This window comes from Paenibacillus sp. PastM-3, from assembly GCF_029893965.1.
In the GTDB taxonomy this organism is placed as follows: domain Bacteria; phylum Bacillota; class Bacilli; order Paenibacillales; family Paenibacillaceae; genus Paenibacillus_AQ.
This window is the reverse complement of the sequence record NZ_JARXXP010000002.1, coordinates 403,699-634,384: the sequence shown is the minus strand read 5'-3', so window position 1 is coordinate 634,384 and position 230,686 is coordinate 403,699. Positions and strand designations below refer to the sequence as shown.

The following is a 230,686-nucleotide window of genomic DNA, read 5'->3' as shown; positions in this document are numbered from 1 at the left end:
GGATATACCCGGCCGTCGGGAAGTCAGGACCCTGAATATATTCCATAAGCTCCATAGGGGTAATATCCGGATTCTTGATCATAGCCTGTACGCCGTCAATGACCTCTCCCAGATTATGCGGAGGAATATTGGTTGCCATACCTACTGCGATCCCAGATACCCCGTTAACGAGCAGATTCGGATAACGGGCAGGCAAAACTACAGGCTCATGCTCTTCACCGTCATAGTTAGGAGCAAAATCAACCGTTTCCTTGTTAAGGTCCCGCAGCATTTCGCCTGCAATTTTGGATAGACGTGCTTCTGTATAACGCATTGCCGCAGCCATGTCACCATCGATGGAACCGAAGTTCCCGTGGCCGTCTATAAGCATATAACGCATAGAGAAATCCTGAGCCATACGTACCATGGTCTCATATACGGCAGAGTCACCGTGCGGATGATACTTACCGATAACCTCGCCGACGATTCTCGCTGACTTCTTATGAGGTTTATCCGGAGACATTCCGAGTTCTGACATTGCAAACAGAATGCGCCGGTGAACAGGCTTGAGTCCGTCCCGCACATCCGGCAAAGCCCGGCTGACAATGATGCTCATCGCATAATCCATAAAGGATTCGCGCATTTCCTCGCCAATGTCCCGGTCTTTGATTTGCGGGTTATTTTGTTCAGCCATGAGTTGCTGGACCTCCTTCAGTTAAAAACCGCTACCCCTAATTATATTACTTTCACAAAAACAGCACAATTAAACAGGGTAGCCTTATATCTGCTATTATTCATTTCTTTTAGCACCGGCTAGGGTAAATGCCCTTTCCGCCAATGCCTCCAGTACATAGACTATACAGACAAGTGGAACGGGTTTATGACCCTATTTTAAGGCCATACAGGTATAGCCCCATATCCTAATATTATAACATTATTTAGTTAACTTGTCCTGACAATTAAGAGCGCAATCTGCAATTAAGAAATAGGCTGGGAGGAAAATAATGAGGATTCAACGCGTGTCCAGCAAATGGGCCAAAACCAGAGTCATCCTGCAAAACCGCCAGCTGGCGATCTTTATTCCGGAAACGCGAAGATACAGTCTGGACCATTTGACCGAGCTGCTTGATGTCTACGGCACTGTATATATTAAGCCTGACCGGGGTACTTACGGCATTGGGGTCATGCGGGCTGAACGGCGTATCGTACATTTAAGTCCGGGCGGGCAGCCAAAAAACAGGGATTCAGCAGGTGAAGAAGCTGATGAGTCTGTAATGCAGGAGCAGATTATGTACGTACTGCGCTACGCAAAAGATGCCGAGGTATATAACTCAGCAGCTGAGCTCCATAGTGCCATTCTCCCCAAGCTGAAGGGGCGCCCCTATCTGGTGCAGCAGGGCATCGACCTGCTTAAGTATCATGAACGGCCGTTTGATCTTCGTGTGCTTACGCAAAAAACACCTTCAGGCGGCTGGGAAACAACCGGTATGCTAGGAAGAGTAGCCGCTCCCCAGAAGGTGGTCACCAATTATCATAACGGCGGCAGCATTTTTTCAGTCGATGCTTTGTTTAAAGAGCATATGAGTCCGGGTGAGACGGCCGGCATGATCCAGCAGCTGAAGTCACTGGGAGTCAGAATCGGGAATCAGCTTGAAACCGCATATCCGGGACTTAAGGAAATCGGGCTTGATGTCGCACTTGATCAGCATCATGATCCGTGGCTGCTTGAGGTAAATACGCTCCCCGCCATTATGATATTCAAAACATTCCCAGACAAATCAATATACCGTAAAATCCGCCGTTATGCCATTGCTTATGGACGCCTGAAGAAACCCCGGTCTGCTGCGTCTGCCCGCAGAAAGCTTGTTGCCAGACCGTAAAGCCGAAAGATAACAACTGAAAAAGAACCTCCAGCCCGCTATTCAATCCGAATAGAGAAGCCGGAGGTTCTTGTCATAGTAAAAATATTAAACGTCCAGGTTACGGACAGACTGCGCATGCTCCTGGATAAACTCACGGCGCGGTTCTACGTTATCGCCCATTAGCGTATCGAAGATACCGTCAGCCAGTATCGCATCCTCAATGGTCACCTGAAGCATAGTACGGCTCTCAGGATCCATTGTCGTATCCCACAGCTGCTCGGCGTTCATCTCTCCGAGACCTTTGTAGCGCTGAACGTTAACCTTTACATTCTCACCGAAGCCGGCAATGATCTCATCACGTTCCTTCTCGGACTGGGCGTAACGGATTACCTTATTACGCTCAATTTTGAAGAGCGGCGGCTGGGCAATGTAGATAAAGCCTGCCTCGATAATCTTCCGCATGTAACGGTAGAAGAAGGTCAGCAGCAGGGTACGGATATGGGCTCCGTCGACATCGGCATCGGTCATGATGACGATTTTGTGGTAGCGCGCTTTGGATATATCAAAGTCATCGCTGATCCCTGTACCCAGTGCAGTGATAATCGCCCGGATTTCGGCATTGGACAGAATGCGGTCCAGCCGCGCCTTCTCAACGTTCAGAATCTTTCCGCGCAGCGGCAGGATCGCCTGGAAATGACGGTCACGCCCCTGCTTGGCAGATCCGCCTGCAGAATCCCCTTCGACAATGTACAGCTCACTGATTGAGGCATCCTTGGATGAGCAGTCAGCCAGCTTACCCGGAAGGGCGCTTACCTCCAGTGCACTCTTGCGGCGTGTCAGCTCACGTGCTTTGCGGGCTGCTTCACGCGCACGGGAAGCCTGCAGCGACTTCTCCAGCACCCGGCGGGAAACCGCCGGATTCTCTTCCAGGAATTCCTGCAGCTTTTCGCCGAACAGCGATTCCACTACGCCGCGGACTTCACTGTTGCCCAGCTTGGTCTTCGTCTGACCTTCAAATTGCGGCTCAGGAATTTTGACAGAAATGATGGCTGTCAATCCTTCACGCACGTCATCCCCGGTAAGGTTGCCGCTGCTGTCCTTAATTACGCCTGTCTTGCGGGCATAATCGTTAATGATCCGGGTGAGCGCACTCTTGAAGCCGGATTCATGCGTTCCGCCTTCATGTGTATTAATATTATTGGCAAAAGAGTAGATATTCTCTGTATATGAATCATTGTATTGCAGAGCTACTTCAACAGCGATCATATCCCGTGAACCTTCCACGTAGATCGGCTCTTCGTGCAGCGCTTCTTTTTTCTCATTCAGGTATTTCACATATTCAACAATACCGCCGTCGTATTTGAACGTATTGCTGGTTCCCGTGCGCTCATCATGCAGTGAAAGCTCAATTCCCTTGTTCAGGAAAGCCAGCTCCCGGATACGAGTAAGCAGTGTTGTATATTCAAAAACAGTCGTTTCCGTAAAAATCTCCGGATCGGGAAGAAACGTTGTTGTTGTGCCAGTCTCATCGGAATCTCCGATAATCTTGATATCATACTGCGGAGCACCACGTTTGTATTCCTGCTGGTAGACATGGCCGTCACGCTTAACAGTAACAATTACCTTTTCGGATAATGCATTCACAACTGAAATCCCAACGCCGTGCAAACCGCCGGATACCTTGTATCCCCCGCCGCCGAATTTACCACCGGCATGCAGAACAGTCATTACAACCTCAAGCGTGGATTTCTTCAGCTTCACATTCTCGCCGACAGGAATACCCCGTCCGTTATCAATTACGGTAATACTGTTATCTTCATGAATAATCACTTGAATCCGGTCGCAAAAACCTGCCAGCGCCTCATCGATACTATTATCGACAACCTCCCAGACCAAATGATGCAGACCTTTGGCGCTGGTAGAGCCGATATACATGCCGGGACGCTTACGAACGGCTTCCAGCCCTTCAAGCACCTGAATCTGGCTCTCATCATATGTCGGTTGATTCATTGACATGCCTTCACCTACTTCTTTCAGATTATCTCTTGAAACCTTGAACGATTTATATTTCAAACAAGATTTTGGCTCTTTTTTTGAGAGTGGAGGAGGATATGGGGGAGTAGTAGACCGTATTTTTAGTGACGACGATAGATTTTGCTTCCTCTTCACCGATCCGCTCCAGTTTCTTGTCCTGGCCGGAATGAAGGATGAACTGTTTCGACACCTTAGAGGATTTCTCAATCGATATATCAAATATAGCTATCAGCTCTGAGGATCTTATAACCTTCTCCCCGCCCAAATGAATATACATGCTCTGCCTCCGCTCTTTAATTCTCCACTTTTCCATCATGAACATGGTATAGGCTTGCGCCCTTCAGCTTATCCGTATTCAGAGTCTCTACACCCGTCGCGGTGATGAAGGTCTGTACTTTGCTCTGGAAGGTTTCTATAAGCTGGGTCTGACGATAGGGATCAAGTTCGGACAAAACATCATCAAGAAGCAGCACAGGATACTCACCGATCTCCTCATGGATCAGTTCAATTTCCGCCAGCTTGAGCGATAAAGCTGCCGTACGTTGCTGCCCCTGGGATCCGTAGACCTGAGCTTCTCTTCCGTTGATAAAAAAGGACAGGTCATCCCTATGGGGACCCGTCAGCGTCATGCCGCGCCTAATTTCCTGTTCTCTTGTTTGTGATAACTTTAACATAAATTTGTCCAATAAGACAGCTTCATCTTCCTCTTCGCGCTCTCCAAAGGATGGAACATACTGCAGTCTGAGCTCTTCCCCGCCGTTTGTAATGCCCTTGTGAATGCTTTCTGCCCAGATCTGCAGCTTCTTTATAAATTGTTTCCTTTTTTTGATGATTTTAACACCATGTAGGGCAAGTTGGGCATCCCATATTTCGAGCAGTTCCTTGGCGGCAGCCTCTTTACCCCATAGCTGTTTCAGCAGATTCCCCCGCTGGAGCAGCACTTTCTGATACTGCTGTAAGTGAAAAAGGTAGCTGGGCTGCACCTGGCCGATCTCCATATCGAGAAAACGGCGGCGTATACCCGGCGTACCTTTGACAATCTCCAGATCCTCCGGAGCAAACATGACTACATTCAGCGAGCCGACAAATTCACTTAACCGGCGCTGTTCCAATCCATTTATTTTAGCCTTCTTGCCTCCGGCAGACAAGGTCAGCTCCAGCTTGAGATCCCCGTATTTCCGCTCAACCTCAGCGACAATCTGCGCGGACCCTGCCGGAGCATCGAACGATATCAGTTCCTTGTCCTTGGAGGTGCGGTGGCTTTTGGTCATTGCCAGTACAAACAGAGCTTCCATGAGGTTTGTTTTGCCCTGGGCATTCCGGCCGAGAATCAGATTGACATCGCCCAGGCTTTCCAGACGCAGCAGCTCATAGTTGCGATAATGCTGCAGACCGATATTTTTAACGAACACGAAGCTTAGGCCTCCCCGAAGTACTACTCTTGTATTCCGCCGCCTTCAACCTCGAAAACGCCGTTGTCCTGAACCTCTATTCTATCACCAGGATACAGCTTTCTTCCACGCCGTTCTTCCACTTCTCCGTTAACAAGCACATGGCCCTCCTGCAGCAGAGCTTTGGCCATCCCCCCTGTGGATACACAATCTGAGAGCTTCAAAAACTGGTCGAGTTTAATATATCCACTGTGGATAAGTATTTTTTTCATGATTTCTATCCTTTCCACCACTTATCCACAGGTCCGTGAACAGCGGCATTTAGTTAGTTGTGCGGTAAGGCAGGATAACATACAAGCTCCGGCTTTCGTCAAGCGGACGCAGAATAATCGGGCTCATCATCCCGGTAAAAGCAATCACCAGCTGCTCGCTTTCGACAACCTTCAGCACATCCAGCATATATTTCGAGTTAAAGGAGATTTTGAGCGGCTCGCCTTTGAAATCAATCACTTCCAGCTCTTCCCGGACTTTACCGAGTTCTGAGGAGCTGGAGGAAATTTCAACATCACCGTTATCCAGCGTCTGCATGCGGACAATATTCGTTTTTTCTTCACGGGACAGCAAATAAGCACGGTCGATCGATTCGCTTAACTTTTTTGTATCCAAAGTCAGTTCTGTTTTGTAGGTTGTCGGAATAATTCTAGAAGTATCCGGATAAATGCCGTCCAGGATGCGGGAATAGAACAGGACCTTATCAATTTTGAACAGGACCTGGTTATCGGCCACGACAATATCCACCAGCATATTCTGGTCAGGAATGATTTTGCTGAGCTCATTCAATGTTTTACCGGCAATGACCACATTGGAAAATTGGACGCTTTCGGTGCCTTCCAGATGTGCAGCTCTTGTCGCCAGGCGGTGGCGGTCGGTTGCTGTAAATTTAAATTCATTATCGGCCAGATTCCACAGGATACCGGTAAGAATCGGTGTTGTTTCCTGAGTGGAAATGGAAAAAGCGGTCTGCTTGATCATGTTCTTGAGCAGATCACCTGGCAGGGAGATGGTTTCGTTCTCCTCGATGCTAGGCAGAACCGGGAATTCTTCCGGATCAAGACCAACAATTTGAATCTCGGTGGAACCGGAGGAGATAAAGGTCTGGAACCCTTCCTTCACTTCCATGTGGATTTCCTTGGAGGGCAGCTTTTTGATAATTTCGACAAAAAACTTCGCTGGAAGCACTACGCTTCCCGGCTGCTCAACTTTAACGATGGTATGGCTGTCGTTTTCAGCCGGAATAAAGGATTGAATCGATATATCCGTATCGCTTGCAGTCAGTGTAACGCCCTGATGGCTAACCTCAAATTTAATACCGGTGAGGATCGGAATGGTGGTTCTGCTGGAAATAGCCTTGGATACATGACCGATGGATTCGTTGAGCTCATTTTTAAGAATGCTTATTTTCATGATTTCACTCCTAGCTGAAAAGTTGGGGGTTTGAGCTTTGTTTGTGTTCTTTTGCAACAGCTTTTAGAAGATTAATTATTATAGATCTTTAATAGTATTAGTAGTAGGGGCTCCGTTTATGTGGATAAGTCTCCAAAACAGCATAAAATTAAGCCTACCCACATGTGTATAGATTGTGTATAGGCTCTTAGTTCCTCTTAGGAAGGATTTTTAATTTTCTCTGCTAGATTATTTACCACTTTGTACAACTCCTGATCGACCTTTAATGACTGTGTAATCTTCTCATGAGCATGAATGACGGTGGTATGGTCGCGCCCTCCGAAGGCTTCTCCGATCTTAGGCAGCGAGTAATCCGTCAGCTCGCGGGACAGATACATAGCGATTTGCCGCGGAAAAGCGACAGCTTTGGTGCGTTTGCGCGCTTTGAAATCCTCCATGCGCAAATTGTAGTATTCCCCAACCTTTTGCTGAATATCTCCGATGGTAATCATCTTCGGCCGGCTGGACGGGATAATATCCTTCAGCGCTTCAGCTGCCAGGTGGGTCGTCACATCCTGGTTCGTCAAAGACGAGTAGGCGACAACCCGGATCAGCGCGCCTTCCAGCTCACGGATGTTCGTGTCGATCTGGTTGGCGATATACATCATAGCCTCATTGGGTATGTCGAGGTTCTCCGCCTTGGCCTTTTTGCGCAGGATGGCGATCCGCGTCTCCAGATCCGGCGGCTGGATATCGGTAATCAGTCCCCATTCAAACCTGGAACGCAGCCGTTCTTCCAGCGTCGGGATTTCCTTGGGCGGGCGGTCGCTGGAGATGATAATCTGCTTGCGTTCTTCATGCAGGGCATTAAACGTATGGAAAAATTCCTCCTGCGTAGATTCTTTGCCGGCCAGGAATTGAATGTCGTCAATCAGCAGAATATCAACGTTGCGGTATTTGTTGCGGAAACTTTCACCGCGGTTATCACGGATGGAATTGATGAATTCATTCGTGAACTTCTCGGATGAGATGTAAATAACCTTATTGTTGGGATTATGCTCCAGCACATAGTGCCCGATGGCATGCATTAGGTGGGTCTTGCCGAGACCAACCCCGCCATACAGGAACAGGGGATTGTAGGCTTTGGCAGGCGCTTCGGCTACAGCCAGCGAAGCTGCGTGTGCAAAGCGGTTGCCGGAACCGATTACGAACGTGTCGAACGTATATTTCGGATTGAGCAGATGAGTCTGCGCTTCTTCACGCGATACTGCCGGCGAAGGCGTGGCCTGTTGAACTATAGGCTCTGCAGGCTTGTTCTCCTCAATGACAAATTTGACATCTACCTGTTGTCCTGTAACTTCATAAACTGTAGCTCCTACCAGCTTGGTATAACGACTTTCCAGCCATTCAACGGCAAAAGTTGTAGGCGCCGAGATGATCAGGGCTTGCGGACTGAACGAAATGGCCTTCGTCGCCTTGAACCATGTATCGAAGCTCGGTTTGCTTAGTTTAGTTTGAATAATCGATAATATTTGCTGCCATAATTCAGAAGTATGGCTGTCCACAGACTGTCACTCCTTTAAATCTTCCAATGTGGCGTCAGCCATGAAGTGGAAATGTCGAAGAAAATGGGTTCGTGCCGAATCTTATCCCCAATAAGCAATATATAGAGACAAAAAAATATGGATAAACTTGAATTGTTCACAACTTTATCCACAGCTTGTTGATAATATATAGAACAAACAAATCTATTCACATTCAAAAGTAATACCATCATAGCAAAACGTCCCTTGTTTTTCAATGAGCGGAGCCATTTTATCCACAAATTCAATCACTTGTGTATAATTTTTAAGAACAACACTAGATATTGTTGATAATTTGTTTACCGTTCGACAGTTTCTGTCAGCGGTCTATTTTTTTTATACACAGGTTGTACTCAAAATTTGGAGCGTGGATAATTTTTTTAGTCACAGGTGGATAACTGCATAAGCTTGTGGATACTTTTTTTGGCGGCGGGAGCTGTGGATAATCGGATTTCAAAAAGAGGAAGGAAGCTGTAAGACATAGTTGACTTTTGGGACAATGATATGCTTTAATATATAAAGGTGTTTTCTGTGAGGATATGTCTCCAAAATTAATTGATGATACTTGTAGATACTGTCCCTACTCAAAAGGACGGCTTAGACCGTTTCTGCTAATATGACAGTAATTAAGATCCTGTAAGGGAGGTGCAATACATGAGACCGACGTTCAAACCGAATGTGAGCAAACGCAAGAAGGTACATGGTTTCCGCAAAAGAATGAGCACGAAAAACGGCCGTAAAGTGCTGGCAGCCCGCCGCCTGAAAGGCAGAAAAGTTTTGAGTGCGTAAGTTAGGCCACTTAGGGACCACTGCGGTGGTCCTTTTTTACTATTAAAGAATTGATAAGTTTTTGGGGGATATATTAAGGAAGCTGATAAGCTGTCGCGAAATTTTTGCTTCCTTATATAGGGCAGAAACGGATGCCGGTCGCAAACGGGGGATCGCGCCGCTTCTGCCGGATGCGAATGGATATTGATGAGGCTCTGCAAAGGCTGTTCGTTACACTTTGCGGGCCTTTTTTAGATGGTTTGGAATGTAATGGTTTATGTATACGCAAATAGGGGAAGTAACATGCCTGGTCCGGAGGACAGCCGTTTATGACGGCAGCCGGATGACAATACTAAGTAGAAGATCATTTTCCGGAGATTAACTGAGTTATCCGGTATTTGAATAGGAGATTCCCGTGCACAAAAGTCTACGATTACGAAACCGTGCGGACTTCAGCCGCGTATACCGCCATGGGAAGTCATTTGCGAATCATCAATTTGTGGTGTACTGGTTCAGCAAAAGAGAAGTGGAACGGTTCCGGCTTGGTGTGTCGGTCAGCAAGAAGGTCGGAAATGCTGTCGTGCGAAACCGCATGAGACGGCTGGTTAAGGAGATTGTCCGCCATCATGAGCCGGAAATTGCCGGCGGGCTGGATATAGTATTCATCGTTAGAAAGGGAGCGCTGGATAAGGATTACGCGGAGCTCGAAAAAAGCGCACTGCATGTACTCCGCAAAGCCAAGCTGCTCAAGGCTTCACGCAAGTAACAGGCCCGGAACAGGCTTGTTTATTTGTCTTCATAATTATGGTATGATTTACGGTGCAGTGGAATGTTTAAGAGAGGGGTTTTGAGGTGTCTCTATTGAAGACTAAACGGGGAAAAATGTTTCTTCTCCTCGGGTTAATGGTACTGATGATTGCCGTCCTGTCAGGGTGCGCTCCATCATCAACGGTTACGCACACGACGGAGGATTTGAAGAATGGAGGCTTTTGGCAGAGTAACGTAGTTTATTATTTCGCCATCGCCCTAGATACGTTCGCCAAGTGGTTTAATGGACAATATGGACTGGCCGTACTTGTAATGGTGATTATCGTCCGCACGCTGATCCTGCCGCTTACTATGAAACAGGTAAAAAGCTCGCGTGCAATGCAGGCCATTCAACCGGAGCTCCAGAAAATCCAGAAAAAATATAAAGATCAGCCTGAAAAGGTGCAGCAGGAAACGATGCGCCTCTTCCAGGAGAACAAAGTCAATCCGATGGCCGGCTGTCTGCCGCTGATCGTGCAAATGCCGATTTTTATCGCTCTGTACAACTCGATCTACTACAATCCGGACCTGCGTGAGCATTCGTTCCTGTGGCTCCAGCTCGGTGAACCGGACAAGCTGTTTATCCTGCCGCTGTTGGCTGCAGCTACGACGTTCCTCCAGACCCGGATGATGACCAAGATGAATCCGATTCAGCAGCAGGGTCCGATGCAGTTTATGATGATGGTATACCCGGTTCTGATTTTCATCATGTCTTACAATTTCCCGGCAGCACTGCCGCTATACTGGGTTTACAGTAACGTGTACACTATCATTCAGAACTACTTCTTATACCGCAACAACGATAAGACCAAATTGGCTGTCGCAGGTGCCGGTACCAGCAAAGAAGTCAATCTTGTGAAGGGCAAGGATTCAAGCGCTCGCAAGGATGTTACTCCCGCTGCAAAAGGCAATAGCGGCAAAGCGAAGGGAGCCAAAAAGTCAAAATGAGCAAAGTCGTCGCAACAGGGAAAACCATTGAAGAAGCTGTAGAACGTGGCCTGAGCCAGCTTGGAGTTCAAAAGGATCGGGTAACGGTCAGCGTACTTGAACAGCCGTCAAAAGGATTCCTGGGATTGATCGGTGCGAAAGGCGCCAAGGTAGAGCTTACCTTGATTCCTGAGGCCACACCGGCATCAGCGGCGAGTGCTCCGTCACTGCCTCAGCAGTCAACACGAGAGAGCAAACAGGAGGCTGGCGGCGGTGTGCCGCGCCAAGATTCCGGACAACCCGCAGAGGAAGCTTACCAACAGGCAGTTCAATTCATAGTTGATGTCGCTAAGAGCATGGGGCTTACAGTGGAAGTAGAAATCGTTCATACCAAGGAATCGACCATTCTGCAAATTTCCGGTCCGGATCTGGGACTCCTGATTGGCAGAAGAGGACAGACTCTCGATGCTCTGCAGTATTTGGCTAATATTGTGGCCAACCGTTATTCTGACAGCTTCGTCCGTCTGGTGCTTGATGCGGAGAATTTCCGCGAGCGCCGCAAGAAGACTCTGGAGGAGCTGGCAGACCGCCTGGCCGGCCGGGTGGTCCGGACCCGCAAAGAGGTTGTGCTTGAACCGATGTCACCGCAGGAGCGCAAGATCATTCACTCCAGGCTGCAGGATCATCGCCAGGTCAGCACACTCAGTAAGGGTGAAGAACCGAACCGGCGTGTTGTTATAACATTGAAGTAGAGATTAAATATGCTGCAATGACTCCTTGTCCAGTGTAAGGGGTCATTGCTTTTTTTGAAAGATAATCATTTATGTATCTCTTGTTGCAATTGATTCTACTTGAGATATTAAACATTATATTGAGGTGAGAAACAGCATGCTTAGTGACACCATTGCTGCCGTATCGACGGCACTGGGTGAAGGAGGAATTGCGATTGTCCGTGTGAGCGGGCCGGAGGCGATATCGCAGGTTGCCCTTTTATTCCGCGGCGGTACTCCCCTTACAGAGGTTCCTTCGCATACCGTTCATTACGGGCATATCATTAATCCTGTGAACGGGGAGCGGATGGAAGAGGTACTGGTTACAGTAATGAAGGGACCGCGCTCTTTTACTACAGAGGATGTAGTCGAGATCAGTGCCCATGGCGGCGTTATTTCAGTAAGAAGAGTAATGGATCTGCTGCTGCAGCAGGATATCCGTCTGGCTGAGCCCGGTGAATTCACCAAGCGTGCCTTTTTGGGCGGCCGGATCGACCTTTCCCAGGCTGAAGCGGTAATCGACCTGATCCGTTCAAAGTCAGACAGGGCGTTCTCTGTTGCCCTGAAGCAGGTCAGCGGTTCCTTATCAGAGCGTATTAAGACATTGCGCCATACACTGATTGAAACGCTTGCCCATATAGAAGTAAACATTGATTACCCTGAGCATGATGTGGAAGCACTGACTGCAGAATTCATTAAAGAGAAGAGCAGTGAGGTTATGGCAGGTATTGATAAGCTGCTGAAAACTGCCAATGAAGGTAAGATTCTGCGCGAAGGCATCACGACGGCCATTGTCGGCCGCCCTAATGTCGGGAAATCTTCCTTGCTCAATGCGCTTGCCCGTGACAATAAGGCGATTGTAACCGATATACCGGGAACTACGCGTGATGTAATAGAAGAGTATGTTACAATCAACAACATCCCGCTGAAGCTGCTGGATACCGCCGGCATCCGTGAAACGATGGATGTAGTTGAGCGGATCGGAGTGGAACGTTCCAAAGCTGCATTCAGCGATGCCGATCTCATTCTGCTTGTTCTTAATGCAAATGAAGAGCTGCATGAGGACGAACTGGCACTAATGGAACAAATCCACGGTAGACAAGCTTTGGTCATCATGAATAAAATGGACTTACCGCCTCGGCTGGACAAAGCCAAGCTGCTTACCTTTTTTGAGGAGTCCAGCATTGTGCCGATGTCTGTTCTTGAGGAGGAGGGACTGGATAAGCTGGAGGAAGCTATTTCAGAGCTGTTCTTCGGAGGCAAGCTGGAATCAGGTGATCTCACCTATGTAAGTAATGTACGGCATATCGCTCTGCTCAAAAAAGCGCATAAGTCGCTGCAGGATGCTTATGAAGCTGCGGATATGCTGGTGCCAATTGATATGATCCAGATTGATGTGCGGCTGGCCTGGGAACAGCTCGGGGAGATTATCGGGGATACGGCTGCCGATTCACTGCTTGATCAGATTTTCTCGCAATTTTGTCTGGGGAAATAAACCGTTCATATATATTATTACTGCTTATATAAGCAGTCGGGAGGAATAGAAATGAGTTATGAAGGAGGCAGCTATGACGTAGTGGTCATAGGCGCCGGCCATGCCGGCTGCGAGGCTGCTCTGGCTGCAGCCCGGATGGGCTGCAAAACACTGATGATTACCATTAACCTGGATATGGTGGCTTTTATGCCATGTAATCCTTCGATCGGCGGTCCGGCAAAAGGGCATGTCGTCCGTGAAATTGATGCGCTGGGCGGCGAGATGGGCCGCAACATTGATAAGACCTTTATTCAGCTGCGCATGCTCAATACAGGCAAAGGTCCGGCGGTTCATGCACTGCGTGCACAGGCGGATAAATACCTTTATCAGCACGCCATGAAAGAAACGATGGAGAAGACGCCGAATCTGACGCTTCGCCAGGGGATGGTTGAGGAGCTGATTGTGGAGGACGGCAAATGTGCCGGCGTCATTACCAAGACCGGTACAGTATACCGCAGCAAGACCGTTATTTTGACGACTGGAACGTATCTGCGCGGTAAAGTGATTATGGGCGAGCTGACATATGAGAGCGGTCCAAACAATCAGCAGCCTTCTGTACGCCTGTCAGAGAACCTGCGTGAGCTCGGCTTTGAGCTGGTCCGCTTCAAGACAGGTACACCGCCGCGTGTCCATAAGGATACGATTGATTTCTCGAAGACAGAAATTCAGCCCGGAGATGATAAACCGAAATTCTTCTCTTTTGAAACCAAATCTTCTGATAACGAACAGCTGCCATGCTGGCTGACTTATACCCAACCTGTAACGCACCAGATTATTAATGATAACCTGCACCGTGCCCCAATGTTCACCGGTATTATTGAAGGAACAGGTCCTCGTTATTGCCCGTCTATTGAAGACAAGGTAGTGCGCTTTAGCGACAAGTCACAGCACCAGATTTTTCTTGAACCGGAAGGAAAAAACACTTCAGAGTATTACGTGCAGGGACTGTCCACCAGTCTGCCTGAGGATGTACAGTTAGCTGTGCTTCGCTCCATTCCAGGGATGGAAAAGGTTGAAATGATGCGTAACGGTTATGCAATTGAGTATGATGCCATGGTGCCTACACAGCTGTGGCCGTCACTAGAAACCAAACGTCTGCCGGGATTGTTCACTGCGGGACAGATTAATGGTACTTCTGGATACGAGGAAGCAGCGGGGCAGGGGGTTATGGCCGGTATCAATGCAGCCCGTAAAGTGCAGGATAAGGATCCTGTAGTGCTTGACCGTTCCCAGGGTTATATCGGCGTTTTGATTGATGATCTGGTGACAAAAGGCACAAATGAGCCTTACCGCCTGCTTACTTCCCGTGCTGAGTACCGGCTGCTGCTTCGCCATGACAATGCCGATCTGCGTCTTACTCCTATCGGATATGACATCGGACTAATTTCTCAGGAGCGCTATGATGCTTTTGTCCATAAGAAAGAAACGGTTGAACGTGAGATTGTCCGTCTCCGGGAAACGAAGGTTAAGCCTGTCGAAGTCAATGAAGCTTTGGCAGCGTATGAATCTGCTCCAATCGTTGACGGCTCCAACCTGCTTGTGCTGATGCGCCGTCCGGAGGTCGCTTACAGCTTTGTTGACCAGATCTCACCTTCACCTGACGAACTGGATGATGAGATGAAGGAGCAGGTAGAAATTCAGATTAAATATGCCGGCTACATTGAGAAGCAGTTGGCCCATGTTGAGAAGCTGCAAAAGATGGAGAAGAAGAAAATTCCAGATGATATCGACTATAACGAGATTCATGGACTCGCTATGGAAGCGCGGCAGAAGCTGACCAAGATTGCACCAATTTCCATCGGACAGGCCTCGCGGATTGCCGGAGTAACTCCAGCTGATATTTCGATTTTGCTTGTGCACTTAGAGCATTATAACCGGGTGACAGCAGCGAAAGGATAATTTATGGACAGCACAACATCACAGTTTGTTGCTCTATTGCAGGAGAAGGGCATTGAGCTTTCTTCCCGGCAGCTGGAGCAGTTTGCGCTTTATTATCAGGAGCTCGTCTCCTGGAATGAGAAGATGAATCTGACTGGCATTACGGAACGGGATCAGGTTTATACCAAGCATTTTTATGACTCGCTTTCCCTTGCCTTTTATGTTGATCTGACTCAAGTCAATAGTCTGGCGGATATCGGATCAGGTGCAGGCTTTCCCGGTATTCCGCTAAAAATATGCTTTCCGCATATTAAGCTGACAATCGTTGATTCACTGAGCAAAAGAATTTCCTTCCTCCAGCATATCTGTGACACGCTGGAACTTAGCGGAGTGCAGCTGATTCATGGCCGGGCGGAGGATGTCGCCAGACAGTTCGTTCACCGCGATGCTTATGATGTAGTTACTGCACGTGCGGTTGCCCGCTTATCACTACTCAATGAATTTTGCCTTCCGTTTACCCGGAAGGATGGAATTTTCGCGGCAATGAAGGGGAATGACCCGGCTGAGGAATTAAATGAAGCAGGACGCAGTCTCAAGGAATTGCGTGCTGAGCTCAAGAAGGTTGAATCGTTCAGCCTGCCGATAGAAGAATCGGCGCGCCATATCGTTATGATCCGCAAGACAGGTGCTACACCCGCCAAGTATCCCCGTAAAGCAGGAATGCCAGCGAAAGCACCACTCATTTAATTGTTTCACGTGAAACATTTTTATCCAGTTGAATAGCTTGCTTAATAAGGAGTCCTTAGTTGCTAAGGGCTTTTTATTTTGCACACTATGCCGTATCATATTTCAATTGTTATAAAAGGCAGGAAAAATAGGTCTTTATGGAGAATAGGATTATCTGAGGAAAAGTGATAGAATGATATAGTATCCATTTTTAGAGTAGGTTGTACGATGAGCTTTTTTGCCAGGCTAGGTTAAGAGGATCGTAATATAATGAAACTAGGTGGTTATGAACGGAATGAAAGAACAATTCACCAAGCTTTTTGGATTTAGCGAGCGGAGCAGCGGAGAAGAGGTCAAACAAATCCCGGTTCATGAGGTTATCAGCAGTCCTTATCAGCCCCGGACCATTTTTGATGACGAGAAGATAGACGAGCTCTGTCAGACCATCAAAACCCACGGAGTCATTCAACCGATTGTTGTTCGCGTACGTGACTCGCAATATGAGATTATTGCCGGAGAACGGCGTTGGCGTGCGGTTAAGAAGCTAGGTCTGGATACCGTGCCTGCCATTGTCCGTGAGTTCAATGATTCCCAGGCTGCCTCAATCGCTCTAATCGAAAATTTACAGCGTGAGGGTCTGACATCTATTGAGGAAGCAATCGCCTATCAAAAATTGATTGATCTTCATCAGCTGACCCAGGAAAGCCTAGCCCAGCGTTTAGGCAAAAGCCAGTCCACCATCGCTAACAAGATCCGCCTACTGCAGCTGCCGGAAGAAGTGAAGACAGCGCTGATGGAGCGCCAAATCACCGAGCGGCATGCCCGTTCCTTGCTTTCTCTGGATAGTGTTGAGATGCAGCTGAAGGTACTAGCAGAGATCATCTCCAAGGAACTGAATGTTAAGCAGACAGAAGCACGTATTGCCTTCTATAAGGCACTTAGCCAGACTGCCAAAAAATCAAAACGGGTTTCCTACACCAAGGATGTTCGTCTCGCTCTTAATACAATTCGTCAATCCATTGATATGGTAACAGGCTCAGGAATGGAGATTAAGACCTCGGAAAATGATCGCGGCGACCATTATGAGATTGTGATTCAGATCCCTAAACGATAAATTGTTTCAAAAGCTGAAGGCGGCCCTGAGGTGATTGGCCGCCTTTTCTGTGGCTGTATGCGGGTTGTACCGCTTGTATTCCATTACTTGAACTTCTACTTGTATATTTGTCTATTTTCTCGCAAATTTTGATGCCGTTCAAAACGTTATAACTTCACGAACTACAAGATGATTCTTTCTAACAATTCGAGGTGAAATAAGTGTCCAAGATTATTGCCATAGCAAATCAAAAAGGCGGAGTCGGAAAAACGACAACCTCTGTCAACCTGGGTGCCGGTATGGCTACTCTGGGGAAGAGAGTGCTTCTTGTCGATATTGACCCGCAAGGCAACACTACAAGCGGCGTTGGCGTCAACAAAGCGGATGTAGCGAATTGCATTTATGATATTCTCATTAATGAGGTGAATCCGCAGGATACGATCCTGCACACACAAATAGAAGGGCTGCATATCATTCCGGCGACCATCCAGCTGGCTGGCGCGGAAATCGAATTAGTATCAACGATTTCGCGGGAATTGAAGCTCAAAAAAGCGCTGAACTTAGTGAAAAACAATTATGATTACATCATTATTGACTGCCCGCCGTCTCTCGGCATTTTGACTATTAACTCTCTGACCGCGGCTGATTCGGTAATCATTCCAATTCAATGTGAGTATTATGCACTCGAAGGACTAAGCCAGTTGCTTAATACGGTTCGGCTGGTGCAGAAAAACCTTAATCCGCATTTAAGCATTGAAGGCGTTCTGCTGACTATGCTGGATGCACGGACTAACCTGGGGATTCAGGTCATTGAAGAGGTTAAGAAGTACTTCCAGGAGAAGGTATATCGAACCATTATTCCGCGTAATGTCCGTCTGAGTGAAGCACCTTCACATGGACAGTCCATTATTACTTATGATTCCCGCTCCAAGGGGGCGGAAGTGTATTTAGAGTTGGCAAAGGAAGTGATCTCATATGAGTAAGCGTTTAGGGAAAGGTCTAGATGCACTGATTCCATCCTTATCTATTAATGAAGATGATAAGGTTGTAGAGATACCTTTAGGCCAGTTGCGGGCCAATCCTTATCAGCCGCGTAAGGACTTTAATGAAGAAGCAATTCAGGAACTGGCAGAGTCTATCAGACAGCATGGAGTGATTCAGCCGATTATTGTCCGCAGCGTACTCAAGGGATACGAAATTATAGCCGGGGAACGAAGATTTCGTGCTTCCCAGTATTGCGGAAAAACAACCATTCCTGCTGTTGTAAGAAGTTTGAGTGATCAACAGGTAATGGAAATTGCCCTGATTGAGAATCTCCAGCGAGAGAATCTCAATGCAATGGAGATTGCAGTAGCTTACCAGGGGCTGATGGATCAATTCTCACTAACTCAAGAAGAGCTCTCACTTAAGGTGGGGAAATCCAGATCGCATATTGCTAATTTTCTGCGGCTGCTGACTTTGCCGGAGGAAGTGAAGGATTATGTTTCACGTGGAACAATTTCCATGGGACATGCGCGGGCTATTGTCGGGCTTAAAGACCCTGAGATTGTAAAACAGTTGGCTGAGCAGTGTGTAGAGCAGCAGTGGAGCGTAAGACAGCTTGAAGAGGTAGTTAAAAACCTTGACCGTAAGCCGGCTGCAGGAGTTAAAGCGAAAGTTCTAAAACGCGATCCATATATTGATAATGTGGAAGAAGGATTGCGTGAAAGATTTAAAACCACAGTGAAGATCAAACAGGGTAAGGATAAAGGGAAGATCGAAATCAATTACTACAGTGCCCAAGACCTGGAAAGACTGTTGGAACTGCTGGGGAACTGATTTGAATATGCAGACGCGAAAACATATCCTGAGGTATCCCTAACACGGATATGGAGGGATATGTTTTTTACACTTGAAAAGGGAGGTGGAGAATGGAACCGTTGTTGTATTTGGATCATGCGGCAACCTCCTGGCCTAAGCCGCCAGAGGTGGCTGCGGCGATGATGGAGGCCTTGGAACAGTCCGGTGCAAATGCAGGCAGAGGCAACCACTCATTGGCCATAGGGACGGGTAGAGTGCTTGTGAGGGCACGTAGTATGCTTGCTGAACTGTTTGGGATATCAAATGCACAGGATATCGCATTTACTCATAACACGACAATGGGTCTGAATCTGGCCATAAAGGGAACGCTTCAGGCAGGGGATCATGTCATCTCGACGATGACCGAACATAATTCGGTGCGACGTCCGCTGGAGTACCTTCGCCGGACGATCGGTATACAGGTGGACTATCTTTGTGTGAATGAAGAAGGACAGGTTGATCTGGTGGAACTGGAACGGCTGTTTAGGCCAAATACCAGGATGGTAATCTGCAACCATAGTTCTAACCTGCTGGGGAGTATACTCCCTGTTGGTGAGATCGGAGAAATCGTCAGGGCGCATAAGGCTGTTTTTCTGGTTGATGCAGCACAGAGTGCCGGAACGTTGGATATCGATGTGCAGAAGATGAATATTGATATGCTTGCTTTTCCGGGGCATAAAGGCCTGCTTGGTCCGCAAGGGACAGGGGGGGTGTATATTTCCCCAGAGCTTAATCCGGAACCTTTAATGCATGGGGGAACTGGCAGCCAGTCCGAGAGCAGTGAGCAGCCGACGGTCCGCCCTGACCGTTATGAGGCAGGAACCCAGAATGCTGTCGGTATTGCCGGGCTGCTGGCCGGAGTACGTAAAATCAAAGCGCTGGGTACCCACCATATCCATAAGCAGGAATGGCTGCTGACCCAGCAATTAATGGAGGGTTTGTCGGCAATTCCGGGGCTGAGGCTGCTTGGACCTGGAATAGGAGCGCCGCGGAGCGGAATCGTTTCGTTTACTATTGACGGTGAGGAATCAGCAGCCATTGCCCATCGGCTGGACCGCGAGTATAACATTGCTGTAAGGGCGGGTATGCACTGTACTCCGTTAGCCCATAAAGCAGTAGCCACGCTGGAGAGCGGGGCTGTCAGAGCAAGTGTAGGCATCAGTTCAACTGAGCATGATATAAAAAGAATGCTGGATGCCATGGAGGAGCTATACGGCCGGTCCCGCAGCAGCAGATAAATACAAAAGGATGGTCCATACATGTTAGAGCTGAATCAAATGATTAATGAACAAATTTCTCTGGTTATGTTCGCTGCAGTAATGATCATATTAATATTGTTGATTATGCAGATTGTTCAAGGCAGCAGGCTCCGCAGGATGCGGCGTAAGTATGAGGCAATGATGGGCGGTAATGGTATTGAGGATTTGGAAAGTCTGCTGATTGATCTGAAAAATCAAAGTGAGCGTCTGGATGAAGAACAGCGTGAACATAAGACGCTGATTGAAGCGGCCCAGAATAAAATGCACGGCATGAAATCCAAAGTGGCTGTGAAGCGGTACAACGCTTTTGGTGAGCGTGGAAGCGACCTGAGCTTCTCCATAGCCATTATAGATGACGGCAGTAACGGTGTAGTCTTAACAAGTCTGCATAACCGGGAGAATTCTTATATCTATGCCAAACCGCTTGAGAACGGGTCATCGCAATATCCATTGTCCCCGGAAGAGAAGGAAGTTATTGCTCAAGCGCAGCAGCAGATTTAGCATGGAGGTTCCATTGTTTTAAGGCAGAGTAGAGGCTGACGGCAATGATGTCCGATAAGCGCATGACGAGGCTCAGGCGGGTATTCTGAAGCACAAAGTATTCCATGAATCCGCCCACATTGACAATACCGGTTAAATGAATATCTCCGACAGGAGGCAGCTGCTTGTTGACACCGGCACCAGGGCGCAGAGGACCGTCAACGACCTGTATGCAGCCCACGCTGGCTGAATGCCCCAGGCAGGCATCAATGCCGATAATAAAAGGATCATTATGCTTGTTATAAATGAGCGTTAGTGTCTCCTCCAAATTAACGGCGTGCACCGGCTCGTCCAAAGTTCCGTACAGATGGAATAACGGACTGTGGAAGCGGGATAAAGCAGTGCCCACAAGAGGGCCCAGCGAATCACCGGTGGAGCGGTCAGTGCCGACACATACAATAACGATCGGGGTATCCGGGCGGGTACGTGAAAAGTGAAACAGCAGACGGTGAGTTATGGCCGAAAAAATATTTGGATCAGCATGTGATATTTTAAGGCAGGACGGCTCTGGCAGCGGTACAGCTTTAGAAGATAAATTCATATAACCTTCCTTTCTTCAGGCGGAGCTTCTACGAAAATACCAGCAGGATGTTCATTCCACTTCAAAGATTGCTGATAAGCTATGGCGCTATTCCGCAGGAGAGTGTTGATGATCCTAGTATATGGATGAAAAAAGCTTTTTATACTACAGGTGCAAGAGATAGGACCTTAAGACCAGAGGGAGCGATGGAGATGGGGGAAGAGCTGCTGATTGCGTTTGACTCAACCCAGCAGGCACTGCGTGCAGAAATGCTGCTGGAGTATGCGGAAATGGAAATTGATATCTTCCCGACTCCAAAGGAAATTACAGCAGGCTGTGCGATGTCGATTCAATTTTTTCGCGAGGATCTGGCAGGGGTGAGAGAAATCATTGCTGGACAGAACGTGGAAATCCGCGGAATTTTCGGCAGGAATGAAGAGGGAAACGGGTATATAGAGATACATGATTAAAGAGGGAGGGACCTGAATGCAAACCTGGTTGTTGGAATCTGCGGCATCTGGTGCTTTGGATGATGCTGTCCGGTTCAAGGATAAGGTGTGGAACTGGTTAACGGATGCTGATATGTGGGCGAATGTTTTGTTTTCGGGACTCAGAATTCTGGCTATTTTTCTTTTGACCCGGCTGATTATAAAAGTAGTCTACAAAGTCATTGACCGTTCAATGGAAAAAGAGGTAACAGGAAGCAGACTGCTGGCGAACAGCCGGCGCTTTTCTACTGTGGGCGGGCTTCTGAAAAATGTGGTCACGGTCATCTGTAATTTTATCATGATTATGCTGATTCTTTCCGAATTCAACTTTGATCTGGGCCCGCTGCTGGCCGGTGCAGGTGTAGTCGGTCTGGCTATCGGGTTTGGAGCGCAAAGTTTGGTCAAGGATGTAATTACCGGCTTCTTTATCATTTTTGAAGATCAGTTTGCAGTAGGCGATGTGATCCAGACTGGTACTTATAAAGGAACCGTAGAGATGATTGGACTCAGAACGACCCGGCTGCTCAGCTTTACAGGTGAGGTTCATATTGTTCCTAACGGCTCAATTGTCAATGTAACCAACTATTCCTTGGCTAATGCGATGGCTGTGGTGGATGTGCCGGTGAAGATCGAGCGGGGGCTGGAAAATACGCTTGCCCTGATAGGTGAAGCACTGCAGGGAATTGAGGAGCGTAGCGACAACATTATCGCTTACCCGAATATTCTCGGTATTCAGTCCATGAGCACATCGGAGTTTGTGATTCGTGTAGCCGCCAACTGCCAGCCTAATGCCCGGGAAGCTGCGCAGCGGCAGATTCAGAGCGATATCAAACAGGCTCTGGAGAAGCAGACAGCCCAGGAAGAGGCTGAGGCAGCGCGTAAAGCCCTGGAGCAGGAAGAGCAGGCATCAAGAACGGCAATAGAGGCTGAGCTTGTAAAAACAGCCAGGGAAGCCAGTGAGACGGCAGGAGCGATCCCGAGAAGGCAGATTGCAGCTGCCCAAGAGGGAGAAGAGGGGGATAACTGATGGAACGGAAGGTCTTTGAACTCGGGGATATTGTGCTGATGAAAAAACCCCATCCCTGCGGAACGAACGAAATGGAGATCATCCGGATGGGGATGGATATCCGCATAAAATGCACCGGCTGCCAGCACAGCGTACTGATTCCCCGTGCCAAGTTCGAGAAAAATCTCAAAAAAGTACTCCGCTCAAAGAGTGCTTCAACAGAATCGGACGGGCACAATATTTAAGCTTGCAAAAGCAAATACGCCATGATACAATAGGTCTTGCTGCGGAGAGGTACCCAAGAGGCCCAAGGGGGCTGACTCGAAATCAGTTAGGCGTGTCAAAGCGTGCGTGGGTTCGAATCCCACCCTCTCCGCCACCACAGCTTTCTAATAATATTACTAATCAGACCTTCGCTGCTGCGGAGGTTTTTTTGTGTACAATTACTGCGTTCAGGGAGGCGGGCGGAGGTACCGTTAAATGCACGCAAAAAGGGAGATCCTTGCGGATCTCCCTCCAGAGGCAGTACATCAATGATGTTCGGATTATTTCTGTCTAAAGCCGCTAAAGTGCTGGGTATTGCAAAAGCTGATGCCTTTTTTAAAAGATAAGAAAGTATAAGTTGCCTCATACTTTATCCTTACCTTTCCCGCAGAAACGGATACCGTCTTTGAGGACGGCAAAGCCATTTCTACTTGAGGGCCAGCTTCACGGTTCCCGGGTTACAGTAGTTGCTGAATCAGAATCCCAGTGATTGTGTTCGTCATTGACGTACAACGGAACCACACCTCTCTTTTGTACTGCCTGAGATTATTATGTGCGTCTGAATGGTTTTTATACATGGGCCGAAAATTAATGGACACGCGCCTTTTCGACCTTTTTCCATTTACGGTCCTTGTTGGTTGTCTCGGGAAAAATATCGCCTTTCTCCATTGTAATCCGCTTTGGATTCTGGATTTGAGTATGGAAGCTGCGCGCTTCGCCTACCTCTGTGTAAACACCCGGGTTCGGTGCCCGGTCCCCTTTTTCATATTCTGTCTGCTCGCCCATTATAAATCCTCCTTCTCAAGAGTGATAATTACAGATCTATTGTGTGCAGCTTCAGAAGGCTTCATGTAGTTAAAAAGTCCTGCGGGATCTGTTGTATGATATTACTTGCAATCGGCAGATCAATTTGGTAAACTGATTTGGTGCGAGTCTATGTTTGTGCTCGCTCCTTGCTCCTGACGTGATCAGGGGCCGAAGACCATAAGGAGGTGAAATTTATGCGCAAATACGAAGTGATGTACATTATTCGTCCTGATATTGAACAAGAAGCCGTTCAAGCAGCAGTCGAAAAATTCCAAGGCATCATCTCCAACGGCGGGGAAATTACAAAGCACGATGTGCAGGGTAAACGCCGTCTTGCGTATGAGATCAAGAAATTCCGTGATGGCGTTTATGTATTGGTTAACTTCACTGCAGAACCTGCAGTAGTTACTGAGCTTGAGCGTATCATGAAGATTTCCGACGAAGTTATTCGTTATCTCATTACGAACGACGTTGCCTAAGATCCAGACAAGCTTTGTAACAAATCGCGCTATAAGGAGGGGATTGAATTGTTGAACCGTATCATTCTGATCGGTCGGTTGACCCGTGACCCGGAACTTCGTTATACTCCCGCTGGTGTTGCCGTAACACAGTTTACGCTTGCCGTAGACCGTAACTTTACGGGCCAGAACGGTGAACGCGAAGCGGACTTCATCCCGGTAGTAACCTGGAGACAGCTGGCTGAGACCTGTGCCAATTATTTGCGCAAAGGACGTCTGGCAGCCGTAGAAGGACGCATCCAAGTACGGAACTATGAGAATAACGAAGGCAAACGTGTATACGTAACTGAAGTTATTGCTGATAATGTCCGTTTCCTGGAATCCTCGCAGAACCGTGAAGGCGGAAATGCACCGAGTGGCGGAAGTATGCCTGAAGAGCCTGCCTATGGCGGCGGTAACGGCGGTAACAGTGCACGCGGAAATAACAATAATTTCTCGCGCAGCAACAATAATCAAGATCCTTTTTCGGGCGATGGAAAACCGATCGATATATCGGATGATGATTTGCCATTTTAATAAGGAAGGACTGAAAAGAACATGGCTTTCAAACAAAGAGAAGGCGGAGACAACGACAAAAGACCGGCACGTCGTGGTGGACGCAACAAGCGCAAAAAAGTGTGCTACTTCACTGTGAACAAAATTACTCACATTGACTATAAAGACACTGAGCTTCTCAAGAAGTTCATCAGCGAACGCGGAAAGATTCTGCCGCGTCGTGTAACTGGTACAAGTGCAAAATACCAACGCGCTCTGACCATTGCTGTAAAACGCTCGCGTCAAATCGCGCTGCTGCCTTACACAACGGAATAGGACGTTTTATGAAGCAGCCGGCTAAGCCGGCTGCTTTTTTGATTGATAAGGATTTATGTTTTGAGAGCCTCTCAATGTACCTGTGCGGGGTTGTTTGGTGTGTTCAGCATTCAATAGCCAGGATTCATAAAGCCTTGGTAGCTATCACCGCAATTGTATATAATAATAAGCAATGACGGCGGCACACAGCAGCTGTCCAATTAAAAATCCTGGAGGCATAACCATGATCAGTGCAAGCCCTTATATAATAATTGAAAATGTGCGGGAATCGGTCGATTACTACCAGAGCGTATTTGGCGGCGAAATTAAGGTGCTGAACGAGCATAACGGCAAGCTGCTGCATGCGGAGCTGCACCTGGGCTCCAGCCTGATCCATTTCTCGGATGATTACGGCCGCGGTGCCAAGACAGCCAATGTCAGCATCATTATGGCACTGGAGAGCGAAGAAGAGCTGCGTGCCATCTACGGCAGGCTGGTTGAAGACGGCGGTAAAGTTCAGGTAGAGCTGCAGAAGACCTTTTTCGGGGCGCTTCATGGACAAGTATCAGATGTTAAAAACGGTATTACCTGGGTGTTTAATTATTTCGCCGGCAATTGACGTGATCGGCGGAATGTAGTAAATTACAGGTATCCTATAACAAAAGGGGAAATTTTGATGTCGGTGAGCGTTCTTAACTAAGCAATTTCATATCACCTGAAGATAGGCATTAGCAGGTTCAGTTTTAGCTGAGGGCTTGCTCTGTTTAAGTATGTGCGATAGCATGCTTATTACCTGTGTTCATGGTGGATGATTAGTTAAGAACACGCGAAGCGTCAACATTGGCCTCTTTTTCGGCTATTGTTCTCTTTGTGATAAACCGTGCTCTTGAGCACGGTTTTTTCTGTTTTCCAAAGGGGCAATACCATCTAGGTGAGGGCAAGGACTGCATTGTGCAGTCTTTGCCCTTTTTTGCGTTATCAGGAGCTGTTTATACTACAGGCAGGAAAAAAGGAGGATTATCAGTGAATACAGAAAGTCTGTGCACACTCGGATATGAGGAAATCAAAGGTGAGGTCACGCGGTACGCGGTTTCCTATGAAGGGAAAAGGCTGGCAGGGGAGCTCGCTCCGATGGTTTATCTTCCGGCAATACAGCGGGCGCTTGAAGAAACGGAGGAGGCTAAGGAGCTGCTGGAGCGCGGGGCAAGCGTGCCGTTGCCGTCCCTTGAGGGCATGGAATGGATAATCTCGCTGATGGGGACGGGATATTTATACAATGAGCAGGACTTCACAGCCATTGCAACCTTTCTGAACAGCTGCAGCCAGCTTCGTAAATACATGGCCTCCAAGGAGCAGAGCGCACCGCGGATTGCGGCCTATGGGGCTTCGCTGCAGGAGCTGCGGCAGCTAAGGGATGAAATCGAACGCTGTATCCGGTTTGGTGTCATTGAGAGCCAGGCCAGCAAAGGGCTGGAGCGGGTGCGGAAACGGCTGACAGTGGCTAAGGAGCGGCTGCAGCGCAAGCTGGAGAGCATTATGTCCCGGCATCAGTCGATCCTGCAGGAGAGTCTGGTCAGTATGCGGGGCGGCAGATACGTTATACCCGTGAAGAGGGAGTACCATAAGCAGGTAAAGGGGGCTGTGCTCGATCAGTCGACGAGCGGGCAGACTGTATTCGTAGAGCCTTACGAGGTTGCTGCCCTCCAGGGCGAGTTAGAGCTCCTCACAGCTGAGGAGGCGAGAGAGGAGGGCATTATCCTGAGCATGCTGAGCGGCCTTGTGGAGCGTGAGCAGGAGGCGCTGCGCATTAATATCGAGGTGACAGGCACCTACGATTTCATCTTTGCCAAAGCTAAATATGCCCGGAGTATTGGGGCGCGGAATGTGAAGCTGAATGAGCGGGGATGGTTCCGGATGAATGGCGGAAGGCACCCCGAGCTGAAGGATATGGTGCCGGTCAGCCTGGAATTCGGTCACGGCTATAAGTCGCTGATCGTCACAGGCCCTAATACCGGCGGAAAAACCGTTGTACTCAAAACACTCGGGCTGCTGGCAGCCATGGCGCAATCCGGACTGCTTGTTCCTGTGGAGGAGCATAGTGACTTTGCTGTATTCCGGGACATTATCAGCGTGATCGGAGACGGCCAGAGCCTGACCCAGTCGCTCAGCACCTTCTCGGCCCAGATGAAGAGCATTGAGGGCATGCTGCGCGCTGCAGGCAGGGACGTACTGCTGCTGATCGATGAGCTGGCTGCCGGAACGGACCCGGGTGAGGGCTTTGCCCTTTCCATTGCTATACTTGAAGAGCTAAACCGCAAGGGAGCCAATATTATCGTTACAACACATTTTAATGAATTAAAAGCGTTCGCCGCTTCTACTCCGGGCTTTGAGAATGCACGGATGGAGTTCGACAAACATACGCTGCAGCCGCTGTATAAGCTGACCATCGGTGAGGCAGGCGAAAGCTATGCCCTGCAGATTGCCGAGAAGCTCGGCATTCCGGCTGAGGTGATCCGGCGGTCGCATGAGCTTGCAGAGCAGCAGCGGACACCTGGAGGCCGTATCAGCGGTGCTGGCAGAAAAGCAGCTATAAAGCCTAATCCCGGTTATAAAACGCCTGGAAGCACTGAAGGTGGATTTCAGGAGGAGAAAGAGGATAGCAGTCACCTGAAGAACGGTAAAACGGCCGACTCCGGCTTTGAAATCGGTGATGCAGTATATATCACTTCCCTTGACCGGACGGGAATTGTCTATGCAAGACAGGACAGCATGGGCATTGTCGGGGTAATGGTCCAGAAGGAAAAAATGCGCATAAACCATAAACGTCTGAAGCCATACCTGTCAAAAGATAAGCTGTACCCGGAGGACTATGACTTTGATATCCTTTTCGAGAGTAAGGAAAACCGGAAAAAGCGCAAGCTGATGCGGAAAAGGCATGTTGAGGGACTTAGCGTTATCCATACGGAGGAAGAGACATAAACCGGTTACAAGACACGTTTAGGCCTGCCCGAAAAGGCAGGCTTTTTAAGCTGCAAATATAGCTTCCAAACATAGAGTCTCCAATTATTGACTTCCCATTCCGGGCAATATTCGTTATTCTCTAAGTTGTAGCTGATAAAATTGATAAATATAAAATTTACGCAGTACATGATATATATAACTTTATATGGAATGTAATTGGAGTTTAACGGGATATGATTTAAAATAATAATCGTTAGAAAACGCTTACATTATTAGGCTGTACCTTAGAAAGGAAGAACTACATGCATAAATCCAAGATCGGCACTTTGCTGCTGCTCATTACCTGCATATTGACAGCATGCAATGGCGCGGGGACAAACAGTAATTCCTACGCGGTACGTTACAGTAAAGCTGAAGAGAAAGCTGTGCCGGGCGGTACAATTACTTATGCTTATACCTCCCCGTTTCAGGGAATGTTTGATCCTGCCTTTTTTGAAGGTGAGGATGATTCCAATGTGCTGGATTTCATTACGGAAGGCATGTTCACGGTAAGAGATGACCTGACAACCGTTCCCAATATCGCATCCTGGAAGGAATCGGAGGATCATACCGTGTTTACCTTCAAAATCAGGCCTGGGGTCCGCTGGCATAACGGTGATGAGCTGACGGTTGAGGACTGGAAATTCGCACTGGAGACCATCGCCAGTCCTGATTATACGGGTCCCAGATACTATAGTGTAGAGATGATTAAAGGGGCAGAAGCCTATCACCGGGGGGAAACGGACGAACTGGCGGGAGTCAAGGTCATCGACCCGTATACGCTGAAGATTACAGTAAATTCTGCCCGGGTGAATACGATCGATAATCTGTGGCCGTATCCGATGAACAAAAAATATTTTGAGGGAGTCGCAGTGAAGGATATGGCGGACAGCGACCAGGTGCGCAAGAGGCCGATCGGTATCGGACCCTTTGAGGTGACGGAGATTCAGCCCGGCCAGCTTGTCCGGATGAAGAGATTTGATAACTATTATAAGGGTAAGGCGCTGCTGGACGGAGTTGACTATAAAGTCGTCGGGGACGAAGAATTAACCGGACTGCTGGAAGATGGCAGCATTGATATCGGTACTGTACCAAGGGATACGTATTCTGCACTTCAACAGCTTGACAACATAACGCTAATGCAATCGGCAGAACTGTCATACGAATACATAGGCTTCAAATTCGGACACTGGGACGAGTCAGCCCGGCAGAATGTGATGGACAACCCTAAGTTTGCTGATAAGCGCCTGCGGCAGGCCATGTATTATGCGCTGGACCGGGAGGGAATCATTGACCGCTTCTCTTACGGTCTGGGTGAATTGATTGAAACGCCGATCCCAAGCACCAGCTGGGCCAAAATACCGGACTCTGAAATTAACACGTATCCCTATGACCCGCAGAAGGCGGAGACACTGCTGCAGGAAGCGGGGTATACCGATATAGACAACGACGGCTGGCGTGAAGATCCGCAGGGACAAAAGCTTATTATCCGCTATGATGCGATGAGCGGGAACGCAACAGCGCAAGAGCGCACGCAGGCGATTATGCAGAACTGGCGCGACATTGGCCTTAATGTGCAGCTTAATGGGGGCAAACTCAAGGATTTGAACACCTTTTATGAAGCTGTTGAGAACGATGATCCGACGGTGGAGGTGTTTAATGGGGTATGGGGACTCGCCAGTGATCCTGATCCATCCGGGCTGTGGCGCGCCTCTGATCTGTGGAATTATTCCCGCTGGTCATCTGAGCGAAGCGAAGAGCTGATCCTTGAAGGCGTGCAGGCCAAGGCTTATGACAGGGATTACCGCAAGCAGGTCTACCATGAATGGCAGCAGCTTATCAATGAAGAGGTGCCGATGATCTTTTTCGCGGAACGGATGAACATTACCGCCGTAAGCAAACGCCTGCAGGGCGTGCGGGTCAACTCCATCAGCAATATCAATGAGCCCGATAAATGGTGGATTAAATAGTGGATTACTGAATATTAAGCAGAACCTGAAGGATCAGCGGCAGAAGGGCTGCGGACCGGAAGATTCTGCTTTTTTGGTGAAAATAAAATCAAAAGCGGATTTAGCACGTCATATACTTTAGGAACGACCGGCTGCTGCAGTATTGAAATTGTCGTTTTTTGTTATTTCTTTTTACAGGCCAAGTGATTACAATAGAAATATTGTTTGTGTCAAAGCCGTTTTCCAGGTTTATTCTACAAATAGAACGACCCTAATTCCTGAAAGGGGGAACACTAAGACCGAATAGGGCAAAGAAACAGCAGCCGAGAGAAGTCCGGACATGAGCGCCTGCCAGGATGTGGGCAGCCATTGTAAATAGATTACAAGCAATGATTTTATTCCACGATAAAGAAGGAATTCATTTTATGAATAAGAATAAGCTGAAGAAAAGGTATATAGCCCTTATAGCTCTGGCCGTCATTATTGCAGGAGGATTTCTGTTCCAGAAGCAGCTTGCAGTGCTTGCCTTTGACCTGTTCCTTTCTGACCGGGTAGAGGCGAAGCTGAAAGAGGAATCCTATGTGCCGCTGGTTAAGGATAGTACGACTACAGTTAAACCGGAGCCCGTTGTATTCAAAAGCGACCCGTTCTCACTGATGCTGCTAGGAACAGACCAGCGCGGCAATGAAACCGCACGTTCCGATACGATGATCTACGCCGTTGTCCGGCCGGAGGATTACAAGCTCCTGCTGATCTCCATTCCCCGTGATACGTACACGGAAATTATCGGACACAGGGACAACAAAAAAGACAAAATCACCCATGCCTATGCATTCGGCGGCCAGCAGATGGCCAAAGATACACTGGAGGCACTGCTCGGACATGATATCCAGTATTATGCCACCATTAACTTCCAGGGCCTGAAGGATGCAGTGGATGCCATTGGCGGCGTTCCGCTGCCCATCAAGAAGGATATTGTCAACAAAGGCGCCGATCATGAGAAATTCACTATTGAAGGCGGCAAATCCAATTATAACGGTGAAGAGGCACTCAACTATACCCGTTACCGGGAGGACAGTGATTTTAACCGGACCAAGCGCCAGCAGGTCTTTATTGATGTGGTTGCGAATAAAATGTTATCGATCAGCCAAATCGGCAAAATCCCTGAGCTGCTTGATATTATGGGCGAGAATTTCAAGACAGACATGGAGCCTTCGCTGATTATCAGCCTGGCCAAAAAGTTCATGGGCGGCAAGGACATGGATATCTCCAGCTTTACCGTTATGGGCGAAGGCAAAAAAATTGACGGAGTGTATTACGATATTGTTGATGAAGAGGATTTGAGTGAGGCGCAGGCCATGATCGATAACTGGATGAATGCCAGCACACCGGTCAGTCAGCTGATTGAGCCCGGCAAAGCGGCGAATGCACTGGAGCCGAAGGCTACAGCAACAGCAGAATAACCGCACGTAAATACCATAGGAGTATAAATGCAGCAGCCATGTGTAATGTTAGTGGCTGCTGCTTACTGTCTTCGTGGTATAATGAAATGGAACGACTCGCCGGGTGAAACGTATGATTACGGGTGCCCTTAGAAGCAGGGTTAATTCCTTCGGAATTCTTTGAGGAGGATCAGAGATGAATATTGCGTTTTTTTTACTTCCCAAACAGGAGGTGGCCTGCGTTACACTGGATTCGACGCTGCGCCAGACCCTGGAAAGGATGGAATTTCACCGCTATACTGCTGTACCGATTCTTAACAGGAACGGAGAATACGCCGGAACGGTAACAGAAGGCGATCTGCTGTGGTACATGAAGGATTCAGGCGGAACGGTTACTTTTGAGAATGCTTCCAAATTTCTGCTTAAGGATGTACCGCTGCGGATGAATAATCTGCCGGTATCCATTGATGCTGATATGGAGGATCTGATTAATCTGGCCAAGGTGCAGAATTTCGTGCCGGTGGTCGATGATATGAACCGTTTCATCGGTATTGTCCGCCGGAGCCAGATTATTGAATACTGTGAGAAGGTCGTTTCGCGTCAATCGCAAGCCCAGGCGCAGGAATCATTATAATGATTAACTGATTGCAGAAGCAGATGGAGCACTGATAAGGCCTGTATTTCCGGCATATAACGGAATGCGGGCCTTTTTTGAAGGGCCCTTTAGCTAAGGCTTTTCGGGGCGGGGAGTTCCGTGTGACCGGGAAATATTTATGCTATAATGGAGAATAATGCTTTTGCCGGAGGTAGAGAGACGTGCCGAATGTGCCGAAGGATCTGGATGTAGCCAAACGCGCCAAAGTAATTGAGTGGTTAAAGACCGAAGTGATCGACCAAGTCTCACGGTTGTTTAAGGCGCTTTGGGAAGGCAGTACCGCCCGTGTCGGTGACAGTCTGGCCAGCCTGATTATGAGCTCTTACATCCTGGGACGCCGGCTTGGACTCCCTTACCGGGAGCTTGATGACCTGCTGCTGGAGAAGCTAAGGAAGCACAGGCAGGAAGGGCATCAGCTTGAAGAATGGTACAATGATATATCTGCACTAGAAGAACATATGCGTAAGAGGTGAAAACTGTTGAAATTCCGCTGGACATCTGTGGCATGGAGCATCGCATACTTACTGCTGCTGTTATCCCTATCCACCCCGCTGCTCATTATTACTACACTATTTCTGATCATTCCGGCTGTAGTGCTGTTCACTACCCTGAACACGAAACAGTTTATTCTCCATCTATTGCCAGTCCTGCTGATCGTGGGTCTGATTACACCTGTCTATGTGCTGTTAGCGCTTTATTTCCTGATTCCTGCGCTCGTGATGGGAAGATGGTACAGGAAGCACGCCTCGGCATTGTCAACCATTCTGGCCGGAACTATTACGATTCTTGGACAGTTTCTGCTGCTTCTTGTCGTGGGTACCGCGTTGTTTGATTTTAGCCTAACCAGTTATGTAACAGATACGGTGCAGATGGTTGCAGACATACTGGCTGAACTTGGCACAGGCAACCCGCTGGCCAGTGAATTCATTCTCACATCCAAGGATGTAAGTGATATCAGCTTTATGACCATACAGGTTATTCCAATAACGCTGATTATGAGCTCTTTTATAATGGCTGTAATTACCCATTCCATTGTCCGTCCTATTCTTAACAGTATGGAATATGCGGTTCCGAAACTGAAGCCTGCACGTGAATGGAGACTCTCCAGATCGTTTATCTGGTACTATCTGATTGGCGTCGTCATCAGCTTCATCTTCGGCAATTCGGACAGCGGCTTTATGCCGATGATCAGCGCTAACCTGCTGCCGCTGCTCCAGGCTGTCTTTATTATCCAGACCATCGGCTTCATGTTCTTTATTGTCCATGAGCTCAAGTGGAGCAAAGTTGTGGCGGTAGTGCTGTCACTGCTTGTTCTCTGGATACCGGGACTTTGGATTATCGGTATTATCGACATTGCCTTCCCGCTGCGGGAGTTTGTGAAGAAATCGAAACGATAGGGTGAGAGGTCATGCCTAAATTTCTGCAAAGACGCTGGCACGGCTATCATACCGTATGGGCGTTCCTGCTGATGCTGGTCCTTATTATCATTGTCAGCAGCTATAACTGGGTTCTCGGTGTGGCCAGCCTGTTTCTGGCAGGCACGCTGTGCTTCTCAATGCTGCAGGCGGAGCTCTCGTTCCGGCGCAATCTGGTGGAGTATATCAACGGGCTGTCCTTCCGGATCAAAAGGGTTGAAGGCGAGGCGGTCAGCATGCTTCCCCTTGGCATCATCCTGTACAGTGAGGACCGAACTGTGGAGTGGCATAACCGCAACGCCAGCGAAATCTTCAGCCGCAAGACACTGGTAGGTGAAGAGCTGCAGGAGCTGCTGCCTGATGTAGTGCCTGCACTGGCCGCAGGCGGGCCGGTGAAGCGGGAGGCGGCCAGGGATACCGGCACACTGAAGGATGTCAGACAGGAAATCACCGTGGATGACCGGTATTACCAGGCGGTGATCATTCCCAGTGAACGCATGCTGTACTTATACGATATTACGGAGCTTGTGGTGCTTCGTGAACGCTATGAGGAAGAGAAGCTGGCCATCGGTATTGTCATGATGGACAATCTGGATGAGGCCGCCCAGGGCATGGATGATCAGCAGCGGACTTCGCTGATTGCCAAGGTAGCCAGCGAGATTACGGAATGGAGCAAGCAGTTTGAGGTCTATCTGCGGCGGCTGTCTTCAGAGCGATATCTGATGCTGCTTAATCACCGCAGCCTGCAGGCGCTGGAGGAGAGCCGGTTCGTCATTCTCGATGAAGTGCGCGAGATGACGGCTGATCTTAAAGTGCCGATGACGCTGAGCATCGGCCTTGCTTATGGGACGGAGTCTGCAAGCGAGCTCGGGGCGCTGGCGCAGTCCAGTCTGGATATGGCGCTCGGGCGCGGCGGCGACCAGGCTGCGGTGAAGGCAGGCCAGCGCTTGTCCTTCTACGGCGGCAAGAGTAATGCTGCAGAGAAGCGGACGCGGGTCCGGGCAAGGGTCATTGCCCATGCCCTGCGTGACCTTATGCAGGAGAGTGACAAGGTGCTGATTATGGGACACCGCACGCCTGACATTGACGCGATCGGTGCTTCAATCGGCCTGCTGAAGGCAGCACAGATGTACAATGTGGAAGCCAGCATTGTCACGGAGGGGCCGAACCCGTCCATAACCAGGATGCTGGAACAGATCAAGCGGGATGAGGAGCTGTACAGCAATTTTATCACCACCGAGCAGGCACTGCAGATGATGACCGAGCATACGCTGCTCATCGTTGTAGATACCCATAAAGCCTCTATGACTATGGAGCCGCGGCTGGTGCAGTATGCCAGCCGGATCGTGGTCGTTGACCATCACCGGCGGGGTGAAGAGTTCATCAATGATGCCGTGCTGGTATATCTGGAGCCGTATGCCTCCTCAACCTGTGAGCTGGTAACGGAGCTGCTACAGTATATTCACGATAAGATTAAGCTAAGCCCGCTGGAGGCGACCATGCTGCTGGCTGGTATTACGGTGGATACGAAGCATTTTGCCCTCCATACCGGCTCCCGTACATTTGAGGCGGCAGGCTTCCTGCGGCGGATCGGGGCGGATACGATCCTGATCCAGCGTATGCTGAAGGAGGATCTGCAGGAGTATATCTCCAAAGCCGAAATTATCAAACATGCGCGGATGGTGTATGATCATATTGCACTGGTTGTAACGTCACCGGGCATGAAAATCCCGCAGCTGCTTATTGCCCAGACAGCAGATACTCTCCTGGGCATGACGAATGTGGTGGCATCCTTTGTCATCAGCGAGCGGCCTGACGGCCTAATCGGCATCAGCGCGCGTTCACTGGGACGGATGAACGTGCAGGTCGTGATGGAGAAGCTGGGCGGCGGCGGACACTTGTCCAACGCGGCGGTGCAGCTTGAAGGAACCTGTAAGGAAGCAGAGGCCAGACTGCTTGAAGTGCTGGCGGAAATTGAAGCGAAAGAGGGGCTGTTCGAATGAAGGTCATTTTTATAAAAGATGTTAAGGGACAAGGTAAAAAGGGACAGGTTAAAGAGGTATCGGAAGGCTACGCAACGAACTTCCTGCTGCCGCGAGGACTTGTACGTCCGGCTACTGACGGCAACGTAAAAACACTGGAGAACCAGGCTGCTGCCGAACAGCGCAAGAAGGAACAGGAGAAAGAAGAAGCAGTACAGCTTGGCAAGAAGCTGGACGAGCTCACCCTGACGCTGAAAGCAAAATCAGGTGAAGGCGGCCGGCTGTTCGGGGCTATCACCAGCAAGCAGATTGCCGAGACGCTTGCAGCCACCCAGGGTATCGTAATCGACAAACGCAAGATTGAGCTGAATGATCCTATTCGTCATATTGGCACATTCCAGATTCATGTGAAGCTGCACACTGAAGTAAAGGCTAACCTCACGGTTCAGGTAACGGAGGAGTAAAATGGGTGGAGATCTCTTTTTCGATCGGATTCCCCCGCAGAATCTGGAGGCGGAGCAAGCCGTACTAGGTGCTGTTCTGCTGCATGATGAGGCGCTGATAACAGCGATGGAGCGGGTGCAAACCGAAGACTTCTACGACAAACCGCATCAGATGATCTTTGAGGCGATGGTGCAGCTCGGAGAAGAGAGCCAGCCGATTGACCTGATTACACTGACCTCCCGGTTACAGGATAAGGGAGAGCTTGAGGATATCGGCGGTGTCAGCTATCTGGCTAAGCTGGCCCATGCAGTTCCGACCGCAGCCAACGTGGACTACTATGCCCAGATCATTGAAGAAAAGGCGATGCTGCGGCGGCTGATCCGCACAGCTACGCAGATTGTCAGCGAAGGCTACACCGGCGGCGAAGATGTAGGGATTATGCTGAGCGATGCCGAGCGGCGGATCCTGGAAATCTCTAACCGGCGCAGCGGCAGCGGCTTTATTGCCATCCGTGATGTCGTGATGGAGGTATTCGACCGTGTGGAAATGCTCCATCAGAATAAAGGCAATACCTCGGGAATTCCGACCGGCTTCGTTGACCTTGATCATATGACCAACGGTTTTCAGCGCAATGACCTGATCATTGTTGCTGCCCGTCCTTCTGTCGGCAAGACAGCGTTCGCGCTGAATATAGCCCAGAACGTAGCGGTCCGCGCCCAGGAGACCGTGGCGATCTTCAGTCTGGAAATGTCGGCGGCCCAGCTGGTACAGCGTATGATCTGCGCCGAGGCTAATCTCGATGCCAATATCATGCGTACCGGCGAATTCAAAAATGATGACGACTGGTCCAAGCTGACCATGGGGATCCAGGCCTTGGCCGAGTCAGAAATTTACATTGATGATACTCCCGGGATTACGGTTACCGATATCCGCGCCAAATGCCGCAGGCTGAAGAAGGAAAAAGGCCTTGGCATGATCGTCATCGACTACCTGCAGCTGATTCAGGGCCGCGGCAAGCCCGGCGAGAACCGGCAGCAGGAGGTCTCTGAGATTTCCCGTACGCTGAAGCAGATTGCCCGTGAGCTGGACGTTCCGGTTGTTGCCCTGTCCCAGCTCAGCCGTGGTGTAGAGCAGCGTCAGGACAAGCGCCCGATGATGAGTGACCTCCGTGAATCCGGTTCAATCGAGCAGGATGCCGATATCGTCGCGTTCCTGTACCGTGACGATTACTATAACCAGGATACGGAGAAAAAGAATATTATCGAAATCATTATTGCCAAGCAGCGTAACGGTCCTGTAGGCACCGTGGAGCTTGTATTTCTGAAGAACTTTAATAAGTTCGTCAACTACGAGCGCGCACACTCCGAACCGTTTGCAGGTTAAGTAATTTATGCACAATACCCGAACGATCATACATTAACCTGTGTGATCGTTCGTTTTTTATTTGACATTAAAAAGTACCGCTGTTACACTGGTTATTGTGCTTTAGCGGGTTAAACCCGCATAGCGTCCGGAGGGCTGCGTACATAAGAACGTTGTACAGGGCCCATATTATTATAAATAATGGTGCTAAAGCTAGCGCCAACGGAGGAATGAATATGTCAACGGTAGTCGTCGTGGGAACACAATGGGGAGACGAAGGCAAAGGGAAGATCACTGACTTTCTGGCAGAGAGTGCAGATGTGGTCGCCCGGTATCAGGGGGGCAACAATGCCGGTCACACGATTCTGATTGACGGGAAGAAGTTCAAGCTGAGCCTGATTCCATCTGGTGTATTTTATAAAGAGAAAACTTGTGTAATCGGTAACGGAATGGTCATCAATCCTGAAGCCCTGATCCAAGAAATTAATTATATTCATGAAAATGGCTTTGATACGAAGAATCTGGTCATCAGCGACCGTGCCCATGTCATCATGCCGTACCACATGCTGCTGGATGCGCTGGAAGAAGACCGCAAGGGCCCGAACAAGATCGGAACCACCCGCAAAGGGATCGGCCCTGCTTATATGGACAAAGCTGCCCGCAACGGCATCCGGATCGCCGATCTGATGGACGCCGAGGAATTCGAGCTGAGACTGCGTCATCTGGTAACAGAAAAAAATCAGGTTATTACACAGGTTTATGGTGCAGAACCGCTGGAAGTAGAAGAGATTTTGACGAAATATCTGGAATATGCAGAAGTGCTTCGCGGGTATGTAACGGACACCTCCGTTATTCTGAATGATGCCATTGATGCGGATTCCAAAGTACTGTTCGAAGGTGCTCAAGGCGTTATGCTGGATATCGACCAGGGAACGTATCCATTCGTAACCTCCTCGAATCCGTCCGCCGGCGGTGTGTGCATCGGCTCCGGTGTAGGCCCGTCGAAGATCAAGCAGGTTATCGGTGTTGCCAAAGCCTACACTACACGCGTTGGTGACGGCCCGTTCCCGACAGAACTCAGTGATGCAACCGGTGACTACATCCGTGAAACCGGCCATGAATACGGCACGGTAACCGGACGTCCGCGCCGTGTGGGCTGGTTCGACAGCGTAGTAGTGCGTCATGCCCGCCGCGTAAGCGGAATTACCGGCTTGTCGCTTAACTCGCTGGATGTGCTCAGCGGGCTGGAAACCGTTAAGATCTGCACCGGCTACAAATACCGCGGAGAGATCATTACCCATTATCCGGCCAGCCTCAAAATGCTGGCTGAATGTGAAGCGGTGTATGAAGAGCTTCCAGGCTGGAGCGAGGATATCACCGCAGCTAAGACTCTGGAGGATCTGCCGGCCAATACCCGCCGCTACGTGGAGCGTGTATCTGAACTGACGGGTATTCCAATTGCTATCTTCTCGGTTGGACGTAACCGGGAACAGACCAATCAAGTGCTGCCAATCTACGTATAATAAACGGTTTATAACGAGAGGACCTCTGCAAAGGGGTCCTTTTTGCATGTCCATTTTTCACTTGCGCCTGGCTCGGTTCACCGGGTATACGTTTCCCGCCGCATAATATGGTCAATACTGGAATTTAAGAGCGGTAAAGAATTCATTTTCCGAAAGATGGAGTATGACAGAGTGCAAGGGAGAAGTGACATAATGAAGATTGTAAAAAACGCAGTTGGCATATGCCTGATTGTTGTACTGGCCAGTGCGCTGTCAGTGCTGACAACGGCCTATGTGGTTAATACCTACATTCAGTCGGTGCTGGCAAGCTTTGATATTAAGCTGGACAGCCCGGCGCCGGGGATCGGCGGCTTTGTGAAAAGTCTGACGGGAATGGGCAGTAAGACTGAATCAGACGGGGTCACCAGCCAGAAGGAGGAAGAGAATACCGGGGACAATCCGGCCAAGGACGCCGGTGATAAGGCGGTAGAGGAGAAGGTGCCAGAGGATGCTGTGGCCGCTATGGGCCAGCCGGCCGATGAGGATTCCGCGGAGGCCCCGGATGCGGAGAGCCAGGATCAACAGCTGGTTATGACCCCTGACGCGATGAATGAGATGAAGGACAATATACCGGAAGAGGATAAAGTAGGTATCTTCAATATTCTGATGACAAAGCTTCCGCAGGAGGAGATGCAGGCGATCTCTACAGCAATGGAGGATGGGTTAACAGAGTCTGAAGTTAAGGAAATACAGGAGGTTATTGCCAAATACGTAAATCAGGATGAATATGAGCTGTTAATAAAAATGCTTACACCGGAGTCTTCCGTAAATCCATAAATTACAAAAGAGTCAATTTTTAGACACAGAAATGGTGTTTAAACTGCAAATTATTGATAAAAACCCGCGATAAACGCGGGTTTTGCCATGTTTAGAAAGTTGAAATTATTCTTCGGGCTATGGTACAGTAAAAAAGGACTTGAAGGGGTTAATTTTTTGTAACCTTTTAAGTGCTGAAAGACACTGGTCACACCGTGAAAATTTATAACATACAACACGAACCATTCACACTAATGTAAAAAGAAAAATAAGACACAGCAGAATATATAAAAGGGGTCGCAAAACAAGCTTGGCCGCTCTCCGGAGCGGGCTGAACGGGCAGATTGAAAGGGAGAGTTTCATGAAGGGATTTAAGTTCATGCGCCTGATGGGGAAGCTGCGGGGCAGTGAAGGAACATCCGCAGGATCCGGCGCAGAGAGTCCACAGGGCACACGTGCCTCCGGCGACGCTATTGTCTTTCATCAGGAACCCAAACCGCGGAGACTGCGGCGTTCCTGGATTGCGGCATCAGCCGGGCTGGTGCTTTTGTCTGCCTTCCTGGTCGGGGCAGAGAAGAAGTATATGGCTGCCAATACAGTCACCTATTACAAGGTGCTGGTAAAGGGCGAGGAAATCGGCAAGATCAGCCAGCAGTCTGAGCTGGACCAGCTGTTTGAACAGAAACGCGAGGAATACCAGTCCAAGTATCCGGACACAGTTATGGTATTGCAGACAACCGGGATAACTACCGAGGAAGAAGCGGCATATAAGCCGGTGGTTGACACTGCAGCTACGCTGGACAAGCTGGATGGCATGCTCAAGGCGTATGCAGTCGGTGTTCAGCTGACTGTAGACGGCAAATCGATCGGTATCGTTAAGGACCAGGAAACAGCAAATGCTGTACTGCAGGGCGTGAAGGCGCATTACCTGCCGGCGGCAGCGGAAACAGCAGGTGCGCAGCTGAAGAAGATGGCGGCCACCAGTAAGGCGGCGGTTTCCACAAACACGGGGAAGGTGGATTCGGCTTCCATCGAGGAAGAGGTGACCATTGTTCCGGTCAAGGCTGATCCTAACAAGGTGTTAACGCTGGAGGAAGCGGTCAAGGCACTGACTGAAGGCAAGGAAGAGCCGCTGGTCTATACCGTACAGGAAGGTGATACGGTTTCAGGAATTGCCAAGCGGTTCAGCATCACTCAGGCTGATATATTCCGCAACAACCCAACCGTCAAGGAGCTAACCCTGCAGATCGGGGATGAGCTGCAGCTGACGGTGCCGCAGCCTGAGCTTACCGTTACGACGGTTGAGCAGGTAACAGAGCAGGTGGTTACAGAGCCTGAGGTCATTGTCCGTACAAGCGATCAGCTGGCTGCCGGTAAGAGCAAGGTTGTTCGTCCCGGCCAGACCGGGCTGAAGGAAATGCAGTATCGGTTAACGAAGGAGAACGGCCTGGTCGTCAAGGAGGAGTGGCTGGGACAGACGGTGCTCAAGGAATCGCTGCCCGAAGTCGTCTACCGCGGGACAAAGGTTGTCGGTGAAGGAACCGGCATGTTCGCCTGGCCGGTCAGCGGCGCAACGTTATCCAGCAGCTTCGGCGAACGCTGGGGACGCGCCCATAAGGGTGTAGACCTCGTGTCGGGCAACCGTACGATTAAGGCAGCCGATGCAGGAACCGTTACCTTTGCCGGCGTACAGAGCGGATACGGTAATGTGGTTATTGTCGATCACAAGAACGGTTACGTGACCTATTACGGTCACTTGCGCAGTATTTCGGTATCAGTCGGACAACGGCTTGAGCAGGGGAGCAAGATCGGGATTATGGGTAACACGGGCCGCTCGACGGGAACCCACCTGCATTTTGAAATCCGCAAGAACGGCACAGCAGTCAATCCGCTGAAATATTTGAAATAATTCATTCTTTATAACCCAGCCGTCCGAAACCGTTTCGGGCGGCTTTATATTTACCGGGAGTAGGATGTGACGTCAGGACTAGTATGTTAAAATAAGAGAATCAATGACAAGTATGGCGAGAAAGGTGAAGCTGAGCATATGCAGATGGGGACGATTCTGGTAGTTGACGATGAACAGCCTATTGCTGATATTTTGAAATTCAATTTAGAAAAAGAAGGCTATGAGGTGATCTGTGCGTTTGACGGCAACAGCGCGGTGGAGCTGGCACTATCCAAACGGCCTGATCTGATGCTGCTCGATCTCATGCTTCCAGGCAAGGACGGGATGGATGTGTGCCGCGAGGTACGCCTTGCGCATCTGGATATTCCGATTATCATGCTGACCGCCAAGGACGGGGAAATCGATAAGGTGCTGGGCCTTGAGCTGGGCGCCGATGATTATGTAACCAAGCCCTTCAGCACACGCGAGCTGCTGGCCAGAGTCAAAGCGCAGATGCGGCGCCAGCATAAACCGGTATCCGCCGGATTGCTGAATGAGACGGTGGAGAGCAAGCAGGGTATCCAGCATTTCGGGCTGTTTGTGGATACCGACATGTACATGGTCTATAAGGACGGAGAACCGCTGGATCTGACCCACCGCGAATATGAGCTGCTCTATTATATGATCCGCCATGCCGGCAAAGTTATGACACGGGAGCATCTGCTGCAGGCGGTATGGGGATTCGAATATTTCGGCGATGTCCGGACTGTTGATGTCACGATCCGGCGCCTGAGAGAGAAAATTGAGGAGAATCCCAGCAAGCCGGAATATATCTTTACCCGGCGGGGACTGGGCTATCTGATGCATAGCCCCAAAAGCGGGGGCTTGTGATGAAGAAAGGGCTGTCCTTTTTCCGGACAATTCAGGCCAGGCTGACCATTATTTATGTTTTGCTGATCCTGGTGGCGATGCAGCTGATCGGGGTTTATTTTGTCAGCTCGATGAAGAATTCCCTGACTGAGAATTTCACCAAGGATCTGAAGGCAAGGGCGGAGATGCTGTCCATACTGACTGCGGATAAGCTTGGTAGTGAAACCGGAACAACGGATGAGGAGACCGCAGTGGAGAGCCTGCGCGGCATGGTCAATAACCTGTACATTAACGGTGCGGAAATTCAGGTGCTTGATGCGAGCGGCAAAATTATCACGACTTCCGTTCCGTCACAGAATGACTATGTAGGACAGCGGAATACGCAGACTGTGGTCAGCCGGGCGCTGCAGGGTATCAGCGATAATGAGGAATATATCATCGCCGATGATAATGTGCGCAAGAAAGTAGTTGCCAAGCCCGTGCTTGCCGGTGACAAGGTCGTTGGAGCGATTTATATAGCCGCTGATATGAAGGATCTTTATGCGACGATGAGCCGGATCAACAGCGTGTTTCTTTCCGGGCTGCTGCTGGCCCTGGCGCTGACGGCTGTGTTATGCGTCATTCTGGCCCATACGATTACCCATCCGATTAAAGAGATGACCCGTCATGCCACTGCCCTTGCCGAAGGCAAGTTCAACCGCAGGATGCCCGAGTTCGGCAATGACGAAATCGGCCAGCTGAGCCAGGCGTTCAACTATATGACCGGCCGGCTGCGCGAGGCGCTGTCGCAGAATGAGGAGGAGAAGGAGAAGCTGGCTTCCATCCTGACCAACATGAGCGACGGCGTGGTCGCTACCGATGAGAGCGGCAGGGTAATTCTGATGAATACCCGCGCTGCCGATATGCTGGGCTCTGAGGGTCCGCTGCCCGAGGGGGCACCGCTTGATGAGCTGCTCGGCCTGGATCATGAGCAGACAGGCTCGCTGGCCGAGGGCAATGCCCAGTCGGCGCTGATTCACCTGTCGCCGATGGGCGGGGGAGACCCGAATATCGTGCGGGTAACATTCACGCCGATCCACAGGCGCGAGGGCGGGGGAATTGCCGGGACGATTGCGGTGCTGCAGGATGTTACGGAGCAGGAGAATCTGGAGGAGTCGCGGCGTGAGTTCGTGGCCAACGTGTCCCATGAGCTGCGGACCCCGCTGACGACGATCAAGAGCTACGTGGAAGCGCTGGATGACGGGGCGCTGGATGACCAGCAGCTGGCCGTGCGGTTCGTCGGCGTGATCCGCAACGAAACGGAGCGGATGATCCGGCTTGTCACCGACCTGCTGCATCTGTCACGGCTGGATTCCAAGGAATCCAGCCTGCGTATTCAGCAGACCGATATCTCCGAGATGCTGGAGGATGTGGCCGACCGCTTCTCGTTCCAGATCCGCCAGAAACGGATTCACATCAGCACTATCGTGCACAAGGATGTCGCTATAGCCTGGCTGGACCGGGACCAGATTGATCAGGTGCTTGGCAATCTGGTGTCCAATGCACTGAAATATACGCCCGAGGGCGGCACGATCAGCCTGCAGGCTGTAAAAAGCGAGGACGGGATGCTGGCCATATCGGTACGCGATTCCGGGATCGGAATTCCCAAGAAGGATATTGAGCGAATCTTTGAACGCTTTTACCGGGTGGACAAGGCCCGTTCACGGAATATGGGCGGTACCGGTCTCGGACTGTCCATTGCCCGGGAAATTGTCAAGGCGCACGGAGGTTCCATTTCCCTGCAGTCGGAGCTTAACGAAGGCTCATTAGTCACATTTACGCTGCCTCTGCTGAACCAGCAAAGGGGGAGTGAAGGATGAGAGAAAAACTGAAAACATGGATTCTTGCTATCCTGGTCCTTGGCAGTCTGGTAGAAAGCTATTATCTGATCTACCGGCTTCCGGGCAGTGATTCAGCGGTCATGTCTGAGAATCTGTATGTCAAAACCGATAATATGGGCCCTGAGGAAAAGGTGGAGAATCTGCTCTATCCCGACCGGATGATCATTCATATGGGCGGAGGGAAGCATACGCTCTTCTACCCCGACTCGACCTTTTATGATCTGATCTTTAACCGGCTCAAGGGACGGAGCTTTGAAAGCTTCCAGCGGCGCTCGGTAGAGGACTTTGACTGGGACAAAATCCGCAGCGACAATGCCGGGATTGAGCTGAGCTTCGGCGCTGGCATCCCGGTTACGCTGCTGCAGCGGGTAATGCAGCTGTCGCCTGATTCGCTGTTTGAGGGAGAAAGCATTGACCGGATCTGGATTTACAATGTCAAAAATGATTCGAAGGCGCATGCCGTCTTTTTCAGTACCAGAGGCGACATTGTGTATGAAGCGGCCAAAGCCGATCTTACCGTGCAGGACGTGCAGCAGCATGTCGACTTCGGCATCAACTGGACTCCCTATACAGTGGTGAACGGGGATTATTATGTGCCCGAGGAGAAGCTGGATCTGGTCGAGGCCGAGATGCCGTCCGGCATGTATACCATTGAACAGATGCAGAGCAATCTTTTCTTTGATGCGGGAAGCACCAGATATATTCCGGAAAAAGACGGCTCCAAGATCTATACCGACAGCAAGCGCAGCCTTCAGGTTGATCAGGAGCTGAACTGGATGAGCTACAGTGATCCTGCGGCGCTGCCGGCCGGCGAGAGCACGCCTGCCAAGGATGCGCTGGAGGCTGTTGATTTCGTTAATCAGCACGGCGGATGGAACGGGACCTACCGTCTGGCTTCGACGGAAGAGGAAAAGCAGGAGCGCAAGGTTTCGTTTCAGCAGTATTACGGCTCTTACCCGATTATGAGCCGGCCGCAGCTGCAGTACGGGGTTATCATGCTGGAGCTGCAGCAGGGTACCGTCTCTTCCTATGAACGTTCGCTGATGTATACGGAGGAAGAACAGGCAGAAAAGCGGATTGTAGAGCTTCCGGGCGGTGACGAGCTTAAGGCCAAGCTGGCCCAGATCAGCTCCGGCTCTGCTGTGAAGGATCTGATTCCGGCCTATATTCCTGTACTGCAGCGGGATACCCTGCGCCTTACGCCGGTATGGCGGGTTACCCTAAATGATGGCAGTGTGCTTACAATCAGCTAGGCGGTATAATGAATAATTGCGGAGTTATAAACATAGAGGAGGGGAAGTATGGACTGGGGCAGAGCAAAGAGTGTGCTAATTTACGCTTTTCTGGTGCTGAATCTGCTACTGTGCTATCAGCTGTGGATGGATTTGCGTGATCAGGCCACTGCCAATCTGGATTTTACTTCCCTCTCGGCAGAAACGCAGGCAGTTATGGAGCAGAAGGGGATTCGGGTGCTCTGTCCGATTCCGGCGGCTACGCCGCAGCTGCCTGATATCACCTACATCTACTCCGGTGAGGAGCAGAACGCTCCGCCGGTCCTGTTGAAGGAGCCTATAGACAGCGGGCTCATGTACTCTTCATTCCCGGAGCTCAGCCAGGCCCTGCAGGGAGAAATTCCGGATATTGCAGGTTACCGTTTCGATTCCCAGGAGAGTGAGGTCGGCAAGTTCGTGCTCCACCCGCTGGTGGACCAGAAATACTCCCTATTCCGGGTAAAGCTGGAGCTCATCAACAGCAACCAGAAAATCGTTGCCTACCGTTCACCGAAGATTGAAATTGTAGCAGCCGGCAGCGACAACGAAAATGCGGATGTGCAGAAGGTGCTTCCGGCCTCCCAGGCGCTCAGCAGCCTGATTGAAAAATATTTTCCGGCGGACGCGGTAGTGAAGGAAATTGAACTGGGCTATTACGGGGAGCTGTTTAATTCTGAGAGCCAGGTGGCTTCACCGATGTGGAGATTCTGGCTGGAGGACGGCAGCGCCTATTACGTAGATGCGATCAGTGCGGACATTATCAGTCCCAAGACAACAGAGTAGAAGGAGCAGGAGAGATGGGAATTTCATTTACAGTGCTGTCCAGCGGTTCTACCGGTAATGCGACAGTAGTACGCAATGGGGAAACAACATTGATGATCGACGCAGGGCTCAGCGCCAAGCGGATTGATGAGCTGCTGGGGATGCGCGAGCTGACGGGGAAAGATATAGACGGAATACTGGTGACCCATGAGCATTCCGACCACATTAAAGGACTCGGGGCTGTTGCACGTAAATACGACCTGCCGATCTACGCCAACAGCAAGACCTGGGGAGCCATCGAAAAAGGCATAGGCAATATTGCCGAGCATAACCGGATTATTCTGGAGACCGGCACGCACCGTGATTTTGGCAGCATGCGGGTGGAGTCCTTTGCAATCTCCCATGATGCTGCGGAACCGGTAGGCTATAACTTTTATGATGGCAAAGAGAAGCTATGCGTGGCAACAGACCTCGGGTATGTCAGCGATAAGGTCAGAATGGCACTCGAAGGGTCGGACGTGCTGGTGCTGGAAGCGAATCATGATATCGAGATGCTGCGGATGGGGCGTTATCCGTGGAATACCAAGCGGCGGATTCTTGGCGATATGGGCCATCTCTCCAATGAGGCGGCCGGGGCGGCATTAAGCGAGATTCTGACCGGGCGGACCAAGCGGACCTATCTGGCGCATCTAAGCCTCGATCATAACATGATCGATTTGGCCAGAATGTCGGTGAGAGGAGCCATGGAGGACCGGGGCTGCTTCTACAAGGACAGCGAATTTAAATTATGCGATACCTACTATGACCGGCCTACGCCATGGGATAAGGTGAGCCAGCCATAAGCCGGTCGAGCTCCGCCATTTTACGGTCAAGCTCCTGGCGGGAGAATACTCCTTTATCAATCATGAGCTCGATCAGTGCACTCTGCACCAGCAGCAAATGATAGTGTTCATCCTTGAGGTCACCAAGCTTGCCGATAAATTGCACAAGATCCATGCTGGTTGAAAAAGATTCCATGACACCTGCTCCTTTCCGGCTGGAGATGATACGGAGACTGTAAACAATTTCATGTATTTTGCTCCAAGAAAAATGTGGGTGGTATGCCGGCTTGTGATACAATTATAAGGAACCGACAGATATAAGCATCAGACGTTCATTACTTCTATTATTGTAGTCTTTTAAGCTGCAAAATATTCCTGAGACTCACGGTGTTTATCATGGCAAGTTGCAAGAATCAGAGACCCTTGGCGCTTATAAACCGCAGATTTGGCGGTATATATTATTAAGTGAAACCTTTTAGTGCTCTGCGCAGTCTAAGATAGAGCGAGAAGTTCGGGGGCAGTTGCTTGGCGTTCAGTCGTGAATGCAGTAGCAATAGAGGGGAGAGGATGTACCCGTGGGATTGTTCGATGACGATTTCTATTCAACCAAAGTACCGCGCCGCAAAAGAAAAGAGCTGGAGAAAAGCAAAGTGCTTACCAGCCGGAAATGGACCGTGCACAGATCACGGCGCACGATGGCGACATGGCAGGTCTCTGTAATCAGCTCAGCAGTCAGTGCAGTAGTTGCCGTGCTGCTGTTCAGTCTCGTTACAGGGCAATTTGCAGCCGAGAGGGAAGCCTACGTACCGGAAGTAGGGCAGAAGGTTACAGCGAGCAGCGGGGATCCGTATGACCGGATTATTCAGGCTGCCGCACTGGTCCGTCCTGCGGTCGTGAGTATTATTAATCATAAAGAAGATAATAAGGAACTCAACATTCTCGATGAATCCGCACTCGGATCGGGAGTTATCTATAAGAAGGACGATACTAAGGCCTTTATCATTACGAATAATCATGTCATTGAAGGCTCAGGCAAGCTTGAAGTAGTGACGGTAGACGGTGTGACACATAAGGCAGTTCTGGTAGGGGCAGACAAGGTCACGGATATTGCCGTACTGTCCATGGATGCCAAGGATGTTACAACGGTTGCCCAGATCGGTGATTCCTCCAAGCTGCGGCTGGGCGAGACGGTTATTGCCATCGGCAATCCGCTTGGTCTCGGGGATACCCTGACCTCAGGAATTGTAAGCTATACGGAGCGGACCATCCCTGTATCGCTGAACCAGGACGGGGTTTATGACTGGGAGCAGGAGGTTATCCAGACGGATGCCGCCATTAACGAAGGCAACAGCGGAGGGGCGCTTGTTGATCTGGATGGTAAAGTTATCGGAATCAATACGATGAAAATTTCTGACACCGGCGTTGAAGGACTCGGATTCGCCATACCCGCCAACCATGTGGTGAAGACGGCAGATGAGCTGGCTGCCAAGGGCAAAATATCACGTTCCTACCTGGGCGTGTATTCGGTAGATCTGAACAATCCTTATGTTCCTCTGGCTGAGGATCAGGTGAAGGAGCTTAATCTGCCTGCTTCAGTGAAAGAAGGCGTCGTTGTGCTTGATGCGGTAGGACCGGCAGAGGAGGCAGGCCTGCAGTTCAACGATGTTATTACCAAGTTTGATGACCAGCCGATCACCTCAACGCTGTCGTTGCGCAAGTATTTATATGAGCAGACAAAGATTGGTGATGAACTGAAGATTACTTATTACCGGAACGGGGAAGTAAAGCAGGCTACTGTGAAACTTCTTGAGAAGCCGCAGGAATAAATGCTGCACAGGCTGTATATAATAAAGAGGCAGTCATGAGGAAGGGAAGCGGCACGGCCGCCCTGAACAGAAACTTTTTTGAGGGCGGCACCGTTTCTTTCGTTTCAAAGCAGAATAAGCAGGGTAATAAGATGTATCATACAGAAGCGCAAGTTACAACTGGACTGATAGCCCTTACATTGGAAAGTAAACCTTTTAAGGGAAAAAACGGAGAATATCGGATATGCCAGCTTGCCTTTGTTCCGCGGGTGTGGTAACATGAGAATAATCATACATTGATACCTAATTCTCGTATTGAAAAGGGCTGTCAATTGAAATACAACCCTTCTCAATGTGTGAATTTTTTCTTTGTTTGAAGATAAAAAGAACATATTAATTTAAATTTGTGGAGGTAACACACATGCAAACAGGTACAGTTAAATGGTTCAACGCAGAAAAAGGATTCGGATTCATCGAAGTTGAAGGCGGAAGCGACGTATTCGTACACTTCTCCGCTATCACTGGCGAAGGATTCAAAACTTTGGACGAAGGCCAACGCGTTGAATTCAACGTTGTTCAAGGCAACCGTGGACCACAAGCCGAAAACGTTGTAAAACTGTAATAATAGAAGCGCCGTCCCTGCTTACACGTAAGTCGGGACGGTCTTTTTTATAAAGATCAGAAGTCAATTCACCCTTGAAAACACAACCCGATCTAAGCAGAATAACGCTGGGCACACGTTCTGTAATAAAGGATTTGTCAGTCAGCAACTTGTAAGAGCATCGTCAGATGCTTTTTTACTTGTTGTCCAGGCATGTGACATATAAGGAAGGGAGGAACGGCAATGAACTACCGGAAGAAGCCTGTCGAGGAAGTACCGGAAGAGAATACCGCTATTTGGGCCTGTACCAATGATGACTGCAATGGATGGATGAGGGACAATTTCGCATTTGAACATGCGCCTTCTTGCCCCCTCTGTCATGCTCCAATGGCCCGTAGTATGAAGATGCTGCCGCAGCTGGTGAACTCCAACGGCGATCTCAAATCACTCAAAAAGGGTATCTCCATTACCTGACCAACAATCATTATAAGTCAACCTTACAATATATTGATGAACAAATCCAAGACGGGTAAACCGTCTTATTTTTTTTGTTTTCTACGCAGAATATTGTGATATTTGTCACAAATTTATTGAAAATTTGCGTAAAACGAGGCGTATAATGTGACATACATCACACTTTAATCGTTATGTTTTTGACAGAATAGACATATTGAATGGGGAGAAGGAAGGGGAGAAATATGGATACAGTAATGCTGTCGCGTATACAATTTGCGTCGACGACGATCTTTCATTATTTCTTTGTACCGGTGTCGATTGGCCTGGCTCTGATGATTGCGATCATGGAGACGATGTATGTCAGAAAGGGCAATGAAGAGTACAAAAGAATGGCACAGTTTTGGGGGAAGCTTTTCCTGATTAACTTTGCAGTTGGTGTAGTGACAGGAATTCTACAGGAGTTCCAGTTCGGAATGAACTGGTCTGATTACTCCCGCTTTGTCGGTGACGTGTTCGGGGCTCCTCTGGCAATTGAAGCGCTATTAGCCTTCTTCCTGGAGTCTACTTTTATCGGAATCTGGATCTTCGGCTGGGACAAGGTTTCCAAGAAGATTCACCTGCTGTCCATCTGGATGGTTGCGCTGGGAACAACGCTGTCGGCGTTCTGGATTCTCACGGCCAATTCGTTTATGCAGCACCCTGTCGGGTTCGAAATTAATAACGGCCGGGCTGAAATGAATGATTTCCTGGCTCTGATTACTAACGGTCAACTGCTTGTTGAACTGCCGCATACGCTGCTGGCTGCTTATGCAACAGGTGCCTTCCTGGTAACGGGGATCAGTGCTTATAAAATGCTGAAGAAGCAGGATGTGCCGTTCTTTAGAAAATCTTTTGAAATTGCGGCCATCGTCGGAATTGTATCCTCTGTGGGTGTAGCGGTTGCCGGTCATGCCCAGGCCCAGTATCTGGTAGAGACACAGCCGATGAAGATGGCCGCTTCCGAAGGCCTATGGGAGGACAGCGGTGATCCTGCTGCCTGGACCGTTACCGCTTTTATTGATCCTGTAAATAAAGTAAGTACCGGTGAGATCAAGATCCCTTACCTGCTCAGCTTCCTGTCCTACAGTAAATTCTCCGGTGAGGTTAAAGGGATGAATACGCTGCAGGCAGAATATGAGCAAGAGTATGGCCCGGGTAATTATATTCCGCCTGTACGGACTACGTTCTGGAGCTTCCGGATCATGGTTGCCGCCGGCTCGCTTATGGTAGTGTTCGGCCTGTATGCGATGTATCTGATGTGGCGTAAAAAGATGGAGCGTCCGAACACCTGGTTCCTGCGCTTTATGTTCTGGGGACTTCTGCTGCCTCCGATTGCTAATACCGCCGGGTGGATTATGACAGAGATTGGACGTCAGCCTTGGACGGTGTTCGGCCTGATGACAACCGAGGATAGTGTATCACCTAACGTTTCTGCAGGGTCAGTCCTGTTCTCGGTAATTACTTTTAACGCTATTTATGCCATTCTGGGTATCGTACTGGTCGGATTGTTTATAAAAGTAATTAAAAAGGGCCCTTATCACATGGATCACGATCATGGCGATGCCCATGACCCGTATAGCAAGGAGGGAACTACACATGCTTTCTCTTAATGAATTGTGGTTTGTGCTGATTGCGGTCCTGTTTATCGGTTTTTTCTTCCTGGAGGGCTTCGACTTCGGTGTAGGCATGGAAACGCAGATTCTGGCCAAAAATGATACAGAACGCCGTCTGCTGATTAACTCGATCGGACCTTTCTGGGATGCGAATGAAGTATGGCTGCTTACAGGTGCCGGAGCGATGTTCGCTGCCTTCCCGAACTGGTATGCCACGCTGTTCAGCGGATTCTATATTCCGTTCGTATTCGCGCTGCTGGCGCTGATTGCCCGCGGGGTCGCCTTTGAATTCAGAGGCAAACGGGATTCGCTAGGCTGGAAAAAAACCTGGGATGTCTGCATTTTCTTCGGCAGCTTCCTGCCGCCGTTCCTGCTTGCCGTTGTGTTCGCCAGCTTCATTAAGGGGCTGCCGATTGACGGCGACATGCAGATGTATGCCGGATTCTTCGATATCGTTAATCCTTATACGGTAGTAGCGGGTATTACTGTTGTAATGCTCTGCCTGGTGCATGGACTTATGTTTACTACCCTGCGTACGGCTGGCGATCTGCAGGTACGGGCCCGCAAACTGGGACAGCTGCTGCTGATTCCGCTGGCAGTGCTGCTGGTGGCTTTCGTTACTATGACTTATTTCATGACAGATATCTTTGAACAGCGCGGAACGGTGCTGATGATTCTTGTCATTCTGGGAATTGCCGCTTACGTGCTCTCCGGTTATTTCATGAGCAAGAAGAAAGACGGCTGGGCGTTCGGAATGACCGGAGCTGTAATGGCATTGTCCGTACTGTCCGTCTTCGTGGGCTTGTTCCCGCGGGTCATGATCAGCTCGATTGATTCGGCATTCAGCCTGACTATTACAAATGCTGCATCCGGCCACTACTCACTTAAGGTAATGACCATTGTAGCGCTGACGCTGCTGCCGTTCGTGCTTGGTTATCAGATCTGGAGCTATTTTATCTTCCACAAACGGGTTCACGAGAAGGAGCATCTTGAATACTAATGGATAAAAATTTGCTTGGGTATAATGGAGTTAAGCCGGTCTTTCTGATCGTTGGCTTCCTTACCCTGGTGCAAAGCCTGTCCATTCTTCTGCTGGCCAAGTCGCTGGCAGAAGCTGTCTCGGCGCTATTTGCGGGAGAACCGCTGAAGGAACAAGGGGCAAGAATGCTCTTGTTCCTTCTTGCGTTTCTTGTGCGTCATGCCTGTGCCATGCTGATGAGCCGCGTCTCCTACCGCTTCGCGGAGACCACGGGCAGCAGTATGCGGAGACAAATGATGGATAAGCTGTTCCAGCTGGGACCAAGGCTGGCTGGCGACCGGGGAACGGGAACACTGGTTACAATTGTACTTGAAGGAGTGACCAAGTTCCGTACGTATCTGGAGCTGATTATTCCGCGGATGGTTGGGATGGGCATTACACCATGGCTGCTGCTGGCCTATATCTACTGGCTTGATACATCAAGCGGGGTCATCCTGACCCTGACGATGCCGATTATTATTATCTTTATGATTCTGATCGGGATGACCGCACGCAAGCAGATGGACCGGCAGTTAAAGTCCTACCGGACATTGTCCAATCATTTTGTCGATTCGCTGCGCGGGCTGGAGACGCTAAAATTTCTCGGACGCAGCCGCAGCCATAGTGAAAGTATAGCTACGGTCAGCGACCGGTACCGCTCGGCAACGATGCGTACGCTTCGCGTTGCGTTTCTCTCATCGTTTGCGCTCGATTTCTTCACGATGTTATCTGTAGCATCTGTCGCTGTAAGCCTGGGTCTGCGGCTGATCAATGAAGAGATGACCCTGGTTACGGGGCTGACTATTCTGATTCTGGCACCGGAATATTTCCTGCCGGTCCGGCTGGTCGGTGCTGACTTCCATGCTACGCTGGACGGCAAGGAAGCCGGAGAAGCGATGAAGGATATCATTGACCGCGAGACTGTGAAGGCAGAGCCGGTTTCGGCTGACGGACAGACTGCTGCGCAGCCGCTGCAAGCAGGGGCATTCAGCTGGAAGCCGGATAGTACTCTTACACTTGAAGGAATCGGCGTTCAATATGCAGCAGACGGAATCCCGTCGCTGGCAGGGGTGAACCTTGCATTTACCGGCGCTGCCAAGATCGGCATTATCGGGGAGAGCGGGGCCGGCAAATCAACGCTGGTCGATATTCTGGGCGGATTCCTGCATCCTACCTCCGGGAGTCTGGTCATTAACGGAAACCGCGTCAGTGCGCTGACTGATGAAGCATGGCGCAGACAGACTGCCTATATCCCGCAGCGTCCTTATATCTTTAGCGGGACGCTTGCCGATAACGTGCGTTTCTATTACCCGGAGGCAACGCTTGAGGATATAGCTGAAGTAGTAAAGGCTGCAGGCTTATCGCAGCTTGCCGCGTCATTCCCGGAAGGGTTAAACGAAATGATCGGGGGCGGCGGACGGTCGGTCAGCGGCGGGCAGGAGCAGCGTATTGCACTTGCCCGCGCGCTGCTCAGCAGCCGTCCAGTTATGCTGCTCGATGAGCCGACAGCGCATCTTGATATTGAGACAGAGTATGAACTCAAGGAGACGATGCTTCCGCTGTTTGAAGGGAAGCTGGTATTCCTGGCGACTCACCGGCTGCACTGGATGATCGATATGGATCTGATTGTTGTCATGCAGCAAGGCCGGGTGGCGGAGGTCGGCACACACCTTGAGCTGATCCGGCGCCGGGGTGCTTATTACGGGCTTATTCAAAGTCAACTGGAGGGAATCCATTGAAACGTGAAGGATGGTTTGCTCCTTATGCCTCCAGTTATTTCTGGCGGTTTGTGCTGATTATATTTCTGGGTGCGCTGACGATCTTCTCAGCCTCGTCCCTGATGTACACCTCGGGCTTCCTGATTTCGAAGTCTTCCATTCCGCCGGAAAATATCCTGATGGTCTATGTGCCAATTGTCGGTGTGCGCACCTTCGGGACGAGCCGTGCCGTTATCCATTATGTGGAGCGTCTGGTCGGACATGATACGATTCTGCGCATCCTGTCCAAAATGCGCACCCGTCTCTACAACATTCTGGAGCCGCAGGCTTTATTTCTGTCTTCGCGCTTCCGCACCGGTGATATTCTCGGCATGCTGGCTGATGACATTGAATACCTGCAGAACGTGTATCTGCGTACTGTATTCCCGAGTATTATTGCGCTGCTGATCTATGCCGCAGCTATCATTGCGCTGGGCACCTTTGATCTGGCGTTCGCCCTGCTGATGGGGCTATACATGCTGGTGCTGGTGGTTGTACTGCCGCTAATCTCGCTGTTGTTCACCCAAAGACGCCAGCGGCAGGTCAAGCAGGAGCGCAACCGGCTCTACCAGAAGCTGACCGATGCCGTGCTCGGTATGGGCGACTGGATGATCAGCGGACGGCAGGCCCAGTTCGTGGCATCGTACGAGGCAGATGAACGGGAAGTCGCCCGTACGGATGGGGCACTGCGCAGCTGGGCTCGTCTGCGGATGTTTATTGGACAGGCGGTAGTCGGGCTGGCTGTGCTGTCGATGCTGTACTGGGCAGCAGGAGAATTCGCTGACGGTACTATCGCCGGTACGCTGATTGCCGCGTTCGTGCTGGTGGTGTTCCCGGTAGCGGATGCTTTCCTGCCGGTATCGGAGGCTGTCGAGAAAATCCCGCAGTACCGGAATTCACTGGAGCGCCTGGACGGTGTAGAAGAGGCCAAGGGGACTGTGCTGCAGGCACCGGCGGCTGTTAATGAAGAAGCCGCTGCCGCAATCGGGGGCATTCAGGCTGCCGGGCTGGCCCATATTGTACTGAAATCGGCAGGCTACCGCTATTCGACAGATGATGCCTGGTCGGTTCAGAATCTGAGCCTCGACCTTCCACAAGGCCGGAAGGTTGCCGTTATCGGGCGCAGCGGAGCAGGCAAATCGACGCTGCTCAAGATGGTGCAGGGTGTCATTACTCCGGTTGCCGGCTCCGCAACGATTAACGGGGTTGCAGCTTCTGCCCTCGGCGAGCAGATTCCGCAGGTCATTGCTGTGCTGAACCAGAGCCCGCATCTGTTCGATACTACGGTGGCGAACAACATCCGTCTGGGCAATTCCGGAGCTTCGGAGGAAGACATCCGCAAGGCAGCAAGCTTGGCTAAGCTGGATATGCTGATCTCTTCCCTGCCGGAGGGTTATAATACTCCGGTACGCGAAGCTGGCCAGCGCTTCTCCGGCGGTGAACGCCAGCGGATGGCCCTGGCCCGCATTCTGCTGCAGAATACGCCGGTGGTTGTGCTCGATGAGCCGACGGTAGGCCTTGATCCGCGCACGGAGCGCGAGCTGCTGGCCACCATGTTCGAGGCGATGGCCGGCAAGACGCTGCTCTGGGTCACGCATCATCTGGTCGGTGCAGAGCAGATGGACGAAGTGATCTTTATGGAGAACGGGCAGGTGGAAATGCGCGGCACTCATACAGAGCTAATGGAGCGCGAGCCGCGCTACCGCAAGCTGTATGAGCTGGACCGGCCGGTTCAGTTCCTGGATGCGGAAGCCAAGGAACAGCAATAGGCTATACAGAAAAAGGAAGCTTCTCCTGCCCGGATTCGGGCGGTGAAAGCTTCCTTTTTGGTGCAAATTTATAGGCCGAATTCTGCGGTTACCCAATCCTTGAACATGGTGTAATCCTTCTCTACCTGATTGGCGTAGCCGAAGGCCCACTCGGCAATATAACGGGCAAAAGCGTCCGGATCTGCGCCCATGGCTCTGGCAATTTCCTGCTCGCTATGGTAATCGAGAATTCCCTTGTCCACATCGGCATCGGCCCGGGCGTGCATTTTGGCGGTCAGGCTGCCCATCAGCTCCAGTACTTTGGTCAGTTCGCCGGCATCAGTGATGTCCTCCAGCTTCAGTCTTTTTTTGTAAGGGGAACGCTCCCGTACGTAAAATTCCCGGCCATCCATCGTCAGGAACCCGAGATAAGGGTCAGCCTTGTGATGCATCGCCTGCTGGGTAGCGGTTACCCGTTTGCCCTGATGGGCAAAGGCCTGCCAGAAGGATTCCGAATACGGCATGAAATAGGCCGGGACGGGTGCGCGGACCTCTTTTACCTCAAGTACAGGATCATCTGCGCCCTCCAGCTCCATGCCGCCCTCAATCAGAATATAATAGCGGTCGAGTCCGATGGAAGCCGTTCCTGATCCGCGTTTGACGGCAATATCTTTAATCTGAAAATGCTCATTCTGCAGCTTGCGCGCCACCACTGTCTGCTTGTAAAAGCTCCACGCCTGCTCCAGCTGAGCCTGCTCGTCCGCACCAGGAATCAGCAGCTCGGCATTCTCCAGGAACACCCTGCTGCTCTGCATATGGGCCGTGACCTTCTCCAGAAAATGGCTCCGACGGCGTTTCTCCAGCTTGCGCAGCAGCTTTTTGACCGGGCCTTTGGCGTTATCCTCGTTCACCACATAATCAGCGGGATCATCCTTACCCTGGCAGAAGCGACGGATTTGCCGCGCATAAGCTTTGGCATAATCCGAAATGAAGCTCTGCTGCTCCTTCCCGCCGTAGCCAAGCTGCCTGCCGACAAGGGCAATACTGACCGCCATACGCAGCAGATCATAGAGATAAGAGCCGACATACCCCTCGTCAAAATCATTCACATCATAGACAATATTCCCGTCCTCACTGCGGAATGCGCCGAAATTCTCAAAATGCAGGTCCCCCTGAATCCAGGTCGGGCAGTCCAGTGCGCTGTGGTACGGAAAGTACTGCCTGGTCGTATCAAAATAAAACAGATAAGCACTGCCCCGGTAGAAGGAAAACGCGCTCTGCGCCATTTTGCCGTATTTCTCCGCACGGTTGACATGGTTCAAAGTCATAATACTGCCGTCGAATTCGTCCAGAATGGAAATCAGCAGGTCTCTGCGCAGCTTCGAGCGTGTGCGGATAACCCCTTCGGTAATAGTCTGGTTAACCATGGGTGATGCTCCTTTCGGGCTAATATAGCTAAATCTATTATTTCCATAGACTAGCAATTTGGCAAGCGTGATATACTGATATCAGTTTTTACCGGATAAGGAGATGTATGAAGTGCAGTTAACATGGGATTTGAGCAGCATCTATCCCGGATTTCAGTCGGAGCCCTTCCGGCGGGACCGGAGGCATGTAGAGGAATTGGCTGGGGAGCTTGCAGCATGGGCGGCCTCACAGTTAGAGAATGTACAGGATGCCTCCGGAGTGATGGAGCAGTTCCTGAAACAATATAACGCTTATAAAAGCATTTACCTCCGTTTGTTCAGCTACGCAGAGCTGGTCTTCAGCGCAGACAGCAGCAATGCGGAAGCCGTTAATCTGATGGATGAGCTGGAGGAGGTTAGCAGCGGGGCGGAGGAAGCCAGGGTGAGCTTCAGCAAGTGGCTGGCCGGGGTCAGTGCGGAGGAGTTAGAGGTGAGTCTGCAGAACAATGCATATCTTGCGGAGCATAGCTTCTATTTGCGTGAGCTGCAAGCCAAGTCGGGGCATCTACTAAGCGCAGAAGGTGAAGCGGTCATTGCCCGGATGCAGGCCAACGGTTCGAAGGCATGGGAGCGGCTGTATATGCGGACGCTGTCTACGCTGTGGATAGATGTTGAGGTTGATGGCAAGGATCGGAGTGTGTCACTGGCTGATCTGCGGAATTTTGCTTATGATTCAGATGCATCCGTACGGAAAGCGGCAGCTGAGGCTGAGGGTGAAGCCTGCCGAAGTGTAGCAGAGCAGAGTGCTGCCTGCATTAATGCCGTGACCGGTGAAGCGGCGGCAGTCTATGAGCTGCGGGGATATACATCGCCGCTGCATAAGGTGCTGGTAGCTTCGCGGATGGATGAAGCCACGCTTGCAGTAATGCTGCAGGCGATCCGGGAAAGTCTGCCGGTGTTTCACCGGTATTACAGGAAGAAGGCTGAGCTGCTGGGGCATCCCGGCGCGCTGCCGTTCTATGATATATTCGCGCCTGCCGGCGGGGAATGCTCAGGTGTGGTCACTTATGAGCAGGCGCAGGCGATGATTGTCTCCGGCTTTAGCAGGTTTAGTGCGGAGCTGGGCACTTTTGCACAAAAGGTGTTCGAACAGCGCTGGATCGATGCCGAACCGCGCACCGGCAAAGGAAGCTTCGGGATGTGCGTTGATATCTTCCCGATCGGGGAGAGCCGGATGATTACCAGCTTCCACGGTAATTATATAGATGTGAGCGTGCTGGCGCATGAGATCGGGCATGCTTACCATAGCAGCCGGCTTGCCGGGCAGAGTATGGTCAATACGGATTATCCGGTGCCGGTTGCCGAGACGGCGTCGATCTTTTGCGAGAGTCTGATCAGCGGTGAGCTGCTGCAGAGTGCCCCGGCTGGTGAAGCGGCAGCCATTCTGGAGCGGAGTCTGGCGGATGCCGGGTATTATATTGTTGATTTCTATGCGCGTTATTGCTTCGAGAGCAGTTTGTATGAGCGCAGACAATCCGGCAATCTGTCCGTGGATGAGTTAAACGCATTGATGCTGGATTCAATGACCGCTGCTTACGGTGAAAGTGTACTGCCGGACTCGATTCATCCCTACCAATGGATCAGTAAGGCCGGATATTATATGTCAGGCAATGAGTTTCTCAACTTCCCGTATTCGTTCGGGCTGCTGTTCTCCAAAGGGCTGTATGCACAATATAAAAAGCAGGGGCAGGCGTTCGTCAGCCGGTACGAGCAGTTCCTCTCAGCCTCCAGCACACGGAATATTGCCGATGCCGCCAGGCTGATGGATATTGATGTACATTCTTTGGCTTTTTGGCGGGATGCGCTCCAGCTGATTGCCGGAGATATAGGGAAATTTGCGGGAGCGGAGTAAGCGAGGATTTTTGCGCGGCGGAAGGTTCCTTTTTACGGGGAAGTGTGGTAGAACAATAGTAGAAGTATACGCCGCAGCGGCACAGAAAGGGATGCTTGATTGAATGTATGTAGTATGTAAGGAACACGTTGAGCTGGCCATCGACAGATTTGTGGACGAGTACGAGGATGCACCGGATGTTGTGGATCTGAAGGAGACCGAATTCTCGGACTGGGACCCGCCGGCGAAATGTGCGGAATGTGAGAAGAATGCGGAATATCTGGTGGTCTAAGGACTGCTGTCATTGTAAAAACACCCTGCAGCCGCGAGAGCGGTCTGCGGGGTGTTTTGGCGTTGGGCGGGATATGATGGAGTGAAACGAAATCTTAACTCCTAAGTACTGGTGATCCTCACGGCTACTTGCCCTGGAGAAATTTTTGAAACAAAACCAATGTATTCAAAGCTAAATCCGGTTTCTTCTATAAACTCCATAAATGCTTTATGCTCTGCATTTTTCCAGGTAACATAATTAAAATATTCATCAAACAAAATAATAGTTCCACTAACGATGAGATGCTTTAACTCATTGAATATCGTTTTTGTTGACGAGTATAAATCACAGTCGATATGAATAAAAGCGCAATTTTGACTATGCTTGGTCAAGAATTGGGGGATAGTCTCATCAAACCAACCTTTGACTAATTGAACATTGGAATTAACTTCTGGGAGGATTCCCTGAGAATTAAAGGTGCCTTTTTCAAAACCGGGAAACCAAAATTCAGGTAATCCTTCAAATGAATCAAATCCATACACTGTTTCGGAGGGAAGCAATGAAGAAATATAATTAATAGAATTACCTTTAAAGACTCCAAACTCAAGATAGGACCCATTAATTCTTGGCTCGCTCAGTATATCGCGGATCAAAATAGATCTGTCATCATATTGTTTAACATCAAACATATTATCCGCGACAAACTGGGCAGTTTCTACTAATGCTTCCTTTTGCATCTGGAGGTTAATATCTCTGTATTCTCTTTTGAGTAACTCATTAAGTACCTGCTCAAGCTGAGTGTTTGCTTCAATTGTTTCATTATAAATCGTCTCATAAACAGATTCATAGATGAATCTTGAAATACCGGCATCCTCCAATTGCTTAATTACTTCTTGATATTTTTCTATTGCTAGAATAATAAAAGCATTCTGTGACTTTAATTGAATGAATTCTTCCAAAGAGCATATAGAAATTTCTTCGATAACACTATTGTATTTTGAAGCATCGTTATCAATAATCTTTTGTACGCTTAAGCCTAGAAGCAATAAATTTTCGACGACTAGTCTTCCCATGTACCCTGCGCCAAACACATATATCTCTTTAGTTTGAAGAAAAGAGAAGCGATCCAGAAAGTGTTTTTTAAAATGCACTTCATAATTCATCATCCATAACCTCTTTCTATTTAATAATTAACATTACATGGTCTTAGTTTGAATAGCGTGGAAACTCTCCTTTGTATATCGACATTCGTTCTCGCAATGTTTAGTACGAGGGACAGATGGTTCAAAATTACAAAACACATATACACAGATTTAATTACAAGCAAAAAATTAATAGCCAGCCGTCGATAATTTCCGACAACTGGCTAAAACGTGCATGTGGCTTCATCTATTTATTTAAATTGGTAGTATTTAGGCGTCAGCAGCGTCCGTCATGTCAGCCAGTGAGCCGTTGCGGATGCTCCGGCTGTAAGCAACCGCAGAGACAATGGCAATTATAGCGGCGATGGACAGCCCCCAGTAGATGTTGGAGTACGCCGATGAGAGCGGCAAGCCGCGTTGCCATTCCAGAGCGCTGGCGGCCATCGCTACGCTAAACGCTCCGCTAAAGAACTGCAGCAGCTGGAACAGCCCCATGCCCGAACCGATCTGTGAGGATGGCAGGATGCGCGAAATTTCATTGGATACACTGCTCGATAGTACGGTAAAGGCTAAGCTCATTATCATGTAGATGAGCATAACAGCAACCCAGGACTGGCCGGCCAGGAAGGCGAACAGCACAGTAGCCAGCAGCACCAGGAGCGGTGCGTAACGCAGGATTCCGGCATTGCCGTAGCGGTCAATGACCCGCCCTACAGCACGGGAGACGAAGATCGCCAGCAACGAGCCCGGGAAAATCACCAGCCCGGCATGGCTGGCCGTGAACCCGAAGCGGTGGGTCAAAATCTGCGGCAGCAGGAACAGGGTGGCGAAGCTGCACAGGTAAGAGGCGATTCCGACAAGTGCAAGCACAAGATAGGACCGGTTAGCGAATAGCGCCGGCATCACGAACGGATCAGGTGTGCTGCGGATGCGGCCAACGAACAAGGCGATCGCAACAATTCCGGCAATCAGGGCCACCCAGAGTCCGCTGGTCAGGAACAGCAGCAGGCCGGTGGTTCCGATCCCGAGGAACACTCCGCCCAGGATGTCAAATGAGCCGCGTGCAGGTATTTCCTTAGGAAGCAGCACCATAAACAGCGGCACCAGCAGCAGAATCGCGGCCGTAACGGCAAACAGCCAATGCCAGCCCAGATACTCGACGATGGAGCCGCCCGCTACCGGGCCAAGCCCCAGCCCAAGCGAGACGGCTGACATAATGGTTGCCATGGCTTTGCCGCGGCGGGCCTGCGGGACATAGCGGGTGAACAGGACGAGCGACAGCGACATGACGGCTCCCGCACCGGATGCCTGCAGAATCCGCACGATCAGCAGGAAGATGAAATTAGTACTGAAGAAGCCGGCCACAGCGGACAGCCCCAGCGTCAGCAGGCCGATAATCAGCAGCCGGCGGATCGGCAGGAAATCGGACAGCCGGCTGTACGTGATGGAGGCAATCGAGAACATAATGGAATACCCGGTCACGATCCAGGATGCCGATGCCGCTGTAATGCCGAACGCCTCGGTCACATCCGGCAGCGCCAGATTGAACATTGCCGTGTTCATGATGACGAGCACGACGGCGACGCTGAACAGCAGGGTCAGCAGGCCCTCGCGGGGCAGGGTGGGTTCTGGGGCGGCAGGATTGAGCGATCCATTGAGCGGATCGCTGTTTTTGCCGGCAGTATCCCCGGATGTATGTAATGGGTTCATGGTGGGTGCGCCACTCCTTTACTTCTATTGTTTAATAGTTCGATTACTTACGAACAATTGAAATATAGCATGCAAAGATGTAAAATGCAATTAGGAAGATGAGAATTAGCATGGCGTTGAAGGATATGAGTATGAGAAATTGAAAGATATTTATGAGAATGTAAGAAAGAAATTAAATGCATTTTAAGTAATCATAAAGGGGTCTTATATATGAAGCTGCTCCATCATCCGGACCGTAAGGACATACAGCTTGCTTCTGTTTTGTATGCGCTTAGCGATCCGATCCGTTTATATGTTGTGTCGGAAATCCGCAAGCACGGCGAGCAGGCCTGCAACAGCTTTAAGGTGCCGATCGCGAAATCCACGTTGTCCCATCACGCCCGGACTTTGCGCGAGTCAGGTGTTGTGCACACACGGGCCCAGGGAACCCAGCGTATTTTATCGCTGCGGGAAGAGGATTTGAATGAGCGGTTTCCCGGGGTGCTGGATTCGATATTAGAGGCGTACGAGTCTGCCGGTGGGGCGGTGGAGTTTGGGGAGAAGATGGAAGAGTGAAGGGTAAAACGTAAGAGTATGGGTAGTTGCTGTAATGGATAAGCGACGTTGAATGCCGGGCTTGGTGTCTGGAGTAATATAGATATAGGGACTCTGCGGGAGCAGGGTCTTTTGTGCGTGGTTATATGTTTGCCGGTATAAATTGCACAATGTGATTTGCGAAGGATATGGAGATTTCGGGCAGAAAGGTAGCTGAGAGTGTACAGTTATGGTGACTATCTGCTTAACGAATGAATGAAAGTAACCTTACAGGCTTATCCAGGGCTAATCTAAGTGGAAAAAGGTAAACTATTTACTAGTCTGACTGTCGCTGAGAGGATATTAGTTGGAAAAACGATACTTAATTTCTCGGTTTCTGCTCCATTATGGGGTTTTGGTTCAAACTAAGTGTTGATTTTCTACCTATTGATTGCAAATTTTATTAAATGGCGAAATTAAATGCCGGAATTCCACTTAATTTTGACAGACTACTGCTCAAGCAGAAGTTCTATCAATTAACCAGAGTTATTTAATAATTACTTCAGACAAAATGTACATGCTAATAAACAGCGGGTGCGGGATATGGTAAGCTATGATGATAGAGAGGAGCTGGTGTAGAGTGTTTATGAAACCTGGCAACTTGAATGGTTCCGAGGAAGATGCAGCCAAGCGGAGAGCCGAGGAACTGGCAAAAGAAGCGTCAGGCGGGTCTTTTATGACCGGCGTAATTGCTTTTGTGATCCTCGCTGTGGTGGTTGCGGCTGTATTTTATGGAATTGCTTATTTTAGGACAAATTAAGGCGGAGCAGGCCGTTACAGACTGCCTTCTTATTATACATTCATATTAACGAGCAACAGCCGGCTTCCGGCCGGCATATGGAGGATATCATGTTCATTCAAATTATTGGCGTAGGCAAATTGAAGGAAAAATATTTGGTCAGCGGCATCGCAGAGTACGCCAAGCGGCTGACGCCATACCTCAAGTTCCAGGTGATTGAGGTGGCGGATGAAAAAGCACCGGACAATCTCAGCGATGCTGAGGTTGTCCAGGTCAAAACGCGCGAGGGTGAGCGGATCCTCGCGCACATCAAGAGCGATGCGCATGTCATTGCGCTCGCGATCGACGGCAAGCTCTGGAGCTCCGAGGAGCTTGCCGCAGAAATCGACCGGCTCGGCACCTACGGGACGAGCCATGTCGTTTTCGTCATCGGAGGCAGCCATGGCCTCTCCGATGACGTGATGCGCCGCGCTCAGCAGCGCATGAGCTTCGGCCGCATGACGCTGCCTCATCAGCTCATGCGGCTGGTGCTGGTGGAGCAGATTTATCGTGCGGTGAAGATAAATCGGGGGGAACCGTACCATAAGTAGAGGTAAGTTTTTTGAAGGAAAGCTCGCAGGAGCCTGTATTTACAGCCTACCGAAGATAGGAGCAGGGTAGGTCACACTCCTGTCGGGACGGTGCGTAAACGGGCTTATGCGGGTTTATTTGTACTATCTTGAAGGGGACTTTGCCGATTCATAGCAAAAGCTCCTTCCTCCGTTTCGGCAGTAGGGACCGGGCAAAAAAGTGCTTCAATACTGTTGTAACTGAGGTTGAATTCCTGATGCTACATGCATCGTTCAGACTACGGAAAAGAATTGGATGATGACCTCTGGAAGAGGGTGATTTTATATCTCCAGGGTGAAGTATGCAGCAACCATTGGAGTTAAATTAATCAGATAAATGTCTTATAGATAAAAGAATAAGGAGAAGCCAAAATGGAATGAAACAATTAATAAAATTGTTAAATGGATAGAACCTAGGACCTACTATTTTCTGGGTGAAAATGCTAGACTATGGACATGGAGAAATAGTTAGGAGGACATGATCTACAATGGATGAGAGAAAAGTCTTAAAATTATTGAAGAGTCCTGAATATAATTTACTCGACTATAAAACAGAATTTTACAACCCTAAGGATAAGAAAAGTAAGACTGATTTTGTGAAGATATATTATCTTTTTCAAACACTACAATAAATAAGCCTGGATTTATAATATGTGGGGTTAATCAATCTAAAGCTGCTGTAACAATCGTTCTCCGTTATTCTATAAATGCAGGAAGAGGCTATCCTTCACTGATGAAGTGGAGGATAGCCTCTTTGCTGTGTTTGCAAGTCCGAGGCGGAACTTTAATCGGACCCGCTGTCTATCCGGACGTGGTTAACAGGCTCTGTTCGTTCGCATGGTACAACGATACGATATCCTCCACGATCCGGTGCAGGGGAAGGTGCGAGCTGATGTCGTCGGGATATACCAGATAAATGGTCCGTTTCGGGAAGGACGGCAGATAATAAATGTCGTAAGGAAGAACTTCCAGATCGATAACGGACGCTCCTGCTCCGAGGGATACGGGAGCTGCCTTCTTCAGATCAAAGGCATCATAAATATAGGAAGTAGGCAGGACCGTGTAACCAAAACCGCTCGATACCAGATTCAGCAGTGTATTTGTATCATTGATTTCATGAATGGTCTCCGGCAGTCTCCCGAGCAGAGTGGACAAGGATTGATCCATGACTTTGCGGAACGGAAACTTGAAATTGTAGAGAAAGAAATGCGCCGATAACAAAAGAGATTTCCAGCAGTCCGTACTGAGCGCAGTTCGCAGCGGGTCGTTCTTGGGGGCGATCAGGACGACTTCCTCCTGAAACAGGGGCACGGAAGACAGACCGGGAAACGGCTTGCAGTATGGAATGATTCCTAAATGAAGCTTATGGATGGAGATCAGTTCCATAATATATCCGGTCATTTCCACCGTAATATCATACTGCACTTCGGGGTATTCGTCTTTCAGCAGCTGCAGTGCGGGCGAAATAAAGAAAGACCCCAAAGGACGCAGAATACCCAGCTTAAGTTTCCCCGAATCCATAGTGAGACTTCCGCGCTCGTCGGGACCGATTGGAACGGTCTCATTCAGCTTCTCGCTGATTTCCTTAAAGTCTTCCAGCAGCTTGACGGCATAGAGCAGAAATTGATGGCCTTGCTCGGTCAGCTGAACTCCCTTCCAATTCCGCTCCAATAAAGGGACGTTAAACTCGGATTCCAGTTTTTTTAAACGCGCGGTTAATGTGGGCTGGGCCAAGTGGAGAATTCGTGCAGCTTTCGAAATGCTCTGCTCACGAACGACAGTCACAAAAGAATGAATATCAAACCAATCCAAGACCATTCCTCCTTATAAACACACTTGTTGTTGGCTATTAAATATAGATAACAATTCATGTAATTTATATTCACATTTTGATCTGTTTATTATAGAGGAAATTCTGCTTTAATAGCTGGAATGAGGGTTATCAGCATTTTCTATTACTTCGGGCAAGGTGATTAATGCTATTATATATTCAAATTTATAACATTACAAGGAGGTTCACCAAAGCAAGATGTGAGGTTAACTGCGATTTCGGTAAATGTCCCTCAATCATATGTTATATAATACTACACTATATGTTATATAAAAATGGAGGTTGGAGAATGAAAGAACATTTGAGTCTGGAAAGTACCGCGTTGATTATCGTGGATGTGCAGAATGATTTCTGCCACGAAGATGGAGCCTGCGCACGGATGGGCCGGGACGTAAAGGGAGCTCAAGCCATTGTCCCATCCATTCAATTGCTGATTGGCGAGTGCAGGGAGCGGGGCGTGCCGGTGATTTTTATCCAGATGACCCAGGAGCCGCATACCTTGTCGGAGGCCTGGAACATGCGTCCGCGTCCCGCCGGAACTGAAGGCATAGCGGTCACGCAGCGCAACAGCTGGGGAGCGGATTTCTACAAGCTTACCCCCAAACCGGACGACATCATTGTGGAGAAGCACCGTTACAGCGCCTTTATTGGAACTCAGCTCGATTTGATTCTGCGCACGATGAACATTAAATCGCTGTTGGTTACAGGGGTTGCGACCAATGTATGCGTGGAGTCCACGGCAAGAGACGGCTTCATGCTCGACTACCATGTAACTGTAGTGAAGGATGCTTGTGCCGGTTATTCACCGGAGCTGCATGAGGCCACCTTTGGCAATGTAACCGCCCATTTTGGCCGGGTTCTGGAAACCGGGGAAATTTTGAGTTATTGGAAGGAGCATCAGTCCCTGACCGTTTGATTGTCGTGCGTACATCGCTTTTTTTGAAAAGTAGAGAAAGTTTTCCTGGTTTTTCATAACAACCTAACAATGAATGGAAAGGGAGAGGGAGAATATGAACACCACGCAAAAAATGGCCGATTCGCCGGCAGCTGAGATTCCTCGTTTGCCAGAAGGGATGTGGACCCGGTTGTACTATAGAAATGAACGCATGATTCTGGGGGCGAGCGGTGTAGTAGTTCTGCTCCTGATCTGGGAAGCGATTGTCCGTTTGGGGCTTATCGATCCGCTGTTCTCCAGCTCTCCTGTGCGGATCTGGCATGCGGGGGTCCAATATGTGACCTCGGACGGCTTCGCGAACGACTTTATCGCCAGCGGCACGGAGTTGATGCTGGGTTTTGGACTTGCGCTGATTGTGGGCATTCCGCTCGGGATTGCAATGGGCTGGTATCCGAAGTTTAATCACGTGGTGGAGCCGATCTTCAACTTCCTGTATGCCGCGCCGCGCATTGCGCTGGTTCCGCTGTTTATTATCTGGTTCGGGATTGACCTTGGGTCAAAGGTGGCGATTATCTTCCTCAGTTCGGTGTTTCCGATTATTTTTAACACACTGCTTGGGGTGAAGACGATTGATCCGGTGCTGCTGAACGTGCCGAAGTCCTATAACGCCAAAAGCTATCAAATCTTCAAAACGGTTGTGCTGCCAAGTTCGGTTCCGGCGATTATTTCGGGAATCCGGCTGGGTCTCGGACATGCCCTGATCGGTGTCGTCGTCGGCGAAATGACCGCGGCCACCATGGGCGTCGGCCACATGATGTTCACGGCGGGGCAGACGTTCCAGACGGATCTGGTCTTTGTGGGATTGATCATTATTGCCGGGTTCGGCGTTGTTCTCACCGGTCTTGTGCAAATTCTGGAGCGGCATTTCGACAAATGGCGTGTCGATATCCACAACTAAGGAGAGTGATTGTCTATGTCAACTGCACCAATGAGCAAGCCGCAATCCTACAAGCTGGTTGCCGAGCATGTGGGTATTCAATACAGAGTGAAGCGCACCGGTGAGAATTTACAAGCCGTACGCGATGTGTCATTCCAGATCAAGCCGGAGGAATTCGTCTGTATCGTCGGACCCAGCGGATGCGGCAAGTCAACCTTTCTGAACGCGGTGGCCGGGCTGATGCCGCATAACAGGGGGCAGCTGGTGCTGGACGGAACGAAGATTTCCGGGCCGGGCAAGGACCGTGCCGTTGTGTTCCAGTCTCCGGCGCTGCTGCCGTGGCGGACTGTGGTCGGCAATGTGAAGTACGGGCTGGAGCTGCGCGGGACGGACAAACAGACCATGATGGACAAATCGATGGAGATGATCAAGCTGGTCGGTCTTAGCGGACATGAGCACAAATATCCGAACGAGCTGTCCGGAGGCATGCAGCAGCGGGTCAACCTGGCCCGGGCGCTGGCCTCGGACCCGGAGCTGCTGCTGCTGGACGAACCCTTCTCCGCGCTGGACGCGCAGACCCGGGAAGTGATGCAGAACGAACTGCTGCGAATCTGGCAGGAGACGAGAAAGACGGCGATGTTCATCACCCACCAGATTGATGAAGCGGTATTCCTGGCGGATCGCGTGATCGTTTTGTCCAAGGGGCCGGGAAGCGTGGTCAGCGCCGATATCGAGATCAACCTGCCGCGGCCGCGAAATGAAGCCTCCAAAGCCGACCCGGAATTCTTATCGAAAGTGGCGCAAATCCGCCAGCTTATCCTGCACTAGCCAAATAACAGTAATGAAAGGTTGGGTATTTCATGAAACAGAGAAATAAAGGGGTCATCATACTGCTGCTTCTTTTTATTATTGCGATTACAGGCTGTGGAGCGAACAATACGCCTTCCGATGCTGCGGCGAATTCCTCTGCAGCAGGGGCGGCGAACGCTGCCGCTTCTACTGCGGAGGCGGAAGCCGCTGGTCAGAACGCGCCTCAGAAGCTTACCGAAATCACTGTGGCCATGACCGCATCCGGGATCGCTTACGGTCCGATGTATCTGGCCCAAGAAGAGGATATTTGGGCGAAATACGGCTTGAAGGTCAATCTGGTGTCGCTTGACGTTTCGGCCATTACAGCCGGTCTGATTACTGGCCAGGTGCCGATCGCCTTCTCGGGAGCCAATGTGGTCGATGCGGCGATCAAGTCGCAAAATGTAAAAATCGGAGGCACAATCGGTTCCATTCCTTATATGCTGTACGCCAAAGGGATTGATTCGATCGACCAGCTGAAAGGGAAGATCGTTGGAGCTTCCGCTCCGGGCGGGAATAATGAGTACGCCATGCTCACGATGCTGAGATCGGCCGGCCTGACGCCCGGCAAGGATGTGGAAGTGCTGTACGTAGGCGCCTCGATTCTGCCTACAATCAGCGAAGGCAAGGTGACTGCCGGCCTGCTCGTTCCCCCCATGTCCTTCCAGGCGGAAGAAATGGGACTGACTAAACTGGCTACATTAAGTGAGCTCGATGGAATCCAGGGGGATTATATGATTGGCGGTGTAAACGTGCCGTTTGCCGAGAAGAACCCCGGGGTGGTTGAGAATTTCTTCAAGGCTTATGCCGAAGCGAGCAAGCTGACACAGACGGAAAAGGAAAAGACTATGGCGGCCCTGTCCACTTGGACGAAAGTGACAGATCAGGATTCGCTTGACCGGGCTTATGAGTATTTCAAGGAATATTGGCCGACCGACTTCCATGTTCCCGAGGAAGAAGTGCAGTTCCTGCTGGATGAATTGGGAAATTCCACTAACCCGGATGCCAAAAATGTGAAACCTGCAGACATTATGGTAGATCAATATGCGGATGCTGTGCAATAATCGGCAATTTCAAGATATAAAGGAGCGTGTCAGATGAACGGAGTCTATGATGTTGGCGGAACGGATGGCTTGGGGCCTGTGATACGGGATGAGAACGAGCCGGTCTTTCATGAACCGTGGCAAGGACATTTGTTCGCGATGCAGACGCTGATCCGGGGCAAACACAAGGTGTGGGTTCTGGATGAAACGCGGCATGCCATCGAACGCGTGAACCCTGTGTATTATATGGGCTCAAGCTATTATCAGATCTGGCTGCTGCGGACCGAATCGCTGCTGATCGAAAAAGGCGTACTTACCGAAGAGGAGCTGCGCGCCAGGATGGAACAGCTCGCGGAGGGTTCGATTCCGGAGCCGCATTTGAAAGATTACCGCCGTGTGCAGCCGCTGCTGCCCTCTGTGCAGAGAAGAACGGCGCTCACTCCCAGGTCGGGAGCGGCTACGCGGGAGGAATTTACCGAGCCGAAGTTTTCCCCGGGGATGGTTGTAAGGGCGAAGCAGATGTCGCCGCTCGGTCATACGCGCATTCCGCGTTACATCCGGGGGAAAACGGGGGTTGTCGATGCCATTCACGGCCTCTATACCTTGCCGGATGCGAAGGTCCATGAAGGAGTTGATCTATACCAGCCGGTTTACCGGGTATGTTTTGAAGCGCAGCATTTATGGGGAGAAGACGCCTCCCCGAATGACAAGTTGTACATTGAACTGTGGGAAGATTATTTGGACCTTGAGGAGGCTGAAATATAATGACTGCCGCACATACCCATGATCACAGCCATGACCACGATCATGGACATCACCATGACCATGACCACCCGCATACGGTCTCCGATTCATTTGAAGAGCTGCGGACGATGGCGATCGAATCGCTCCTGATTGAGAAAGGACTGATCTCCATGCAGGAGATCGATGAGCTGATCCGGTATTATTCCACCGATGTGGGACCGATGCACGGCGCGAAGCTGGTAGCCAAGGCTTGGACCGATCCTGAATTCAAGCAGCGGCTGCTGGAGAACGGAAAAAAAGCGGCCGCCGAGCTTAATCTGGAGAGCGAGCTGATTGTGCTGGAGAACAAGCCGGGCATTCACAATGTGGTTGTCTGCACCCTCTGTTCCTGTTATCCGTGGGCCCTTCTCGGTCTGCCTCCGACTTGGTACAAAAGCACGGCTTACCGCTCCAGAGTTGTGATTGATCCGCGTAGCGTGCTGCAGGAATTCGGGCTGGAGCTCGGGGAAGACACCGAGATCCGTGTATGGGACAGCAATGCGGAAGTGCGGTATCTCGTGATGCCGGAGCGTCCGCCCGGAACGGAGCATCTGAGCGAAGAGGAATTGGCCGCGCTGATCAGCCGCGATTCCATGATTGGAGTGGCCAGATAAAACACAGATATACAGGGGGCGGGGAGATTATGAAAAGGAAATTTAGCGGCCGGCGTTGGTTGATCCTTATGTTCGTTTCGGGTATCGCGCTAACAGGCTGCGGAGCCAATAATAATTCGGCAGGCTCCGGTGCGGCTCCGGCCTCAGCCTCTGCCGTGCCGGCGGAGTCGCAGGAACTTACGGAAGTTACCGTAGCGATTGCGGCTTCCGGCATTGCATACGGTCCGATGTATCTGGCCCAGGAAGAGAACATGTGGGCCGATTACGGCTTGAAGGTGAAGCTGGTCTCCCTTGATGTGGCGGCGACGACGGCGGGAGTCATTACCGGCGATGTGCCGATTGCATTCGGCGGCGGGAATGTTGTCGATGCGGCAGTCAAGAGCGACAAAGTCAAGCTGGTAGGTACCATCGGCAGTATTCCTTTTATGCTGTATGCGAAAAATATTGATAAACTCGAAGATTTGAAAGGCAAGGTTGTTGGCGTATCTGCTCCAGGCTCCAACCCGGAATACGCAGTGCTGACTTTAACCGAGTCGCTGGGACTCGAACCCCGCAAAGACGTGCCGATCCTGTATATTGGCAATACGGGGCTGGCTGCGGTTAGCGAAGGCAAGGTAGAGGCCACGCTGCTTGTGCCGCCGATGTCTTTCCAGGCTGATGAAATGGGCCTGCATAATCTGGCTACGATGAGCGATCTGGAAGGGATCAAAGGACTTTATATGGTCGGTGCCGTTCATCGGCCTTATGCGGAGGAGCACCCTGAAGTGATCGAGAATTTCTATAAAGCCTATGCGGCTGCAAGCGAGCGTGCCAAAACGGATAAGGAAGCGACACTGTCCGCCTTGTCCACCTGGACAAAGGTGACCGATCAGGATGCGCTGGATCGTGCTTACGAGTATTTCAAATCGTATTGGCCGACAGATCTGCATGTTCCGGAAAGCGAAATCCAGTTCCTGCTTGATGAATTGGCCAGCACGACCAATCCGGCTGCCAAAAATGTGAAGCCCGCAGACATCCTGGATAACAGTTACGTCGATGCGGCGCAATAGAGGAGGATACCATGATGAGCGAGCAATCCAAAGCGTTAATCAGCTCGATTCAGGAATCCATGCAGCTACCCCGTGATAACGGGGAGCTTGTATTCCGGACTCCCTGGGAAGGCAGAGCTTTTGCCATAGCAGTGCTGATGACCGAGAAGGGGGTCTATCCCTGGAAGGAATTCAACGGGAAATTTGTCGAGGAGATTGGCGGGGCCGACCGGAATAATCCTGAAAGAGACGGAGTATCCGATTATTATCAGCTATGGATTCAGGCGCTGGAAAAGATGCTGCTCGGCAACCGTGTGTTGACAGAGGAGCAGCTTCAGACCAGAACCGACGAATTCGCAACAGGGGAAAGGCATCATATCTGCTGATGCCGCCTCGCGCGTAAGGGGGAGGACGCTTTGCTTGAAAAGGTTTGGAGAGCAAGAAGGAATTGGGCCGGATATTTCATTGTGATCATCATCCTGCATATCGCGGGAATTACCGGCCTGCTGGCGGGAATTCGGGCCGACCCTGCCTTCTGGGGGCTTGGCCTGCTTGCCTACACGCTGGGACTCAGGCATGCTTTTGATCTTGACCATATCGCCGCTATCGACAATACGGTCAGGAAGCTGGTTCAGCAGCGGAGGAATCCGCTCGGTGTAGGCTTTTATTTTGCGCTGGGCCATTCGTCGGTCGTGTTTCTCTTGGTGCTCGCGGTCATATTCTCCTTTCAATGGGTACAGGAGGAAATGCCCCAGCTGCAAAGAATAAGCGGGGTGGTCGGTTCTGCGGTGCTGAGCGCATTTCTGATCTTGATCGGCATCGTCAACCTGCTGATTTTGCTCCATATGGTCCGGGTTTACCGCAAGGCGCGCAAAGGCTGTTACCAGGCCGGCCAGCTTGATGAACTATCGCATTCGCATGGAATGATTACCCGGTTCATCAAACCGCTGTTCCGGTTCATAAATCACAGCTGGCAGGTGTATCCTATAGGTTTTTTGTTCGGTCTCGGCTTTGATACGGCTACAGAAATTGGACTGCTGGCCATTTCCGCAGGGGCTGTACACAACGAAATTCCGCTGTGGGGGATACTCTCGCTTCCTTTTTTGTTCGCGGCCGGAATGAGCCTGATGGATACGGCCGATGGTATGTTTATGACAACCGCTTACCGTTGGGCCTTCTCCGATCCGATCCGCAAGCTGTATTACAATATGACCGTTACAGCCATATCTGTAATGGCCGCCCTGTCTGTTGGGCTGGTGGAGCTGGTCAAAATCGTATCGAAACCGCTCCCTTTGCAGTCTCCGGTTTCACAGTGGATTCAGAATATAGACTTCGGCAATTCTGGATACGTGCTTGTGGCGCTGTTTATAGGAGCCTGGATCATCTCGCTGTCGGCCTGGAAAGCAATGAAGAGCAAGAAGCGGGCTGAGGCTTAGTTCTCCCGCAGCTGCTAAATGGGTGCTCCGCAACCGTAACAAGTTGCGCGGCGCCCTTTTTTGTTATCCGGGGAATGAGTTAAAACGTCTGTGATTTTTGGAAGAACGCTGTCTCTCCCGCTTCTATCAGCGAGAGGAGTGGCGTTCTTATTGGGGTTTAGCCGCAAAGTTGTCCCGAAAGCTGCAAAGTCAGCAGTAATGGCGGAAGAGAAGAATCAGATGTTTCCTCTGCGGTGAAGAGGATTTTTGGGCTTGCTCTGTCTTACGGAGAGGAGCAGCAGACTGTAAGTTACGGCGACCAGGGAAGAGGTCAGCAGAAATACTTTGCCAAAGCCCGGCGATACATAGCCGTTAATGATCCGCGCAGCCGACAGGACGCTGCCTGAAGGAGCCATTAAGGCCCCGCCGGCAATTGTGCCAAGGATCATTCCTAGATTGCGGCTCAGGGCGATCATGCTGCCGATGAATCCCAGGGAGGAGGAAGGCGCGCTGCCCATAGTCATACTGTTGTTGGGGGAAGAGATCATGCCCATAGATGCGCCGAGCGCGACGGTAAATATGACTATATAGGATAGGCTGGTGCCTTCCGTTATGAAACTGAGCAGCAGGAGGGAAGCGATCATGCCTCCCATGCCGATGGATATGATCGGATAGGAGCCTATTCGATCGGATAACCGGCCGCTTATCGGTGAAGCGATAATCAGGGCGGCCGGATAAGCCATCATTAGCAGTCCGGCCAAGGCCGGCTCTACGTTCAGGATGCTCCGCAGATAGACAGGCAGAACCAGCTGTGCGGAGAAGACGGCCATGTACGAAACGACAGCGATGACTATGCCGAGCAGAACCCCCTTGTAACGGAATATGGCAAGCTGGATAAAGGGGGGCCGGCTACTGTTTGCCCATCTGGGCGACAGGCTCCACCACCCAAAGCAAGCGCCCGAGGCGAGGGAAAACAGGAGCAGAAAGATGATGGGAGCTGAGCTCCAGCCCCAGGTGCTTCCCAGGTTTAAGCCGATGATCAATCCGCTGAGCGCCGTGCCGAACAGCAAAGCGCCCGTCCAGTCAACAAAAGAACGGTTGGCGGGCGTCTCCTTTGGGATCAGGTTCTGGGCCGCGAGCCAAATAAGGAAAGAGAAAAGCGCCAACAGCCAGAAATTCATATGCCAGGAGAACCACTGGACGACCACGCCGCCCAGGCTGGGTCCGATCATCGCTCCGACAGCAACAAAAGTGCTTATGCGGCCCAGGGCCTGTCCTCTGCGCTCCGGGGAGGACAGGGAGACTATGAGCGCCATGTTTGTGGACTGAAACATGGCCGCGCCGGCGCCCTGCACGATTCTGAATACAATCAGACAGGCCAGGTTTGGAGATAGGGCGCATAATAAACTGCCTGCGGAAAAGAGGAGATAACCGAGGTTATGGATGTTTCTTTTGCCCTTCATATCCCCGAGCCGGCCCATTAAAGGCAGGCAAACGGATATCGTCAATAAATATACGGTGATCATCCACTGCACCGACTGAACCGTCTGTCCGAAGTCATTGGTGATGTCGATCAGCGCCACGTTGAACATCCCTGCCGATAAGTTGGACAGGAGGGCTCCTGCGCAGATAATGTAGGGAGTAACCGGGTTTGTATTATTTTTCAAGAGGTATTCCTCCGGCTTCTTCTAAGCTGATTCATGCGGGTCTTTGGCGGTATCCCGCGGTTATACGAAACAGAAAAAGCTCCCCGGCAGGAGAGCCTGTACACTGCTGCTTGTCCTAACTGACCTTGTGGGCGCCCGCTTCCGCTATAGCTTCCCATATGTTGACGATCTGATTGCTATCAAATACCGTTCCGAAGTGGTTATCAATGTTCTCCAGCGTCATGTCATGCGCTTTCTTGGAAAAAGCGGCGCAGGCATCTTTGACAAAGGCGACGTTGTAATCCAGCATATAGCCGTCCCTGGCGGTCGATTCTACGCACACGTTGGTTGCCACGCCTGTCATTACAATCGTTTCGGTATTCAGCGTACGCAGCACACTGTCCAGCCTGGTGTTGATAAAGGCGCTGTAACGATGTTTGTTGACAATAATTTCTCCAGGCGCCGGAGATACCTCGAAAAAGTCTGCGCCCCATGTTCCGGTCCGGCATGTTTCACCGCTGCGTCCGTTCGAGCGGAGCGTCCAGGAAGCTGAATCGGTAGCCGCTTCGTGGAAAGTCTGGATGAAAATGACCGGGACGCCGTGTGCTCTCGCTCCGTCCAGCAGAGCATGCAGGTTCGGCATCATTACAGGAACGGCGCTGACATCGCTGCCCCTGCGTGCGCAGGATCCTTCGGGATGACAGAAATCATTTTGTACATCTACAATAATTAAAGCCGTACGCTGGGGGTGCAGGTGTTCTTGGCCTAATTTCATTAACGCTCACCTCCGGTTGGATTGGGAATGCTTAAGGGAGTAAAAAGAATTTAAATTAATTATAAAATAGATAAAAGGCCAGTCAACGAAAATATGCCAAATTATTGAACGTATAGGAAATTACTATACCCTAAACGGCCGATAATCTGACATATAATTGTATTAAAGTATGAATTTATAGGAATTACAGTTGGTTTTTACCGTTGCTTATCGTATAGGCTTCCTGTACCGGCAGCACGAATATTTTGCCGTCTCCGAACGAGCCGTGATCTCCGGTTCTCGCAGTTCTCATAATAATACTGAGTACGTCCTCTTTCTCGTCGTCATTGATTACAATCATCAGCAGCTTCTTGGAGATCTGATTATAATGGTTGTTTCCTACCTGAATCCCTTTTTGTTTGCCGCGGCCGAGTAAATCCATCTTACTGATAGAGGGGAAGCCGGCGAGCATTAGTTCGGCCATGACCTCATCCGCTTTCTCGGGTCTTACTATAGCTTTAATCATTAACATAACGATGCACCCTTTCTACAGCGAAAAATAGTGTTTAGGGGTGTTGCCAATTTCATGGTGGCGGTATGAGCAATTAATTCGTCAATATGGTAACGCTTACAATATTAGTATAGGTTTACTTTGCGGTTAATCCTGCGAATAACCTCACAAAATCCTTGTTACACATTGTCGCATAGCTGCGGGGGCCCCTGGCGGCGAAGCTCCTGACTAATGCGGCAAAAAAGACCGGTACAACTGCTCCAGATGTACGGCTGTGCGATCCCACTCGAAGGATAGCAGTGCGTCGATCCGGCCTTGCGTCCCCAGCCTCGCCGCCAGCTGCGGATTGCGGCCGATCCGCAGCAGATACCTGGCAAAGGGTGAAGCTTCGCGGTACGAGTCCACCAGATACCCGTTATGGCGGAGCTCGTTTACTTGGAGCACTTCAACACACGCAAGCAAGCGAAAAAACGCATTTTTGAGTACATCACCTGCTTCTACAATGGAAAACGAATCCCTTCCACGATTGGGTACTTTACACCCAACGAATACGAATGTATGTACCGATCCGGTGCCTGAATCTCTCGATTCTTTGTGTCTACTCTATTGACAGAGGTACACGTAGGAGTCGGACTGTTCGTGATACATAGGTAACCCCTCCAGGGATGATTATTTTTTCTTGCGGTGCTCAATGATCTCGAAAACAAGCAGCGCGGCAGCGTTGATGAGAGCCAGGATCGCTTTTCTCATTGGGACAATCCTCCACGTGTTCTCAGCATCACATCAGCCCTCGTTCCTTCATGCTGACAAAGCAGTATTTTCGGGCGTGAATGCTTATTGTCTGAATCATTTACAAAAAAATTTTTAGTATATTACACTTGATTTAAATTGCATCGCACGATTAAATGTTTCTTCTATTTTTTGCTGCAACGGGTACCTTCTGTATAGGTACGGCGTAGCCGTTTCTGCTTATATACATCATAAGATTGCATCATGAGATGAGGAGAAACTTACATGCCGATTATAAACAAGCTTAAAGGAAGTTCGACCAAAGGAATTGCACCGCAAACAGACAATCAGCTTATGGATTCCTTAAGAAAGTATGTGGAGCTGGCTGAACGCAAGGAAGAAGGGCAACACCCTGCCAATGCTGATTCGAATAATGATGAACTAAATGCATTGTTAACCCGCCTGTCGTCAGTGGTACATAAGCGTGAGGAATACTATAAGGTTAGATTAAATATGATTACAGAGGCTATTGAGGTTGCCTTGTGGGAGATGGATGTTTTTGAGGGCGATCCGGTAAATCCGAACAATGAGTTCTGGTGGTCGGACCAATTCAGGAAGACGATTGGGTTTGAAGGCGAGCATGATTTTCCTAACCTGTTAAGCAGCTGGAGCAATCAATTACATCCTGAGGATTCTAAGCCCACACTAGATGCTTTTGCGAATCACCTGAATGATTATACAGGCCAGACTGATTATAATGTGAACCCTTGTCTCTAAGATTCCGAAATGAGGCCGTTAGCTATTGCTAAAAGCTATGACTAACCATGCCTTTTACATATAACATGCATTCCTTGCGATCATGCTATACTCAGTACACTAAAAAGTTGTAAGGAGATATAGCTATGATACCCTTTCGCAATGATCATGTAGGCAGCTTCCTGCGTCCGGCAAATTTAAGCCAGGCCCGTGAACAATATAAAGCAGGCAACATTACTTATGAGACATTAAGAGCGGTGGAAGATCAAGAGATTATTCGGGTGATTGAGAAGCAAAAGGAGAGCGGCGTACTCGCAGTGACGGATGGTGAATTCCGCAGAAGCTGGTGGCATTTTGACTTTCTGGGCGGCTTGGACGGGGTGGAGCTGTATGAGGAGATCGATGGACCCAAGTTCCATAACATGCAGACCCGCAAGGGTGGCATTCGTGTGGTGGGTAAGGTCGACTTCTCAAGTCATCCCTTTGTAGAGCATTTTGAATTCGTGAAGAAGCATGCAGGTGACGCAGTGGCGAAACAGACCATTCCAAGTCCCAACATGCTGATTTACCGGCTGGAGAAGGGAGCCAATAATTATAACGACCGGGAGCAATTCCTTCAAGATACGATTGCAGCGTATCAAAAAGCCATTCAAGCATTCTATGATTCGGGATGCCGGTACCTGCAACTGGATGATACCGCTTGGGCAGATCTGTTCTCAGAAGCGGGTCGCGATAAGCTGCGTGCAAAAGGTCTGGAACCGGCAGAAGAGCTCAAAATCATGCAACGAATGATTAACGAAATCTTGGCTCATAAACCGGCAGATTTAGTTGTGACTATGCATATTTGCCGGGGTAACTATAAATCAAACTATTTCTCAACCGGCGGTTACGATTACGCTTCTGAAGTCATATTTGGAGGCTTAAATGTAGATGGATTATTCTTGGAATTTGATGATGAGCGCTCAGGCAGCTTCGAGCCATTGAAATATGTGAACCGCAAGGATTTGAAAATCGTGCTCGGTTTACTCACATCGAAAACAGGCGAATTGGAAGATAAAGAGCAAATTAAAGCCCGAATTGCCGAAGCGGCAACCTATGTGCCACTTGAGCAGCTGTGCCTGAGCCCGCAATGCGGCTTCTCATCTACAGAGGAAGGCAATATTCTTACGGAAGAACAGCAATGGCGCAAGCTTCGTTATGTGAAGGAAATTGCAGAAGAAGTCTGGAAGGAATCCATCTAGATCACGGAGGGGATTAATAATGACAATTCAAGCAGACCAAGAGACCGTTATCGTAGAGGCCTTCATTAATGGTCACAATGTACCATCCCTTTCGCAGTCATCCAAAGAGAATCCGGCCAATCCGGCTGAAATCGTAGGTTATTTCCCTGTCACTACGAAGGAACAAGCGGTTGAAGCGATTGAAGCGGCGTCGGAAGCTTTTAAAAAATGGAAGCAGACTTCTATTGATGAACGTATTATTCGGATGCGTAAGGCGATTGAGAAGATTAGAGCAGCGGAGAATGGAATTGTCCATCTGCTGTCCAGAGAGCATGGCAAGCCCCTGTATGATGCCCATGGTGAAATTTATGTCTCGTTAATGTGGATGGAGTATGCTTGTAATGAAGCTAAATCGGCTCTGCAGGAAGAGATCCGCGAGCATGAGCATGGTAAAACCATTCTATCTCATGATCCAATGGGTGTGGTGGCAGCGATTAGTCCATGGAACTACCCCATTGCTCTGTCTACGATTAAGATCGCTCCTGCCCTGCTTGCGGGCAATACGATTGTGCTCAAGCCAAGTCCATTTGCTCCACTGGCGGCGGCGAAGGTGGCGGAGTTGATTGCAGGTGAGTTCCCGGCGGGTGTAATCAATGTCGTTCATGGGGATGCGGATGTGGGCGTTGAACTGACCAGTAATCCCCTTGTTGCCAAAATCGCCTTCACAGGGGGAACCGCAACAGCCAAGCACATTATTAAAGCGGCTTCGGAAACTATTAAGGATATGACGCTGGAGCTTGGCGGCAACGATGCGGCTATCTTCCTGGAGAGCTTTGATGTTCATGATGAGCGGGCCATGCGCCGGATTGTCATTTCCAACTTCCTGACTGCAGGCCAAATCTGTATGATCGCCAAGCGCGTATATGTACACCGTTCTATTTATGATGCTTTTGTTGAAAAATATATCGAGGCGGCGAACCGCTGGATTCGCATTGGTGATCCCTTTGATTCCAATACGACAGTAGGTCCAGTTAATAACCTGAAGCAGAAAAATTATGTGCAGGGTCTGATTGAGGATGCGCATGCGCGCGGGGCTAAGGTCATTCCGCTCGGCCAAATTCTGGATCAGAAGCGGTTTGACCAAGGGTACTACCTGCAGCCTACGCTTGTTCTAGACTGCGGTTATCATGATCCGATTGTAGTGGAGGAGCAGTTTGGCCCAGCAGTTCCAATTCTGCCATTTGACGATGTGGAGCAGGTTATTCATCTGCACAATGAGAGCATATATGGATTGACGAGCTCGGTGTGGGGTCAAGAAGAGGATGCCATCTCCGTCGCACGTCAGCTCGAAGCTGGAACGACCATGATCAATACAGCTGCTGTGCAGGGGCTTGATGTCCGGTTCCCCTTCGGCGGCTTCAAGCAATCCGGTATTGGCCGTGAATACGGCGCGGAGGGCATCCGCACGTATACAGAACAGCATGTGATTAACGTTCCGGGGACGCTGGATCTTCCTTATATCCCAGAGTAAAAAGATGGAAAAACCGTCAGGGATTCTTCCCATGACGGTTTTTTATCTATCGATTTCCTCGATGTATAGTACGTATTAAGCATTATCTGCGCGCTCCATACCTCGTCTTCTCCAATCTGCTGTGCTCACGCATAGCGTTTATTTGTCTGGCATATCTTTTGTCCCGGCGGCGTTCTCCCGTCCGGAGTTGGCTCAGCATAAGGAGCAGTCCCAAGGTGCCGAGTCCATAAGAAACGGCAGGTTGCACTTCATTCCACAAAATCGCAGCAGCCAGAAGGAATACTGCGCCCATGAGGGCTGCGATCATCCGCACCTGTGAAGTGGTATATGGCCAATAAATGTCTGGAATCACGACATCCTTCCGGTGGGCTAACAGCTGCTGGAATTGTTCGGCATTACGCCCTTCTTGCTGATAGTCGAGTTCTTCTATAATGGTGTCATGAAACTCATCAAATACCGCATCAAGGTCCATGAAGTCTGTAATCCTCTTCTGGCGTTTCAATAACGAAATAGCGACTTGGATGGATTTCCAATCGATGGCGATAATATCCTCGACTCCAGGCCGCATCACCTTTACTGCCACTTGTTCGCCTGTGCGGTAAAATCGCCCGATGTACCTGTCCGAAGGAAGCCGCTGCAATGGGAGCCGGGTAGAACTCAGAATACAACACGCTGATGGGTGCCCGAAGCTCACGCTCTACCTTGTCCCGAATCTCCATGAAATCTACGAATGCTACGGAATCCTGCAACTTGGATAATTCGGAAATAACCTCCTTGGGCAACACACCCACTTGCGCACTCACATGCTGTCCAAGCCTGATAATTAGTCCGCCCATATCCATGGCGGTTGTCGTGAAATATGCCGCCTGTTTGCGGTATAAGGCCTTTTGCTTCGCTTCAAAGCGCCGCCCTGACATGAAGTACTTCAGCTTGCCCAGCCACCAGAAATCCCAGACGAACTTGAAAATCATCCGCATGGAGTCGCATATTCTGAATAAGTCATCGTAATGTAATCCGCTGCAGGCGCTGTTAATTTCACCTCTGAACTAGCAGTAGGAGTAGTATTTGCTGTGCTTGTTGTTTCCGAGTCAGCGTCCTTAGACGAGCATGAAATCAGTAATATTGCTATCAACAATAAACACATTAAAGACTTTGAGTTCTTTTTCAAATCAAGGTAGGTCTCACTCTGGTCGATACGGTGGTGTAAACAGGGTTCTGCGAGTTTTATTTGAGCTGCGGATTGAATAACGCGGTAGATCCATCAGCGGCAAATCCGTCTGATAGAGGTCCAACTCGCGCGGAAAGTCGGAAGCAACGCTTCCGCTGATGTTGTATCAGCTTCCCCGCAAGACCAGGCCCCGCTCTGGCGGACAGAGTGGAAGGGAGGCCTCAAGGGCATCGGTCTGACCGATCCCCGGACGGCGACGGTGAACCCGGAGGGTCATTTCGACGCGTTAATCTAGGCAAGAGAGCGAAGGTGTGGAAGCGTCCGGTGAGGAACCGGCCTCTTCGCACCTTTTTTTGTGAAGAGGCTTTTAGGGGAAAATAAAAATGAAAATTTGCCACTTTAGGAGCCGCCTCATCCTTCGGATTCAGATGTATGCTGACTTGCGGCCGCCATCAGTTGGCGTTTCTTTTCAACAACGCGTTCAAAATCCAAGGCTTGCAGAACGCTGTGGTCAAACGCCTTCTCCACATACTGGCTGAACGCCAGCGCCTTTTGCTTTACATTATCCGCGTTTTCTTCAGCGACCAATATAATCGCATCGTAGACAGCCAATAAAATAGAGATGTCCTTTCGCCCGTAATGGCATATCTGGTAAAACGTTGAATACAAAAGCTGCTCTACACTATGATGACGCCCGATCAACCTCACCCGGCCCTTTTTATTTCGGAAGATGAGATGGCTGCCGTCCTCTTTGCAAATCTTTGCCAAAATCGTACCTAAGCGAAGAATACAAGCTACAGCAGTATTCGGATCATTTATCCCGGGAGAAATAGCGCGCAGCGTGATCTCCACGATTTTCTGCAGACCAAATTCAACATCCTGCAAAGTTGTGCGCTCTTTCCCCACCTGGATGAAAGAATCGGTGTCCAAATTTACTTCATCATTATTGCGATAAATCGTTAACAGAGGCTTCGAAGGTGTAACGAAAGCGCCGATCGGTTGATTCACTTCAATGACTAAATCGTGCTGCTCCGCTGCGGCTTCCATTTTTGAATAATCGATATATTGGATATAGCCGATGCTTTGGCTTCTGACATGTGTCATTATCAGGCTGTTCACCTTCAGATCAGGCTTTTCAAAGGTAATATCGGCAGAAACAGATCTTTCGTTTTCGTTCATGGCTTGAATCGTATCTTCCGCGAGCTCTTCAATCAAATTGGACACTTGAATGGAGGTCGCCACATGATGAATAAAATAGGCGAAGAACGAAAGGCATATAAAAGCAACTACGACACCGACTGTCGCCGAAATTACATTTTGCGAATAATCCTCCCTCATGAACAGTAAAGAGAAGATGGAGTAAACAAATCCCCCCATGAAAATCCCAAGCACTCGCATCGTTGTGCGGTTCGTTACGAAATTGGGCAACGTCCGGGGGGAAAATTGCGAGGAGTAGGTCGTTAATACCACCATTATCGTGGAGAACGTTATAGTGATCATGGTCAGCAGCGAGCCGGCGATGACGCCTAAAATCGTTTGCCCTAGTCCGACTTTTATTAATAGGAAAGAAGGCACAAGCTCCTTTGTATACTCGGCAAAGTACGTATCGGCCAAAATGACTCCAATCGCCAGCAAAAAAGATAGCAGGCAGTAGACAGAGGGAGTAAGCCAAATGTTTTCTCTAATCCGTAAGGTCAAAAATTTTATAATGACGCAATCCTCCTTACCAGGATTCGTTCAGGGTGTCTTGAAGGTACACTTTGGACTTAAGGTTGGTCTCGGCGTATTGTTTCTATATCCACATCCTTCATTAAGTCCGAAGGGTCATTGTCGGAGGAACGGATAACCGATAAGTTCCCATTGCTTTCCAGAATGACCTGGCTGACACTCTTCATATCCTGAATACCTTGGCTTCTGGCGGATTGATAAATTTCATTCTCGCTGATCCTCGTTTGTTTCATGGCTGTTTCAATAAAAACGCCTTTGTAGTAGAGGAGTTGAGGATCCGCTACCAGAAGCTGTTGAAATCTATTATTGCGGGCGGCCAGCCAGGCCAATGAAAACTGCATTCCAATCAGTATGGCAAATGCGGTCAGGCCTTCAGCCAAGGTGATCTGTTTATCAAGGATAACGGTAGAGAGAGTGGAGCCAAGGGCTACAGAAACTGTAAAATCAAAAGCGTTCATCTTAGAGAGCGTTCTTTTCCCAGACAGTCGCACCATTACGATGAGGGAGATATAGCTTATAATGCCGATAATCAGAATTCGAAAGATATCGCTCCAAGTATCAAAAAACATGAGGATCTCCTTTCATGGGCACTAGTTTAGATATCATTACCCCAATTTTCAAAGGTGAACTATTACACAACAAGATAATAAACCAATGCTGAATCAATCCAAACTGTGCATGTCCGAGGTAAGCAACAGCATAATCTGAAGATTCGCTTTTATCATTCATAAACACTTGATTTTGTCTGTATTCAATGCTTTGTGAGTGAGCAAACACCATATTCCATCATTAATCGAAGAATGGAATTTGAACTTGCTGAAGTAGCACAACGCTATGACCTTTCTCTATTCGTGTATAGTTCCTTAACCGGCGGCTTGCTTACCGGGAAATGTAAGGCTGGTCAGGCTGCGCAAAGCGACTCGCGTGCTGCCGTATTAAAGGGGCATGCCGATACATTGAATCCAGAGCTGGCTGAAAATGAATATAAGTTTAAAATGATTGAGAAGTTACAACTGTTGGCTAATGAAGCGGGGATTTCACTGGGAATTTAGGAGGTTTATATCATGAGAGAGACTTTTGTATTCGAAACATTGGGCAAACATCGAAATCGTCTGCTCAAGCTTGTCGAGGAATGTTCCAATAATAAGCGCAGTCTAGTTCCTGAACATTTTAACAACAACCTGCATTGGCAGATCGGACATGTTCTTATTATGACGGAACAATTGATTTTCGGTCTGACCAATCAACAGTTGGCTCTTCCCGTGCACTACAACAAATTTTTTGGAAGCGGTACGCGACCGGCAGACTGGAAAGAAGCCGCCCCTGACTGGGATTTATTAGTGATTCAATTGAAAGAGCAACCAGACCGAATTCAGGAACGATTTCAGAACAAACATGAAATGCCTGTAAAGGAGAATTTTCTTAAAGCTGAATGTACCGAAGAAGTGATCATCTCGAGTGTTCTGCATGAAGTTAATCATATCGGCAATATTTCCGCCATGCTTAAATTGCTCCACGTCTGAGGTGTTGTATTGAATGTCACCTCAACTCGGGGGATCGTGGACCTTGAAAAAGTTGTCTGATTTACTGTTGACAATCCCTATGCCCTTGAAAAGGTGACGTCTTCCTGTAGAAACACGACGGCGGTATTCCAAGGCAGAAATGCGATGATCGAAGCTTCACATCCAGCGTAAGCAAGCGGCCCGGCGGATGCCGCCGTCCATTGTAAGCTGTTGCCGGGTTTCGACAACTCCCACGCGGAGAATGCCCGCCACATGAAGCAATCGCGTGCGCTCTTTCAATAGGGTATACAGTGTATTGAAACCGGCGAGCGTTTGCAGCATAAAAGCCGGAACGCCCGCCATTTACGATCTGTGTTTTTGCCTGCTTACTCGCTTTGACGTTCAGACGTCAGTCGATCCGGAATCATAAGAAGTTGCATATTAAAATCGTTCAACGCTTCCTTCTCCGCAGCCGAACGCATCCGGGCGAATGCCGATGCGAAAGTTTCCAAGTATTCATAATCCTCTTCCGGCAGTTGAATGCCTTGTGCGTTCAACTGGGCTTTAACCGAGTGTGCCATTAGAATTGCCTCCCTCGAAATGGTTGGTAGCATTGAAAAGTCAGTTGGCGGTTAGCGCTTATTCGGCAAGAACGTAGGTATGCAAGTTGGGCTTTTGGAAGCGCAGCAAATTGGTTCGTTCGAACGCATACCCCGCGTTCAGCAGTTTGCCTTCGCTGAACGGGCTGCCAATGAATTGCAGGCCGACCGGAAGCCCTTTGCTGAATCCGCATGGCACCGTTAAACTCGGCAGGCCTGCCAAATTGCTGGGGCATGTCAAACGAATCAATTCATCTTCTACGTGGGCGCCATTAATGTGGGAAACCTCCTCTTCGACCAACGGAGCCACGATCGGAAGCGTCGGCGAGACCAGGATATCCACGGATTTGAAAACTTCAGAGAAGCCTTCGGTTATTTTTCTGCGCAGCTGCTGGCCCATCAGGTAGTCGCTTGCGCTCAAGAGCTCGCCCATCGCTAAGTTCCTTCGGACCGTATAGCCGAAATCCATCGGACGCGACTTCAAATGATTATGGTGGATAGCGCTCGATTCGCCCATAGCGGTCGTGTATTCGGCATACATGGCTTGATGGATGTAAGGGACGGACACCTTCTTGATGACGGCGCCCAGCTTCTCCAAGACTGAGATTGCGTTCAGCACGGCCGATTCGACGCCGGGATCGACGTCTTTAAAGTAATAGTCTTCGTCGATGCCGATGACCATGCCTTTCAGCGATTCCGAAAGATAATCGGTATAGACGGGCACGGGAACATTCAATGTTGTCGGATCGTTCGGATCGTATCCGGCGATGGCTTGAAGGATGAACGCGGCGTCGGTCACCGACTTGGTCATGGGACCGACGTGATCCAGCGACCACGAAAGCGGGAAGCAGCCGTATTTGCTGACCCGTCCGTGCGTCGGTTTTAACCCGACGATACCGCAGGCTGAGGACGGAATCCGGATGGAGCCAGCCGTGTCCGTACCGATCGACGCGACGGAAATGTCGGCGGCTACGGCCGCGCCCGATCCGCCGCTCGAACCGCCGGGAATCCGGCTTGGATCCCAGGGATTGCGGCCTTGGCCATAATGGGCGTTGTTCGTCCGGCCTCCCCACGCATATTCCGTCATATTCAGCGTACCGGTCATCACGACGCCGGCTTCTTTCAGCTTGGCGACGACGGCAGCGTCATAGTCCGAGATGAAATTCCCATGGATTTTCGAACCCATTGTCGCCACTGCGCCTTTCAGATGGAAAATATCTTTCAAAGCCATGGGAATCCCGTGCAAAGCTCCTTTATAGTTGCCGGCCGCAATCTCCGCTTCCGCTCGGCTTGCGGCGGCCATGGCTCCGTCAGCGTCGATTCGAATATAGGCATTAATAACAGGGTTATATTTTTCCGCGAGTTCGAGCACGGAGGCCGTGACTTCGACGGGCGAGATTTGTTTGTCGGCAATCAGAGGGGCTAATTCTTCAATAAGGTTCGCGGCAAGATTCTGATGCATTGCAATGACTCCCTTTCGGTCGTGTAGTTTACGCGCTTTGCAGAATTAAATCGTTAAATATTTTCTTATTTTGCTTGTAGATGCATTCTCCACGCTGCCCGAGTCCACGATTGAGCCTTTCTCCATGACGAAATAGCGATCGCAGATGTTGAAAGCGAACTCCAGATTTTGCTCGACGATGAAAAGCGCGATTTCCTTTTCTTTGTTAACCCGGTTCAATATCGTTGCGATTTCGGCTACAACATTGGGTTGAATGCCTTCGGAAGGCTCGTCTAGAAACAATATTTTCGGTTTCGACATCAGCGCCCGGCCGATGGCGAGCTGCTGCTGCTGCCCCCCGGACAATACCCCGCCTTTCCGGTTCATATGCTCTTTAAGGGCAGGGAAATACGTCAGGATATCTTCGATGAGCCGTTCCGTTTCTTTCGGATGGTGGGCGATCGCTCCCAGCTCTAGATTTTCCCGCACCGTCAGCATAGGGATGATTTCTCGTCCCTGCGGCACATAAGCCAGCCCGGTTAAGGAGCGTTGATAGGGTTTGGTTCCGGTCAGGACCTTTCCTTCGAAGGTAATACTGCCTTTCGAAGCCGATAACAGCCCGATCAAGCTTCTGAGCAGCGTCGTCTTGCCGACGCCGTTTCTTCCCAGCAGGCAAATTTTATCCGCCTTCCCGATCTCAAGGCTGACGCCCGTAACCGTGGCCGTCTTCCCGTAAGAAACCGAAATGTCTTCGACGCTAAGCATGAGAGCCCTCCTTTAGATAAACTTCTTGGACTCTTTGGTTCTGCTCGATTTCCTGAAGGGTGCCTTGGGCAAGAAACTTGCCTTGATGCAAAACGGTCACAACACGGGCGATTTGACGAACGAAGGCCATATCATGTTCGATGACGAGAACGGAGCGTCCTTTAAACAAGGTTTGGATCAGTTCGCCGGTTTTGAACGTTTCGTCCGCCGTCATGCCGGTTGTCGGCTCGTCAAGGACGATGAGTTCTGGGTCCTGGGCCAAAATCATTCCCATCTCCAGCCACTGCTTCTCTCCGTGGGATAAATTGACGGCGACATGATTGGCCTTGCGCTCAAGGCTTACTCTTGCGAGTACCTCGTAAATTCGGTCGACCAACGCTTTCTTCTTCTTGAACGCTAGCGCTTTGAATAGGGTGTGGTTACCTTGGAGGGCAACCTCCAAATTTTCGAAAACCGTCATGTTGTCGAAAAGGTTGGGACCTTGAAATTTACGGCCAACGCCGAGCCTGGCGATACCATGGGGATCCATGCCCGTAATGTCAGTCCCCCGGAAAACGACTTTCCCGGAAGTCGGTTTGGTTTTTCCGGTGATGAGGTCCATCAAGGTCGTTTTCCCGGCCCCGTTCGGCCCCAAAATGACCCTGACCTCGCCCTGGTCAAGAGAAAAGTTTAAATCGGATATCGCCTTGAAGCCGCTGAATTCAACGGAAAGATCAAACGTCTCTAACATTTTCAATGAGACTCGCCTCCTTTGCGTCACGCGTGTTGCTTGCTTCAGCCCTTGCCTTCCGGTTCGGGAAGGAGCCCCATTTGGCGCCAAGACGGTTTTTCAAAGTTCCGTAGATTCCGTCCGGGAAGAAGAGAACTACCAGAACGATAATAGCGCCGAGCAATAATTGCCACAGTTCCGGATAGCGTTCGGACAGCAGGTTGGACAGCCAGTTGATGATGAGGGCGCCGGCGGCGGCTCCCATCAGCGTGCCTCGTCCGCCGATCGCAAGCCAAACAATGACCAGCGTCGACATCTGCAACCCGATTTCCGACGGCGAGAAAAATCCGTTAATTGGCACATACAGCATGCCGGCCAAACCGGATAAAAACCCGGAGATGACGAAAATGAGAATTTTGAAGTTGGATACGTTATAACTAAAGAAAGAAATGCGGGCTTCGTTCTCTCTCACAGCCTTCAACACTTTACCGAAGTGCGAGTTCGTCAGCCATTGCGCAAAAAGGTAGACTGCAACCGTAACGATCAGCACCATGTAATAATAGGAAACCAGGCTCATCGGCTCTCCGAAAACAGGGAAACGAGGCAGCCCCATGAGTCCATTGAATCCGCCTGTGTACATCTGCAGGTTGATGACCAGCATTTCGAACAGTTTGCCGAGCGCTAGGGTGATTAAGGCAAAGTACACGCCGCTTACTTTACTTTTGAATATGAACGAACCGATGATGCCGGCCAACAGGGAAGGAAGCAGCAAACCGAGCAGCAAGGCGACCGGAATGCTTTCGAGCGGCTGCAGAAACGCCGGAATTTCATTGATGTCAAATCGGGTCATAAAGCCGGGGACGCCGTTTTGGATGCTGTAAGAGAGAGCCAGCACATACCCGCCGATCCCGAAAAACACGGCATGACCGAGGCTAAGCAAGCCCGCGTAACCCCAAACCAAATCCATGGCGATGGCGAAAATAATCAGGACAATGAATTTCCCCATCATCTCCAGACGGAAATCGGAGGCAAGCAGGGGGAACGCGGACAGGAACAGAAGCAAAAGAATGCCGACCGCATTGTTTCCCGCCAGTTTCTTCACAACGGTTACCTCCTCTCGATTTTGAACAAGCCCTCCGGCCTGAACCGAATCACGATGATGATCAACAGAAAGACGACGATTTTGGCGCCCGTTTCGCTTCCGAAGATCGTAAGCAGCTGATTGGCTTCGCCCAATACGAAGGAACCGACGGCAACTCCCGCCAACGACCCGACGCCGCCCAACACGACCGTCATGAAGGAATCGATCATATAATCGACGCCCATCGTCGGGGCTACGTTTCTAAGAGGCGCAAGAACCGCGCCGGCAACGCCTGTCAATCCTGCCCCGAAAGCGAAGGTCAGTGTATCGATTCGGGCGGTGTTGATGCCTAGACAGTCGCTCATATTGCGGTTTTGAGAGACGGTGCGCACAAGCATGCCGAATTTGGTTTTGAAGAAAACCAGAACGGTAATCAGCACGAGCGTCGCCGAAAACAGGATGATGAACAGGCGCAAATAAGGAATGTATACTTCACCGACGCTTAAGCTTCCCGAGAACGGGCTGGCGACGGACTTTCCGGTCGGGCCGAAGATCATGCGAACGGCCTGCTGCAGAATGATCGATATCCCGAAGGTAGCCAGCAACGTTTCGAGAGGGCGGCCGTACAGCCTGCGGATCACGAACATCTCCATGACGGCTCCGACCAGTCCCGTAACGACGAAAGCCGCGACAAGTGAAACAACAAACGGGAGGTTGGCGAGCGTACTCGTAACGTAAGCGGTATAGGCGCCGAGCATGATCAGTTCGCCGTGAGCCATGTTGATGACTTTCATGATGCCGAACGTAATACCTAAGCCCAGTGCGATCAGCAGGAAGATGCCAGAGACGCTTATCCCATCCGCGATTAACTGTGAATAATTCATGTCCGTTCCCCTTTTTTATCGGACGAAGGATGGAGGCAGCCATCTCTCGTCCTTACGAATGACGTATTACTTTTTCCACGGTTCTTCATGGTCCGGAAAGAGAAGCTTGGACCACGGTTGCGGCGCGATCGGTTCTGGGGATTCTTTGACGATATCGAATTGTCCGTCTTTATTGGCGATGCCGATTCGGAAATTGAGCATCGTATGGTTATTCTCCATGTCTACGGTAACCTTCCCCTGCGGGGCCATGAATTCGATCCCTTTGAAGGCGTCGATGAGCTGCTTCGAGTCGTTCATGTCCTCTGCGGCTTCAAGCGCCTTGGCGAGAATATGCATGGAGTAGTACGCCGATTCCATGTAGGCATCCGTCGAGCCCGGTCCGAATTTGGCGGTGTATTTTTCGACAAACGCTTGATTCTCCGGCGTGTTAACGGACTGGAAATAGGGCAGTGCTGAAATGTGACCTTCGCCGACGCTGCCGCCCATAGCGGCCAGATCCATTTCGTTCGTGACGATGCTGGCGATCGGCATCGTTTCCGGGCTTAAGCCGTAATTCGCATACTGTTTGTAGAAGGCGGACGCGCTCTCGACGACAAGCGTCGAAAATATAACGTCGGGTTTCGCCTCTTTGATTTGGTTAATGACGGATGCGAATTCCGAGTGCCCCATGGGGAGATATTCTTCACCGACGACTTCGCCGCCATGGAGTTCAAGCAGTTTTTTAACCTGTTTGTTGGTCTGGACGGGGAAGACATAGTCGGAGCCGATCAAGTAAAACTTCTTTCCTTTGTTTTCGAGCAGCCAAGGGATGAACAACTCCAGGCCTTGGTTGGGAACGGGGCCCATATACATAACGTTTTCGGAATATTCCTCGCCCTCGAATTGCATGGGATAAACGAGCACCCCGTCGTTCTGTTCTACAACCGGTAAAATGGCTTGACGACTTGCGGACGTATAACCGCCGATGATGGCTGTCACATTGTCTTGCATGAGAAGCTTTTTGGCTTTCGTGGCGGCCATGGAAGGATCGGAGGCGTAATCTTCGTAAACGGGGACGATTTGCTGTCCCTTCACGCCGCCAGCGGCGTTAATTTCCTCGATGGCCATCATCGTGGCATTTTTAAGGCCTTTTTCCCCCATGGCTGTGACTCCGCTGTCGGAGAACAGGACACCGATTTTGATGGAAGCGGATGATTCTCCGGCACCGCTGCCCGAATCGGACGACTGCCCGCATCCGGCAAGGATAAGGGTAGCGGACAAACAAATGATGGCGATTTTCCCAAGTACAGTTTTCACTCCACAGTCCTCCAAAAGTTTTTTTCTTGTATTTGCGAGATGGCTGTTTGTCTTTCGGGTAACCGTCACCCCCATTTAGAAATCAAGATTTGTCAGAAATTCTAACATGAATGATTGTGTCGCTAGCTTGCGACTTACTATAGCACAGGTTTTTTCGGTGTAAGATATACTAATTTTTTATATCTTTTTATTATCGTGGTGTAATCATGTAAGATATAGTTACGTTACAAATGAGAAGTTAGATTTTCATGTATAGGATGTGGGGGTAGTCGTATGGATATGGAGGGGTTAAAATCTTTCGTTGCCGTAGCGCGGGAAAAGAGCATATCGAGGGCATCCCAAGCTTTGCATACCAGCCAACCTGCGCTCAGTACGCGTATCCGCCGCATGGAGGAAGTATTAGGTTTCCCGTTATTGGAACGTAATTGGAGAGGGGTGAAGTTGACGCCTGAAGGCTATTATTTCTTGCCGTATGCCATAAGACTCCTACAGGATTTGCAAGATGCCGCTTCCGTCCTGAATAACCCTTGGGGAGACGAGGTAAAGCCCCAATTCGAAGAGGTCACCGGACAAGGGGATCGGCTGTTAATCGGGATGGACGCTTGGCTGGCATCCGAATATACCGCCCCGATTATCCAGGTACTGAACGAACGTTTCCCGGATGTCAAAGTACGCTTCGTCACTAGATCTACGACGACCGTTCTTGATTTGATTGAGTACCGGAGCATCCATTTTGGCATCCATTATCATCAGCATATCCGTCCCGGCGTTCAAACGAGAGTGCTGGAGGATGATCCGTTGAACTTGCTGTTCCCAGTGGAGTACGGATCGAGAATAGAGGCCAATCTAAGCAATTTAAGCAGCATCGGGTTGCCTTTTCTTCTGTTCGACAACCCCATTTTGTTATCTCACCGCCATATCACGACTTCGCTATTCTGCGCCTTGAATTTAAAAAGCTTCCAGGTAGTGGATGATTTTAACGTAGCCGCGACGCTAATCGCCGAGGGGCTTGCCTATACCATGCTGCCGACATCGACGTATTCGCCGGTTTTCCGTCAGCGACAAGGCGAAATCGGACTCATGTCCTTGAGAAACATAGTGGCGCCAATGCCGATTCAAGCGACTTATAAGGATTCAGAGCCTTTCGGGGATGTCATTCAGAGCATTTTGGAGCGTTTGTCGGAGCACCGTTTGCAAAGCTCGATCGAATAAATCATTCCTGGTTATCTTTTTGGAGCCCGGATCAAACCCTTATTATTCCTGCGATATTCCCTTTCTCAACGCTTCCTATGTAAGCAACTTATATTCTAAATCAACCGGGCAAACGATTCTGGAATATGTCACTTTGCTGCGCATCCGGCAAGAGCATATGATAACAAGCGAAGGAGTTCATTCTCCAATTGGATAAGCAAACAGAGTAGCATAGTTCGTTTCTATAATTTAAATATACTCTAGCGAAAGGCGATAAGGAATATGTTGCCGTTGGTCCTTATGGGAGCGTGATGAGGTCAACGGACGGACGGAATTGGAAAGCATTGTCGAAGTTTGGAAGCTATCACCTCACAACCATCGCTTGGGATGGAACGAAATATGTTATGTTTGGCTCAAACACGGAATATGAAAGAGAAGCGAATTATGCGTCTTCCGAGGCATTTGCGTCTACCGATGGACTACAGTGGAAGAAGATCGCTTTTGAGCCGGGTGAAGCGATTCATTATCTCACCTGGGGAAAAAACAATTTTGTGGCTGTAGGACGGGAGCATGTATTCACTTCAGTGACGGGGAGAATTGGACCAAGACCCTCACGTTTGGGGTTGAGTATGGCTCGCATCCGATTGAATATATTAACGATAACTATTTTATTATTAAGTGGAATGAGGTTCCTGTTCCCCCCAAAATATCCATTTGAAATCAACGGCAATGAAGTGATGAAAGACGGTGTTAAAGCGCACGGAAAATATATATTTGTCGGTGCGTATGGTCAAATGATGTATAACAATGCATTGAAATTCTGAAGATCCGATTATTATTAAATAAACGATAAAGTAAAAACACCGGATCGGAATATAAAAGGAGGCTATCCAGCTAAGGATGACCTCCTTTATCTTTGTGCTTGTATATGCTGTCCGCTTGATGTTGCCGAGTTGAAGGATTGATGCAATTCATTGGTTGGTTGAGGTTCTCCTACAGTACAGGATAACGAAAGCTTAAAATGCCTTTTCATAAACGCAAGAATCTGTTCAGCAAATGCACGGCTGTGAGCTTCCCACTGATCCGCAAGCATGGCACTGATGGAATCGTTACGGGACGGGGCAACTGGTGAGCAGGTTCAGCGCTATCGGGAGGTCTTGACGGGATGTCTGGAGCAGGTCTGTCTCTGATCGCACTAATTGAATGAAAAAGCAGCCCCTCATAAGGTGTAGATAAACAAATAATTTATCTTAATATGGGTCATAATTTGTAAAACAACATTGAACCAAAGTTAAAGGAGATATGACCTTGACAACACCTGCTCACATGAATAAATTTCCCCGTCTTATGTCTGAACTAAAGATTGGTAAACTGCAGCTAAAGAATCGGGTTGGTGTCGCGCCAATGACCAGAATCAGCGCATCTGAAGACGGCCAAGCAACAAAAACCATGCTGGACTATTATGAAAGCTTTGCACAAGGAGGTTTTGGGTTCCTGATCACGGAAGGTGTCTATCCCGATGCAATGTATAGCCAAGGGTATTTCAACCAATCAGGAATTGCAAATGAGAAGCATATCGATGCATGGAGAACAATAACCGGGGCGGTTCATCAAGCCGGATCAAAGATCATCGTCCAATTGATGCACGCAGGTGCCCAGTCACAAGGAAACCGTTACAAGAGCGAGGTCATCGCGCCCTCAGATATACGGGCAAAAGGTGAACAACTTCCATTCTATGTCGGAGAGGGCCCTTACAAAACACCAAAAAAAATGACAAAAGCAGACATCCAAGAGGTCGTTCATGGTTTTGCGGAGGCGGCCAAACGGGCAAAAGAAGCAGGGTTCGATGGCGTGGAAATTCATGGTGCCAACGGCTATTTGCTCGATGAATTCTTGACGGATTATATGAATCAAAGAACGGATGAATATGGAGGCTCTACCGAGAACCGGGTCCGTATTCTACTTGAGGTCGCTAACGCTGTGCGTGAAGCGGTTGGGAGTGATTTTGTCGTAGGAATCCGTATTTCCCAAGGAAAGGTCAGTGATTATCATCATAAATGGGCCGGGGGCGAAAAGGATGCCGAAATCATTTTTTCAAGGTTGAGCAGTACGGGTCTGGATTATATCCATGTCACCGAATATGATGCGGCTCGGGCGGCATTTGAGGGAACTGAACTTACGCTTGCTGCGTTGGCCAAGAAATTCGGTACTGTTCCAGTGATGGCGAATGGTAATCTCGAAGATCCTAATAAAGCAGAGCAGCTATTGATGAGCGGTGATGCTGATCTGATCACCCTGGGCAAAGGAGCGCTTGCCAACCATGACTGGCCTCAGCGTATCTTGACCGAGCAGCCTCTGCGGGAGTTTAATCCGGAAATTTTAGGACCGAAGGCCAATATAAAGGAACAAGAATTGAGAATGGCCAATGATTAAGGTGGAACAAGCTTTGTCGAAACTGCGCCAGCGATTATGCTGGCGTTTCTTTGCATACCGGCGTGCGTCTGAGAACGCAGAAAGGCACCCATCGAGTCTTTCCAATTTCGCTGAATAGATGATACGGTGAACCGTATCATAAGTAGGGGCAAGTTTCTTGAAGAAAAACTCGCAGGAGCTTGTAAATAAGTTTTGAAGGGCTTAGAGTTGGGTTGACCAACACTTGTTAGGAAAGTCGCTACATAAAGCCTCCTGTGAGGGAATAGGGATGACTGTAGTTTGAGGGTTCGCTAAACGTGCTGAGGAACCTGAGTATGAAATTAGTAACGATGAATACTACCAAAGCGACTACAATGAAATAGATCCAAAAATAGTTGCTAATGTAATGAGTGATCTAGGAGTATCAATAAATAAATTTCAATCTAGAAATAATCTAAGTCATGAAGCAGATGTATTTTTTCAGGCGACGCATTGAACCAAAGATATATTGGATTTCTGAACAAGTACATGCAATTAAGGGGAAAGAAGCTCTGGTTCTTTGAATACTTAGAACACCTTGAAAGACAAATTGATTGTGATCTATCACGTGCATATAGATTGAGAAATATTTTAACGCACCAGGCGTATATCGATAAAATCTTTTTTGAAGATAATATATGAAAGAATTTCTTTTTATCTTAATCTAATCACCATATCAACCGATACAGTGAACTGTACCACAAGTATCGATAAGTTTTCTGAAGAAAAACTCGCAGGGGCCAGTAGTTACAGTATGAAGACCTTAGGAATTGGATAGGTCATGCTCCGCTCGAAACGGTGCGTAAACTGGCTTCTGCAAGTTTATTTGTGCTACAAAATAATGATGTATCTGAATGCATGCCTATAATCCCGTTACATCTGAGGGGGAGGAAGTTGCTTGTGAACATGGCCAATAACCATAAATATGAGGATGTATCTGTATTAGACGAGGCCAAGTCAGCGCTAGATGGTGAAGCAGCCCGGTTGGCAAGTTTGATTTACACGCATACTTCGCAGGATGGGACCTATGCTTCACCGATCCATGGTCTGTATGTGAACCGATATTCGCAAGTAGAAGCGGCGGATGATGTTCACACCATGTTCTCGCCGACAATCTGCATTGCAGCGCAAGGGAAAAAGCGAATTACCGTAGGCAAGGATGCTTATGAGTATAATGCTTCGCGAATGTATATTGCCCCCGTTGCCTTGCCGGTTGCGATGAAAATCATGCAGGCCAGCCCCCAAGCACCGTTCTTGGGGATAGGTTTATACCTTGATCCGCAAAGGATTGCTTCGTTGCTGCCGATGGTATTTCCTAATGGTTTGCCGGAGGTTAGCAATCGCAGTGCGTGCTACGTCATCGAAGCAGATTTGGCCATGATGAATGCCGCTGCAAGATTAATGGCTTGTCTGTCCTCTCCCGATGATGCTCAAATGCTGGCTCCGTTGGTGAAAGACGAGATTTATATCCGCCTCCTCCGTAGCCCAATCGGTGTTTATGTTGCCGAGACTGTTCTGGCGGAATCGGGCATGCAGCAGGTTGCAAAAGCGATTGATTGGCTCCAAAATAACTTTTCCCAGCCGTGGAAAGTAGCGGATTTGGCGGAGTTGGTCCATATGAGCGAATCGTCGTTTCGCGAGTATTTCAGATCGGCTACTGCGATGAGCCCTCTGCAATATCAAAAGGTGCTGCGCCTGCAAGAGGCGAGGCGTCTAATGTTATCCAGCTCCATTGACGCAACTACGGCGAGCCGGCTTGTGGGCTATTTGAGCGATTCCCAATTTAGCCGCGATTACAGCCGATTTTTTGGGTGCCCTCCAACTAGAGATATCACAAGGTGGCGTCAGGACCAGCAACATTTGAAGTGAAACGCACACGTAAACGGTTTTTCAATTTCCGCGGGCATAGCGCCCAGCGGATTTTTCTTTATTAAGCGGCGGAATCTGTTGAATCAGGCAAAAACTCCGACGGAAAAGGCAAAGACCGCAGTGGTCAATCCCCTATACTTAGAGTAAACATCCTACCGATAGGAAAGGGGCTTTTTGAAAATGCGTGTATTGGTTACAGGGGCGACAGGCTTCATCGGAGGGGCGGTCGTTCGCGAACTGCTGGATGCCGGTCACCAAGTGGTTGGTCTTGCCCGTTCTGAAAAAGCCGGTAGACGGCTTACGGCATTGGGTGCCCAGGTTCAAATCGGTTCGATTGAGGATTTAGCAGGCTTGCGGAAAGTGGCTGCTGCAGTAGACGGGGTCATTCATTTGGCCTTCTTCCACAAGTTCTCGCATGCGGGCCTTCCAACTCGGCTTAGAGTTTTATTCGGCGGGAATCCTCGTCATGTGGTGATGCGATTTATGAAGGCTGCAATTGAGACCGACAGGCGAGCCATCGAGACACTTGGCACCGCCTTACCCGCCGGTGACCGGGCGCTTGTCGTAGCGATACCTACGATGACGCTCACTCCCGGCCGTATCGGAACGGAGGACAGTGCTGGGGATCCTCAATCCCCAGGTGGATTACGCGTCATTTCTGAACATACCACCTTAGACTTGGCGAATCGGGGGGTACGTTCCTCGATTGTACGCCTCCCACCGATCGTACACGGTGAAGGCGATAAGACGGGCTTGTTCCCAAATCTGGTGAACATCGCTCACAAGAAGGGTTTCTCCGCCTATACAGGCTCCGGAACCAACCGTTGGCCATCCGTGCACCTACTGGATGCGGCGCGCCTTTTTAGACTCGCCTTAGAACAAGCTCCGGCAGGGTCCCGGTTTCATGCGGTTAGCGAAGAGGGCATTCCGTTTCAAGAGATCGCCACGGCTTTGGGCCTCCATCTGAACTTGCCGGCCCAAGGCATTGGAGCTGAAGAAGCAGGTAAACATTTCGGATGGCTTGCGCCCTTCACGACAACGGATAATCCGGCGTCCAGTGCGTTGACGCAGGAGCGTTTGGGATGGAATCCAGTACATCCTACCCTTTTAGATGATATCCGGAAGGGGTATTATTTCTAATTGTAAACCGAGAATGGATGCTTCGTGGAAGGGGCGATTTCGTTGTTGATTTCAGTGACACGGGTGCGAGTGAAGGGCATGTGGGTGCTCCCGTTTTTTTATTTACCACATCGTTCGGTCAACGAAGCAACTGAATAAGGCTGCCGGATTGCTACATTCCGACCTCACACGCGACAGTTGGAGAGTAGGCTGGACGATGTCGGTATGGGAGAAGAAGGATCGCATGCTGGAATACCGCAATCACGGCAATCACGCCAAGGCCATGCGGATCGCACGCCGAATTGGAGATGAATTGGATGCCGTCCACTGGGATGCCGAAACTATTCCTAGCTGGGAGGAAGCGAAGATCCGTTTGCATCAAAAGTACGGCAGGAAACTGGACCAGCACAAGCGGTGAATTTGTGCGTCCTTTTCGACCCCTAGCTGGTGCCTCAATCGAGAAGATCGGTATTGACCCTATAGCCACTATAGGGTTTAAAGGGGCAACAGCTTCACGGTGTATCAACGGAGGATAATTCATATGGGAAATAAGATGATTCGGACACTCGTTCTAGCATTTTGACGGATCAGCTGTGGTTGTCCCATGTTCATGCGGAGGGGAGCGTTTTTGGATCACATGTTCATTTGATTGAACAAGAAATTCAGGAGCAGCCTGCCCGTCATGTTCTGGGGGATCGTGCAACGGTTACAAGAATCCATCCTGATTTGCAGAATGATTCACAATAAAATCGGATCCGTACGGGGGATTAGTCCAATCCAATCACTGGGGTAATCACATACACTTGGAGTAGTCTAATGCATAAGGCGGCTACACAAAAGTACTTTTAAGGGTAGGTGATCCTTGAAAATGATTGAGTTGGTTTTGACGATCAACGATAAAGACGGGAGCTACACGGAGCACGCGGGTGTTGTTCTGGCATCAGTTTTTTCCAATACCCAGCAAACGATTAATGTGCACATTGTGCATGATACTTCCTTAAGTGAAGAAAACAAGGGTAAACTCAGCCAGTTGGTGGATCTATTTCACCACAACATCTTTTTTTATCATATTACAATTCCTGGGGATATGTATGAAATTGCTTCCGGCGTGCACAAGATCGACTATTGGACAATAGCTAGTATGTACCGTTTGTTGCTTCCGTTATTTATTCAGACCGACAGGGTTATTTATTTGGACTGCGACATTTTGGTTAATATGGATATTAACGAATTGTGGAGCATCGACCTGGGAGAACGGTATTTGGGCGCAGTGCTGGATCAAGGCCAAAATTTGCTGGAGTACTTTACTTCACTTGGCCTTTGTGCAGAGCTGTATTTTAACTCAGGGGTAATTCTGTTTCATCTGGACAATATCCGCAATAAACAGACCTGGTATGAAGAAATGCTCCATTTCTTGCGCAGCTATCCAACGATGACCATGCCTGATCAGGATGTTCTGAATTCTGTTTATAGCTCCAACTATTTGCAAATGGATCAGCGCTTTAATACATTCGCGCATGCTGAACTCGAGTTAGAGAACAAAATTGTTCACTTCGCCGGGGACAACAAATGGTGGGATATTGATTCACCCGCAGCACCGCTATACGCTAAATTCCTTGCCATGACCCCGTGGGCTAGAGAACTTGCATCAGAACCGGTTTACGAACCGGAGCAGGCCAACATCCCGCCTGAGCCGCCCGTCTCAGAAATTCAGCCTGTAGTAATACAGCTACCTGAAAACCCGGTCGTTGAAGCGGTAGCCCCGGCCCCGCAGAACATAAGCGTAAAGCCGCACAGATGGAAACGCCGCAGATCGTTACGGTTACGGATAAGACGCAGATTGAGACTGAGAAAGAAAAGAATGATTCGCGCCAAATACCGTTCTATAAAGCGGTTAGAACTGATCAAGCGTCTACATGTAAAAAAGAAAAAAGCACTGCAAATGAGAATGAAGAAACTGGGACTGGTCAAAAAAAAGAGCAAGCATGTGATGAAAAAGGTACCTCCGAAAAAAAGCACATACCATTTGAAGCGTACCTCATAAGGGTCTATAAGAGCGATCTGCCCGGTGATCCGGGTGGATTGTTAGAATTAGGGTGTTAGACAAGTCTTTAGTAGAATATTGCTAAGAAGCTGAGACAAAGACCCGCGAATTCGTTCTTCTGCAAAATTTGCCACCGTTATCGAGGCATGAAGGCCTTCCAGGGTTTTATGATAAAACGGTGCAGTTTCTATTGAACCTGTAGCAGTGCAGGAATGGAGAATAGGATAAAGTTATGACTAGTCCCGATGAAGCTTGATTCATCGGGACTTTTTCTTGTAGCGGCTCTTATTTCTTTCTCGAGAGCAGATATCGGATCACTTCTCCTGCAGGGAGTACATCACCGAACTTCCGATCGATATCGGCCAGATTGTTGCGATGCACAAATTCATCTCGATCCCCCACCGCTTCGGCCGGAATAATTGGACGAATGGCGTGCTGAATGGTTTCCGTCGCCATTGCCCGAATCGCCCCGCTGGTGGAAAACCCGCATAGAATAAGCGTGTCGCATGACGTCTCGCGGAGAATAGGCAGCAAATCTGAATCGGAGTAGACGGAGTAATATTTCGTATATAGGGTCCGGTCGCTCTTTCGGGTTCGAATTCGTTTATCCAGCACAATGTCGTTCGGATTTGTGGCGAGCGCCTGCATGCCAGGAACCTTTTTGGCAAAGATACGAAGCGCGGGATCGTCGGTTTTATTATAAGAATGCGTATAAATGACTTGAACGCCCGTTTCATGAGCAGTGTCAACAAGCTTACCGATCGTTTCCACTTCTTTATCCCAATCGCCGTGCATCGGCGATTCTTTGTTTGTAAAAGCGGTGCTGCAGTCCATCACGAGCAATACAGGTCTGCTGCCGAACCCGAACCGCCCCGAAAATCCCCGCGTGACGAAATATTGCTCGATTTCATCGGTAGAATACCGCCGTTGCCCCCCGGGCGTGTAGTAAACCCGGATTCCATAGCCTTTGACTGTATCATCCTGCTCCAGCCGCCTTAATGTAGTGGAGGAGATTCCAAGCAGCTTCGCGGCTTCATTGATTGGTACTAAAATGACGCGCACGCACCCTTCCTATCAACGATGTAAATCTCATTTCATTATACTTCAAGTGTTAAAAAACCGCTAAGTATAATAGACTAGTGTTATCTTATCTAACATAAAAAAATGAAAACAAGTATAAAATCTCATAATGTTACATTTGTGTTATATATTTTCGAAAAAACGGATTGACGGATGGTAAATATCTTATATAATTATGACAAGGTTTGAGTAAGTTTGGTTAAGTTTTATAACACAATTCGTTGAAGGAGTGATTGTCCATGAACCATTCTCGTTTTGATTACTCTCCGCTTGTAGACCGTAAGCCTTATCACCTGCCGAACGGCGCCCGTGTCGCGCTGTGGGTCATCCCGAACATTGAGCATTTTCATTTCGATATGGGGGGAACGCCTATCGTCAGCACGACGACCGGTCTTGTGCCGGATGTCTTGAATTACTCGTGGCGTGATTATGGGAACCGCGTCGGCGTGTGGCGTATGATGGACATCATGGAAAAGTACGGTGTTAAAGGCTCGGCGACGCTCAACTCTGAAGTATGCGAGCTGTATCCGCAAATTATGGAAGCGGGCATGAAGCTCGAATGGGAATGGCTTGGCCACGGGCAAACGAATTCACGATTTGTGGTCGGGATGGAGGAAGAGGAGGAACGGGCCATCATCCGCGATGTGCGGGATACGATCATGAAGGCGACGGGGAAAGCACCGAAGGGCTGGCTTGGACCTGCGTTGTCGGAGACGTTCAACACCCCGGATCTACTCGCTGAGGAAGGATTCGAGTATGTGGCCGATTGGGTGAACGATGATCAGCCGTATCCGATGAAGGTGAGGAATAACAGTCTATGTTCCATTCCGTACTCGATCGAGATTAACGATATTACGGCATTTCTGGGTCTGCACCGGAGCTCGGAGGAATTCGCGCAGATGATTATCGATCAGTTCGACGTTCTTTACGAAGATGGCGCTTCGACTGGCCGCGTGATGTCAATCTGCCTTCATCCGTTCCTGATCGGCCATCCGCACCGCAGCAAATATCTCGACAAGGCTCTCAAGCATATCACGAGCCGGGAAGACGTTTGGATTGCGACCGGCGGAGAAATTATCGAGCACTATAAGGAATCATACTTGAAACAATCGGTATCAAAATAGAGAGGTTCGGAGGGGATTCCATATGAATAAAAAGGTATCATTATTCAGTATGATTTGCGCAGCAGTGTTGGTTATCTCGGCCTGCGGCGGGAATACCGCATCTTCTCCTTCCGAGGCAGAAACGTCGGCGGCTGGCTCGGAGAGCGGCACAGAAACTAAAGTTACGAGCGTGAAAACCGTTTTATCCTGGTACGCGCAGCCGGAGCAAGGGGGCACATTTGCCGCAATATCCAAAGGGTATTTTGACGAAGCCGGATTGGACGTCACGATTGAACCAGGCGGTCCGCAAGTGTCTTCGATTCAAATCGTGGCCTCAGGCAAAGCAGAGTTCGGCTACACGACAGGCGACAAACTGGTGCTCGCCAAATCTGAGGGCATTCCCATCATTGGGCTCATGGCTGGATATCAGAATAGCCCGCTTATCTTCATGAGTCATAAAGACGCAGGAATCAAAGATTTTTCGGACTTGAGCGGCCGAACGGTCTATACGACGCCGGGCTTCACCTTCTGGGATTATGTTAAGCATAAATACAAATTGGAAAATGTAACCGAGCTGTCATACCTGGGAGACCCGTCCAACTTCGTAGCGGATGAGAATGCGGTGACGCAATCTTATTTGACGAATGAGCCGTTTGCATTGGAACAGCAGGGCATCCAAACCGATACACTGTTAATCTCGGAATCCGGCTATGCGACTTACGACCAGGTGTTGTTTACGACTGAGAAGTATCTGGAGAGCAATCCGGATATCGTGAAGGCTTATATTGCGGCTACACTGAAAGGGTGGGACTACTACAAGGACCATTCCGACGAAATCAATCCGGTCATTTTGGAGCAAAATGCGAATGCGTCTTTGGAAGGCTTCGCTTATGCGTCTACGTTCCAGGACCGGTTCGTGTTTAGCGGCGACGCGAGTACGCATGGCGTCGGATATATGAGCAAGGAGCGTTGGGACACGTTAATCGAGCAATTGGCGGAGATCGGAGCGCTAAAGGAACCGGTCCCTTCGGAACAAATTTTTACGACCGACTATTTGCCGGAGTAACGGCTTATAGAGCTTTACGAATACGCAAAATGGAGGTGATCGCAGTGAGCGCGCAAGCGGAAATACAGCAGCTTGACGAGATGTCAAAAAATCAGCTTGTCATGATGGATAGCTTGGAGAAGATATACCCGAACGGCACCATCGCTGTGAAGGACGCCACTTTGGAAGTAGGCGAAGGCGAGTTTCTATGCTTTGTCGGTCCGTCGGGCTGCGGCAAATCAACCATTTTCAATATGATAACCGGCTTAACTGAACCGACGGATGGCAAGCTCGCCGTTCTGCAGACGAATCCCGAGGAAGCCCGCAAGCATAACGACATTGCGTTTGTCTTTCAGGAGCATACGCTGCTCCCTTGGAGCAATCTGTTGGATAACGTGATGCTGCCGTTAAAGCTGCGGAGAGTACCCAAGAAGCAGTGTATCGAAGAAGCCGAGCGCGTGCTGGAGCTGGTTGGGCTGAAGGAGCATATGAAATCATTGCCGCGCCAGCTGTCCGGCGGGATGAAGATGAGGGTGTCCATTGCCCGTGCGCTTGTGTCGAGACCGAAGCTGCTGCTCATGGATGAACCATTCGGAGCACTGGACGAAATTACGCGGCAAACGCTGCAGGATGAGCTTCTGGACATTTGGCAGAAGGATAAGCAAATGAGTGTATTGTTTATTACGCACAACGTGTTTGAGGCTGTCTTTTTATCGACGCGGGTGGTTGTCATGACGCCGCGACCGGGGAAAATTGCCGATATCGTGGACGTGCCGGTAGCGTTCCCGCGGCATGACGAGTTTCGGACTACACATGAATTCAGCGAATTGGTGCGAACAATTTCGCTCGGCCTTCAGCACTAACCCGGAAAGGAGAATGTACAAATGGAAATGGAAAACAAGGCGGAGCTTATATCGGATGTGAATTCGGGCATGGAGTCCCGGAACGGATCGGAAGCCTTGTTCGGGTTTATCCGCAAAGGCGTGGGCGCGCTGCAGCGCGCCCTTCTCCGAATATTTCCGGCGATTGCGGTGCTGGTCCTGGTTCTAGGCGCGTGGGAGATCATTGTGAGACTGGCCAATATTCCGTTCTATATTTTGCCGAAGCCTTCTAATATTTACGAGGCGGCCGCAGCGAACTGGAGCGGCCTGCTCAGCTCGGTACGAGTGACAGTCATCGAATCGGTGCTGGGTTTTGCGATGAGCGTCGTGCTCGGAATCGGGCTGGCCGTATTGCTGGCGTTATCTAAATCGGTGGAACGAGGCGTGTATCCGTACGCGATCATTTTGCAAACTGTACCCATCGTTGCCATCGCCCCGATTATCGTGATCTGGTTCGGGGCTGGTATGAACGCCATTGTGATCATCGCATTCCTGATCAGCTTCTTTCCGATCTTGTCCAATACGTTGACTGGATTAAAATCGACCGAGCAAAACATGAAAAATTTGTTTTATTTGTATAATGCAACGAAAATGCAAACGATGTGGAGGCTGCGTTTGCCGGCAGCGTTGCCGTATATTTTGGCTGGCTTGAAAATTTCGTGCGCGATGTCGGTTGTTGGCGCAATCGTCGGCGAATATATCGCCGGGATTGGCGGCGGCAATGGAGGGCTTGGGTACGCGATTACGATTGCGGCAACACGGCTTCAAACCGGTTATTTGTTTGCCTGCGGTCTCACAGCGTCCGTCATAGGCATCGTATTCTTCCTGCTGATTAATTTGCTGTCCAAACGGCTGCTAAGCTCGTGGCATGAATCGGAGCAGCACTAGGGCGGCGAAGATGCAGGTCTCCTCGTATTGGACAGCCAGCCTTGCCGTGCTATCATGATATAACATCGCAGGCTGAAAGGATGAAGCGTTTTGCGTCTACTTATAGCAGTAGCTTTCGGAATTTTGTTAAACCCATTGAATTCTTCTATGATCTCGGTAGCGTTAACACGTTTGCAGGGGGATTTTGAACTAACGTTTGCAGATTCGACATGGCTTATATCTACTTATTACTTAGCAAGCGCCATCGGTCAACCGGTTATGGGGAAGCTGACCGACACCTGGGGACAAAAGCGGATGTTTCTGATCGGGCTCGGACTTGTCGCCGTGGCTTCCATGCTGGCGCCGCTCGCTGCGAGTTTCGGCTGGCTGATCGTCTTCCGGATGATTCAAGCAGTGGGAAGCTCTACGCTTTATCCCGCTGGCATGGCTGCCGTGCGCAAACATATTACTGAGAAACAGGCTCAGTCGCTAGGTGTGCTAAATATTTTCGCTTCCAGCTCGGCGGCGTTCGGTCCCTCCATCGGTGGTTTTCTCATTTTCAATTGGGATTGGCAGGCTATTTTCTTCATCAATTTTCCTTTTATCATTGCTTCGTTCATCCTGGCGATTCGAGCGTTTCCGAAGGATGAGCGGCCAGTGAATAAGCCGGCCGCACCCGATGTCGGCGGCATTCTGTTATTCGCTGTCTCCATCATAGGCCTGCTGATGTTTCTCCTATCGTTGGAGCAGCAAGCCAACTGGTGGCTGCTGCTGATATTCGCTATTGCTGTGTTATGGTTTATTCGGCATGAAACCCGTCGGTCGGCACCGTTCGTCAACGTATCGTCTTTGCGGAAAAACGTGAATGTCAGTCTCGTATACGTTCAGTTCATCTTGGTCAATATTTTGTTTTATTCGATGTTTTTCGGTGTACCGACTTATTTGCAGAAGGTGCAAGGCTTTGGAGCTGATGTGACTGGCGTCGTCATGCTGTCAATCGCTGGCTTCAGCGTCGTGGTGTCGCCGCTTGCTGGACGGTGGATTGATCGGACTCAATCTTCCAAATCGGTGCTTCTAGTAGGGGCGATATGCGCTATCTTTGGTACCTTGCTGCTGTTGACCATAGGCAATAACAGTTCACCATTTTACTTATTCGCTGTGCTATCCGTACTAGGCATCAGCAACGGGTTTAATAATTTGGGGCTTCAGACCGCCTTGTTCGCATTTGCAGACCCGCAGGAGACCGGCATCGCATCCGGCTTGTTTATGACATCCCGATACTTAGGCACGATCCTATCCTCAAGCTTACTCGGGATCGCTTTCGGCCAGCAGGTAACGACGGCTCAATTTCATGTCGTTGCAATTGTCGGCGCAGCCATAGGTGTGCTGGTCCTGCTGTTGTCGGCGAGAATGCCGCGCAAAGCCCCGCTGCGTCAAGTTGGAACATAATCGACTGTGAAGGAGTCTTTATAATGAAAAAATGGATGGAAGTCATCCCTGAAGCTGAACAGAAAACATACAAGAGAGCGGGCTTTTTCGAGAAGGCTGAGCTGGGGGAGCGCGCGGCGCTTATTGTCGTAGACGTGACTTACGGCTTCACCGGCTCCGAATCGCTTACATTGGAGCAAGCGATTCAAGAGTATCCTACTGCCTGCGGACCCGCCTCATGGGAAGCGATGCCGCATATTGCCGCACTTATCGCGTTGTTTCGTGAACGAAAGCTTCCCGTCGTATATTCCAGGACGAACCCTTACGACACGCAATTTGCCGGCGGAGCCGTTAAGTCGAAGAAAAGACTAAATATGGAAGGAATGTACAATGAATTCCCTCCGTCTATTGCCCCGATCGAAGGGGAATGGGTGCTGGAGAAAACGAAAGCGAGTGCCTTCTTTCAAACGCCGCTGCAAGCTTATTTGGTTAAGGAGCGGGTCGATACGGTCATCGTGTGCGGGGTTTCCACATCCGGCTGTGTACGTGCAACATCCGTGGACTCGCATTCGAACGGCTTCACCACATTCGTAGTTGACGATTGCTGCTTTGATCGTTCGTATTTCTCGCATTGCACCAATTTATTCGACTTGAACGCGAAGTACGCGACGGTGCTGTCGCTTAGTGAGGTAACAGAAATGTTTATAGCTCCAGTTGCGCAATAAAGTATACAGATGCGAATAGGCAATTCTAAACAAGGAGAAGTCTGTGATAGTTGCAGGCTTCTTTTGTTTATATTGATTTTTTTAACTTATGAATTCCTGATTATGATCCGATAAAATAATTAGTATTATTTGGAATATTTAATTAATGAGGAATTTAATGAAAAATTAATGAAATGAAAAGGCTGATGTGGTTGTTGATCGTGCCATGTACCGTATCACAAGTAGGGCAAAATTTAAGTTAATTGCTATAAGGTGTGTAAAGCCCTCCATGGGTAACTGGCGGAGGGAATGAAATAAGCAATCGACGAGAGCCTTTTCTTCTCTGTAGAAGAGGCTCTTTATTGTTTCTTTAATAAGGAAGTGATGAATTTGTATAAAGCCATCCGTAGAGAATGTGTATTGAACATGAAATTCAATGTGGGGTACAATCTACTCATTACAAATGATAATGATTATCATTATAGATTGGTAAATTGTTTTGCTACAAAACATAAAACTTATAGGAGTGGATTAATTCATGGCAAGATCGGGATTTATGAAAATAGGATGGATACCGCTTATAACGGCAGCAATAATTACGGTGACAGGTTGCGGCTCGACAGGCAACCAAGCTGAGGCTACGGTGAATTCCGATCAGTCTGCACAGACAACGGCAGCGCCAAGCGAAGCTCCGGCTCAGACGGAGACGCGCGTCGTAACCGATGGCTTCGGAAAGGTAGAGATTCCGACAAATCCTAAGCGAATCTCAGCGCTTTATCGTGAAGATTATTTGGTTGCGCTTGGGGTAACGCCTATTGTGCAATATTATAACCCAATGTGGGGTAAGCAGGATTATTTGAAGCTGGACGTGCCGTTGTTCGACGTGACCGGCAACATCGAAGCATTGCTTGTGTCTGAGCCGGACTTGATCATCGGAGCCGGTGAGGTCGATGCGGCACAATACGAGCTCTATTCCAAGGTTGCGCCGACGTTCCGTTTGCCGGACGATGTACTTGCGGATACGCGTAAAACATTGACCTTAATCGCCGATTTGCTTGGTCTCAGCGATAAGGCGGAGCAGGTTCTTGCGGATTACGAAGCCCGTATTGCCGATGTGAAGGCGAAGCTGAACGCGGCGATTGGCGATGAGAAGCTTGTTGTTCTGCGGATGAACGTCGTAGATAAATCGGTTAATATTTTCGGTGTTCATAACACGTTTGTCGGACAAATCTTGTATGAGGATCTTGGGCTGAAAGCACCGGCGTTCGCCGAGGCGATGACGGAGGGCAATATCGTCTTGTCGAAGGAGGTTGTTCCGGAGCTTGATGCAGACCATATTATTTTGCTTCCGTCCAACGGGGCGTGGGAGGATGAGAGCAACGCGAAAGCGCTTGAGGAAATGAAGGCAGATCCGATATGGCAGACCGTTCCTGCATTTAAGAACGGCCATGTATATCCCGTAGAGAGATCATATTGGCAGACGGGAGCCATTACGGCTAACGGGTTGAAGATGGATGATTTACTTCGATTGCTGGCATCTCAGTAGAAAATAAGAGTGAATAAGTTCAATGGCGGGATCCATCGCCATAATTGAGAAAGAGCCGCCTATCAACGATGGTTGATAGGCGGCTTATTATGATTTACACTATATTCATTGAGAATGAATATCAATTAAGAGGCGGTTGATAGTAATGATGGATATTGAACAGTGCAAACAAGCTGGGACTGCACCCTCAGTTCAATATGTCCTGCAATCGATCCGCTTAATTGTTGCGGACGAGCAATCGGAAATGGGTGATTTGGACGGCGGCGATAGTAACGATAAGGAAGGCTATGAACTGCTCATTATAATGAGCGGGACGGAACAAGGAAAATGTTATCTGCAGGGGCCTGGAAGGCCCGTATCTGTTGATCAAGAGATTATGAGATGCAGTTATTACCGAGTGTGCTTCGCCATTAGTGGCCATGATACAGCTTCGAGCTTGCTGCCGAATAAGCAAGAGCTTGTCTGTTCGCCGTTCGCGAAGACGATGGAGCTGCTTGATGAGTTATATAGACTTCGCGGGACGAGCGATGAGCTCGAGCTATTCCAACGATTTGTGAGATTTCAGGAGCTGCTGCTCTTTCTATTCCGCCAAAATGCACCTGTAGACGAGGATAAGGGACCAGATATCGAGCGGTATGGGGTGGAGCTTAGCATACAGCATATTCATCAGTATTACCAAGAGCTTCTGACCGTAGAGGAGCTGGCCTCCCTCGCAGGCATTGATCGCTGGAAGTATACCCGACTGTTCAAAGAGGCTACGGGTCAAGTACCGCTCCAGTATTTGAATGAAGTACGGATTAATCAAGCCAAGATGTGGCTGGCAAGAGCCGATGACAAGCTGCTCGATATTGCACTGAATGCAGGGTTCAACAATGAATATTATTTCAATCGTCGTTTCAAGCAGACAGTAGGCATGTCGCCCGGGCAATACCGTCGTAGCCGTAAAGGACAGCTTAGAGTAGTAGCGCCGTATTTGGAGGATTTCATAGTCGCGCTAGGTATGCAGCCCATCGTCCAGTATTGGCATGCAAAATGGGGGAAACAAGACTATCTAGGCTTAAATCATATTCCGACGTTCGACGAAAATGACGACAGCTTTGAATCGCTTTCCGGTTATAAGCCGGATTTGATATTGCTTATGGATCGTTACGAGCAGCAGCAATATTCTCAGTTTCGACGCATATCCGACACATGTATCCTGCGTGAGCAGTCTAGTAATTGGCGTACGCTGCTGCGTACCGTCGCCGATTATTTTGGCCGGATGGAGTTGGCCGACGATGCTATCGCAAAGTATGACTTCAAAGCGCGGACTGCGAGTCATACGCTGAGTCAGGTTATGAAAGGTGAAACGGTCGCTTTTTTGCGTATCTCGGCGGACCAAATCATTCAATATACGGAAGAAGGGCAAGGCTTTGTTTCGACTGTTCTCTATGGCGATGTCGGCTTGCGCTCGCACTCCGCAGTAGGTGTAGCTTTAAAAGCGAATAGGCCGGGCATGTTCAATCTTTCTGTAGAGGACCTGCGTACGCTAACTGCGGATCATCTGTTCGTTACTTTCGATAAATGGCATAGCCAAGCAGAAGGATCGGAGAGGGAATTGCTGGGACAGCCAGAGTGGTGTGATCTGCCCGCTGTACGAAACAACCGCGTCTACGAGGTTGACTTTCTAACGTGGATGAATAACGGAATTATCTCCAATAGCAAAAAAATCGATGATATACTGCGATCGTTAGCTTGATTTCTTTTTGCTTGCGACTAAAAATGGTATGCCTCCTCTATTTTGTATAAAGCAACCGTCGATTTTGTCCATTGTTATTGTCACGTTGCCGAAGCTACAATTATGTTGATAATGATTATCATAGCATGGACGTTACATGAGCCGGTTGGAGGAGGAGATCGATTGACTGAGCAGCTTGAATTATACGATGTGACGATTATCGGCGGTGGTCCTGCGGGAATGTATACTGCCTTTTATAGTGGAATGCGCGATTTGAAGACGAAGCTAATAGAAGCGAAAGACGAGCTGGGCGGGCGGATGCTTATTTATCCGGAGAAAATGATTTGGGATGTTGGAGGGATTGGGCCGATCCTATGCGAGAAGTTAATCGCCCAACTGTCAGAACAGGCGAAGACATTCGAGCCGACAATTGTATTCGGCCAGCACATTATCGGATTGGAGAAACAAGCGGATTCGACGTATATTCTGGAGGCGGCAACGGGGGAGAAGCACTGGACACGCACGGTCATTCTGGCTATCGGCCGCGGCATTCTGCGAATGGCGAAGCTGGAGCTGGAAGGGGCTGAGCGCTATGAAGTGTCCAATCTGCACTATACGGTGCAGGAACTGGAGCCTTTTAGGGGAAAACGAGTGCTTATTTCGGGTGGTGGAAACTCCGCTGTCGATTGGGCGAACGAGCTGGTCCCCATCGCTGCTCAAGTCACAGTCGTGCATAGGCGTGACCGCTTCGGTGGACATGAGAAAAACATTATTCGAATGAAGGATTCTTCTGCCGTTGTGCTTACGCCATATGAAGTCACGCAGTTATACAGCGGCAACGGAAAAACGATTGAACGGGTGAAGATCACCCATATCGAATCAGGGGACTCACGCGAGCTAGAAATAGACGAGATTATCGTCAACCACGGGCTGAAGTCCGATTTTACAGGTATCAAGGATTGGGGACTGGATATGGACGACTGGAACATATTCGTCAGCCCAAGACTTGAGACCAACTTGCCGGGCATCTTCGGGGCCGGCGACTTCGCCAATTACGAAAGCAAGCTCAATCTCATTGCAGGGGCGTTCACGGATGCGGCCTTAGCGCTTAACAGCGCCAAACGGTACCTGGATCCCGAAGCGCCGAGAATGGCTTATGTATCGTCGCATAATGAGAGGTATAAAGAACGGAACAAAGCGCTTGGCGTATCCGATGAATAGCAGGGCCTGCTATCTTTAAAGCAGCCTGAGGCAATCAGGCTATCAAGACAAAGAATTATATTGTAGCAAGCTAAAACTAATCAAAACGCTTGGCGGCCACTGGGCCGCCAAGCGTTTTTCGCCGATAGACTCGTTAAGATGAGCCATATCATAAGTAGACACCCTACTCTAAATTAAAAGAATTCTACCGGATTTCAGATCAGAAGGGTTATGGCTGTGGCTCAAAGCGGATGTGGTGAACAACATCTTTTTCGAAAAATTTTACAAGATTCGGCTTCATGTGAGTCAATTTATGAAGCGAATCAATAATCAACCGTTGGAAACGATTGATCGCCTACTTATCAGGTTATAAACTTAATTGCGGTTTATAAAGATAATGAAGAATCTAATGATCAAAATAAATGGCTCATTCCATTCCTTAAGGAAGTTCCAAGTGATATTCCTCGCAATTATCTAGATTTGAAAGAAGTCTTTTTGGAAAAGAATAAGAAATCATTGGTTGAAAAAAACGAATTTCATTTTCATTATGGTAATCCGGATAAAACATATGCAGAGCGATTAAGTGGATTTGAAAAGGTGCATTTACATCATCACAACATAGATGTACATAATTTGGTTAATTACTTTCGAGCTAAAGGCGAGCTAAAGGGTCGATTAAATAGTTTTTTTGACTTCACCCTAAGTAATGATCAATTGACACCCACCCCCAACCAATGCTATTTTAACTCTAGAAAATCAAAGGCAATGTAACCTTAGGGTTCAACCTCGCTGAGAAGTGTGGGTTGGGCCCTTTTTGCATTCCGACATAGGGAGGAATATTAGCGTGCTGCGGACAGAGTTGCTTTTACAAAGGCTGGATGAGATTGGGGAGACGCTCGGACGTAAGGGAGGGGCGCTTTTGCTGCTGGGTGTGGGGTCAGTGGGGGTGGAGCTCATGCGGATGGATGAGTATTCGGATTTGGATTTTTTTGTTATTGTGGAAGCAGGGCAGAAGGACAGGTATATTGACCGGCTGGATTGGCTGGAGGAGACGTATCCGCTTGCGTATGCTTTTAAAAACTCCGATGTGGGCTGCAAAATCCTGTTCGAGGACGGGATTTATGGGGAATACGCGATATTCGAGGAGCGGGAGCTGACAGATGCCGCTTATACGGAGGGCCGGGTGGTGTGGAAGGATCCGCTGTACAGCAACACGGCCATTGCCAAACCGCGCAGACCGCTGCCGAGTCAAAAGAGTGATTCCCTGGACTTTCCGCTGAACGAAGCATTAACCAACCTGTATGTGGGACTGGGCCGTTATGCCAGGGGAGAGCGCCTATCTGCTGCGCGGTTTATCCAGGGGCATGCGATCGACCGGATTTTGTCGGTGCTTCATCTGCTGGAGCCGGAGGTCGATTACTTCCCCGATCCCTTCGGGAATGAGCGCCGTTTAGAGAAGCGGTACCCCGGTTTTGTCGAAAAGCTTGGCGGTATGTTGCAGGGATATGATCGTGTACCGGAATCGGCACTGTGCATTTTAGAGTTTATTGAAGCGGTGTATCCGGCCAATCCAAGACTAAGCACGGAGATACGAAACCTGGTTCATAGGCTAACTGCCAGATAAGGAGTGACACACAATGTTACAAAAATCAGACCTGGAACAGCTGCTCGGCCCAGACAATGATTCGGATAAGCCTTTGGTTGTGCTGATGTGCGGGATAGCGGGCTCGGGCAAGACGACCTTTTCGCAGCAAATAGAGCCGTACGGCTTCACACGCCTGTCTATTGATGAAGAGGTGTGGGCGGTTCATGGGCGGTACGGGATCGACTATCCGGCCGAGAAGTACCGGGAGTATCTGAATGAGGCGCATCTCAGTCTGCACAATCAGATTGTACAGTGTATTAAAGAGAATAAACCGGCTGTGGTGGACTCCAGCTTCTGGAGCAAGGCGGAACGGGATAAGTATAAGCGGCTGATCGAAGAGGCGGGAGGCCAGTGGAAGCTGATCTACCTGAAGGTGCATCCGGATGAGCTGCGGAGGCGGCTGAAGGTCCGGAGTGAGCGTTTTGATGCGAATGCTGCTTTTACGATCACTGAGGAGCTGTTAAATACCTTTCTTAGCGGCTTCGAGGAGCCAAAGGGCGAAGGAGAATGGGTTATTGAGAACTAAAAAAGAGACCTCAACACGCTCTGCTGAGCGGAATTGAGGTCTTTTTCATACCATAGCTGCGGACCTTACTCCGGCACCCCCTGCGTCACCCCATGCACATAAGTCTGCCAAGGTGTATCGAGCGCTCCCTGGCCCGGGTTATAGGTGAAGAAGTACTCTACCGTGTCGCCCTGCTGCAGGTTCAGCACAGGGTAGGTAAAGTTGCCGTTGCCGGTGGAGGTCATGGCTACATTGAGCTGGCCGCCGCCGTTGATTTTGTAATGCAGGTCGGCGAAGGTTGCGCCGTTGACGTAGAATTGCAGGTTGTTGCCGGTCTTCTTCAGGCCGCGTACGCTGTCGCCGATGACTACGGTGACAGGCGGCGGAGTTACGACGGTGATGGTGCTGGAGGCCGTTTTGCCGCCGTCAGCGGTTGTAGCGGTTACTGTGACGGTGCCCGCCGCGAGTCCGGTTACGCTGCCGCTGGCGTTAACGGAAGCAACCGCAGGGTTGGAAACGGACCAGCTGACTGCTTTGTTAGTAGCATTTGCAGGAGCGACATTAGCAGCTAACTGAACGCTCTGCCCGACTTCGATCTGCGGGGAGGACGGTGTCACTGTGACTCCGCTGACCGCAACATTGCCGGGGTTACCCGGATTGCCGCCGCCGGTGCCTTCCTTATACACGCGTACATAGTCCACTTGCATGGTAGCCGGAATATCGGACGCTGCCGGTACCCGGCCGCCGTCAAAATGGCCGCCGACTGCCAGGTTCATGATCAGGTAGAACGGCTGGTCGAACGGTGCATTCGGATTGTTCGGAGCGGCTACCGAATACCACTGCTCACGGGTTACTTTGAAGAAAAACTTGCCATCCACATACCACTTCATGTTGTCCTCTTCCCATACCATCGTGTAGACATGGTAATCGTTCGCGAATGTCTGCCCTTGCGGGAAGTGATATTCGCCGGCGATGTAACGGTTCACCGGCCACTGTCCGCCGAAGTGGATCGCGCCGCTGGTTGTGCCAGGGAGCCGTCCTTTGGCTTCCATAATATCGATTTCGCCGGAAGCGGCCCAGGCGCCGTAGGCGGCATCCTCAGGCAGCATCCAGAGCGCCGGCCAGATCCCGTCACCGGTAGGCAGCTTGGCGCGGATATCTACCCGGCCGTACTGGAGGGACAGATTGTCTTTGGTGTTGATTTTGCCGGAGGAATATTCCGCATACCGGTTAGGGTCCTGCGGGAACGAACGGTGGTCGTTCAGGGCGCGGATATTCAACTGTCCACCCGAGACGAACACGTTCTGCGTGCTGTTGGTATAATGCTGCAGTTCGGCGTTGCCCCAGCCCCAGCTGTTAACGTCGTCGCTGATGTAATAGCCGGTCTCATAATTCCATTTGCTAGTATCAAGCGCAGTACCGCTGAATTCGTCCTGCCAGATGAGGTTCATGCCGGCAATGGCCGGATCGCTTGGCGTACCGATAGCGATATCCTCCTGGTCAGATTCATCCGGGCGGGGAGCATTAGGATTGCCGATAAAGTTGTAATAGACATAGTTGCTGCCGACATTGCCGCCGCTCTGTCCGTTCAGCGGATAACCGATGCGGATTTCCATGTTCTCCTGAATGGGCTGGAACCACAGGCCGTAGATATAGTCAGCCCAGTAGCCCCATTGGTTGGCAGCGGACATGTTATTGTAGCCGTTACCCGCATAGACAAATCCGCTTTGGGCGGAGCTGCTGAGATCGACCCATACGCCGGCTTTTTTAATCTGATAGACGAACTTGCCCAGCTCGCTGCCGATCGGCGCACCTCCGTCAATTTTCGGGAGCGGGAAGCCGATAGAGCCGTTATTGTCAGCTGTGTAAGTCGTATTACTGTCATAGGCGGACAGCACATACGAGTTACGGACCGGCTGATTGAAGTTAATGGTGTAGACCAGGCTGGCCCCGGAGGTTTTGGATTCCAGCTTCACGTTAATGGATTCCGTTACTGTGAACCAGTAGCCGCCGCCTCCTTCCGTGAACTGGCCGAAGTTGCTGTCATAGATCCAGCCGCTGGCCGCATTGTTGTCGATGTTAACCCACTGGCTGCTGCTGACCGGCTTGACGGACAGCTTCAGATCCTGGGCTACAGCGGCGTAGATGAGATTCGGATCATTGTTGAACACCGGATACGTAAAGCCCGCACTGCCAGTAAAGCCTGCAGTAAGCACCGGCCCCTGTGTGGCAGCCATCGACGTTATGGTCGCTGTGTTGACATTCTGGAACGCCAATGTGTAATTCAGCGTAACGTTGCTGTTGGCTTTGGAGTAGAGCTGAATTTCAGTAGTAGCGCTGAGAGTGAACCAGTAGCCGTTCGCACCGCCATCACTCCAGTGCCCCCAGTTCTGGTTATAGACGAAGCCGCCTGCGCTGTCGATGTCTACCCAGTTGCCATTTTTCTTCACTTTGACGCCAACATCGCCGGAGACATCATTCCAGGTTGCAGCACCGCCATTGAATATTGGCATAACAAACCCGTAGCTGGCTTGTCCTACACCCGATTTGGAGATGACCGGCCCGTCTGCCGCCGAGAAATAAGCCATGGACGTTACCGTAGTCGCCGCTGCCTGAACCTTAGAGGCCGGTAGCAATCCTATGCCCGATAACATCAATAAAGCGAGAAACAGACTCCAAACCTTACGCGAGAACCGGGGCTCAGCCATATTCAATCGTTTCATACTTGCCCTCCTTTAGAATAGTCTGGTCTTTTGGAAACCGCTTACAAATAAGTACATCTTCATTCTAGCGAATGGGCTGGCCTGGAAAAAGGTGCAGGATTTTATATACAGGCCCAATATTTTGGTTTTGGGGAGCTATAGCCCCTCCCTATAACCAGATATGACATTTAGGTGTTATCGCCCGGCCTCAGCCGCATGCTACAATCACAGCACGAAGAACTTGATGCGAGCATAACGGAGGAGGAATTATAATGTGTAATAAATTTCAAATCGTAGGCAGCCTGTTACGGCCATCGGAACTGTTAAAATATAAAACGCAGATTGAGCACCGGGATGATATCAGCTATCCGTTTTATGAGGATTTTGCAGGTTATGAGAGTTGTGAGGCTGCGGCGATTAAGGATGTAGTGAAGAAGGAAATCGAGCACGGCCTGTCGGTAGTCACAGACGGCGAGTATTCGAAATCGATGTGGCATCTGGATTTTGTGTGGGGCTTTGAAGGAGTTGAGCGTTATATCGCGGATCACGGGTACTTTTTCCGGGATACAGACGGCACTTCGAAGTACGAGACACGCAAAGATATCGGCCTGCGGATTACAGGCGAGCTGAGCGGGAAGAATCATCATTTTATCAAAATATTCAAGGAATTCCAGGAGCATGCCGGTGACCGAGAAACGAAGCTGTGCGTTCCATCACCGTCGCATATTTTTGGAGAGCTGTCCTGGTCTGACAATATTGGCGGCAAGGATGCCGTATATAAGAATAGACAAGAACTGAAGGACGGCCTCATTAAGGCGTATAAGGAATTTGTAGGCGAATTTGCGGCAACAGGCGGCAAAATCATTCAGTTCGACGACTGCCTGTGGGAGCTTTTTGCAGATGATAACCCGAACTCCCCGTATACCGGCGAAAATATCAATCAGGAGGAAGTACAGGCGCTTGCTACTGAATTCATTGATATTAACAACACTGTGATTGATTACGGCCATAGCCTGGGGCTGAAGGTGTGGACGCACAACTGCCGCGGGAATTATGATTCCCGTAACATGGGCGGGGGCTCGTACGTTAAGATTGCCAACCTGTTCCTGAAGCAGCTGAAGTATGACCGCTTTTTCCTGGAGTGGGATGATGAGCGCGCGGGTTCGCTTGAGGCTCTCGCCGTCTTCAAGGATCGCCCGGAAACTGAGATTGTACTCGGCCTGCTGTCCTCCAAGACGAATACGCTTGATGATGAAGAGCGCGTAGTCAGACTGCTGAATGAAGCAGCGACGATTATTGATAAAGACCGGCTGTTCCTCTCCCATCAGTGCGGATTTGCTTCCTGCGACGGGGGTAATGAACTGACAGAAGACGAGCAATGGGCAAAAATCAATCAAGGACAGCGGATCGCCAAGCAATATTGGCAGACCCAGTCTGTATAAAAAAGAAGGCCTTAGTCCAGCGTTTCGTTGGAGTAAGGCCTTTTTTCCGTGAAAAGCGTCCGCTACCCCTGCTTGCGCCGCACCATCTGCCGGTATTCCGTGGGCTGCATGCCCATGACCTCGCGGAAGGCGCGGGTGAAGCTTTTGTAGCTTTCGTAGCCGACCAGCGGCGTGATCTCGACGATCTTGTACTCCGTCTCAGCCAGGAGACGGCGCGCCTTATCCAGCCTGACATCGCGCAGGTATTCAGCGAAGCCCTTGCCGACGTTTTTCTTGAACAGGTTGGAGAAATAGGCATAGTTCAGCGACACATGGTTGGACACCATCGCCAGATCCAGCGGCTTGTGGTAATTCTCGTGGATGAAGCGGATCGCCTCGTTCAGGTCCTGGGAGTTGCGGTAGCTGCACTTGAATTCGTGATAGAACTGGCTCAGCCGCAGCATCTGCTGCTGGAGCGCCTGAATATATTCGCGGATGCCGGGATGATCATAGAGATTGCGCAGCGGATCGATATCCAGCGCATCCTCGCCCATGTAGGGGCGGATCACCCACTCGTACTCCTCCAGCATCTGCACCACTGCCCGGCACAGCCGTTCCGTATAACTGATGTGATAGCGCTGCAGTACATTTTTATGAAAAAGCATAGAGATGCCTTCGGCGATCCGGCTGCCGCTATCCGCTCCGATGAAGCGGAACAGGGCGTACAGCTCCTCATGGGGGAGCTGCCACTGCTGCATGAGCCCTGCGGTTTTCTCCGGCAGGATGCAGCGCAGCTCAGGAAACAGATAGCTGTGCCTGTATAGCTCCTGCACCTCAGCGTAGGCAGCGGGCAGCGCCTTTAAGCCCTGCTGCGGCCCGGTTATGGCCGCTGTCGCCGCGATCTGCGCAGCTTTGAGCGCCTCAGGCAGCTTACCCGTATCTGCGGCGGCGTCTACCGCCAGAATCAGATGCGGGCGGCGCTGCAAGCAGAGGCAGCCTTCGCTGCCGTACACGCTGTAGGCAAGCGACTCCATGCTGTGGGCGCTGCTCGCGCCCGGCTGGTTAATCCGCCGCTCCTCGCTCAGCAGGCACAGCCGGTAGCTGGCCCACAGCTCCGGGTGCTGCTGCTCCGTCCCGAAAGTCCACGCCTCGTCGTAGGCCGAGCCCTGCATGTACAGGCTCAGCTCCTTGCGGTCCGCCTCCCGGGCCATCCGGGACAGCTGCTCCATGTCGCGGGACATTGCCTGCCGGGTCATGATCTCCTGCCACACATGCTCCACCGAGGCCTGCAGGTCCTCGCGGTTCACAGGCTTGAGCAGATAACCCTTTGCTCCCAGGCCGATTGCCTTCTGGGCATAAGCAAAATCGCCGTAGCCGCTGATAATCAGGTAATCGACGGTCAGCTGCTCCTCCCGGGTCCTTGCCATCAGCTCAAGGCCGTCCATATCGGGCATGCGGATGTCAGTAATGACAAGCTGGATGCTGTGCCGGCGGAGCAGCTGCAAGGCTTCAATACCGTTAGCGGCGCTATAGATACTGTCCGGCTGCTGCGGGAACTGGCTCACCATTGCCTGCAGCCCGTCGCGGATATGCTTCTGGTCGTCTACAATCAGCAGGTTCATCAACTTCTACCATCCTCCCAGATTGACTTGCTCCCAAGGCAAACGTATGGTGACACTGGTGTAAGCACCCTGTACACTCTCAATCGAAAGCCCGCTGCCTTTGCCGTAATGCAGCTGCAGCCGTTTATGCACATTTGCCAGGCCCAGCCCGTTGCGGCTGGCGACAATCGGCCGGTCGGACTCATCGGCCATCTCCTCCTGCAGGCGGCTGAGCGTCTGCGGATCAATGCCGGTGCCGTTGTCACGAATCTCAATCAGCAGCATGAAGCTGTTCTCCACGCTTACGTTCATTTCGATCGCTACGCTCCCTCCCGGCGGCGCCGCATGATGCACGGCGTTCTCGACAACGGGCTGCATGCACATTTTGGGAATGGGGTAGCGCAATACCTCGGGCAGAAGGTCGGCCCGAAGCTCAAAGCTTGTGCCCTCCATAAAGTTAATGAAGCGGATATAACTGTGAATGTTGGACAGCTCATCGCCGAGGCTGACAGTATCCCCGCGCCACTGCATGCTGTAGCGCAGCAGAGAGCCCAGCGATACCAGCGCTCCGGCGATGGCCGGCTGCCGCTCTACCTCCGCCCGCATCCGGATCGATTCCAGCGCGTTGTACAGAAAGTGGGAGTTGATCTGTGAATGCAGCGAATGGAGCTGTGCATTTTTGGCGATCAGCTGCTTATCCACCACCTGGGTCATCAGCCGCTGGATTTCGTCCAGCATGCTGTTATAGCTGACAGCGACATAATCAATTTCATCACCGGAATCACTATCGCTAAGTCCGGTATAAATCTTGGCATCCAGCTGTCCCTGACGCACCTTACGCATGGAGGCCAGCACCATCTCCAGCCGGCGGAAGATCCGCCGGGTCATATAGGAGATCATCACCATCATCATCAGCAGGACGCATAGCGTAATAGCCACCACAAGAAAATACCAGTTCCGCGGCCCCTTCATCAGCTCCTGATGGGAGGTGATGTCGACGATATAGGCGTTCAGCGGTGCGATGTACCGGTACAAGGCATAGTAGGTCTGATCGCCGGAAGTGATCTGAACGGGCTCATCATGCTGCAGCACATCCAGCCGGCTGTGGACGCGGGTCAGAATATCGTCCAGCTGCCCGTCTGCCACGAGAGCTGACGCATGTGCGGCATTATATACGCTGCGGGAAGGCTGGCTTCCGTCCATAACGACGGAGAAAAAGCTGCCGTCCCTCTCCTCCAGTAAATCGCTGAAAATCGCGCTATGCCGGGCCCGGATCTCCATAATGGTCGGCCGTTCATTCTGCTTGCCCTGAAGCCGGACCAGTCTATAGTAGGATAAAGTGTGTTCGCCCTCCTGCAGGGAAAATAAGCGGAAAGCCGCCCCGTTCTCCTCGCGCAGCGTCATCCAGTAATCCTGCGGCCAGAACCGGTCATAGCGGTAAATCTCCGGCCATATTTCGTGCAGGCCGGGGTTGTCAACATAGAAGCTGAGCTGGCTGACCAGATCGTAGCTTTGGATGATATTATGCATCTGCTCATACTGGTTCTGCCGGAATTTTACCAGCTGCAGACCGTCAGCCTGCATGTCAGAGTGGATAAAATCCACGAAGCCTTTCTGCGTCAGTGCGGTTGAGGAAGCGTTCTCAAGCATGGTCAGCCGGCTGCGCAGCTGTCCCTCCAGACGGGACACATGACTGTTGCCCTCGGCCATGGCATCCTTATACAGCTGGGCTTCCTGCGTACGGATGAACAGAAAGGATATAACAATGGCCGGTATCGCAATCATCAGGCTGAAGGCCAGAAACAGCTTCTGCGAGATTCGTGAATTGCGGTAAAGCTTCTTAATGGTTGTCTGTACGGCCTTCATTCCCATACCTCCCTATATTTGTAATATACCATGTATTACAAAAATACAGGCAGGTAATCAGCAAAATGCATCTACTCATAAGAGACTCTACAACAGGCGCTGCAAAGGACTCTGTATAAGCAGGCAATACCGGCCGCCCCCGGGCAGCCGGCATCTCCATAAGCTAGTTCGCCATTTTGGTCTTCCGCGCATCCAGCTCAGCCTGGCGGAATTCCACCACCTGCTGGAAGCCGTATTCGTCACGGCGCTCAAGGAAGCTTGCAAATACTTTGTCAAAAGCAGCCTCATCCTTGGCCGTAATCAGCTCCGGCAGCACTTCCTCCCAGTTCTGCGAAATCCGCGACCAGGCTACCGCAACCTCGGAATCGCCCAGAGGGTCAAGGCCCTTATAAATGCCGCTGTCAATATCAGCCTGGCTATTTGCAAAGTCCTCCATCTGCTTGATTACCGGCGCCTTCTCAGGTCTCCACTGGTTCACAATAACCGGGTTACGCATCATCCAGTACGTATCCAGCACGCCATATTGCTTCTCCAGTGTTTCGATATCACTTGCAATCAGGTTAACCATATCCGCCTTCAGCTGAGGTTTGCCGTCCACGGTCTCCCACGTTTCGCCTTCCTTGCCGAGGAACAGATCCTGCTGCCCTTCCTCGCTGGCGAGATAGGTCAGGAAGCGGATCGCCCGTTCCGGGTTTTTGGTCGATTTGCTGATCATCGTGACCATCCAGCCGTCCATGTTGCCGGGGAACAGCTTGGCGCTGTCGCCTTTGCTGTTCTGCGGGCCGTCTACAGCGATGTAGTAGGAATCCGGGTTGGCGCTTGCAGCCAGCAGCGGATTCACGGCAGTCATGCCGGTCCATTCACGGATCATCATGAAATAACGGGCGTTGTTTGTTTTCTCCTCCACCTGCGTATCGGAATCCACCAGGAAGTCCACATTGATCAGACCGCGCTCGTAAGCGGTGCGGAAGGTTTTCAGCCAGGTGAGGTATTCGGGATCGGTTACGCGGTCATACACCTTGCCGTCTTTTTCATGCGGAACAGCGAGCAGATTCTGCAGATATTCAGTCATCCCGTAAGGCACATTCCCCTGGGCAAAAAACGGGCTCATCGGCTGGCCCTTATATTCAGGGTACTTATCCTTCAGCAGCTGTAATGCGCCCAGGAAGCCTTCCGGTGTGCTGAGGTCAGGACTGCCCATTTCCTCATACAGGTCCTTCCGCACCAGGAAGGTCTGATTGGCCGCCGTCATGCCGGTCTCATGCATCAGGTTCGGGCTGTAGGAGTCATTGGGAATCCCATAGGTGTTACCGTTCTCCTGGCGGTACCATTTCAGGGTACCGTCGCCGGCTACTTTGTAGAAGTAAGGATCATACTGGTCGGCCAGCTCATTCAGGGCGAAGACGTGATCGCCTTCCCAAAGCTTTTTGACAGCGGTTTCCCAGGAGCCCATGGAGATGAGGTCAGGCAGCTGGCCGGAGGTCATCATCAGGGTGATATGCTCATTCGCTTCGCCGGAAGGCACTTCAAGCTTGACGTTGACGCCGGTTTTCTCTGTAACGTATTTCGAGGTCAGGCTCTCCCCCCAGGAATGGGCGTACCAGTTGGCCCCGACGAACCAGGTCAGGTCAATCGGGCTTGTGTCCAGCTTCCAGGCCGGCTCGTCGGGATTCAGCTTGGCTTCCTCCTGCGGTGCAGCAGTAGCGTCAGCCGGAGGTGCCGCCGTCGGCGCGCTTTCATTATTGGCGGAATTGCCGCTGCAGGCGGCCAGGGACAGCGAGAGCATCGCGGTCAGCAGCAGGGTCAGACTTCTTTTAACGGATTTATGCTTCATTAGAAGATCATCCTTTCGGTTTGGTTATCCCTTTATTGCGCCGATCATAACCCCTTTGACCAGATAACGCTGAATGAAGGGGTAGAACAGCAGAATCGGCAATGTGGCCACCATCATGGAGGCGAACTTGATCGAGTTGCCGGGCAGCCTTGCCCCGAACTGGGCCATCGCCTGCTGCTGCATGAACGACATGGAGTTTTCGGCGATAATTTTGTACAGGATCGTCTGCAGCGGCAAAATATCCTGCGAACGGATATAAATAACGCCCTGATAATAGTCATTCCAGTGATAGACGGCCGAGAACAGCGAGATGGTAGCGATTACAGCCATACTGTTGGGCAGTACAATCCGGAACAGCACACCATAGTCCGATGCCCCGTCCACCTTGGCCGACTCCTCCAGACTATCAGGAATGGTGCGGAAGAAGCTCATAAAGATCACCATATTGAAAAAGCTGTACATGCCGGGAATGACGAACACCCAGAAGTTATCATAAAGCCCCAGCTTCGTCATCAGAATAAACGTAGGAATGAGTCCGCCTGAAAAAAGCATGGTCACCAGGGCTATCTTCATGTACACCTTGCGTCCGATCAGCGTCGTCTTGCTCAGGCCATAGGCAATAATGGCGGTGAACAGCACATGTGCTGCTGAGCCGATTATGGTGCGCAGGGTGGTGATCAGGAACCCGTTCATCATCGTTTTATCATTAAAAACAACACTGTAGCTGGCCAGCGACAGCTGCTCCGGGAACCAGTTGACGGTGCCCAGCAGCGCCTGCTCCGGCGCGTTAAGCGAGTTAATCAGCACGAACCACATCGGGTACAGCGTGAGAAAGCATACTCCCAGCATCAGCAGGGTGTTGCAGACTTCAAATACACCGATGCTCCTAAAGCCTGTGCGTCCTTTCACCGGTCTGCCCCCTTTCTAGAAGATACTGTCCCCGGTCAGTTTTTTGGATGTCTGATTCGCCATGAACAGCAGCCCCAGCGCCACGATGGAACGGGCAAACAGCACCGCTGTGGAGAAGGAATGCCGTCCTGACACAAGCCCCATGTTGTAAATGTACAGATCGAGGCTTTCCGCCATTTTCATGTTCATATTGTTCTTCAGCATAAAAATCTGTTCAAAATTACTGCCCAGGATACCGCTCACCGCGAGAATGAACAGGATGGCAATCGTCGGACGGATGCTCTGCACGGTAATATGCCACATCCGCTGCCAGCGCCCTGCACCATCAAGCTCTGCAGCTTCATATAGTCCGGGATCAATGCCCGAGATAGCTGCAATGTAGATAATGGCACTCCAGCCCGTTTCCTTCAGCGTATCGGTAAAAAAGGTAATCCACCAGAAATATTTGGCATCACTGTTAAACAGAATTTCACGGTCCTGCAGCCCGATTGCCATCATCAGCTGATTGATCACCCCGCCTTCGCCCAGCCAGTTGAGCGCAATCCCGCCGAAGATCGTCCACGCGATAAAATGCGGCAGGTACGATATAGTCTGCACCGTACGCTTGAAGCGCAGGCTGCGGATTTCATTAAGCAGCAGCGCGAACAGAATCGGAATTGGAAAGCCTAGAATCAGCTTGATACTGCTCATCCCCAGCGTATTGCGGATCGAACGCCAGAACCGGTCATCGCTCACGAAGGCCTCAAAGTGCTTCAGCCCGACAAACGGTGACTCGAGCATGGGCTTCGCGATACTGTAATCCATAAAGGCGATAACGAGCCAGAACATCGGAAGATAACAAAAAATAATCATCCAGACAATGCCCGGAATAACCATGCTTTGCAGCTGCCATTGTCTAAAAAACGCTTTCATTTGTTCCCCCCGGAATCGAAACATGTCTTTTGTCCCTCCCTTCCTTTTCATCGTAAGAAAAAAGGCACAGGAAAAAAAGGCCACTGTTTTTGCCGCCATCCCAATTTTTTGGATTCCGATATCCGTGTTCCGAAATGCAGTATGCTGTGTTTACATGAGAGGAGTGTGCCAAACGATGAGCAAGCTGGTGTGGGAGCAGGATTTTGTAAATGGCGGGGGCGATCTCAGCCTCTGGAACATCCGGACAGGCAATGATCTGCTTGACCTGAATGATAAGCCCGTTTATCCGGGCTGGGGCAATAATGAGCAGCAGTTTTATACAGGCCGTGCTGATAACCTCTACTTTGACGGGCAAGGGCTAAACCTGCGGGCATGCCGTGAAAAAATAGAGCAGGACGGGCGGAGCTTTGGCTACACCTCAGCCCGCCTTGATACAAGGAATCATTTCTCCTTCTGCTACGGAAAATTAGTTATCCGCGCCAAGCTGCCTGTGGGGCAGGGCCTGTGGCCGGCGATCTGGCTGATGCCGCAAGATTATGCCTACGGACCGTGGCCGGCGTCCGGTGAGCTGGACATTCTGGAGGCCAAGGGCCGCCTGCCCCGGCAGATTGCCGGAACGCTGCACTACGGTAAGAATCTGGACAGCAAGGTGGTCGAGGAATTTACCCACGAGCTTGCAGACGGCACGATCAACCAGTTCCGTGATTATGCCCTGGAGTGGAGCGCCGAATCCATCCGCTGGCTGGTGGACGGCCACTGCTTCGCCGAGCGCCGGCTTGAGCCGGGCATGCCGTTCGACCAGCCGTTTTATCTGATCCTCAACCTGGCCTTGGGCGGCTGGTACGACAACAATGCAGCGGTGGATGAGGACAGCCTGCCGGGGGTCATGACGGTGGCGGGGATTTGGCTGTATAAGTAAAAACAAACCCGGCTCTCTCCTTGAGAACCGGGTTTGATCATCTTGCTGTATGTTCGATACCTTATGCAGCTTCAATCGGGGGCGTATCTCTCCGCTTGCGCCGAAAGAACGGTTTGCCCTTCGACCTGTTAATGAATGGCTGCTCTATGACATAATAAGAGAACGTCGCGGCCGCATAGGAGAGGAAGATGACGGATACACTGATGCCGAGCCATCGCCACACGTCCGTGACCCCGGAATAGTGGTAATCCTTCATGCCGTACTTTTCGATTAAGGTAATGAACAGATAGTGCCAGATATACAGACCAAATGACATTTTCGCGGTAAAACGGAACAAGCGGTTATCTAACCAGCGCCCCAATAGCACGCTGAACGGTGCGGACATCAGCACGATTCCAAATAGGATGGCATATGCCGGGAAGTAGTACGGCTGCTGCTGGAAGCTGAAATCGAATTCGCCCTGATGGCGCATTCGCCAGATCAGCAGGCCGGCAAGCGCCAAAGCGGCTGCCGCAACTGCGTCGAACAGCCCGAGCTTGCGCAACCGCTCGATTGCGGCGCCGCGCTGCATGGTCGCGGCTGTCACTCCCGCCGCCAGAATGCCGATAGCAAAGTGGCCGAAGAATCCGACCGGATTATAATTCGGCATCCAGTATTTTGCACCGCCTATTTGACCATATTCCCAGCCCCGGCCGCTCTCGCCTGGTGTAAACCAATGATGTATGAGCGAGTTGACGACAAACACCAATCCGATTGCAGTGAGCCAGAACAAGACCGCCTTGCCGAACGAACGCCGCTGGCCGAGCCGAAACAATACAGCCATAAACAACGGCATAAGCAGGTAGCAAAATACCTCGAAGCTGATCGACCAGAAGGGCCCATTCCATTCGGACGGAAAAAACGTTGTATAGTGGAAACCCGACGTAAACGTGAAGCCCGTTATGATCCGCCGCCATAAGAACCCCATTTCGCTGCCCAGCCTCCATTCGAGCCACAGACACACCAGGAACGCAACATAAAAGCCGGGCATAATTCTTGCCGCGCGGCGCATCGTATACGTTCGGATGCTCGGGTATGCCTCACTGTCCAGGTAAGCGCTCCAGAATGGAAGCGATAACAAAAATCCGCTTAATACGAAAAACAAACTTACTCCGCTGTTCCCAAGCAAGAGAACCGACTGTACTTCTTGAAGCCAAGGGCTTGGAGCGGGCATCGCCAGACGTTGTGACACATGATGCAGGATGACGGACAGGCAGGCAATGGCACGCACGCCATCCGCTCCTGTTAACCGGGTATCGCCTAACCGAATGGTTGTCATCAGCTTCATTTCCTCTTTTCCCTAATCATTTCCCAAAACGGATGGCCGCCCGCATAGTCCACGAAATGGCTTCCCAACACTACCCCTAATTACAGGTGCGCTGTATTCGATTTCAGGTACTCCTATCTTTCCATAAATAATTGGAAAATCCTTCAACCTTTCCGCCTGTTTGTGTCTAACATATGGAAAGTGTATTAGGGACCATACCGACAGGTTTATGTCATGTTAAGGTCCGGCGTATTCATTAGCGCGTATGTTTGTTTAAAAAGATAAGAAACGCACTAAAAGATGACATGAGGGATAGAGAGGAGACATCCATGCAGAATTACCCCATGACTTTTCCTGAGTATATCCAATTTCGTTATCCATGGCGTTCCTATCAGAAGCGGATACTGGACCGGCTGGAGGAGCACATAGAGAGCCGGCGCCTGCACCTTGTCGCCCCGCCCGGATCGGGCAAAACGGTCCTCGGTCTGGAGGTCATGCTTCGCATCAACCGGCCGACGATCATTTTGGCGCCGAACCTGACGATCAAGGAGCAGTGGGCAAGCCGTTTCACGGAGCTGTTTCTGGATACAGACCGGCGCCCGGATTGGCTGTCGACTTCCATCCATCGTCCGGCCATGGTCACGATTACAACTTATCAGGCTGTACATGCCGTTCTGGGCGCCTCCGGGAACGAGAATGACGAGCAGGAGCTGCCGGAAGATGCGGATGATGCCGGGATGGAAGAGGGGGCGGAGAAAGCCGGGATGGAAGAGGGTCCCGACCAGCCGTCAGAGGCGGCAGAGACGATTGAAAAGCTGAACAAGCTGGGGTTCCGCACCGTCATTTTTGACGAAGCCCATCACTTACGCGTGTCCTGGTGGAGAAGCGCCGTCCGGTTGTGCGATATGCTCGAGCAGCCGATCAAACTTGCGCTGACGGCAACGCCGCCCTATGATGTGAACCCGCATGAGTGGCAGCGGTATATCGAGCTGTGCGGACCGATCGATGAGGAGATCAGCGTGCCGGAGCTGGTCCGCCATGGAGAGCTGTGTCCGCATCAGGATTACATTATGCTGACCTCTCCCGAGGGGAAGGAAGCGGACCGGATTCGCGAGTTTCGCGCGCAGGCTGCACGCCTGAGAGACGAGCTCATCCGCGACCGCTTTTTGACGGAGCTGATCGCCGGCCATCCCTGGATCACGGATGCGGAAGCCCATATGGAAGACATTTTGTCTTCTCCGGAGTATTACTCCAGCATGGTCATCTACTTGAAGGCGGCTCAGCAGCCGGTATGGAGCGAAGCCGTCAAGCTGCTCGGGCTGAAGGAGGGCGATGCGCCTGACCTGAGCGACGAGTGGCTTGAGGAGCTGTTGAACGGAGTTTTATTTAAAGATGAAGCCGTGGATTCAGGCCGGCCGGAGCTGAAGGAGCTTCACAGGCGGCTAAGCCAGCTTGGCATGATTGAGCGGCGGAGGCTGTATTTGCGGTCTACGCCGACGCTGTCCAGGATGCTCGTCCACAGCGTATCGAAGCTGAAGCAAATTGGACATATTCTCGATTTTGAACGGTCGGTGCTCGGCAGCGGGCTGCGCATGGTCATCCTGACCGATTACATCCGGAAGGAAGACCTGCCGGAGCATGCGGGAGATGAACGGCCGCTGCAGCGTCTCGGGGTGGTGCCGATTTTTGAGAGCATCCGCAGGCGGCTTAAAGGTAAGGAAACGGACGCGCGCGAGCTGCCCATCGGCGTTCTGACCGGCTCGCTCGTAATCCTGCCTGCCGCAGCAGCGGACCGGGTGCGGGAGACGGCCGGTCAACGCGGAATAACGCTCACCGAGCGGCCTCTTCCTCATGATTCCAGGTACGTGTCGATTGAAGTGCGCGACTCGAATCGTTCGTCCATCGTCGAATGGGTGACGGCGCTTTTTACCGAGGGCGGTATCCGTGTCCTTGTCGGTACGGCGGCGCTGCTGGGCGAAGGCTGGGATGCGCCCGGGATCAACTCCATGATTATGGCTTCCTATGTAGGCTCCTTTATGCTGTCCAATCAGATGCGGGGGCGGGCTATCCGCGCGCAGCGCGGCAATCCGGACAAGACCGGCGCGATCTGGCATTTGGCCTGTGTCGATACGGGGCTTGCGGACGGCGGCGAGGATATGGCCTCCCTTGCCAGACGTTTCCGGTCTTTGGTGGGCTTGTCGATTACGAATGAAACGATAGAATCCGGCATGGACCGTGTAGGACTAACGCAAAGACAGTTATCGGACAGAGATATTGAGCTATACAATGCTCAAACCTTGGAAAGAGCCAGAGAGCGGCATTTGCTCAAGGAGCAGTGGGCCTCGGCGATCGCCCTTAACGGCTCAATGACCGAGGAGCTGAGGACGGACCGGGAGAGCGTTCCCAGACCGGTGGTGTATCCCTATACGATCAAGGCGGTGCTTACGTTTGCGGCTGCGCTGGCTCTGCAATTCTTTGTTGAAGCTATTTCATCGCCCCAGCTCCTTCATTCGGATGCGCCGGGATGGTTCAAAATGAGCATCGCTGCCGTCCTGGCATCCGTCTGTGCCAGTCCCTGGATCTTTAAGGCCGCAACCATGACGCTCAAACACCAGTCGCTGGAACGAAGCATCCGCGAAGCCGGATTAGCCGTATACACGGTTTTGTATGAAATGAAGCTGATCCAGTCCGCTCCGAGCATTCACCTAATCGGAACCCAGGAGGATAAGGGTATGATCGTATGCTGGCTGAGAGACGGGAGCACGCATGAAAAAACGGTGTTCCTGAACGCCATGCAGCAGCTGCTCGATCCGATTGATAATCCCCGTTACCTGATTTATCGTACATCGCGGCGCTGGTTCGGCCGATCCCATGATTATCACGCCATTCCGGAGGAGATCGGACGCCGCAAGGAGCACGCCGAGCGTTTTGCCGCGCTTTGGAGAAAGCATATCGGCCCGGCCATACTTGTGTATACCCGGACTCCCGAGGGCCGTACGAAACTGCTCGAGGCGAGAGTAAAATCCCTGGCATCGCTGTTTATCCGCAAATCCGAGCGGATCAGCGCTTGGCGGTAGCCTGTACAGGACCCAACCATGAGGCATTGAAGCAGCGAATCAGAACTTCCGGGTACAAGGAGACCGGCTGCAAGTGGATTTCAACAAATAAAAAAGGCGCCGCCCTGGCGCCTTTAGTCCTCATGCTGATTGTTCGGTATATGCTTTGAAATGGTCCAAAATCGCCTGCCAGCCGGCCTGCTGCATCTCGGCAGAGTGGGTGCTTTCCAGATCGAACGTTTCGATAACCTCGGTTTCGCTGCCTTTGTCTACGAAAGCAATATCGACGCGTCTCCCATCCCCCATCGTATAACCGATCGCCTCGTGCTGCTTTACCACATCGTAAGTCCCGCCAAAATCGAAGCCCATGCTCCCGTCTTTCGCTTCCATCCTTGTGACAAATGTACCGCCGATCCGCAAATCGTTCTCCGCTTTTGGCGCATGCCAATCCTCTGAAGCCTGATTCCACTTCGTGATATGAACCGGCTCGGTCCAATACGTCCATACTTTCTCTACCGGCGCTTGAATGACAGCCTGTACGGTTACTTTTGCCTTGTTGTTCGTCTCCATGATCGAAGGACACCTCTTTCGTAATGGTTGAAATTTGCTTCTTACCTATATAGACGAAAGCGAGCTTCAAAATTCATCGGTACATCCGCTCCGGCAGGCCGAATCGGGCAAATAAAGGGGTGCTGATAAAGTTTTGGACATGGAGAATGCAGTGCTCCTTGACCTCGAGAACATGAATGCCCCAAGGGACCAGAACCCCAGGTTCCTGGCTCGGCATATACTGCGCCAAGGCGGGATAACCGCCGTTGACCGTAACCGGTATAAATTTGGATCCTTCGCAATGCGGGCGCGTAATCGAAAAAAATCGGGATAAGTCGTCCCTGCCATGAATCCACATCGCAAAAGGGGGCATCGACATGCTGCCTTCCTCATGGAACAAGGCGACCAGTGCCTGGATATCGAATTGTTCAAAGGCAACGATATACCGCGAGAGCAGCTCGCGATCCGGGTGAACCTCCATGGAGCTGAGCTCATCGGACCGGAGCTCTGCCCGGCTCATCGTCTCTCTGGCTCTCTGTAAAGCGCTGTTCACGGCCGCCGGCGAAATGCCTAATGTTTCCGCGATCTCTTTTGCAGACCATTCGAATACATCCTTCAGGATAAGCGCCGCCCGTTGACGCGGAGGCAGCGTCTGCAAGAGTGCAATAAAACAAATCCGCAGCGTATCTTTACGAACGATTTGCTCCTCGGGAGTTTCCGCAAAATCAGGCGTAGGCCAAATCCATGATGAATCGGGCAGCGTCTCGCGCGGTTCCATAATCTGGGCCGCCGGGTCGGAGAAATCAACGGGAAGCATGCGGCGTTTGGCACGCCTCAGCTTGTCCAGGCACAGATTCGAAGCGATACGGTAAATCCATGTTTTCATTGAAGATTCGTGCCGGAACGAGCTCCAGTTCTCCCAGGCCCTAATATAGGTTTCCTGAACAGCATCGTCCGCGTCATCAGCGGACCCAAGCATGCGGTAGCAGAACGATGTTAACTGCGGCTTCAGGTCTTCGAACGTCTGGACGTCAAATGCCGTATCTTTCATTTTGTCCCCCCAAACCGAGATTCCGAAAGGTTGTTCTTTCATTATATGCGATTGGGGATTAGTTGAAAATTGAAGAATTATAAATTGAAAGTAACAAAGAGCCGCCCGTTACCGACGACTCTAATCCAATCAATTGTACGGCAACTCTGTAAACACCTGAAAAGTGACCCCGAATTTATCTGTCACATCGCCAAACCCCGGGCTGAACGCTTCCTCTTGAAAGGGTAAATTGACCTGGCCTTCTTGCTGCAGGACTTCAAATATCCGCCTCGATTGTTCTACGTCGTTCGTCGTAATGCAGATCGTTACCCGCTTCCCTTCCCCCGGCGACGAACCGCTGGGCGAATCGGAAAACATTAGCTCCGCTTCACCGATTTTTAATTTGGCATGCGCGACAAGGGCTTTCAGATCCTCCGTAAACGTACTGGGCATATCCGGCATCTCGCCGTAAGTCGTTACGTGGATAACCTCAGCACCGAGCGCTTGTTCATAAAACCGGATAGCTTCCTGCGTACGTCCCTCCAACGTGATATAAGGGGTAAGCTTGACTGTCATTGTGGTTCCTCCTTGGGATTCGGATCGATTTGAGTGGTTCATAAGGTTAGACGATCCGGGCGGGGAAAAATCATCGGTGCATACAGTAATAGGGTCAGGATTCCAGCTCCCGCACCGTCTCCCCCGTAACCAGTACCGGCTGATAGTAGGTGCTGTTCCGCAAATCCTTCTTGCCCTGCAGCTTCTTGATTACCCATTCAGCGGCGTCGCGGCCCATCTGCTCCTGCGGGTGGGTCAGGGTGGTCAGCTTGATGCTCGCGTTCTTGGCAATGTAGGAATTGTCCTGGCCGATGATCGACAGGTCCTCCGGGACGGAGATGTCCAGCTGGCGGCATACATTTACTGCCTCAAGCCCGACTTCGTCGTTGTAGCAGACGATGGCTGTCAGCATGTCCCTATTTTCGCTCAGGAATGTCTTGAGGCTAGTGGACAGCTCCTGCTTCGTTTCGGTATCGAAGGACAGCACCTGCTCCGGGTGGAAGCGCAGTTTGGCTTCGCCGAGCGCCTTAATATATCCCTTCATCCGGTATTTGCCCTGCAGGTCATCCATCTTGGCAATGATGCCGATCTGGGTATGGCCCTTGGAGATCAGCTCCTTGGTCGCAAGATAACTGGACTGCACATCATCGAGGCAAAAGAACGGCACCTCCAGCTCCTCATAATACGCGTTGATCATAATGAACGGCACGTCCTGCTCCTTGAAGGACAGGTAGTAGGCGATGTTGGGGTTGTACAGGTTACTCTTGGTCGGCTCCACAATCAAGCCATCGACCCCGAAGGACAGCATCATCTCTAGCGCCTTTTTCTCCTGGGCCACATCATTGTTGGTGCTTGCCAGCAGCAGCGAATAATTATCCTCATTCAGCCGCCCCTCAATCCCGCGGATAATGGACGGAAAGATGTAATCCGAGATGTAAGTGGTAATAACCCCGATCGTCCGCTTGCTGGAGCCGCCTGCCGCTTTGGAGCGGAACTGGCTGCTGACATAGGTGCCGGAACCCTTTTCGCTGCGTAAAAAACCCTCATTGGACAGCTCCAGAATCGCCTTGCGCACCGTCTGCCGGCTGACATTATAAGTCTCCTGCAAGGCCAGCTCTGTAGGAATCTGCTCCCCCACACTGTAGGCTCCTGATAGAATATTGCTTTTTATATCATCAAAAATAATCTGGTATTTTGTCTTCATCGGACTCACTTCTTTCATGGTAGTTCAGAACGGAATGTACTGCCTGTGTAAAAGTTGTACGTACATATTGTAACACAGTTATTAGCTTATTATAGTCTATGAGCGCATATGTATAAAGATAAACTAAATTTGTATGTATATCTTACAAGTTATATTGACAAATGTACGAACAAAAAATATACTGGAGCTGTTAAAGGGAAGCGCCTTCTTTTTATTATTGCAATTATAATCAGGTTGGCTTAGGGAGGAGTAACGTGGGCATGGATCAGAACATCAGGCAAGCGATACTTGAGGGAGGAACCTCACTGGGTATCGAATTTGGGTCCACACGTATCAAGGCGGTACTGATTGACCGGAAGTTTGAGACAGTTGCTTCCGGCAGCTATGAGTGGGAGAACCAGCTGGTTGACGGATATTGGACGTACCATTTAAATGACATCATCAAGGGCCTGCAGACTGCCTACAGTGAATTGAAGCATGAGGTACAGCAGAAATACGAAGTCACCCTGAGCAAGGTGGGGTCGATCGGATTCTCGGCCATGATGCACGGATATATGGCTTTTGACAGCAAGGGAGAGCTGCTGGTTCCGTTCCGGACTTGGCGTAATGCGACAACCGGAGCTGCGGCCAAGGAGCTGACTGAAGAGTTTCAGTTCAACATCCCTGAGCGGTGGAGCATTGCCCATCTGTATCAGGCGATTCTTAACAAGGAAGAACATGTGCCGAACATTGATTTTATAACGACGCTGGGCGGATATATTCACTGGCTGCTGACCGGAACGAAAGCGATCGGCATCGGCGACGCTTCGGGGATTTTCCCGATCGATGAGTCGGCACAGGATTACAATCCGGCGATGGTCAAGCAGTTCGACGAGCTGACTGCAGCCAAAGGTTACTCTTTGAAGCTGGGTGAGCTTTTGCCAAAAGTGTATCATGCAGGCGAGCAGGCAGGAGTGTTAACTGAAGAAGGGGCTAAGCTCCTGGACGTATCCGGGGACTTGCAGGCAGGCATTCCGCTGTGCCCTCCAGAGGGTGATGCCGGCACAGGCATGGTTGCTACGAATAGTGTAAGAAAACGCACCGGTAACATCTCGGTAGGTACCTCCGTATTTGCGATGATCGTGCTTGAGAACGATCTGTCCGCTGTATATCCGGAGATTGATATGGTTACTACGCCGGACGGCAGCCCGGTAGGAATGGTGCATGCGAATAACTGCTCCAGTGACATCAATGCATGGGTCGGCCTGTTCCGCGAGTTTGCGGAGGCTATGGGCATCCAGGCGGATTCCGGCAAGCTGTTCAGCGTGCTGTTTGGCAAGGCGCTTGAGGCGGATGCCGACGGCGGCGGTCTGCTGAGCTACGGTTATTTTTCCGGGGAAAATATTACAGGCATCGAGAAGGGACGCCCGCTGTTCGTCCGCTCGCCGGAGAGCCGCTTCAATCTGGCTAACTTTATGCGTACGCACCTCTTTACCGCTTTTGCCGCGCTGAAGATCGGGATGGATATCCTCACCAAGAAGGAGAATGTCGCAATCGACAGCATTCTGGCGCATGGCGGCTTATTTAAAACCCCTGTGGTCGGTCAAAAGATCGTGGCTGCCTCGATGAACGTACCTGTCTCCGTAATGGCAACAGCCAGCGAGGGCGGGGCCTGGGGGATGGCGATTCTGGCTGCGTTCATGCAGAACAGGGAGCAGCAGGAGCGTCTGGACGATTTTCTCGATAACAAGGTATTTAAGGATACGGAAGGACAAGTTATTCATCCGGATGCAGCTGACGTCAAGGGCTTTGAGCTCTTTATGGAGCGGTATGTGAGTGGCCTTGCGATTGAGCAGGCTGCTGTAGATCATCTGGTAGAGAACGGGAGGGGTTAATGTGTTAGAGCAATTGAAGGAAGAGGTATTCCAGGCCAATCTGGATCTGCCCAAGCAAGGACTTATCAAGTACACCTGGGGCAATGTGAGCGCAGTGGACCGTGAGAGCGGCCTGTTCGTCATCAAACCAAGCGGAGTCAGCTATGAGAAAATGAAAGCCAGCGATATGGTCGTTGTCGACTTTGACGGTAACGTTGTTGAGGGTGATCTTAGACCTTCCTCAGATACACCGACTCACGCTGTGCTGTATAAGCATTACAAGGAAATCGGCGGCATTGTGCATACGCATTCCATGTGGGCCACCGTCTGGGCGCAGGCAGGGCTTGATGTTCCGGTTATGGGAACAACGCATGCTGATACCTTCTACGGCGCTGTACCTTGTACCCGGTTCCTCACACAAGAGGAAATTGACCGCGGGTATGAAGCTGAAACAGGGCATGTGATCATCGAGACGTTTGAGCAGCGGGGCATTGATATTATGGCGGTTCCCGGTGTACTGCTGAAGGGTCATGGACCATTCACCTGGGGCAAAGATGCCCATTCCGCAGTCATGAACAGTGTGGTGCTGGAGGAAGTGGCCAAGATGAATCATTTCGCGCGCGAGCTGAACCATTTTGCCGAGGAGCTGCCGCAGCGGATTCTGGATAAGCACTATCTGCGCAAGCACGGCAAGGATGCTTACTACGGCCAGAAATAATATGGGGTACGGATTAACCTACTATCACAATTTAAGAGAAGAGGATGAATATAAATGACAACAGTTAGTGACAAGCAGTTCTGGTTCGTTGTTGGATCGCAGCATCTGTACGGCGAAGAAGCGCTCGGAGAAGTTAAAGCCCACGCGCAGGAAATGGCCGATGCACTGAATAACAGCGGCGTTCTGCCTTACCCGCTTGTATTGCAGGATCTGGCAGTCAGCGCGGACAAAATCACTACTATCATGAAGGAAGTCAACTACCGTGACGAGGTTGCCGGTGTAATTACCTGGATGCACACCTTCTCCCCGGCCAAAATGTGGATCCGCGGCACCAAGCTGCTGCAGAAGCCTCTGCTTCACCTGGCTACCCAGTACAATGAGAGCATTCCTTGGGCAACGATCGACATGGATTTCATGAACCTTAACCAGGCTGCCCACGGTGACCGTGAGTATGGCTTCATCAATGCCCGCCTGAACAAACAGAACAAAGTGGTTGTAGGCTACTGGCAGCGCCCTAATGTACAGAAGCAAATTGCCGAGTGGATGGACGTAGCGGTTGCTTACAACGAGAGCTTCAACATCAAGGTTGCCCGTTTCGGCGACAACATGCGTAATGTAGGGGTTACTGAGGGCGATAAAGTAGAAGCTCAGATCCAGTTCGGCTGGACTGTTGATTACTTCGGAATCGGCGACCTTGTAGCCTATGTTAACGAAGTAACGGAAGAAGAGATCAATGCCCTGTTCGCTGAATATGCGGAGCAGTACGATTTCGATTACGGCAACTACAGCAAGGAAGCATGGGAAGCGAGCGTTAAGGTTCAGGCCAGCTATGAAATCGCCCTGAAGCGTTTCCTTGATAACGGCGGCTATAATGCCTTCACCTCCAACTTCGAAGACCTGCACGGCATGAAGCAGCTTCCGGGTCTGGCCGTACAACGCCTGATGGCTCAAGGCTACGGCTTCGCCGGCGAAGGCGACTGGAAGACGGCTGCCCTTGACCGCCTGCTGAAGGTAATGGCGCACAACGTGAACACCGGCTTCATGGAAGATTACACATATGAGATGGCAGAAGGCAAGGAAGCGATTCTGCAGTCCCACATGCTTGAGGTTGATCCAAGCCTGGCAAGCAACAAGCCGAAGGTGCTTGTATCACCGCTCGGTATCGGCGACCGCGAAGATCCGGCCCGTCTCGTATTTGACGGCAAAGCCGGCGAAGGCGTTGTTGTATCGATGGCTGACTTCGGCACCCACTACAAGCTGCTGATCAATGAAGTAGAAGCGTTTGAGCCAGAGGTTGCTGCTCCTAACCTTCCGGTAGCGCGTGTACTGTGGAAAGTGAAGCCTAACTTCCAGGACGGAGTGAAGGCCTGGATCGAGAACGGCGGCGGTCACCACACGGTGGTTTCCCTGAACCTGACTACTGACCAGATCGTTAGCTATGCTAAAATGGTAGGACTGGAATATGTAATCATCAAATAATGGAATAATAGTGTGAAGCGGGTAAGCGGTGGCTTACCCGCTTTTAATTTTTATTGGTATTAAAGAATAAAGTTTTCGCAGCCCCGCAAAGTCCCAAGGCCAGCATCGATGCAAGCCGCGCTTTGAGGTTATTTTTGGTTTGACAGCTTTTACTGCCGATGGTAAGATACGGCTAATTAGCGTAAGGAGGGTTGCGGACTATGATTTATTTCATACGTTTAAGATGAGTACCCAGAGGAGCTTGTTTCACCGGTAAGGTGGGCTTTTTTGAGATGCTTGTTTTATTACGTATGGGACATAGACCGCGAACCGCACGGTTATCCGGCAATGCCTTATTTGGCTATGCCTAGTTCTGACACGTCAAGCAAGCAGACTCAAGCCCACTGGACTTGGGTCTGTTTTTTTTACGGGAGATTTTAGTGTGCGAAACGAAATAACTCAACTTATTAAGGGGGCATAACTTATGCACTGGAAAAGGACATTCGCCTTCATCTTCAGCGGTCAGATCTTCTCGATTCTGACTTCATCGATGGTGCAGTTCTCGATTATCTGGCACCTGACGGAAACCACCGGGTCAGCCTCGGTACTGATGATTGCCGGACTCGTAGGCTTCCTGCCGCAAGCGATTCTAGGGCCGTTCATCGGCGTGTGGCTGGACCGCTGGAACCGCAAGCTGACCATGATTATCTCCGACAGCATGATTGCTGTCACCAGCCTGATCCTGGGCGCTTATTACCTGTGGGGCGACCCGAGCCTGTGGGTCGTATATGTCGTGCTGTTCATCCGCTCCGTGGCCTCCTCGTTCCACGCGCCGTCGTTCCAGGCTGCTGTCCCGCTGATTGCCCCGGAGGATCAGCTGACCCGGGTAGCGGGCTGGCAGCAGATGGTCTTCTCAGCTTCCAGTATACTGGGACCCGCGCTGGGGATTGCCGTATACTCGGCTACATCGCTGGGAACAGTGCTGCTGCTTGATGTGGCGGGTGCACTGATCGCCAACGTCATGCTGCTGATGGTGAAGATTCATCAGCCGAAGCCGGAGGTGGTGCAGGCACCGTCTTTCCGGCAGGAGTTCATTCTCGGCTGGCGGACCTTTGTTTCCGCCAAGCCGATTGTATTTATTACAATAGCCATGGCCGGCTTCAGTGTTGTCTTTATGCCACTGGCCATGCTGTTCCCGCTGATGACGCTGGAGCATTTCGGCCGGGGCGGATACAGCGCGAGTGTAATAGAGGCGGTATTCGGCTTCGGCATGATCGCCGGCGGCGTGCTGCTGTCGGTATTGTCCTCCAAATGGCGCGACTCCACCTATATGAGCGTCAGCCTTGTTATTATCGGCCTGACCTGCCTGCTAAGCGGAGTTGTCGGCAGCGGAGCCTTCGTAGCCTTTGCCGTACTGTCGTTCTTCATGGGTGCTGCTGCCCCGCTGTTCAACGGGCCCTATATGGCCATGATCCAGAAGGCTTACGAGCCGGAAACGTTAGGGCGTGTCATTTCGCTCGTTTCCAGCATTGGCATGCTGTCTTCTCCCATCGGGCTGGCCCTGGCCGGGCCGGTTGCCGACCGGTATGGAGTCCAAGTGTGGTTCTTCTGGTCGGGCATCGTTGTAGCGCTGATCGGTATCATTGTTTTTCTCAAGTTTTACGGAAAGGCCGAGGAGGAGCAGGTACAGGGTTAGGCGAACGTAAGTATAAAATTGCAATGAGACTTTTTTCACAGCTCTAATACTCACATCGCGAGTAATATGTTAGAATATTAAAATGCATTAACGCTTCACCAACTTAATATGCTACAGGCTATGAATGCTATGGATCACACTATAGCAGGAGCAGCTTCTGGAGAGACTGCGGGCTACCGCAGCGCCGAAGGGTTCACAATCTCAGGCAAAAGGACAGAAGAGTACTGAATATTTATCTGCCTTGCGGGCTGCTGCCCGCAGGGCGGATAGTGTTTGATATTCTTATGAGCCGGGAGATTGGATGATATTATCCAGTCTCTTTTTTTATTGGCAGCAACAGGCTGTAATCATAAGGGGGAAACAGGCATGGCAGAGTTAAAGAGAGAGCTGGCCAACCGGCACGTTCAGTTAATTGCAATTGGAGGAACGATTGGAACAGGATTATTCCTGGGATCAGGGCGGGCGATTGAAAAGGCAGGGCCGTCGATCATGTTCACTTATCTGATTGTAGGGATCGCTGTATTTTTTGTCATGAGGGCACTGGGAGAGCTGCTGCTGTCTAAGGCGGGGTACCAGTCCTTTACAGATATCGCTGAAGATTATTTAGGGCCAAAGGCCGCTTTTGTTACAGGATGGACGTACTGGTTCTGCTGGATTATGACGGCGATGGCCGATGTCATTGCGGTGGGCGTTTACGTGCAGTACTGGTTTGATATTCCGCAGTGGGTTCCGGCAGTGATCTGTCTGATTATTCTGCTGGGACTTAACCTGCTGACCGTCAAAAGCTTCGGCGAGCTGGAGTTCTGGTTCGCACTAATCAAGGTGGTTACGATTCTTGCCCTGATCGGGCTTGGAATTGTACTGCTCGTCCTGGGCTTCAAAACAGATGCAGGAGCAGTTACGGTCCGCAATCTGTGGCAGCACGGCGGGGTATTCCCGAACGGAATTACAGGCTTCCTGTTCTCCTTCCAGATGGTCGTATTCGCTTATGTCGGTGTAGAGCTCGTAGGGGTGTCAGCGGCAGAAACGGCTGATCCTGAAAAAAATATCCCATCAGCCATCAACAAAATCCCGCTGCGGATTCTGTTCTTCTACGTGGGCGCGCTGTTCGTCCTGCTGTGTGTTAACCCGTGGACTCAGCTTAGTCCCGCTGAAAGCCCGTTTGTCAGAACCTTCAGTCTGGTGGGCATTCCGATTGCTGCGGGAATGATCAACTTCGTCGTATTAACCTCGGCCGCGTCAGCCTGCAACAGCGGGATGTTCTCGACCAGCCGGATTCTCTATAATCTGAGCCGCAAGGATCAGGCCTCCGGCGAGTTCGGCAAGCTGAACAAAAACCATGTACCTGCCAACTCGCTGTTCGTGTCTACGCTGGTAATCTCGGCAGGAGCGCTGCTGAGCAAGCTGGTTCCCGAGCAGGCCTTCGGTATCGTAACCACAGTCAGCGCTATCTGCTTCATCTGGGTGTGGGGCGTTGTACTGGTATGCCACATTAAATATAAGAAGAACCGCCCGGATCTGCAGGCTGCCTCCAAGTTCAAGGCACCGTTTACTCCGGCTGTAAACTATATTGTTCTGGCGCTGTTCGCGGCGATTCTGGTCATTATGCTGATTGCCGAGGAGACCCGTCCGGCACTGCTGTTCACTCCGCTCTGGTTCATCCTCCTGTTCGTCCTGTATTCGGTTAGAAGCAGAAAGCAGAAGAGCAGCCAGGAGATGAATATCAATACCGAGGCGGGCAATCATATCTAGCCTTAACGCAAATAAAAACCACTCCGTTAACCGGGGTGGTTTTTTTGTAGTGAACCATGCTCATTCCGCTAAGGAACAGGCACATAATCCGTATGATAGCGGCCCTTCGGTACAATCATCGGGGAACCGGCAACCGGGTCCTTGATGACCGTACAGTCCAGTCCGAAGATGTCCTTAACCAGAGTGCTTGTAATGACTTTATCCGGCATGCCTTCAGCGACCAGCCTGCCTGAATGAAGGGCAAAGATATGGTCGGCGTACCGCGCAGACAGGTTAATATCATGCAGCACCATTACAATGGTAGTGCCGTGCTTGCGGTTCAGGTCGGTCAGCAGGTCCAGAATCTCGATCTGGTAGGTGATGTCGAGGAACGTTGTCGGTTCATCGAGGAACAGGATATCCGTCTGCTGCGCCAGTGCCATTGCGATCCAGACGCGCTGGCGCTGGCCGCCGGACAGCTCATCAATATGATGATTGGCGAATTCCGTAATCTTCATAATTTCCATTGCTTCGGCCACGGCCTCATAGTCCTTTTTACTCCATCCGCCGAACAGCGACTGGTGCGGGAATCTTCCCCGGCCAACCAGATCGGCGACGGTGATACCTTCCGGAACAATCGGTGATTGCGGCAGCATTCCAACTATGCGGGCCAAGGGTTTAGAGGCGATTTTGGCAAGCGGCTTTCCGTCAATTGTAATGGCACCGGAGGAAGGCTTGATTAACCGGGCCATCGTTTTCAGGAGCGTTGACTTGCCGCAGCCGTTCGAGCCGATAATGACGCTGATCTTGCTGCTCGGCAGCACAAGGCTGACATCCTGGATGACCGTTTTATTCTCATAGCCTGCTACGAGGCGTTCGACTTGAAAAGTATGCGCCTGATTCATTATAGTTCTCCCTTCCGGTTCATCTGGATCAGCAGGTAAATCAGATATGGCGCTCCGAGCAGCCCGGTAATAACACCGACCGGGAACCTGGTAACGAAGGCAAACTGTCCGATCAGATCCGCAGCCAGAACCAGAACAACGCCGACAAGCCCTGCCGGGATCACGCCGGAGAAGCCGACACCGACCAGTCTTTTGGCTATCGGTCCGGCAAGGAAGGAGACAAAAGCAATCGGGCCTGTTGTAGCGGTAGCAATAGCTATCATACAGACTGAGCTTACGATAAGCAGGATTCTCGTCTTGTCGGTATGAACACCCAGCGAAGACGCCGATTGCTCCCCGAGCTCCAATATGTCCAGATGCTTGCCCAGCAGGGCAATGATAGGCGCGCAGATCAATACGGTAATGACCAGCGGAGGAAGCTCGCTCATCTGCGAGCCGTTGAGACTGCCGGTCAGCCAGCGGATTGCGGTAGGCACATCCTTCTCGGAGCTGATCAGCAGGAGATAGGAAATGACCGCATCCAGCATCGCCTGTATGCCAATCCCGACCAGGATCAGCCGGCCGATCGAGAAGGCTCTTCCCCGTGACAGGAAATAGATCAGAATGACGGTAGCCAGACCGGCAATGACTGCGGCAAAAGAGACCACAGCCCCGTTAGCATGCAGGATAACGATGCAGAACACGGCTGCTGCACTGGAACCCGACGTAATGCCGATGACATTGGGGTTAGCTAGCGGGTTACGCAGCATGGTCTGAAAGGTATAACCGGCGACACCAAAAGCAAATCCTGCAAAGAGGCCGGCCAGCATACGCGGCAGGCGGATCGTATTGACCGCAAAGGATACGCCCTTGAGCTGCTCTCCGGACAGCGCCCGGAGAACCTTCGAGAGCGGATAGATGGTGTTCCCCAGCAGCAGCATAGCGATGCAAAGCGAGCAGGCCAGTACAGCAAGGAGGCCTGTAGCCAGTATCCAGCGGCGGCGTCTGAGCCGCCTGCCTGCCATAATGAATTCAATTGAAGTAGGATGATTTGTCATAAGGACCGCACTTTCGATCTCATAGCTAATAGGATTAATATCGGTGCTCCGATAAACGCTGTCACTACACCGACTTCAAGCTCTCCGGGACTGCCCAGCAGCCTGCCGCCGACATCGGCTACGGTTAGAATAATAGCGCCCGCAATCGCGGACATGGGAATGACAAAACGCAGATCAGGGCCAAGAATCAGACGGATCACATGAGTGGCGAGCAGCCCGATGAAGCCGATAGGACCCGCAAGTGCAGTTGTCGCACCGCACAGGATAACACCGGCAAAAGCGGAAATAAACCGCAGGAAGCCCGTCTTCACGCCCAGACCGGTGGCCACATCATCCCCCAGAGCCAGCGCATTAAGCGCAGGGGCTGTCAGCACAGCGATCAGCATCCCGGCGATCAGAAAAGGGAGGAAGGTGGAGATATTATCCCAGCTTCCTGAACCGACGCTGCCCACCTGCCAGAACCTGAATTTATCCATGACATAGGAACGCGGAATCATAATGGCAGTGACCAAAGAGGAAAGGGCTGCGCTGGTGGCAGCGCCCGCCAGAACGAGCTTAATGGGGGTGGCTCCGCCACGCCCCATTGAACCGATTCCGAATACGAACACTGCAGTCAGCGCAGCTCCGGCCAAAGCCAGCCAAATATATTGGCTGGCTGAGCTTATGTTCAGGAAAGCAATCCCGCACACCACAAACAGGGCGGCGCCGGTATTGACTCCAAGTATACTCGGGTCCGCAATAGGATTGCGGGTGACCGATTGCATAAGCGCTCCGGACACGCCGAGCGCCGCTCCGCACATTAAGCTGAACACGGTGCGGGAAATCCGTTTGCGGACTACGTTAGCCCCGAAGGACTGCACATCCGGATGGAATAACCCGTCCATCAGCTCCCGGAAACTGGTCACCCGCGAACCCAAGGCCAGCGAAGCAATCACGCATATACCAAGAAGGATAATGCAGATGACCAGAACCAGTATAAAATTGCGCGGTGTATGCGCGGCAGGCTGTTTTTGTTCGGAAGTCGCAGAACTATTCATTAATTTTGTCGATAGCTCCGCCGATCAAAGCCAGATACTCATCAATGGTGTAGGCGATGGACAGCGGGTTAGGCGTTCCGGCAGCTACCAGTGGTGTGTCGCTGTCAATGAAGGCAACAGATCCGCGCTCGATAGCCGGGATTTTACCCAGCAGGGAATCGGCCTGGAGGGCTTTCAGCAATTCGTCATTGCCGTAGCCGACGATCAGATCCGCGTCATTCAGGGCTTCAACATTCTCGGCACTCAGGCTCAAAGAGTAGCTGGTAGGATCGGTAATCTGGGATGTGATGCTCTCAGGGTATTCCATTCCCAGCTCGTACAGGAAGGAAACACGGGAATCAATCGGCGCATAGATGTGCAGCTGGGACAGGTCGTCAGCGGAGAAGTTCACCCATACCACTTTCTTGCCGGCAATCTGCGGATAGGCAGCCACTTTTTCTTTTACCATAGCTTCAGTGTCCTTGATCAGCTGTTCGCCTTCCGCCTTCATGCCCATGCCTTCTGCATTAAGCAGAACCTGCTCGCGCCATGTGGTTGTCCAGGGGGAAGTCGGGTAAGCGACAACCGGAGCAATCTGGCTCAGGGTATCGTAGTCTTCCTGTGTGATACCGGAGTAAGCGGCAAGAATGACATCCGGGTCTGCATCGGAAATCGCCTCAAAATCAAGGCCGTCTGTATCCTGGAATACGTTAGGATCGGTTACGCCCAGCTCATCCAGCTTCTCCTTGGTCCAAGGAAGCAGCCCGCTGCCGTCCTGAACACCGAAGTTCGCAGCAGAGAAGCCTACAGGAACAACGCCCAGTGCAAGTGCAACGTCGTGGTTGGCCCATTGAATAGTAACAATACGCTCAGGCTTGCTTTCAATTACAGCTTCACCCAGTGCAGTTTTGATTGTAATCGGATATTGAACGGCCTCTGTAGCAGCAGGTGCTTCTGTAGCAGCCGGTGCAGTAGTAGCCGCAGCATTAGTAGGGGAAGCAGCGTTGTTTGATGCATTGTTGTTACCGCAGCCTACCAGCGCAAGTGTAAGCGCAAGCGGAGCAAGCAGCGTTCTGAAAGTAAACCTTCGTGCGGTGTTCATGTGTTTCATTTGTATGACCCCATCCTTTATGTAATGTATTTAGCTATACTTGATAACGATTCTCATTATCGAACAATATATATGGATTTGCAGGAAGTGTCAATAAAAAAATGGTAAATAAAATTTGTAGAGATGTATTTATGACAGATTTATGATGTCAATATCAACTGAAGCATTAAGCTATGGTTGTGCGGACATAGTATACTAGAAAAGGATTTTAAAAAAAGATTGGAGAGGAGCCAGATTACATGGCACAATCATTGCAAGGAAAAGTAGCAATTGTAACCGGAGCGGCAAGAGGAGTCGGAAAGGCAACAGCTGTTGCGCTTGCCAAGGAGGGCGTCAGCGTCGGTCTGCTGGCCAGAAGTGAAGCTGCACTGCAGGCACTGGCTGCCGAGATTGAAGGCTACGGAGTAAAGGCCGCATTTGCCGTCGCTGATATTTCTTCCAAGGAACAGGTAGATGCAGCGGTTGAAGCGATCAAGAACGAATTGGGAGCTGCGGATATTCTGATTAACAACGCAGGGATTGCTACGTTTGGCACACTGCTGGAAATGGACCCGGAAGAGTGGAAGGGCATGATCGACGTCAACCTGATGGGCACCTATTATGTAACCCGTGCCGTACTGCCGCAGCTTGTTGAAAAGAATGCCGGAGACATCATCAACATCTCCTCCACCAACGGTTTGAACGGAGCAGCCACTTCCAGTGCATACAGCGCCTCCAAGTTCGCCGTGATCGGCTTCACCGAATCCCTGGCCCAGGAGGTCCGCCGCAACAACATCCGTGTATCGGCCCTGACTCCGAGCACCATTGCAACGGATCTTGCACTTGACCTGAACCTGATCAAGGAAAACAATGATGCGAAGTTCGTGCAGCCTGAGGATATCGCAGAGTTCATTATCGACCAGCTGAAGCTGAATCCGCGTGTCTATGTGAAGACAGCAAGCTTTATTGCTACGAATCCGTTCTGATTTATCGTACAGATATAGGGTTATAGGCCATCCCGTGAGGGGTGGCCTTTTGTGCTGCAGGCTACCGGTCTGCCGGATCGCTCAGCCTACCCCATCCCCTTCTAATAAGGAATAGAAGTTGTCACGATCCCGGTCATTGAATCTGCCAAGTGTACCTACCCTGATGAATTCATGCCCGCCATAGATATCCATTTCTTCGCCGTCTTTGGTGTAGAGCGCAATCATGTTCCCCTCCCGGTTGAGCTCCATGTAGCCGTAACTGTCTGCTGGAGGAGTTTCACCATAAAAGAGCGTAAATCTGATTTTGTCCACTCTGTGCATGCGGGTTCTCCTTTCCTGTCATATATCAGCATTCCGGGATCAATTGTACAGGAAGATGATGGCGTTGAAAAAAGCGGCCAAGCTGCGAATACTGTTGATTTACTTCTTTTTGAGGAACTCTAACAGGGAGTTACCTGCGCTTCCGTTTATTCGCTAATTTTTTCTTGACGGGAGGACATTAGGCGGTTAATATACTGTGCCGGAAAAGCGGCAGGTTACCATTTGATTTTTTTAAGTAGTTAGGGAAAATTACGGATAAAACGGAGGGTCCCAGCAATTTAGTTGGATTATTGCTACTTAGATCGGCAGTTTCTCAAGATTTATAAGCATTAGGTGGAAAATCGCTACTTATTTGGGCCGCAAACACTCCGTATACCTAAAATGAGATGAACTAAGTAGCCTTTTTCCACTTATTATCCTCATTCAGTGGTTTTCCCCGAAAATAGATGGCGGATTTCCACTTCGTTTGTTTGATCCGGTCTGTGCCATCCTGGGAAGTTTCCTGAAGCAGCTTTTGGAGTTATAAAAATACTGTAAGGAACAACATTTTCCCGCATTTTCCATTGTTGTAATACTTCTGCCCTGTTTACACTCCTCCCCGTATGCGATGATAAGCACATCAAGCGGCCGGGTTCACCGGAATCCGGGATGCTTGACCTTCAGGCTATTGCGGTCCTTCCTTCTAACTCACTGTAAATGACATATGGCCGCAGTTTTCCTGAAGGAGGCTTATCCAGAGAGGAGGCGTCCAGGCTATCGTATTCCTTCCTTCTAAACCCAGAGGATGATCTAAATAGGGGTACGGCTTTCCTGGACACTTTTACTATGAAAATAAACACGATTTATTTACGAAGAGCATGCAAGATCATTGTTGATCAAAATAACGGGAACGGTCGGCTGCCGGAAGGGTTTTTGGCGGCGGCAGTCCGCAATCTGGAAGCGCTGGGCTTTGCTTTGTCCCCTGCATTGTTCCGCGCGGTGCGCGAGCTGCCGAAGGAAGCATTTGAGGCGCTGTACCAGCAGCTGGTTGCAGATTTGAAGGTAATGGTTGGTGCGCATGTAAAATATGCACCGATGTATCCCGGGTTTCCCGAGCAGGTGATGCTGGAGCAGGATGCCATCCTGTACTTGAATGCCATGTACCATTACTACACCTGGGATCTTCCGCAATACGATGGGGCCGTAAAGAGACCGCCGCTGCAGGAACAGGTGAAGCTGAAGGTGATTGAGCTTGGGAGCAACGAGGATTTCTTCGTGATGATCCGCCGGCTTATTCAGGCCAAAGGCTCGATCTCTGCAGCCGATAAAGAGGATATTGATGCTGTAATAGCGGCGCTTGAACCGGAGGCGCTGGATGCGATTCTGCCGGAGGATATTCCGTTCAAGGAAAATACCTCATTTGTGGCATCATCTCTATTGAAGCATGCCAAGGCTAACCTGGCGCGGCTGGGGCAGTATTTCAAAACAGCGACCGATGTGCTGCGCCTCGCGGTGGCGTGGTCGGACGGCGATGTCAGCCTGGCGGTGCCGGCGCGTTTCCGCAAATTCAAGCGCAGTGAACGCCGTCTGCTGCTTGGGTTACTTGAACAGTGCCATCCGATTACCGAGGATATGCTGAGATATAAGGAACGCTGGATTCGCCTGGGTGAAATCCTGCATCCGTCGGAATACAAGCAGCGGTATATGCGCTGTGAGGAAGCCTTTGATATTTTGCGGAATAACAAGCCGTTTACAACCTTTAACAGCAGTGTGGAGCTAGCGATCCAATACAAACAGGTCTGGGATGCGCTGGATCTGCTGATCAAACGTCCGGGCGAATTCGCACGGAGACTGGATCAGCTGCTGCGCGGAACGGAGTTTACGGAGTACGTTGTGCTGGCCTTTGGCGAGGTGGCGGGGCAGGTAGCGACTCCGGTGCTGCTGCAGGTGAAGAAGCATTTTGCCCATCGGCTGGATTCGCCTGAGCTGCGGGTCTTTTTTCCGAAAGGAAATGTCGCCAAAGCCTTTGCAATCCCTGATACGCTGCCGGAGATTGACGCCGGAGCTTGCCGGGATGTCGTAAATGTATGCGAGCAGGCGTTAATCAGGCGATTCGCAGCGCTGCCGCCTTTAGGAACCGCTTACGTGGATGAGCGGCTTAAGAGCTATAATGTACCCTTTTCCCAGAGATCGGCCAGTAAAGCACTGCATACGCTTGTCCGGGGAAGCCGCCTGCCGATGGGCGAAGGGGATACGATCCGCTTTTTCAGCTGGTGGAAAGAGGGGAAAGTTGGCGGTGTGCCTACAGGCCGGGTCGATATTGATCTATCTGCGGTCATGTATGATCAGAACTGGAACTATGTGGAGCATATCTCTTATACGAATCTGCGCTCGTCCAACTATCTGGCGGCGCATAGCGGAGATATTGTCTCGGCGCCTCACGGGGCCTGCGAGTTCATTGACCTGCATATCCCCTCTATTGTCGAATATGGCGGAAGATACGTGGTGGCGTCGCTGAATTCCTTCACGGAGCAGCCTTATTGTGATTTGCCGGAATGCTTTACCGGCTGGATGATGCGGAAGAAGCCCGGCTCGGGCGAAATTTTTGAGCCTTCGGCCGTAGCCAATAAGATTGACGTTACAGCCGATACACAAATAGCGATCCCTGTTATATTGGACCTGGTTGAACGGACGGTCATCTGGACCGATCTGTCGCTGACGAGAGCTCCCCAGTACTACAATAATGTGGAGGGTAACCAAAAGGGAATGGTGCTGATCGGCAAAGCAATGGCCTCGCTCAAAAGGCCGGATCTGTACGATCTGTTCATGCTCCACGTCAAAGCCCGGGGACAGCTTGCCGAATCGCCGCGCCATGCCGATACTGTATTCTCGGTAGAGCAGGGAGTGACTCCGTTTGATATCGAGCAGATTATGGCTGAGTATATGGTTTGATTGTAGCCTCATTCGCCTCCCGCAGCACCTCAGCCCCGCCCGCTGCCATAAATTCCTTAACAAAGCTGTCGAACTCCTCAAGCGGACGTTCACCGGTAATGAAGGCGATGTAAGCCTCGTTCCGCAGCTGAATTAGCTCCGGCCCGTTCTTGACCATGGAGGGCGTGGCGACTTCCAGGGCATTGTAAATCCCGTCCCGGTCGAGATCCAGCGTCGCCGCCCACTGCTCCCTGCGGTCGCCGGGCATAACCGGCACCGTCATGCCAAGACCGGCGCCGATGGTATTCTGGTAGCTGAAGGTCTGGTCATACGGCGGAAGCACCACCACTTCTTTATTCAGGCTGTCCGCCCACTCCCAGTGCTCCCCCTGAATGCCGAATTTCATTGCGGTGTCCTCCTGCGGGTCGGGATTGGCGCTGACGTAGTCGAGAATCTGCAGGATGGTCTCCAGCTTGCCCGGCTCCTTCAGGGCATCTGCACCGATGGCGGTGAAGCTCATCAGCATATCGTAGGCTTTGGAGCCGCGTTTGCCGTCAGGCCCGCTTACCGGCCGGCCGAATACAATCCGCGCCTGCGGATTTTTGGCGGTCAGCTCTTTCACGTTAAAGGTGGCGGCAACCGGCGTCTCCACGGTTTTTCCCAGCTCATCCGTTGTCCATGTGGAATAATCCCCGTTCTGAATCCAGTGGTAGTAGTTGCCCATGGAGGTCATGCCGATCCGGCCGTTTATAAAAGCATGGGAGAGATGCTTGTAGCCGCCTTTATTCTCCCCGGTAATGAATTCCGGGTCGATAACCCCGTCCTGATACCACTTGCGCAAATAGCGCAGCGCCTCCTTCATTTCCGGCTGCAGGGCACCGATAACCAGCAGCTGATCCTGCCTGCTGAAATAGAGCTGATCGGCAAAAACAATCTGCCCGAACGCTCCGAAGACAACATTCATCCCTTCCAGCGATAACCCATAGGTATCTTTAACACCGTTACCGTCCGGGTCCCTATTCGCGAACGCATAAATCACCTTCTCAAAATCAGCCAGCGTATCCGGAACAGACAGGCCAAGCTTATCCAGCCAGTCCTGACGGTAGACAACAGGAATCCGGTAGATATTAGTCGGGTTAACAACAGGAATGCCGTAGTAGGCGCCGTTAATGATGCCTGAATCCTGATAAGCAGGGGCATTCTCCCGGATCGCCTTCATGATATTAGGCGCATAGGTGTCCAGCACCTCCTGCGGAATTTCTGCCAGTAGGCCCTGCTGCTGGTATTTCAGCAGGTCTTGGGTCTGCCTGATCCGGAACAGGTCCGGAATAGCCCCCTGCACCAGCTTCAGCTCAAGCAGGGATTCATATTTGTTGTTTTCCAGATTCCAGATGTCGAGATCGACGCCGAATTTCTGCTCCACTTCCCGGACAACCGCCGCATCCTCAGGAACCGGCAGGTTCTGATGCATGGTCCACGAGATCGTGTAACCCGGGGCAGAGGAATCTGCTGTGCCATCAGCCGCCGGTTGTTGTGCCGAAGCAGCGGACGGGTCTGCAGCCGTTACAGCTGCCGGATCACAGCCGCTAAGCAGACCCAAAGCCGTGAAGATAACGGGTACTGTCAGAAGAACGGCACTCCAACGGTTGTTCATTCTCATCCGGGTTTTCCTCCTGTCAGCTATGCCGGCGGCCGCTTGCGGATTAACCCTCATTAAGGGTACGCAAATAGTTGCCGGGAGTGCAGCCATAGATTTCTTTGAACCGTTTGATAAAATAAGCCGCCGTCCCGTAGCCCACGCTGCCTGCGATTTGTTCAACGGTCATGCTGTTACTCTCCAGCAGTGCTTTGGCGTGCTCCATCCGCCGGGCGGTGACATAGTCGGTATAGGTGATTCCAAGCTCTTCTTTGAAGAGCTTGCTTAAATATTTCGGACTGATATACACCTTGGACGACACAGCATCCAGTGACAGATCCTCTGCCAGATGCTCCCCGATATACTGCTTCGCGGCATCAATAGTAGACAAAGCCCTGTCGCTGTTACGTTTGTCAGTTTCATTAATAAAGGTGGCCAGAGAGCCGGTTAGCCAGCTCTGAAAGCTGAGAATATCTGGCATTCCGATATACTGCTGATACAGATCACCGGGCTTATAACGGACGCTTTTCAGATAATCCGAGTAGACAAACACGGTATTTCCCAGAATAAAGTGGCAATAATCCGCCGGATATAATTCTTCCCGCATGGCGGTGACGAGCTGCGCGACAATGGCTGCAAGCTCATCCAGCTGGCGGGATTGCAGCTTATCTTTGAATTTAACAAGCAGCGCCTGCGGAATTTCATCCAGGCTGCTTTCCCGCTCCAGCAGGCTGCGGCCCTTCAGGACAGACTGCTCCGGAAGGAAATAAGCATACTTCATCAAAAGCTGTGCTTCAGAATAGCTGTTGTGGAGGCCGGCAGCCTCCTGCACCCAGCAGCCCCAGGCAAGCTGGACTTTTGCCTGAAACGGCTGTCTGTCTTCCCTGGAGATGAGCTTCGCGAGCTGGTCCAGCAGACTGTCCGAAGGGCTGCCCGCACACACGATGACGGCAATCCGCTTATCCGGCAGCTCCTCGGCAATGATCCGGCAGTCCGGCAGGCGGACGGCCTCCAGCTGCCCGATGATGGTGCTCATCATATTCTGGATATGTGCTGAGCTCATATGGCTCCAGGCTCTCTCTGTATTCACAAGCAGGCAGCAATAGTGATTGTAAGCCCGCGAAATCCCAAGACATTGAAACGCCTCGGCTTTCTCCTCCCGGCTGGAGCTCATGTGCAAAAGGCTTAGCACAGCATTATGCTTGAGCACCGGCGCGCTGGCCTGCAGGCTCTCTTCCAGGCTGCTGACCTGCTCGCTGAGCCTGGTGAAGGCGGTGTCGATCAGCCTGTACTCATTGGCCGAAGGTTCAGGCGCATGGCCGGAGAGGTCCCGGATTCTGCCGACAAGCCTTTTGATTGGAGTATAGTTGGCTTTGGCGAGAAGCCCCGACATAAGGAGTCCAAGGATAATGGCAAGCAGGCAGAGTCCCGCAATCAGCTGCTGCATCCCATTGGAGGGCGCATAAAAGAAGCTGGAAGGTACAGCGCTGACTATTTTCCAGCCGACAGCCGGCAGAGTCTGATAAGAGATGACATAGGGAGTACCGCCAAGGTTGCTGTCGAAGCTGCCGGCCTCCGCCGCAGACTCAAGCGGCACGCTGATACTGGCGCTATAGCTGCTCACCTGGTCGGAAGAGGTATCCGGAATGACCATCAGGCCGTTAGGGTCTACAATAAAAGTCCCTTCATATTGCGAGGGCATCATATTCTGAATAATAGTGCTGACCGCGCTCTGTTTAACATCAATAGCGACAATCAGATCACTCTCAGCCCCGGAGGACTGAAAAGGATAGCTATGGGCATAGGTAATGAGCGTATTGTGCTTGCCGCCCGGCACACTGGAGTAAATATCTTCAGGCACTTCGCGGGCCGGAGTCCAGAGACTGCCCCCGGAGTTATTATGCATTCCGCCGATCCAGTCCGTAAAAGCTGCGGCGCCGTCCCCCTGGTCAGCCTGGTATCCCAGCCCATACAGCGATGACAGCATGACCTGCTGCTGCGGAGCATACAGATGAACCGCCTGGATGATATCGGAGTTGCCGGCAACCTCGGTTTTCAGCAGATTTTGCAGCCCGCTCACTTTGCTTAGATTATGCTGAAAGGAAGTATCACTGAATAAACGCAGTGCCGAGGTTCTGTCGAGAGAGAGCTCCAGATAGATCTGCTGAACCCGCTCAAGCACCGAGGTTTCAATGGTCCGCGCGGTATTCTCCAGCACCAGCCGGTTGCGGCTGCGCAGCTCTTCTTTATAATGTCCCGAGAAATAGACAGAGAAGACGGTGCAGAGCAAGAGAACAATAACCAGAACAACGGACAGATAGGAAATAGCGAGGCCGGTAAATGCTGAGTTCCATTTTTTCATGGCGTATTCTCCTCCCAGGCGGATTATACACTATCCTCTGACAAGCCTATTCACGATTTTTGTTAACAGAATATTAAATCAGAAGATCTGCCCGTAATGCTCCCAAAGTGATACAAAAGAGAAATCGTCTTATTGCCGGTTTGCACGGCCTGATGCTACATTGAGACCGATTCGAATCGACTACAATTGACGATAGGAGCCAATTACTTGAAAACAAAGACTGCCAAAAAGCTGTTATCTGTTGCTGCCGGTCTCGCCATCCTTAATAACTCTGTTGCGCTGCAGCCTGCAGCGGCTGCTCCCGCGGATTCATCAATCCCGGTACCTGCCGCTCCCGAGTGGGGACATTTCGTAGACAGCTACAAGAACAATACTTCCGTTAATCAGGCCGTTTATGCCAACCCTGCCATTGGCATCCTTTCCGGATTTCTGGAGCTGTGGACGCCGGGTACCTCCTGGAATAACGGCACCAAGCTGAACAGCAGTGTGCTGGATGCCAACATTCAATATGTTGCCAGCGTCGCAGCCACCCGGACCAAGGCAGAGGAAGACATGGCCTATTTCGATGACCGGCGGAACCAGACTTACGGTGCTGCTGACGGCCTGGGTTCCCTCTCGGAGGTATACCGCGCTAAATCAGGGACGTACACGACGATTACCGAAATTCCGGCCGATGCTACTTCAGTGAAATATACGGACGGCAACGGCTCGAACAAAGCGGGAGATTCCGGCTCTGAGCTGGGCAAAATGGTTGACCTGATCGGCACCATCCGCGGCAATTATGCTTCAACCAATCCGTCAAAATCGTTCTACAGCTATATGCGTCCATTCCGCTGGCTGGATACCTCCGTCATTGTGCCTACGCTTGTGCCTGCGATGAGCAGCACACCTGCTACGGACGGCGGATTCCCGAGCGGGCATACCAATGCTTCGTATCTGGCTGCACTGTCGCTGGCCTATGCGGTGCCTGAACGGTTCCAGGAGCTGCTGACACGCGCTTCGGAAATGGGGAATAGCCGGATTGTCGCCGGCATGCACTCCCCGTTTGATGTAATGGGCGGCCGGGTATTGGCGACGGCACTGGCGGCGGCAACCCTGGCTGATCCTGATAATGCACAGCTGAAGAAGGCTGCTTATGACCAGGCTCATGAGAAGCTGCTGACCGAAACGGGAACGGCAGAGGACCGGTTCAGTGATTATTCCAAGAATAAAGCGCAGTTTACCCAAAGGCTGACCTACAGCTTCCCGCAGATTAATTCTACTGTTAAGCCTGCCGTGGTTCCCAAAGGGGCGGAAGTATTGCTGGAGACCCGCCTGCCTTATCTGAGCGCAGAGCAGCGCCGTGCGGTACTGGCTACGACCGCGATTCAGTCCGGCTATCCGTTGCTGGATGATCCGGAGGGCTGGGGCCGTCTGAATCTGTTCGCTGCCGCTGACGGCTACGGCGCATTCAACAGCGATGTGACGGTATCCCTGGATGCGGCAAAGAGCGGCTTCTATGCAGCCGACCGCTGGCGCAATGATATTTCCGGCACAGGCGGACTGACCAAGGAAGGTACCGGAACGCTGAAGCTGACTGGCAGCAATTCCTATTCGGGCGGCACCGAGGTGAAGGCAGGTACGCTTGAAGGCGATTCAGCTACAGCCTTTGGCAGCGGCGATGTTGTGAACGTACATGGCTCTGTAGTGGAGAATGTGTATGGCAAAATAACAATCGGCGGAGCCTTCTCGCAAGCGGCTGAAGGTACGCTGGAGCTGAACCTTACCGGAGCGGGCGATGTGCTCGACGTCAAAGGCAAAATATCAGCAAGCGGCAAGCTGCAGATCGATTTCGAAAACAGCTACGTGCCTGCCGGCGGTCTGATTCCGCTGATCACGCATGGTGATAATCAGCGGTCCGGCCAGTTTACTTCTATCCAGATTAATGGTCTGCCAAGCACACGCAGCGCCCAGGTCGTGTATCAGTCCAACCAGGTTGCCCTGCTGGTTACCGATACGACCAGCGGCAGCAACTCCGGCGGCTCCCTGCCGGGCGGCTCTAACAATACAGGCGGAACCACAGGCGGTACAACTGCACCTGTAACTTCAACTGAGCAGCCGAGCACCACGAACCCGGTAACAGCTTTGAACCCGTTCCAGTCTGCCGTAATCAGCCAGGAGACAGTGCTGAAGACGGTGAGCGATGCCATCGCCAGAACACAGAACACGAATATAGCCTTCAGTGATACTGCAGGCCATTGGGGCAGCAGTGCCATTGCTGCGGCTGTGAAGCTGCAGATTATCAGCGGGTACGAGAACGGCTCCTTCCGGCCGGATGCTGCAGTCAGCAGAGCGGAGTTCTCCGCTATGATTACCCGTGCTTTCGGACTCGCGGATAGCCCGGCTGCAGCCGGCTTCAGCGACACCGGCACAAGCTGGGCTGCCGGAGCTATCGGTGCCCTGGCCGGTAAAGGAATCGTAACCGGCTACGCGGACGGCAGCTTCAAGCCGAATGCGACCATCACCCGTGCCGAGATGGTGACGATCCTCTCGCGTGTGCTGAACTTCGGCGTGCTGGAGAGCGGCGGCGCGGCTGATTTTACCGATGTAAGCAGCAATTACTGGGCTGCCGCAGCCATCAAGCAGGCTGCTTCGGCCAAGCTGGTGCAAGGGGTATCGGCTTCCTCATTCGCACCGGGCCACAATGCGACCCGTGCCGAAGCTGTAACGCTCATTATCCGCGCCTTGGAGACCGACAGCTCGGTCAAGGCGTTAATTGAGGGATTGTAACAGGAAAAGGGCTTGCTTTCTTATATATCAATGTGCAGGGTATGGCCGAACAGGCTTCGGGCCTTCAGATTGAGATGGTGACAGAAGAAACAGCCGAACAGAAAATCTGCCGAACAGGCTGAGGGTTACCAGGGAGATGATTGCGCGGTCGCGGGACTATTTTTACAGACCGTATATACCGATGTGGAGTTCGGCTCAGCCAGCCATGCCAATATAGAGCGGTCCGGGTTCAGGCTTGCTTTTCTTAACATGTACTGGATGGCCAAAAAGTCTGTCTGAATCTGCTTCTACTTAACAAAGGGCAGTCCCTTCAGCCGTTATCCGGCCCCGGGACTGCCCTTTGCTCCGTCAGGCGTTAGGTGTAAAGATGCTGTTCTTGTACTGCATCAGCGGTGCCAGCCAGACCATGCCGGTTCCGCGGTAGACGTTGACCAGGCCTTCGCCCGAGGCGGCAGAGCCGAGCTTGGTTTTGCCGGATTTTTCTACAGTGAAATCAAGGGTATTGGACCACATCAGCGCAAAATTGCCGTCCACCTTCAGCACATCATTGTTAAGCTCGACCACAACCGCTTCTTCGGAAGGGATCGGTGCTTCCAGCGCGAGAATGCCTTTGCCGCGGGCGCTTAAGTTGAACAGGCCTTCGCCGCCGAGTGCGGCCGAGGACAGATTTTTGCGGGCAGAGACAGAAAGCTCAAGTGAGCTCTCGCAGGCCAGGAACATGCCGTCATCAATAACAATATGATCGTTGTCGACATCAATCAGCCATAGATATTTGTAAGTGGTCTCCAGCAGAATCGTTCCGGTTCCTTTATACTGCGGCCGGATGGCTGTCGTTCCGGTTACCGCACTGGACATGATATTGCGCATCAGCCCGCCGACACCTTTTACACCTGAGGTCATTTCAATATTCCCGACCATATACTGCATAGCGCCTGCGCTAAGCACAACCTCGCTGTTATTCAGCTCAATCATCAGCTGCTTGTTGCGCATATTGCTTCTGCTCATGAAATAATTGAATTGCGCCTCCATCATGCTGGTGCTGCTCAGATCCTCTTTATATTCAATCACTGTAAAACCGCCAAGCTGCTCCTTGATAATAACGTTGCTGTTGTCTTTGAGATTATTAATGGTAAAAGCCATAATGAGTCCTTCCTCCTGTCGTGTTCATTGTGTAGCTGCTGCTTTTTGCAAAATCCGCGTTCAGGCATAACTATTCGACATAACTGCTTCATTACCTTTAGCGCAGACGTCAGTCTGGTTTTCATTTCTGATTCCCGGTCTGATAGAATAAGAGCATCACATTTTCACTGGGAGGCAGGCTGCAGACTATGGATAAGGATCTAAGTACACAACTGGCACAGTGGCATGAAGACGGCGAGCATCAAAAAATAGCAGATACAATAATAGAAATCCCTCCGGCGGAGCGCGATTACGCAATCATCAGCAGCCTCGGGCGGGCATATAACAATTTAGGCCGGTATGAGGAGGGGCTGGAGCAGTTTCAGCAGGTAGCGGCAGAAGGGGAAAAGGACCCGCTGTGGCATTTCCGCACCGGTTATTCCTATTATTATCTGGACCGGCATGAAGAGGCTGTTCAGGCGTTCAGTACGGCGCTTGCGCTTGATCCGGGGGATGAGCAGTCCGCAATGCTGCTGGACTGGAGCCGGAGGAAGCTGGAGCAGGAGCGGCTGATCGCGGCTAACCGGGAGCGTGGCAGAGCAGGCACGCGAACAGGGAAGCCTTTTGAAGGGATGGACCTGGAGTCCTTCTGGGATGACAGCGATTATGCGCCGAAGTCTTATGTGTTGCCGCCGCCGGATGATGAGCTGATCGCGTCAGTGGAGGAGGAGCTTGGCTATAAGCTGCCGGCTTCTTATATCGAGCTGATGAAGCAGCATAACGGCGGTGTTCCGCACAATACCTGCTTCCCTACGCTTGTACCCACCTCATGGGCGGACGATCATGTCGCCATCACCGGGATTATGGGGATCGGCCGGGACAAATCCTATTCGCTGTGCGGCGACCTCGGCAGCCCGTTCATGATTGAAGAATGGGGTTATCCGGATATCGGAGTGGTCATCTGCGACTGTCCGTCAGCCGGGCATGATGTCATTATGCTGGATTACCGCCACTGCGGAAAAGACGGCGAGCCGGAGGTCATTCATGTAGACCAGGAAGCGGATTACGAGATTACGTATCTGGCCCCGGACTTTGAGACGTTTATCCGCGGGCTGGTGCATGAGGAGTTATACGATACATCTGCAGAGGACAGGGAAGAGGATCTGCGCAAGGTAAAGGAGAGCGAATTCTCGCCTTTGCTTGCTGAACTGTGCAGCAGACAGCCTGATCCGGAGCAGCTGGAGACACAGATTAGGGCTGTATGTACCCGTGTAGTCCGTGAGAAGGGCTATTTCTCCTTCCATGCCGATGAGCTGTCGCTGCTGATGTACGATGTGCAGTTCTGGCTGTATACAGAAAGCTATCCGCAGCCTAGCCGGGACGAATATCTTGAGGCCTATCCGAAGATGATTGCCTTCGGCGGCGCGTTCGGGCAGGGCGGCTATGCTCCCGGGTTCATCAGCGACTGGCTGGACCGGCGGATCAGGGAGGGCCAGATTGTGAAGTCCCACGGGAAGCTGGCATTCACTGCTGAGGCGCTGAGCCAGGTGAAAGAACGGCTGGAAGCGGCGGCATTGGCAGCGGAGCAGCCGGAGGAGGGTGCAGCGGGGACAGAGGATCCGGGGGCGGTAGCGGAAGTGGCTCCCTTTAAGCTGATCAGCCAGGCTAACGGCGGAATGTCCGTCATTCTCGTTGTCGGCAGCTATAGGCAGGAGCTGTTTGCTTCCAGGGCTGATGAGGGCTTTGAGGGCAACGGATATGACTGGGCTTCGCTCGCCGCAGTATTCCTTGAAGAGCAAATGCCGCAGCTGCAGGAGCAGATTCATTTTGACCCGGAGGCGGATATGTTCTGTGCCTATTCTTCAGACGGTGTGGCGCTAAAAGCCTTCATCACCGGATTTAAGCGGGCCTGCGAGAATGAGGAGCTGATCCGGGACCTGTTTTCCCGGGCTGAGCTGGATTAGGGGCTGTCCCTATTTCCTGCGGCCTGCGTGAAGTTTTGATTTTTTATTTGCTTCAAATTGTATATAATTATCTGATAACAGCCGATGAACATTTTAGTAGATTTCCTGAGTGGAGCCATGCGTCCTGCAGCCTTCAAAGCGGCCTGGCTCTTTTGGCAAATTCGAAGAGATAAGGAAGGTTTTTTAATGAGCAGCGAACACAAAAAAACAGACGTTATCTTGATTGGTGCAGGAGTCATGAGTGCGACTTTGGGAGCCCTGCTGAAAGAGCTGGCACCGGACTGGAACATTAAAGTGTTTGAGAAGCTTGCAGGCGCGGGAGAGGAGAGCTCCAACGAATGGAATAATGCGGGTACCGGTCACGCGGCACTCTGTGAGCTCAACTATACCTCCGAAAAGCCGGACGGGTCAGTCGACATCAGCAAAGCGGTCAAAATCAATGAACAGTTCCAGCTGTCCCGGCAATTCTGGTCTTATCTGGTCAAGCATAAGCTGATCCGCCGCCCGCAGGATTTCATTATGCCGATCCCCCATATGAGCTGGGTCGAAGGCGAGAAGAATGTGGCCTTTCTGAATAAGCGATTTAAAGCGCTCTCACAAAATCCGCTGTTCCAGGGCATGGAGTACTCCGAGGACCCCCGGAAGCTGAAGGAGTGGGTTCCGCTGATGATGGAGGGCCGCACCTCACAGGAGCCGGTTGCTGCCACGCGGATTACTTCGGGGACGGATGTTAACTTTGGCGCGCTGACCCGGCTGTTGTTTGACCATCTGCAGAGCCGGAAGGTTGAGGTTCACTACAGGCACGCCATTAAAGATATCAAGCGCACCGGGGACGGCTTATGGAAGGTTAAGGTGCATAATCTGAGCAGCGGGCAGACGGAGGCCCATTCCGCCAAGTTTGTTTTTATCGGCGCGGGCGGCGGAAGCCTGTCTCTGCTGCAGAAGACCGGGATACCGGAATCCAGGCATATCGGAGGCTTCCCGGTGAGCGGGCTCTTCCTGGCCTGCGACAATCCGGAGGTCGTGGAGCGGCATCATGCCAAAGTGTACGGCAAAGCCAAGCTGGGCGCCCCGCCGATGTCGGTGCCGCATCTGGATACCCGCTACATCAACAATAAGAAGGCCCTGCTGTTCGGGCCGTTCGCCGGCTTCTCGCCGAAGTTCCTCAAGACCGGCTCGAATCTGGATCTGATCAGCTCGGTGAAGCCGAATAATCTGTTTACGATGCTGGCAGCCGGCGCCAAGGAAATGGCGCTGACCCGGTATCTGATCCAGCAGCTGATGCTCTCCGGCGAGCAGCGCATGAATGAGCTGCGCGAGTTCATTCCGAACGCCAGAAGCGGGGACTGGAAGGTGGTCGTAGCCGGCCAGCGCGTGCAGGTCATCAAGGATACGCCTGACGGCAGGGGGACGCTGCAGTTCGGCACCGAGGTGGTCAGTGCTGCAGACGGCTCGGTAGCCGCCCTGCTTGGCGCGTCGCCGGGCGCATCCACGGCGGTTCACGTCATGCTGGAGGTGCTCAGCAAGTGCTTCCCGCAGCATATCGAGTCCTGGGAGCCGAAGATCAAGGAGATGATTCCTTCCTACGGCATCCCGCTGGCGTCCTGCCCGGAATTGCTGGAAGAGATTATGGCCTCGGTGAACCAGACCCTGGGGCTGGGTGAAGAAGAGCCGCAGAAGCAGGCAAGTTTCAGATAAAATAGGTAAAGGCAGGCCCCTGGTTAATGGGGCCTGCCTTTACTGCGTTGCTGGGGCTGTGTGCTGCGTGCTGCATGCTGTAGGCTGCGAAAAGGGAAAGGGCCTGAATTACTGGTTTGCGAGCGTTAGCGGCCGCCTGAAAGCTTTTCGTAGAAAAGCTAGCATCGGAAGCATAGGCAGTCTGCAGATTCCAACCGCGAACAGCGGGAAGCGGACGGTTAGTTGGATTTTCGCCACCTAATCGCAGCGTTTCTAGGCATTGCCGGCGATTAGTTGGAAAAACGCCATCTAAATCGGGCCATTTACTGCTCCAGGAGCGATTTTGGTCGAATTAAGTGGCATTTTTCCAATTAGTTCCTCCGGAGCGTGGTTTATTGAAGGAATAGATGGAGAATTTCCACTTAGCTATGCGTAAGGCACACGTTATATCTAACAAGCTCGTGATTTTCCGGGAGCCGGGACACCTCCCCCGGGAAGCCCATTATTCCTCCTCCCGGTATCTGCTGCGGTATACAGCAGGCGTAAGATGCTCAAACTTCTTAAAGGTCTTGATGAAATAGCCGGCATCGCAGAAGCCCAGAGCATCGCTGATCCGGTTAATGGGCTGATCCGTAGCCTTGAGCAGCTGTTTGGCCCATTCGATCTTCAGCCGCGGCGCGAACGCGGAATAGTTCTCGCCGGTTTCCCTGGTGAAGATCCGGCTGAAATAGCTGGGGCTGATGTGGCATTGTCTGGCCAGGTCAGCCAGGGTCAGATTTTTGTTCTTGTGCTGGTAGAGATAATCAAAGGCCGGCTGCAGCAGCGGATTGGCGGCGCGGTACTGGCTCACGCTCAGCTCTTTAATCGAATGTTCGACCAGTGTGTTGGACAGCTCGTTCTGTATCGCCTGCAGACTGCCGACAGCCGGCACGGGAGAGACGGCATAATCATCTGCCGGGCTCAGAGGCGCCTCGGGGAGCAGTGTTTTTTTGTACATCTGAATGGTGGCATTCTTGGTGATCGCTTCTTCAACGATATAATTGCAGAGGTGAAACAGCATGTTGGCAGTGGTCGTTACTTCGTCATAGGTCAATGTGGGCAGTGAGGCATATTCAGCTTCAAGTGCCTGGAATTTGAGCTCCGTATCGGCGCTGGGCGGCCGGGAGACTAGCTGCTCGAGCTGCTGCTGGTCCGGATCACGGAGCCGGATCTGTCCGGCCATGACTGCTCCTATGTATTGATTGTCTATAATGATCGGCACGGCAATATCAATAATATTGAAGTGGCATTTGTAGATATAGGGGGCATTGAGCCGGACGGCTTCAAGGCCCCCTCTGGCATCGCATTTCTGGCAGAACGGCGAGAGGACATCATCCTTTCTCACGCCCTGGCAGAAGGGCTGGCAATAGCTGTGCCTGCTGACCGGAATCCCTTTGTAATTGACCGTAATGATCGCCATTTTGGTAACCAGCGCGAGGGAGTCCTGAAGCACATGCCATTTCTCGAGGTCTATAATGTTTTCCAGCTTGAACAGCGGATTGCTCATGAGTGTAAGATCCTCCTATCCGGCAATGAGTGCAAGATAATACTATTAACTAAGTATACAACAAGAAAACACAATGTGAAAACGCTTAATATAGCAGGCAGAGTACAATGCTTAAAAAGAATGGGCAGACTATACTTGACGTAAGAAGCTCACCAGACTTTTAGGAGGAATTAAGATGAGAAAAGCCTTTATCAGCCCGACCAAATACGTGCAGGGTGAAGATGAACTGCTCAACCTGGGTTATTTTGTACAGACCTTCGGCCAGTCTGCACTGCTGATCGCCCACCCGGATGATGTGAAGCGTGTGCAGGCCAAGCTGGATTCCACAGCCGAAAAGTTTAAGATTACGCTCGTCGAGAGCAACTTCCGCGGCGAATGCTCGCGCGAGGAGGTTGCCCGCCTGAAGGAGCTGGCCCGTGAGCATTCCTGTGCCTGTACCATCGGACTCGGCGGAGGCAAGGCGATTGATACAGCCAAGTGTGTAGCTGAAGGCGAAGCGCTGATTATTGTGCCGACAATTGCGGCGACTGACGCACCGACGAGCCATTCGGCAGTTCTCTATACTCCGGACGGACAGTTTGATGATTATGCTTATTTTAAGCAAAGCCCAAGTGTGGTTATGATTGATACAACGGTTATTGCCAATGCGCCGACCCGGTTTCTGGTGTCCGGGATGGGGGATGCGCTTTCGACTTATTTTGAAGCGAGAGCAACATCCAGTTCCTACTCCAATGTCAACGCCGGCCTGCCGAGCGGTGTACGTGAGGGCGTATGCGGACCTGCTAAGGGAACCAATACGGCGCTGATGATGGCTAAATTCTGCTATGAGACTCTTTTGAAAGACGGATTACACGCGAAGGTGGCCAGTGACTGCAATCAGGTGACGCCTGCGCTGGAAAATATCATTGAAGCCAACATTCTGCTGTCCGGACTGGGCTTTGAAAGCGGAGGTCTGGCGGCAGCCCATGCGATCCATAACGGCCTGACCTCGCTTGAGGGCACACATCACTACTATCACGGGGAAAAGGTAGCCTTCAGCACGATTGCCCAGCTGGTGCTTGAGAACGCGCCTGCCCAAGAGCTGAATGAGGTGCTGGACTTCTGCCTGTCGGTCGGACTGCCGGTCAGCCTTGCTGACATCGGAGTAGACAGCATTTCGCAGGAAGAGCTGCTGGAGGTTGCGCAGAAGGCCTGCATTGCGGAGGAGTCGATCCATTCCATGCCGTTCCCTATTACGGTAGAGGCTGTAGCCGCAGCGATCCGGGTAGCCGATCTGCTCGGCCGGAACTACAAGCAGAGCAAGGGGGCATAACATGAAGAAAATTATCAACGCACCCGAGACGCTGGTACGGGAGATGTGCAGCGGGCTGGTGCTGGCCCATCCGTCCCTTGTTTTCAATAGCAAGCACAAGGTTATCCAGAAAAAGCAGCTGAACCCGGAGAAGGTAACGCTGATCAGCGGGGGCGGAAGCGGGCATGAGCCTGCCCATGCCGGTTTTGTCGGTAAAGGGATGCTGGATGCGGCGGTCTGCGGCGATATCTTTGCTTCACCGTCACAGATTCAGGTGTACCAGGCTATCCGTTCTACGGCCGGGCAAAAGGGGACTCTCCTGATTATCAAAAACTACAGCGGCGATATGATGAACTTCAAGAATGCGGCTTACCTTGCCGGTGAGGACGGCATTGAAGTGGATTATGTGAAGGTCGATGATGACATCGCCGTTGAAGACAGCCTGTATACCGTCGGCAAAAGAGGGGTAGCCGGCACGGTGCTGGTGCACAAGATCGCCGGAGCAGCAGCCGAGCGCGGCTCGTCTCTTGCTGAGGTAAAGGAAGCTGCGGAGAAGGCGATTGCTAATATCCGCAGCATCGGCTTCGCCTTCACTTCATGTACAGTACCCGCCAAGGGAACACCGACTTTCCAGCTTGAGGATATTGAGATGGAGTACGGGGTAGGCATTCACGGTGAGCCCGGCATCCGCAGGGAGCCGGTAGTTACTGCCGATGAGCTGGCGGCCCGGATGGTAAATGCACTGCTGGAAAGCCTGGCGGTTTCAGGCGGGGCGGGATCGCCAGAGGTGACTGTGCTGGTCAACGGCTTCGGGGCAACGCCGCTGCAGGAGCTGTACCTGCTCGGCAACTCGGTGATCCGCGAGCTGGATGCGAAAGGGGTTACCGTGCATAACGTGCTCGTCGGCAATTTCATGACGAGCATTGATATGGCAGGTGCCTCCCTGTCGCTGATGAAGCTGGACGATCAGCTTAAAGCATTGCTGGCCGATGAATGCCATACGCCTGCACTCGTGCTGCAGGGGCCGTTCGAGCCGGTGCAATACGCCGAGGTTGTCCTGACGCCGGAAGCGGCGCAGGAGGTTTCCTTTAAGTGCGATACAGACACTGCACATGCCAAGGTTACAGGGGACACTTTTACACTGAATAACATGGTATATGCCATTGATAAAATGAGCGAGATCATCATAGAGAACGAGGTTCCGTTCTGTGAGCTGGACGCCCATGCCGGTGACGGAGACTTTGGAATGAGCGTGGCCAAAGGGTTCAAGCAGCTCAAGACCGAATGGCCGGAGATTACGGCCAATCACGCAGCCGATCTGGGAAGCTTTCTGGATGCCTGCTCCCTGGTCATTATGGAGCACTGCGGCGGCGCTTCCGGCCCGATCTGGGGCTCCGCGTTCCGGGCGGCCGGCAAATATGCCGGAGACCGGAAGGGAGTGTCCATACAGGAGCTGGCCGAAATGCTGGAGGCCGTGGTCAAAGGCATTCAGGATACCGGGGAGCGTGCCTTCGGCAGAGGGGCGGTAGTCGGCGACAAGACGCTGATTGATGCGCTGGTTCCTTATGCGCAGTCGTGGAAGGACAGCGCCGCACAGGGCGTTGACTTTGGCACTGCTTCGACCAAAGCAGCCGCGGCTGCGGTAGAAGGAGCAAGGCAGACCGGGGAGATCGTTGCCCGGATGGGCAGAGCCGGTACAGTCGGCGAACGCAGCATCGGATATCCGGATGCGGGAGCTTATGCGCTGGGTGTGATTTTTACCGGGCTGGCGGAAGCGATGCATTAATCTGAAACAGCTGATTAGTTTAATAAGAAGACCGTTCCCGGGAATACTCTTCCGGGAACGGTCTTCTGTGCATTTCAGGCAGGGGCTGGCCCTGCCTACCGCCGCACCGAAACAATCCGGTTGCGGCCCTGATGCTTGGCGGCGTAGAGCGCGTTGTCGACGGTTTTGAACAGGTCGTTCAGATAGGCGGATGCATCCTTGGGCTGTCCGGCCTTAAAGTCAGCGATGCTCAGCACTCCCATGCTGATCGTAACCGATACAGGATGCACAACGTTGTCTATGATCATTTTGTTGGCGGCCACGGCGGATTTAAGCTGCTTCGCAATAGTGAACGCTTCCGCCTCCTTCGTATCCGGCAGGTAGATGATAAATTCCTCGCCGCCATAGCGGGCCAGAATATCCTTCTCCCGCAGCAGGCGCTGGAGCACCTCTACGGTACCGCAAATGACCAGATCGCCGGCCAGATGGCCGTACCGGTCATTGACTGCCTTGAAGAAGTCGATATCAATCAGGATCATGGCTGAAGCAAACGGGTGATCGCGGCTCTCCGTTACTTCCCTCTCCAGCTGTTGTGTGAGATAATGCCGGTTATAGCATTTGGTGAGGCTGTCGGTAATGGCCATCTTCGTCAGCTTGCGGTTGGTCTGGAACAGCTCCTCCTGCACCTTGATCAGGGATTCATTTCTTTCCTGAAGAATGGTATTCTGGTGATTGGTCTCATCAATAAGCCGGCGGAGCTCGGTAATATCCTGAAAGGTAATGGTACGCCCTACTCTGACCGAGCTGACCATGATGGGTGCAGCATGAATGCTAATGTACAGATGGGCGCCGGGATGCAGGCATTCAATCTCGGCCATCTCATCCGGGCGCTCCCGGTACTGGTCAAGAAAACGTCTGATGGCATCAGTTGTACCCGGCAGAAAGGCCTCCATCTGGAACCGGTCACCGGGACGGAGCCGGGAGTAAGGATGCAGGGCCTGATTCATCTCTACTACGCGCTCCTGGTCGTCCAGTACAAGGATGCCGTATTCCATCGTATCAATGATATCCTGGTGGGCGATCGTTACAATATCGAACACTTTGTCCTGGTGAATGGTAATCACAAAGAAAATAGCCGAAATGACGATGCCGAGCGAAGTGAATCCCGGAATGACCGGCAGGTAATCGTCAAGGACAACATTCAGCAGGATATCGAGCAGCAAAAATATCGTTACCGCAAGAATCCCTCTGAGCATGGACATGATCTGGTTCTTGATCCGGGATGCCTGGTCGGACACAAGCGCAACATAAATGATATAGAGGGACACAAGGGCATGAATAACCAGAATGGAAATGTTGATCCAGAAAATAGGACCGTAGATTCTTTCTACATATCCCCCGTTTACCGGACGGACGAACCATTCATACGGATTCAGGATGACGCCAAGCGAAGAGAAGACTGCCGGAAGGAACAGCAGGATTAACAATTTCCGTTTCAGGAACTGTGACTGGCCGGAGATCAGAATGGTGAAAAAGATCCAGCCTGCAATCAGCAGGGAGGCATCGACAAAGGCCGCTTTTACATAAAACAGCTGGAAGACCGGATCGTCCACGGTTTTGATGGCAAACTGGCAGTAAGGCCATATCATCATAGAAAAATGAAAGCCCAGATACACTTTGTGTAATCTGGTAATGGTAACAGAAGCAAATATGTATATGAACAGCAGGAACAAGACAAAGCACATGATCAGATCAATCCACGATCCCAAATCCAATACGCCGCACCTTCTTGCATTAATTGGTATATTATGAATTTCTGTGGGTCTTAAGACTTAGGTAATATTTCTAACTATATAATCAGCATTGCAAGAATACAAGATTTTTAGGGGAATCTATAATAAAGAGAAGGTAGAGTTACCCCAGCTGTTGAATATAACCGTCAACCCTACTATTACATTTCAGGCGTATCCGGGATACGCCTTAGCTGCAGGAGGAGAACCCCATGAAGTCGATCACCGTTCAGAGCCTTACTGATAAATTCCAGCTGGAGGTGCTTGCCGGAGCCAGCCGGATGGACCGGCTGGTCACACGGCCCCGGACACACCGGCCCGGGCTGGAGTTTGTCGGGTATTTTGATTTCTTTCCTATGGAGCGGGTGCAGGTGCTCGGCCGCAAGGAAATTAATTATCTGCTTACGCTGAGCGTAGAGGACCGCGTGCTGCATATCGGTAACATCGTCAAATATCATCCCCCGTGCTTCATTGTAACGACCGGACAGCAGGAAATTCCTTATCTTACGCATTTTTGCGACCAGGAGGGAATTCCTCTGCTGCGGACAGCAGATACAACCAATGAGTTCATTGCCAAGCTGGACAGCTATCTGGTAAAGGCGCTGGCCCCCGAGCTGTCGATTCATGGCGTATGTGTTAACGTATCCGGCATCGGCATTCTGCTGCGTGGCAAATCGGGCATCGGCAAAAGCGAAACCGCACATACGCTGATCCGCAGAGGCCACCGGTTCGTAGCAGACGATATTGTGGTGCTCAAAAAGCTGGGGCCGCATACGCTGCTTGGTACGCATAACGAGACCACACGCGAGTTTCTGGCACTGCGCAGCATCGGGCTGATCAACGTGGTCCGCCAGTACGGGCGCAAGGCCTTCCAGGATGAGACCCGGATTGTGCTCGATATTGAGCTGTGTCCCTGGAGGGAGAATGCACTCAACAATGAGCTGGAGCTCGTTCCCCAGTTCACCGAATATCTCGGGGTGCAAATTCCGCACATCGAGGTTCAGCTTCAGCCGGGACGCGATGTCGCCGGATTAATCGAAGCGGCAGCCAACAACTGGTACCTGAAGCAGCTGGGCTACAGCGCTGTTGAAGAATTCATGAAACGGATCGAGGACGGAATGCAGCCATAAGCGCCGCGGCGTTACCCGTCCTCATGTCGGATCAATGCGTGAAACAGACCATCAATCACAATTTTATCAGATAGTGAGGCAAAGCGGCACTCCAGAAAAGGATATATACAAATTCTTTCAATTATGGTATCCGAAGGGCACCGGCCAGAGGCGGCTGATGCCTCTTTTTTTGCGCAAAAATAGTAGTAACCGCTTACACTTCGTTGTAGAATGGATGAAAACAGCGGACAGCTGCTATTAAGCATGCAAGGGAGCATCAGGTATGGAGAAATTTTCGCCGGATAAAAAGTATATTCCGTTCACCTACAAAATGATGATTCCTTATCTGGTTCTGGTCCTTCTGACAGACCTGCTGGTCGGCTATATAGCCTACACGATGCTTGTTGAGTCCAGAACTGAGATGGCGGAGACGAATGTGCGGACGGCCCTGAAGCAGACAAGGAGCAATATCGAATACCAGACGGATGAGATCAAACGGATGAGCAACTCGCTGTTTCTCAATACGAACTTTCAGAATGCGCTGCAGTTCAGGGGCAGTCCGCTGGAGAATATGCTCAAGATGCGCGATGATATTGTCCCCTATATGAAGGCGCCTCTGCAGTTATACGGCAACAAGCTGCGGCTTGCGCTATATACGGCTAACGATACCATGCTTGAGATTACCGGAGACGATATGACGGTGCCCATCGGCAGAAGTGATTACTATGTGATATCCAAACGGGTTGTTGAGGACAAGGAATGGTTCCGTTCGATCGTTATGAATAACCGGGACAGCCTGTGGCTGCAGGCGGACAGTGATAGTAGGCTGGGCAACATTTCGTACTTCCGCAAGCTCGTTGCTTCCAACGCCGCCCCGTCGATCATCGGTTATATCCGGGTTACGGCGAGAATAGACGAGCTGTTCGGCAACTTTGATACCTTTCCGGTGGATCAGGGGCTGGAGCTGCGGCTGGTTGACAGGACACAGGGGTTGACCATCTATGAGCAGGGGGTCCCGGACAACCAAGACAAGCCGGACAATTATCTGATAATCAGCGAGGATATTCCGATACCCGGTTATGTGATTGAGGCACGGGTGCCGCACAGCTATCTCAACAAGGATGCAAGCAGAATGCAGAAGGCTATTGGCGCAGTCTGCACGATCAGCTTCGTGGTTATGGCGGCGATCGGGCTACTTGTAGCCCGTATATCCGGCAAAAAGATTAAGCGCATCGTCTATCTGGCCCGTTCCTTTCAGGAAGGGAACTTCTACAAGCGGATCGGGTTCCCCGGGAATGATGAGTTTGTGTATATTGCCAACAGCTTTAATCAGATGGCGGCGAGCATTCAGGAGCTGATCCGGGGCGTCTATGTTCAGGGTCTTCAGAAGAAACAGGCCGAGCTGGATGTGCTGCAGGCCCAGATCAGCCCGCATTTCCTGTATAACACCCTGTCCACCATCGGCAGTCTGGCCAATCTCGGGGAGGTCGGGAAGGTTACGCGGATGGTGAAGGGGCTGTCCAAGTTTTACCGGCTGACCTTAAACGAAGGGCGGGTCTATATCTCGATCGAAAAAGAGCTGGAGCAGGTCAAAATGTATCTGGAAATCCAGCGGGTGAAATATGCCGACGCCTTTGAAGTCTATTATGATATTGATCCAGAAATTCTGCAGGTTCCGGTCATCAAGCTGATTCTGCAGCCGTTTGTGGAAAATATATTCAAGCACGCCTGGTTCGGTGAGAGTATCGCCATCCGGATTACGGGCCGGAGGCTGGGTGACCGGATTGAGCTGAAGGTGATTGATAACGGTATCGGCATGCGGCCGGATACGCTGCGAAGTATGCGTGCAGGCTCTTTTCAGCCGGGAAGCTACGGCCTGAAAAATGTGGAGGAACGGATCAAGCTGAGATACGGCAATGATTACGGGATTCAGATCGGCAGCCATTACGGAGCGGGGACGGCTGTGCAGATTGTCCTGCCGGTAGAGAATGCGGAGATCCGCGAAGTGAGGGGAGAGTAGAGGGCTATGGCCGTGGAGATAAATGTACTACTGGTGGATGATGAGGCCATTGATCTGGAATGGCTGAGAAGGAGGGTGGCCGGAAGCAGCCATCTGCCGCTGCATAGCGTCAGGACGGCTGCCAGCGGTTTTGCCGCACTCAAAATAATGGAGCAGCAGCCTGTTGATATTATTCTCTCTGACATCCGGATGCCGATTATGACCGGGGTGGAATTTGCCCGCAAGGCGAAGGAGCTGAACCCGGAGGTTGAAATTGTGTTCATCAGCGGCCATCAGGATTTCAGCTATGCCAAGGAGGCGATCCAGCTGAATGCCTCCGATTATCTGCTGAAGCCTGTGGACGATGAGGAGCTGTACAGCATGCTGGAGCGGCTCTGCGCCAAGATCGAGAAGGAGCGCAGGCAGCATCATTCCTTGACGGAGACGCTGTCGCTGGTCAATCAGGAGCTGCTGCTGCGCTGGTTCAGTGAGACTGCGCCGGGACCGGCGCAGGCGCATATCCTTGGTGTGCTCACGCCATACTTGCAGGCGCAATCAGCAGTTGCCATTGTCGAGCTGGACGATATCGCCTGGAAAATACGCGGCTGGAGCGAAGGGGAGCGGTCTGCCTGGAGCAGCAGGGCCGGAGGATTTATCCGGGAGTTTGCCCGGGCGCATAATCTGGGTATGGTGATAGCCGGCTATGACTATCACTTTATCATTCTGGCTGCGGTTCAGGAGCAGCATTTTACTGCCCTGCTGGAGGAGCTGATCCGGGCTTTCTATCAGGAATTTGCCTGCTCCATTACCATCGGCAGGGGGATGTACGCTGCTGACCCGGACAAGCTTCATGACTCCTACCGGCAGGCTCAGGCTGCGCTCAGCATCAAATGGATTGTCGGCAAGAACAGGCTTATTCAGGATGCGTCGGAGTGGCACCCGAAGGAGAACATTGCTTCCGATCTGGAGGAGATTGTTGACCGGATGCTGAAGGCCATGCTGGAATACGACCTTACGACCGTTGATGACTGCCTGCTGCAGCTGTTTGCCGGGGACAGCCCGATCTCCCAGAAGAACGATATCTATGATATCATCATCCGGATTACCTCCAAGCTGCATGCCGATCTGCGGCAGATGAACGAGCATCTGTACGAGATTCTGAACTGGGACGCCCATCAGCCGTTCGTGCTGTTCCAGTTCGAGACGGTGCATGACATCCTCTCCTGGCTGAGACGGCGGTTCTTCGAGCTGTCGGAGCGGCTGTACCTTAAGCGCCAGCGGCAGAAGCGCAAGCTGATTGATGAAATTACAGACTATGTAAAAGCAAGGCTGGACCAGAAAATCACCCTTAATGAGGTAGCCGCCCATTTCGACTTCTCGCCGAACTATCTGGGGCATCTGTTTAAGGTGGAGACGAACAGCCTGTTCAGCGACTATGTCGGAGAGCTGCGGATGAAGCGGGTCTGTGAGCTGCTGGAGGACCCGACCAAAAAGGTCTATGAAATCGCCGAGCAGGCCGGCTACAAAAATATCATCTACTTCAACCGGCAATTTAAGCAGTATATGGGCATGTCGCCGGGCGAGTACCGGAAGCGGAATAAAATATAAGGCTGCGGCCTCTGTCCTGACGGGACGGGGGCTGTTTTTATATACTAAATCGTTGAATTAGTATTAAGTTTAGTTGTTTCGCTGAATTATGCAGGGGGGCCGCCCTGCTTATAATGTGAGATATAGAGAAGAGAGGGGTGCAGAAATGAAAGGGCATACATTCTGGAGTGATTTAAAAAATTATAGGGTTATCCTGCTGATGCTGTTACCGGCGGTTGCCTTCTTCCTCCTGTTTGCTTACATCCCGATGGCGGGGATCGTCATCGCCTTTAAGAAATACGATTACGCCGGAGGGATCTTCGGCAGTGCGTGGAACGGGCTGGACAACTTCCGCTTTTTCTTTGAATCAGGCGATGCCTGGCGGGTTACGCGGAATACGGCGCTGTACAACATCGCTTTTATTGCAGTAAATAACATTCTGCAGATATTCGCCGCCATTATGCTGTTCGAGGTCGGGGGAAAGTGGTTCCGGAAGCTGACGCAATCCGCGCTGTTCCTGCCGTATTTTATCTCCTGGGTCGTGGTCGGGGCGATTGCCTACAACCTGCTCAACTATGATATCGGTACGGTGAATGCACTGCTCAGAGGGCTTGGTCTGGAGCCTGTCGATATTTATAATACGCCGGCCTATTGGCCTTACATTCTGGTGCTTGTAGCCGCCTGGAAGAGCCTCGGGTACGGAACGGTAATGTATCTGGCAGCGATAACAGGCATTGATACGGAAATGTATGAAGCTGCCGAGATTGACGGCGCGAATATTTTCCAGCGGATTATGAAAGTAACGATCCCGAATCTGATGCCGACGGTAATCATTCTGGTGCTGCTGGCGGTCGGGAACATTTTCCGCGGGGATTTCGGGATGTTCTACAATATGATCGGCAACAACGGGCTGCTGTTCTCCGCGACGGATGTTATTGATACCTTTGTCTTCCGGTCACTGATTACTTCCAATGACATCGGAATGTCGGCTGCGGCAGGGGTGTTCCAGTCGGTGCTTGGCTTCGCAACCATTATGACGGTGAACTACGCTGTCCGCAAATACGACAAAGACCGGGCCCTTTTCTAGGGACAGACAGGAAATGGAGGTAACGATATGAAGCAGCTTGACCGTAAAATTTTCTCAGCCATAGGCTATGTTTCACTGATCCTTCTCGCCGTGCTATGTATCTTCCCGTTCATTCTGGTTGTCTCCTCATCCCTGACGGAAGAGACCAAAATCGTAACGGACGGCTATCAGTTTATACCAACGGCCTTCTCGACCGAGGCTTACAGTATTCTTTTCAAATACCCGCAAGAAATGATTAATGCTTATCTGGTGACTATCGGGGTTACGGCGACAGGCACGCTGCTGGGATTGTTCCTGACTTCGATGACTGCATACGCGCTGTCCCGCAAGGACTTCAAGTGGCGCAACAAGTTTTCGTTCTTCTTCTTCTTTACTACCCTGTTCAGCGGCGGGCTCGTTCCGTGGTATCTGCTGATCGTCAACTATCTCGATATGAAGGATACGCCGATGGCCCTGATTGTGCCGATGATGCTGAATGTGTTCTATATTATCGTCATGAAGTCTTTTATGAGCAGCATTCCCGAAGCCATTGTCGAATCGGCCAAAATTGACGGCGCCGGCGACTTCCGGATTTATGTCCGCCTGATTCTGCCGCTGTCCAAGCCGGCCCTGGCTACAATCGGATTGTTTCTGGCTCTGGCTTACTGGAATGACTGGTACAACGCGCTGCTCTTCATCTCCAATGAGAACCTGATGCCGCTGCAGTATTATTTGTACAAAATGCTGGGCAACATGGACGGTATGCGCAAGGCGATGATGGGTGCGGGTGCTGTTGTAACCACGTCCATTCCGACCGAGAGCCTCAAAATGGCGATGACGGTTGTTGCCACAGGCCCGATTTTGCTGGCTTATCCGTTCGTGCAGCGTTATTTTGTCCAGGGCTTAACGATTGGTGCTGTTAAAGGGTGAACCCGGAGTCATCCGGTTTATCAATAGATTTCATATTTTAACTACAAGGGGGAAGGCTTGAGATGCTGAAAAGAAATAGAATGATGCTGCTGGCGCTCGTATTAACCTTCGTTATGATTCTAAGTGCGTGCGGCGGCAATAATAATGCCAATGCGCCGGCAGAGCCTACTAATAGCGCTTCAGAGGCAGGCGGTAACAGCACCGATACAGGAACTGCAACAGATCCTGCGGCTTCCGGTACCATTGATACATCCAAAGAAGTGAAGCTGAAAATGATTTTTGTCGGACCTAAGCCGGTCGATTATGACAGCGTGTTCGCCGAAATCAATAAGGTACTGAAGGAAAAGATCAATGCCACCATCGAAGGCGAGTTCCTCGACTGGTCCGACTGGGCGCAGAAATATCCGCTGAAGCTGGCGGCGAATGAGGATTTTGACCTGATCTACTCGGCGAACTGGGCCGGCTACAATGACCAGGCGCTGAAAGGCGGCTTCCTGGAGCTGACCGATGAGCTGCTGAACAAGTACATGCCGGAAACCATGAAGGCTATGCCGCAAGTAAGCTGGGATCAGGCCAAAGTGAACGGCAAGCTGTACATGGTTCCGCAGAACAGAGGGGAGTCTGTTGAAAAGCTGATTCTCTACCGCGAAGATCTGCGCAAAAAGTACAATCTGCCGGAGATCAACAGCCCTGAGTCCTATGCGACTTACCTGAAAACCATTGCTGAGAAAGAAAAGGGCGTTGCCCCGTTCACTCCGGAAACCGGAGACTGGAAATATCATAACCTGGACCGTGTCCTGCTGAAGCAGCAGAATGAATGGAATATGTTCGACCTCGACCTGCCGTTCGCATTCAAGCTGGATGATCCGACAGGTAAAGTATTCAACGTCTATGAAACTCAGGAATTCAAGGATCTGCTGGTGTACTACAAGGATCTTGCCGACAACAACGCCTGGTCCAAGAACGTGCTGAACAGCAAAAACGATCATCAGGCTGACTTCAAAGCAGGCAAAACCGCATCCATTACGCACAACAACGGTACACTGGGTGCCCTGATGGCCCTGATGCGCCAGGAGAATTCACCTTACGAAGTAGCGCTGGCTGACATCAACCAGGGTAAGAAAAAATCGATCGCCATCTCCACGCAGAACGGTACATCCATCCATGCGACCTCCAAAAATGTGGAGCGCTCCCTGATGATGATCGACCTGATGCAAAACGATAAACAGCTTCACGACCTAATCATGTACGGTATCAACGGCGTGCACTATGAGCCGGTTGGTGACGACAAATACAAAGCGCTTGAGAAGAACCCGAACTACACCGGCTTCTCCAACTGGAACTTCAACTCGCCGCTGAACCGCGACAATGAAGCGTTCCCGCAGGAAGCTTCCGATCTGGTTAATAGCTGGGAAGCTAGTGTGTACCACTATGATCTCGAAACCTTCGTGTTCGACAACAGCAAAGTGAAGACAGAAATCGCCAACGTCGGCAACGTGATGCTGCGCTACGCCATTCCGCTGGAATACGGCGTAATCGAAGACATCGACAAAGGCCTGGCTGAACTGAACAAGCAGCTGAAGTCCGCAGGTCTTGATAAGATCCAGACCGAGCTGCAGGCACAGATTGATGCGTTCCTGGCGAACAAGTAATAGAGTATACGAGCTATAGGCTACAGGCAGGAGTATGCGGTCCGCTGGGGCGGGCAGGCGTAGGTTTACAAAAGAGCAGGGCAGTGGTCTCCCGTTATTGGGGGGCGCTGCTCTGCTTTTTTGTGCTGGAGGCGGGATGGAGCAGTTGTAGCAATCGAAGCAATTGTCCAAAAGGGGCATATGTAGCAACTGCAGTACACGGGACGCTCTAACGGAGCATTTATAGCGACTGTAGCACACGGAGGCTCTAACAGAGCAGTATAGTAACTGCAGCACCCGGGATGCTCTAACGGACCCAGGAGGCGTTATTTGCCGATTTACCGGCGTTTGGACATTCTAACGGACACAGATGACGCTATTTAGTCGAAAATGCGCTGGTGCGGGTGAATTTGGTGCATTTAACGTCACTGGAGTCCGTTAAACCTGCAGCTGGACTGAAATGGCGAGAATAAGGTCCGCTGAGTCCGTTCGGATGTATTGGCTGGGAGGAGATTTTGCGATTACAATGGGCATAGAGTAGTTGGAACATTTTAGAAGTGTGTTTCATTTTGTCCGCCTGGGAGGAGCCATGTTTACCCCGCATACCGATTATGACTTCAGGATATACTCGTCCGATAGAGCGTCCAGCATCACCTTTTATCTCGAGCAGTACATACATGAACGGTTACCCAGCATGGCTTGCAGTATTGAGGTTACAGATAACAAGTTTACTGGTTGGAGTCATAGTGTCTGGTTTGAGATTGATCAGCTTAAGCGTTTTATTCACGAGCTGGAGCACTTGGATAGGTTAGAACATGCAGACTTAAATGCAATGTCGCCGGAGGAGTTTACAATCTCGGTTAACCGTGCGAACAAGAAAGGCGATATCACCATCTTGTATACTCTTTCTAAACGCCAATACAGTCTAGGCTTGCCAGATATAACCCTCTCGGGAGGGTTTGAGTTCGACAAGGAATACCATATGGTACTGGTTAAGAACTTCGAGCGGTTAATCTCGGTGGGCAGCATGGGCACCAATCTGGACTTTACCTGTTGAACGTACTGAGATAGGAGACCTTGCCCCTTCCCTAATACCGGTACACATATACCTTAGTCCGCAGACGGTCCTTACAGGTAATGACGCGCACAGGCTGCCTGTCCGGCAATGCAAAACAAATACTGATTACCGTCGCACCCTGTGGCAGCTCCTGCCTGAACTTCCCCGCCAGACGCTCCATTGCTCCCGGAAACAGATAACAGAGCACAATGTCGGCATCCCCGTAAGAGTAGCTATAGATATCCCCGCGCTTAAAAATAACCCGTTTGCGCAATCCCTCCCCGGCACCTTTTTCCGGCAGCAAGCGGGCATAGAGTAAGGTGAACAGCCTGGAGAACACTAAGGGAATGCCTGAATTTTCGATTCCCGTCAGCCGCTTCCCTGGACAACGGCGGATAACCTCCAGCCCCAGTGTTCCCCAGCCCGACCCGGCTTCAACAATATTGCCGTAGCCTCGAATCCGCTGCACCTCTGCTGCCGCCGCCAACCGGACAGGACCCGATGCAGGCATCGGCGAAATCCCGTTCCTCCAGCTTATGAGCACAATCCAGATCACGGATAGCAGAAAGGCGAATGCGGCAATCCAGGGGATCATTTCAATGATGAGCATAGGGCTCCTTTCTGACTCGCTTTTTGTACCATTATAAAATACAGCACTTATCCCGTGTAACTGTTTGTTTGAGAAAAAGAAGGAGGCACCTTAATGAACGAATTTATATTTAATAGAGATGTTGAGCGGAGGGACGATCTGTTAGGTATCAGGGGAGAATGGGCTGCTCTGAAGAACTCGCATAGTGTTAGAGATTTCGATTACATTGATGTTCATATCCTCAAAGAGCTTATTGAAAATAAATACATAGATCCGCTTGATACCCAAAACGAATCTCCCAGCGTCGAAGAAATGTTTTTATTCATGAACAAATACCCTATCATACGGGCAAAGGGATATGCTGTCAGTCCTTTCCGAAAAGATTACAGGGTGTCGATAGATACACTATTTGTTCCGAAAAGATTCGTTTCCCGCAGATTTAAGCAGGAGTTTCTCAGCTTTTGTGCTTCAGCCGATGAACTGACCGCTAAACCCCGGCTCCACGCATGGTGGGATTGAGTGGCATGCAGGATTTTCGTATGGAATGGAATAAAATTTCTATAAAAAGGATGTGCACTATGAATCAGGCAGAGCAGCTTCATACACTTGCAAGGCGTTACTGCATGGTCATGGCCGGGTTTTGGGGAAGAAAATATACACGGCTGATGAATTCCGGCAGGGACAGGATGGAAGACGGGGGCTACACTGTTGAAGCAGAGGAGTTGTTCCCCCGCTATTTAGTTCTGGATGCGATCCTTGCTGAGCTCGAACGGTCTGACGGGACAGAATTTGCCACTGAGGAAGAAGCGCATAAGAAGATTCTAGCGGCTGTCTGGAACGCCCAGAGCCGGTTTACCGAGAATAAAGAGGGAATCTTTCGGCAGACAGCCGGGGCTGAGCGACAATTAATGACTGATTATCTGAAAAAAAGGGCTGCAGAAGGGATTAGCCGTGTGCAGCCACTGCCTTACCGGCGTACCTTGTCAAAGGTAGAGCGGACCTTGCTGTGGGAGGACCTGAGGGAAAAGTGGGGCATCAGTGATTTCTGGTACCCACTTACTGATGCCAAGCCGAAGGATACCGAAGCCTTTATGGAAGATTACTTTGAAGAAGAGGTAGGCTTCGAGGCACTAAGAGCAATATTACATACTCACGGGATAGAGCGGGTTTTCGAGCTGCGGGAGTTCGACCATTCACCCGAGTATCAGCTTGATATAGAAGGATTTAACCCGGTCTACACAATTAACGGCGAGGGCTACTGGTTTGCTGCCGACATGGACTGGGTCATCTACGCTTCTCATGAAAATTCGATCACGATAGCGGGTGAGTGGTTGTTAAACGAGATAAAAGAAATCTGGCCGGGCTGGGAAGAACGCCGATGGCTGGATTGGCAGGAGCGGCTGCGGCGCGGGGTCTAAGATAGGGCAGATAAGCCACGGGGGCGCAAGGTTGAACGCTTGAAAATACCAGCCTGAGCCCGGCAATGCCGTACCGGACCCAGACCTGTACTTACAGCCTACAGCGAGAAAAAAGTGCGCAGCAGCCCGCGCTTCTTGGGCGGGGTTGTGAGCTTCATAGCGGCAAGGGGATGCATCTCCTCATACGCAGCGGCTGCCTGAAGCCGCGGCTGCTGGATGCTCTCAATGGATACAGCAAGCTGCTGGATCATCCGGCGCAGATCCTCCAGCTCCTGGCGCTGCTGAAGCAGCTGCACAGAGACCACCTCGTCGGCCTTCTGGTCGAGCGAACGCTCAATGCGGACGAGGCGGGACCAGACCTCCTGCATAGGGGGCTCCGTTGCAGGCAGTGACCGGATATGGGGCAGCGGCTCTGCCTGCGGCTTGTCCTCGGCCAGCGTGATGCTGTCCAGCGACTCGCCCTGCTCAAGCCGTTCTTTAATAGATTTAAGCAGGCTGACTTCCCGGGTGGTAAAAATATAATGACCGAACCGGTCCTTGGGAAAGCTGGCAGGGAACATCGCGGCCCAGCGTTTGATCGTGGTCTGGCTGACGGACAATTGCTCTGCAGCTTCCTTTGTTTTAAACATTTCCATTTTCCATTCCTCCGCTTCGGTATTTGGTGATATACCTATTCGCTCCCCAGGAGCGACTCCCTGCACGGGTGACAAAGGTGGTGCCGGTTCGCTAAACAAAGTGGTATTACGAGCAAAGCCGAGATTAGCAGCCCCTTATGGTTCTACATAAAGCGGCCGGATTTTGCTTTTTTCTCAGTATAAACAGACCGCGGGCAGCTTGCCTGGGATCTCAACATGTCAACCTTACAGGCGATCCTGCTCCAGCAGCTCCACCAATTCAGCCACACTGCTGAATACGCCGTCCGGCTCCACATCATAGGTCTGACTCTGAAAAGCCGACAGCCAGCGCACCGCATAGGTACGCAGTCCGGCAGCTTTGCCTGCCAGAATATCGGCATTGCTGTCACCGACAAACACAGCCTCGGCGGGGCTGACTCCGAGAAGCTCCAGGGCGCGGCAGATGCCTTCCGGGTGAGGCTTCGGCTGCGCCACATCATCCCCCGTAATGGCAAATTCGCAGAAATCCTCCATCTGCAGTGCCTTGGAGGAGATCCGGTATGCCCGCTGTCCTTTGCCGGTGATCACAGCCATCCTGATGCCGCGGCCTTTCAGCAGCTGCAGCAGTCCGGTAATCTCGGTGTTTCCGACCGACTCCTCATTATGGCCTGCTTCATAGATCGAGAAATAATCCTGAACGGCCTGCGGAGCAGCGGCTTTATTCGTAAAGTTAGCTTCAATAATCTCCTCTTCGGTCGGTCCGAACATGGCCACCAGCTCTTCGTTCGTTACATCCCTGTCCTCGTATTGTTTAAACACCGTGCGGAAAGCCGTGAATGACAAGGGCAGTGTGTCAGCCAGCGTTCCGTCAAAATCAAATAGCACCGCTTTAATAGACATAAATTGAGAGCTCCTTAGATAAGATTAGATTCACAGAAATTAACAAAAGCGATTCTAATTATTTTAACAGAGGCCTTCAGCAATTTATATGATTTTACCAGGCGTAGATCCCGTTCACATCCAGAAACTCCCCGTTATGCCGCTTGCCGTCCGTGGCGTAGCCGACAATAATGGCTGCTCCCGCTTCCTTCGACTGGCCGCCCTCCGCGTTGTGGTTCAGGTCTGTTTTCGTAAATCCTGGAGTAACAGCAAAGACCTGAGCGCGGCTGTCTCTTAGCTCAATAGCCATGGCCGTGGTCATCGCGTTGCCGGCTGTTTTGGAGGCATTATAGTCGAAGCAGTTCAGCGGATATTCCGTATGCTGCATGAACTGCAAGGAAGCCATGTCGGTCGATACGTTAATGATCGATCCTTCATTCTTTTTAATTAGCGGGAGCAGCAGCTGGTTTAACCGGAACGTACCGAAGAAGTTCACCTCAAAAGCCTGCCGCAGATCCTCCTCACGGGTAGTACTAAAGGAGCTGGAGAAAGCGCCCGGCATACCGGCATTGTTGATCAGCAGGGTAAGATCAGCATAGAGGGCTTGAATCGTGGCGGCGGCTTGCGCGATACTGTCCGGATTCGTCATATCCAGCTGCACCAGCTCCACATCCAGCCCCTGGCCGGTTAATTCGGCAACTGCGGCCTCCCCCCGTTCTGCGCTGCGTGATCCGAGTACTACCTTCCACCCGGCTGCGCCCAGCTGTCTGGCTGTTTCCAGTCCGATCCCTTTGTTGGCACCTGTTACAAACGCTATTTTCATCATTGTTATCCTTCTTTCTCTTAAATGATATCTATCTATAATCTGAAGCTTAATATGCTACACTAAGTGTAGGTCAACAGTGAATTTTCGGGAGGCAGAAAGAATGTTAACGATAGGACAGATTGCTAAAAAGGTAGGGCTGAACATCGGGGCAATCCGCTTTTATGAACGTAAGGGGCTTCTGGAGCCGGCGGTCCGCAATGAGCAGAATAACCGTCTGTACAGTGAAGAGGACATTGGCTGGCTGGAGTTCCTGAAATGTCTGCGGGAAACAGGGATGAGTATTGAAGAAATTAAAAAATACTATGATATGGTGAAGGCCGGAACGTCTACCCTGCCGGAGAGAACCAGAATGATTGAGGAGCAGAAGCAGGTGCTGCTGGATGATATCGAGAAAAAGAAAGCGCAGCTCGTCCACCTGGAGCATAAGCTGGAGCGGTATTACCGCGGGGAGAACTATTAACTTTTACCTGATGGAATAAGTAACTGTAGAGGCAGCACAAAGGCCATCCCTCGCGGGATGGCCTTTGTTTTTACCCATTTGAATCCATTAATGGCTATGTTCCATTGTTGCCGCCATAGCTTTGGTCAATGTAACAGTTCCGTCAGCCGGAGTATATTTCACATCCCAGCCGAGCAGCTCGGCGATGAAACGGACAGGCACCTGCACGCGGCCGCTGTCCAGGAAGACCGGAGCCCCGATGTTCTTGCGCTCTCCATTCAGTTCCATATAAGACTGCCCGACCCAGAACACGGCGGTGTTGTCTCCGTCCATGATCCAGAGTGTTTTTTTGGCGTTATCCCAGGTAATATCGACGCCAATGGCCTCACCGAGGTAACGGAGCGGGATGAAGGTACTGCCGTTTTTCATGACAGGAGTAACGTCCATCTGGCTTGTAGTCCCGTTAACCGTTACGGCAGTGCTGCCTTTCTTCATTGAAATGGTTGTCATTTCAGGAGCAGCGGCGTCAGTCTTGCCATGGAACCTGTCCGGGGACTGGGCGACAATGCCGCCAGTCAGCTCGCTTGCTGTCATGAACATATGGGAATAGGCAGTGCGTTCAAGGCTATAAGCTTTGGTATAATCCTTATTCACATAGCTGTTAAAGGTGTCCAGCAGATGGCCGATATGCATTTTCAGGCCTTCTGCGATTGCTGTGGTTTCAAAATAGGCCGGATTCGCGCTGTGGAAAAACTCCGCCTGCTTCATACGGTAATCCTCAAGCTCGGCAACGGCCTTCTGGCGTCCGGCTTCGTCTTTAGCTGCAGTGGCTTTTACATAATCGACGAAATATCCGATATGGGAAGACCAGATTGGCTTAAAGGCATCGCCGGCTGCTGTGCCGTATACGGAGGCAATCGCCGCTGACAGATCATCCGTATTGCTGTTCAGGGCAGCCGCTGCTGCAGTGAAGTCCGGAGCGCCGTCGATGCCTTTTTGCATGGCAAGTGCGGCCAGGGTAGCGTGCTCACCCAGCAGCTGTCCAAGTCCCGCGCGCAGATCAATTCCCGGTGAAGACGTGGTTGCGTCAGGGAATTTGGCAGGGAACTGGGCCTGAATGCCGGAGGCCAGTACTTTGGCTGTCATGAACATATGAGCGTACGCAGTCCGTGTATCCTTGTATGCAGCTGTATAGTCTTTATTTACATAGCTGTTGAAGGCGTCCAGCAGATGGTTGATGTGCATTTTGAGCCCGTCTGCGAGGGCAGCCGTTTCAAAATACGCCGGATTGGCATTGTGGAAGAACTCCGCCTGCTTCATCCGGTAAGCGTCAAGCTCAGCAACGGCCTTCTGGCGTCCGGCCTCGTCTTTTGCAGCGGTCGCTTTCACATAATCAACAAAATATCCGATATGGGAGGACCAGATGGGCTTGAATGCATCGCCGGCGGCACTGCCGTAGACTGAAGCGATGGCGGCTGAGAGGTCATCTGTGTTTTTGCCGAGTGCGGCTGCGGCATCATTGAAATCTGCAGCACCGTCGTAGCCCTTCTGCATCGCCATGACGGCCAGCAGGGCATGCTCACCCAGCAGCTCACCGAGAGCCGCCTGCAAATTTGGTGCGGCACCATTCGTATCCACTTCATGGGCGCTTGCCGGTACCGGTACAAATAAACTCAGGCAGAGCATCAGGATGGCCAGCTTACTTTGCAGCTTTTTCATTTCAGTTCACTCCTTCATCCAAAGTTGAGCCGCTAATCAAAAGCGGTTATACTCAGTGGAACGTAAGTATTCAGAAGTTGGATCACTTTTTATAAATTAAATTTTAAAATATTAATTCATCCAACTACGCTGGGGAAATGGGGGGTAACAGTTGAACGAAGTCGCTGACGACGTACAATTAATGCAGCAAATCAGGCAAAAGGACCCGGATGCCCTCGAAAAGCTCTACGACCGGTACGAGCAGATGGTTTACAGCTTCGCATACCGGATTGTGAAGGATTCAATGGCGGCGGAGGAAGTGATGCAGGAATTATTTATGCGGATCTGGAAGAACCCGGAGCAGTATGACTCCGCTAAGGGCAAGCTGTCAACGTGGATGTTTACGGTTACACGGAATATTGCGATTGACCAGCTGCGCAAGATAAATACACGGCCTCCGCAGCAGTCTGCTGATGCGGAGGAATTGCAGCAGCTCCGCGATACCGGGGCGATGACGGAGGATATGGTTGAAATGCTGTTAGCTGGAGAACAGATTAGAGAAGCATTGCAGGAGCTCAGCAGGGACCAGCAGCAGGTGATGGACCTTATCTATTATCAGGGCCTTACGCAGCAGGAGGTGGCCTATCACGTGGCTGTTCCGCTGGGCACGGTTAAGAGCAGAGTACGGCTGGCCATGAAGCAGCTGCAGAAACGGTTAATCCACTGGGGAAGGAGGGATCAGGCCCATGACTGAAGAGAATAAAGACTTGTGTGAATGGGCTGAATTGTACGCGCTTGGCGCACTGCAGGACGATGAAATGGAGCAGTTCGGCATTCATTTACAGGAATGCCCCGAATGTGAGAAACTGGTAAAAGAGTACCGTCAGGTAATCGAGCTGCTCCCTCTTGCCTCCGAGCCTGCCGAACCGCCGACAGGGATGAAGAAACGTGTTCTGTCCCGGGTTTTGGAAGCAGATGCTCCGGTTCAGCAGGTTCAGAAGCCTGCGGGTGAGGCACCCAAGCCGGTTCGGGAGGAGCCTGAATATACGGTCAAGGCCGTGCCGGCACCCCGAAAGAAGCCGTTTCTGCGTTATCTTAGCGCCGGGCTTGCTGCAGCAGTCGTAGTATTGCTCATCTATACAAGCCAGTTGCGCCAGGATGTCGATCAGCTGCAGCGCCAGGTGGCCGTCAGCTCTGGACCGCTTCAGGGAATCAAGGTGAATGAGTCGGTTGTGCTTAGTCCGGCGGCAGTGGAGTCTGCGGTCAAAGGCCTGGCTACCATCATCGCGGACAACAGCGGCACACATCTCGTTGTGCAGGCCGAAGGTCTGCCCGAGCTTACAGGGACCGAGGTTTACCAGGTATGGCTGATCAAAGGCGATGTTCCGCAGAATGCGGGCACCTTCGTATCCCAGGGCGGTAACGGGGCGCTGTATTATACCTTTGAGCCGCAGGAGTACGATACTGTTGCTATCACACTCGAGCCGGATGACGGCGGCGAAGCGCCTAGGGGCCAGATTGTGCTGGCGGCACCAATCAAGCAAGGATAGCTGATCTTGGGAGAAAGAAAGCCGGGAGGAACGAGAGGATGAAAGAGAACGGGAGGCTGCAAGCCGCAGCCCTGCCAGAGGTTGCACATCTCAAGGTTCACGGCAGAACAAATGGGAGCCTGGCTCCCCTGACGCTGTTCTGGACAGGCAGCGCACTTGAATTCAATATCAGGGGATCGGAGCTGTGGATTGAGGCTGAAGCCGACTATGACCAGCATGAGCCGTGGATCAGCATCGTCATTAACGGTTCCCCTGTCAGCAGACAGATGGTAACCGCGGGCAGACACTGGATCTGTGTCTTCAGAGGCATGAATGAGCAGGCTGTGAAGAACGTGAAGATTATGAAGGAGCTGCAGGCGATGAGTGATGACCCGGGCTGTCTGCTGCAGATACACGGAGTTAAGTGTGACGGGGAGTTTCTGCCGGTAGCGGATAAGCCGCTGAAGCTCGAGTTCATCGGGGACAGCATCACCTCAGGCGAGGGCGTGATCGGCGCCCGGTCCGAGGAAGACTGGATTCCCATGTGGTTCAGTGCTGCCGTGAATTATACGGCCATGACAGCCCGGGAGCTGGATGCGGACTATTCTGTCATCTCCCAGAGCGGCTGGGGGGTGCTGACAAGCTGGGATAACAATCCCGGGAAAAATATCCCCCTCTATTACGGGCAGGTATGCGGCCTGCTGGGTGGTGAGCGCAATGAAGCGCTCGGAGCGCTGCAGGCCCATGATTTTGCAGCCTGGCAGCCGGATGCAGTTGTGATTAATCTGGGCACCAACGACGGCGGCGCCTTTTATTCGCCGGACTGGAACGATCCGGTCAGCGGCAAGTCCCGTAAGCAGCGGCTGAACGAAGACGGCTCCTTCAATGAGGAGGACCTGCAGGCTTTTGAGGCGGCTGCAGAAGCGTTTCTTGTGAAGCTGAGATCCTGCAATCCGCAGGCCCATCTGGTCTGGGCTTACGGAATGCTGGGCGTTCCGATGCTGCCGGCCATCAGCCGTGCGGTGGACAGTTATATCCGTAAATCAGGGGACACAAGGGTCTCTGTATTCCAGCTGCCTAACATGACACCGGAAAGTGCCGGCGCACGAAGCCATCCGGGAATATCGGCCCATGAGCAGGCAGCCCGGGCGTTAAGCGGTTATTTGAAGGAACTGCTGCACTAAACGTCCGCCGCTTAGAAGAAGCTATGCTTATAACGGCTGCCCTGTACACAAAAACCGGCTGGACGGATTACTATCCGTCCAGCCGGTTTCTTGTATAGAAGCAAGTTATGCGTATTTGCTGATTGTTGCGAGCAGCTGGCCCGCAATGTATTCCGTTCCCGACGCCAGATGACTCTGGTCAAAGCGTAGCCTTACGAATTTCTCGTCGGCATCAAGCGCTTCTGCCAGCAGGCCGGAAAATCCGCGGGCCTTGCGGTCAATCTGCAGCAGCAGCTCAACGCCCTGCTCATCCGGGTACAACATGATTTCCAGCTCATCCAGGCGGCCGCGGAACTGGCTGGAAGGCAGGAATTCAAACTCCTGAACGAAGGGGAGCCCGTTTCTTTTGCCGTAATGAGGAGCGTATTCACAGCTGACCTCGCGGAGCCGGAAGCCGAGCTGGGCTGCAGCATCCAGAACAACCGCCGAATGCGGATGAGGCAGCACCTGGAGATAGTCCTCGTCCTTAGGATCGAGGGCTTCCTTGATATCAAGCCCGGTATGAATCCATACGGGAGTCCTGCCCATGGTCACCGGAGTAACGGACGGAAGCTGGAAGGATACAGGGAACTCATAGACCTTCTCCGCCTCCACGGTGAAACCGGAAGCCAGTAAAAACTTGGCAATGGTTGCCTCTGCATGGCTCTTGGAATCGTTATGCTCCTTCACGTAGCGGGTCTTGACGAAGGCATATACATCATCAACCTTCTGATCCACACGGCCGCCCTGAATGCGGACAACCCCGCTGAGTGTATCACCGGCTCTTACTACATCCTGGTGAAGCATGAGGTTCACCTCAGCGGCACCGATTCCGGCGCTTGCGAGCATTCTTTTAAACATGGACATTGCTGTGAATCTCCTCCTTATCGGTAATAACTCTGATACGGAGGGACCCTCGACCTGGTTTCAGCCGGTTATCTAAAATTCGATTTAATTATGACAGCTGCACATAAAACGTAGTTGATTCTCCCACCGTACTTTTGGCATACAGCTTACCCTTATGCTGCTGCTCGACAATCGACTTCGCAATCGCGAGGCCAAGTCCGTAGCCGCCCTGCTTGCGGGCGCGCGAGGTATCGGTGCGGTAGAACCGGTCGAAGATCCGGGTCAGATGCTCAGGGGCGATACCTTCGCCGGTATTGGTGACGGACAGCAGCACGTCGTTATGCTGCCTGCGCAGAGACAGGGTGATTTCACCCTTCGGCCCTGTGTACTTGACGGCATTGTCCAGCAGGATCATGACGACCTGCTTGATCTGCTCGCTGTTGCCGTGCACAGTCAGATTAGGCTCGATATCATACTCCAGCGCTACATTCTTTTCGAAAATGACGGCCTCCATCGTCAGGATGATATTTTCCACTGCTTCGCTGATGTTGAAGGGGGCATGGATCATCCCGGTGCGGGAATCATCCATTTCGGTCAGGTAGAGCAGATCGCTCGTCAGCTTGGCCATCCGCTCCGTCTCCGATTTGATGTAGTACAGCCACTTGGACTGCTCAAGAATGGTATCTTCGGGATTAGAGAGCAGCACATCCGTATTTGTATTAATAATGGCCAGTGGCGTCTTCAGCTCATGCGAGGCATCTGCGATGAACTGCTTCTGCTTGTCGAAGGCTTCCTGTACCGGCTTGATGGAGCGGTTCGCAAAGTAGCGGCTGGTAAAATAAAGGATGACCAGCATCACAACACCGACAACGGTGAAGATGTAGATCAGGTTCGTAAGAATCTTCTGCTGGGAAGTAATGTCGAGGAAAACAAGCATATGCCCGTCAGCGGCGGATTTGGTCTCAAAGGCCCAAAGACTGCCGTCCAGCACGAATCTCCCGGTTGTCTTATTCATATCAACGGCTTTCTGCAGTGCCTGGGCATAGAATTCATCATCCATGCTGAGCTGTGAGACAGGCGTGCCGGTCTGCTGCCAGTCGTTATTGGTCTCGATCATGAAGGAGATCGAACGCTCCGGCGGCGGACTGCCGCCCATTCTCCCGAAGCTGCCGCCGCCAATATCCTGGCGCTGCGTTCCAGTGTCTGTGCCGCCGTCCGGTGCACCGCCGCTGCCATCGCCGATCCCGCCGCCGCGGTGCTCGCCGCTGCCCGGCTTCTGGAAGGCCTCGGTAATCCGCTGCAGATCCATGCGGATGTCATTCTGGACATTCAGGTAGTTGATGATGTAGATGGTAGCAAAGGCGACCAGCATCATCACGGAGATCGTCACCAGGTTGACAATCAGGAAGCGGTTTCTGAGCTTTTTGAACATCAGGCATTCACCTCTAATACATAGCCCACATTACGGATCGTGCTGATGCGAGTGGAGGCCCCGAGAAACGTAAGCTTTTTGCGCAGAAAAGAAATATAGACCTCCACATTGTTATGCTCGGCCTCTGAATCAAAGCCCCACAGCTTCTCAATGATCTGCTCCTTCGAGGTGACGGACTGTTTGCGGACCATCAGCAGCTCCAGCAGCTCGCTCTCCTTCAGATTCAGCTTCATTTCCTTGCCGCCCACCATAAGCTTCAGGTTTGTCGTATTCAGCTCCAGATCGCCGTATTTCAGTGCATCATCCGGCAGCACCTCGCCTTTGCGGCGCAGCACCGCGCGGATTCTTGCCAGCAGCTCCTCCGAAGAGAAGGGCTTGGCGATATAATCGTCGGCGCCGTAATCAAGCCCCGTCACCATATCGGTGGTATCCCCTTTGGCCGTCAGGAAGATGACGGGGGTCGGGATGCTTTTTTTGCGCAAGGCCCGCAGCAGGCTGATCCCGTCCATCTCCGGCATCATGATGTCCAGCAGCAGCAGATCATAGATCCCGCTAAGCGCGTAATCGAGGCCCGTTCTGCCGTCATGTACGGCGTCTGCGGAATAGTTATGCTTTTTCAGGATTTGGGTCACGGCCTCGGCCAGGTGCACCTCATCTTCCACGATTAATATTCTCACCCTGTCATCATCCCCTGGTTAGCTTAATGTCTGTACTGTAACTTACGCCATTATAGCAAGATTACCTTTAATCAACCTTAACCGCGGAGGCAGAATTCAAAGCTTCTACTATATACCGGGGGGTTCTTTTGCTGCAGAAGCCCTTTGTAAAGCCGGTGTAAAAAAATAAACGCAGTGTAAAATCCATTTAAGATTCATTAAAGGTTCGGCCGCTAAGATACATTCATAGGCAAGCGAGACATACGAATCACACGAAACATTCCGATGAGAAAGGATTTGATCCCAAATGGCTATCGAGGTTTTTAACCGCTATGAAAACAAATACCTGTTCGATCATGCAGCGTACCTGAAGCTCTATAACGAACTGCTCGAATATATGGAACCGGACGATTACAACAAACAGCATGAGTTTTATTCCATTACTAATCTGTACTACGACACACCGAGCAATACGCTGATCCGCAACAGCCTGTCCAAGCCGAAATACAAAGAAAAGCTGCGCCTCCGGGCATACGGTGTTCCAAATGGTGACTCCAAGGTCTACCTGGAGATCAAGAAGAAGGTCTTCGGTCTCGTCAACAAAAGAAGAACCTCGCTCAAGCTGCACGAAGCTTACGATTTTGTCCGCACAGGTATCCCGCCTGAGTACAAGGACTACATGAACAAGCAGGTGGTTGAGGAAATCAAATACTTCCTGAGCTGCTACGATCTGAAGCCGATGGTGTATCTGTCCTATGACCGCAAAGCCCTGTTCTGCAAAAATAACCGCGATCTGCGCATCACCTTTGACACGAATATCAGAAGCCGGCGGTACGATCTGAAAATGGAGCACGGCACTCACGGCGAGCTGCTGATGGAACCGGGCCAGTGGCTGATGGAGGTCAAAGCCGAGAAGACGATTCCGGTGTGGCTGTCCAAAATGCTCTCCGAGCACCAGATGTACCGCACCAGCTTCTCCAAATACGGCAACGAATATAAAAAAATGCTGAGAAACAGCAAAGTAGAAAGCGAGAGTGTCCTGTATGCTTGATTCCATTTTCACCGCCGTCTCTGACAGCACGGCTCTAACCTTTGGCAACGCGGTTCTGACGATCCTGATCTCCCTGGCGCTGGGTGCGCTGATCAGCTTCACTTATATGAAAACAAGCCCTGCCGGCTATTCGCAGAGCTTCACGCTCACCATGGTTCTGTTGCCTGTTATTGTAGCCATCATCATTCTCCTGATCGGCAGCAACGTTGCCAGAGCCTTCAGTCTGGCCGGTGCGTTCTCGATTATCCGCTTCAGAAGTGCGCCCGGCGATCCTAAGGACATCACCTTTGTCCTGTTCACCATGGCATCGGGCCTGGCCTGCGGCGTCGGCGCTTACGGCTACGCGGTCCTGTTCACTATCATTCTCTGCATCATCATGGTCATTCTCAACCGCACCGGCTTTGGCGTAAGAAAATCTGCGCAAAAAACACTGAAGGTAACCATCCCGGAAAATCTGGGCTACGAAGAAGCTTTTGCTGAAGTGTTCAACAAGTTCAATGTCGTATATGAGCTGAAAAAAATCAGAACCACCGAGCTCGGCAGCCTTTATGAGCTGGTGTATAACGTTACCCTTGATGAGCACACGAGCCAGAAGGAATTCCTGGATGCCATCCGCACCCGGAACGGCAACCTGGATCTGTCGCTGACCATGAGTCCTACTACCACGGAATACTAAAATGAGAATGGAAGGGATTGATCAGATATGAGTAAATTTATCATGGCAAGTAAAGCGGGGCTGGTCCTGTTATTAGCAGCCGTCATGTCAGCCTGCGGTACAACTAACAACGCAGATACATCATCATCGGCTGCTACGGCAGCAGTAACTACGGCAGTTGCCACCAGCGGGTCTGCAGCAAATGTCCAGCTGGCAAGTGTGAAGACGGCCGACCTCGTAAGCTTTGATGAAGAAGATGTGGCTACAGCCTGGAGCGCTGACAGCGCCACAACGATTGCGTTAAGTGGAACTGGTGCCACCGTGACTGGATCTGGTGCAGTTGTTTCGGGTAACACGGTAACGATCTCGGCCGGTGGGACCTATGTGCTGAGCGGAACACTGAGTGACGGACAGATCATCATCGACGTGCAGGATGATAGCAGCGTGCATCTCGTGCTGAACGGAGCTACGCTTACGAACAGCAGCAGTGCACCGGTCTACATTAAGGAAGCTGGCAAGGTAATCATGACACTGGAAGACGGTACAGTGAACACAGTAACCGATGCCACAAAATATGTGTACCCGGATGCAGCTACGGATGAGCCGAGTGCAGCGATTTTCAGTAAGGCCGATCTGACCATTAACGGTACAGGCACGCTGAAGGTTACCGGTAACTACAACGACGGGATTACAAGCAAAGATGATCTGAAAATCGTCTCCGGCACCATTGAAGTACAGGCTGCGGATGACGGCCTGGTCGGGAAAGACCTGGTAGCCGTGCAGGACGGCAGCATTACCATTAAGGCAGAGGGCGACGGCATCAAGTCGACCAATGATGAAGATACCGAGAAGGGCTTCATCGCAATCTCCGGAGGGACCTTTGATATTACAGCTGCAAACGACGGTATACAAGGTGAAACCTCCCTTGTAATCGACGGCGGCACGTACAATCTGGTTACCGGCGGCGGAAGTGCCAACGCAGAAGTGAAGACAGGCGATCAAGGCGGCTTCGGTGGAGGCGGCTTTGGCGGCGGCGGAATGCGCGGCCAGGCTCCGTCAGGTGACGGTACGCAGGCTGCACCGCCGGAAATGCCGGCAGGTGATGCAGCAGCCGGGACGGCAGGCGGGACTACTGCGCCGGCAGACACCAATGCAGCGGCATCCACGGACACAGCAGCAGCAACCGAAACAGAATCGGTCAGCATGAAGGGCCTGAAAGCCGGCGGCGATCTCACCGTTAACGGCGGCAGCTTCACCATCGACTCGGCAGATGATGCTGTGCACAGCAACAGCAATATATCCATTACAGACGGGGAATTCCAGATTGAAACAGGCGATGACGGTATTCACGCCGACAGCCTGACAGCAATCTCCGGCGGAACCATTAAGATCACCAAGAGCTACGAAGGGATTGAAGGCGCCAATATCACCATCTCCGGCGGTGACATCGATGTAGTGGCTTCCGATGACGGCGTAAACGTAGCGGGCGGCAATGATACTAATGCCGGACAAACTGCAGGCGGCCAGGATCAGTTCGCAGGCTCCGGCAGCAATATGCTGACGATCACCGGCGGCACACTGACTGTAGATGCTTCTGGTGACGGCCTTGATTCCAACGGCTCAATCATAATGAGCGGCGGTACTGTTACCGTCTACGGCCCGACCAATGACGGTAACGGCGCCCTGGATTACGACGGCTCCTTCGAAATTACCGGCGGATATCTGATCGCCGCAGGAAGCGCGGGTATGCTTCAGGCACCTGGCGATGCTTCCAGCCAGTACTCTATTGCCATGACATTCACCGATTCTCAGGAAGCCGGACAACTGGTGAACCTGAAGGATAAAGACGGCAACACCATTGCAACCTTTGCACCGGCGAAGAGTTACCGCTCGGTTGTAATCAGCTCGCCTGACCTGAAAGAAGGCGGCTCGTACACCCTCTCCACCGGCGGCAGCTCTACAGGCACCGCAGTAGACGGCGTATACACTGACGGCACATACAGCGGCGGCACAGAAGTTGTAAGCTTCGACCTCTCCAGCAGCGTAACCTGGCTGAATGAATCCGGTGTTACCGAAGCAACCCAGGGTATGGGCGGAATGGGCGGAGGCGGCAGAGGCGGAATGAGCGGCGGTACAAGACCTGACCGCGGCACCGCTGGCGGCACTCCACCGACCGGTGCTCCTTCTGCCGGGACCGGAGGTACAACGCAATCCGGAACGGACAGTGAGACTCAGATGTAAGAGCGGCTTTTAAAGCCGGCAATATGATTAGTGAAACAGCAAACAGCACGTTCCCCCTTACCGGGGAAACGTGCTGTTTGCTGCTTACTGTTTCTACTTGGGTTCGCGCTCCAGCGCTCTGAGAAACCGCTCTGCTTCGGTATTCTTTTTCCGTGAATTCGTTAATAACCGGATGCCCCCGCCGATCATCAGCAGGGCAACGACCAGCGTATTCATATACGACTGAATCCGGGCAATATACAAGCCATAGTTAAAGTCTAGCTCCGGAACAACAATCCGGATAAACAGGTAATACACACCCAGGAACAGCAGAGCACCGCCGATCCAGCCCTGATACCGGGTCCAGCCTTCAAGGACCGGCTTGTCATAGAGGGGCTCCCTGCCGTATTTGCTGGCCTGCTGCATCCCGTCAAAAAAGCTGTAAAACCAGGCAATCGGAATAAAGAACAGGAACAGCGAGAGATTCAGCAGATCCAGAATATAGATGCTTCCAAGGAAGATGAGCATTAGCTGGAGGCCTCTTTTTTGCAGCCCCAGATACATATGTCCGGCTCCGGGGAAGGCGGCCAGCAGGGTGGCGATGACCTTGCTTTTTTTGCCGGCGCTGCTGCCGTGCTCAAGCTGCTCGAAGATCGTCTTGTCCTCCAACAGCTCGCCGGCCTGCTTGCGGTTCACATGCTGGGCGGCATCGAACATGCAGTACAGCCACAATACCGGCAGCAGGAGCAGAAAGATCAGAAACGTTTGCTGCCTGGTAATGCCGGCTACAAATACAAGCATAATGCCAAGGCCGAAGAACCCGATCAGGAACGATAACCCTCGCTGCAGCAGGCCTAAGTGCAGATGGCCAAGACCAGGAACAAAGGACAGAAGGATGGTGTAGAACCGCTCACTCTCCCGGCGCGGCTCTATATTCTGCTGCGGCGGATATTCATATCCTTCCAGCGGCTGGTATCCGTACGCAGGCTGTTCCAGCGGCCCTCCGGGGCTGCCCGGTATTTGACCCTGCGGGTGGGGATAATGATGGTAGTATGGCGGATAATCCGGTTCCCGGATCAGTCTGATCACCATACTGAACATGCTGATGAACCAGAGAACGGCTGCTGCTAAAAGGCAGAAGGCGGCAAGCCCCTCATCGCTTCCCGCAACGAGTGCAAGAAAGGCAAGACCCAGGCCTCCAAAAAAGATAAATCCGTAAATAAACCCCTTCAGCCGGCTTCCGTAATAATAGTGCCCAAGGCCAGGAATCATATTAAGCAGAAAAGCCAGCATCTTGCTGCGCTGCTGCGGCATTGGCGTTCAGTCCTTTCAATTCTTATGGTTTATGGAGGGCAGGCTTGATGTTTTCGAGCCACCTGGTTGCTTTTTGGACCATTTTCTCGCTGTAAGGCTGCTTTATTCCGGCACCGGCATCCAGATTACCCGGAGCGATCCGGTCAAATACGCCGGCGGAGATAAACAGCATCGTTATACAGGCTGCGGCGATGTAATGCACCCATTGGTTGCCCAGTATCTTGTAAAGCCGGCCGCCTGCCTGCCTGGTTGTTGGCTCTGCAGCAGATGGATAAGGAATAACCCGGTCCATGATCTGTCCGGCAAAGGCCTCTCCGTCAGGCAGCTGCGGTACCGTGCTGTGCTCCAGAGCAGTCATATAGGAGAGAAGCGCTTCAGGATCTTCCAGAAGCAGTCTGTCCATCTGTTCCCGCTCCGGCCCGGTCATCTCTCCCTGTACGTAACGTATCCATTCCTGCTGATCAGGTTTATTCATCCCGCGGCGTCTCCTTCCAGTGTGTTCTGATCCATTGACGTGCCCTGTACAGCCTCGACTCCACCGTTCTTACCGAGATCTGCGATTTCAGGGCAATCTGCTCATAATTTTCTTCTTTTAAGTAGAAATCAACGATAATCTCACGGTGCTGGCGGGGGAGGGACACTATATTTTGCCGCAAAAGCTCCTTCTCCTCCTGCTTCAACAGCTGGCGAACAACGTCTGCCTGATGATCGGCGGTCTGCAGAATTACATCCCCGCTGTTATTAACCTCCGCCTTCCGGCGCTCCAGCTTGCGTTTGATATCGATTGCTTTATGCAGGGCGATGCGGGTGATCCATGTTTTGAACCCTTCTGAACGGTACTGGGGGAGAGACTTATAAATTTGGACAAAAGCCTCCTGGGCAGCATCCTCGGCATCCTGGGCCTGGTGAAGCACAGAATAGGTAACCTGGTAGATATGCCGCCCGTAACTGTCGATAAGACAGCGGAACTTGGCGTGGTCGCCCTGTAAAATCTGCTTGATCAAACGTTCCTCATCAATGAGTCCTCTCCCCCTTCCCACCGTAATAGACGAAGGCTCTTTTCCAAACCCTGCAGGTTAACCGTTTTATTTTGCAAAAAAATAGACACCCCTCTTAAGGAATGCCTATCGTACGGATGCTACATGAAATCAAAGAAATACCGGATCACATGGAAAAAGATCGGTGAGGTGTACGCCAGGCTGTCCACCCGGCTCAGATAGCTTTTTTGCAGGGCAGCGAATTTGTCATCGTCCCCGATCAGCAGGTCGCGCTTCAGTACAGAGACAGTCAGGCTGCCGAAATAGCCGCTCAGGCTGATTAATACCCCCGACAGCAGTCCGAACAGCGGAGTGAGCGGGGTCAGGTAAGGATAGATGAGATAAGAAACGGCGGTTGTGGCCACAAATCCGCAGATAAAGCCCTCCCAGGTGAGGTGCGGGTTGGCAGTCGGAACGACCTTATGCTTGCCGAAATAAAGCGACCCCAGATAGTGGGCCACATCGTTCAGCTGGGTGAGCACCACCAGGAACAGCACCAGTCCCGCGCCGTATTCCGGAGTGGCGAACTGGAAATAGGCCAGATGGCTGAGCCCGAACACCATCAGCATCATTCCCCACTGGGTGGAGCTGACACTGCGCAGAAAGCCGAGCGTTCCCTTATTCAGCAGCCGTGGGAGCGGCAGCAGCAGGAAGACGTAGACCGGAATAAAGACGATGAACATCCCGTACCACTCGATATAGATCCAGTAGAACTGCAGCGGAATCGCCAGATAAGCCCACAGGAACAGCCTGCGGTCGGCTTTTCGCGTGCGGATCATGGAGAAATATTCTTTAAGCGAGAAGAAGCATAGTACCATCAGCGACAGCAGGGACACCACTGCATTGAACAGCGTGGCCAGGCAAAAAATAAACAGCATGCCCCACCAGGTTTTGATGCGGAAGCCGATACCGGTATAGTCCTTGTCCTTCTGAAGCCTGCTGACGGCAAGATAGACCAGATGGATGACCGAAAGGCCGCCGGTAATAAGGAGTAGTGTGAATAAAGAGCTGTTCAAGAGCCGATCACCAGCCTGTTTCAGGATAGGATTCCAATAAAGGAATCATATGTTATTATGAAGGAAATGTCCGAACATGATAAGGGGAAAATTTGTAAATGGAAGGTAATCAATCGGTCTTTATTTTGCTTACGAATACCGGAACACTGTTTACACGGCTTATTCAGGGCTATACCAGGGCTCCGTACAACCATGCGTCTATCTCATTTACCCGTGACCTGTCGGAGATGTACAGCTTCGGGAGGAAGCATCCCAGCAATCCTTTGAACGGGGGGTTCGTGAAGGAGGATCTGCATACGGGGACTTTCAGTAAATATCCGAATACGACCTGCGTGATCTATGAGCTTAAAGTTACAGAGCGGGAAGTGGAGAAAATGAAGCGGGTGCTGCACATTTTTATCCGCAGCCGGCAGAAATACCTGTATAACATTCTGGGCGTCATCGGCATTGCCCTGAAGGAACCGGTGGAATTCAGCAACTCGTACTTCTGCTCACAGTTCGTTGCGGAAATTCTCGACCGTTCCGGCATCAAGCTGTGGAATAAGCTGCCGGCGCTCGTTACGCCGGATGATTTCCGCCAGAGTGAGCGGCTGGAGTTGATTTATCAGGGCAAGCTCAACCAGTATAGACCAGGGAGTGAATAGAATGATTCATGCGAGAGAAGTATTAGCCAACCAGCTGCTGGCAGGTGCCAATGATCCCGGCTGGCATTTGCCGTTTATGCAGGCAGTGGAAGGGGTGACGGAAGAGGAGGCGTTCTGGAAGCCGGATGCCGGCCTGAACAGTATTGCCGAGCTGACACAGCATCTGCTGTATTGGAATAAAACCTGGCAGACCCGTTATGAGGTCGGCCGGGTGGATGCCGTACCGCCTATTGGCGATAACAATAACAGCTTTATTCTGCCGGAGAATGTATCATTCAGTGAATTGAAGAGCGGACTGCTGGATGTCCTGCTGCGGTGGCAGACGCTGCTTGCCGAGGATCGCCTGGAAGCGCAGGTGAACGGTTTCCCGGAACCCGCGCTGTGGTGGGAGATTATCAGCAATGCCGCCACGCATAATGCCTATCACATCGGCCAGATTGTTTATGCCCGGAAGCTGCAGCGGCAGGTGTAGGCCGGCTGGCAGAATGGCCGGGTTGGAGATGCCAGGGGGATAAGAAAACCGGCTGTCAGCCGGTTTCTTCCTCCGGCACAACGACCCGGATATGGCGCGGCAGGACGCTGACCTGCACCGGCAGTGCAGGTCCCTCTTCGCCGTCAACATTGGTCCGCATCGGGGCGGCGGACTCTGCAGTCACGCTGCGGGCTGTGAAGTATTCTACATCCCTGTGATTCTTCAGGTTGCCTAGCAGCAGGGATATGCTGACGGAAAGAGTGCTCAGGATCGTCAAATCCTTGATGACAAAGCAGTGGATCAGGCCGTCATCAACGGCAGCGCCCGGAGCCAGCCGCTCAAAGCCGCCGACCGAATTCGTCAGGGCGGCAATGAACAGCGGCGAATCGCCCTCCCATACCTGACCGTCATAAGTGATGGTCAGGTGATTGGGCGCGTTGCCTGTAAGCTCCTTCAGCCCTTTCCTGAAATAAGCCAGTGAGCCGAACCGCGATTTATCTTCTGAGGTTACCGCAGATACGGATTCGGCGATTGCACCGGCGGCTACCACATTGATGAACAGCCGCCCGTTCAGCTGTCCAACATCCACTGCGCGGGTGGCAGGGGAAGCGAGGGTACGAATCGCTTCTTCAGGATTCAGTGAAAGCCCGATCGCGCGGGCAAAGTCATTTACCGTTCCGAGCGGAATGACCCCAAGCTTGGGACAGTCCGGCTCCCCGCTCAGCCCGTTGATCACCTCATGCAGTGTACCATCCCCGCCGATCGACACCACCAGGCCGTAGCCCTGCTTACATGCAGTCGTGCTGAAAAGGGTAGCATCCCCTTCCTGCTGCGTCTCCATCACAGTAACCGCATATCCCTGCTCTTCCAGAATATCCAGGGCCAATTGGACATACCCTGCCCCTTCTTCCTTTCCGGAGGTTGGATTCACAATAATCATAGCCTGTTCCATCAGTACTCCCGTCCTTCCAATGATAGGTTATTGTTCTTCACGGCATCAGCTCGAGCGGACCGAGATTGCCTTCACGTGCTTTGTGCGCAATGCGGACGATATCAATAAAGGATTCCGGCGTACGGGCAAAAAAGATCGGCAGGGTAACGCCGACAAGGCTCGTAATCCCTCCGTCCGGCAGGCTGAACTGCACAGCCATGCTTTTGGCCGGGGACAGCAGATCAGCCAGCGCCGGATAAGCCTTCGATAGCGTCGACTGCTTGTGCGGCGAGGCCTGTGTTCTCCGCTGCCGTAATGCCGCCGGTTGAACTGGAATCCTTCATTATGCTGTTTCCTCCTGGCTTACTTCAAATTTTATAGACTCCGAATCTTATACTCTATTCCATTCATAACCACGCGGGTTTCGAATTAAACTTCTGACGGGTACGGCGTCCGGGCAATCTGGTGACACTTAATCCTTCTGCCAGTATTTAAGCGGTGATAACAGACTCTATCTCTGGTATACTCTCGGCAAAATAGTAGTGAGAGAGGGTCCGGCAGTAACGTGAAGAGTATATTGGGAAGAATCGCAACTGGAGCAGCTGCTGTCTTGTGTGCAGCCGCAATTTACACTACATACAGCCCGTCCGCGTCAGCAGAAAACGGGCTGCCGTTTGACGATTTGGCAAGCAGTTATGCCAAGAACGAAATCATAGACTTATATAACAAGAAGATCATAACCGGAACTTCTGAGGGCACCTTCTCGCCCCAGGGCCTGGTATCCAGAGCGGAGCTCGTTACCATACTGGGGCGTCTGCTGAAGCTGGAACCCGTCAACAGTCCGATCTCACCATTCACCGATGTGGGCAGGAACGCCTGGTATTATGGCTGGATTCAGGCCGCTGTCCAGCTGGAGCTGGCCGGAGGAACCTCAGAGCGGACCTTTGCTCCGGCTCAGCCGGTTACCCGCCAGGAGGCTGCAGCGCTACTGGCCCGGGCGTTTAAGCAGACAGGGAACGCAGCGGATATGCAGGCTGTCTTCCGGGACAGCGGCACAATCGCCACCTGGGCGGGCGGTGCAGTAGCGGCCGTTAGCAGTTTAGGCTTAATGAAGGGCGACCAGACAGGCGCTTTCAGGCCTGCGGCTCCTATTACACGGCAGGAAACGGCGGTGCTTATCTACCGGGTACTGCAGCAGCAGGATTGGGTGGCTGAGCTTGAGCGGGGTAAGAACCCGCGGATCGTAATGGGCTGGCAGTATGGCCAGACTGAGGCACAGTATCAGAACAGCATACTGATATCCAATGTGAACACCTTATCTCCGCGCTGGTATTTTGTAGGGAGTACCGGAACTGTATCGGATTCGACAGTAGCTTCATCGGTTACCTGGGCGAAGAATAATAACAAGAAGATCTGGCCAATGGTCGGCAACCGCTTTGATCAGGCCGCTACACATCAGCTGTTGTCCAGTACGGCAGCACGAACGGCGGCTGTTAATCAACTGGCGGCGCTTGTCGGCAAATATGATCTGGATGGCCTGAATCTCGATTTCGAGAATGTGGCTGCGGCCGACAAGGCTGCGTTGACAGCCTTCGTTACCCAGCTGGCCGGCAAGCTGCATGCACTCGGCGCTGTACTCTCGGTAGATGTATCGCCCGATCTCGGGACAGACTGGACAGAAGCCTTTGACTATGCAGCACTTGGCAAACAGGCAGACTACGTGGTGATGATGGGCTATGATGAGCACTACGGCGGGAGCCCGAGCCCCGGCTCGAACGCTTCGCTGCCCTATGTCCGGCAGGCGGTGGGTAAGCTGCTGCAGGCGGTGCCGGCTTCAAAGGTGATTCTGGCCATGCCGCTGTATACACGCGACTGGACGCTGAAGCAGGGCTCCGTGCCGGCATCCTCCGTTGAGCTGTCTCTTGCCGAACAGAATCAGCGCGTCAGCAGCTATGGCCTGCGGCCGGTCTGGAACAGCACGCTTGGGCAGTATGTGGTCAGCTATACCGGGCAGCTGAAGCACACCATCTGGCTGGAGGAGGGCCGCTCCCTGACAGCCAAGCTCAATCTGGCCGCCCGGCAAAAGCTGGCCGGCATCGCCTATTGGCACATCGGCGGCGAGAGCCCGGACATCTGGACCAGTATTAGCAATGCGGAGAGGTACGCGGGTTATTCCTTTTAGGTAATGTAAGTTGGAGTGGTGAAGGTAAAGGGTAGGATGAAGAGCGCGAGGCTTAGCGTGAGGAGTGGGGAAGAGTAAAGAGTGAATAGTACAGGGCGATGGATGAAGAGTGAAGAGTGAAGAGTGAAGAGTGAAGAATGAAGAATGAGTGGTAGAGATTGAAGTGTAGGGATTGAGGAGAGAAGGATGAGTAGCAGAGAATGAAGAGTACAGATTAAGGAATGAATAGTAGTGAGTGATAAATGTAGGTGAGAGAATGAGCTGCGGAGCATGAAAGCGAAGTAATGGAGGTGGTAGAGGAGTTCGTACAGACCGCAGACACTTATACCGGCGCCCTTTCAGGGTGCCTTTTTTAATAACCGCCTCCATGCAGAATTCTCCAATTTGAGATTGCCGCTGACTAGCCAAACATTGAAATGAAGGGCAAAAAAGCCTCAGATTTCGCCTCGATTGGCTGAAAGCGTATTTTTAAGGCGACCAATCCCTTTAATAAGCCGCCGCGGCCAACAGCAGGCTGTCGACGCCAGCCATAGGCAATAATCCCCTTGACCTGTACACACAGTTAAGCCGTTTCTCCCATCTTGCTGCAAAACGCCGCGCAACGCTTGAATAACGGCTGGCCCCAGCCGATATAAATCATGATTACTAAAAATTTTGATAATTTTGAATGCAAATATTTGGTTGTCATATACGATTTACTGAAAAAGGTGGCTACAACATGTACACAGTTGAATCGCTGGAGCAGCTAATGGCGGCGGTGCCGGTAATCAGGGCGGCAGTCCCCGCCGATCTATCAATCGCGATCTGCGACCTGGAGAAATTCCTTGCCTATTGGCCGGGAGAAAATATAAATTTGCATATCCAAGAGGGGCAGCTTCTTCATGCCGAAGAGCCGCTGACTGCAGCCATCCGCAGTAATACGCCGCTTAGGGCTGAAGTGCCTGCCGAGTTTTACGGCTTCGAATTCACCGGGACGGCCACCCCGGTCCATGACCGGGAGGGCCGGGTCATCGGCGGCATTGCCGTGCAGCTGCGCCGCCAGCGTGAGCTGCGGATCATATCGGACCAGATTGCCGGCTCGCTCGCCCAGGCGAGTGCCCGGCTGATGCAGGTGGCGGACGGCGCGAGTGAGCTTGCCGCCTCTACCCAGCAGCTGCTTGCCCTTGCACAAAGAAGCGGCGAGCAGGTTAGGGAGACGGACAAGGTAGTGACGCTTATAAATAATGTTGCCAGCCAGACACATCTCTTGGGCATCAATGCCGCAATCGAAGCGGCCCATGCCGGGGATAAGGGCAGAGGCTTCGGAGTCGTGGCCCAGGAGATCCGCAAGCTGTCGAATGAAACGGTCAGCTCGACCAGGACGATTCAGGACACATTGGGGGCTTTCAAAACGGCAACTTCACAAATGGGCATCTCTATTGAACGGATCGCGTCAATTGTACAGGAGCAGGCCGCAACCTCGGAGCAGATCTCGGCCTTCATTGAAGAAATCCAGCAGATGTCCGAAAAGCTGAACGCCTTCGCCCAAAAGCTCTAGGCAATAAGCAGAGCCGCCTGAAACGAGACCATAAAGGTTTGTGTTAATGCCACATTTTAGCTGGAACGATCAGGGGGATTGGCATAACGATTTACTTGTCATTTAGGGCGCCCGCCATCACAATGAGGGATAATATTTTGGAGAATAAGGAGTTACAGCGAATGAATGATGTTTGGGCCAGGAACAAAATGAAAGTAACCGGAGAGGCGAGCGGACCATTGTGTTTGCCCACGGCTTCGGGTGTGACCAGAGCATGTGGCAGTTTATAACACCGGCTTTTGAGCAGGAGTGCGGCTGGTGCTCTTTGATTATGTAGACTCGGGTAATTCCGATTTAAGCGCATATAGTACTGAGCGGTATGGAAACTTCAGCGGATATGTACAGGATTTGCTGGATGTTATCGGACTGCTGCAGCTGAGCGATATCATTTTTATAGGACATTCAGTCAGTTCCATGATTGGGGCGCTGGCTGAAGCTGCAGTGCCTACGCTGATTCTGCAGTGCTCGGATGACAGTATTGTGCCTGTTGAAGTAGGTGAATATCTGCACAAGCATTTGAAGAACAGCGAATTCCGGCTGATGCAGGCCAAGGGGCATTATCCGTATATCAGCCATCCGGAGGAGACCATTGCGCTGATTCAAGGCTATCTGTAAACAGATTTTGAACACTATGCTGTATTGCGAGGTTATTTAAAAATGGATGAGCGGCTGGAATACGCCCCATGCGGATATTTGTCGATTACACATCAGGGCATGATTTAAGATATGAACCATACATTCCTTTTCTTGATGGGATACACTCGGGAGGCGCTGCCGCATAAGCATATTGAATCGATTATGTCCAAGGCGAACCAGCTGGTTTTCCATTCTTATTTTTACCCGAATATCAAGCTGTATGGTCATGTAGAGGAACTGTTTATCAGCCTGAAGGACGTAAGCGGAGGGTCGGTTCCCTACATTCTGAACGGGCGGAGTCTGGTGGTTGAGGATGTGGCGGTGATAGACTATGTACTGGTGCAGATGAGCAAATGGATGGATTACGAGCAGGAGCTGCGTTCGGCCAAGAAACAGATCGAAGAGGCTTACTGGGAAAAAGAGCAGGCGCTGGCCAGACTGGGCCAGATCCATACCGAAATCCAGCAGAAGCAGAGGGAGCTGATGGAGCTTAATGCCGTTCTGGTGGAGCGGTCTACGACGGACAAGCTTACCGGACTCAGGAACAGGCGTTATTTTGAAGAGAAGCTGAGCGGGCAGCTGGAGCTGTTCCGGGAGACAAGGGAGCCGTTATCACTGCTGATGATAGACATCGACTACTTCAAGCGGATCAACGATACCTTCGGGCATCAGACGGGTGATTATGTGCTGGAGATGCTGGGGAGCCTGCTGAGATTTCATACGCGGGAAAAAGATACGGCTGCCCGTTACGGCGGAGAAGAGTTCGTGCTGATTTTGCCGGATATGACGGCCGACGAATCCAGGCTGGTTGCTGAGAACCTGCGGCAGGAGGCCGAGCATGCTGTCTGGGACACCGGACGGCTCACGGTCAGCATCGGAATTGCTACATGTACGGCCGGGGATTCGGAAAAAACGCTGCTCCACAAAGCTGACACCGCGCTCTATGCATCCAAAGAAGGCGGAAGAAACCGTGTGACGCACTGCTTTGATTTTGCCGCGAAGCTATAGTAAGCCTGATTACTCATATACAAAAAAGCCCTCAACAGAGCACCGTCCGGTGTCATCTGCCGGGGGCTTTTGCTGCTGCGTATGCCCTGTTAAACTACAAAATTCTGCGGGCGGTCACAAAACGTTGTTTCCACTGGTTGTCAAAGTCTTCTGTGTGAACGCCCTCTTTGGGGGAATAGGTGTGCAGAAGCTTGTTGTTACCGGCGTAGATCGCCACATGACCGATATCAAGACCCCGTGCCGAGAAGAATAGCAGATCGCCCGGACGCAGCTCGTCCAGCAGGCCGAGGGGGCGCCCATTTGATAAGTGAGCGTGGTATCGTCCTTGGTTGCAGTGACCGTCTTGCCGGTGTTGTCCCAGCTTAGCGCGGCACCCTGCGCCTCGAACAGCCCGCGCATCGGTACGAGCACTGTTCCGCCGACATTCAGGGGCGGCACCTCTGAACGAAGCGGCTTGCCATCCAGATAGACGGAGATAACCGGAGGGTCCGCCTGCTCCTGTGGAAGCGCGTCTGCATAGGCGGCACCTCCCCCGCATAGCGATAGGATGAGCAGCGGTAGAAGGGCGGGATTGCATTTTGTCATGTGTGTACCACCTTGGCCTATAGATTTATTGTCTATAGTAGGACGCTGGCTTTAAATAATGGTTTTGTGGTAAATGATGGGTTCATCTGGCGCTGTAAAGGGAGGGCTCAGTAAAAAACCGTTTGCTGCAAAAGCCCGAGCGCCTGTCCGATCTCCCGGCGCTCCTCCTCCGAAAGATGGGCAATGCGCTCCTCGAACCGGCGTCCGATGGTCTGGAAGGCTTCACCCATCATCGCCTCGCCTGAAGGTGAGAGGGTAATCCCCTGCCTCCGGCGGTCAGCCGGGTCGGTAACTCTGGAGCAGAGCTGCTTTTCGGTCAGCTTCTTCAGTTCGCGGCTCGTGTTGGGCATCGACATATTCATGCAATCGCTGATTTCACTTAGGGTCACGGGCTGGCTTACTGCAATGTATTCGAGAATTTTATATTGTACAGGAGTCAACACCCCTGATTTCACATCCTTGGTTAAGTCGCTTGTAACCTGATGAACGGCCGCAGTAAAGGCTACTATCTGCTGAAATAACAGGTTATTGTCCATGGGATCACCTCTGCCTTGACGATAGCAAAAACATTATCATAAAACAATTATCATTTGACAACTAATTTTCGGATGTGCTAGGATTTTGTTATCAAATGATAAGTAAAGGGGTGCCGGAGGCATGAATACATTGGTTATCTATACACATCCGAACCATGAGAGCCTGAGCTATGCTTTTTTGCAGGAGGTGCTGCGGGGCAGCGGGGATAATGAAGCGGTTAAGGAAATAAAGGTGCTGGATTTATACGAAGAGGGCTTTGATCCGGTGCTGGTCTTCAATAAGGAGAAGCGGCGGCGGGATATGCATAGTGACCCGGGGCTGGCCAAATACCGTGAGCAGCTGATCTGGGCTGACCGGATTGTACTGGTCTACCCGATCTGGTGGGGACGTCCGCCGGCTATGCTTATGGGTTATATCGACCAGATGTTTGCTTCAGGATTTGCTTATAAGGATAAGGGCGGGCTGCTTCCCGAGGGATTGCTTAAGGGAAAATCGGTAGTATGTATTTCAGTGATGAAAGGACCGGCCAATTATCCGCTGCTGTGGCTGGGAAATGCGCACAAGATCCTGATGCGTAAGGCATTGTTTAACTATGTCGGTATCCGCAAGGTGAAGTTTTTTGAGTTCGGCAGCATGGAGAGCCCGCGCGGCAAGCATGCGCACAAGCTGGACCGGGTGTACCGCTACTTTAAGACGGCCCGGTAGCAATATGCACAGCGGCCCCGCGGAAGGATGATCCCGCGGGGCTGCTTGTCAGAGGATGGATGTGCAGGGCTTAGCTGTTCTGCTCCACATACCAGTCAATCATTTTGCGGGCGATGCTGACCCGCGGCGGGATATTCGGCAGGCTGTCCGCCCGGAACCAGGCGGCATGATCGAGCTCGATCCCGTCCACGCTGATTTCACCGCTCTCATATTCGGCCAGGAAGCCGACCATCAGCGAATGGGGGAACGGCCACTGCTGGCTGCCGAAATAGGTGATGTTCTTCACCGTAATTCCGACTTCCTCCCTGATCTCGCGCGCCACACAGTCCTCCAGCGTCTCACCCGGCTCGACGAATCCGGCAATCAGCCCGTACATATTGTTCTGGAAATGGGGGGCGTGGGCGAGCAGAATCTGGCCGTCCTTCAGGATGGCTGTAATAACCGCCGGGGCCAGACGCGGATAAAAGAGCTGTCCGCACGCAGGGCAGCTGCGGGCATACTCTGCAGCGGAGAGTACCGTTGCAGCGCCGCATTTGCCGCAGAACTGGTGGGTCTCATCCCAGGCCAGCAGCTGCAGTGCCCTTCCGGCCAGATGGAACACATCCTCATCGAGCACATCGTATAAAGTGCGCAGCGGGTGGAAGGCCATGCCCGGCGGCTCGGGCGTATCGGCTGGAACATCTGCCGCGAAGCAAGGGATGCCCGCAAAAGAGCCGAGATAGAGCGTGCGGTTCGGAACGGCTGCAAGCAAGTCAAGTGAAGGCAGCAGCGGAATGGCGGTCTGTCCAGGCGACTCTGTTACCAGCAGCTTGCCGGAATGGGTGACAAGCCAGTAGACAGAGCCGGTATATTGCGGGTCCGGTGTAACGGACGGAACGTAGCGTGCATAGATAGATACTCCGGATTTAGACATGAGGACAGAACCTTTCTTATTTGGTATACGTGCATGTTGTAAGAATAGCACCATGCGGGAAAGCTAACAAATACATACACTGCGGCGGTTCTTTCGGATGTAGGGAGGCCGTTTTTTTATTGGCAGGAACAAAGGGTTTGACGATTGAAAAAACAAAGAGTTTGACAATTTCACTAGTTGTAACTACAATAGTTACAGGAAGAGGGAAGTACGCAATAAAGGGATATACAGGCAGTATTTCTGATAAAAAATAAACTTGGTAATGGAGGAATTTGAGATGAAAATCGGATTTACAGGAGCAACCGGACAATTTGGTTCTATTGTAGCAGAGGCATTGCTGAAGGCTGTTCCCGCAGACAGCCTTGTAGCGAGTGTAAGAAGCCCTGAGAAGGCAGAGAACCTGCGGGCCCTCGGCGTTGATGTCCGCCATGGCGATTTCGACCAGCCGGACACTTTGGATCAGGCTTTTGCCGGTGTGGACCGGCTGCTGATTGTTTCGGCAGACGGGGACAATGACACCCGTATCCGCCAGCACAAAGCGGCAGTAGATGCGGCTGTCCGTGCAGGCGTAGGCTTCATCGCTTACACCAGCGTCGGACATGCGGAATCCAGTTCCCTGTTCCTCGCACCGGTACACAAGGCCACTGAACAATTCATCCGTGAATCCGGCATTCCGTATGCCTTCCTCCGCAATAACTGGTACCTGGAAAATGAGGCCGGCTCCATCCATGCAGCCGCAGCCGGAGCGCCTTGGCTGACCTCCGCCGGTGAAGGCAAGGTAGGCTGGGCAACCCGCCGCGACTACGCAGAAGCCGCTGCCGCTGTTCTTACCGGTGAAGGCCATGAGAATGCCGTATACGAATTATCCGGCAAGCCGCTTACCCAGGCAGAGCTGGCTGCTATTGCCGGCGGTGTGCTCGGCAAAGACATTCCTGTGCAGCAGGTGGATGATGCTACTTATTCAAGCGTAATGGCCGGAGCAGGCGTGCCGGAAGCGGCCCTGCCGATCGTGGTAGCCATCCAGGCGGCCATCCGTGAAGGTGAGCTGGACATCGAGAGCGGTGACCTGGAAAAGCTGCTGCAGCGCCCCCAGACCCCGCTCAGCGAAGGAATCAGCGCCCTGCTGAACAGCGCGCAGGCGTAAGCGTGCGAGAGACAGCAATAAGCTGATAGATATATAGCTGGACAGACAAAATCTGCCCCGCGGTCAATGACCCGGGGCAGATTTTTTGTTGTATATAGTCCGGGGAATGTGGCGTTACAGCATACGCTAGCTGCGGGAACAGAGGAGGAAATCCTACAAAGTAGCCTAATTAGCCCCGCTGGCCCCAGGGATAGAGGGGGAAATCTCATAAAGTAGCTCCAACTGCCCCGCTGACCGCAGGGATAGAGGGAAAAATCCCATAAAGTAGCTCAATTAGCCCCGCTGACCGTCGGAATAGAGGGAAAAATCCCATAAAGTAGCTCCAACTGCCCCGCTGACCATCGGAATAGAGGGAAAAATCCCATAAAGTAGCTCAATTAGCCCCGCTGACCATCGGAATAGAGGGAGAAATCCCATAAAGTAGCTCCAACTGCCCCGCTGACCGCAGGATTAGGGAATAATCCCATAAAGTAGCTCCATCAGCCCCGCTGACCATCGGAATAGAGGGAGAAATCCCATAAAGTAGCTCCAACTGCCCCGCTGACCATCGGAATAGAAGGAGAAATCCCACGCAGCTCGCAGGCACTTGGCTTTTTTGCACAATTAGGTGAAAAAACGCCACTTAATTCGTGCGTTTTTACGGTTTTACAGGTTCTAAGTGGATTTTCGTCACTTATTTGCCCCAATATCCTGCATATGCGGAGAAATGGGGGGATTTAAGTAGCGAATTTCCAACTAATTATTCGATAGCGGAACTTTACAAGGATTTAAGTAGCGAAAATCCACTTAGTGGCAGACCTCGCCGCACTAACACACCGCCCAACTAGCTGTACCGCACACACCGCTTCCACTGACCGCCCAACTAGCTGCGCCCACACACCGCTCCCACTGACCGCCCAACTAGCTGTACCGCACACACCGCTCCCATTCAACGCCCCATTTACTGTGCCCCTTCTCCGCAAGGCACCAAATGAATAAGCCAGCTGGCTAATCTACCTCCTCCAGCTGCTCAAAACAGTCTATCAGCAGCTTGTCCACAGCGTCTGCCAGCAGAGGCCCTGGGGCAGCAGCAAGCCACTCCGGCGGAACGATCAGATAGCTGCCGGAGCTGCTTTTGAGGTAGCTGTAAATAATCTGCGCCTCATCAATCGTGTGGCGGCTGATTGTCGCGGCACCTTCAGGAGCTGCGGCAGCGAACTGCTCCAGAATGGCCGAGTGCACCGCAGCCTGCAGCTGCCCGCGGTTCATGTGCCGCAAATCCAGTGCAGTCCGGTATATAATCCGCGCACCTTTAATCAGGATCAGCTTGATGCTATCCCCGTCCACCGGCTCCAGCACGGCGATATTATTGTTCTCGCCGGTGAACCGCGAGACCTTTTCCTTCTGGAGCAGCGCCTGAACTGCTCCCGAATAGTCGCGGTATTTGGCTGCAGCCTCAAAGTCGAACCGCTCCGCTGCCTCATGCATACGCTGCTCCAGATCATTCAGTATACTCAGATCCCGTCCGTCCAGCAGCGCGATTACTCTGTCTATAATCCTGTTATAGGCTTCCAGCGCAGCGCCTTCGCCGCACATGCCGATGCAGAGGCCGAGTGAATGGTTAAGGCAGAGGGAACCCTGGGTATGAGGATTGCTGCATAGAATCCGCTGGCTCTCCTTAATGCCCTGCAGAGCACGCTCTACCGTGCTTCTGCTCGTATACGGGCCAAAGTGAAGCCAGTCCCCCGGAGGTCCGGGATCGTAGCTGACTTCAAGCTGGCGGCGCGCTTTATCCTCACGGACCGAGATATAGCTGTAGGCGAGCGGATTTTTCATTTTCCGGTTATACATCGGCTTGATTTCCTTAATCAGCTGGCACTCCAGCATGAAGGCTTCAAATTCCGTATCGGTCAGCCGGTACTCCAGGTCCCTGATATTGCGGACAAGCTGAACAACCTTGGGGGAGTGGCCTTTATTATTATAAAAATAAGACTGTACCCGTTTGCGGAGCTGCTTGGCCTTACCGACATAAATAATGTGGCCGAGACTGTCCTTCATCAGGTAGACGCCGGGTGTTAAGGGGAGGCTGTGAACTTTTTCCTTCAGATTCATTGAGGATTCACCTCTGCGTATAGCATGGATTGGTATATTGTAAGTATATACGAGATTTACACCGGCAGGCGACTGGAAAAGCACGCGCTTAGGCCTACAATGGGAATAATCTTTTGAAATTACATTCGGACTGGAGGTATTCAGATCCGTGTGATAAACACCACAAAAGCTTCCAGACGAACCAATTATCATAAAAGGTATAAAGACATGAAATTTCGGTAAAGCTGGGGGGCTTTTTATGAAATATTCGATCGGGGAGTTCGCGTCGATTCTTGGCATAACGGCGGATACGCTGCGTTTATATGAGAAGCACGATATTGTGAAGCCTGAAAAGGGCTGCCGTAACAATTACCGGTACTTCAATGATCTGGATGCCCGGAATCTGCTGTCTAGCCGCTGGTACCGGAGCATGCAGATTCCGCTGCACAATGTGGCCGAGCTGATCAGCGAGGCGCCGGCAGAGCGGGTGGTGGAGTCGATATACGCCGCTCAGCTGCAGCTGGAGGAGGAAATCAGGCGGAACACCATGCTGCTGGACAAAATCAACAGCATCCATAAGGGGCTTACGGAGCTGGGGGATACGCTTTATAAGTGCCGGATCAAGCAGATGCCGGGAATGTACCGGATACAGCAGACGGATAAGAACCAGCTCCTGCAAAAGGAGTCCCTCAAGCAGACGGTCCAGGCCTGGATGGAGCTGCTGCCGTTCACCTTCTATTCTTTTCGCACGGAGAATACGGAGAGCCTCAGCCGGGACGGGGAGCTTGTTTACGGCTGGGGGCTGGCGCTCCTCGAAGAGGATCAGCACAAGCTGGGCGTATGCATCAATGACAGTATGCAGTACATTCCGCCAGGCGTATGTGTCTCATCCGTCATCATAAACTCCTATGAAGATTATCTTGAACGTAAAGATTTTCAGTTTATGCTGGATTACGCCGGGGAGCAGGGCTATACCGTGAACGGCGGTGTTTACGGCAAAATCCTGTTCACAGAACGGCTGGAGGACGAGAATAGGACGTATCTGGAAATCAATATTCCAGTCAGCACCTGATCATCCGGACCATTCCACACACCTGACTTTGAGAAAAAATTCACAACTCCTTCATTGACCTTGGTGCTGCACCAAGGTTTACACTCAGTGGCATCACATTAAGTAAGCAGCATCATTCGACAGGGGGAACAAGAAAGTGAGAAAGCCAAGCTTAACCAGAATGTTCAATGTGTCCATCAGTCTGATCATGATCCTGGCCGTCATCGGCGGCTGCAGCGGAAACTCCGCGGAGCCGGCGGCAACCGGGCAGCCGGCAGCATCGCCCGAGGCTACGCAGCAGGCTGCAGACAGCAGCGGGATACCGGCTTCTTTTAAGGCAGGGACCTACATAGCGGAGGCGGACGGCAAGGACGGCAAAATTCAGGTAGAAGTCACATTGGACGACAAACAGACCATTACGGACATCAAAGTCGTCAGCCAGAGCGAAACCGCCGGAATCGGCGTTGAGGCGATCGACAAGATCAAGGAGCAGATTATTACCGGCCAGACCCTGAAGGTGGATGCCGTCAGCGGGGCTTCCGAGTCCAGCAATGCCATTCTGGCTGCTGTTGAAGATGCCCTTAACCAGGCCGGCGGCGACGTTGCCGCCTTCAAATCCAGGGAAGTCGCCAAAGCAGGCGCAGGCAAAACAGAGCAGCTTGCGGCTGACGTAGTCGTGGTGGGTGCAGGAGCATCCGGCGTGTCGGCGGCAGTCTCGGCTGCGGATCAAGGTGCCAAGGTGATCCTTATCGAAAAAACAGCGACCATCGGCGGGGCGAGCAATCTGTCCTGGGCGGGGAAATTCTATAACTCTTCAGCCGCAGTCAGCAGCGGACTTAAAGTCAGCGTTGAGGAGGAAATATCCGACTGGATCGTTAACAATCACTGGCGGGTGGATGCGGCAGCGGTCCGTCAATATGTAACCAAGTCCGGTGAAACCTACGACTGGCTGACCGGGAAGGGCTACCAGACGACCTTTATCAATTTTGGCGGCGAACAGCTGCATATGCTTCCGGCCTATGAGACACGCCAGGATCTGCTGCGGGCCATGCTGGCTGAATCAGTGGAAAAAGGCGGCGGCCAGGTCCTCACCGAAACAACTGCCAAGAAGCTGATTACTGGCGCGGGCGGTGAAGTAACCGGAGTAATAGCCGAGAAAGCTGACGGCACTGCCCTCGAAATTACCGGTAAAAGTGTTGTAATGGCAACCGGCGGTTACGCGGCCAACAAGGAAATGGTCAAGGAGGCCTTCGGGTTTGAAGGCGTAAACGGCGGGCTGGGCCAGAATATCGGAGAAGGCCTGAAGATGGCCTGGGAAGCCGGAGCCAAGGTGCCGGATAACTTCGGCGGACAGATGCTGCACCAGACGCTGGCCAGAGCAACAGAGAAGCTGAAGGCCCAGTATGAGCCGTTCCAGGCCAGTTATCCGCTGATGACAACCTATCTGCCTAATTTTATGAACGTTGGCCCTTCGGGAGCGAGATTTAGGGACGAAGCGGCGACGCTTACCGCTGTAGCGGCGGCGAATACCAGTGCTTTTAACGGAGCCTATCACCTGGTTATCGTCTCAAAGGCACAGCTTAACGCGCTGAAGACAAAGGGGATGAACGGGGTAAAAGCACCAGGCCTGCCGGGAATGCCGCCGGAATTCTACGCGGCCTTCACAGACAAGTTCACCCTGGACAATCCTTGGCAGGATGTGGACAAGGTATTTGATGCCATGGCTGCAAACGGTGACGGATTTAAAGGCAATACCATCGAAGAGCTGGCTGCAAGTGCCGGCATGGATGCAGCTGTGTTCAAGGAGGCCTTCACCAAATACGAGGCGGCCGCCAAGAGCGGGGTGGATAGCGAATTCGGCAAAGCGAAGGAATATCTGCTGCCGATGGGCGAAAGCGGCCCCTACTATGCGGTAATTGCAGAGATCAACAATCTCGGTTCGGTCGGCGGCCTGCTCGTAAACACAAAGTTTCAGGTGCTGAATGACAAACGGGTGCCGGTTAAGGGATTGTATGCCGTCGGTTTGGAATCCGAAGGGGTTCTGTATAATGACACCTACGTCGGCAATGGCGTGGGCCTCGGCTACTCCTTCACCTCCGGACGTCTCGGCGGCGAAGATGCGGCTGCAGCTGCACTGGGGAAATAGCTTTTTAGCAGAACACTATAGTTGGGCAATCAGGGGGAGCCGTCAGGCTTCCCCTTGTTATGTCTGCATGCTACTATGAAGAGGTGACACCAGCTTACTTATTTGAAGGTGAGGGAATTGTGATGGTGATTAAACGAGGTAACTGCCCGGTGCAGCCAGACTGATCTGATAACAGGATCGCACCGGGCTATAGAAGGAACACAACTTGTTATCAGGCTGGTCCCTTGGCTGCACCTCATTCGCAGAGCTTAGAATAAACACATGCGAGAGGGGCATTATGATGGGAACAGACAAAATGGATATGGATTATTGGAAGAAAAGCTGGCTGCAGGAGGAGCAGCGCTCCTTCCGGGGCTGGGATTTCTATGCGCTGTCCGGACGGATGGAAGAGGAAGAGCTGCCCTGGAATTATGAAGCAGCCGTTAGAACATATATGAACGGTTTAACAGGCAATCTGCTTGATATGGGCACAGGCGGCGGAGAATTTCTGCTGTCACTGTCGCCTCCGCCGGGGCGGACCTATGCTACAGAGGCTTATCCGCCTAATGTGGAGATTTGCAGTAAGCTGCTTCCGCCTCACGGAATTGAGCTGAGGCAGGTGTATTCGGATGATGAACTGCCGTTTGCGGACGGATCGTTTGAGCTGGTTATGAACCGGCATGAGGCATTTTCATCCCGGGAGGTGCACCGGATTTTGCAGCCGGGCGGGGTCTTTATTACCCAGCAGGTCGGAGGCCGGAACAACCGGGCTTTATCGGAGTTTCTGCTTGGTGAAGATGCAGCTCCCGCCGATCATTATTTCAGCGTGGAGCCGGTCTGCAGTGAACTGCAGCGCTGCGGGTTCAAGGTTATAGAGGCTGCTGAGATGTTCCCGCTGCTGCGGTTCAGGGATATAGGGGCACTGGTGTATTTTGCAAAAATTATAGAATGGGAATTCCCGGACTTTTCGGTTGAGAAATGCTATGACCGGCTTGTTCTGCTTCAGCAGCAGCTTGAGCGTGAGGGCTATATTGAAAGCATGGAACACCGTTTTATGATCGCTGCAGTCAAAATGTAGGAAAGATTCAGGCCGCTCCGGCTCCGGGGCGGTCTTTGAGGTGTGCGGTCTACATGGTCGGCGAATATTGTCGCTTCAGCCCGGAACCTGCGAACATACGCCCAGTCTTCTGCATAGCATATAGCACCATTCTGCTATAGAAGAAAGGGGGCGCGCTTCACAATGGGTATCCATTTAAGTGCAATCCACTATGTATATCTGGTCTTTATCGTGTTCATCCTGGCGCTGCTGATCCGGCGGCGTGACACAACGATGATCTGTGTGGCCGGAATTTTTGCCTTGGGGCTGCTGGCTACAACGACTGTCACCGGTTCCGTATCCGGCATATTTAATTCATTCATCTTTGCGACCAAGGAACTGATGGGGACCATTATGATTATCTCCATTATTGTGGCAATGAGCCGGATTCTGATCATTACAGGTATTAATGAAATGATGGTCGCACCGCTCACCCGTTTCCTGCGGACGCCGGCGATGGCTTACTGGGGAATCGGGCTGATTATGATGGTGACCTCCTTCTTCTTCTGGCCCTCACCGGCAGTTGCGCTGGTCGGTGCTGTGCTGCTGCCGGTGGCGGTCCGGGTCGGCCTGCCGGCTCTCGGTGCGGCGATGGCAATGAACCTGTTCGGCCACGGCATCGCCTTATCCGGTGACTACATTATCCAGGGTGCACCCAAGCTGACTGCCGATGCAGCCGGCCTTCCGGTATCCAGCGTAATGCAGGCCAGCGTGCCGCTGGTTATTGTTATGGGGCTTGTAACTACAGTTACAGCCTTCTGGATGATGTGCCGGGACCAGAAGAACGGAACGTGGAGAGACGGGCTGGTTACGGGAAAAGGGCCGGCAGACCTCGCGGCATCCGTAGCGGATGAGGCAGCGCCGGTCTATATGAGTGCAGGGCTGCGCAAAGGGCTGGCCATTGCCATCCCGCTGCTGTTCCTGCTGGATGTCATCTGCATGTTCGTCCTGAACCTGCAGGGGGGAGATGCGACAGCCCTTGTCGGCGGTACAGCCGTGCTTATTCTGATCGTGACGACGCTGCTGGCACACCGCAATCAGGGGCTGGAGAAGACGACCTCCTACCTGATCGAAGGCTTCGTCTTCGGCTTCAAAGTGTTCGGCCCGGTTATCCCGATCGCCGCCTTCTTCTATCTCGGCGATTCTGCCTTCACCGCGCTGTACGGCAATGCGCTGCCGGACGGCTCGCACGGCATCGTCAACGACCTCGGCGTCGCCCTGGCGGAGCATGTGCCGCTTAACGGCGCTGTGGGAGCCGTAACGCTGACCGTGATCGGTGCGATCACCGGTCTCGACGGCTCCGGCTTCTCCGGCATCTCGCTGGCCGGCTCGATTGCCCAGATGTTCGCGGCGGCGATCAACTCCGGCGCCGCCACGCTGACCGCCCTTGGGCAGGTAGCCGCCATCTGGGTCGGCGGCGGCACCCTGATCCCGTGGGCGCTCATTCCCGCTGCCGCCATCTGCGGCGTCAGCCCGTTCGAGCTGGCCCGGCGCAATCTGAAGCCGGTCCTGCTGGGGCTGGCGGCGATGACAGTAGCCGCCATGTTCCTGATCTAGGCCGCCCTGCCCGGCAGGCAGGTGCATAAGAACGCCTCCCCCTATCCATCCTAAAGAAGAAAGACAGTGTGAGAAAAGGGGGAGTATCCAGCATGAAACCACATTACGAGTCCAGCCTGCGGACCAACAGCACCGTGGATCAGGCCCATGATTCTGTTACTAAGCTGCATAATGCAGTCTCACAGGCGTTAAGCCATCCTGATGAGCAGACGATCGGCCAGGCGGAGAATAGCCTGGCACATGCAGAGGAAGCCGTCAGTCATGCACCGGAAGGCTCGGTGGACGGCCATGGCGTAGAGCTGGTAGAAGCGCGGCTGGCCGATGAACAGGAAAGGCTGGCCGGCCTGGAGCAGCAGCTGGGCGGATTTGAGGACTAGACTATAGCTGTGCAGCTGACCTCCGGCATTTCCGGCATTGTCCGGGAATGCCTTTTTTCTGTAACGGTAACAGGGAGGCAGATTATCCGGCATCCCGGCATTCAAGCAGGCCATTTGCGGTTAATTCTCTTAAAGATGATGAAACCGTCTGTACAGGCCAGCGTAGAACTTCAGAAACAAGCGCAGCCTGCAGAGCCGGGCTGATATTTAACCATATGGAGGGGATCGAATGCCGGACAACACAGGGAAGGCTGCATCATTGGAGACCCGGGAGGAACTGCTCAGCGCACTTTCCGGGATTGCTGCGTGGGAAAAGGAACAGAATAAGCTAATGATCTGGGACCGGATTACCCGTCTCCCGTTCAAGCTGCTCGACAAGGTCACCCCAAAGGTCATTCATGAAAAAATCGGCAAGCTGCTGGACGAGCTGGGCAGCTATATTCAGAACGGCGGCAATTATCTGGTAGCCGGACGTAAGGTAGGGCAGCTTGTAGAGGCTGCAGGCAGAGCTGCGGGGGCTCCGGAGCATGGGCCTTATCCTCTGGCGGTTATGGATGCCGCTGCGGAGAAGCTTAGCGGAAGCAGCCGGAACGTCGCCACCGTGCAGGGCGCGACAACGGGCTTCGGCGGGGTATTTACGCTGGCTGCGGATATCCCGGCCATTCTGGGGCTGTCGCTAAAGGTGATTCAGGAGATCGGCCTGTGCTACGGCTATGATCCTACAGATAAGACGGAGCGGATATTCACTGTGAAAGTGATGCAATTCGCGTCCTCCGATGTGGTCGGCAAACGTACGATCCTGCAGGAGCTGAATCTGCAGGCCGGCGGCAGCGGCGATATTACAGCCGGCGCCAATGCCGCCGTCTCCAAAATCCAGGGCTGGAAGGAAGTCATCACCGTATACCGCGATAACTGGGGCTGGAAGAAGCTGCTGCAGACGGTTCCGGTGGCGGGGATGTTCTTCGGCGCGTATACCAACCGCAAGGCGCTTGAGGATGTGGCGGAGGCGGCACAGATGCTCTACCGCAAACGGAGGATTATGGCCCGGCTGGCCGAGCTGGATGAGGAATAGCTAAGGCTGCCCCCTGTGGCTTCCGGTGCAGGGGGCAAAGTCCGCCGTACCCGTCAGCCGGGAGAATTAGGCTGCTCCAAGGCTTTTAATGCTCTAGCCTTCACTGCTGAAGTTTAGCCCTTTTCCGCCGACCGGCCGGATTTTTGTTGACTCCACGCCTGCAATCAGCGGCATCGCCCGCCCGATTGCAGCTCTTGTAGCTTCAAGGGCAAGCGAGGCTGCATGGGCCTCCTGGCTGCTCCAGACCTCTGTTACCCAGAGGACATCAGGCTCTGTCTCAGCATGATTGATAATATAGAGCTCACACTCTGTCGCAGCTTCAGCCGCTGCAGCACTTTCCAGCAGAATGGCTGCTAGTGCATCGCGTTCACCAGGCTTGGCGGTAAACTTGGCATACATACCGAATTTGCTCATGGGTTAGCCTCCAATACTTTGATTTGTATACTGTCAGCTGCCCGTTTTCAACAGCTGCTCTGTCTTTTCCTTGATAACCTCGGCATCTGAGGTAAATAATAGATAAGCGCGCTGCTTTGTCCGGATAAGAACTCTGCCAGTGGTTCCATAGGGTGTTCCTATACGCATGGCATCCTTGTCAGAGCCTCCATAGGTATCATCCAGCGTTACCTCTGTAATTGCTGTAACGGGTATTTCGATCTTTGTCAGCTGCCAGCGGATGATGAGGATGTCATCTTCACGGTTCATTTTGATCCCGAGCATATCTCTGCTCCTCTCATTTTTTTATATCCAATCATTACCTTTTTATAATCATATAGGATTCAGTAATGATTTACACTATTTATAGAAAGAGGACCCTATGGAAATACAGACCCGCGAAGAACTAAGCCTAGAAGAGCGGCTGGAACAGGCCGAGTCATTCCTCCGGCAGTGTTATAGTGAATTGGAGAAGTCACCTGCCGAGCTGAATGGACGCATAGAGGCAGTACATAAAGAAATCAGACAGACGGGAACCTATCATCATACAGCGGAAGAGCTCACGCACGGTGCCAGAATGGCCTGGCGGCACAACAGCCGCTGTATCGGCAGGCTGTTCTGGCATACGCTGGAGGTCATTGATGCCCGTGAAGCCAGCACCGCCCCTCAAGTGGCGGAAGCGCTGCTTCATCATCTGGAGCGCGCCGGCAACGGCGGCCGTATCCGCCCGGTAATGACCGTGTTCCGCAGCGGTTCAGAGCCGGGCAAGGCCATCCGAATCTGGAACCATCAGCTGATCCGCTATGCCGGATACCCGGCGACAGACGGGCAGCCCCGCCGCGGCGACCCGGCCTCGGATACCTTCACGGCAGTCTGCCGGAAGCTCGGCTGGCAGGGCAGTGGCGGCGACTTCGATGTGCTGCCGCTGGTCATCAGCATCGGGGATGAGCCGCCGCGCTGGTTCACAATACCCGATGCGCTGGTGCAGGAGGTTCCGCTCAGCCATCCGGAGATTGAACGCTTCGGCGAGCTTGGGCTGCGCTGGTATGCCGTTCCGGTCGTATCCGATATGCTGCTGGAGATTGGCGGAATCCGCTATCCGGCAGCACCTTTTAACGGATGGTATATGGAGACGGAAATCGGCTCGCGCAATCTGGGGGATACCGGACGGTATAACCGCCTTCCTGCGGTAGCTGATCTGCTGGGCCTGGACCGTTCAACCAACACTTCGCTCTGGAAGGACCGGGCGCTGCTGGAGCTGAACCGCGCTGTACTGCATTCCTTTAAGCTGGCAGGGGTCAGTATTGTGGATCATCATACGGCTGCTGAGCAGTTCGTCCGGTTTCAGGAGCAGGAGAGGCAGAAGGGCCGGGAGGTGTCCGGCAAATGGCACTGGCTGATCCCGCCGATGTCACCTTCCTCGACACCAATCTGGGAAGATAACAAGCTGAGGGAGCTTAACCTCAGTCCGCGCCTGATTTATCAGAAGCCGGCTTTTGCCGGGAGGGACAGTAATCCGGACCGTGACGAACCCGCCGGACAAGAGGCATCTGTAATGCCTGTCCAAGAGATGAAATGCCCTTTTCATCAATAGTCAGGCTGTTAGATCTGTGATACTATTTAAACTTAGTCCAGTAAAAAAAGGGAAGTGAGCACGAATGATTAATATTACAATTCCTGCACCGGATGTTACGATCACCAAGCAAGAGAACCCGGTGCTGAGCCATATTTACGGATTTACCGACTTTCACCTGATTACGCGGGAGGCGGGCGGCATCTTTATGTTCTATAACGATAAGGACGAGCTGCTGTTCGTAGGCAAGGCTAGAAAGCTTAGACCGCGGATCAAAAAGCATTTCGAGGACAATGTCTCTGTAATGAAGCCTCACCGGAATGAAGTGACGAAGATTGAGGTCTGCATCGTGGAAGATCCGGTGGACCGGGAGATCTATGAAACGTACATTGTGAATAAGCTCAGAGCAAAATACAATGTAGAGAAGGTACTCTATAAATAAACTGCCCTGGTGCAGATAAGCGTAGTCCTTTCGGGCTGCGCTTTTTGCTGTGCCGGCAACCGGTCGTCGGTCTAAAGACTTGGGTAATTATCCCTTTCAGGGTAAAATGGTCCTTTGGATATACGATGAAAAGTTAGACAATTCGGCTCACTTCCGGACCAGGTAAATCATCTATAATAATCTCGTAAATGCTCGACATTTTTTGACATTTTATCTCGAGGTGATGGATAGGTGGCAGGTTCTTTTTTCAGGAGAAAGGATGCGGCAGAACGGGTGCTGAATCCCGCAGCTGCACCGGTGCCGCAGGCGGAGGAAGCACCTGCAGGAGAGCAGGACAGCAGCGGGCACAGTGACAGCACAGCCGGTCTGATCTCGGCAGGCAAGGCCCAGCTGGATAAGAAATCGCTGGATCTGATTTTTGCGGTGGAACAGATGATTCAGGCCAGAGCCCAGGCGGAATCAAGCAATTATGAGCTTCAGGACCGCCTGAACCACTCTGGCAGCCACATTGAGCGGCTCGGCAAGGAGCTGAGGAATCTGAACAAGGTCATTGAAGACCGGGAGAAGGATATCCTGGAGCTGGAACAGCGTCTGGCCGAGAAGAATCTGAAAATGGATCAGGTGCTGGAGGATCACCGCGAGCTCCAGAACACAATGGCAGCTAAGGCCGATGAGCTCAAAAGTACGATCGATCTGGAGCAGCAGAAGTACGCCAAGCTGATGCAGAAGCATCATGAAGCCCATGTGGATAAGCATAAGCGGATTATTGAGCTGGAGGACCGGATCAGCCGGCTGGAGACAGAAAACGGGCATTTGCGGCAGAAATACGAAACGGTCCGGCAGGAGAAGGCTTACCTCTCCGGAATGATCAGTGATTTTACGAGCCGGATGACCGCTCCCTTTAGTGCCGGCAGTCCTGCCGCTGAGCGTAATGAAGAATACGGGGATACATAACGGGTATGGCTGCACATGATGATAACACCGGCCTGTTGGCCGAACTGCTGGCGCTTGGCAACCGGGAAGGAAGCTGCCAATTGGAGCTTAGAATAACCCGCCGGGACAGCTGCAGAAGACATATACTCAGCATTGATGAACATACATATCTGCAAATCGCTGCCCTCGGCCCCCTAAGCGGGTATAAGGTGCGGCTGTCGTTATACATGAAATGGGACCCTTTCCGCCGGACATATTTCAGCAGTCTGGTCCGGATGAAAGACACCTTTAGCGAAACCCTGTACTTTAACTGCTCAGAGAGCTACGGGGAGCAGCTGCTTGAGCTGAAGGAACTGGAATATGCCCCCTCCCGGGAAACGGACTGGCAGGAGGCCGCGGCGGATGCCCGCATCATGCCTGTGCTGTCAAGGTATAAGCAGGCGGCATTACCAGGTTCGAAATATAAACGGACTTTGCTGCTGCGCGGCTTGATGTTCGGTTTTCTGCTGGTTCTGCTCCTGCTGCGTATGGATGGGGGAGAGACATGGCTGTTTGCAAACAGCGTTGAAGCCAGGCAGGATAATACGAATGTAGATACGGCATCCTCAGGTGGATCAGCGGCGGACACGGATAGGACGGCAGGTACAGGTATTGCTGCTGCGGCTCCGGATCCAGATCACGTACATAACGTATCAGAGGCACCTGAAGCAATCAGCCCGGACGGGTTACAGCTGCTTCCGCTTTCGGGCGAAACGGTCCAGGCTGCTCCGGCACCAGCGGGGCTGCCCGTACAAACCCAGACGCTTTATGAGACGATTGAGCTCTCCGGGGACAGCTATGTATACAGCCTGCCGGAGGGCTACGTAGCCCTCTCCTTTGATGACGGCCCTTCCCCCTACACCGAGCAGCTGGTAGATATTCTGGTGAAGGAGGGGATTGCCGCCAACTTTCTGTTCATCGGCGTGAATGCCAGCCGGAATCCCGGGGCGGTCCGCTATGCCGATGAGCATGGCATGCCGGTCGGGAGCCATTCCTGGGATCACAGCGATATGACAGCCAATTCGGCGGAGGAGAACCGGATTAACCTGGAACGGGCGAGCCGGTTGCTGGAACAGCTTACAGCCGCTCCGGTGACAATCTTCAGGCCGCCCTATGGAGCGGTGAACAGCGGTCTCGCTGAAGTGGCGGACAGACAGCAGTTAAACATTCTGCTCTGGAACCGTGACCCTGAGGACTGGAAAGCAGCTGGCCCGAAGGATATTCTGAACTACTTCAAGACATCTGAACCGTCGGGCGGCATTTATCTGCTGCACGAGAAGCAGAAGACCCTGCAGGCGCTTCCCGAAATCATTGCCTATCTGAAAGGGCAGGGACTGAAGTTTGCTGTCTTTAAATAATCCTGCCCCTAATAATCAATTGTACAAGCAGCGCAACCTGCGGAAGAAGCAGAGGCGCTGTTTTTTTATGCGTATAGCTGCGTGCTGCATCTGCATGCCTGTGAAAGCTTTGTGTAATATTGCAATTACGCCTGCCGGAGCGAGGATTGCTCTTGTTTTAATAAGTAAAATTTGAGAGAATGAAAAGATATTGTTGTTGGCATATTGGGCTGTGAAAGCTACAATAGAAAGTTGGAACAGATTTAACTTTAATGTTTTGAAAAGAGGTATACCATGAATAAACAATCCATTTATGGATTAACTTTAGAAGAGTTGACGTCATGGCTGATGGAGCACGGGCATAAGAAGTCCCGCGCTGCCAAGGTCTGGGAATATGTGTACCGCAAGCGGGTTACTGATTTTGAAGAGATGACAGAGGCGAACAAGGAATGTGTTCAGCTGCTGTCCGAGCATTTTGTGTTTCAGACGATGGAAGAGCATGTGAAGCAGGAGTCAGCAGACGGTACTATCAAGTTCCTGTTCCGCCTGTATGACGGCAATTTGATTGAAACCGTGCTGATGCGGCAAAAATACGGCCTGTCCGTCTGTGTAACCACCCAGGTCGGCTGCAACATCGGCTGCAGCTTCTGCGCGAGCGGGCTGCTGGCAAAGAGCCGGGACCTGTCGAGCGGAGAGATTGTCGAGCAGATCATGAAGGTCCAGCTGCATCTGGATCAGGCCGGCCTGGGCCAGCGGGTCAGCCATGTTGTAGTCATGGGGATCGGTGAGCCGTTCGATAACTTCACGAACCTGCTGAAATTCCTGACAACCGTCAAGGATCATAAGGGACTTGCGATCGCCGGCAAGGGCATCACCGTATCGACAAGCGGCCTGGCCGGCAAAATCAGAGAATTTGCTGATGCCAACACGCAGGTGAATCTTGCCATCTCGCTGCATGCGCCGAATAATGAGCTGCGGACCTCGATCATGAAGATTAACCGCGCAATTCCTTTGGAGAAATTGATGCCGGCAATTGATTATTATCTGGAGAAGACGAACCGGCGGATTACGCTGGAATATATTCTGCTGAAGGATATCAATGACCAGCAGGAGCATGCGCTTGAGCTGGCCGAGCTGATCGGCGAGCACCGCCGGCAGCTGGTTAATGTCAACCTGATTCCGTACAATCCGGTCGATGAGCACAGTCAGTACCAGCGGACGGACCGGGAAGTGGTGCGCGCCTTCTTCGACACGCTGAAGAAGCAGGGAGTCAGCGTCAGCACACGGCTGGAGCATGGAGTGGATATTGACGCCGCCTGCGGACAGCTGCGCAGCAAGCAGATCAAGAAAACACAAGAAGCTATTTGAAGAAAGAGGGTTCATTTGTGCTGACATTTACAAGTTATACGGTAGAGGATGTTAGAGATCCATTCGGTATTCTGAGCGGCAAGCGGTATGAGTTCGTGATTAATCTGGATATTCCGGAAGAGGATGAGCTGTACGAGGAGAGCGGGGTATCGGTGCGGGCTATAGTCAAGGCGGAAGCGGGCGAAGCGGTGCTGGTCACTTACGATCTGCTGGAGACGACCACCGGGAAGCTGCTAGAGTTCGACCTGGAGGATGAAGAGGAAGCCGAGCTGGCACAGTTCTGCAAGGAGCATCTGCCGGAGTAACCTGATACGCTATAACCAAAAGCCCCGGAGCTAAGTGCCCCGGGGCTTTTTACTGTTTATTTTACAAAACACCACTTACATAATGATAAATCTGCTTATTCCACCAGTCCCAGTCATGATTCACATCATGCCCCCAGTAATCGACCTGCGCCGGAATGCCTTTTCGCGTAAGCAGCTCCTCGATCAGCCGGGTTTCATACAGCATTTCATCTTCGTAGGCACCCTGGCCGACACACAGGATAATCCTGCTGCTGCGGTACCGGTTCAGGTAATCCTCATCCGCAAGGTTCGGCAGGTAATGGAGGGGAGAGTTGTAATAGACATTTTCACTCATATAATCGCCAAAGAAGTAATAAGTGGAATACACGCCGCTCAGAGCGATCAGCGTATCGAAATAGTGCGGATAACGGAAAAAGAAGCTGCCGCTGTAGTAGGCGCCCATCGAGCAGCCGGAAATCAGGATTTTCTGGTCATCCCCGCCGTTGTTCCATTTGCTCTCATGGAGGATACCGGGAATAAGCTCCTGCGTGATGTATTTGTCATACTGCTCATGCCGGACCGCCTTATCTTCATGATTCCAGTGGGAGGAAAAGAACGTCTCCTCATCAATGCTGTCGCAGGCCCAGATCTGCAGCTTGCCGTCTTCGATGAAACTGGAGAGGGTCGCAATCATCCCGGAGTCCTCATATTGATAAAACCGGCCAAGCGAGGTGGGGAAGACAAGCATCGGTTTGCCGGCGTGGCCGTATACTTTATACTCCATGTCCCTGTTCAGGTGACGGCTGTATTCCTTGCGGTAGCTTGTCTTCATCCGTAAGCACATCCTATCCTTCTTCTTGTTGTATATACTTCACAATTTCTCTGACGGTCTTAAGGTCCGGGGAGCGGAACTGATAAGCGCTGTTGCCCATCGCTCTGCTGAACACTTCCTCGATCTCGGCGTAATTGACGATTTTGTCCCCGTAGGTACGGTAAATGTCTTCATGGCTATGGGTATAATGCTTGTGCCGCTTGCGGCTGGCATAGCCGGTGTAGTATTTGCCTTCATACGGGCCGCCGACCTCATTCCTGGCCACCATCCCTGCCCATTCCTTATACACGTCAACATCATAGGAGAAGTTAATGGCATCCGTCATCCAGGCACCGGGCGGCCGCATATTCACTTCGAGCGCGATGATCCGTCCGTCTTTGTTCGATTTGAACAGCTCGATATGGAAGAACCGTTCCCTGATGTCAAAAGCTTTCAGGATGCTTCTTCCGGCTTCCTCAACCTCCGGACTAATGTCCTTCAGGCAGAAATAATAGAGATGGTTGTCCGTATTCACGACATCCATGACGCTGTTCTCGAACAGATGGCTGACGGCGAAGCGTACCTCTCCATTTCGATCGACCAGACCGTCATAGGTGAGAATCACCCCGTCGATAAATTCCTCAATAATAAACGAAACATCCGCAGGCTTGTGGTCAAAAAAGTGCTGCAGTTCATCTTCGTTACTGATCTTGAAGGTGTTGCTGGCTCCTGAGCCGAGGTCAGGTTTAACCACCAGCGGGAATCCGGCGCTTTGAATGAACTCATCCACACTTTCGCGGGTGGTTCCGGTCGAGAACTGGACGGTGCTGACCCCGCTTTTGCGGAAAAATTCCTTCATCTTGGACTTCTGCTTGAGGTTCTGGACGAAATCATTTTTGGTGCCGTAGATGTTAAAATCGGTCCGGATCGCGGCATCCTGCTCCAGCCAGTATTCATTCAGCGACTCAAACCGGTCGATCTTGCCGTATTTATGGGTGAAATAGCCGACGGCCCGCAAAATTTCTCCGTAATTTTCGAGATCCGATACCTTATAGTATTCCGTCAGTGCAAGCTGCAGCCGATCCTCCAGATGATCATATTCGGCATCGCCGATCCCGAGCACGAACACCCCCTGGCGCTGCAGCTGGATACAGAAATCAGCACTGTTTCTGGGGAAATGAGGGGAAAAGAAAACAAAGTTAATGGTGACCAGCCCCTTTGGCTAAAATGTAATTCCGAGTCAATTCGTGTGATTAATTTAATCTAATCTACCAGCTGCGCTGCTTTTCGTCAATCCTTTTACAGAACACGAATATAGGGTAGAATACAATAAAGCAGGCAAAAATAGGAGTTGTGATCATGTCTAATGAAGAAGTATTCTTGACCAAAGAAGGTTTGGCCAAGCTTGAGGATGAGCTTAGAGAGCTTAAGGAAGTAGGGCGCAAGGAGCTTGCAGCCCGGCTTAAGCTGGCGATCAGCTATGGCGACCTGAAGGAGAACAGCGAGTATCACTCGGCCAAGGAAGATCAGTCCTTCATGGAGACCCGCATCATGATCCTGGAGAAGATGCTGACCAAGGCGCAGATCGTCGACTCCAGCAGCGTGGATCTGAGCACCGTGAGTGTAGGGACCGTTGTCATCCTTAACGATGTGGAGTTTGCCGAAAAGATTGAATACAGAGTAGTCGGTCCCGCTGAGGCCGATGTGCTGAACAACAAGATTTCGTATGAAAGCCCCCTAGGTAAAGAGCTGATCGGCAAAAAGGTCGGCGATATTATCAGTGTTAATGCTCCAATGGGTGTCATTCAATATGAGCTCCTGGAGATCAAAGCAGATTAAAGACAGAAATCCCTGTTTCCCGGTATTCCGGGGACAGGGATTTTTTGTATGCCTGCCTATAGCATTCAGTCTCTCCATAGGCGTTGTCTATTAAGCATATTGTCTCCAAATCTTGGACGCTGCCTGCTTCCAGGGGTATAGTAGGGAATAACTATAGTATAGAGGAGTCCTGGACCGTGATTCAGCAGGTATTATCGACCTTATTGGATGTTATCGTGCCGCTGGCCATCCCCGTTACAGCCGGGGCACTGCTGGCCCGCTACAAAAATTTGGACACCAAGCCGTTACTTACGCTTTATCTGTACTTTCTGACCCCGGCCATCATTCTGGATACGTTGGCTAATGCCGAGATATCCTTCGGCGATGTGTACCAGACGATTGCCTTTGCGCTGCTAAATCTGCTGCTTCTATGGCTTGTATCGGTAGTGCTCGGCAGGCTGCTGAAGCTGGCTCCGCCCGAAGCGGCGGGGCTGACCCTGATCTCCACCTTTACGAACAGCGTTAACTACGGGCTGCCGCTTGTCCTGCTGGCCTTCGGCCAGCTTGGACTCGACAAGGCCTCGGTCTATGTGATCGTCCAGATGGTGATCGTGAATACGATCGGCGTCTATTTTGCCGCCCGGTCACAGTTCAATGTAAAAAGCGCAGTGAAATCCGTCTTTGCACTTCCCGCCGTCTATGCCGCTTTGCTCGCTCTGCTGCTGAGAGGGCTTAGCCTGCAGCTGCCGCAGGAGCTGGCCTCAGGCGTTTCCATGGTAGCAGGTGCGTATTCGCCTGTGGTCCTGGCGATTCTCGGCGCCCAGATGGTCAGGGTGCAGGCCGGCCACACCGAACGCAATGTGCAGCTGGCCTTCTGGACAGGCCTGTCTGTCCGCCTGCTGCTGTCACCGCTGATTGCCCTGCTGGTCCTGCTGCTGCTGAATATTTCCGGCACCCTGTTCTCGGTGCTGCTGGTTCTGGCCTCCATGCCGGTCGCCGTCAACTCGGTCGTGCTGGCCGAGCGGTTCGGCAGCTCGCCTTCACTGGTATCGCGCTGCATCGTCTGGACCACGCTGGCCTCTTTCCTGGTGCTGCCGGTGCTGATTACCGCGGTGGGCAGTGTCCAGCCTTAGAAATCAAAGTTGTCCGGGTCCGGACCGACCCGCTGATCGCGGTTTAAGCCGTCAATGACGGCCATTTCTTCAGCGCTCAGCTCGAAATCAAACAGCGCGGCATTCTCTTTAATCCGCAGCTCCTTCGTTGACTTCGGAATCGTAACAATGCCATGCTGCAGGTCCCAGCGCAGGATAACCTGAGCGACTGATTTTCCGGTTCTGGCGGCGATGCTTTGCAGCTCAGGCTGATCAAGCAGCCCGCCTTGCATCAGCGGCGACCAGGCCTCGATCTGGATGCCCTGCTCACGGCAGTAGCTTCTAAGCGCCTGCTGGGACAGGTAGGGATGGAGCTCGACCTGATTGACAGCCGGGCGAATTTCCGCATCCTTCAGCAAATCCTCCAAGTGATGAATCTGGAAATTGCTGACCCCGATTGCTTTAACCCGGCCTGCCTTATAGAGCGTTTCGAGCGCTCGCCAGGCTTCTTTGTATTTGTTCTTCACCGGCCAGTGGATCAGGTACAGATCCAGATAGTCCAGCCCCAGTCTTTCCAGACTGGCCTCATAGGCGGCCAGCGTCTCTTCATATCCGAGATCGGCATTCCATGCCTTAGAGGTAATGAAGAGCTCTTCGCGCTGCAGCCCGTTCTCCGCCAGCGCCTCGGCAATAGCCTGTCCTACTCCCTGCTCATTCTGATAAATGGCCGCTGTATCAATGCTCCGGTAGCCGTGGGCAATGGCCGATTTTACCGCCTGCACCAGCTCTTCGCCGTCCGCTACCTGGAATACCCCCAGGCCTAGCCAAGGCATCTGTACGCCTCCCTGTAATACTGTTGTATCCTGCAAATGCTGTGCTGTTTGCTGTGTCATTATAAATAACCTCCGTAATGTAATGGATAATAGTAGATGTTTCTTAATCAGGCGGTTTTACGCTGGGAGAGCTGCTCATCTCTGCGCTCGAGCGAACGGCTCCGCGCGGTAAGTACTACCGCTCCAAGCACCATGACCGACCCGACCCAGGCTGTATGAATCAGGCCCAGATGCTCTGTGACGATTCCACCGAGATAGGCGCCGATGGCGATGCCGGCATTGAAGGCGGCGATGTTTACCGCAGAGGCAATATCTCTGGCTCCAGGCGCGTACCGGTCAGCCAGCATTACAACATAGGATTGCAGCCCGGGTACGTTCATGAAGGCGAGCAGTCCCATGAAGATGATGCTGATGAGTACAGCGGTTTTGAACGGAGCTGTGAAGGTCAGGATCAGCAGTACAGCTGCCTGCAGGGCGAACATATAGAACAGGGCGTTCATCGGCCTGTGATTGGCGGCTTTGCCGCCGATAATATTGCCGGCAGCAATCGCTAAGCCATAAACGAGCAGTATTACGGCAACTGTCTGCTCCTTGAAGCCGCTGATTTCATGCAGCAGCGGCGACAGGTAGGTGAAGACAGCGAAAGTGCCGCCATATCCAAGAGCTGTTATGGCAAAAGCCAGCAGCAGCCGCCCGTTCGTCACCAGCTTGATCTGCTCGCTAAGAGGTGTACGCTGACCCTTGCGTAATCCGGAAGGGATGAGCAGCAGATTGGCGGCCAGTGCAGCAACACCAACAGCGGCAATAGCGATAAAGGCTGCCCGCCAGCCCATGTGCTGGCCCAGCAGCGTGCCGAGCGGTACGCCTGTTACGGTGGCGACAGTCAGGCCGGTGAACATGATCGAGATGGCACTGGCCTTGCGGTTCTCCGGCACAAGATCTGCGGCGATCGTTGAAGCGATTGACATGAACAGGCCGTGGGACAAGGCGGAGATGACCCGGGCTGTCAGCAGCAGGGCAATGCCGCTTGAAGTGGCTGCAAGGCTGTTGCCGAGGATGAACAGTACCATCAGCGCCAGAAGCAGTGTTTTGCGGGACACCGCCGTTGTCAGCGAAGTCAGGACAGGCGCCCCGAAGGTAACGCCGAGAGCGTAAAGGGTGACCGTCAGTCCGGCCGCCGTTACGGATATATGCAGGTCATCAGCTATCAGCGGCAGCAGCCCGACACTGATAAACTCGGTTGTTCCGATAGCAAAAGCGCTGACTGCAAGCGCCAGCAGCGCGAGGGTGCTTCTTTTTTGATTCAAGGACATATTTTCCACTCCTGTAGTATGGTAATCACCGGCCGGTAAATGCTATTATGAACCACGTAGGCGGTAGTGGATAGTACGTACTTTAAAGTACTATAGGTACTAAAAAGTGCCTGTAGCATGCTAACAAAACCTTTAGGAGGACCCCATGTCCAAAAAATATAACATCTCCGTTGAAGCTACCCTGGAAGTGATCGGCGGCAAATGGAAATGCGTCATTCTCTGCCACCTGACCCATGGCAAACTGCGGACAAGCGATTTAAAGCGGCATATGCCGAATATAACGCAAAAGATGCTCACTCAGCAGCTCCGCGAGCTGGAGGAGGACGGCATTGTTAACCGGATCAGCTACAATCAGGTACCGCCCAAGGTGGAATATGAGCTGAGCGAATACGGTCAATCGCTGCGCGCCATTCTCGATTCGCTGTGCGCCTGGGGTGAACGGCATATTATCAGGGAGTATGGTGATAAATTCGCTGTGCTGGAGGATAATGTGCTGAATCATAAGAAACTGGAAGACCAGCCGGCCGGTATAGAACAGCTGTAGTTATTCCGCAGATAAGCTGAATCATGACATCAAAAAAAAACCGTAAGTGCTCCTTCCCGGAGACTTGCGGTTTTTTTGTAGAGGAGAAAAAAGGATCTCAATCCGGACTGCCTTCCGTGACCTGAATGGTGAACACAAAGGCTGCACCCTGCTCCATGCCTGTTCTGGCATAGATGGTGCCGCCCATCAGCTCGACGAGCATTTTGCAGATGGACAAGCCCAGGCCGGTCCCGCCGAATTTCCGGTTAATGGTTGCATCAACCTGGGTAAACGGCTGGAACAGATATTTCATTTTATCGTCCGGAATCCCTACGCCGGTATCTTCAACCACAAATTCCAGCTGCAGTACGCCGTCCATCGCCTGTCTGAGACGGGCATGCACCTTTACGCTGCCGCTGGTGGTGAATTTAATGGCGTTCCCGATCAGGTTGTTAAGCACCTGTCTCAGACGGTTGGAATCTCCGACCAGCAGGGCGGGAATATTGGGGTCAATCAGCATCTCCAGTGCCAGT

General features: G+C 51.6%; 213 protein-coding genes, 1 tRNA gene, 2 pseudogenes and 1 riboswitch (2 of these 217 running past the window's edge). Of the genes and pseudogenes, 139 read left to right on the top strand and 77 right to left on the bottom strand.

What is annotated here, in order from left to right:
* On the bottom strand, window positions 1-673 hold the 5' portion of the coding sequence (gene gyrA, locus M2108_RS06610) for a DNA gyrase subunit A (RefSeq protein ID WP_277467814.1). It extends 1,874 nt beyond the left edge of the window; the window shows 673 of its 2,547 coding nt (coding positions 1-673); its start codon is at window positions 671-673; its stop codon lies off the left edge, out of view.
* A 310-nt stretch (window positions 674-983) separates the two neighbouring features.
* On the opposite strand from gyrA, the gene M2108_RS06605 reads away from it, so the two are divergent.
* The gene (locus tag M2108_RS06605; protein WP_277467816.1) at window positions 984-1,859 is read left to right on the top strand and encodes a YheC/YheD family protein; all 876 of its coding nucleotides are present in this window, start codon (window positions 984-986) and stop codon (window positions 1,857-1,859) included.
* 87 nt (window positions 1,860-1,946) lie between these two features.
* On the opposite strand, the gene gyrB is transcribed toward M2108_RS06605, so the two are convergent.
* The 6 genes from gyrB to dnaA form a co-directional block, all read right to left on the bottom strand.
* Window positions 1,947-3,857 carry a DNA topoisomerase (ATP-hydrolyzing) subunit B gene (gene gyrB / locus M2108_RS06600; protein ID WP_277467817.1) on the bottom strand — a complete coding sequence of 637 codons (1,911 nt, stop codon included), beginning with the start codon at window positions 3,855-3,857 and terminating at the stop codon, window positions 1,947-1,949.
* 46 nt (window positions 3,858-3,903) lie between these two features.
* Entirely contained in the window at window positions 3,904-4,152 is a 249-nt protein-coding gene (gene remB, locus M2108_RS06595) for an extracellular matrix regulator RemB (protein WP_068729588.1), read from the bottom strand.
* Between the two features lie 16 nt (window positions 4,153-4,168).
* Window positions 4,169-5,287 carry a DNA replication/repair protein RecF gene (recF, locus tag M2108_RS06590; protein WP_277467818.1) on the bottom strand — a complete coding sequence of 373 codons (1,119 nt, stop codon included), beginning with the start codon at window positions 5,285-5,287 and terminating at the stop codon, window positions 4,169-4,171.
* 23 nt (window positions 5,288-5,310) lie between these two features.
* A complete protein-coding gene (yaaA, locus tag M2108_RS06585) occupies window positions 5,311-5,538 on the bottom strand; it encodes a S4 domain-containing protein YaaA (protein ID WP_039868807.1) in 228 nt (75 codons plus the stop codon).
* Between the two features lie 49 nt (window positions 5,539-5,587).
* Complete coding sequence (dnaN, locus tag M2108_RS06580) at window positions 5,588-6,730, bottom strand: DNA polymerase III subunit beta (protein ID WP_277467819.1); 1,143 nt, start codon at window positions 6,728-6,730, stop codon at window positions 5,588-5,590.
* A 197-nt stretch (window positions 6,731-6,927) separates the two neighbouring features.
* Window positions 6,928-8,274 (bottom strand): chromosomal replication initiator protein DnaA, encoded by a 1,347-nt coding sequence (gene dnaA / locus M2108_RS06575; protein WP_277467820.1) that lies wholly within the window; start codon window positions 8,272-8,274, stop codon window positions 6,928-6,930.
* Between the two features lie 672 nt (window positions 8,275-8,946).
* On the opposite strand from dnaA, the gene rpmH reads away from it, so the two are divergent.
* The 12 genes from rpmH to M2108_RS06515 all read left to right on the top strand — a co-directional run bounded on the left by rpmH (window position 8,947) and on the right by M2108_RS06515 (window position 20,394).
* Window positions 8,947-9,081: a 50S ribosomal protein L34 gene (rpmH, locus tag M2108_RS06570; RefSeq protein WP_019914530.1), complete on the top strand. Its 135-nt coding sequence runs from the start codon at window positions 8,947-8,949 to the stop codon at window positions 9,079-9,081.
* Window positions 9,082-9,475: 394 nt separating this feature from the next.
* Complete coding sequence (rnpA, locus tag M2108_RS06565; protein ID WP_068729579.1) at window positions 9,476-9,826, top strand: ribonuclease P protein component; 351 nt, start codon at window positions 9,476-9,478, stop codon at window positions 9,824-9,826.
* Window positions 9,827-9,912: 86 nt separating this feature from the next.
* Window positions 9,913-10,815, top strand: a complete 903-nt coding sequence (locus M2108_RS06560) for a YidC/Oxa1 family membrane protein insertase (protein WP_277467823.1) — start codon at window positions 9,913-9,915, stop codon at window positions 10,813-10,815.
* A complete protein-coding gene (gene jag, locus M2108_RS06555) occupies window positions 10,812-11,546 on the top strand; it encodes an RNA-binding cell elongation regulator Jag/EloR (protein WP_277467824.1) in 735 nt (244 codons plus the stop codon). Before M2108_RS06560 ends, jag begins: the two co-directional genes overlap by 4 nt.
* 136 nt (window positions 11,547-11,682) lie before the next feature.
* A complete protein-coding gene (gene mnmE / locus M2108_RS06550) occupies window positions 11,683-13,059 on the top strand; it encodes a tRNA uridine-5-carboxymethylaminomethyl(34) synthesis GTPase MnmE (RefSeq protein ID WP_277468301.1) in 1,377 nt (458 codons plus the stop codon).
* A 51-nt stretch (window positions 13,060-13,110) separates the two neighbouring features.
* Window positions 13,111-14,997 (top strand): tRNA uridine-5-carboxymethylaminomethyl(34) synthesis enzyme MnmG, encoded by a 1,887-nt coding sequence (gene mnmG, locus M2108_RS06545; RefSeq protein WP_277467825.1) that lies wholly within the window; start codon window positions 13,111-13,113, stop codon window positions 14,995-14,997.
* A 3-nt stretch (window positions 14,998-15,000) separates the two neighbouring features.
* Window positions 15,001-15,723 carry a 16S rRNA (guanine(527)-N(7))-methyltransferase RsmG gene (gene rsmG, locus M2108_RS06540; protein ID WP_277467826.1) on the top strand — a complete coding sequence of 241 codons (723 nt, stop codon included), beginning with the start codon at window positions 15,001-15,003 and terminating at the stop codon, window positions 15,721-15,723.
* Window positions 15,724-15,997: 274 nt separating this feature from the next.
* Window positions 15,998-16,816 carry a nucleoid occlusion protein gene (noc, locus tag M2108_RS06535; RefSeq protein WP_068729608.1) on the top strand — a complete coding sequence of 273 codons (819 nt, stop codon included), beginning with the start codon at window positions 15,998-16,000 and terminating at the stop codon, window positions 16,814-16,816.
* A 200-nt stretch (window positions 16,817-17,016) separates the two neighbouring features.
* Window positions 17,017-17,778: a ParA family protein gene (locus M2108_RS06530; RefSeq protein WP_277467827.1), complete on the top strand. Its 762-nt coding sequence runs from the start codon at window positions 17,017-17,019 to the stop codon at window positions 17,776-17,778.
* A complete protein-coding gene (locus tag M2108_RS06525; RefSeq protein WP_277467828.1) occupies window positions 17,771-18,613 on the top strand; it encodes a ParB/RepB/Spo0J family partition protein in 843 nt (280 codons plus the stop codon). Before M2108_RS06530 ends, M2108_RS06525 begins: the two co-directional genes overlap by 8 nt.
* 92 nt (window positions 18,614-18,705) lie before the next feature.
* Window positions 18,706-19,872, top strand: coding sequence for an aminotransferase class V-fold PLP-dependent enzyme (locus M2108_RS06520; RefSeq protein ID WP_277467829.1), 1,167 nt, complete (start codon window positions 18,706-18,708; stop codon window positions 19,870-19,872).
* A 21-nt stretch (window positions 19,873-19,893) separates the two neighbouring features.
* The gene (locus M2108_RS06515; protein ID WP_277467831.1) at window positions 19,894-20,394 is read left to right on the top strand and encodes a DUF4446 family protein; all 501 of its coding nucleotides are present in this window, start codon (window positions 19,894-19,896) and stop codon (window positions 20,392-20,394) included.
* Here the strand turns inward: M2108_RS06515 and yyaC are convergent.
* Window positions 20,366-20,974 carry a spore protease YyaC gene (yyaC, locus tag M2108_RS06510; protein ID WP_277467832.1) on the bottom strand — a complete coding sequence of 203 codons (609 nt, stop codon included), beginning with the start codon at window positions 20,972-20,974 and terminating at the stop codon, window positions 20,366-20,368. The two genes, M2108_RS06515 and yyaC, sit on opposite strands and share 29 nt — an antisense overlap.
* A gap of 191 nt (window positions 20,975-21,165) precedes the next feature.
* On the opposite strand from yyaC, the gene M2108_RS06505 reads away from it, so the two are divergent.
* From M2108_RS06505 to M2108_RS06490, 4 genes are all read left to right on the top strand, one after another.
* A complete protein-coding gene (locus M2108_RS06505) occupies window positions 21,166-21,423 on the top strand; it encodes a putative Se/S carrier protein (protein WP_277468302.1) in 258 nt (85 codons plus the stop codon).
* Between the two features lie 16 nt (window positions 21,424-21,439).
* Window positions 21,440-22,468 carry a mechanosensitive ion channel family protein gene (locus M2108_RS06500; RefSeq protein WP_277467833.1) on the top strand — a complete coding sequence of 343 codons (1,029 nt, stop codon included), beginning with the start codon at window positions 21,440-21,442 and terminating at the stop codon, window positions 22,466-22,468.
* Complete coding sequence (locus M2108_RS06495; RefSeq protein ID WP_277467834.1) at window positions 22,468-22,692, top strand: DUF951 domain-containing protein; 225 nt, start codon at window positions 22,468-22,470, stop codon at window positions 22,690-22,692. The genes M2108_RS06500 and M2108_RS06495 overlap by 1 nt, the downstream gene beginning before the upstream one ends.
* A gap of 43 nt (window positions 22,693-22,735) precedes the next feature.
* Window positions 22,736-22,826: transfer RNA gene (locus M2108_RS06490), tRNA-Ser, on the top strand.
* A 473-nt stretch (window positions 22,827-23,299) separates the two neighbouring features.
* Here the strand turns inward: M2108_RS06490 and M2108_RS06485 are convergent.
* On the bottom strand, window positions 23,300-23,497 hold the full coding sequence (locus M2108_RS06485; RefSeq protein WP_039878033.1) for a YjzC family protein: 198 nt from the start codon (window positions 23,495-23,497) through the stop codon (window positions 23,300-23,302).
* A gap of 215 nt (window positions 23,498-23,712) precedes the next feature.
* On the opposite strand from M2108_RS06485, the gene rpsF reads away from it, so the two are divergent.
* From rpsF to M2108_RS06380, 21 genes are all read left to right on the top strand, one after another.
* The gene (rpsF, locus tag M2108_RS06480; RefSeq protein WP_025706808.1) at window positions 23,713-23,997 is read left to right on the top strand and encodes a 30S ribosomal protein S6; all 285 of its coding nucleotides are present in this window, start codon (window positions 23,713-23,715) and stop codon (window positions 23,995-23,997) included.
* Between the two features lie 48 nt (window positions 23,998-24,045).
* Window positions 24,046-24,552, top strand: a complete 507-nt coding sequence (gene ssb, locus M2108_RS06475) for a single-stranded DNA-binding protein (RefSeq protein ID WP_039878032.1) — start codon at window positions 24,046-24,048, stop codon at window positions 24,550-24,552.
* 21 nt (window positions 24,553-24,573) lie between these two features.
* On the top strand, window positions 24,574-24,846 hold the full coding sequence (gene rpsR, locus M2108_RS06470) for a 30S ribosomal protein S18 (protein WP_019914552.1): 273 nt from the start codon (window positions 24,574-24,576) through the stop codon (window positions 24,844-24,846).
* Between the two features lie 223 nt (window positions 24,847-25,069).
* Window positions 25,070-25,444: a VOC family protein gene (locus M2108_RS06465; protein ID WP_277467837.1), complete on the top strand. Its 375-nt coding sequence runs from the start codon at window positions 25,070-25,072 to the stop codon at window positions 25,442-25,444.
* A gap of 404 nt (window positions 25,445-25,848) precedes the next feature.
* The gene (locus M2108_RS06460) at window positions 25,849-27,804 is read left to right on the top strand and encodes an endonuclease MutS2 (RefSeq protein WP_277467838.1); all 1,956 of its coding nucleotides are present in this window, start codon (window positions 25,849-25,851) and stop codon (window positions 27,802-27,804) included.
* A gap of 284 nt (window positions 27,805-28,088) precedes the next feature.
* Window positions 28,089-29,795, top strand: a complete 1,707-nt coding sequence (gene opp4A / locus M2108_RS06455) for an oligopeptide ABC transporter substrate-binding protein (RefSeq protein WP_277467839.1) — start codon at window positions 28,089-28,091, stop codon at window positions 29,793-29,795.
* Between the two features lie 404 nt (window positions 29,796-30,199).
* A complete protein-coding gene (locus M2108_RS06450; RefSeq protein WP_277467840.1) occupies window positions 30,200-31,237 on the top strand; it encodes an LCP family protein in 1,038 nt (345 codons plus the stop codon).
* A gap of 175 nt (window positions 31,238-31,412) precedes the next feature.
* A complete protein-coding gene (locus tag M2108_RS06445; protein WP_068729544.1) occupies window positions 31,413-31,850 on the top strand; it encodes a CBS domain-containing protein in 438 nt (145 codons plus the stop codon).
* Between the two features lie 191 nt (window positions 31,851-32,041).
* Window positions 32,042-32,344: a MazG-like family protein gene (locus M2108_RS06440; RefSeq protein WP_198536682.1), complete on the top strand. Its 303-nt coding sequence runs from the start codon at window positions 32,042-32,044 to the stop codon at window positions 32,342-32,344.
* Between the two features lie 6 nt (window positions 32,345-32,350).
* Window positions 32,351-33,268: a DUF2232 domain-containing protein gene (locus M2108_RS06435; RefSeq protein ID WP_277467841.1), complete on the top strand. Its 918-nt coding sequence runs from the start codon at window positions 32,351-32,353 to the stop codon at window positions 33,266-33,268.
* A gap of 11 nt (window positions 33,269-33,279) precedes the next feature.
* Window positions 33,280-35,289, top strand: a complete 2,010-nt coding sequence (locus tag M2108_RS06430) for a DHH family phosphoesterase (protein WP_277467842.1) — start codon at window positions 33,280-33,282, stop codon at window positions 35,287-35,289.
* Window positions 35,286-35,732, top strand: coding sequence for a 50S ribosomal protein L9 (gene rplI, locus M2108_RS06425; protein ID WP_090716148.1), 447 nt, complete (start codon window positions 35,286-35,288; stop codon window positions 35,730-35,732). The genes M2108_RS06430 and rplI overlap by 4 nt, the downstream gene beginning before the upstream one ends.
* A 1-nt stretch (window position 35,733) precedes the next feature.
* Window positions 35,734-37,095 (top strand): replicative DNA helicase, encoded by a 1,362-nt coding sequence (dnaB, locus tag M2108_RS06420; protein ID WP_277467843.1) that lies wholly within the window; start codon window positions 35,734-35,736, stop codon window positions 37,093-37,095.
* A gap of 215 nt (window positions 37,096-37,310) precedes the next feature.
* A complete protein-coding gene (locus tag M2108_RS06415) occupies window positions 37,311-38,597 on the top strand; it encodes an adenylosuccinate synthase (RefSeq protein ID WP_277467845.1) in 1,287 nt (428 codons plus the stop codon).
* Window positions 38,598-38,789: 192 nt separating this feature from the next.
* A complete protein-coding gene (locus M2108_RS06410; RefSeq protein WP_277467846.1) occupies window positions 38,790-39,413 on the top strand; it encodes a hypothetical protein in 624 nt (207 codons plus the stop codon).
* Window positions 39,414-39,753: 340 nt separating this feature from the next.
* Entirely contained in the window at window positions 39,754-41,301 is a 1,548-nt protein-coding gene (locus M2108_RS06405; protein WP_277467847.1) for a peptidoglycan DD-metalloendopeptidase family protein, read from the top strand.
* A gap of 138 nt (window positions 41,302-41,439) precedes the next feature.
* A complete protein-coding gene (yycF, locus tag M2108_RS06400; RefSeq protein ID WP_068729527.1) occupies window positions 41,440-42,171 on the top strand; it encodes a response regulator YycF in 732 nt (243 codons plus the stop codon).
* Entirely contained in the window at window positions 42,171-44,009 is a 1,839-nt protein-coding gene (gene walK, locus M2108_RS06395; RefSeq protein WP_277467849.1) for a cell wall metabolism sensor histidine kinase WalK, read from the top strand. Before yycF ends, walK begins: the two co-directional genes overlap by 1 nt.
* The gene (locus M2108_RS06390) at window positions 44,006-45,283 is read left to right on the top strand and encodes a YycH family regulatory protein (protein WP_277467851.1); all 1,278 of its coding nucleotides are present in this window, start codon (window positions 44,006-44,008) and stop codon (window positions 45,281-45,283) included. The genes walK and M2108_RS06390 overlap by 4 nt, the downstream gene beginning before the upstream one ends.
* Before the next feature lie 48 nt (window positions 45,284-45,331).
* On the top strand, window positions 45,332-46,084 hold the full coding sequence (gene yycI / locus M2108_RS06385; RefSeq protein WP_277467854.1) for a two-component system regulatory protein YycI: 753 nt from the start codon (window positions 45,332-45,334) through the stop codon (window positions 46,082-46,084).
* A 14-nt stretch (window positions 46,085-46,098) separates the two neighbouring features.
* Complete coding sequence (locus M2108_RS06380) at window positions 46,099-46,905, top strand: MBL fold metallo-hydrolase (protein ID WP_068729521.1); 807 nt, start codon at window positions 46,099-46,101, stop codon at window positions 46,903-46,905.
* Here the strand turns inward: M2108_RS06380 and M2108_RS06375 are convergent.
* Complete coding sequence (locus tag M2108_RS06375; RefSeq protein WP_068729603.1) at window positions 46,874-47,080, bottom strand: hypothetical protein; 207 nt, start codon at window positions 47,078-47,080, stop codon at window positions 46,874-46,876. The genes M2108_RS06380 and M2108_RS06375 overlap by 32 nt on opposite strands.
* Before the next feature lie 379 nt (window positions 47,081-47,459).
* Between M2108_RS06375 and M2108_RS06370 the strand changes: the two genes are divergently transcribed.
* The 8 genes from M2108_RS06370 (at window position 47,460) to cydC (ending at window position 55,942) form a co-directional block, all read left to right on the top strand.
* A complete protein-coding gene (locus M2108_RS06370; RefSeq protein ID WP_277467856.1) occupies window positions 47,460-48,710 on the top strand; it encodes a S1C family serine protease in 1,251 nt (416 codons plus the stop codon).
* 35 nt (window positions 48,711-48,745) lie between these two features.
* Window positions 48,746-48,967 carry a hypothetical protein gene (locus M2108_RS06365; RefSeq protein ID WP_277467857.1) on the top strand — a complete coding sequence of 74 codons (222 nt, stop codon included), beginning with the start codon at window positions 48,746-48,748 and terminating at the stop codon, window positions 48,965-48,967.
* Between the two features lie 143 nt (window positions 48,968-49,110).
* A complete protein-coding gene (locus tag M2108_RS06360) occupies window positions 49,111-49,311 on the top strand; it encodes a cold-shock protein (RefSeq protein ID WP_039878010.1) in 201 nt (66 codons plus the stop codon).
* A 222-nt stretch (window positions 49,312-49,533) separates the two neighbouring features.
* The gene (locus M2108_RS06355) at window positions 49,534-49,764 is read left to right on the top strand and encodes a cold-shock protein (protein ID WP_277467859.1); all 231 of its coding nucleotides are present in this window, start codon (window positions 49,534-49,536) and stop codon (window positions 49,762-49,764) included.
* Window positions 49,765-49,988: 224 nt separating this feature from the next.
* Window positions 49,989-51,395 (top strand): cytochrome ubiquinol oxidase subunit I, encoded by a 1,407-nt coding sequence (locus M2108_RS06350; RefSeq protein WP_277467860.1) that lies wholly within the window; start codon window positions 49,989-49,991, stop codon window positions 51,393-51,395.
* A complete protein-coding gene (gene cydB, locus M2108_RS06345; protein WP_277467861.1) occupies window positions 51,382-52,398 on the top strand; it encodes a cytochrome d ubiquinol oxidase subunit II in 1,017 nt (338 codons plus the stop codon). Before M2108_RS06350 ends, cydB begins: the two co-directional genes overlap by 14 nt.
* Window positions 52,398-54,155: a thiol reductant ABC exporter subunit CydD gene (gene cydD, locus M2108_RS06340; protein WP_277467862.1), complete on the top strand. Its 1,758-nt coding sequence runs from the start codon at window positions 52,398-52,400 to the stop codon at window positions 54,153-54,155. Before cydB ends, cydD begins: the two co-directional genes overlap by 1 nt.
* On the top strand, window positions 54,152-55,942 hold the full coding sequence (gene cydC, locus M2108_RS06335; protein WP_277467863.1) for a thiol reductant ABC exporter subunit CydC: 1,791 nt from the start codon (window positions 54,152-54,154) through the stop codon (window positions 55,940-55,942). Before cydD ends, cydC begins: the two co-directional genes overlap by 4 nt.
* 68 nt (window positions 55,943-56,010) lie before the next feature.
* Here the strand turns inward: cydC and M2108_RS06330 are convergent, their stop codons facing one another.
* Window positions 56,011-57,348 carry a DUF2252 domain-containing protein gene (locus M2108_RS06330; protein WP_277467864.1) on the bottom strand — a complete coding sequence of 446 codons (1,338 nt, stop codon included), beginning with the start codon at window positions 57,346-57,348 and terminating at the stop codon, window positions 56,011-56,013.
* 112 nt (window positions 57,349-57,460) lie between these two features.
* On the opposite strand from M2108_RS06330, the gene M2108_RS06325 reads away from it, so the two are divergent.
* Together M2108_RS06325 and M2108_RS06320 are read left to right on the top strand one after the other, a co-directional pair.
* Window positions 57,461-59,239: a M3 family oligoendopeptidase gene (locus M2108_RS06325; RefSeq protein WP_277467865.1), complete on the top strand. Its 1,779-nt coding sequence runs from the start codon at window positions 57,461-57,463 to the stop codon at window positions 59,237-59,239.
* A 103-nt stretch (window positions 59,240-59,342) separates the two neighbouring features.
* On the top strand, window positions 59,343-59,510 hold the full coding sequence (locus tag M2108_RS06320) for a CxxH/CxxC protein (protein WP_066377900.1): 168 nt from the start codon (window positions 59,343-59,345) through the stop codon (window positions 59,508-59,510).
* Between the two features lie 101 nt (window positions 59,511-59,611).
* On the opposite strand, the gene M2108_RS06315 is transcribed toward M2108_RS06320, so the two are convergent.
* Together M2108_RS06315 and M2108_RS06310 are read right to left on the bottom strand one after the other, a co-directional pair.
* A complete protein-coding gene (locus M2108_RS06315) occupies window positions 59,612-60,655 on the bottom strand; it encodes a class I SAM-dependent methyltransferase (RefSeq protein ID WP_280776926.1) in 1,044 nt (347 codons plus the stop codon).
* Window positions 60,656-60,901: 246 nt separating this feature from the next.
* Window positions 60,902-62,341 carry an MFS transporter gene (locus M2108_RS06310; RefSeq protein ID WP_277467868.1) on the bottom strand — a complete coding sequence of 480 codons (1,440 nt, stop codon included), beginning with the start codon at window positions 62,339-62,341 and terminating at the stop codon, window positions 60,902-60,904.
* 210 nt (window positions 62,342-62,551) lie between these two features.
* Here M2108_RS06310 and M2108_RS06305 point away from each other — a divergent pair, with 210 nt between their 5' ends.
* The 3 genes from M2108_RS06305 (at window position 62,552) to rlmH (ending at window position 64,243) form a co-directional block, all read left to right on the top strand.
* Entirely contained in the window at window positions 62,552-62,896 is a 345-nt protein-coding gene (locus M2108_RS06305) for an ArsR/SmtB family transcription factor (protein WP_277467869.1), read from the top strand.
* 598 nt (window positions 62,897-63,494) lie between these two features.
* The gene (locus tag M2108_RS06300; protein ID WP_277467870.1) at window positions 63,495-63,674 is read left to right on the top strand and encodes a hypothetical protein; all 180 of its coding nucleotides are present in this window, start codon (window positions 63,495-63,497) and stop codon (window positions 63,672-63,674) included.
* 89 nt (window positions 63,675-63,763) lie between these two features.
* Entirely contained in the window at window positions 63,764-64,243 is a 480-nt protein-coding gene (gene rlmH / locus M2108_RS06295) for a 23S rRNA (pseudouridine(1915)-N(3))-methyltransferase RlmH (protein WP_039878000.1), read from the top strand.
* Between the two features lie 819 nt (window positions 64,244-65,062).
* On the opposite strand, the gene M2108_RS06290 is transcribed toward rlmH, so the two are convergent.
* On the bottom strand, window positions 65,063-66,073 hold the full coding sequence (locus M2108_RS06290; RefSeq protein ID WP_277467871.1) for a LysR family transcriptional regulator: 1,011 nt from the start codon (window positions 66,071-66,073) through the stop codon (window positions 65,063-65,065).
* 308 nt (window positions 66,074-66,381) lie between these two features.
* On the opposite strand from M2108_RS06290, the gene M2108_RS06285 reads away from it, so the two are divergent.
* From M2108_RS06285 to M2108_RS06245, 9 genes are all read left to right on the top strand, one after another.
* Entirely contained in the window at window positions 66,382-67,008 is a 627-nt protein-coding gene (locus tag M2108_RS06285; protein ID WP_277467873.1) for a cysteine hydrolase family protein, read from the top strand.
* A 94-nt stretch (window positions 67,009-67,102) separates the two neighbouring features.
* Window positions 67,103-67,945 carry an ABC transporter permease gene (locus M2108_RS06280; RefSeq protein WP_277467875.1) on the top strand — a complete coding sequence of 281 codons (843 nt, stop codon included), beginning with the start codon at window positions 67,103-67,105 and terminating at the stop codon, window positions 67,943-67,945.
* A 15-nt stretch (window positions 67,946-67,960) separates the two neighbouring features.
* Entirely contained in the window at window positions 67,961-68,752 is a 792-nt protein-coding gene (locus M2108_RS06275; protein ID WP_277467876.1) for an ABC transporter ATP-binding protein, read from the top strand.
* Between the two features lie 32 nt (window positions 68,753-68,784).
* A complete protein-coding gene (locus M2108_RS06270) occupies window positions 68,785-69,837 on the top strand; it encodes an ABC transporter substrate-binding protein (protein WP_277467877.1) in 1,053 nt (350 codons plus the stop codon).
* A 33-nt stretch (window positions 69,838-69,870) separates the two neighbouring features.
* On the top strand, window positions 69,871-70,581 hold the full coding sequence (gene nthB / locus M2108_RS06265; protein WP_277467878.1) for a nitrile hydratase subunit beta: 711 nt from the start codon (window positions 69,871-69,873) through the stop codon (window positions 70,579-70,581).
* Window positions 70,581-71,213, top strand: a complete 633-nt coding sequence (gene nthA / locus M2108_RS06260; RefSeq protein WP_277467879.1) for a nitrile hydratase subunit alpha — start codon at window positions 70,581-70,583, stop codon at window positions 71,211-71,213. Before nthB ends, nthA begins: the two co-directional genes overlap by 1 nt.
* A gap of 29 nt (window positions 71,214-71,242) precedes the next feature.
* Entirely contained in the window at window positions 71,243-72,262 is a 1,020-nt protein-coding gene (locus tag M2108_RS06255) for an ABC transporter substrate-binding protein (RefSeq protein ID WP_277467880.1), read from the top strand.
* Window positions 72,263-72,273: 11 nt separating this feature from the next.
* Window positions 72,274-72,627 (top strand): nitrile hydratase accessory protein, encoded by a 354-nt coding sequence (locus tag M2108_RS06250; RefSeq protein WP_280776923.1) that lies wholly within the window; start codon window positions 72,274-72,276, stop codon window positions 72,625-72,627.
* Between the two features lie 30 nt (window positions 72,628-72,657).
* The gene (locus M2108_RS06245) at window positions 72,658-73,677 is read left to right on the top strand and encodes a HoxN/HupN/NixA family nickel/cobalt transporter (protein ID WP_277467882.1); all 1,020 of its coding nucleotides are present in this window, start codon (window positions 72,658-72,660) and stop codon (window positions 73,675-73,677) included.
* 215 nt (window positions 73,678-73,892) lie between these two features.
* On the opposite strand, the gene M2108_RS06240 is transcribed toward M2108_RS06245, so the two are convergent.
* From M2108_RS06240 to M2108_RS06225, 4 genes are all read right to left on the bottom strand, one after another.
* Window positions 73,893-75,323, bottom strand: coding sequence for an MFS transporter (locus M2108_RS06240; RefSeq protein ID WP_277467883.1), 1,431 nt, complete (start codon window positions 75,321-75,323; stop codon window positions 73,893-73,895).
* 115 nt (window positions 75,324-75,438) lie between these two features.
* Window positions 75,439-76,077, bottom strand: a complete 639-nt coding sequence (locus M2108_RS06235) for a cysteine hydrolase family protein (protein WP_277467884.1) — start codon at window positions 76,075-76,077, stop codon at window positions 75,439-75,441.
* Between the two features lie 184 nt (window positions 76,078-76,261).
* Complete coding sequence (locus tag M2108_RS06230) at window positions 76,262-76,588, bottom strand: P-II family nitrogen regulator (protein ID WP_277467885.1); 327 nt, start codon at window positions 76,586-76,588, stop codon at window positions 76,262-76,264.
* Between the two features lie 207 nt (window positions 76,589-76,795).
* Entirely contained in the window at window positions 76,796-77,011 is a 216-nt protein-coding gene (locus tag M2108_RS06225; protein WP_280767953.1) for a glycosyltransferase, read from the bottom strand.
* Between M2108_RS06225 and M2108_RS31575 the strand changes: the two genes are divergently transcribed.
* The 4 genes from M2108_RS31575 (at window position 76,985) to M2108_RS06210 (ending at window position 80,803) form a co-directional block, all read left to right on the top strand.
* Window positions 76,985-77,146: an IS3 family transposase gene (locus tag M2108_RS31575; RefSeq protein WP_481856849.1), complete on the top strand. Its 162-nt coding sequence runs from the start codon at window positions 76,985-76,987 to the stop codon at window positions 77,144-77,146. The two genes, M2108_RS06225 and M2108_RS31575, sit on opposite strands and share 27 nt — an antisense overlap.
* A gap of 435 nt (window positions 77,147-77,581) precedes the next feature.
* The gene (locus tag M2108_RS06220) at window positions 77,582-78,073 is read left to right on the top strand and encodes a PAS domain-containing protein (RefSeq protein WP_277467887.1); all 492 of its coding nucleotides are present in this window, start codon (window positions 77,582-77,584) and stop codon (window positions 78,071-78,073) included.
* A gap of 125 nt (window positions 78,074-78,198) precedes the next feature.
* Window positions 78,199-79,293: a 5-methyltetrahydropteroyltriglutamate--homocysteine S-methyltransferase gene (locus M2108_RS06215; RefSeq protein ID WP_277467888.1), complete on the top strand. Its 1,095-nt coding sequence runs from the start codon at window positions 78,199-78,201 to the stop codon at window positions 79,291-79,293.
* 19 nt (window positions 79,294-79,312) lie between these two features.
* Window positions 79,313-80,803 (top strand): aldehyde dehydrogenase family protein, encoded by a 1,491-nt coding sequence (locus M2108_RS06210; protein WP_277467889.1) that lies wholly within the window; start codon window positions 79,313-79,315, stop codon window positions 80,801-80,803.
* An 82-nt stretch (window positions 80,804-80,885) separates the two neighbouring features.
* Here M2108_RS06210 and M2108_RS06205 read toward each other — a convergent pair whose 3' ends face one another.
* The 4 genes from M2108_RS06205 to M2108_RS06190 form a co-directional block, all read right to left on the bottom strand.
* Entirely contained in the window at window positions 80,886-81,371 is a 486-nt protein-coding gene (locus M2108_RS06205) for an AarF/UbiB family protein (RefSeq protein ID WP_277468303.1), read from the bottom strand.
* Window positions 81,265-81,780: an AarF/UbiB family protein gene (locus tag M2108_RS06200; protein ID WP_277467890.1), complete on the bottom strand. Its 516-nt coding sequence runs from the start codon at window positions 81,778-81,780 to the stop codon at window positions 81,265-81,267. Before M2108_RS06200 ends, M2108_RS06205 begins: the two co-directional genes overlap by 107 nt.
* Window positions 81,781-82,382: 602 nt before the next feature.
* Entirely contained in the window at window positions 82,383-83,669 is a 1,287-nt protein-coding gene (locus M2108_RS06195) for a DUF2254 domain-containing protein (RefSeq protein ID WP_277467891.1), read from the bottom strand.
* Window positions 83,670-83,737: 68 nt separating this feature from the next.
* A complete protein-coding gene (locus tag M2108_RS06190) occupies window positions 83,738-84,268 on the bottom strand; it encodes a DUF421 domain-containing protein (RefSeq protein ID WP_277467892.1) in 531 nt (176 codons plus the stop codon).
* A gap of 192 nt (window positions 84,269-84,460) precedes the next feature.
* Here M2108_RS06190 and M2108_RS06185 point away from each other — a divergent pair, with 192 nt between their 5' ends.
* The gene (locus M2108_RS06185) at window positions 84,461-84,751 is read left to right on the top strand and encodes an aldo/keto reductase (protein ID WP_277467893.1); all 291 of its coding nucleotides are present in this window, start codon (window positions 84,461-84,463) and stop codon (window positions 84,749-84,751) included.
* Window positions 84,752-84,763: 12 nt separating this feature from the next.
* Window positions 84,764-85,222 carry a DinB family protein gene (locus M2108_RS06180; RefSeq protein ID WP_277467894.1) on the top strand — a complete coding sequence of 153 codons (459 nt, stop codon included), beginning with the start codon at window positions 84,764-84,766 and terminating at the stop codon, window positions 85,220-85,222.
* Window positions 85,223-85,587: 365 nt separating this feature from the next.
* Here the strand turns inward: M2108_RS06180 and M2108_RS06175 are convergent, their stop codons facing one another.
* The 7 genes from M2108_RS06175 to M2108_RS06145 form a co-directional block, all read right to left on the bottom strand.
* On the bottom strand, window positions 85,588-85,782 hold the full coding sequence (locus M2108_RS06175) for a hypothetical protein (protein WP_277467895.1): 195 nt from the start codon (window positions 85,780-85,782) through the stop codon (window positions 85,588-85,590).
* Between the two features lie 58 nt (window positions 85,783-85,840).
* On the bottom strand, window positions 85,841-87,262 hold the full coding sequence (locus tag M2108_RS06170) for an amidase (protein WP_277467896.1): 1,422 nt from the start codon (window positions 87,260-87,262) through the stop codon (window positions 85,841-85,843).
* A gap of 45 nt (window positions 87,263-87,307) precedes the next feature.
* On the bottom strand, window positions 87,308-88,006 hold the full coding sequence (urtE, locus tag M2108_RS06165; protein WP_277467897.1) for an urea ABC transporter ATP-binding subunit UrtE: 699 nt from the start codon (window positions 88,004-88,006) through the stop codon (window positions 87,308-87,310).
* Window positions 87,999-88,736: an urea ABC transporter ATP-binding protein UrtD gene (urtD, locus tag M2108_RS06160; protein WP_277468304.1), complete on the bottom strand. Its 738-nt coding sequence runs from the start codon at window positions 88,734-88,736 to the stop codon at window positions 87,999-88,001. The genes urtE and urtD overlap by 8 nt, the downstream gene beginning before the upstream one ends.
* Entirely contained in the window at window positions 88,720-89,817 is a 1,098-nt protein-coding gene (urtC, locus tag M2108_RS06155) for an urea ABC transporter permease subunit UrtC (RefSeq protein WP_277467898.1), read from the bottom strand. The genes urtD and urtC overlap by 17 nt, the downstream gene beginning before the upstream one ends.
* Before the next feature lie 5 nt (window positions 89,818-89,822).
* Window positions 89,823-90,680: an urea ABC transporter permease subunit UrtB gene (urtB, locus tag M2108_RS06150; protein WP_277467899.1), complete on the bottom strand. Its 858-nt coding sequence runs from the start codon at window positions 90,678-90,680 to the stop codon at window positions 89,823-89,825.
* A gap of 66 nt (window positions 90,681-90,746) precedes the next feature.
* Window positions 90,747-91,976, bottom strand: a complete 1,230-nt coding sequence (locus M2108_RS06145; RefSeq protein ID WP_277467900.1) for a transporter substrate-binding domain-containing protein — start codon at window positions 91,974-91,976, stop codon at window positions 90,747-90,749.
* A 273-nt stretch (window positions 91,977-92,249) separates the two neighbouring features.
* Here M2108_RS06145 and M2108_RS06140 point away from each other — a divergent pair, with 273 nt between their 5' ends.
* The 7 genes from M2108_RS06140 (at window position 92,250) to M2108_RS06110 (ending at window position 100,650) form a co-directional block, all read left to right on the top strand.
* A complete protein-coding gene (locus M2108_RS06140; RefSeq protein WP_277467901.1) occupies window positions 92,250-93,188 on the top strand; it encodes a LysR family transcriptional regulator in 939 nt (312 codons plus the stop codon).
* 287 nt (window positions 93,189-93,475) lie between these two features.
* Window positions 93,476-93,991, top strand: coding sequence for a hypothetical protein (locus tag M2108_RS06135; RefSeq protein WP_280767955.1), 516 nt, complete (start codon window positions 93,476-93,478; stop codon window positions 93,989-93,991).
* A 502-nt stretch (window positions 93,992-94,493) separates the two neighbouring features.
* Window positions 94,494-95,600 carry an oxidoreductase gene (locus M2108_RS06130; protein ID WP_481856860.1) on the top strand — a complete coding sequence of 369 codons (1,107 nt, stop codon included), beginning with the start codon at window positions 94,494-94,496 and terminating at the stop codon, window positions 95,598-95,600.
* A gap of 924 nt (window positions 95,601-96,524) precedes the next feature.
* A complete protein-coding gene (locus tag M2108_RS06125; protein ID WP_277468306.1) occupies window positions 96,525-97,487 on the top strand; it encodes an AraC family transcriptional regulator in 963 nt (320 codons plus the stop codon).
* 180 nt (window positions 97,488-97,667) lie between these two features.
* Entirely contained in the window at window positions 97,668-98,627 is a 960-nt protein-coding gene (locus tag M2108_RS06120; protein ID WP_277468307.1) for an SDR family oxidoreductase, read from the top strand.
* A 196-nt stretch (window positions 98,628-98,823) separates the two neighbouring features.
* A complete protein-coding gene (locus M2108_RS06115; RefSeq protein ID WP_277467903.1) occupies window positions 98,824-99,024 on the top strand; it encodes a hypothetical protein in 201 nt (66 codons plus the stop codon).
* 450 nt (window positions 99,025-99,474) lie between these two features.
* Window positions 99,475-100,650, top strand: a complete 1,176-nt coding sequence (locus M2108_RS06110; RefSeq protein WP_277467904.1) for a glycosyltransferase family 8 protein — start codon at window positions 99,475-99,477, stop codon at window positions 100,648-100,650.
* Window positions 100,651-100,935: 285 nt separating this feature from the next.
* On the opposite strand, the gene M2108_RS06105 is transcribed toward M2108_RS06110, so the two are convergent.
* Complete coding sequence (locus M2108_RS06105) at window positions 100,936-101,712, bottom strand: isochorismatase family protein (protein ID WP_277467905.1); 777 nt, start codon at window positions 101,710-101,712, stop codon at window positions 100,936-100,938.
* Between the two features lie 257 nt (window positions 101,713-101,969).
* Between M2108_RS06105 and M2108_RS06100 the strand changes: the two genes are divergently transcribed.
* The 11 genes from M2108_RS06100 to M2108_RS06050 all read left to right on the top strand — a co-directional run bounded on the left by M2108_RS06100 (window position 101,970) and on the right by M2108_RS06050 (window position 114,392).
* Complete coding sequence (locus M2108_RS06100) at window positions 101,970-102,854, top strand: polysaccharide deacetylase family protein (protein WP_277467906.1); 885 nt, start codon at window positions 101,970-101,972, stop codon at window positions 102,852-102,854.
* Between the two features lie 22 nt (window positions 102,855-102,876).
* The gene (locus tag M2108_RS06095) at window positions 102,877-103,899 is read left to right on the top strand and encodes an ABC transporter substrate-binding protein (protein WP_277467907.1); all 1,023 of its coding nucleotides are present in this window, start codon (window positions 102,877-102,879) and stop codon (window positions 103,897-103,899) included.
* 80 nt (window positions 103,900-103,979) lie between these two features.
* Window positions 103,980-104,741, top strand: a complete 762-nt coding sequence (locus M2108_RS06090; protein ID WP_277468308.1) for an ABC transporter ATP-binding protein — start codon at window positions 103,980-103,982, stop codon at window positions 104,739-104,741.
* A 27-nt stretch (window positions 104,742-104,768) separates the two neighbouring features.
* Window positions 104,769-105,647 carry an ABC transporter permease gene (locus M2108_RS06085; RefSeq protein WP_481856861.1) on the top strand — a complete coding sequence of 293 codons (879 nt, stop codon included), beginning with the start codon at window positions 104,769-104,771 and terminating at the stop codon, window positions 105,645-105,647.
* Between the two features lie 90 nt (window positions 105,648-105,737).
* On the top strand, window positions 105,738-107,075 hold the full coding sequence (locus M2108_RS06080) for an MFS transporter (RefSeq protein ID WP_277467909.1): 1,338 nt from the start codon (window positions 105,738-105,740) through the stop codon (window positions 107,073-107,075).
* 23 nt (window positions 107,076-107,098) lie between these two features.
* On the top strand, window positions 107,099-107,779 hold the full coding sequence (locus tag M2108_RS06075) for a cysteine hydrolase family protein (protein ID WP_277467910.1): 681 nt from the start codon (window positions 107,099-107,101) through the stop codon (window positions 107,777-107,779).
* Between the two features lie 517 nt (window positions 107,780-108,296).
* A complete protein-coding gene (locus M2108_RS06070) occupies window positions 108,297-109,304 on the top strand; it encodes an ABC transporter substrate-binding protein (protein WP_280767956.1) in 1,008 nt (335 codons plus the stop codon).
* Window positions 109,305-109,449: 145 nt separating this feature from the next.
* Complete coding sequence (locus tag M2108_RS06065; protein ID WP_277467912.1) at window positions 109,450-111,042, top strand: helix-turn-helix domain-containing protein; 1,593 nt, start codon at window positions 109,450-109,452, stop codon at window positions 111,040-111,042.
* Window positions 111,043-111,204: 162 nt separating this feature from the next.
* Window positions 111,205-112,242: an NAD(P)/FAD-dependent oxidoreductase gene (locus M2108_RS06060; RefSeq protein WP_277467913.1), complete on the top strand. Its 1,038-nt coding sequence runs from the start codon at window positions 111,205-111,207 to the stop codon at window positions 112,240-112,242.
* Between the two features lie 823 nt (window positions 112,243-113,065).
* Window positions 113,066-113,845 carry a hypothetical protein gene (locus M2108_RS06055; RefSeq protein WP_277467914.1) on the top strand — a complete coding sequence of 260 codons (780 nt, stop codon included), beginning with the start codon at window positions 113,066-113,068 and terminating at the stop codon, window positions 113,843-113,845.
* Between the two features lie 13 nt (window positions 113,846-113,858).
* On the top strand, window positions 113,859-114,392 hold the full coding sequence (locus M2108_RS06050) for a P-loop nucleotide/nucleoside kinase family protein (protein ID WP_277467915.1): 534 nt from the start codon (window positions 113,859-113,861) through the stop codon (window positions 114,390-114,392).
* 65 nt (window positions 114,393-114,457) lie between these two features.
* Here the strand turns inward: M2108_RS06050 and M2108_RS06045 are convergent, their stop codons facing one another.
* A complete protein-coding gene (locus M2108_RS06045; RefSeq protein WP_277467916.1) occupies window positions 114,458-117,094 on the bottom strand; it encodes a family 16 glycosylhydrolase in 2,637 nt (878 codons plus the stop codon).
* Window positions 117,095-117,345: 251 nt separating this feature from the next.
* Between M2108_RS06045 and M2108_RS06040 the strand changes: the two genes are divergently transcribed.
* Window positions 117,346-118,515 carry a cobalamin-independent methionine synthase II family protein gene (locus M2108_RS06040; RefSeq protein WP_277467917.1) on the top strand — a complete coding sequence of 390 codons (1,170 nt, stop codon included), beginning with the start codon at window positions 117,346-117,348 and terminating at the stop codon, window positions 118,513-118,515.
* A gap of 62 nt (window positions 118,516-118,577) precedes the next feature.
* On the opposite strand, the gene M2108_RS06035 is transcribed toward M2108_RS06040, so the two are convergent.
* The 5 genes from M2108_RS06035 to M2108_RS06015 form a co-directional block, all read right to left on the bottom strand.
* Entirely contained in the window at window positions 118,578-120,116 is a 1,539-nt protein-coding gene (locus M2108_RS06035; RefSeq protein ID WP_277467918.1) for a response regulator, read from the bottom strand.
* 6 nt (window positions 120,117-120,122) lie between these two features.
* Window positions 120,123-121,961 (bottom strand): sensor histidine kinase, encoded by a 1,839-nt coding sequence (locus tag M2108_RS06030; RefSeq protein ID WP_277467919.1) that lies wholly within the window; start codon window positions 121,959-121,961, stop codon window positions 120,123-120,125.
* A gap of 163 nt (window positions 121,962-122,124) precedes the next feature.
* Window positions 122,125-123,795, bottom strand: a complete 1,671-nt coding sequence (locus M2108_RS06025; RefSeq protein ID WP_277467920.1) for an extracellular solute-binding protein — start codon at window positions 123,793-123,795, stop codon at window positions 122,125-122,127.
* Window positions 123,796-123,819: 24 nt separating this feature from the next.
* Entirely contained in the window at window positions 123,820-124,704 is an 885-nt protein-coding gene (locus M2108_RS06020; protein WP_277467921.1) for a carbohydrate ABC transporter permease, read from the bottom strand.
* A 15-nt stretch (window positions 124,705-124,719) separates the two neighbouring features.
* Window positions 124,720-125,616: an ABC transporter permease gene (locus M2108_RS06015; protein ID WP_277467922.1), complete on the bottom strand. Its 897-nt coding sequence runs from the start codon at window positions 125,614-125,616 to the stop codon at window positions 124,720-124,722.
* A 175-nt stretch (window positions 125,617-125,791) separates the two neighbouring features.
* Between M2108_RS06015 and M2108_RS06010 the strand changes: the two genes are divergently transcribed.
* Window positions 125,792-126,535, top strand: a complete 744-nt coding sequence (locus tag M2108_RS06010) for a glycoside hydrolase family 16 protein (protein WP_277467923.1) — start codon at window positions 125,792-125,794, stop codon at window positions 126,533-126,535.
* 61 nt (window positions 126,536-126,596) lie between these two features.
* On the opposite strand, the gene M2108_RS06005 is transcribed toward M2108_RS06010, so the two are convergent.
* On the bottom strand, window positions 126,597-127,853 hold the full coding sequence (locus tag M2108_RS06005; RefSeq protein WP_277467924.1) for an acyltransferase family protein: 1,257 nt from the start codon (window positions 127,851-127,853) through the stop codon (window positions 126,597-126,599).
* Between the two features lie 317 nt (window positions 127,854-128,170).
* Between M2108_RS06005 and M2108_RS06000 the strand changes: the two genes are divergently transcribed.
* Window positions 128,171-130,918, top strand: coding sequence for a DEAD/DEAH box helicase family protein (locus tag M2108_RS06000; RefSeq protein WP_277506110.1), 2,748 nt, complete (start codon window positions 128,171-128,173; stop codon window positions 130,916-130,918).
* A gap of 120 nt (window positions 130,919-131,038) precedes the next feature.
* On the opposite strand, the gene M2108_RS05995 is transcribed toward M2108_RS06000, so the two are convergent.
* The 4 genes from M2108_RS05995 to M2108_RS05980 all read right to left on the bottom strand — a co-directional run bounded on the left by M2108_RS05995 (window position 131,039) and on the right by M2108_RS05980 (window position 134,235).
* The gene (locus tag M2108_RS05995; RefSeq protein WP_277467926.1) at window positions 131,039-131,467 is read right to left on the bottom strand and encodes an SRPBCC family protein; all 429 of its coding nucleotides are present in this window, start codon (window positions 131,465-131,467) and stop codon (window positions 131,039-131,041) included.
* Window positions 131,468-131,540: 73 nt separating this feature from the next.
* Window positions 131,541-132,497 carry a sigma-70 family RNA polymerase sigma factor gene (locus tag M2108_RS05990; protein ID WP_277467927.1) on the bottom strand — a complete coding sequence of 319 codons (957 nt, stop codon included), beginning with the start codon at window positions 132,495-132,497 and terminating at the stop codon, window positions 131,541-131,543.
* A gap of 129 nt (window positions 132,498-132,626) precedes the next feature.
* Entirely contained in the window at window positions 132,627-133,052 is a 426-nt protein-coding gene (locus M2108_RS05985) for a VOC family protein (RefSeq protein WP_277467928.1), read from the bottom strand.
* Window positions 133,053-133,146: 94 nt separating this feature from the next.
* Window positions 133,147-134,235, bottom strand: a complete 1,089-nt coding sequence (locus tag M2108_RS05980; RefSeq protein WP_277468309.1) for a GntR family transcriptional regulator — start codon at window positions 134,233-134,235, stop codon at window positions 133,147-133,149.
* Between the two features lie 260 nt (window positions 134,236-134,495).
* Between M2108_RS05980 and M2108_RS05975 the strand changes: the two genes are divergently transcribed.
* The 5 genes from M2108_RS05975 to M2108_RS05955 all read left to right on the top strand — a co-directional run bounded on the left by M2108_RS05975 (window position 134,496) and on the right by M2108_RS05955 (window position 141,712).
* Window positions 134,496-136,109 carry a xylulokinase gene (locus M2108_RS05975; RefSeq protein ID WP_277467929.1) on the top strand — a complete coding sequence of 538 codons (1,614 nt, stop codon included), beginning with the start codon at window positions 134,496-134,498 and terminating at the stop codon, window positions 136,107-136,109.
* Between the two features lies 1 nt (window position 136,110).
* Complete coding sequence (locus tag M2108_RS05970) at window positions 136,111-136,806, top strand: L-ribulose-5-phosphate 4-epimerase (protein ID WP_090716196.1); 696 nt, start codon at window positions 136,111-136,113, stop codon at window positions 136,804-136,806.
* A 54-nt stretch (window positions 136,807-136,860) separates the two neighbouring features.
* Complete coding sequence (gene araA / locus M2108_RS05965; RefSeq protein WP_277467930.1) at window positions 136,861-138,285, top strand: L-arabinose isomerase; 1,425 nt, start codon at window positions 136,861-136,863, stop codon at window positions 138,283-138,285.
* A gap of 463 nt (window positions 138,286-138,748) precedes the next feature.
* Window positions 138,749-139,960 carry an MFS transporter gene (locus M2108_RS05960; RefSeq protein WP_277467931.1) on the top strand — a complete coding sequence of 404 codons (1,212 nt, stop codon included), beginning with the start codon at window positions 138,749-138,751 and terminating at the stop codon, window positions 139,958-139,960.
* A 147-nt stretch (window positions 139,961-140,107) separates the two neighbouring features.
* Window positions 140,108-140,187: riboswitch (glycine riboswitch) on the top strand.
* A 139-nt stretch (window positions 140,188-140,326) separates the two neighbouring features.
* Window positions 140,327-141,712 carry an amino acid permease gene (locus M2108_RS05955; RefSeq protein WP_277467932.1) on the top strand — a complete coding sequence of 462 codons (1,386 nt, stop codon included), beginning with the start codon at window positions 140,327-140,329 and terminating at the stop codon, window positions 141,710-141,712.
* 68 nt (window positions 141,713-141,780) lie between these two features.
* Here the strand turns inward: M2108_RS05955 and M2108_RS05950 are convergent, their stop codons facing one another.
* Genes M2108_RS05950 through M2108_RS05935 form a run of 4 tightly spaced genes read right to left on the bottom strand, consistent with a single transcriptional unit; the run spans window position 141,781 to window position 145,751 of the window.
* The gene (locus M2108_RS05950; protein WP_277467933.1) at window positions 141,781-142,596 is read right to left on the bottom strand and encodes an ABC transporter ATP-binding protein; all 816 of its coding nucleotides are present in this window, start codon (window positions 142,594-142,596) and stop codon (window positions 141,781-141,783) included.
* Complete coding sequence (locus tag M2108_RS05945) at window positions 142,596-143,633, bottom strand: FecCD family ABC transporter permease (RefSeq protein WP_277467934.1); 1,038 nt, start codon at window positions 143,631-143,633, stop codon at window positions 142,596-142,598. Before M2108_RS05945 ends, M2108_RS05950 begins: the two co-directional genes overlap by 1 nt.
* Entirely contained in the window at window positions 143,630-144,670 is a 1,041-nt protein-coding gene (locus M2108_RS05940) for a FecCD family ABC transporter permease (protein ID WP_277467935.1), read from the bottom strand. The genes M2108_RS05945 and M2108_RS05940 overlap by 4 nt, the downstream gene beginning before the upstream one ends.
* Window positions 144,663-145,751, bottom strand: coding sequence for an iron-siderophore ABC transporter substrate-binding protein (locus M2108_RS05935; RefSeq protein ID WP_277468310.1), 1,089 nt, complete (start codon window positions 145,749-145,751; stop codon window positions 144,663-144,665). Before M2108_RS05935 ends, M2108_RS05940 begins: the two co-directional genes overlap by 8 nt.
* Before the next feature lie 248 nt (window positions 145,752-145,999).
* Here M2108_RS05935 and M2108_RS05930 point away from each other — a divergent pair, with 248 nt between their 5' ends.
* On the top strand, window positions 146,000-146,725 hold the full coding sequence (locus M2108_RS05930) for a 3-ketoacyl-ACP reductase (protein ID WP_277467936.1): 726 nt from the start codon (window positions 146,000-146,002) through the stop codon (window positions 146,723-146,725).
* 81 nt (window positions 146,726-146,806) lie between these two features.
* Here the strand turns inward: M2108_RS05930 and M2108_RS05925 are convergent, their stop codons facing one another.
* Window positions 146,807-147,046: a hypothetical protein gene (locus M2108_RS05925; RefSeq protein WP_277467937.1), complete on the bottom strand. Its 240-nt coding sequence runs from the start codon at window positions 147,044-147,046 to the stop codon at window positions 146,807-146,809.
* An 825-nt stretch (window positions 147,047-147,871) separates the two neighbouring features.
* Here M2108_RS05925 and M2108_RS05920 point away from each other — a divergent pair.
* Window positions 147,872-149,977: a TerD family protein gene (locus tag M2108_RS05920; protein WP_277467938.1), complete on the top strand. Its 2,106-nt coding sequence runs from the start codon at window positions 147,872-147,874 to the stop codon at window positions 149,975-149,977.
* On the opposite strand, the gene M2108_RS05915 is transcribed toward M2108_RS05920, so the two are convergent.
* Complete coding sequence (locus tag M2108_RS05915; RefSeq protein ID WP_481856850.1) at window positions 149,955-151,616, bottom strand: type 2 periplasmic-binding domain-containing protein; 1,662 nt, start codon at window positions 151,614-151,616, stop codon at window positions 149,955-149,957. The two genes, M2108_RS05920 and M2108_RS05915, sit on opposite strands and share 23 nt — an antisense overlap.
* 43 nt (window positions 151,617-151,659) lie before the next feature.
* Window positions 151,660-153,954 (bottom strand): AraC family transcriptional regulator, encoded by a 2,295-nt coding sequence (locus M2108_RS05910; RefSeq protein ID WP_277467939.1) that lies wholly within the window; start codon window positions 153,952-153,954, stop codon window positions 151,660-151,662.
* Between the two features lie 207 nt (window positions 153,955-154,161).
* Here M2108_RS05910 and M2108_RS05905 point away from each other — a divergent pair, with 207 nt between their 5' ends.
* Complete coding sequence (locus M2108_RS05905; RefSeq protein WP_277467940.1) at window positions 154,162-156,723, top strand: S-layer homology domain-containing protein; 2,562 nt, start codon at window positions 154,162-154,164, stop codon at window positions 156,721-156,723.
* 348 nt (window positions 156,724-157,071) lie between these two features.
* On the opposite strand, the gene M2108_RS05900 is transcribed toward M2108_RS05905, so the two are convergent.
* Window positions 157,072-157,863: an AIM24 family protein gene (locus tag M2108_RS05900; protein ID WP_277467941.1), complete on the bottom strand. Its 792-nt coding sequence runs from the start codon at window positions 157,861-157,863 to the stop codon at window positions 157,072-157,074.
* A 188-nt stretch (window positions 157,864-158,051) separates the two neighbouring features.
* On the opposite strand from M2108_RS05900, the gene M2108_RS05895 reads away from it, so the two are divergent.
* Both M2108_RS05895 and mqo read left to right on the top strand, forming a co-directional pair.
* Window positions 158,052-159,806 carry an Imm51 family immunity protein gene (locus M2108_RS05895; RefSeq protein ID WP_346780539.1) on the top strand — a complete coding sequence of 585 codons (1,755 nt, stop codon included), beginning with the start codon at window positions 158,052-158,054 and terminating at the stop codon, window positions 159,804-159,806.
* 186 nt (window positions 159,807-159,992) lie between these two features.
* Window positions 159,993-161,504 carry a malate dehydrogenase (quinone) gene (mqo, locus tag M2108_RS05885; protein WP_277467942.1) on the top strand — a complete coding sequence of 504 codons (1,512 nt, stop codon included), beginning with the start codon at window positions 159,993-159,995 and terminating at the stop codon, window positions 161,502-161,504.
* A gap of 481 nt (window positions 161,505-161,985) precedes the next feature.
* On the opposite strand, the gene M2108_RS05880 is transcribed toward mqo, so the two are convergent.
* Window positions 161,986-163,029 carry a PocR ligand-binding domain-containing protein gene (locus M2108_RS05880; protein ID WP_277467943.1) on the bottom strand — a complete coding sequence of 348 codons (1,044 nt, stop codon included), beginning with the start codon at window positions 163,027-163,029 and terminating at the stop codon, window positions 161,986-161,988.
* 175 nt (window positions 163,030-163,204) lie between these two features.
* Here M2108_RS05880 and M2108_RS05875 point away from each other — a divergent pair, with 175 nt between their 5' ends.
* Window positions 163,205-164,341 carry a glycerol dehydrogenase gene (locus M2108_RS05875; protein WP_277467944.1) on the top strand — a complete coding sequence of 379 codons (1,137 nt, stop codon included), beginning with the start codon at window positions 163,205-163,207 and terminating at the stop codon, window positions 164,339-164,341.
* A gap of 1 nt (window position 164,342) precedes the next feature.
* Window positions 164,343-166,106: a dihydroxyacetone kinase subunit DhaK gene (gene dhaK, locus M2108_RS05870; protein ID WP_277467945.1), complete on the top strand. Its 1,764-nt coding sequence runs from the start codon at window positions 164,343-164,345 to the stop codon at window positions 166,104-166,106.
* Window positions 166,107-166,201: 95 nt separating this feature from the next.
* On the opposite strand, the gene M2108_RS05865 is transcribed toward dhaK, so the two are convergent.
* The gene (locus M2108_RS05865; protein WP_277467946.1) at window positions 166,202-167,860 is read right to left on the bottom strand and encodes a histidine kinase N-terminal 7TM domain-containing diguanylate cyclase; all 1,659 of its coding nucleotides are present in this window, start codon (window positions 167,858-167,860) and stop codon (window positions 166,202-166,204) included.
* A gap of 227 nt (window positions 167,861-168,087) precedes the next feature.
* On the opposite strand from M2108_RS05865, the gene hprK reads away from it, so the two are divergent.
* The 7 genes from hprK to M2108_RS05830 all read left to right on the top strand — a co-directional run bounded on the left by hprK (window position 168,088) and on the right by M2108_RS05830 (window position 177,254).
* Window positions 168,088-169,005, top strand: coding sequence for an HPr(Ser) kinase/phosphatase (gene hprK, locus M2108_RS05860; RefSeq protein WP_068729415.1), 918 nt, complete (start codon window positions 168,088-168,090; stop codon window positions 169,003-169,005).
* Window positions 169,006-169,267: 262 nt separating this feature from the next.
* On the top strand, window positions 169,268-171,004 hold the full coding sequence (locus M2108_RS05855; RefSeq protein WP_277467947.1) for a sensor histidine kinase: 1,737 nt from the start codon (window positions 169,268-169,270) through the stop codon (window positions 171,002-171,004).
* 6 nt (window positions 171,005-171,010) lie between these two features.
* Complete coding sequence (locus M2108_RS05850) at window positions 171,011-172,591, top strand: response regulator (protein WP_277467948.1); 1,581 nt, start codon at window positions 171,011-171,013, stop codon at window positions 172,589-172,591.
* 145 nt (window positions 172,592-172,736) lie between these two features.
* Window positions 172,737-173,657: an ABC transporter permease gene (locus M2108_RS05845; protein ID WP_277467949.1), complete on the top strand. Its 921-nt coding sequence runs from the start codon at window positions 172,737-172,739 to the stop codon at window positions 173,655-173,657.
* Between the two features lie 27 nt (window positions 173,658-173,684).
* Window positions 173,685-174,566: a carbohydrate ABC transporter permease gene (locus tag M2108_RS05840; protein ID WP_277467950.1), complete on the top strand. Its 882-nt coding sequence runs from the start codon at window positions 173,685-173,687 to the stop codon at window positions 174,564-174,566.
* Window positions 174,567-174,628: 62 nt separating this feature from the next.
* Entirely contained in the window at window positions 174,629-176,218 is a 1,590-nt protein-coding gene (locus M2108_RS05835) for an ABC transporter substrate-binding protein (protein ID WP_277467951.1), read from the top strand.
* A 568-nt stretch (window positions 176,219-176,786) separates the two neighbouring features.
* The gene (locus M2108_RS05830; RefSeq protein ID WP_277506109.1) at window positions 176,787-177,254 is read left to right on the top strand and encodes a hypothetical protein; all 468 of its coding nucleotides are present in this window, start codon (window positions 176,787-176,789) and stop codon (window positions 177,252-177,254) included.
* A gap of 31 nt (window positions 177,255-177,285) precedes the next feature.
* Here M2108_RS05830 and M2108_RS05825 read toward each other — a convergent pair whose 3' ends face one another.
* A complete protein-coding gene (locus M2108_RS05825) occupies window positions 177,286-177,864 on the bottom strand; it encodes a class I SAM-dependent methyltransferase (protein ID WP_277467953.1) in 579 nt (192 codons plus the stop codon).
* Between the two features lie 93 nt (window positions 177,865-177,957).
* On the opposite strand from M2108_RS05825, the gene M2108_RS05820 reads away from it, so the two are divergent.
* Entirely contained in the window at window positions 177,958-178,362 is a 405-nt protein-coding gene (locus tag M2108_RS05820) for a hypothetical protein (RefSeq protein WP_277467954.1), read from the top strand.
* Between the two features lie 59 nt (window positions 178,363-178,421).
* Window positions 178,422-179,261 (top strand): hypothetical protein, encoded by an 840-nt coding sequence (locus tag M2108_RS05815; RefSeq protein WP_277467955.1) that lies wholly within the window; start codon window positions 178,422-178,424, stop codon window positions 179,259-179,261.
* Window positions 179,262-179,359: 98 nt separating this feature from the next.
* Here M2108_RS05815 and M2108_RS05810 read toward each other — a convergent pair whose 3' ends face one another.
* The 3 genes from M2108_RS05810 to M2108_RS05800 all read right to left on the bottom strand — a co-directional run bounded on the left by M2108_RS05810 (window position 179,360) and on the right by M2108_RS05800 (window position 181,580).
* Window positions 179,360-179,896 carry a MerR family transcriptional regulator gene (locus tag M2108_RS05810; RefSeq protein WP_277467956.1) on the bottom strand — a complete coding sequence of 179 codons (537 nt, stop codon included), beginning with the start codon at window positions 179,894-179,896 and terminating at the stop codon, window positions 179,360-179,362.
* A gap of 225 nt (window positions 179,897-180,121) precedes the next feature.
* A complete protein-coding gene (locus M2108_RS05805; protein WP_277467957.1) occupies window positions 180,122-180,775 on the bottom strand; it encodes an HAD family hydrolase in 654 nt (217 codons plus the stop codon).
* 94 nt (window positions 180,776-180,869) lie between these two features.
* The gene (locus M2108_RS05800; protein WP_280776917.1) at window positions 180,870-181,580 is read right to left on the bottom strand and encodes an SDR family NAD(P)-dependent oxidoreductase; all 711 of its coding nucleotides are present in this window, start codon (window positions 181,578-181,580) and stop codon (window positions 180,870-180,872) included.
* Between the two features lie 100 nt (window positions 181,581-181,680).
* Here M2108_RS05800 and M2108_RS05795 point away from each other — a divergent pair, with 100 nt between their 5' ends.
* Window positions 181,681-182,040 (top strand): MerR family transcriptional regulator, encoded by a 360-nt coding sequence (locus M2108_RS05795; RefSeq protein WP_277467959.1) that lies wholly within the window; start codon window positions 181,681-181,683, stop codon window positions 182,038-182,040.
* Between the two features lie 87 nt (window positions 182,041-182,127).
* On the opposite strand, the gene M2108_RS05790 is transcribed toward M2108_RS05795, so the two are convergent.
* Window positions 182,128-183,738, bottom strand: coding sequence for a copper amine oxidase N-terminal domain-containing protein (locus M2108_RS05790; protein WP_277467960.1), 1,611 nt, complete (start codon window positions 183,736-183,738; stop codon window positions 182,128-182,130).
* Between the two features lie 151 nt (window positions 183,739-183,889).
* On the opposite strand from M2108_RS05790, the gene M2108_RS05785 reads away from it, so the two are divergent.
* The 3 genes from M2108_RS05785 to M2108_RS05775 are packed head-to-tail and all read left to right on the top strand — an operon-like array spanning window position 183,890 to window position 186,430.
* Window positions 183,890-184,471 (top strand): RNA polymerase sigma factor, encoded by a 582-nt coding sequence (locus M2108_RS05785; protein ID WP_277467961.1) that lies wholly within the window; start codon window positions 183,890-183,892, stop codon window positions 184,469-184,471.
* The gene (locus M2108_RS05780; protein ID WP_277467962.1) at window positions 184,464-185,267 is read left to right on the top strand and encodes an anti-sigma factor; all 804 of its coding nucleotides are present in this window, start codon (window positions 184,464-184,466) and stop codon (window positions 185,265-185,267) included. Before M2108_RS05785 ends, M2108_RS05780 begins: the two co-directional genes overlap by 8 nt.
* Window positions 185,268-185,305: 38 nt before the next feature.
* Window positions 185,306-186,430: a GDSL-type esterase/lipase family protein gene (locus M2108_RS05775; RefSeq protein WP_277467963.1), complete on the top strand. Its 1,125-nt coding sequence runs from the start codon at window positions 185,306-185,308 to the stop codon at window positions 186,428-186,430.
* 105 nt (window positions 186,431-186,535) lie between these two features.
* Here the strand turns inward: M2108_RS05775 and M2108_RS05770 are convergent, their stop codons facing one another.
* The 3 genes from M2108_RS05770 to M2108_RS05760 form a co-directional block, all read right to left on the bottom strand.
* Window positions 186,536-187,315, bottom strand: a complete 780-nt coding sequence (locus M2108_RS05770) for a sporulation protein (protein ID WP_277467964.1) — start codon at window positions 187,313-187,315, stop codon at window positions 186,536-186,538.
* An 88-nt stretch (window positions 187,316-187,403) separates the two neighbouring features.
* Window positions 187,404-188,726 carry a sensor histidine kinase gene (locus M2108_RS05765; RefSeq protein ID WP_277467965.1) on the bottom strand — a complete coding sequence of 441 codons (1,323 nt, stop codon included), beginning with the start codon at window positions 188,724-188,726 and terminating at the stop codon, window positions 187,404-187,406.
* Window positions 188,726-189,403, bottom strand: a complete 678-nt coding sequence (locus M2108_RS05760; RefSeq protein WP_277467966.1) for a response regulator transcription factor — start codon at window positions 189,401-189,403, stop codon at window positions 188,726-188,728. The genes M2108_RS05765 and M2108_RS05760 overlap by 1 nt, the downstream gene beginning before the upstream one ends.
* 286 nt (window positions 189,404-189,689) lie before the next feature.
* Here M2108_RS05760 and M2108_RS05755 point away from each other — a divergent pair, with 286 nt between their 5' ends.
* From M2108_RS05755 to M2108_RS05745, 3 genes are read left to right on the top strand one after another with little or no spacing between them, the layout of a single operon-like run.
* Window positions 189,690-190,433, top strand: a complete 744-nt coding sequence (locus M2108_RS05755) for a polyphosphate polymerase domain-containing protein (RefSeq protein WP_277467967.1) — start codon at window positions 189,690-189,692, stop codon at window positions 190,431-190,433.
* Window positions 190,426-191,109: a DUF4956 domain-containing protein gene (locus tag M2108_RS05750; protein WP_277467968.1), complete on the top strand. Its 684-nt coding sequence runs from the start codon at window positions 190,426-190,428 to the stop codon at window positions 191,107-191,109. The genes M2108_RS05755 and M2108_RS05750 overlap by 8 nt, the downstream gene beginning before the upstream one ends.
* Before the next feature lie 27 nt (window positions 191,110-191,136).
* Complete coding sequence (locus tag M2108_RS05745) at window positions 191,137-193,329, top strand: carbohydrate-binding domain-containing protein (RefSeq protein WP_277506108.1); 2,193 nt, start codon at window positions 191,137-191,139, stop codon at window positions 193,327-193,329.
* A gap of 93 nt (window positions 193,330-193,422) precedes the next feature.
* On the opposite strand, the gene M2108_RS05740 is transcribed toward M2108_RS05745, so the two are convergent.
* From M2108_RS05740 to M2108_RS05725, 4 genes are all read right to left on the bottom strand, one after another.
* A complete protein-coding gene (locus M2108_RS05740) occupies window positions 193,423-194,622 on the bottom strand; it encodes a hypothetical protein (protein ID WP_277467970.1) in 1,200 nt (399 codons plus the stop codon).
* Between the two features lie 22 nt (window positions 194,623-194,644).
* The gene (locus M2108_RS05735) at window positions 194,645-195,097 is read right to left on the bottom strand and encodes an anti-sigma factor (RefSeq protein WP_277467971.1); all 453 of its coding nucleotides are present in this window, start codon (window positions 195,095-195,097) and stop codon (window positions 194,645-194,647) included.
* Window positions 195,090-195,626, bottom strand: a complete 537-nt coding sequence (locus M2108_RS05730) for an RNA polymerase sigma factor (protein ID WP_277467972.1) — start codon at window positions 195,624-195,626, stop codon at window positions 195,090-195,092. The genes M2108_RS05735 and M2108_RS05730 overlap by 8 nt, the downstream gene beginning before the upstream one ends.
* Before the next feature lie 134 nt (window positions 195,627-195,760).
* On the bottom strand, window positions 195,761-196,675 hold the full coding sequence (locus tag M2108_RS05725; protein WP_277467973.1) for a phosphatidate cytidylyltransferase: 915 nt from the start codon (window positions 196,673-196,675) through the stop codon (window positions 195,761-195,763).
* Window positions 196,676-196,773: 98 nt separating this feature from the next.
* On the opposite strand from M2108_RS05725, the gene M2108_RS05720 reads away from it, so the two are divergent.
* Both M2108_RS05720 and M2108_RS05715 read left to right on the top strand, forming a co-directional pair.
* Entirely contained in the window at window positions 196,774-197,319 is a 546-nt protein-coding gene (locus M2108_RS05720) for a hypothetical protein (protein ID WP_277467974.1), read from the top strand.
* 1 nt (window position 197,320) lies between these two features.
* On the top strand, window positions 197,321-197,791 hold the full coding sequence (locus tag M2108_RS05715; protein WP_277467975.1) for a DinB family protein: 471 nt from the start codon (window positions 197,321-197,323) through the stop codon (window positions 197,789-197,791).
* 55 nt (window positions 197,792-197,846) lie between these two features.
* Here M2108_RS05715 and M2108_RS05710 read toward each other — a convergent pair whose 3' ends face one another.
* On the bottom strand, window positions 197,847-198,743 hold the full coding sequence (locus M2108_RS05710) for a diacylglycerol/lipid kinase family protein (protein WP_277467976.1): 897 nt from the start codon (window positions 198,741-198,743) through the stop codon (window positions 197,847-197,849).
* A 37-nt stretch (window positions 198,744-198,780) separates the two neighbouring features.
* The gene (locus M2108_RS05705; RefSeq protein WP_277467977.1) at window positions 198,781-198,942 is read right to left on the bottom strand and encodes a hypothetical protein; all 162 of its coding nucleotides are present in this window, start codon (window positions 198,940-198,942) and stop codon (window positions 198,781-198,783) included.
* 345 nt (window positions 198,943-199,287) lie between these two features.
* Here M2108_RS05705 and M2108_RS05700 point away from each other — a divergent pair, with 345 nt between their 5' ends.
* The 4 genes and pseudogenes from M2108_RS05700 (at window position 199,288) to M2108_RS05685 (ending at window position 204,124) form a co-directional block, all read left to right on the top strand.
* Window positions 199,288-200,904: an S-layer homology domain-containing protein gene (locus M2108_RS05700; protein ID WP_277506106.1), complete on the top strand. Its 1,617-nt coding sequence runs from the start codon at window positions 199,288-199,290 to the stop codon at window positions 200,902-200,904.
* Window positions 200,905-201,622: 718 nt separating this feature from the next.
* Window positions 201,623-202,441, top strand: a complete 819-nt coding sequence (locus tag M2108_RS05695) for a methyl-accepting chemotaxis protein (RefSeq protein WP_277467979.1) — start codon at window positions 201,623-201,625, stop codon at window positions 202,439-202,441.
* A gap of 161 nt (window positions 202,442-202,602) precedes the next feature.
* Window positions 202,603-203,095, top strand: a pseudogene (locus M2108_RS05690) (alpha/beta fold hydrolase).
* A gap of 111 nt (window positions 203,096-203,206) precedes the next feature.
* Window positions 203,207-204,124, top strand: a complete 918-nt coding sequence (locus M2108_RS05685) for a GGDEF domain-containing protein (RefSeq protein ID WP_348537941.1) — start codon at window positions 203,207-203,209, stop codon at window positions 204,122-204,124.
* Between the two features lie 94 nt (window positions 204,125-204,218).
* Here the strand turns inward: M2108_RS05685 and M2108_RS31570 are convergent, their stop codons facing one another.
* The 3 genes and pseudogenes from M2108_RS31570 to M2108_RS05675 form a co-directional block, all read right to left on the bottom strand.
* A complete protein-coding gene (locus M2108_RS31570) occupies window positions 204,219-204,350 on the bottom strand; it encodes an NlpC/P60 family protein (protein ID WP_481857205.1) in 132 nt (43 codons plus the stop codon).
* A gap of 113 nt (window positions 204,351-204,463) precedes the next feature.
* Window positions 204,464-204,709 (bottom strand): annotated as a pseudogene (locus M2108_RS31565) (stalk domain-containing protein); the annotation flags it as partial.
* 107 nt (window positions 204,710-204,816) lie between these two features.
* Window positions 204,817-205,245 carry a MarR family winged helix-turn-helix transcriptional regulator gene (locus M2108_RS05675; RefSeq protein ID WP_277467980.1) on the bottom strand — a complete coding sequence of 143 codons (429 nt, stop codon included), beginning with the start codon at window positions 205,243-205,245 and terminating at the stop codon, window positions 204,817-204,819.
* 121 nt (window positions 205,246-205,366) lie between these two features.
* Here M2108_RS05675 and M2108_RS05670 point away from each other — a divergent pair, with 121 nt between their 5' ends.
* Complete coding sequence (locus M2108_RS05670) at window positions 205,367-205,951, top strand: NAD(P)H-dependent oxidoreductase (protein WP_277467981.1); 585 nt, start codon at window positions 205,367-205,369, stop codon at window positions 205,949-205,951.
* A gap of 70 nt (window positions 205,952-206,021) precedes the next feature.
* Here the strand turns inward: M2108_RS05670 and nudC are convergent, their stop codons facing one another.
* On the bottom strand, window positions 206,022-206,864 hold the full coding sequence (gene nudC, locus M2108_RS05665; RefSeq protein WP_277467982.1) for an NAD(+) diphosphatase: 843 nt from the start codon (window positions 206,862-206,864) through the stop codon (window positions 206,022-206,024).
* Between the two features lie 119 nt (window positions 206,865-206,983).
* On the opposite strand from nudC, the gene M2108_RS05660 reads away from it, so the two are divergent.
* Together M2108_RS05660 and M2108_RS05655 are read left to right on the top strand one after the other, a co-directional pair.
* A complete protein-coding gene (locus M2108_RS05660; protein WP_277506105.1) occupies window positions 206,984-207,118 on the top strand; it encodes a hypothetical protein in 135 nt (44 codons plus the stop codon).
* A 23-nt stretch (window positions 207,119-207,141) separates the two neighbouring features.
* Complete coding sequence (locus M2108_RS05655) at window positions 207,142-208,008, top strand: SDR family oxidoreductase (protein WP_277467984.1); 867 nt, start codon at window positions 207,142-207,144, stop codon at window positions 208,006-208,008.
* A gap of 987 nt (window positions 208,009-208,995) precedes the next feature.
* On the opposite strand, the gene M2108_RS05650 is transcribed toward M2108_RS05655, so the two are convergent.
* Window positions 208,996-210,099, bottom strand: a complete 1,104-nt coding sequence (locus M2108_RS05650; protein ID WP_277467985.1) for a UvrB/UvrC motif-containing protein — start codon at window positions 210,097-210,099, stop codon at window positions 208,996-208,998.
* A gap of 238 nt (window positions 210,100-210,337) precedes the next feature.
* On the opposite strand from M2108_RS05650, the gene M2108_RS05645 reads away from it, so the two are divergent.
* From M2108_RS05645 to M2108_RS05620, 6 genes are all read left to right on the top strand, one after another.
* Window positions 210,338-211,150 carry a MerR family transcriptional regulator gene (locus tag M2108_RS05645; RefSeq protein ID WP_277467986.1) on the top strand — a complete coding sequence of 271 codons (813 nt, stop codon included), beginning with the start codon at window positions 210,338-210,340 and terminating at the stop codon, window positions 211,148-211,150.
* A 136-nt stretch (window positions 211,151-211,286) separates the two neighbouring features.
* Window positions 211,287-213,275, top strand: a complete 1,989-nt coding sequence (locus M2108_RS05640; protein ID WP_277467987.1) for an FAD-binding protein — start codon at window positions 211,287-211,289, stop codon at window positions 213,273-213,275.
* A 277-nt stretch (window positions 213,276-213,552) separates the two neighbouring features.
* Window positions 213,553-214,332 carry a class I SAM-dependent methyltransferase gene (locus M2108_RS05635; protein ID WP_280776915.1) on the top strand — a complete coding sequence of 260 codons (780 nt, stop codon included), beginning with the start codon at window positions 213,553-213,555 and terminating at the stop codon, window positions 214,330-214,332.
* A gap of 162 nt (window positions 214,333-214,494) precedes the next feature.
* A complete protein-coding gene (locus tag M2108_RS05630) occupies window positions 214,495-215,907 on the top strand; it encodes a hypothetical protein (RefSeq protein ID WP_277467989.1) in 1,413 nt (470 codons plus the stop codon).
* A 92-nt stretch (window positions 215,908-215,999) separates the two neighbouring features.
* Entirely contained in the window at window positions 216,000-216,284 is a 285-nt protein-coding gene (locus tag M2108_RS05625; RefSeq protein WP_277467990.1) for a hypothetical protein, read from the top strand.
* Window positions 216,285-216,513: 229 nt separating this feature from the next.
* Complete coding sequence (locus M2108_RS05620) at window positions 216,514-217,356, top strand: EcsC family protein (protein ID WP_277467991.1); 843 nt, start codon at window positions 216,514-216,516, stop codon at window positions 217,354-217,356.
* Window positions 217,357-217,449: 93 nt separating this feature from the next.
* On the opposite strand, the gene M2108_RS05615 is transcribed toward M2108_RS05620, so the two are convergent.
* Both M2108_RS05615 and M2108_RS05610 read right to left on the bottom strand, forming a co-directional pair.
* Entirely contained in the window at window positions 217,450-217,770 is a 321-nt protein-coding gene (locus M2108_RS05615) for a putative quinol monooxygenase (protein WP_277467992.1), read from the bottom strand.
* Window positions 217,771-217,803: 33 nt separating this feature from the next.
* Window positions 217,804-218,073, bottom strand: a complete 270-nt coding sequence (locus tag M2108_RS05610) for a SunI/YnzG family protein (protein WP_277467993.1) — start codon at window positions 218,071-218,073, stop codon at window positions 217,804-217,806.
* Window positions 218,074-218,170: 97 nt separating this feature from the next.
* Here M2108_RS05610 and M2108_RS05605 point away from each other — a divergent pair, with 97 nt between their 5' ends.
* The 6 genes from M2108_RS05605 to M2108_RS05580 all read left to right on the top strand — a co-directional run bounded on the left by M2108_RS05605 (window position 218,171) and on the right by M2108_RS05580 (window position 223,785).
* Window positions 218,171-219,382, top strand: a complete 1,212-nt coding sequence (locus M2108_RS05605) for a nitric oxide synthase oxygenase (protein ID WP_277467994.1) — start codon at window positions 218,171-218,173, stop codon at window positions 219,380-219,382.
* Window positions 219,383-219,446: 64 nt separating this feature from the next.
* The gene (locus tag M2108_RS05600) at window positions 219,447-219,803 is read left to right on the top strand and encodes a nucleotide excision repair endonuclease (RefSeq protein WP_277467995.1); all 357 of its coding nucleotides are present in this window, start codon (window positions 219,447-219,449) and stop codon (window positions 219,801-219,803) included.
* A 231-nt stretch (window positions 219,804-220,034) separates the two neighbouring features.
* Window positions 220,035-220,757, top strand: coding sequence for a hypothetical protein (locus M2108_RS05595; protein ID WP_277467996.1), 723 nt, complete (start codon window positions 220,035-220,037; stop codon window positions 220,755-220,757).
* A gap of 5 nt (window positions 220,758-220,762) precedes the next feature.
* Window positions 220,763-222,133, top strand: a complete 1,371-nt coding sequence (locus tag M2108_RS05590) for a polysaccharide deacetylase family protein (protein ID WP_277467997.1) — start codon at window positions 220,763-220,765, stop codon at window positions 222,131-222,133.
* 273 nt (window positions 222,134-222,406) lie between these two features.
* A complete protein-coding gene (gene rlmN / locus M2108_RS05585) occupies window positions 222,407-223,480 on the top strand; it encodes a dual-specificity RNA methyltransferase RlmN (RefSeq protein WP_277467998.1) in 1,074 nt (357 codons plus the stop codon).
* A 17-nt stretch (window positions 223,481-223,497) separates the two neighbouring features.
* Complete coding sequence (locus M2108_RS05580; protein ID WP_277467999.1) at window positions 223,498-223,785, top strand: DUF6509 family protein; 288 nt, start codon at window positions 223,498-223,500, stop codon at window positions 223,783-223,785.
* A 61-nt stretch (window positions 223,786-223,846) separates the two neighbouring features.
* Here M2108_RS05580 and M2108_RS05575 read toward each other — a convergent pair whose 3' ends face one another.
* Both M2108_RS05575 and M2108_RS05570 read right to left on the bottom strand, forming a co-directional pair.
* On the bottom strand, window positions 223,847-224,596 hold the full coding sequence (locus M2108_RS05575) for an esterase family protein (protein ID WP_277468000.1): 750 nt from the start codon (window positions 224,594-224,596) through the stop codon (window positions 223,847-223,849).
* A gap of 13 nt (window positions 224,597-224,609) precedes the next feature.
* Window positions 224,610-225,698 (bottom strand): ATP-grasp domain-containing protein, encoded by a 1,089-nt coding sequence (locus M2108_RS05570; protein WP_277468001.1) that lies wholly within the window; start codon window positions 225,696-225,698, stop codon window positions 224,610-224,612.
* Window positions 225,699-225,934: 236 nt separating this feature from the next.
* On the opposite strand from M2108_RS05570, the gene greA reads away from it, so the two are divergent.
* Both greA and M2108_RS05560 read left to right on the top strand, forming a co-directional pair.
* Complete coding sequence (greA, locus tag M2108_RS05565; protein WP_221796191.1) at window positions 225,935-226,414, top strand: transcription elongation factor GreA; 480 nt, start codon at window positions 225,935-225,937, stop codon at window positions 226,412-226,414.
* A gap of 176 nt (window positions 226,415-226,590) precedes the next feature.
* A complete protein-coding gene (locus M2108_RS05560; RefSeq protein ID WP_277468002.1) occupies window positions 226,591-227,526 on the top strand; it encodes an AEC family transporter in 936 nt (311 codons plus the stop codon).
* Here the strand turns inward: M2108_RS05560 and M2108_RS05555 are convergent.
* Both M2108_RS05555 and M2108_RS05550 read right to left on the bottom strand, forming a co-directional pair.
* Window positions 227,523-228,377 carry an aldo/keto reductase gene (locus M2108_RS05555; RefSeq protein ID WP_277468003.1) on the bottom strand — a complete coding sequence of 285 codons (855 nt, stop codon included), beginning with the start codon at window positions 228,375-228,377 and terminating at the stop codon, window positions 227,523-227,525. The two genes, M2108_RS05560 and M2108_RS05555, sit on opposite strands and share 4 nt — an antisense overlap.
* Window positions 228,378-228,424: 47 nt before the next feature.
* Window positions 228,425-229,630: an MFS transporter gene (locus M2108_RS05550; protein WP_277468004.1), complete on the bottom strand. Its 1,206-nt coding sequence runs from the start codon at window positions 229,628-229,630 to the stop codon at window positions 228,425-228,427.
* 145 nt (window positions 229,631-229,775) lie between these two features.
* On the opposite strand from M2108_RS05550, the gene M2108_RS05545 reads away from it, so the two are divergent.
* A complete protein-coding gene (locus M2108_RS05545; protein WP_277468005.1) occupies window positions 229,776-230,174 on the top strand; it encodes a winged helix-turn-helix transcriptional regulator in 399 nt (132 codons plus the stop codon).
* Window positions 230,175-230,271: 97 nt separating this feature from the next.
* Here the strand turns inward: M2108_RS05545 and M2108_RS05540 are convergent, their stop codons facing one another.
* On the bottom strand, window positions 230,272-230,686 hold the end of the coding sequence (locus M2108_RS05540; protein WP_277468006.1) for an ATP-binding protein. 761 nt of this gene lie beyond the right edge of the window; only the last 415 of its 1,176 coding nucleotides appear in the window; the start codon falls outside the window, past its right edge — the gene reads right to left on this strand; it ends in the stop codon at window positions 230,272-230,274.

Excerpts from the sequence above, each read along its gene's own strand:
- M2108_RS06355 (WP_277467859.1), top strand. The coding sequence starts at position 49,534 with ATGAACTACCGGAAGAAGCCTGTCGAGGAAGTACCGGAAGAGAATACC.
- M2108_RS05960 (WP_277467931.1), top strand. The coding sequence starts at position 138,749 with ATGCACTGGAAAAGGACATTCGCCTTCATCTTCAGCGGTCAGATCTTC.
- M2108_RS06465 (WP_277467837.1), top strand. The coding sequence starts at position 25,070 with ATGATCAGTGCAAGCCCTTATATAATAATTGAAAATGTGCGGGAATCG.
- nudC (WP_277467982.1), bottom strand. The coding sequence starts at position 206,864 with ATGTCTAAATCCGGAGTATCTATCTATGCACGCTACGTTCCGTCCGTT.
- M2108_RS06025 (WP_277467920.1), bottom strand. The coding sequence starts at position 123,795 with ATGAAGCATAAATCCGTTAAAAGAAGTCTGACCCTGCTGCTGACCGCG.
- M2108_RS05550 (WP_277468004.1), bottom strand. The coding sequence starts at position 229,630 with ATGTCCTTGAATCAAAAAAGAAGCACCCTCGCGCTGCTGGCGCTTGCA.
- M2108_RS05800 (WP_280776917.1), bottom strand. The coding sequence starts at position 181,580 with ATGATGAAAATAGCGTTTGTAACAGGTGCCAACAAAGGGATCGGACTG.
- mnmG (WP_277467825.1), top strand. The coding sequence starts at position 13,111 with ATGAGTTATGAAGGAGGCAGCTATGACGTAGTGGTCATAGGCGCCGGC.
- M2108_RS06275 (WP_277467876.1), top strand. The coding sequence starts at position 67,961 with ATGTCAACTGCACCAATGAGCAAGCCGCAATCCTACAAGCTGGTTGCC.
- M2108_RS05735 (WP_277467971.1), bottom strand. The coding sequence starts at position 195,097 with ATGAATAAACCTGATCAGCAGGAATGGATACGTTACGTACAGGGAGAG.
- M2108_RS05810 (WP_277467956.1), bottom strand. The coding sequence starts at position 179,896 with ATGGAAATGTTTAAAACAAAGGAAGCTGCAGAGCAATTGTCCGTCAGC.
- M2108_RS05645 (WP_277467986.1), top strand. The coding sequence starts at position 210,338 with ATGAAATATTCGATCGGGGAGTTCGCGTCGATTCTTGGCATAACGGCG.
- M2108_RS05670 (WP_277467981.1), top strand. The coding sequence starts at position 205,367 with ATGAATACATTGGTTATCTATACACATCCGAACCATGAGAGCCTGAGC.
- M2108_RS05650 (WP_277467985.1), bottom strand. The coding sequence starts at position 210,099 with ATGAATCTGAAGGAAAAAGTTCACAGCCTCCCCTTAACACCCGGCGTC.
- M2108_RS05780 (WP_277467962.1), top strand. The coding sequence starts at position 184,464 with ATGACTGAAGAGAATAAAGACTTGTGTGAATGGGCTGAATTGTACGCG.
- M2108_RS06005 (WP_277467924.1), bottom strand. The coding sequence starts at position 127,853 with ATGACAACCATTCGGTTAGGCGATACCCGGTTAACAGGAGCGGATGGC.
- M2108_RS05705 (WP_277467977.1), bottom strand. The coding sequence starts at position 198,942 with ATGGCTGTGCAGTTCAGCCTGCCGGACGGAGGGATTACGAGCCTTGTC.
- M2108_RS06500 (WP_277467833.1), top strand. The coding sequence starts at position 21,440 with ATGCAAACCTGGTTGTTGGAATCTGCGGCATCTGGTGCTTTGGATGAT.
- M2108_RS06365 (WP_277467857.1), top strand. The coding sequence starts at position 48,746 with ATGAGGAAGGGAAGCGGCACGGCCGCCCTGAACAGAAACTTTTTTGAG.
- M2108_RS06070 (WP_280767956.1), top strand. The coding sequence starts at position 108,297 with ATGGCAAGATCGGGATTTATGAAAATAGGATGGATACCGCTTATAACG.
- M2108_RS05745 (WP_277506108.1), top strand. The coding sequence starts at position 191,137 with ATGAGTAAATTTATCATGGCAAGTAAAGCGGGGCTGGTCCTGTTATTA.
- M2108_RS05880 (WP_277467943.1), bottom strand. The coding sequence starts at position 163,029 with ATGAGCAATCCGCTGTTCAAGCTGGAAAACATTATAGACCTCGAGAAA.
- noc (WP_068729608.1), top strand. The coding sequence starts at position 15,998 with ATGAAAGAACAATTCACCAAGCTTTTTGGATTTAGCGAGCGGAGCAGC.
- opp4A (WP_277467839.1), top strand. The coding sequence starts at position 28,089 with ATGCATAAATCCAAGATCGGCACTTTGCTGCTGCTCATTACCTGCATA.
- rplI (WP_090716148.1), top strand. The coding sequence starts at position 35,286 with ATGAAGGTCATTTTTATAAAAGATGTTAAGGGACAAGGTAAAAAGGGA.
- M2108_RS05555 (WP_277468003.1), bottom strand. The coding sequence starts at position 228,377 with ATGACACAGCAAACAGCACAGCATTTGCAGGATACAACAGTATTACAG.
- walK (WP_277467849.1), top strand. The coding sequence starts at position 42,171 with ATGAAGAAAGGGCTGTCCTTTTTCCGGACAATTCAGGCCAGGCTGACC.
- M2108_RS06450 (WP_277467840.1), top strand. The coding sequence starts at position 30,200 with ATGAATAAGAATAAGCTGAAGAAAAGGTATATAGCCCTTATAGCTCTG.
- M2108_RS06270 (WP_277467877.1), top strand. The coding sequence starts at position 68,785 with ATGAAACAGAGAAATAAAGGGGTCATCATACTGCTGCTTCTTTTTATT.
- M2108_RS05895 (WP_346780539.1), top strand. The coding sequence starts at position 158,052 with ATGGATAAGGATCTAAGTACACAACTGGCACAGTGGCATGAAGACGGC.
- yycF (WP_068729527.1), top strand. The coding sequence starts at position 41,440 with ATGCAGATGGGGACGATTCTGGTAGTTGACGATGAACAGCCTATTGCT.
- M2108_RS05930 (WP_277467936.1), top strand. The coding sequence starts at position 146,000 with ATGGCACAATCATTGCAAGGAAAAGTAGCAATTGTAACCGGAGCGGCA.
- M2108_RS06380 (WP_068729521.1), top strand. The coding sequence starts at position 46,099 with ATGGGAATTTCATTTACAGTGCTGTCCAGCGGTTCTACCGGTAATGCG.
- M2108_RS06255 (WP_277467880.1), top strand. The coding sequence starts at position 71,243 with ATGAAAAGGAAATTTAGCGGCCGGCGTTGGTTGATCCTTATGTTCGTT.
- M2108_RS06390 (WP_277467851.1), top strand. The coding sequence starts at position 44,006 with ATGAGAGAAAAACTGAAAACATGGATTCTTGCTATCCTGGTCCTTGGC.
- M2108_RS06310 (WP_277467868.1), bottom strand. The coding sequence starts at position 62,341 with ATGAACCCATTACATACATCCGGGGATACTGCCGGCAAAAACAGCGAT.
- M2108_RS05635 (WP_280776915.1), top strand. The coding sequence starts at position 213,553 with ATGATGGGAACAGACAAAATGGATATGGATTATTGGAAGAAAAGCTGG.
- M2108_RS05605 (WP_277467994.1), top strand. The coding sequence starts at position 218,171 with ATGGAAATACAGACCCGCGAAGAACTAAGCCTAGAAGAGCGGCTGGAA.
- M2108_RS05795 (WP_277467959.1), top strand. The coding sequence starts at position 181,681 with ATGTTAACGATAGGACAGATTGCTAAAAAGGTAGGGCTGAACATCGGG.
- M2108_RS05920 (WP_277467938.1), top strand. The coding sequence starts at position 147,872 with ATGAAAATAAACACGATTTATTTACGAAGAGCATGCAAGATCATTGTT.
- M2108_RS05990 (WP_277467927.1), bottom strand. The coding sequence starts at position 132,497 with ATGAAAGATACGGCATTTGACGTCCAGACGTTCGAAGACCTGAAGCCG.
- M2108_RS05950 (WP_277467933.1), bottom strand. The coding sequence starts at position 142,596 with ATGAATCAGGCGCATACTTTTCAAGTCGAACGCCTCGTAGCAGGCTAT.
- M2108_RS06125 (WP_277468306.1), top strand. The coding sequence starts at position 96,525 with ATGGCCAATAACCATAAATATGAGGATGTATCTGTATTAGACGAGGCC.
- M2108_RS05790 (WP_277467960.1), bottom strand. The coding sequence starts at position 183,738 with ATGAAAAAGCTGCAAAGTAAGCTGGCCATCCTGATGCTCTGCCTGAGT.
- M2108_RS05625 (WP_277467990.1), top strand. The coding sequence starts at position 216,000 with ATGAAACCACATTACGAGTCCAGCCTGCGGACCAACAGCACCGTGGAT.
- M2108_RS06405 (WP_277467847.1), top strand. The coding sequence starts at position 39,754 with ATGAAGGGATTTAAGTTCATGCGCCTGATGGGGAAGCTGCGGGGCAGT.
- M2108_RS05675 (WP_277467980.1), bottom strand. The coding sequence starts at position 205,245 with ATGGACAATAACCTGTTATTTCAGCAGATAGTAGCCTTTACTGCGGCC.
- nthB (WP_277467878.1), top strand. The coding sequence starts at position 69,871 with ATGAACGGAGTCTATGATGTTGGCGGAACGGATGGCTTGGGGCCTGTG.
- M2108_RS06250 (WP_280776923.1), top strand. The coding sequence starts at position 72,274 with ATGATGAGCGAGCAATCCAAAGCGTTAATCAGCTCGATTCAGGAATCC.
- M2108_RS06230 (WP_277467885.1), bottom strand. The coding sequence starts at position 76,588 with ATGTTAATGATTAAAGCTATAGTAAGACCCGAGAAAGCGGATGAGGTC.
- M2108_RS06350 (WP_277467860.1), top strand. The coding sequence starts at position 49,989 with ATGGATACAGTAATGCTGTCGCGTATACAATTTGCGTCGACGACGATC.
- M2108_RS06505 (WP_277468302.1), top strand. The coding sequence starts at position 21,166 with ATGGGGGAAGAGCTGCTGATTGCGTTTGACTCAACCCAGCAGGCACTG.
- M2108_RS06220 (WP_277467887.1), top strand. The coding sequence starts at position 77,582 with ATGCCGATTATAAACAAGCTTAAAGGAAGTTCGACCAAAGGAATTGCA.
- cydD (WP_277467862.1), top strand. The coding sequence starts at position 52,398 with ATGGATAAAAATTTGCTTGGGTATAATGGAGTTAAGCCGGTCTTTCTG.
- cydB (WP_277467861.1), top strand. The coding sequence starts at position 51,382 with ATGCTTTCTCTTAATGAATTGTGGTTTGTGCTGATTGCGGTCCTGTTT.
- M2108_RS05575 (WP_277468000.1), bottom strand. The coding sequence starts at position 224,596 with ATGAAGACAAGCTACCGCAAGGAATACAGCCGTCACCTGAACAGGGAC.
- M2108_RS06210 (WP_277467889.1), top strand. The coding sequence starts at position 79,313 with ATGACAATTCAAGCAGACCAAGAGACCGTTATCGTAGAGGCCTTCATT.
- M2108_RS06100 (WP_277467906.1), top strand. The coding sequence starts at position 101,970 with ATGAACCATTCTCGTTTTGATTACTCTCCGCTTGTAGACCGTAAGCCT.
- M2108_RS06605 (WP_277467816.1), top strand. The coding sequence starts at position 984 with ATGAGGATTCAACGCGTGTCCAGCAAATGGGCCAAAACCAGAGTCATC.
- M2108_RS06095 (WP_277467907.1), top strand. The coding sequence starts at position 102,877 with ATGAATAAAAAGGTATCATTATTCAGTATGATTTGCGCAGCAGTGTTG.
- rpmH (WP_019914530.1), top strand. The coding sequence starts at position 8,947 with ATGAGACCGACGTTCAAACCGAATGTGAGCAAACGCAAGAAGGTACAT.
- M2108_RS06215 (WP_277467888.1), top strand. The coding sequence starts at position 78,199 with ATGATACCCTTTCGCAATGATCATGTAGGCAGCTTCCTGCGTCCGGCA.
- M2108_RS06330 (WP_277467864.1), bottom strand. The coding sequence starts at position 57,348 with ATGGTTAACCAGACTATTACCGAAGGGGTTATCCGCACACGCTCGAAG.
- M2108_RS06090 (WP_277468308.1), top strand. The coding sequence starts at position 103,980 with ATGTCAAAAAATCAGCTTGTCATGATGGATAGCTTGGAGAAGATATAC.
- M2108_RS05830 (WP_277506109.1), top strand. The coding sequence starts at position 176,787 with ATGTTTACCCCGCATACCGATTATGACTTCAGGATATACTCGTCCGAT.
- M2108_RS05940 (WP_277467935.1), bottom strand. The coding sequence starts at position 144,670 with ATGAATAGTTCTGCGACTTCCGAACAAAAACAGCCTGCCGCGCATACA.
- M2108_RS06045 (WP_277467916.1), bottom strand. The coding sequence starts at position 117,094 with ATGAAACGATTGAATATGGCTGAGCCCCGGTTCTCGCGTAAGGTTTGG.
- M2108_RS06285 (WP_277467873.1), top strand. The coding sequence starts at position 66,382 with ATGAAAGAACATTTGAGTCTGGAAAGTACCGCGTTGATTATCGTGGAT.
- rsmG (WP_277467826.1), top strand. The coding sequence starts at position 15,001 with ATGGACAGCACAACATCACAGTTTGTTGCTCTATTGCAGGAGAAGGGC.
- mnmE (WP_277468301.1), top strand. The coding sequence starts at position 11,683 with ATGCTTAGTGACACCATTGCTGCCGTATCGACGGCACTGGGTGAAGGA.
- M2108_RS06430 (WP_277467842.1), top strand. The coding sequence starts at position 33,280 with ATGCCTAAATTTCTGCAAAGACGCTGGCACGGCTATCATACCGTATGG.
- M2108_RS05770 (WP_277467964.1), bottom strand. The coding sequence starts at position 187,315 with ATGTCCATGTTTAAAAGAATGCTCGCAAGCGCCGGAATCGGTGCCGCT.
- M2108_RS05610 (WP_277467993.1), bottom strand. The coding sequence starts at position 218,073 with ATGCTCGGGATCAAAATGAACCGTGAAGATGACATCCTCATCATCCGC.
- M2108_RS05765 (WP_277467965.1), bottom strand. The coding sequence starts at position 188,726 with ATGTTCAAAAAGCTCAGAAACCGCTTCCTGATTGTCAACCTGGTGACG.
- M2108_RS05740 (WP_277467970.1), bottom strand. The coding sequence starts at position 194,622 with ATGCCGCAGCAGCGCAGCAAGATGCTGGCTTTTCTGCTTAATATGATT.
- M2108_RS05775 (WP_277467963.1), top strand. The coding sequence starts at position 185,306 with ATGAAAGAGAACGGGAGGCTGCAAGCCGCAGCCCTGCCAGAGGTTGCA.
- mqo (WP_277467942.1), top strand. The coding sequence starts at position 159,993 with ATGAGCAGCGAACACAAAAAAACAGACGTTATCTTGATTGGTGCAGGA.
- M2108_RS06175 (WP_277467895.1), bottom strand. The coding sequence starts at position 85,782 with ATGGCACACTCGGTTAAAGCCCAGTTGAACGCACAAGGCATTCAACTG.
- M2108_RS06495 (WP_277467834.1), top strand. The coding sequence starts at position 22,468 with ATGGAACGGAAGGTCTTTGAACTCGGGGATATTGTGCTGATGAAAAAA.
- urtB (WP_277467899.1), bottom strand. The coding sequence starts at position 90,680 with ATGAATTATTCACAGTTAATCGCGGATGGGATAAGCGTCTCTGGCATC.
- M2108_RS05995 (WP_277467926.1), bottom strand. The coding sequence starts at position 131,467 with ATGGAGACGAACAACAAGGCAAAAGTAACCGTACAGGCTGTCATTCAA.
- M2108_RS06130 (WP_481856860.1), top strand. The coding sequence starts at position 94,494 with ATGAATAAATTTCCCCGTCTTATGTCTGAACTAAAGATTGGTAAACTG.
- yyaC (WP_277467832.1), bottom strand. The coding sequence starts at position 20,974 with ATGAATTTATCTTCTAAAGCTGTACCGCTGCCAGAGCCGTCCTGCCTT.
- M2108_RS06075 (WP_277467910.1), top strand. The coding sequence starts at position 107,099 with ATGAAAAAATGGATGGAAGTCATCCCTGAAGCTGAACAGAAAACATAC.
- M2108_RS05985 (WP_277467928.1), bottom strand. The coding sequence starts at position 133,052 with ATGACAGTCAAGCTTACCCCTTATATCACGTTGGAGGGACGTACGCAG.
- M2108_RS06320 (WP_066377900.1), top strand. The coding sequence starts at position 59,343 with ATGTATGTAGTATGTAAGGAACACGTTGAGCTGGCCATCGACAGATTT.
- M2108_RS06485 (WP_039878033.1), bottom strand. The coding sequence starts at position 23,497 with ATGGGCGAGCAGACAGAATATGAAAAAGGGGACCGGGCACCGAACCCG.
- M2108_RS05850 (WP_277467948.1), top strand. The coding sequence starts at position 171,011 with ATGGCCGTGGAGATAAATGTACTACTGGTGGATGATGAGGCCATTGAT.
- M2108_RS05720 (WP_277467974.1), top strand. The coding sequence starts at position 196,774 with ATGGAAGGTAATCAATCGGTCTTTATTTTGCTTACGAATACCGGAACA.
- gyrB (WP_277467817.1), bottom strand. The coding sequence starts at position 3,857 with ATGTCAATGAATCAACCGACATATGATGAGAGCCAGATTCAGGTGCTT.
- M2108_RS05840 (WP_277467950.1), top strand. The coding sequence starts at position 173,685 with ATGAAGCAGCTTGACCGTAAAATTTTCTCAGCCATAGGCTATGTTTCA.
- M2108_RS05980 (WP_277468309.1), bottom strand. The coding sequence starts at position 134,235 with ATGAAGACAAAATACCAGATTATTTTTGATGATATAAAAAGCAATATT.
- M2108_RS05925 (WP_277467937.1), bottom strand. The coding sequence starts at position 147,046 with ATGCACAGAGTGGACAAAATCAGATTTACGCTCTTTTATGGTGAAACT.
- yycI (WP_277467854.1), top strand. The coding sequence starts at position 45,332 with ATGGACTGGGGCAGAGCAAAGAGTGTGCTAATTTACGCTTTTCTGGTG.
- M2108_RS06515 (WP_277467831.1), top strand. The coding sequence starts at position 19,894 with ATGTTAGAGCTGAATCAAATGATTAATGAACAAATTTCTCTGGTTATG.
- M2108_RS05945 (WP_277467934.1), bottom strand. The coding sequence starts at position 143,633 with ATGACAAATCATCCTACTTCAATTGAATTCATTATGGCAGGCAGGCGG.
- M2108_RS06520 (WP_277467829.1), top strand. The coding sequence starts at position 18,706 with ATGGAACCGTTGTTGTATTTGGATCATGCGGCAACCTCCTGGCCTAAG.
- rlmH (WP_039878000.1), top strand. The coding sequence starts at position 63,764 with ATGTTCATTCAAATTATTGGCGTAGGCAAATTGAAGGAAAAATATTTG.
- M2108_RS06305 (WP_277467869.1), top strand. The coding sequence starts at position 62,552 with ATGAAGCTGCTCCATCATCCGGACCGTAAGGACATACAGCTTGCTTCT.
- M2108_RS05915 (WP_481856850.1), bottom strand. The coding sequence starts at position 151,616 with ATGAGAATGAACAACCGTTGGAGTGCCGTTCTTCTGACAGTACCCGTT.
- rpsR (WP_019914552.1), top strand. The coding sequence starts at position 24,574 with ATGGCTTTCAAACAAAGAGAAGGCGGAGACAACGACAAAAGACCGGCA.
- M2108_RS05710 (WP_277467976.1), bottom strand. The coding sequence starts at position 198,743 with ATGGAACAGGCTATGATTATTGTGAATCCAACCTCCGGAAAGGAAGAA.
- urtD (WP_277468304.1), bottom strand. The coding sequence starts at position 88,736 with ATGTTAGAGACGTTTGATCTTTCCGTTGAATTCAGCGGCTTCAAGGCG.
- dnaB (WP_277467843.1), top strand. The coding sequence starts at position 35,734 with ATGGGTGGAGATCTCTTTTTCGATCGGATTCCCCCGCAGAATCTGGAG.
- M2108_RS06035 (WP_277467918.1), bottom strand. The coding sequence starts at position 120,116 with ATGAACCTGCTGATTGTAGACGACCAGAAGCATATCCGCGACGGGCTG.
- M2108_RS05845 (WP_277467949.1), top strand. The coding sequence starts at position 172,737 with ATGAAAGGGCATACATTCTGGAGTGATTTAAAAAATTATAGGGTTATC.
- M2108_RS05855 (WP_277467947.1), top strand. The coding sequence starts at position 169,268 with ATGGAGAAATTTTCGCCGGATAAAAAGTATATTCCGTTCACCTACAAA.
- M2108_RS05910 (WP_277467939.1), bottom strand. The coding sequence starts at position 153,954 with ATGAAAAAATGGAACTCAGCATTTACCGGCCTCGCTATTTCCTATCTG.
- M2108_RS05955 (WP_277467932.1), top strand. The coding sequence starts at position 140,327 with ATGGCAGAGTTAAAGAGAGAGCTGGCCAACCGGCACGTTCAGTTAATT.
- M2108_RS06190 (WP_277467892.1), bottom strand. The coding sequence starts at position 84,268 with ATGTTTTTTGATACTTGGAGCGATATCTTTCGAATTCTGATTATCGGC.
- dnaN (WP_277467819.1), bottom strand. The coding sequence starts at position 6,730 with ATGAAAATAAGCATTCTTAAAAATGAGCTCAACGAATCCATCGGTCAT.
- M2108_RS06445 (WP_068729544.1), top strand. The coding sequence starts at position 31,413 with ATGAATATTGCGTTTTTTTTACTTCCCAAACAGGAGGTGGCCTGCGTT.
- M2108_RS06010 (WP_277467923.1), top strand. The coding sequence starts at position 125,792 with ATGAGCAAGCTGGTGTGGGAGCAGGATTTTGTAAATGGCGGGGGCGAT.
- M2108_RS06315 (WP_280776926.1), bottom strand. The coding sequence starts at position 60,655 with ATGATGAATTATGAAGTGCATTTTAAAAAACACTTTCTGGATCGCTTC.
- M2108_RS06180 (WP_277467894.1), top strand. The coding sequence starts at position 84,764 with ATGAGAGAGACTTTTGTATTCGAAACATTGGGCAAACATCGAAATCGT.
- M2108_RS06000 (WP_277506110.1), top strand. The coding sequence starts at position 128,171 with ATGCAGAATTACCCCATGACTTTTCCTGAGTATATCCAATTTCGTTAT.
- M2108_RS06360 (WP_039878010.1), top strand. The coding sequence starts at position 49,111 with ATGCAAACAGGTACAGTTAAATGGTTCAACGCAGAAAAAGGATTCGGA.
- M2108_RS05630 (WP_277467989.1), top strand. The coding sequence starts at position 214,495 with ATGGGTATCCATTTAAGTGCAATCCACTATGTATATCTGGTCTTTATC.
- M2108_RS06140 (WP_277467901.1), top strand. The coding sequence starts at position 92,250 with ATGGATATGGAGGGGTTAAAATCTTTCGTTGCCGTAGCGCGGGAAAAG.
- M2108_RS06050 (WP_277467915.1), top strand. The coding sequence starts at position 113,859 with ATGTTACAAAAATCAGACCTGGAACAGCTGCTCGGCCCAGACAATGAT.
- M2108_RS05615 (WP_277467992.1), bottom strand. The coding sequence starts at position 217,770 with ATGAGCAAATTCGGTATGTATGCCAAGTTTACCGCCAAGCCTGGTGAA.
- M2108_RS05825 (WP_277467953.1), bottom strand. The coding sequence starts at position 177,864 with ATGCTCATCATTGAAATGATCCCCTGGATTGCCGCATTCGCCTTTCTG.
- dhaK (WP_277467945.1), top strand. The coding sequence starts at position 164,343 with ATGAAGAAAATTATCAACGCACCCGAGACGCTGGTACGGGAGATGTGC.
- M2108_RS05935 (WP_277468310.1), bottom strand. The coding sequence starts at position 145,751 with ATGAACACCGCACGAAGGTTTACTTTCAGAACGCTGCTTGCTCCGCTT.
- M2108_RS06170 (WP_277467896.1), bottom strand. The coding sequence starts at position 87,262 with ATGCATCAGAATCTTGCCGCGAACCTTATTGAAGAATTAGCCCCTCTG.
- M2108_RS05820 (WP_277467954.1), top strand. The coding sequence starts at position 177,958 with ATGAACGAATTTATATTTAATAGAGATGTTGAGCGGAGGGACGATCTG.
- greA (WP_221796191.1), top strand. The coding sequence starts at position 225,935 with ATGTCTAATGAAGAAGTATTCTTGACCAAAGAAGGTTTGGCCAAGCTT.
- rlmN (WP_277467998.1), top strand. The coding sequence starts at position 222,407 with ATGAATAAACAATCCATTTATGGATTAACTTTAGAAGAGTTGACGTCA.
- M2108_RS31575 (WP_481856849.1), top strand. The coding sequence starts at position 76,985 with ATGGCGGAGCTCGTTTACTTGGAGCACTTCAACACACGCAAGCAAGCG.
- nthA (WP_277467879.1), top strand. The coding sequence starts at position 70,581 with ATGACTGCCGCACATACCCATGATCACAGCCATGACCACGATCATGGA.
- M2108_RS06200 (WP_277467890.1), bottom strand. The coding sequence starts at position 81,780 with ATGCGGATGATTTTCAAGTTCGTCTGGGATTTCTGGTGGCTGGGCAAG.
- M2108_RS06375 (WP_068729603.1), bottom strand. The coding sequence starts at position 47,080 with ATGGAATCTTTTTCAACCAGCATGGATCTTGTGCAATTTATCGGCAAG.
- M2108_RS05975 (WP_277467929.1), top strand. The coding sequence starts at position 134,496 with ATGGATCAGAACATCAGGCAAGCGATACTTGAGGGAGGAACCTCACTG.
- M2108_RS06115 (WP_277467903.1), top strand. The coding sequence starts at position 98,824 with ATGTCGGTATGGGAGAAGAAGGATCGCATGCTGGAATACCGCAATCAC.
- M2108_RS06040 (WP_277467917.1), top strand. The coding sequence starts at position 117,346 with ATGTGTAATAAATTTCAAATCGTAGGCAGCCTGTTACGGCCATCGGAA.
- hprK (WP_068729415.1), top strand. The coding sequence starts at position 168,088 with ATGAAGTCGATCACCGTTCAGAGCCTTACTGATAAATTCCAGCTGGAG.
- yaaA (WP_039868807.1), bottom strand. The coding sequence starts at position 5,538 with ATGAAAAAAATACTTATCCACAGTGGATATATTAAACTCGACCAGTTT.
- M2108_RS06110 (WP_277467904.1), top strand. The coding sequence starts at position 99,475 with ATGATTGAGTTGGTTTTGACGATCAACGATAAAGACGGGAGCTACACG.
- M2108_RS05750 (WP_277467968.1), top strand. The coding sequence starts at position 190,426 with ATGCTTGATTCCATTTTCACCGCCGTCTCTGACAGCACGGCTCTAACC.
- M2108_RS05755 (WP_277467967.1), top strand. The coding sequence starts at position 189,690 with ATGGCTATCGAGGTTTTTAACCGCTATGAAAACAAATACCTGTTCGAT.
- M2108_RS05805 (WP_277467957.1), bottom strand. The coding sequence starts at position 180,775 with ATGTCTATTAAAGCGGTGCTATTTGATTTTGACGGAACGCTGGCTGAC.
- araA (WP_277467930.1), top strand. The coding sequence starts at position 136,861 with ATGACAACAGTTAGTGACAAGCAGTTCTGGTTCGTTGTTGGATCGCAG.
- M2108_RS05875 (WP_277467944.1), top strand. The coding sequence starts at position 163,205 with ATGAGAAAAGCCTTTATCAGCCCGACCAAATACGTGCAGGGTGAAGAT.
- M2108_RS06030 (WP_277467919.1), bottom strand. The coding sequence starts at position 121,961 with ATGAAGGCCGTACAGACAACCATTAAGAAGCTTTACCGCAATTCACGA.
- M2108_RS05620 (WP_277467991.1), top strand. The coding sequence starts at position 216,514 with ATGCCGGACAACACAGGGAAGGCTGCATCATTGGAGACCCGGGAGGAA.
- urtE (WP_277467897.1), bottom strand. The coding sequence starts at position 88,006 with ATGCTTAGCGTCGAAGACATTTCGGTTTCTTACGGGAAGACGGCCACG.
- M2108_RS06120 (WP_277468307.1), top strand. The coding sequence starts at position 97,668 with ATGCGTGTATTGGTTACAGGGGCGACAGGCTTCATCGGAGGGGCGGTC.
- jag (WP_277467824.1), top strand. The coding sequence starts at position 10,812 with ATGAGCAAAGTCGTCGCAACAGGGAAAACCATTGAAGAAGCTGTAGAA.
- M2108_RS05655 (WP_277467984.1), top strand. The coding sequence starts at position 207,142 with ATGAAAATCGGATTTACAGGAGCAACCGGACAATTTGGTTCTATTGTA.
- M2108_RS06065 (WP_277467912.1), top strand. The coding sequence starts at position 109,450 with ATGATGGATATTGAACAGTGCAAACAAGCTGGGACTGCACCCTCAGTT.
- M2108_RS06205 (WP_277468303.1), bottom strand. The coding sequence starts at position 81,371 with ATGCGGCCTGGAGTCGAGGATATTATCGCCATCGATTGGAAATCCATC.
- M2108_RS05695 (WP_277467979.1), top strand. The coding sequence starts at position 201,623 with ATGTACACAGTTGAATCGCTGGAGCAGCTAATGGCGGCGGTGCCGGTA.
- remB (WP_068729588.1), bottom strand. The coding sequence starts at position 4,152 with ATGTATATTCATTTGGGCGGGGAGAAGGTTATAAGATCCTCAGAGCTG.
- M2108_RS05545 (WP_277468005.1), top strand. The coding sequence starts at position 229,776 with ATGTCCAAAAAATATAACATCTCCGTTGAAGCTACCCTGGAAGTGATC.
- M2108_RS06235 (WP_277467884.1), bottom strand. The coding sequence starts at position 76,077 with ATGAAATTAGGCCAAGAACACCTGCACCCCCAGCGTACGGCTTTAATT.
- M2108_RS05600 (WP_277467995.1), top strand. The coding sequence starts at position 219,447 with ATGATTAATATTACAATTCCTGCACCGGATGTTACGATCACCAAGCAA.
- M2108_RS06410 (WP_277467846.1), top strand. The coding sequence starts at position 38,790 with ATGAAGATTGTAAAAAACGCAGTTGGCATATGCCTGATTGTTGTACTG.
- M2108_RS05900 (WP_277467941.1), bottom strand. The coding sequence starts at position 157,863 with ATGGCTTTTACCATTAATAATCTCAAAGACAACAGCAACGTTATTATC.
- M2108_RS06280 (WP_277467875.1), top strand. The coding sequence starts at position 67,103 with ATGAACACCACGCAAAAAATGGCCGATTCGCCGGCAGCTGAGATTCCT.
- M2108_RS05815 (WP_277467955.1), top strand. The coding sequence starts at position 178,422 with ATGAATCAGGCAGAGCAGCTTCATACACTTGCAAGGCGTTACTGCATG.
- M2108_RS05685 (WP_348537941.1), top strand. The coding sequence starts at position 203,207 with ATGAACCATACATTCCTTTTCTTGATGGGATACACTCGGGAGGCGCTG.
- M2108_RS05715 (WP_277467975.1), top strand. The coding sequence starts at position 197,321 with ATGATTCATGCGAGAGAAGTATTAGCCAACCAGCTGCTGGCAGGTGCC.
- M2108_RS06415 (WP_277467845.1), top strand. The coding sequence starts at position 37,311 with ATGTCAACGGTAGTCGTCGTGGGAACACAATGGGGAGACGAAGGCAAA.
- M2108_RS06015 (WP_277467922.1), bottom strand. The coding sequence starts at position 125,616 with ATGAAAGCGTTTTTTAGACAATGGCAGCTGCAAAGCATGGTTATTCCG.
- M2108_RS05835 (WP_277467951.1), top strand. The coding sequence starts at position 174,629 with ATGCTGAAAAGAAATAGAATGATGCTGCTGGCGCTCGTATTAACCTTC.
- M2108_RS05590 (WP_277467997.1), top strand. The coding sequence starts at position 220,763 with ATGGCTGCACATGATGATAACACCGGCCTGTTGGCCGAACTGCTGGCG.
- rpsF (WP_025706808.1), top strand. The coding sequence starts at position 23,713 with ATGCGCAAATACGAAGTGATGTACATTATTCGTCCTGATATTGAACAA.
- M2108_RS06525 (WP_277467828.1), top strand. The coding sequence starts at position 17,771 with ATGAGTAAGCGTTTAGGGAAAGGTCTAGATGCACTGATTCCATCCTTA.
- M2108_RS06085 (WP_481856861.1), top strand. The coding sequence starts at position 104,769 with ATGGAAAACAAGGCGGAGCTTATATCGGATGTGAATTCGGGCATGGAG.